The organism is Daejeonella lutea, assembly GCF_900168015.1.
Taxonomy (GTDB): domain Bacteria; phylum Bacteroidota; class Bacteroidia; order Sphingobacteriales; family Sphingobacteriaceae; genus Daejeonella; species Daejeonella lutea.
This window is the reverse complement of the sequence record NZ_FUYR01000002.1, coordinates 1-230,686: the sequence shown is the minus strand read 5'-3', so window position 1 is coordinate 230,686 and position 230,686 is coordinate 1. Positions and strand designations below refer to the sequence as shown.

The window sequence follows — 230,686 nt, the reverse complement described above, 5'->3', positions numbered from 1 at the left end:
TTGGACTCTCCTTTGTCTATCTATATTCAAATACCGAAACCGGAAAACACAACAAATAAAAAAAAGACATGAAAAAGATATTCGCACTAATAGCATTCGTTACTTTAATCAGCTCGGCGTCATTTGCACAAACAGCCAACTTAAACATCACCTTATCTGATGTTCTTTCATTCTCAGTAACGCAGCCCGCTGCTCTTACAGTAAACTTTGATACCGAAGCAAAATATACCAATGGTATCACTGCTTTAGCAAATGACCACATCAGCGTTGTAAGTTCGAAAGGATTTGTAGTAAAAGCGATCGCTGGAGCAGTTACCGGATCGGCAGCATTGACTCCGGGTTCTGTAACCCTGACCTCTGCAATCGGAACAACAAACGCTGGTAATACAGCTGGTATTACTTACGGATCAGGAGTAACATTACCAGCATCAGGTGGTACAGCAGCAACAATAGTTACAGCAACTTCATCTTCTTGGAATGGCTCTAACTCAACAAATAAATTCAACGTTTCTTACCTGATCGGTGCTAATGGTGCTTATGCTGGCAAGACGACTGGTGCGAATGTGATACCGGTAGTTTATACGGTTACACAACCTTGATAAGTTGAGAGTTGAGAGTTGAGAGTTGAGAGTTCCTGGGCGGAGATGCACAGCGAAAGAGACAAAAAACATTATTGAGGAATTTTCATAGGTTAATAGGTTTAGTTTAAAGGGTTCCTGGGGAGGAGCCCTTTTTTATTGGTAATGTCTGAAGCCGGAGGTATGAGGTATGAAACCTGACGCCCAACTCTCCACCTGCCATTTTCCACCTTCCACTCTCCACTCTCAACCTTCCACCCTCCACTCTCCACTCTCAACTCTCAACTGTTGAGGTCTTCAACCGCCTCCAATAAAATTTAAAATAAATTGAAATGTTAAGGGCGTAAAGTCGTCTACTATAAAAACCCCGTTTACTTTGACGACAGTCGTAATGCCCAAAGAGAAGAACCAGCGTATTTTACAAACGATAAGATCGTATGGTAAAGGCTTGATGGGCTTTATCCGGAGCAGGGTTAAGAGTGATGAGGATGCGGAAGATATCATGCAGGATGTATGGTACCAGCTAACTGCAATTGTGAATTCTGAACCAATTGAGCAAACCGGCGCCTGGCTGTACCGGGTAGCGCGCAACAGGATCATCGACAAACATCGCAAGAAGACAGAATCATTATTTGAAGATAGCCTCGCCGATACTGATGATGAAGATGCTCCCGACTTCAGAGCAATGCTGCTGACCGAAGCAAAAACTCCAGAAACGGAATACATCCGCAACATGTTTTGGGAGCAATTATTCCGTGCTCTGGAAGAACTTCCGCAGGAGCAGCGGCAGGTCTTTGTGTCGCACGAACTGGATAGTATCCCCTTTCAGCAAATCGCAGATTCAACAGGGGAGAATATCCAGACACTCATAACACGAAAACGATATGCAGTGCTGCATCTGCGCAAGCGCTTAAAGCAGCTATATGAAGAAATTAATGAATACTAAAATTAATAATATGAAAAAGATATTCTACAAAGGACGGTTTGTGTTCTTTCCCCTTATTGCAATTGCTTTCCTGTCACTGGTAAGCTATGTCGTAATGATATTATGGAACAATCTTCTGCCGGAGATCCTGGGCGTTAAGACCATAACTTTTTGGCAGGCCATGGGAATATTTATCCTTTCCAAGATCCTTTTTGGTTTTGGCAAAGGAGGGGGCCGAATGGGATCTTCCTGGAAACGCCGGAGAATGGAAGAACGAGTTAAACGTATGACTCCTGAGGAACGCGAACAGTTTAAAGAGAAAATGCAGAATTGGCGTTGCTCATCCTATCATCCTATGCATCCTAATTCAGTCTCCGCCCAGCATCCTAAAATCCTATGATCCTATGAATCCTATTCCAATTTCGCTCGCATCTTATGCATCCTATCATCCTATGCATCCTAACTCAGTCTCCGCCCAGCATCCTAAAATCCTATGATCCTATGAATCCTATTCCAATTTCGCTCACATCTTATGCATCCTATCATCCCATGCATCCTAACTCAGTCTCCGCCCAGCATCCTAAAATCCTATGATCCTATGAATCCTATTCCAATTTCGCTCTCATCTTATGCATCCTATCATCCCATGCATCCTAACTCACTCCCCGCCCAGCATCCTAAAATCCTAATCCAATCCTAATTATGGAAGTACTAGTATTTAAAACCAACGTTTCCGAACAATCCGATGTCAGCAGAGTACACTCTCTTCTAACCAGTTTTACGAATATTAAACAAGTCAGCGTTGATCTGGACGACTGCGATAAAGTGCTGAGGATTGTAGGTATTAAACCTTCACCTGCCCAGATCGCCGCATTGCTGGCATCACTTGGGCTGGCATGTTCGGAACTGGAGGATTAGGATAGGGTCATAATCCCTGGTCTGATCTGCCATTCAAATCGTATCTTGGTGAAAACCGCGGTACCAATCAGCCCCAATTTATATTAACAATAAATTACTATGGAAATCAAGCGCATCACTTTCCCAGATCGGCACCTGGTGACCGACCTGTTCAACAAATACCGCATCTTCTACAAAAAACCGTCAGACATGAAGCTTGCTGAATCTTTCATAGCCGACAGGTTAAGGAACGACGAGTCAGTAATTTTTCTGGCTTTTGAAGGAGAGGAGGGTGCCGAAATCCCAATAGGCTTTACCCAGCTTTATCCGAAATTTTCATCTGGCCGGGCAATCAAAATCTGGGTATTGAACGACCTGTATGTAGAGGAAGGCCATCGCAAAAAGAGCGTTGGAAATAGTCTCATAAAAGCTGCCCTTAACTACGCTAAATCAGACGGGGTGTCACTGGTTGAATTGCAGACCGCAGTTGATAACTACACCGCGCAAAGTTTATATGAGAGTATGGGATTTGTCAAGCAAGATGCGGATAGTGAGTTTTTAGGGTATCAGATTGAGGTTTAATAGATTAGTTCATAGATATTAGCTCAATAAAAACAGGTGACCTGGCTCCGTTGTGGTAGCCAGAAATTTCATTTTCAGTTTTCAATTTTCAACTTTCCACTTTCAACTTTCCACTTTCAACTTTCAGTTTTCAACTTTCAACTTTCCACTTTCAGCTGTCTCTACCAAAAAGCCGGCTTAATATTGTTCCCTTTTGTCCGGCAATCCACACATTCCGCCTTGACCACATTATATCCCAATATCACTTCTGCACCATTGGGAGCTGGAGTATCAGAAATAAGGGCAGTCGAGATCAGTGTATTATCGTTTGGTAATGCCGCTCGGAGGTCGACAGGGTTATTAGCCACATAACTCGTCTGGCAAACTATAGCATGTTTCCAGTTCTTTGCTTCCTGGCTGGTAATAAATATGCGCTGGCTGGACGGAACTGAGCAATCCACAAAACCCACTACAAGTTCGTTAGGATCTGAAATACTTGAAATATTACCTCTCGCAAACGTGGGCTGCGGATCAAACACACTTCCCATTTTCTCACTATTCTTTTTCATCACTTCAAAAAACTCAAAGGCCTCCCGGCTCACCGAGTACTGCCACACCAGCACACTGTATCGTATGTCTAGTTTTTCGGAACCATTAGGAATATCTATCAGTGAGAAATCACTTATCGTATTGTTACTTTGAATGACCGTGGCTGAAAGGATATTGGCCGACCTTACAGTATTCCAGCAATGTCTTGCACCTTGCTGATCCTCGGCACTGCGGTTGCCGACGGAAAAGGTATTGTTTGTACGAACAGTAACTCGGTAGCGGGTTATCAGGGGCGACATGATCTCCCAGGTTTCTTCGGTTAACCAGTGGTAATAAAGGCTCGAACCCGATGGATCTTTTGTATTAGCAAATACCTTCACACCTTCAGCATCCTGCTTCCAGGTAACAGCAACGGGAGGAGTGGTTTTTACCGAAGCATAATCCGACAAATATTCCCTCCCGGCGGCGGTCTTTATTCGGAGTCTGTACTTACGGTCGCGAGGCAGCGAATTTGCGGCTGATGCATATACGCCATCTCCTTTGTCTGTCAAGGCAAATTTCGAGTTATTATCTCCTTCAATTTCAACTTTCGCCCCGGCTTCAAATTTCCTGACGCTTTTCTCAACCAGACGTTGTGTGCGACTGATGTTGATCGTGGTTATTCCCTCAGCATTGATCATACCCTCAACTACCAGAGAACTAATTATATTGTTATCCAGGGCCGGATCGTAAGGTTCGCGGCAGCCCATCAAATGGCTTATGATCAGGAATAAAAAAAAGGCAGACTTTTTCACAGCTATTTTATATAAGGTATTAAGTTAGCTTTAATTATTTAAAATCAAAGTCTCTGGCTTATAATAGGGCCTGACCTATGACGGCGCGCCGCTGTGATAACTAGAGATTGCATAATTCCTATTAAATCTATACCTTAAACCGACTTTCTGCATCCACCTGATCGCCTTTGAAAACACATCATGAACAAATTTAGAAAGCTAATTACAATCACGGTGACTCTGGTTACCACGGTATTACTTCTCAATTTCCTCGCACTATTTTATATCCGCGAAAAATCTAAAGTAAAGGCTTCATGGGAGGATGTCGTCAATATCTCATGGAATCAGCAAGCTGCAGGGCAGCAGATGCTGAAGGATATCATGCTGTTAAAAAGTCCGAAAGCGAGTGCCGAAGCTAAGTTTAAAACTGAGTTTAAGGATAATGTCGAATCTTTTTCGATACGGCAGGAGAGCCTGCAAACAATCCTTAACACTGACCTTGCAAAAGAACCTGGCCTTGGCGATGTTCAGGGATTAGTCACAGCAGCCAAGCCATTACATAGTCAGCTTTTGGGCCTGGCAAATCAAGCATTGAACGGTACATCGCCGATATCTCCCGCAGAAAATGCGTTTTCCGATATTGCAAACCAAACGGATTACTTTGAGAAGATGGCCAGCATCCGCTACCAGGCGGCTAAGCATAAGAATCTTGTCGATACCCGGATATTTCAAATAAGTCTGCTAATCCCGATTTCCCTTAGTCTCGCGCTGATCATTCTGGCTTTGCTGGTAATTACTCCTGTTTTCCGCAGAGGAATTAAAGACTATCAGCAGCTGATGATCGCGAAAGATGAGCTGGAAGAGAAAAGCAATGCTAAAAGCGATTTCCTGTCAAACATCAGCCATGAGCTGCGTACACCAATGAACGGTATCATCGGATTTACCGACCTGGTTTTGACAACAGAGCTTAAAAATAGCCAGCGCGAGCATCTCACCTATGTCCGTAAATCTGCCGACGCCCTTCTGAACATCATGAATAATATTCTTGATTTTTCCAAGATTGAGTCGGGAAAGCTTGTTATTGAGCGTCATCCCCTTAAGCTTGAAGAAATTATCAAAGAGACGGTCAGTATTCTGATGGTTAAAGCTATGGAGAAGAACCTTCAGGTAACGTTAAACTTCGACCCGGCATTACGTTCTCAGTTCTCGGGCGATCCGGTCCGCATTAAACAGGTTATCATCAATTTACTGGGCAACGCCATCAAGTTCACCCATGAGGGCAGGATCACTATCGATGTGAGGCCAAAAGGCGAGCCATATACTAAGGGTCAGAAGAAGTTTACGGATGCCGAAATCTCCATCACCGACACCGGCATTGGTATCGCCCCTGAACAATTGAAAAAGATTTTTGAGGGTTTCACACAGGGCGATTCTACTGCGGGGCGTGCGTACAATGGTACCGGACTCGGACTCAGTATCTCAAGGAAACTTGTGGAGTTAATGTCAGGGAAAATGGATGTACAAAGCGAGGCCGGTAAAGGCAGTACTTTTAAATTCTTTTTGCCCCTTGAAGTAATTGACGAGGTCGTGACGGTAGGTAACACGTCCAGGCTTTCACTTGGTACCGCTTTAATTGTCGACGACAACGTGACCAATTGCAACCTCATGAAAGGAATTTTCGAATTTCTCAACATCCCTTGTGAGATTTGTTACAGCGGCTACGAAGCCATCGAGGCCGTGATCGAGGCACAGGAAAACAACCGGATGTTCGACCTGATCATCACTGATCACAAAATGCCGGAAATGGATGGCATCACCCTGGCGAAGGAGATCCAGCAGGTATTGAGGGGAACAGCCGAACCCTATATCATTCTGCTATCATCCCTGGAACGCGATCAGTATGGCAATCTCGAAGAAGCAGGAATCAACAAATTTTTGTCTAAGCCGGTGAAACTGCAGGAGTTAAGTGAGGTCTTATCAACTATTTTCGAAACTCCGGAAACAAAGGTCGCTCCAGATCCTGAACCGATAAAACCCATTCCCACCGTAGCGGAGCCCCTGAAAATCTTAGTAGCAGAAGATAATCCCATGAACATGATGCTGATTGCCGAGGTTCTGCGGAAAATGGGACTCACCATTACCAAAGCAAGCAGTGGAGAAGAGGCACTTGATCTCGCAGCACAGCAGAAACCCGACCTTATCTTCATGGATATCCACATGCCGGGTATGGATGGCTATACTGCGGCAAGAACGATCCGCAGCTGGCCCTCACCGGATGGTACTATCCCGATCATCGCCCTGACGGCCAACGCCATGAAAGAAGACCGCGAACGCGCCCTGGCAGCAGGAATGAATGGATTCATCACCAAGCCTTTCCGCGTATCAGATATTGAGCTCGTTATAGAAACCCACCTTAAAGAACAATTGCTAGACAGGACGCTTGACCAGCTGGGAGATATTAAATTGTAAGATTGTCACATCCGGTTCTCTTCTACGATACTCCTCCCATCACTCAAAATATAAAGTGTCTTACTGCCATGCAATTGAAAAAGCTCATTTGGCCTAACTTTCACTTTTGATGTACCTCCTACCGCTGCATTTGGCATTTCCATCCAGGTCTTTTTTTCCAGGTATGGTTCAACGATCTTCTGAAAAGCCTTTTTACTTTTAGTCTTAACCTGGTAGCAAATGCTTTCATAAATTTCCATATCCCTGATGGTTACGAGTTTGTTATTCACGAAAGTATAGAAAGGGGGGAAATCTGCTTTATCAATTCCTGGTCCCTTAATGTAATTTTCTGGACCTCCAGCTTGTCTTTCTCAGCAATTTGAATTGTACAAGGTGGAGTAGGAATTATTTCGACGGCTGTTTGTGGGAAAGCTTTAAATGAGCCGAGCGCAAATATGAGCGTCCAGACGACAAGCCAGCTTTTGGAATTGATTTTCATTGATTAGTAATATTTCGAATAACAACCCTACCTCTCCAACCAGTTCTGACCTCTGACCTCTGACTTCAGACCTCAGACCTCAGACTTCAGACCTCTGACTTCAGACTTCAGACCTCGAAATTCAAACTTCTAACCTCCAACCTCAGTCCCATCTCACTTCAACCCCCGCTCCTTCAACAACCCATCCAACTCCTGAGTATTTGCTTTCGAACTATTCACCAGCTTATAAATAAAAAACAAAGGGATCAGTGTTAACATCCCCCAGGTATTTTTAACGACGCTGTAAAAGATGATTCCAAACAAGAAACCGATTAAGACCGCATTAATTATAGCTGCGTTTTTCTGTTTTTTTGCTTCAAGTAATAATTCTTCGTTGGTGAGATCAGTTAAGTTTTTTTGAGCCATGCGCTGTGTTGGTATGGGTTTTCGTAATGATGTAGCACTTAATTTTTCGATGCTAAGCTTCCTTCGGCGGAATATCTGAAAGTGCCAGATAAACCATGCAAATTACAAACAGGATAATTAATATGAGAATGATTTGTAATGTCCATGTTATAATTTTCCTGGCGGTCATAGTTCAGGCTGGCAAAATATTAATAAGTTCCTTTGTCCTGCAAGCGAGTAATTTATCATATCATCAGCACATGATTACGAACTTTCGTAAGGAGATCTTCAATTTGGAAAGGCTTAGATACAAAATTGTCGGGGCGGCAATGTTTTTCAAAGCTGTCAACAAAGTCGTGAGCGCCTGAAATAATTATTATTGGAATATGCCGGGTTTGATGAGATGTTTTCAGGTCTTTACACAATAACCTGCCGTCAGAACCCGCCAGTACGATGTCAAGTATTACCAGGTCGGGAGCCCCCTCTACAATTTTATCGAAAACATCCTCAGCGCTATCAAAGCATTCAACCACGAACTTCTCTTCTTCCAGAATTATTCTGATAGCATCCAGGATATCTGGGTTATCGTCAATGACAAATACTTTCTTCATTTTGTCCATTAGGAGGTAAGGGTTAGGTATCAGGTATTAGGTATTAGGTATTAGGTGTTAGGTGTTAGGTGTTAGGTATTAGGTATTAGGTATTACGTATTACGTATTACGTATTACGTATTACGTATCAGGTCTGTCAAGTTACGAAATTTCCGAGCAGGTACGTTGTCCACTTTCCACTTTCCACTTTCCACTTTCCACTTTCCACTTTCCACTCTCAACTCTCCACTCTCAACTCTCAACTCTCAACTGTCAACCGTCACCTGTCCCCCCGTTCCCACTTCCAAATAATCCCATCCTCCGGATCCTCAATTACCTCAGTCTTAAGAAACCCCGACTTACTCAGCACTTTCGTCGAGGCATTGTCTTCACCCAGAGTGTGCGCAATCACTTTCTTTACCCTGCCATCTTTAAAAGCATGTTCTACCAAAGCTCTACAGAATTCCGTCGCCAGGCCTTGATTCCGGTAATCCGCTGCAATTTCATAACCAATCTCCACAACCCCCTCCTCATTTGGTTTGCCCTTATATCCACCACTTCCAATAAGCGTATTGGATGCTTGATGGATGGGAAAATACGTCCACCAACCCGCCTGGTCAGCATCAGCTAACCTTTCTCTCGAATATTCGAGCGCCAGAGGACCAAACTCTGTCCATGCTTCTGGAACGGTTATGTTCAGCCGGGAGGCGAGTTCGTGGTTTCCCTTAAGAGCAGTAGTCAGAATTTCGACGTCGCAGGGGAGGAGGGTGAGGTTGGGTGTTTCGGGCATTGGTATGGGTTCGGTGATCGGTAATCGGTAATCGGTAAACTGTAAACAGTAATCAGTAATCAGTAATCGGTAATCAGTAAACAGTAATCGGTAATCAGTAATCAGTAATCGGTAATCAGTAAACAGTAATCGGTAATCAGTAATCGGTAATCAGTAATCAGTAATCGGTAATCGGTAATCAGTAATCGGTAATCAGTAATCGGTAATCAGTAATCGGTAATCAGTAATCGGTAATCAGTAATCGGTAATCAGTAATCGGTAATCAGTAAACCGGACTGCCAATTTACGAAATCTCCGATCGGGTACCTTATCCAATCTCACCTTTCCACTTTCACCTTTCCCCTTTCCTCTTTCACCTCTCAACTCTCCACTCTCAACTCTCAACTCTCCACTCTCCACTCTCAACCCTCAACTCAATTATGACACCTCCCTGTCAAATTTATTTCAACTATTTAGGAACTTTGAACTTGAAAGGTAAACATGAAAAAGATAGGTTTTTTATCATTTGGTCACTGGGCTAACCACCCGTCTTACAGTACCAGAACTGCTGGTGATACACTATTGCAGTCCATCGATCTGGCAGTTGCTGCGGAGGAGCTCGGACTTGACGGAGCATATTTCAGGGTGCATCACTTTGCTGCCCAGCTTGCTTCTCCATTTCCATTGCTGTCGGCTATTGGTGCTAAGACCAGCAAGATTGAGATAGGCACCGGGGTAATCGACATGCGTTATGAGAACCCCTTGTATATGGTCGAAGATGCGGGCGCTGCCGATTTGATTTCGGGAGGTCGCTTACAGTTAGGGATCAGCCGAGGGTCGCCGGAGCAAGTGATTGATGGCTGGCGTTATTTCGGATATGAGCCTGCAGCAGGCGAGACAGATGCCGAAATGGGCCGTACCAAGGCTATGGAATTTTTAGATAAGCTGAACGGTAAGGGTTTCGCACGACCGAATCCAAATCCTATGTTCCCAAATCCTCCGGGATTGCTGCGGCTCGAACCGCACTCGGAAGGACTGCGTGAGCGCATCTGGTGGGGAGCTGCATCCAATGCAACCGCCGTGTGGGCTGCTGAGAATGCCATGCACTTACAAAGCTCTACGTTGAAATTTGATGAAAACGGAAAGCCTTTCCATATTCAGCAGGCCGAGCAGATCCGGCTTTACAAAGAAGCCTGGAAGAAAGCGGGGCACGACCGCGAAGCCAGGGTATCCGTAAGCCGGTCAATTTTCGCTATCATGAATGATCAGGACCGGGCATACTTTGGTCAGCAAGGCGGCGGTGCTGATAAGTTCGGCTACATTGAACCCGAGAAGCGGGCAGTCTTTGGTAGGGGGTATGCCGCTGAACCGGATAAACTCATCGCACAACTGGCCGAAGACGAAGCCATACAGGAGGCAGATACCATATTATTGACAATACCGAACACGCTGGGCGTGGAATACAATGTCCATATCCTGGAATCCATTTTGAAGCATGTAGCTCCGGGGCTGGGCTGGAAGTAGGGGATTAGGGGATTAGGGAATTAGGAATTAGGTGTTAGGAGTCAGGGATGGGAGCTGCGATAGGGCTTCATCAGCCGGGATAATGGCACAACACACCTGTAATTATGTTCTGCACCAAAGATCATAACTCTCATTTTTGTTCCAATTCCACAAAAAACGTCGCTCCTGCCCCCTCACTATTATTCTCAAACCACAGCCTTCCATTATGGGCCTTCACAATTTCATTACTGATATAAAGCCCGAGGCCAAAGGGTTTCTCGCCTGAAGTACCCGGCCGCTTGGCAGCAGTGAACATATCAAATAAGCTCTCTTTAAGTTTATCCGGAATCCCGATACCCTGGTCGATTACAGCAAGTATCGTTTTATCTCCCGACAGGTAAGCCTTGAGGGTAATCGTTGCACCCTCCGGACTGAATTTTATCGCATTGCTGATCAGGTTGCCGATAACCCGGTTCATTTTCTCCCGGTTAATAAATACCTGCAGATCCTCGTCGGTTAAAAGAGTTTCTATCCGCTGCTTCTTTTCCGAAGCCTTGAACTGCAGCAGATCGGCAGCATCACGGAGCAGGGATGATACGCTCGTCCATTGCTGACCGGCAAGCACGATATGCGAGCCTTCGGCAGCTTCCAGGAGTTCATTTATGAGGGTCAGAGTGTCATTTGATGTACGCTGAATAAGGTTAAGCATTTCCTGCTGGTCCGCATTGTTACCATCCGAGTCAAGCATAATCCCGCTTACAGATGCTATTCCTCCTATCGGATTTCTCAGGTCATGCGCCACCGCATGCAAGATCCGGTCTTTTTCACGGCTGTTATGCTCCAGGCTGGCCAGGGTAGTTTCCAGGGCAGCGTTCTGCTGGCTGACCTGATCGTTCAGCTCTTCGAGCTTTTTAATGCTTTGTTTTGCACGCCGTGCATTATTGTAAACCAGGAAGAAGATAACCAGCACCAGCAGCGCAAATACAATCGCAATTACAAGATACCACTGCTGCAGCCTGCTGTTCTTCCTCAGCAAGTCAAACTCATATTCCGTCTCAAGCCGAAGGAGCTGTGTATTCGCATCCTCCCGCAACAGCGCCTTATTGCTTTCCTGAATCGAATCCCGCAGGCGGTTGTAGGCCAGCAGGTGATCCAGGCCCTTTGTCGGCTGACCAACAGCACGGTAATACCCGCTCATCAATTCATTCCAGTTCATGGTCACCTCTGCATTGTTGATGGTATCCATACCACCCTCTACACTGCGAAGAACCTGGCGGAAATCGTCGTCCCGCTGTTGCTGCCTGTATAATCGAGCCAGCTTTATCCGTGTAAGCTGACCGTCGGCCAGTTCAGTTCTTGGCGCGGAATTATTGCCTATCGATTTCTTAAATAGTTCCTCAGCTTTGGCCAGCTCCTTTTTCTGGACATACAGGTCTCCCATATTGCCGTACACCACCCCCCGGGCCGTCCGGAACACTGCAGGATCAACTTTCTGTATGGGTTCATTCTGATCAAGGAATTGCAGGGCCTGGTTGTAATAGCTTAAGGCACTGTCGGGCATATTGGCTTTCGAATAGCTCAACGCGGTATTGCTCAGCAGCTCCTGGCGTCGCCAGAAATTGGCGAAGTCCGTTTTGCACACCGCAGCCTCGGTGAAGCCAGCTTTAAAATACCCCGCCGCACTGCGGAATCGCCGCTGCTTATACAGCACCATTCCCAGGCGGTAATTATACTCGCTGGAAGTACATTTATCCAGTTCCCGCGCAATGATCTTGGTCTTGAAATAGGCCTGGTAGGCTTCCTGGTAATTTCCGGTAATGAAATAGACATCGCCTTTGCAGTAATACGCCTGGGCATATTGCTTCACCATCTTATCCTGGTTGTTGCTCTGCTCAATTACCCATGCCATGCTGTCGGCATAAGCCATTGCCTTTAAGTAATCTTTGGTTGCATGGAAGTTATAGCCGCAATTAAAGTCGTAGAATTTGAACCGCTCCATCACGCTTAATTTGCCGCTGTTGCGATAAACCGAATCAATATAAGCGGCTGCCTTAGGCTCGTAAAATCCGCCGTAGCGTTTGGTAGCTGTCTCCAGCGCCGTATCGAAAGTATCTGCTGCGCCGTCGTGTTTATTATTCTTTTTCTGGCACGAAAATGCCATTAGCCCGGTCATAACTAAAATTAACAGGGAAATCCGGCGACTGCTATCGGAAGGGGCGTAAGTAGACGACATTAAAAGTTAATGCAAAGATAAGGGTTTGTTGAAAAAGGGGAAATTTGAATTCGTTTAATGATAGAGGTTTTACATGGTAGGTCAAAGTGAATGTTTGGTCCCGCTTGTGCAGCGGGAGGGGCACTTACTTTTCCCAGCAGCTGGAAAAGTAAGCATGCGACCGCAGGGAGACCACGAGTGCCAAAAAAAACAATAATAAAAAACGAGTAACAGCCGCCGCTGCGCCTGGTGCTACTAAAGTCAGTGCTTTGGCCTGGCCTGTAGGTGCCGCACTCCCGCAATTGCGGGACGGATTGACGGTGAACGGGGATTCAGTGCCTGGGCTCAAGAAGCGTACACAGCGGCTAGCTAGTGTAGTGAAGCTGGCCTTCGGCCCGCGGTGTGTACGTCTGCCGCTCCCCTTTTTTCAAGGGGAGCTGTCCCGCTTATTGCGGGACTGAGGGGTCTTTAACCCCGTAAGTTGGCGGCGGTCTTGCTGTGGAAGCTTGTCAGAATAGCAAGCGCTATCAGTATTGCTACTTTTATATCGCTCCTCGATCCACCTCTTTTTGATACAATTCCGGCAGAAAGAACTCGAAGTTTCCGACTTCTTCGATGTTATGCTTTAGCCAGGCATTCGCCATTTCTTTGGTAAAAAGGAAAGGCCTGATTAGATGGTTGAAGATTTTACCCAGAGTACGGTCGGTGCCGATGGTCATTTTTGACTTGTAGATCGTATTGTTACCCGCGGCCAGGAAATAGTGCTGAAGCGAAAACACTTCGATGCGGCCGATCTTTTTGACCAGGCGGATTCCGGTTTCATCCAGCTTCTCTACACGCTCTGTGCTGTCGACCAGCCAATTCATATTACGGTCGAACGCTTCAACGATCCTGAACGTGGAACCTGGTCCTGCTTTGGTATTGGCTGACTGATCTGATGAGCTCCAGTGAATGTGATCCTTCGGGTGCCAGACTAAATATTTAGGATAGGTCTGTCCCTGGTAAACCATATCACCACCGATATTCTGGAACCACCAAAGCAGCATTTTCGGCCTCACCCCAGCGATGATATCATGTTCAATCGTTAAATGGAAAACGCCGTTCCTATCAATAGTAAAATTTGTTTTAGCGGAGTCCAGCGACTTCATCTTCCAGCCAAAGTTGCGTTCCGGTGGGAGTGTCCAGTTATTAAGAAGCTTAGTGAGTATCGGCATACTTATTTTGTTTGAATCTAATCATTGTAAGCAACCCTATACTAGTCGGACTAACGTATTAAGTGATTTTAGCACCTGTGATTTTACCTCTCGTTTAAAAACAATTTTTCAACAAAGAACCATACAGCCATTACCAAACTGCCAAATATCAGCACGCCATCGCGCAAGGAAATTTTCTGATGATGTTTAAGTACTTCGTAGAGTTTGCTCCCAGCTGCCAGAAATATAAACAGCCAGAAAAAAGCGAGAACGATGGATATAAAATACATCTCTAATTATTTTTTACCTCGTGATATATTCTGAAAAATACGGATTGTTTATCAATTATTCTATCTCATTAGAATGCCTATGATTTCTCCGATTCGCTAGCTTTGCAGCAGATCCGATAATTGCGATATGAACAACCTTGAACAAATCAAAGAACGCGAAGTAGAGCTGAGGCTTGCCATGCTTGCCGGCGATGTGGATAAGCTCGATGAGCTGATTTCCGACAAGCTTATTTTCACGGACCACTCCGGCCTGGTATATACCAAGGAAATGGACCTGCACGCGCATCGCTCAGGCGTGCTGAAACTCCATACTCTCAACCCGGATGAGCAGCAAATTCAAGTCTTTGAACAGACCGCCATAGTTTCCGTCCTGATGCGTATGGAAGGCACTGCCCAGGGACAGGCATTTCAGGGGAACGGCCGTTATACCCGGGTTTGGCTCAAGGAAAATCAACAATGGAAGATTGTTGCCGGGCATATGAGTTTTTTGCGCAAATAGGTTAATATCTCAGTCTATTACAGACTTACTTTCCGGGCGGGGCGAAATGTAAATACCGACTGATCTGTCTACCGCAGTGTCCCCCGCTGGCGGGGGTTGGGGGTGGATTGCGTCGTGTACGCTCGGGCGGAGCCAATACCTATCGGCTGAGGGGTAGGGGTGGATGCCTTGTGTTCACCAGGAGGGTGCCCTTTTACCTACGCGGTGACGGTGATTGCATCGAATCGGCATACCCCGGCTGCCTGGAACTAATATATTTCCCGAAGACCACTCTCTGATCATTGTCAAGCACCAGGTTTATCTTTTTATCAGTTTCAAGTTCCTGCTTGTTAAACTCAGTTGTGATGGCGGCATTTATCGCCTGTTGATTTTTATACCGTTTTACTATGACGACAAAAAGGCTATCCCTGGTTTTAAATTGATCCACGTAGATCTGCATCACTTTGTCGGTTTGTTGAGGAGTAAAGTTCAGCCTTTCGTGTAAGGTCACGACCTTTTCCTTTGCACGTTTTTCAGGAGAAGGACCATACTGCGCCTTCAGGACAAAGCTGCTTAACACGATAAAAAGAGCTAGGATTGATGTTTTCATGTAGAGTGATGTAGGTTTTTGTTTAGCTACTACAAGTTAGGGTTTTCCTTTAAAAATTGAAACATGAGCTTAGTTCTTTGCTTCAGGTCAAAGAACCAAACCCCGCCGCTGCGCCTCGTGCTATTGACGATTCTGCTGTGGCTTAACGTGTAATTGCCGCACCAGCCAATGCGGAATGACAGTGCGACATTCGGGTGTCAAGTCAAGGTACCGGACCCGAACCAATAGACAATCTTATTTTTATCCTGTAAGTTTACAGTTAGTGAAAAACAAAGACCTGCTTTTAGGACTGGCGTCCCTTGCCATGCTTTTTTCTTGCCAGAATATACCTGGGCAACACTATCAATTTGGGGCCCGCAAAACCCCGGGAGATAGTCCAGCGCAACACGTTCCGCTTGCAGACGGTGTGGCGCTTAAAAACATGTTCGGGGTTAACACATATGAATGGAACTTCCTCGAGGACCCAAATAAACCGGGTAATGGCATGACCATTTATGAGCCCAAAATGGCCCTCATTAAAAACTTTAGTGGGGTTCGTCATTATATGGACTGGGAAAAGCTGGAAGATTCACCCGGCCAATACACCTTCAATCCCACACGTAGGGGAGGCTGGAATTATGATGCCATATATCAGAGGTGCAAACAAGACGGGATCCTCGTTGTAAGTTGCCTGAAAGAAACTCCCGATTGGCTTTACAACACCTACCCCGAAGGCCAGAGAGATGCTAATAATGTACCCGCACCTTATGGTTCAAATCTGGAAGACCCAGCCTCCTATATCGCGCAAGCTAAGGTCGCGTTTCAATTCGCAGCACGTTATGGCGCGAACAGAAATGTAGATCCAAGGCTTGTCACCGTTAACGGTACACCGCGGTGGACTTCCGATCCGCTTAATGAAGTAAAAATAGGCATGGATCTGATCAAATACATCGAAGCCGGCAATGAGCGCGACAGGTGGTGGGTAGGACCAAGAGCATTCCAGTCCGGTCGGCAGTATGCTGCGCACTTATCCGCTTTTTATGACGGCCATAAAGGGAAATTGGGCAAAAACGCAGGCGTCAAAACTGCCGATCCGACAATGAAGGTCGTTATGGCAGGTCTCTCGAAAGCGGATGTGAATTACGTTAAGGAAATGATTGAATGGTGCCGGGAAAACCGTGGGTACCGGGCGGATGGATCCGTCGACCTTTGCTTTGATATAATTAATTATCACCTGTATTCCAATGATGCTCAGTCTACGTTCCGTGGAGTTGCGACGCGCGGAGTTGCACCGGAATTAAGTGAAACAGGCCGGGTTGCTGATGAATTTGTTGCCCTCTCAAAAGATTACGCCAAAGGCATGGACGTTTGGGTAACCGAAGCCGGCTTTGATATCAATCCAGGCAGCCCGCAACGGGCCATTGCCATCGGAGGGAAGAGCGCTTTGGTCACCCAGGCGGACTGGATTCTGAGATCGTCTTTATTATATGCCAGGCATGGTATCAGGAAGTTGTTTTTCTATCAATTATTTGATGATAATTCCAGTAGCTCAATGCAATATGGTACTTCGGGCCTGGCTGAAGGACTTAGACGCAGGCCTGCTGCAGATTACATACTGCAAACCTCCAACCTGATGGGCAACTATGCCTATCAGCAAACAATCAGTCAGGATCCACTGGTAGATGTATATACCTTCAAAGGCAAGAAAATGTATGTCCTCGTAATCCCGGATGAAAAAGGCCGGACCGGTACCTTTCAACTGGATCTGGGGAAAGCTGCTACGGCTACCATTTACAGTTTAAAAGCAGGGTCCTCTGCAATGGTTCAAAAAAAGGTGAATACCAAGGCGGGTAAAGTAATAGTGGATGTTTCGGAGACGCCTGTTTTTGTGCAGGGGGATTAAGAGGTATTATCCCCACTCGTGGCCGTGGTCAGTAGTTAGTAATCAGTAGTTAGTAATCAGTAAACAGTAATTATTATTCAGTAAGCAGTGATCAGTAATCAGTAACCGGTAATCAGTAATCGGTCAAGTGTTTTAACCCGCCTTGTGGAAAGTCTTGATTCCTGGCTCTTGATACTTGATACTAATTAAATCCAGATAAGAAACTCAGGACTCCGTCCGGCAAACATGTACAACATCTCGATTCGAGTATCCATTACAATTATTCTACTTATCATCCGGACAGAGTCCTCATTGTATGAATGAGTTACGAGCACTGCGCTGAACTCGTAAGCCAAAGGGGTCTATTGGAGGTCCCCGCTTCCGTTTGGTTTAAGTGTTCAGTAGGATCCCTTAAATCCAGATAAGAAACTCAGGACTCCGTCTGGCACTACATTACAACATCTCAATCGGAAGTATTCTTTACCTCCCCGAGTCTACTAAGAGTCCGGTTCCGATAACATCGGGAAAGTCTTCATTTTTTAGGATATGATCTAAGAGCACTGCGCTGAACTCATAAAACAAGCGGTCTATCGGAGGTCCCCGCCTCCGCGGGGATGACAAACCGGGGTAATTAATTGGGAGATTCCAGCCTCCGCTGGAATCGTAGTAATAGTAGTCGCATATGCGGTGTGTACGGCAGTTTCCCCCGCTGGCGGAGGTTGGGGGTGGATGGCGATTTGCACGCCAGAAATAAAGTTCACGCGTTGGCCAGTAAAGATTATTCCGCTCTGAGGTTTTTGACCGGACTAGCTAATGCCGCTTTCACCGCCTGGAAGCTAATCGTACCCAGGGCCACTAGCAGAGCCATTCCGCCGGAGACCGGAAACACCAGCCAACTGATCGTTACACGGTATTGGTAGTCCAGCAGCCAGTTGTTCATCATCCACCAGGACAGGGGGAAGGCGATCAGGCAGGATATGCCTACGAGTTTTACGAAGTCCCTGGACAGCAACGCAGTGATCCCCGAGGCGGTCGAGCCCAGGACTTTGCGTATTCCGATTTCCTTTTTGCGGCGCTCCGCGGTATATGCCGCCAGTCCGAACAAGCCAAGGCAGGAGATCAGGATAGCCAGCGCTGCAAACACTTTCGAAAGCTTGCTGATCAGCATCTCGCTGCCAAACATCTGGTTGAACATGTCATCTACGAACTGGTAATTGAAGGGATAAGCCGGGTTAGCAGCTTTCATAAGCCCGCCAATTTGAGTCAGCGCCTGGTCCGTGTCGCTATTGTCCTTGAGCCGGAAATACATGACACGGGCATTTTCAGGGCTGGTACACATAAATACTACCGGATCAGGCTTGGCGTACATATTGCCGTAAACATAGTCATCCACAATGCCTACAACCTCCAGCATATTCCGTTCTTCATTCTTATCGCCACTGTTCCAAAGTTTCTTGCCTATCGCGCTTCCACTGCCCATAAGCTTTTCGAGTGAGCGGGTAATGACCACCTTGCGGTTTCCTGAAACCACCGAATCCGTATGGATCAGGTCGCGGCCCGAAAGCAGCTTCATTCCCGAAGTCTCGAAGAATCCTGGTGTAACATTTCTTCCCGAAACCAAAACCTGTGCATTGGAAGTTTTACCTGCCCAGGTGAGTCCGCCAGTATTATTTCCGCCGTAAAGGGTTACATAATCCGATAATGCTACATGGCTCACCGTTCCCGACGCCAGCAGTTTCTGCCTAATCGCCCCGTAGTTTCGCGCCAGGTCGCCAACTACATCCGTCTGGACGAGGTTGTCCTTGTTGAAGCCCAGGTTCCTGCTTTTCACATGCTGGATCTGCTGGTAAATAATTACCGTGCTCACGATCAGTACAATCGAAGTGGTAAACTGCATCACCACCAGTCCTTCCCGGATGAAAGCCGCACTGCCACCCTTCATCCGCATACTTTTCAGGGTAAGCAATGGATTAAAGGAAGAAAGGTATAATGAAGGATAGCTCCCGGCAACGAGTCCGCATACCAGCGTAATAGCGAGCAAGCTGAACAAGTGCGCGGGTTTAAAAAGGTCGACGGTTAGTTCCCGCTGGACAAGCTGGTTAAAGTAGGGCAGGGCCAGGTAGATAATGACCAGGGCAAAGATTGCCGCCAGCGAAGCCATCACCAGGGATTCGCCTATAAACTGAAAGACGAGGTTTTTCTTTACCGCGCCCAGTACTTTCTTCACCCCTACCTCTTTGGCCCTTTTTTCGCTGCGCGCAGTAGCCAGATTCATAAAGTTGATGCAGGCAATCAGCAACAAGATCCAGGCGATTGCAGAAAACAGCCGCACGTAGCGGATCTGTCCGCTGCCCGTGGCCTTCCCATCTTCAAAATGGGTGTACAGATGCCATTTATTCATATTCCAAAGAAAAGGCCGGGCAATCGACTTTGGTTCACGCTTTTGAATAAAGCCGAAGAGAGCCTGGTCGATAGCTGCCGGGTTAACCCCATCCTTCAGCTCCACATAAGTGCTCAGGCAATTATTGCCCCAGTAAGAGGCCCATGGCTGGGATGCATTATACCAAACCTGGAATGGCGCTACCCATTCAAAATTGATCGACGAGTTTGCGGGCAGGTCCTCCAGCAGCCCTGTGACAACATATTCCTGGGAATTCGACATGCGCACGGTTTTACCCAAAACATTGGTGTCCGAGCCGAAAAACTTCTTCGCCGTCTTTTGAGTCAGCACAATAGAATAGAGCTCTTTCAGTGCGTTCTCGGCCTGCCCTTCCACAAAGTGTAAAGTAAACATGCTAAAGAAAGCTGGCTCTGCAAATTTACCCGCGGCATAGACCGATTTATCGCCGATGCTGAAGAGCTTATTGTCGTTCCCCTCGCTCGTACGGCATACATTGGCTATGCCCGGAATCTCAGCAAGCATGGCCGGGCCAAGCGGTGCCGGGGTGGAGCTGAACGTGCCGGTATAGGTATCGTATTTCTGGTTCTCGTAGAGGTAATAGATATTGTCTTTCTTAGCATGCACGCTATCCCATTTCACCTCATCCTCCACCCAAAGAAAGATCAGTGCCGCGCAGGCAATCCCGACCGCCAGGCCAAATATATTCAGGAAGCTATACGCACCGTTTTTAATCAGGTGCCGGGTAGTGGTTTTTAAAAAGCTGCTCATGAGAAATGAAAATTACTAAAACTCCGGGGCTTAGATACATTTTCATGCCAATGGGGTAAAGGATAGATTATCAGTTACTTGTATATGGAAAGGGTAATTTGGATGTTCGGATACGGACGGTGGGTGTTCGGAAGTATGCAGCGATATGACCCGGCCTATGGTGAATTATACAGACCAGTAGGCAGTGATCAGTAATCAGTAACCGGTAATCAGTAGACAGTAATCAGTAACCGGTAATCAGTAATCAGTCTGGGCGTTTTAACCCGCCTTGTGGAAAGTCTTGAAAACCCTAAACTCTTAACCTTTCTTGCAGCGTCTAGTAACTGTCAACTGTCAACTGACAACTCTCAACCTTTCTTGCAGCGTCTAGTAACTCTCAACCCTCAACTTTCAACTCTCAACTTAATAATAATTTTTAGCAGAGTCCTCATACTTACCACCTATTTCCCTCCTTCGCTACGCTTCGGCGGGCGCGGCGCCTTCTCGCAGCGTCTGGTAACTGTCAACCGTCAACCCTCAACTGTCAACCTTTCTTGCAGCGTCTAGTAACTGTCAACTCTCAACTCTCAACTTAATAATAACTTTTAGCAGAGTCCTCATACTTACCACCTATTTCGCCTTCGATGGACAGATTCATCTACTAACGGCACCATTGGGGACTTGAACCCTGACTGTAATGCACCAGCCTTATTAAGTTGAAAGTGGAAAGTGGAAAGTTGAAAGTGAGCATGATGCATAGCCAGTCGGATAAGTAGCGCTCCACTCCGTATAGCCGCTGTCAACCCTCAACTGTGCCCGCGGTGTGTACGCTAGCGCTCCCCTTTTTTCAAGGGGAGCTGTCCCGCTTATTGCGGGACTGAGGGGTTATCCTCTCCGCCCAGCCGCTGTCAACCGTCAACTGTCAACTGTCAACTATGAGGGTGGTCCCCGTCCACTTAACCACCCCAATCCTTGCTCTTTGCTCCCTGCCTTGCCGGCAGGCAGGTTTGTTCCTTGCTCCATCACTCCACGTACCTGGCTACTTTATAAATCGATCGTACCAGCCGCCTCTTCCGGTAAACGCCATCCCCATCCCGACTTCCAAGAACATTGGTATTTCCCTCGACAGTTATCACCCAGCCGTCCTTCCACTCATCGACGAAACCGACGTGGGCTATCCTGCCTTTCTCGGGAAAGTAAAGGCCGAAGACATCGCCAGCGCCGGGAGTTTGAGGGTTGTGAGGACAGAATCCACCCCCAACCCCCGCCGGCGGGGGACATGCACAGCGACTCGCCGCCTTATTCCCAACGACAGCATTCAGGGAAAATCCATCCAGTTTACCACCCCCAAGTCTTGATTCCCTGCCTAGCCGGCAGGCAGGTTGATACTTGATTCTTGATACTGGCAAAGCACTCGAAGGCCAGATTACTCTCTTAACGGCAAAAAGATCTGGAGACCACCCGCTTCGAGGATTATCCACCCCTGCTTTGCCGAGTGTCCAGCACACAAACGCCGCACACCAGGGATTTCCTTTCGGGAGATTGACATACCGCAGATACTTCTCCACCTCTGGGCCGGAGTTAGGCTGCTTTTCGCGGACGCCGATTTGGGAGGTGTAGATCTCGCGAACAAGGTTGCGCTTCGTAACTGAATGCGAACTTGTTTGTCCACCCCCAACCCCCGCCAGCGGGGGACATGCAGAGCGTACCGAAGTCGGATTCCTATCGATAGGATTTCGGGCGGATACACCCGGTTTACCACCCCCAAGTCTTGATTCCTGGTTCTTGATTCCTGGTTCTGGAAATAGTCTTTGCTCTTTGTTCCCTGCCTTGCCGGCAGGCAGGTTTATTCCTTGCTCCTTATCACCCTCAAACGCGGTATTTCCCAATGGTCGCCCCTTCACATCCATCGCCCACAACAGCAGATGCAGGAGCAGCACCCCGATGTAAATTATCCTCAGCACTTTGCCGAAGACAGCGATGCGGCTGCTAGTACTCTCCATCTTCTTCTAGTCTAATGAGCACTTCTCCCATGTACGAGCTGTTGGAGTTTTCGCGACCGTCGGCGGTGCGGTAGGCGAGCCAGACATGCACCTGTTTGTTGTCGAATTCCATGGGAACATCCAGGGTGCAGAACCGATCGCCCCGCGTGATGCCCAGGTTCTGCTCGCACCAGAACTCGTGGCGTTCCGGACAATAGATCATCGCCATCAGCTCGTCACTTTCATTGCTGTTGCACTGGGTGCATCTCGACCAGCTAAAGCTCAGCTTGCTTGATCCGTAGTTCTGGTGCATCGTCGCACAGGGGGAGGCGAGACTGCCCCCGAGAATATTCACTTTCGAAAAGTCGAGACTCACATCCGGGAACTTACCCGTCAGCGCATTCGCCAGGTTCTCGATTGCGGCACGTCCAGCATTCTTGCGTTTTTTAAGTAGCTGGTAACACGCATCGATCAGGTAAAATACTATATCAAAGAAATCAATGATCTTCCGCAGTCTGTCCCGCTGAGGGAGCTGCAGGGTTGAGGTACCGGAGTAGGTTCCGTTGTCGAGGAATTTGAGGAAGGATATGTCCCTCCGCGTTAAGGGGGTTTGACCCTTGGTGTTTGTATTTTTCATGTTGGTTTGAATTTGTTTTTTAAGGAGCGCGAGGTATTAGGTATTAGGCATTAGGGACTCTCAAAGCGGAGAGAATACCTGGCAACCTTCGTATTGTACGCTTGGTTAACCCGGTGGACCCTAACGCCTAAAGCCTACAGCCCAATCCATCTTCTTAATACCATTTATATTAACTGAGCGAGGACCATTATAAACGCGTAGAGCAGCGCCAAATAAAACCCCAGGTATACCACCACCTTTTGCCTCCCCGGCAGTCGTTTAAAGCTCCCTTCAAACTGATCCCGCGAATAAATTGCAAACGCCGGCCAGATCGCCTTGATCACCCACCAGGTTGTGGCCTGGAAAAAAAGTACCGCAGCGATAGATAAAAGGATACCACTTAGTATGCCCGGATCAATTGCAGCTGCCGACGCATCCACAAAGCGGATCAGGTATGGGAAAAGAATAAAAGAAAGCGCACTTACGATCAGCCCTTTGAACTCTAAGTTCAGGGGGATCCGGCGGAATTGTTGGATTGATTGTATAAGTTCCATTTTCGTTGGTTTTTTATCCCCGTTATTAGAAAAGGCTTTTACGGGGGACGTGTAAATTTTAAATTATTAGTGGGGGGCCTTAGGGATTAGGCCTTAGGCCCGGCTGGCGTACCTACCTGATAGGAAGGATATGCGACAGCACGAACCTAAAGCCTAAAGCCTTGCCCAGGTTGCGAGGACATTAGGGATTAGGCCTTAGGCCCGGCTGGCGTACCTACCTGATAGGAAGGATATGCGATAGCACGGACCTAAAGCCTAAAGCCTTACCCAGGTTGCGAGGGTATTAGGGATTAGGTATTAGGCCCGTCTGGTGTACCCACTGAAGCAGGAAGTATAATCACCAGCCGTAGACCTTGCACCTAAAGCCTAAAGCCTTAACCCTAGATCAGGATCTTCTCCAGCACCGTCTCGTTACCCGGAAGGTCCTTCGCCGTGAAGGTGATCCTGGTGCCCGGGACTTCGGCGTTTACTGCTGTAGTGGTGTAAACCCAATCCAGGCCGTTTGGAGACTGGACCGCATCGCCTTGCTCAATGAGGGTACCGGAGGATGTTTTGATTTCCACAGAAACACTCTCTACACGGAAGTCGTCGATTACGCTGACTTCGATTTCCTCACCGATAGCGCCGGTGTAGACCGAGAGGTTAATATCCTCGTAGATCTCGGGTGCTTTCTGGTAATCGCTAAAAGCCATGTTGTATGCCGATTGTCCGGGTTTGGCGGTTAGCTGGTACTCGTCCTTCAGAGTTAAATTGCTCATGACTGAGGCAGCATAGGATGCCGCTCGTTTAAAGCGATCTCTGATTGTCAGAGCGATGGCCTTGAGGGGTTTGGTGGAAGGTTTAGGTCTTCCTGATACGAACGTTTTGCCAGCCTTCTGACGAAATACCAGCATGTCGCCCACAAGCCCGCTCAGGCCGTGGGTAAGTACATTAAATTTTGATCTTGCCATTTTAGTAAATTTTAAAAGTTTAAAAAATCAGCGCCTTTTGTGTATCGATACGTGGTGCATGGTTCAAACTTAGGGTGGGGTGCTGAGGGCACGAAATTTTGGCACTACTTGGCACGGTTTGGCACGATTTGGCACTCCAGCCAGCATAAACCGGCAGAAAAGATTATGCTTTGAAAAAACCTGCAGGTTGAAAAGGGTATTCGAATGGCCTGATCTCAGTGTGATCTCTGTGTGATCTCAGTGTTAAGAGTATGGTTAGGATGTGGCTGAGACGTGGATGGAGATTGGTTTTTTTTTGCGGGTTTTGTGCAGGAATGTTGCACGTTGAATTGGCGATGGGTGCGCTGTGCATGTCCCCCGCTGGCGGGGGGTTGGGGGTGGATCAAACAGTTAAGGTTGCGGCCAATTAAACAATAGGAGTCACATTATAGAAAACGTATGAGTTTCCTCCCTCTGGTCGGAATGACAACGGTGAGTGTGTGAGAATGAAGATTTCTCCTCTGGTAAAGTGAAGCTTAAAAAGGATTGGACCAAGTTCGTCGAAATTAGTCCTCGAAGACGGTTGTTATATGGTTGAAGCATCTCCCTACTAATATGGTGGACAGGCGTAACACATCGCAGTAATAATTGAGTCTCTACTTCAGATACCTATCCCGCAATTTTAGAATATCCTGCTTATAATAATAGAAGCGGCCGCCGATTGGAAAACCTTTAAAGGTATTGTCTTTCCGACGGCGCTTAACCGTGCGGAGACTAATCCGAAGATATTTCATCAGGTCGTTGTCATCCCATAGTTCACCGAAGACTCCGGTTAGTGCAGGAGTGTCAACAGGATGCCCATCAACCACCTGTTGTAGCTGGTCGATGAGCTGCTTGATTTCCTGTATGTTGACTTGCTTGTCCAATGCGATACTTTCGTATCACAAATTTCCTGACGACCCAGGTTATATCCTAGTTATAAATGGTTATATCTAGTTATAAATGGTTATAATTTAGTTATATCTGGTTATATGAGCAATGCATAAATGCGTAAGCACAAAAAAAGGGAGTTTCCTCCCTTTAAAATTTTCACCTGGATTAGCTTAGACTAACTCCAACCCAGGAGCTTCAATTTTAGATTTTTTACCATTTCTTTTTGAATACCAACCACCAAATTGTTGGTACACCGATCGCAAAATAAATCACAGCTATCAAAGCAGTCGTATCCTTATTTACCTCGGTTTGGGTAAAACCTCGATAGAAATCTACGCCTATCTGAAACACCATGTCAAGACAAAAAGCCCCCACCAAAAACACCATCAAATACAACCAAAATTTACCCCACCTCCACCTGTTAGACAGCGTTTGAGTACTACTGGGCTCCGCAGTTTGATTTTGATCGATAGCGTCAAAGTGCTCAAAATTTTTAATTGACTTTATTTCGCCGAGGAGTTTCGGCGTAAATCTGACTTTGCCACTTTCGATCTTTGAATAAGCTGGCTGGGTGATACCCAGAAACCTGCCCATGTCGAATTGATCAAGGTCGAGCTCCTCGCGCTTTTCGCGCAAATAATCTCCTAAGCTTTTCTTTTTTTCCATAATTGCTCATTGTTTAGGTTAAAATTTTAAACTGGTTTTTTGAGCGTTAAGAAGATGCTGTTTGAACAGGGGCGGCGGGAGCGATAAAGCCTAGGTAGCCAGATATTGTGGATCAATAACATACCTTGCCATCGGGGAGCTTTCTCCAAAATAATCCAGGATCTCCCGCCCGGCCAATGGGATATTATCTAAAACCGAACCCTCCCCATTACCTGGAATCACTTCCACTAAAGCTTGCACCGGGTTTCCCGAATCTTTCAATTCAAACTGGATGTGTGTAAAGCCTTTGGCTTTAAGTGCCTGGATTGTTTCCATGCTAACGTCTTTGTGTTGTATCATGATCTCATGGATTTGCAGGAGGAGCAGGTTCAATAATGTCCCAGGTTTCCGTGCATTTGCGGCATTCAATGGGATTGGCTTTCAGGTCGGGTTGGGTGGGGGTGATTTCTTCTTTTTGGCAGGATGTCATTGCTATGAATAACACCGCAGCCAATGCAATGAAAATTCTTTTCATGGTAGATGATTCAGAAGGTTGATAAAATGTTTTTCTGAACTGAATTTAGGGGAGGGAGAAAAAATTATTCGGGTCTAGTTAGACCCATTTTCATTTTTTTGGCTCTGATCTTCAAGTGGAGCTTTGAGGAGCTCGGTAATATCAATATTGAGCCCTCTCGCAAGTGCAATAAGAGTAGTTAACCGGGGATCTATGCGCTTATTCTCCATTTTTCCGATTTTAGACCTTTCGACATTGCATAAGGTCGCCATATCTTCCTGGCTAAGGTTTCGTTCCTTTCTTATCCGCAAAAGATTGTACGACAAATTGGTGAAATATAGGTCTTCGTGTTGCTGCACAGCGATAGCAAGTTGCAACAATGAGCTAGTTGGAATCGGGTCTAATTAGACCCAATTTAAAATTTTCACAGACTAAGAAAACGCTTAATGGATAAGGGCGCGGACTTCCTGGCGTTTAACAAAAAGATTTCCCGGAACGGAGCTGACGCGCACCGTTACGATTTCAATTCACACGAATTTCGCTATGATCTCGTTGTAGATTTAATGGAATACACTTACCTGGGTGATAAGCTTACAGATCCAAAATTGAAAAAAGCAATATGCTGTGCGGTTAAGCGTGCGGATGGGAAATGTATAAGGGGGAGGAATGGGAGTATGCTGGTTGAGTTTGATAGGGGTGAGAAGGTTGTGGTGATGGGGAGGTTGTTGAGAAAGGTTAAATGAGGACCTGAAACTCTAGAAGCAAGAAACCCCTCAGAAGTTAATCTGAAGGGTTTCGTTTCCGATGATCGCCTTCCCTGAAGCTATGGCGATCGATGTGGGAGATACTGGGTTCGAACCAGTGACCCCCTGCTTGTAAGGCAGGTGCTCTGAACCAGCTGAGCTAATCTCCCGCTTTGGGACTGCAAATATAGAGGTCTATGTGGAGTTTGCAAAACTAATTTAAAAATAGTGTTTAAAGACCTTTAAATAAGGTATTTGTAGGCCTGTAGCGGGCGCAATTCCCATTCTCAGTTCTGTTATTGTTTTGAAATCAATCTGGAATTATCCGAACTAATCGGTTCGGATAGTGCATAGATAGTGCAATGATAGTACATCAGGTGATAATAAAACTTCAATTATGGCCTATTACAAGCTTATTTTTGACACCAAAACTACAATTTCAACGGGAACGAGAATTAGACAGTAACATTGGGATAGTGCGTCTCAATTGATAATGAACTCTAATCCTAACTTCCAGAAACTTAATCAGTCCGTCTCCGATTTAAAGGTAGGTGAGAAAGTATTCTTTGAAGAACTTATTGAAGATATCGTTGGTCACACTTGGAATCAGGGTGACAGCTAAGGGTTTCAAGCTCAGAAGCTGTTTGGGATGGAAAGGATTTTGAACTTCCAGAAGGATTACCTGAAGGTGTTGATACATTCATTGGATAGTTCGGGCCAGCTCACAACTGGCCTTTAAAATAAACATATGAAGGCATTTATTAAATACTGAAGCGAGGCGAATTAATTACCATTCTCAGAAATATCTCTATTTCATCCTTGGAGAAAATACTGATAGTTTGATGAGGTTCTCTACAACATTTTCTATATTTCAAGCTACTACCACAGAAACATTTATCGACCCGACTGGGTTTATAATTGCGAGATATATGAAAAAGTGCTTTTGCAATTCTATTCAAATTATTTGTTTTGAACACATCTTCAAAAAATTCGATATGTCCTTGTGACCCATGAGATCTTTCCTTTAAATAGTAACCAAAGAGTTCTCTATGCTTCTGATTAAAAAAATAAGGCACTACTTGCTCCTCAATAAATTGACTTATATTGAGCTCAGTTTTACATATTAGTATCTCTTCAGGCAAAGACTTTATACAGCAACGGCCGTCCTCGAAAACGTGCCAATCGATGTTGAATGGCAAACGTCCTTCTAGTTCAAAAACAAAAGGAAATCTTAGAGGATAGAATTCAGAGGGAGTGATTCTTATTGAGTAGGCATCAATATAATTGTTAGCTGAGTCTCTTAAAACTAACCTCCCCTCAATAAATGGGTTTACGTCTGAATCTTCGTGATAGTTCAGCGTTGGATATAAACTTTGGATATTTCTTGCTTGTATCTTGAAAAGATCAACCCCGCTCATCACTCAGACCATGGATTTGATGTAGCTGCGCCTAGAGTAACTGCAGCAGCAATTGCATCCTCCTTATCCTTTTTATCTTCTCCCTTAGGAAACCTATCACCTAGGTGTTTTCGCCAATGCTTACTAGCTGCTAATTGGTTGTCTTCTCTAATTGCTTTATCTGCATCCTCGATGAAGTTTTCAAGCGATGTCAGAAAATTGCTTTTTCTAGTTTCGTCATAGCTTTCAAAAAGATCGTCGTTAGGCAATGCAGGAACTACGCATTCAAATTTAATTTCCAAAGCTTTTTTAATCTCCTTCAGGATATCTCTTAACGTAATGTCCTCTCGGTCATTCAAGACAATTCTTGATTTGGCATTCGATGCTAGAATTGTCATTGCCAGGCCGCTGGGCATCTTATTCCTAATATTGTCGCACCAGCCTTTAAGGTCTTTTACAATCCGTACCAGAATTCCTTTCGGATCCTTTTTATTGTTAAACCATTTAACAACAGCCTTTGGATCACTATCTTCAAAGCCGATATTCTTAACCGCTATTTGATATTCTTTGCCATCTTCCTTACAATAAACTGGATAATCTATCTCATAATCAGCTGAAAATAGCTTCCGTATGCATTTTTTTCTATGTTCTGGGTCTGTGGATGTATATCCTTGTACAGCATCCCAGACCCAACCCTGTAGTGTAGTCGCAGTTACATCCGGCTCCCGGAAAAAATAAATCCCATCATCTAAATCGCAGATATCATCCTTTGTACGGATAACAGTACCCATCTTATAAGATCCTTGAATGTAAAATTTCGGGTCGTATTCAGGATGGTTATCCTTGAAAAATTTTCTAATTCTCTCTCTCAGAGCGCTTTTGGAAGTTGTCATTCTCGACTTCTTTCCTGATGGTAGAGAAATTTCATCTTGGAATTCCTCGAATAATTTGTGACAATCTGCCATTTATTTGTTGTTTAAAAGGTTACTAATGCGATAGACATGCTTTTTTGCGAGCTCACCCCCAATTGCTTCTAGCTTATTCATATCGCTTGGCTTTGAAGCATTGAGGTCTATTAAATCATCCCCAAATTCATACTGAACCCGTTCGTAATGAAAAGCATTATTGTGTTTTTTCAGTACACGATTTATAAAAAGTATATATTGCTCAGTGATCTGTGACTGACTATCCAGTGTGATATCGAGTAACCTGGGCTTTGGAAGAAACCAATACCAGAAGTTTTTAGGTAACCAATTCTTTTTTATTATTTGCTTTCCTCTCCCGGTTCCTAAAGAAACGAGCTCTATATTTTTGAATTCGATACTTAATTTTTCTGTTGCTTCTAGCAAACCTATTAATGACGGATTATTTGCGAAAATGCCCCCGTCGATCATATTGATATTAAAGCCGCTGCCTAACTCGTTATCATATGTGAATGAATTAGGAGGGAAATAAACTGGAGCTGACGCGCTAGAAAGCGCGACCTCATAAGCTGGTAGTTTATAGTCCCGGGTATAATCTTTATGATGCTTAGTTTTTAAGATATTTATCTCCCCGGTATTTCCATTGAAAGAAGGTATGCAAACCTTGGTTTTCATATCATTTAATAGAGGATCACGCCCATTATTCGTCCGGCTATATGTGTCCTTTAATAGCCTTCTGAGCTGCTTATTGCTATATATCGGGGAAATTAAGGCTTTGGCCTGTCGCGAAAAAAAATACCATTTCGGAAAAATTGCTTTGGCGTGTTCTTTATAAAACTTTACCAAATCTTTAGCCGGTATACCCAAAGCGACTCCGATAGCCAAGATAGCCCCGGTTGATGTACCACAAATAAGATCGAAATAGTCGTACAGTTTCTTATTAGGATCAGCTATAGAGAGTTGGCTTTCTAATTCTGCCAGGATTTTGGCAGGAATAAGCCCCCTGATACCACCACCGTCTATAGATAAAATCCTAAATTTCTTATCTTGTTCCATAACGTCTTCTATATGTTGAGGCATTGTTCTTATAGTATAGTCCAATCATGAAAAGTATAAACAACACTGCGAAATTTGTCACTTGATTACTGCTTGGCTTACCTTTTTGTACTTCTGTAGCAAAGTGCTCGCAGTTGTAAGTAATTAAGTTATAGGGTTTTCCAGCAAGATTAAAGGCCCGTTGTAGCGCCTTAGTTCTTTCCAACTCTGACCCAGAAAATCTTTCTATTCGAACAATTCGTTTCACTGATGAAAAATAACGCGTAGCAAGGGTAATAGTCACCCCGTTAATCCAGTGGTTTTCTGCTACAAATTCATTTCCCTGAGAATCCTTTCCTAAGTAAATAGCAAAGTGCTTAGAAAATCCTGTTCGGAACAAAGGCTCGATTATGCTGTCACCTGGCTTTAAATTATATAGTACTGCGTAATTCATTTAATTCTAATTTTAATCTCTGATTCGACTCATTTATTTTACCTATTGACAATTTGATCTTAATATATTATCTTTGTTTCATATATAAAACAATTATCGCTCTTGTTTCACCAAAGATACAACGAAATAAATGTTTCACAAGTGATACAATAATTTTTTTATAATTATTTTTCCACATGCAATCAACACTCAATACAGAGCTGCTCGCTAGTATGCTCAAAAGTAAAAGAGGTAAAAAAGGATTGAGAGCAGTCTCCGACGAAATTGGAGATGTAAGCGCACCTACTCTATCAAGAATAGAACAAGGCAAAATTCCAGACGTAGATACGTTTATTAAAATTTGTAAATGGCTTGACGTGTCAACCGATACTTTCATTGCTAGTGATTCAAGGGCAAATCCTCTCTCAAATCATCAGCACGTGGTAGCTCATCTTCGAGCTGATCGAGAATTACCCCCCGATACGCTCAATATGCTAGTAACGATGATCGATTTAGCATATAAAAATAAATGATTAGGACGTGGCGGCTGGAGGTATACTTAAAAGAGGCTTCAAAGCTAAAGCCGATCGCATATCGTCGGGATATCGGACCAATTTAGGACTGGCCGATTACTCACCACTCTGTGCTTTTGCACTAGCTGAGCACCTTTCTATTCCTGTGTTCAAAGCGAGTGAATTTTTTACGCAGTCAGATCAACTATTGCGTATGCAGGCCGAGGATTTTGGATGGAGTGCGTTGACAATGAAAACATTATCAGGAAAGACGATAATCATTCATAACCCTTACAGCAGTATTGCCCGACAACAAAGCGACGTAATGCATGAGTTAGCACATATAATTTGTGAGCATTCATTTGAGACTTCAGAAGTGGGGTTCTCAATACCAATAGGAATGAGAACTTTTAACGAGGTTTATGAAGAAGAAGCTAAATGTTTGGGTGCATGTTTACAAATAACCAGATCTGGATTGTTGTGGGGGTTAAAAAAAAATATGAGTAATCTTCAACTCGCTAATCATTTTAATGCGAGTGTGGAAATGGTTAACTACCGAATTCGCATGACAGGGGTACTAAAACAATTATCTTATCATAACTAGAATCCCTCAATTGCGGCTTAACGAGGGTTAGGCTGAGCTTTGGTCTTTCGTTTATAAGGTTATGTTGTTCCTGTGCAATCTTTGAAGCAAGTGCCGCAATATCCCTACCGCACAACCTAAAAGCAGGAAGATCGGAACAAAAAGTTACTCAGCTTGCAATGCTCTGCCAGACCACGCTTCTCACTAGTGCTTCGCGACAAATGAGTGCGCTATGCTCCAACACTGTTGCCTAGGACTGTCCGTCCTGGACAAACCCACCCAAGCAGTCTGTCATTCACTTTGCTTTCGGCAAGCGACGCAGTTCGTAAATGTTTTCTGATCTCCAACATGATTGCTTCGCTAATCACATTGCATCTCACCACATTTTTAGTATAGCGAACCTGCGAGTCGCAACCACTTCACAACTGTCATAACTATTGAGACCGACACAATGCCTTATTAATCAATAGTTCCGCCAGCTGCTCATGTGAACATACTAAGGATCGCACTCCGTGCTTCTTTCCTTAGATGGTTGCTCCGTTCGCGGTTGGTTCGCAAAATGAAAGCTTATAGCAATTATAAGAAGTTTTCGATATTTCGAGTTAAGTTAGGGTATCTTAATGCAGAGGATACTGGTAGATATGATAATTGCAAGGTTTGATTTCGTGGCTTTTCCTGCTTTCACATAGTAAATACTTTAGGTGCAATTTTTAATATGGAAATGAATCGAGAACCGAAATGCTACGTACTTGGAAATGGAGTTAAATTTCACACAGATGAAATTGAGTTTCTTTCATACTTAAAAATCCGGAAGGTCGAAAGATTATCCGTGTTTGAATTAGCCGGACTTGGAGCAAAAGGTTTTAAGCAATGGGCACTTATTGAACCTTTCTGTTATAAAAGTGATTTATTCGAAATAGCTAGCTATGCAAATGAGTCACAAATTGGGTATGATGCTCTAAATAGAGCTTGGTTATTAAACACTTTACTTGTTGTTAGAAATCATACACAAATTACGTCCATAGCCTCATTAAACCGTTCTTGGAACGATATTAAAGACTTAGACAAAAGTATAGTTGTACAAGCTACCTTATGCGACTATCATGTTTCAATGATAGATTCAAGTGCTCTAACGAATCCAACTATTGATCAAGAAGATATTCGCTGGATATCAACTTACTTTGAAATAGCCAATGTTTTGGCAAATAAGAATGAAAAATTCAGGTATGCCTTAAATGTTATAAACTCGTGGAGATATTGCGTTGACTTGAGGAGTGCGATTGCTATTGTTTGGGCCGCCTTAGAAAGCATTGTGGATGTCTCTTCTGAAATCACTTATCGCCTCTCATTAAGCTTATCGTCATTATTGAAGGAAAGAGGTGAATCAAGAATTACAAAATTCAAAGAAATTAAATCTTTGTATACTCTGAGATCTAAAGTTGTGCACGGTTCAGATATTAAAATTGCCGAATCAGAAATTGCATTGGCAGGATCATTAAAATTGCTTTTTGAATTAATCACTTATATTATTGAAAGCAACAAAATGGTAACCCAGACGGATTTTACAAATGCAATCTTTCTTTAAGCGGAACTAATGGTCAAACCTTACTCCTGTGACGCTCACTCCGTCGCAGACGGTCGCGGAAAAAACTTTTGTGACAAACTAGTTATATATTATATTTATACATAACATTTTATCTACTTACCTAAAAAATTAACTTCTCAGTTATGAAACTAATTAATGTTAAAATCCATAAATATAAAAGCTTCGAGAAGGAGCAATCTTTTGAGATAAAAGATGATGTAACCATCTTGGTGGGGATGAACGAGTCTGGCAAAACCTCTGTATTAGAAGCTATAGCAAAGACGAATTATTTTCAGGATGACAAGAAGTTTCAGTTCAGCTTAACACATGATTACCCAAGACGTGAGAAGAAAAATGTTGATAAAGCTCAAGCTGATCCGTCAGCTATCACCTGCACATACAGGTTGGATAGTAGTCTCTTAAAATTAATTGATGAGAAAGTGGGTGCTGGCGTCTTTACGGAAGGCCTGATCTCTATCACCACAAATTATAACAACCGAAACACCTATTCAAATGTAAACGCTGATTTTAAAAAGTTCATAGCATTGAAAACCTCTGATTTGGGTATTTCTAGCAAGGCTCTGAATGATAAGCTTGAAAAGATCACTAGTTCAAAAGATTTAGATGTGATAATAGCTGAGTATAAGGATGATGCACTCAAAGCAAACCTTGAAAAGATCAAACCCTTTATCACAAACGTCTGGAAGTGGTCTAACCCGATAGAAGAGTTTATAGCGAGGACTATCCTAAAACCCAACATACCGAAGTTTCTATATTACGATGAGTATTACTCTCTACCGTCAAGAATAGTTATTGAAAAGTTGGATAATGAGGAGTTAGAAGATGAAGAAATGAAGACTGCAAAAGCCTTGCTTGAGCTTGCAGATCTCAACGCGTCCGACATATTGAAATCTGAAGATTTTGAGGACTATATAGCCGAGCTAGAAGCTACCGAAGCAATAATTAGTGATGAATTGTTCAAATACTGGTCCACCAATTCAAATTTAAGTATTGAATTTAAAATTGAGGCGAAAGAAGAAAAGGTAAAACGAACAATTCGTAATGACTATAATAATGAAGAAGTTATCGACATTAATATCGTAGAACACATATTAGATATAAGAGTCAAGAATCAACGCACTAGAGTTTCGTTACCATTAAAAAATAGGAGTAAGGGTTTCAACTGGTTTTTTTCATTTCTTGTCTGGTTTAAAAAAATTCAGGAAGATAAAGATTCAAAATACGTCTTGCTGTTAGATGAGCCTGGACTTAACCTTCACGCAGCAGCCCAGGCAGATTTACTAAAATTTATTGAAGACCTGGCTCAAGAGTATCAGATCATATACACAACACATTCACCATTCTCTATACCTACGGGTAATCTTGATCGTGTCAGGACAGTACTCGAGACGGCTGAAGGTTCCGTGATTACTGACAGTATTCAGCAGAAAGATCCAAATACACTTTTCCCTTTACAAGCGGCACTTGGTTATGACATTGCTCAGAACCTTTTCATAGGTAAGAAAAACTTACTGGTAGAAGGGGTATCTGACATGATGTATCTTTTCTCAATGTCAAATATGTTAGAACAAGCTGGCAAAACACCTTTACGCGATGACATTGTTATCGTACCTACTGGTGGATTGGAAAAGGTGGCCACATTCATTTCATTGATGAGAGGAAACAATCTTGATATAGTTTGCCTTCTGGACACTTTCACCGATCAGAAAGGTAAAACCAAATTTGAGAACTTGATTAGTCAAAAGCTCATCGCAAAGAGTAAAGTCAGATTCTTTGACTCATATCTAATCGATTACAACCAAGCAGACATTGAAGATCTCTTTCATAAAGAAGACTATTTAAAGCTGTTTAATGCCTCCTTCACGGAACACAAGGACATCAAGATTGGAGAATTAGACAATGCGATAACGCCAATAATATCACAAATTAATGATTATTTAAAGATCAGTCGCTTCAATCATTTTAGACCAGCAAATCATCTGGTGAAAAGTGGCTTAACATCGAAAGACTTTGACAAAACCACCATTAATAACTTTGAAAATTTGATTATCGATCTCAATAAATTATTTTAAGTAATCTAGCATCCTATGTATCCAATATTCGAAGAAGGAAAGGGTGAAGGACTTGGCCATTCAGAGCGAGATTTTTACAAACGCTTCATAGCTATTTGTCAGGAACACTTAGATAACGGTAGAGCGAAGTCGTTTGCGATCATCCTGTATGATATTCATCACACTGCTATCCAGGAAATTTATAGGACTCCAGGAAGCTTTGCTCAATTACATCTGAAATCAGGCAATGATATCACAATCTTTTTCTTGGATTCTCAAAATAGACGTTTATTGAAAAAATTCAACACAGCCTTTTTACATGCTTTTGATATAAAGAATAAACATAGTTTGCCTTTTATATTATTTTTCAAAATTGTTGAAGGAGACGTATCTGATATCGCGGTTGTAGAGTTGCAACAATCAAAATCAATGTTTGCGTTCAAAGAAATTGTCGACGTAGTACAATTGTACTTAGATAAGAATTCTGCGTCCAATGAGACATCAAAAGATAATCTAAAGTGGCTTAAAGGTATTAAAAAAGTCACAAATATCACTTTAGAAAAGCTCATAGAGTCTGTAGTATCCGAAGGTTTAAATAAACTTGACAAACTTTTTTAAGTCAATCCTCTTTAGAAACTTAAGCTTTTAAAATAAGTGCTAAAACCATTCAGATTGCTATACTTAATACAACCCGTTTTAAAAATGCACAGGTTACCAATTAATAAATCATCGAAGCAAATGAATACCTCACGTGCTTGACTAATATGCCATCTTTATGCTCAAACTCAAACCTCGAAGTGTACGGTTCAATCTCACAAGCAATACTATTGAATACACATGGTTCAATTGCACGCAGAAGCTTAACACAATAATCTTCAACGTCTGGAGCAACGAATTTGGCATAGTAACGATAGGATAAGCTGTTCAGAAACACCAGAACTAACCTGTCATTTTTCTTTACATACATCTCAAATAAGAACTTTCCATTAGGTACAGCTTTGCCCAAAGAACGCTGTTCTTTGACCCAAGCAGCTAATTCTCTTGTTAAAGTAATTCCAAAGTCTACTTGTTCCCGGATTGACATTTGGCTAATTTACTAATATATTTAGCAAAAATTTGGAATTTAAGTGTTGTGAGTGAAAAGTTTATTAACTTGTCTCAATACTTAACCGAGGTCGCAATGAGCATCCAAAGCATTACAAGCTCTATTTCAAGCGTAGATCGTGAGATCCATAGTTTAGAAACTCAAGTTCAAAGTGTAAATAGTACTATAAGTCGAAAAGAGAAGGAAGCTAATAGCTATTTAGATAAAATTCATCGCGAAAAGGATTTAAAAAGAATTATTACGTATCAAAAGGAGTTAGGGAGAAAACAAGACGAGATAAATAGATTAAATAAAGACCGAGCAAATAAAATCAAAACGTTATCTGATAAACAAACAAAACGTTTGACACTTATTCAGTCGTTAAATAAAGAAGAACAAAGGGAACGAGATAAAATTAAACGCGAGCAGAAAGACATCCTTTCAGTTCAGCAGAGCATCACGAGAGAGATGGAAAGGCAAAAGGCATTGTCATCTGCTAGCTTACAACTCCCTTATTCAACTTCAGCAGTACAAGTGTCTAAATCTTATGACGTTTTTGTTTCCCATGCTTCTGAAGATAAAGATGATTTTGTGAGACCATTTGTTGAATTGTTGCAGAAAATGCAGGTCGCTGTCTGGTATGATGAATTCGAGTTGCAGATCGGTGATAGCTTGAGGCGTTCAATAGAGAACGGTCTTAAAAATTCTACGTATGGTATCGTCGTGCTGTCTGAGGCATTTTTCAAGAAGGAGTGGCCGCAAAGAGAATTAGACGGCTTATTTGCCAAAGAAATAGAAGGTGAGAAAGTTATTTTACCTATTTGGCACAAGATATCGAAAAGTGAGGTTATTAAGTTCAGTCCAATCATTGCTGATTTAATGGCGATTAACACTACGATGTTTACTATAGAGGAAGTTGCTGCTCAAATAGCAAAGCGTGTAAAGCAGTAAAGCCGAATCTCTTTTAACACCCAAGAAAACCTTAGTAACTTATAAGTTGAAGTGATAAATAAATTAATTGTCGACTGCTACGAAAACAACTATGGCATCGATTTAAGAACCATTCACAGACAGTCGTCAAATTCAAAAGCGCCGCGAATACTGACTGATCCAAAGATTCAGCGTGATCTATTAATCTTTTCTGATGGAATAAGTACTAGTTTTGAATTAGTGCATTATGGTCATCTTATATTCTTATTAGGAGACCATTCATGCTATCCTTGCGGTGGCATTGTTGAGAGCGTTTATGGTATCAATTGGGTTCCGATCTTCGTTTTACCCACAGGTAAAATGATTAAAACTTCCAGCAACATCGGTAAAACCTGTTGTGTAAACTTAAACCCAATTCACGAGTACCTACCATTCATTAGACCGGAGGATTTTGAAGGTTTTGTTATTAATTTCGAAAATAGCTTTTCGGAGAACGATTGGTATGATAGAAACAGTTTAAGGATCTTAATAACTAGTTATGATTCAATCTCCGTTGAAGCTATATATAAAGAGTTGCGGGTGAGAAATCTCCTTAACCCTTTTGAATTAGCCTTGGGTTCTATTGTGTATGATTTTGGAATCACTGCAGTTGAGTTATTTAACTGTCTAAACTACTCGAAAGATATAGCGCCTCAGTTCACATATCTAAATTATTTTAAAACTAGATTTTCTCTCGCAGATAGTACCAATACTCTAATTCAAACGTCTGAATTCCGCCATCTTATCGACTCTTTTAATTTAAACCAGATTGAACAGTTTTTTGAAATACAATATCTTATCGACACAATCGATATGGACAATTATTATCCTGATCTATTTGCAGATGTACTTCATATAAAACTTTACCGACAAACGTATTCAATGGACTACAGAAATTCAACAGACGTTTTACAGGAAAAATTGGAGCCATTGAACATAGGTAAAAAGACTGTTGGTGAGTATTATCGCAGAATTAAAAGCAATATTCGAAATCTAGAAAATTTAGTTAGAAAAAGACATGGATACAATGAAGTGGGTAGCTTTTATAATGAGCGAGCAATATTCGAAAGATTGAAGCAACATTTTGAGGACGAAGATGTGATGACACAATTCAGTCCGATTTGGCTAGGACGTCAAAGATTTGACATCTACATTAAATCGCTAAACGTGGCAATAGAATATAACGGTAAGCAACATTATGAACCCATTTCGTTTTTCGGAGGAGTCGAAGGTTTTCAGAAGACTTTAGCTCGTGATGAATTGAAAAGAAAAAAATGTAATGAGAATGGTTGTAGTTTGATAGAAATTAAATATAATGAAGATATAGAAACCGCTCTCATAACCATACAGAAGGAATTAGGAATTATAAAATGAGAAGCAAAGGACTGGTGGGTAGATGTAAGCTTTGTGGTGAAGAAAGGACTTTAACATATGAGCATATACCACCACGTCAGTCAGGAAATAAAGGTGGTTTCGTAATTGTGCCTTCAGATGTTTTTTTAAATGATCCTTTCCTAGAAAACACCAAAGGAAAAAAATTTCAAGGTGGCATAGGTTATTATTCCCTTTGTAAGGATTGTAACAGCTTTTGCGGAAGAATGTATTCCAATGCATATATAGATTTTGCAAATCAGGCGCACTATAGGCATTTTCTTAGTGATTGCAATTATACTAAAGGTGATCCATTTATAATCCACCCACTGAAGATTATTAAACAAGTTATTTCGAACTTTATTTGCATTTCGACTATTCAATACCTAGATACTTATCCGGATTTGGTAGAATTTGTGAGAAATAAGGAAAGTAATATGCTACCCGATAAATATCAGATATATGCGTATTACGATTTAACACCTAAAATATATCGTTTTATTAGTGACAATATCTCATACAACCAAGGAGTGATCCATAAAATTAGCGAAATTGCTTTTCCTCCTTTCGGCTTTGTTCTGATCGTTGATGATCCCGGAGTTCCTGTTGATGCCCGACTATTGAATATTACAAATTTCAAAAACTTCCCATATTACAAACGTGATATTTGGATAAGTTTGAGGCTAAATATATTACCTATCGCTTTAGCTGCATTGCCTGGTGACTATCGTCCCAAAGAGGAAATTCAAAAAGTTATAAGGAACTCGAAATTGCAATATCCAGAAACCGATGGTACTTAACAATTCCTATTTTATTTTTTATAAGCCAACAAGCGATTATACCTTTTAAAATAATAAGTAAAAGTTCGATCCTCAATCTAACTCAGAAAACCTACACTTGAGAAACAGGGTGTAATAACCCGGTAGAAAAGTAAAAGTGTAGGTAACTTTTAATGATGAAGAAGGAGATTATAATGTTCTTATTGGCATTGCTTGTTATTTTCATCATAATCATACTCTGCTGCATATGAATATATTTTCAGCTTTATCAGTTAAGAACACGTAACCGTTCATACAACTCAGCATATCTAACTACACTTCAAAAAACTGGGTGATAACCTAATATCTTGTTTGTATAATTGTAATGGATATAAAGGGAAGAAATATTATGAAAATCAGGGCACTTAAATACGTCGCTTACACTTTTCTATTTAGTTTTATGTGCTTAAACGCAATAGGACAGCCAAGCAAAACAAGTACTTTTTATGAATATGATAAAGCGAGGAATTTTAAGGGTATAAAGTTTGGTACAATTATAACTCAAGCCGACGCTATTTTAAAATTAGAACCGTATTCGGGCAATGCGTATAGTACTTCAAACGCAAATTACAAGGTATTTAACGATATTCGATTTCAAAACAGTTGTTGCATATTTTAATCGAGATAATCGAATGTATCAAGTATCGCTATTGAAGAGCAAGCAAACTATTAGCGAGTATTTGAGACTTAAAAGTACTCTAAGAGGATTGTTTGGTAATAATGACGCCGAATATTACATCAATGATAAAACGGCAATGAATATGACTTGGGAAGGTAATAATATGTCAATTTATATAAGATATGATCCTGAGAGCGGGTCCATGGGTTTAACGATTCAAGATAAAAAAACGCCAAATACATATCCGTTAAGAAGGGACAATTCAGGTGTACCTAAAATTTAAGTGCTCGGAAAACTGATGTCAACGAAATATTAAACTCCAATCAAGTCCAAAAAACAACTTAACTTTGACTTAAAAAGTATGGGTGAAACAAATTTCAGGATGACGCCCTTATTTAAAATCGGTGAAGCTCTAGAAGTGTATTTTAGTACTCTGGTTGAGGATGATGAGTTAATACTAAAGCAAATATTGGATTTTGATCCAATATTAAAAACGAATTAGGTGATTATCGGTTTTTCCATATCCTTAGTTTTTAATCTATCAACGATGCTTTTCAACTGAAGAATAAGATCTGAGCGCTGCTTGTTGGGACTTTTATAATCATTCTCTAAATGATAAAGAGCATCTTGATAATGATCAATGGCTTTCGCGATATTTCCTTTATAATTTGCTTTCTTAGCTAACTCGATATAATGTTTATATCTATGTTCTTCTATTTGAGAGTTAGTTGGAGACAACAAAACTATAATCAGTCCAATAATTGGTGATAACAAGATGGACCAGAGTAGTGCCATACCGAAGCCTATTTTTCTGCTGTTACCAACCAAGCCAACAAGTACTGCAAAAAATATCCAACCGTGAGCGATTTCCATGTCAAGTCATTTTGACTAATCTATGAATATTAGTTTTTAGATTATAACTATGTCGTATTATGCTGCCCTTTTTCAGTATTTATTTTATAAGCCAACAAGCGATCATACCTTTTAAAATAAAAAGTAAAGTTCGATCTACAACTAACACAGAAACCTACACTTTGAGAACGGGGTGTAGTGACCTTTTGAAAAAGGAAAAGTGTAGGTAGCTTTATAGACTGGAAATAGATAGAACTATTTTTTTCTTAATGACTACACAAATTTATGCTTGTAAGCTCAACACGCTACAAGAAATTCCGGCATAAACGCACTTTGTCCTAACCCTTTCCTATTTATTCCCTTGCTTCTCGTGCTTAGTTGCTCTTAAAGCATGACTGAGTTCCATATTAATCAAATTAGATATGGAAACAAAAAACATGAAAGTGGCTGAAGTACAAATTAGCTACAAGACAACAATTAAGTCATCTGAAAGGCCACAGATTAACACGTCGATTGATGCGTACAGGGTTCTGCAAGAAAACTGGAATTATGAAATCATCGAGTTTATCGAAGAGTTCAAGATAATCCTTCTCAATCGAGCTAATAGAGTATTAGCAATTGCACCAATAAGTACTGGAGGTACAGCGGGAACGATAGCAGATCCGAAAGTGATCTTTGTATCAGCACTCAAATGTAATGCTGCTAGTATCTTCTTGGTACATAATCATCCAAGCGGTAACTTAAAACCGAGCCATGCAGATATTGAGCTGACAAAGAAGTTGAAGAATGCAGGGCATTTTTTAGACTTACCAGTTATTGAACATATCATCTTTACGAAAGATAGTTATCTGAGTTTCGCGGATGAAGGAATGATGTAGATATTAGAAAAAACAGAATAAATAACAATTAAATCAATTAACCAGGTCACCTGATAGTACATAGATAGTACAAGAGACTGAGAGTACGATAGAAACGGGATTTTGAGTTTGGGAGCGATGATTTGTCCCCTGCTTGTAAGGCAGGTGCTCTTATTCTTCATAATCCTACTTGCAGGAACTGACTTATTGGTTAAGAATTACGAAGTATTCCAGCAGAATTATAAAGATTATACCACCCGGACAATACCCAAGAGACGTAAACTAGCATCCCGAAACATTGGCTTTGCTGTAGGACGCGCCGAGTGGTACATTAGTGAACATGAAGGGTGTAAGTTACTGTTAGACGATTATCTCGCTACCAAATCCTACGGCAGGGAGGAAACTTATCCAACCATTGCCGGTCAGAGTCCTGAACTTTACAGTTTGATTCATTGATCCCGCGGAACACTTACACCACGAGTGGATGTCAAATATCACATCAAATGATCTATTCAAAAATTTATTATCTCAATTATAAACAGACCATTCATCAAAACGTACTTTGCCTTCCCTGTAATCACCATCAGGTACCAGCAAGGATTTAGGTATATCTAAATGCATGTATTTGTCATCGTCATTCGCGACAACAGTTCTGGTGGAATCTTGCCTGATAGCTAAATACCTGCTTACTATCTCATTCATTGGCGCTCGCTCCGGACCTGCTATTTCCACGGTTCCATTCAATGGCTGTTCCAGTGCAATTTGAGATATTAATTCCGCTACATCCTCAGCCGCTATCGGTTGATAATCCACTGTAGAAACATGAACTTCTGCACCTTGAGATTGTACAGCTATTATGGTATTGACATGCTCGTGAAACTGCGTAGACCTAATGATGGTGTACGGTATTCCGGATTGCCTGACATTATCCTCTTGACCTTTCTTTGCCCGAAGGTAGCCGATATTCAGGGCCTTGTCTATACCTACAATAGATAACACGACATGATGCCTGATATTCCCTTGCTTTTCGGCAGCAATTAATGTTTTACCGGCCTGACTAAAAAAGCTGATGGCAGTTTCATCATCCGGAGATGAGGAGTTTGAGAGATCGATCACTATTTCTGTACCTTTCAAGGCCTCTGTTAAACCTTCTCCGGTAATAATATCTATACCCGCTCCTGGTGATCCCGCAACTACATCATGACCTAAAGCTGTTAACTTCTTTGCCACATTCTTGCCGATCAAGCCTGTAGCTCCAATTACTAGAATTCTCATTGCTTATATTATATTTACGATTGATGCGATAAGCACCTATTTAGTAAAAGCAAAGGTACAGACAGTTCGGATGGTCATGACCATCCAGCTTTTAAATTCATGGCAGTCCAGACGTTACCCTACAACAATCTGATTCATATCGATAGGAGGTTAGATATTCCTGTATTTAAACAAGTGGCTGATGGATTTATTAAGCTCATTGAAAACAAGAAGCTAAAACCAGGGGTTGAATTACCTTCTACACGACAACTCGCCCAAATGTTGAAGCTCAATCGCAGCACAACTGTCGCCGCTTATGATCAGCTGAATATAATGGGATGGATTGTAACATCTCCCCGAAAAGCAGTTTTAGTAGCACATAAGCTTCCCATAATAACACCGCAGTCTTTTAATGAGAATGTCAATAAGAATGATTCAAATCCGTTCTACAATCAGATTAACACAGTAAAGTCTGACATTCTGTCCAGGCCATACCATTTGGTAATTAATGATGGTTACCCTGATGCCCGTATCGCACCACTACAAATCCTGGCAGATACCTACAAATCCCTGCAGGGTAAATATTACAAGCATATTGGGATCATAAGCGAACCTTCAATTGGTTCCACTTTGTTAAGGACTGAGCTGGCAAGTTTCTTAACACAAACCCGGGGACTAGACATCACAGAAGACCATATTCTAACTACCAGAGGTGCGCAAGGAGCAATCTTTATAGCGGCTCAGATGATAGTAAAGCCTGGAAGTAAGGTCATCGTGGGTGATCTTAACTACCGGATGGCGAATAAGGTCTTTGAGCAACTTGGCGGAGATCTTATAAAAGTTAAAGTTGATGAAAATGGGATAGACGTCGATCAAATTGAGGAGCTGTGCAGAACGGAACGTCCGGATCTAATTTATCTAATTCCTCATCATCACCACCCAACTACGGTTACATTGAGTGCTGAGCGCAGGAGAAAGCTTTTAATGTTAATTAAAGAGTACACGATTCCTTTAATAGAAGATGACTACGATTATGATTACCATTACGAAAGTAGTCCCATTTTGCCTTTAGCGAGTTCGGATCACGATGGCCTGGTGATATACATAGGTTCCATATCCAAGGTATTATCTTTAACTATTCGCTCAGGTTTTTTAATCTCACAACCTGACTTTATTTGGCAGGCCGGCAAGTATAAAGAGCTGATGGAAACTCGTGGCGATCTGCTTTTGGAAGAATCTATTGGACACCTCTTTCAATCGGGAGAGATGCAGAAGCACATTAATAAATCTTTGAAGCTATATAAAAGCAGACGGGACAGCATTAGTCAAATGCTTTCAACAAGATTGAATGGCTTAGTGCATTTTACCATCCCTTTGGGAGGAATGGCTATCTGGAGCATATTCGATGCAAGCGTCAGCTTATCGAAGATATCAAAGCGACTATCAAGTCAGGGTATCTACTTAAACGACGGTAGTTTCTATAACCAGGGCAACGATTCGCTTAATGGTGTACGTATTGGATTTGCGTCAATGGATGAATCAGAAACAGATGAGTTTATCGATGCAGTAGTAGGATGTATTGACTCTGGCAAAGTTTAGCTGCACATTTTAAAGCCAACCTTGTTAAAGAAAGCCGAAGCTGGCTCCCCCAAAGTGATTAGAAGCCTTGATCATGAAAATATGGCCTGTTTTTCCAACCATATTCTGTGATACAGTTCTTTCTGGTCCTGAGATAAAAATGAAGAATTTATAAATAAATCTACTTCTTTATTTGCTGATGCCAATTTTTTAAAACTATTTTCAATAGCTCGTTCAGGAATTTCGAGGCTAGCCCCTAGAATTCTAAAGTCTTTCAGCCCTAGTCTTTTCTTTTTGCCGTTCAATGTCAACGCCAATTCTTCATCATCGGCAGGATTCACCAAATTCACATTCAGCAAATCATAAGCGGGACTTAAATAAATGCCATCGTCCTGATGCAGCACTGCAAAATTTTTAAGATGCATATCGTTGTTACCCGTGAGATATGAAAACAAAACAAGCTCGAAATAATTTAATGCATCCAGTCCTGTATTTGTACAATATTTCAGGATAAGCTTTCCTATTTTTTCATATGAACCCTTGTATTTACCTTCCGTTAAAAATTCTGAAAGTTGGCAGAAATCTTCCATGTGAACTTTTCTCCCATTAACGCGGTCAAAGCGCTTTGCCAGATATACCAGGCTGCCGTCTGAAGCCCTGAGCAGTGTGTGCTCACAAACCGGAATTCTGAATAAGGATGCCAGGTGCATGGTCAGATCTTCTGTTTCTGGCATCATTTGAAATCGTTCGTGTTGAGGCTTTAAAATATATTCCCCCCACAGACCTACAATCGTCAGGCGGCTGTTTTCCTTGCTTTTTTCTAAGGTTACCGAAAGCTTTGGCTGGACGCCTGTAATGGCTATTCTTTCATTTATTGTTTGATCAGCCAGATCTTTTAATAGCTGATTGTCTAATTCCAACTTAGGAGGAGTGGCCGTTCCGAAGAATCTTTTAGAACATTTTTCGTGATACTCCTTATCCCCTGAACCCTGATAACAAAAACAACAATTTGCCATATCTAATCTTTTTCAGGAATAATAGTTACTGCCCCGATCGTATCTCTGCAGGCGAGTAATAGCAATTCAAAACGGTCATTCTGCTTAACCTTCCAATGCTCAGTAGCCAGGTTGAGCAGCCAGCCTTCCGGGATCAGACCATCAAAAAAAGCAAATAAAACTTTACTGGTATACTTTTCGGAAGTAAGAGGCAGGGTCAGGCTAACAGGCTTAGCGTTCTTAATTTCCAGGTACTCTGTAGCATATGTGAACTCGTAACCTTCGTCTGTTTCTTCTATAAGGCCGGCAAAATGTTCCTGGTAGAAAACTGATCCTTTTTTACTCATGATCTTTTGGTTTTTGCACAACGCCTAATTCGGCGCCGAATAAAGCTAATACCTGGTTAACCTTATCCATACGAAGTGTAGTTTTTCCTTGCTCCAGTTCCCGGACAAAGCGAAGGCCCACGCCGGCCTTTACTGCAAGATCTTCCTGCGTAAAATTGAAAGCTTTCCGCTTTTTCTTTAAGTAATCGTAAAGCATAGTTTATACCCTTTAGGGTACAAATATAATAAAATATCTTTAATTATACCCTATCGGGGCTAATTTTTGCAATTATATAGGTTTTATACCCGATCGGTTGCTATTACAGCCAATTATTTAATTTATTAGCCGGGCGCTTCGTTAAATTTCATCTTAGGTCTGATTTCTTACCGCTATTTAAAAACCAAAAATTAATCCACCTGACAATCAACCATTACCAAATTTCTCCATAAACCCCCTTCTCCTGAATCATTAATATTGCTAATTTTATTAGCAAATATTACGGCGATGACAAAAGAACACTGGATCAGGTTGAATGACTTATTGGTTAAGAATTACGAAGTATTCCAACAGAATTACAAAGATTCAAATACAGGGACAACACCGAAGAGACGCAGATTAGCATCTCGTAACGCTGGCTTTGCTGTAGGACGCGCCGAGTGGTACATTAGTGAGCATGAAGGGTGTAAGTTACTGTTAGCCGATTACCTGGCTACTAAATCCTACGGCAGGGAGGAATTTTTTCAGCCTAATTATTTCGTAACGGATATGAGGGAGTTCTTAAAAATAGTTGAGAATACGATTATATCAGTTGAGCAGCGGTCGGCTTGAGATTTTAGGGTCTGCCTAAGCCTTAAACCAAGCGGGAAACTTAAACAGTTTCCTTAGGTGCAACTTCTTTTGTTTTGTCTTCCAGGTTCATTAAAATGATTAAGGAAATGATGGGTATTAAAAAGGAGATCCAAAACCAGAACCAAAAACTTCTGCCGATATGCCGGGCATAGAATGCCGCTAATAGCTGGGGTGCGATTATTGCAAACACAACTGGTGCCAGTATAATTTCGAAGAAAAGTAAAATGGTAGTTATAATCATGCTCCCTGAAAGGCATCTGCCAATTTTTGCAAGCGGATTTTATCGCCACGACAAATATCGGGATTATCCTTAAATTTTTGATCTTGTAGGCGGATAATTAAACGCAAAGGCGCCCGCCCGGCTAAATGCCATTCGGACGGGCAAAGTTTCGCAAAGTGAAAACGGAGCCGTGATTTCTACAGTAAGTTTTATTGCTCCGGCGTATCACTTAAAACCCAGTAATTAAAAACACTCCCATTGAACTAAACACCAAGACCTGACATCCCGGCGGTAGAAAATACTAACTTTATTGACAACAATTTCACATGGCTTCAGTCTTCGCTAATCTCAATATCCGGGGTCTTACCGATGAACAGGTATTAAAGGCCCGTGCCGGGAGCGGCGACAATAAATTCCGTGCGAAAAAAGAAAACCCGGTTCTGAAGGCGCTTAAGGCTATCGTGCAGGAGCCAATGGTGGTGCTGCTTTTAGTCGCCTCAACCATATACCTGGTGGTAGGAAACACCTCCGATGCACTGTTTCTGGCTGCGGCTATACTGCTGGTGGCCGCCATTTCAATCTTCCAGGACTCGAGGAGCCGCGATGCCCTGGAAAAATTAAAGCAATTTACCCTGCCCGTTGCAAAGGTGATACGCAATGGGGAAGTCGTTGAGATCCACAGCGACGAACTGGTTCCAGGAGATAGCCTGATTCTGGAGGAAGGCACCCTGGTTGCCGCCGATGGCTTTATTATTCATTCCAATGACTTTTCTGTCAATGAATCGGTCCTCACGGGCGAATCTATGGCAGTATTCAAAAATCAGCGGGAAGAAAACAGGCAGGTTTACCAGGGAAGCACTATTGCTAGCGGAATGGCTGTGGCACAGGTTACCGCAACAGGGAACAACAGCAGGCTGGGACAGATTGGCAAAAGCTTGTCGGAAATCCAAGACGAAAAGACACCCCTGGAAATACAGATTGGAAATTTTGTGACGAAGATGGTCATTGGCGGCGTTGTGGTCTTCGCTTTCGTTTGGCTGATCAATTATCTAAAATCCGGCGACTTTCCAGACAGCCTGCTTAAGGCACTTACGCTGGCGATGAGCATCCTTCCGGAAGAGATCCCGGTGGCATTTACCACCTTCATGGCTCTCGGTGCCTGGCGGCTGATGAAGATGGGTATCGTGGTAAAGCAAATGAAAACTGTGGAAACACTGGGCAGTGCCTCGGTAATCTGTACCGACAAAACGGGCACGATTACACAAAACAAAATGGCACTGGCCAAGGTGTATGTCCATGCAGAAAGTCAAATCTTTGTTGGCGCTGACCCCGCTCCTGCTGTCCGCTCCCTGATCCGCGACGCCATGTGGGCAAGCGAGCCTATCCCGTTTGATCCGATGGAAATCGCCCTGCACGAATCCTACACAAAAAATACAACTCAGGATGAGCGGCCCGACTTCCGCATGATCCATGAATATCCCCTCGGAGGGAAACCGCCGATGATGACGCATATTTTTGAAAACAACAAGGCCGAACGCATCATCGCTGCGAAGGGCGCTCCGGAGGCCCTGTTAAAAGTTTCGAATCTGGCGGAAGCCGGGAAAAGTCGCATCTCTGAGGCTATTCACGCGCTTGCCGCGGAAGGTTACCGGGTGCTGGGAGTGGGTACAAGCACCTGGGCCGGTACTGACTTCCCCGCGCAGCAACAGGATCTCGTATTTAATTTTACAGGGCTGATCGCATTTTATGATCCGCCGAAAGATAATATTCCGGAGGTACTGGCAGCTTTCTATAAAGCCGGGATCGATGTCAAGATCATCACCGGCGACAATCCGGTAACGACGGCAGCGATTGCCAACAGCGTGGGCTTCCGCGGAAGCGAAAAAAGCATGACCGGAGAAGAGCTGATGAAGCTTGACGAAGCCGGGCTCGGCAAGATCGTTTCGGACACCAACATCTTTACCCGCATGTTCCCTGAGGCCAAGCTCCGCATCGTAAATGCCCTGAAAGCCCATGGAGAAGTTGTTGCCATGACGGGCGACGGCGTAAACGACGGCCCCGCCCTGAAAGCAGCGCATATTGGCATTGCCATGGGAAAAAAGGGAACGGAAATAGCAAAGCAGGCGGCGTCGATGATCCTGGCTGACGATGACCTCGCCAAAATGGTAGAGGCTATCCGCATGGGGCGCAGGATTTATTCCAATCTTAAAAAAGCGATACAATACATCATTTCTATCCATATCCCCATCATACTGATTGTGTTTATTCCCCTGGTATTGGGATGGATCTACCCTGCTATCTTTTCGCCGGTGCATGTGATCTTCCTGGAGCTGATCATGGGCCCGACCTGCTCCATCATTTATGAGAACGAGCCTGCCGAACGGAATATCATGATCCAGCCGCCCCGCCCGTTTACAGCAACTTTTTTCCGGATTAATGAACTGGCAACCAGCGTGGTTCAGGGTTTTGCCATCACCGCGGGTTTACTTTTTGTTTATCAATACTCCGTTTACGGAAATGCCGGTGAGAGCGTGACACGCACCATGGTTTTTGTAACGCTGATAGCAGCTAATATTTTCCTGACGCTGGTAAACCGGTCCTTCTATTACTCCTTTATCACCACCCTGGCCTATCGTAATAATATGGTCTTTTACATGATCGGGATTACGGTACTGACAACCGGATCGTTGATTTTTGTGGGGCCATTTGCACAATTTTTTGAACTGAGCCCGCTCTCCCTTGAACAATTAGCCTTGAGTACAGGCATCGGCTTCCTGTCCGTTACCTGGTTTGAGGCCGGTAAATGGTATACGCGTAAGCGGTTCCGGAGAACAATAGCGGAATATCAGCCGGAAACACCTTCAGGGACAAATAAAGTCACATCCTGATTTTGCTGCATAATGCTTACAGGCAGGTGAAAGGTGTCCTGTATCTTAACGCGAAGCGCCTCCTGTGCGCAGGGTTCGCCATGAACCAGCATCACCAGGGCTGGTTTTTGATTGAACTTACTCAGCCAGTGCAGCAGTTCAGACTGGTCTGCATGGGCAGACAAACTGCCGATTTCTTTGACGCGTGCCTTGACAGGATAATATTGTCCGTGGATCTTGATGTCGGGCGACTGATTCTGCAGTGCCCTGCCCCGGGTGCCCTCGGCCTGGTATCCCATCAGCAGGATCACATTCCGGCGATCGCCGACGTAATGCTTCATGTATTCAAGCACCCTGCCGCCGGATAGCATTCCACTGGCCGCGACAATAATCTTCGAACCTTTCTTTTCGATGATGTCCCGGGTATTCCTGAAATCCCGGTTAATGGTCACATGCTGTTTCACATCAAGCCAGGCCTTCCGGTCAATCTTGCTAAACTCAGGATATTGCAGGGTGATATCAGTGGCTTGCGCCGCCATGGGGCTGTCCAGGAACACCGGTATATTCACAGGGATCTTACCTGTATCTTTTAGTTTTGTAATCAGGTATAGCAGCTCCTGCGCCCTTCCGACCGCGAAACTCGGTATCAGAATATTACCCTTAAGCTGGATGGTTTCATTGATCACCTCAGCCAGCTCTTCGGTGGCATCTTCCGCGCCATGCAGTTTATCCCCGTAGGTAGATTCCATAATCACGTAGTCGGCTGATGTGAAGTAATCGGGCGTTTCCAGCACCGGGCTGCTGACCCGGCCGATATCACCTGAAAAGACAATGGTTTTGCCGTAGCAGTTTAATTCAACCGAGCAGGCGCCGAGGATGTGCCCGCTTAGTTTAAACCGGAAATTAATAGCGTCGCTCAGTTGTATCCGCTCATCGCTGCCAACCGTTACAAACTGTTCGAAGGAGCGCTCCGCATCCCTTACAGTGTACAGTGGCAATGCGGGTTTATGCCTGGTATAGCGAAAGCGGTTCGCCCGTTCAGAATCTTCTTCCTGTATTTTGGCACTGTCAAGCAGGATCAGTTTAGTTAGTGAGGAAGTAGGCTGGCTCATAAAGATCTTGCCCCGGAACCCGGATTTCACCAGCAGTGGAATATAACCGCTATGATCCAGGTGGGCATGGGTCAGGATAAGGACATCAATATCTCCGGCAGCCAGGGGCAGCAATTGCCAATTCTGTTCGCGGAGTGATTTTATTCCCTGGAAGAGCCCGCAGTCGACTAATATATTCAGGCCCGGGGTTTTTAGCAGGTGTTTGGAACCGGTAACTGTTCCGGCGGCTCCGAGAGATTGCAGTATAATGGAATGATTCATAGGATAAGCTTTATTAACAAAAATGCTTAAGTCGAGGGTATTACAAAATGATTAGATGCAGTCTGTTTTGTGATAACGATCACTTTCTTCGGTAAGAAGGGTCATGGTAAAACAGTACAGGGGCGAGTATTTTTACTGATATCAAAACAGAATCCGATGAAACTTATTCGACTGATACCCCAAAGCCCTTTCTTTTGTCTGCTAACCATCTTTTTGCTTCAGTCTCTGGCAGCTACTTCCCAGACGTTTCATGTCAGCAAAGCAGACATCTCAGTTACTGGAACGGCACGTGAAAAGAGCTGGTCAATGAAGACTAATACCGCACAAGGAAGTGCAAATCTCCTGTTCAAGGATGGAAAACTGGCGCAAGTACGGTCATTAAATTTATCTATCCCTGTAGGCGAACTGAAGAGCGATAATCCGCGAATGGACGCGCGGGCGTACAAAGGCCTCAAAATGTATCCCTACGACCGGATCCGGTTCGCCGGGAAGACCATGAAGCTTAGCGGTTCCGGAACTGGCAGCTACCGGCTTTTTACTGAGGGCAACCTCCAAATTGCAGGCATCACTCAGGTTGCTATATTGCTTGTAGATATACAGGTAAACAACGACGGCACACTCACCGGCAGAGGCACAACCGAAATTAAACGCAGTGATTTCGACATCAGGCTGCTGGCAGCCGAAGAAGCCGTGATGAGCTTGAGTGATGTGATCCGGGTTGACTTCCAGCTTACTCTCAGCCGTATCGGCAATTGATTTATTGATCGATCGGAAAACTGAAACCAGGTAAGAGGAGGTCGGAAGACTGCGTTAACATAACACATCGTTTAATCTGCAGCAGTCAGGCGGACAATTTAACCGCAGAGAGCGCAAAGTTTTCGCAAAAAACTCTTAAACCAAATGAGCTTAGATATAATTCAAGAGCGCTTAGCTGACTCTTAAACCGAGTGGGGAAAACGAGCTGATCGCAGTCTAAAATTATTACAGCAGCATTAATTTCTGTCCGTCCTTTTTTAGAGATCTTTTTTCATAATTACGATGTCTTTTCCTCCTAAAGAAAGTCGTTCCAATTTTTGCCAGGCAAGTCGTTTATATAGATTTTCAGCCGTATGGGTGAATAAGTAAATATCTTTCAGTCCAAGGTCTTTTGCATGGCTTTGGATGCGTTTACAAATTAACGCTCCTAAACCATTTCCCCTATTGTCGGGCTTTGTGTAAACTAATGCTAGCCAGTTTTTGTAAATTTTAAATCGTGATTCTCTATCAAGCAGACCTACATGGTTGTAAAGTCCACCAGTCGCAATTGGTATGCTGTTAACTGTCATTAGAATTTGAAATTCATGATTTGCTGGCGAGAGCATCTTAGTCTTATTTATTGTTGTTTGAACAGGGATGTTCCATTCACTTAAATACCAATCTGCAATGAGTTTTATATTTTCGTTGTCGTCAGGTGTAATTATTTGATATTTAATTTCTGCCATATTCCGAAGTGTATTCAAGTTTGATTATCCTCAATTTATAAGACGAAATAGTGCTGGCTTAAGTTACACCCCCTTGGTGCTCATCTGCTGCTAACCACCAGTTGTTGAATACACTTTGCGGATAATAATAAATACAAAATACAAGGCCAGTATAAGTCTTCCCTTTGGAACATCGCGTAAGTTTGTATGCTGATAGATTTTGTAAAGCAAATAGCTATCAAAACTCAATAGCATAAACCCACTTACCCAAACAAGTGGTTTACTTGTTACGAAATTAAATGCAGCGAAAAGGGCGAGGAAGGTAAAGATGATTTGAAACTTATACTTTTCAAGAATGGGCGCGGTGGAAAAAGGTTTTATCTCTGAAAATAAGCGCTCAAGCTTGTCGGACTGTTCCATCTGAGGAGGAATATTTATTGGATCAGATCCGCCGACTCCGTTTATAACAATCCCGCCATTTGAGGTTTTATATATTTCCCTCACCTCATCTTTGCCCACTGTTAATACATTCGCATTGTATTGTTCTCGCGTGATCCCATTCTCATCGATTGTGAGCAGGAAGTCCTCATAGATATGCCTCCTTTCAGTAAGAATATTTAGCAGTAATACCGCGAGAATAACCAGTACTACCAGTAACACCGCACCTATAAAAGACCAATCAATTGATCTGTCAGGTTTCCCAATTGCCGCAGCAAGCAGGCCAGTACTTAAAGACAGAAAAAGTAAAGGGAATTCGCAAAAAATAATGGACCTTCTGATTTGTCGAAAGCCGTCGGGTTTGGTTTTAAATGTATGCATAGGTGGTACTCAGGGAAATTGCTGAATTAAATATAATATTCTTTCCCCTACAATTTAAGGAGCGACACATAGAACTACCATGGTTTGAATCTCCCGCCGGATCACTTAATCTGACTATCATCCCGGCAGATACCAGGATCACGATCAGCGGGGATCCGCAGGAAAAGAGGCGGCCCAGCTAATTAATCATAAAATTTTGTCAGGATATAATCTCGTACGCGACTGGCCGAAATGATCTCCAGGACAAAGCCGGAAATGGTTGCTGCATTTGGATCCATCTATCAGCACCTGGAAGTAGTTGAAGCCTGCGCACCTGCCGGCATTCATGTGATGGTTGAAAAGCCATTAGCCGTAAGCGTTGACCATGCTCAAAAGATGAAAGCTCTTGCGGATAAACATAAAATACTGGTATTGACGAACTATGAAACTACCTGGTATCCTTCAAACCAAAAAGCGTACGAGGTAGCCATTAAAAATAAGGACCTGGGCGACTTGAGAAAAGTAGTAATACACGACGGTCATGAAGGACCGCAGGAAATTGGTGTAAATAAAGAATTTTTAGAGTGGCTGACCGATCCGGTTCTGAATGGGGGAGGTGCCGTCATGGATTTTGGCTGCTATGGTGCAAATCTGCTCACCTGGCTCAATGGTGGAGCTAAGCCAGAATCTGTATTAGCCCTAACTCAGCAGATCAAACCAGACATCTATCCAAAGGTTGACGATGAAGCCACCATCCTCCTGAAATATCCAAAAATGCAGGGCATCATCCAGGCATCCTGGAACTGGCCGTTCAGCAGAAAAGATATGGAGGTTTATGGCAAGACCGGCTACATTATCGCCGATAACGGCACAGATATCAGGACGCGTCTGAAGGATGACAAGACGGAGCGAAAAGAGAGCTTAAAAAGACTTGCAGCCCCCTACAACGATCCATTTTCTCTTTTTGCCGCGCTGGTCAGAAAAGAGATCGAACTTCCAGAGTACGACCTGTCGTCCTTAGAAAATAATATGATCGTGGTTGAAATTCTGGAAGCAGCAAAAAAGAGCGCTAAAACCGGAAAGGCGGTGAAACTTAAGTAGAAAGGCTTAGCGGATAATTTACAGCGTAGATGGCGGATTTTCTACCAACAAATCCTTGTTCATCAGCACCCAGTCCGGAACCTGAGCCTGAAATTCTGCGCGCTGAAAGCTCAGGTGCCTGATAGCAGCCAGCAGCATAAAAAGGGCGCACAAGCGGAATTTACCCTATTTAATCCGTAGTCCCTTCACCGCTTTCACCCATTCAGTATGCTCACATTTTTCGCACTTATGCTCCTTTACAGGTTTCAGCTTTTCTACATTACCGCATAGCCGGCAGGCATAGGTGCCGGCTTTTGGGATTTCCAGCAGGGCATCTTCGAAAAGCGCGGGAAGAATGGGCAGGCCCTCTTTCACTTTTGCATCTTCGTAAAAGTAAATGCTCAAATTACCGGATGTTTCCAGGATCGCGGTGTCTACCTGTCCGAGGTGACTAACCCCCTGTTGTCGCAGCTCAGAGAAAAACTCATCCTTAGCCAGACCTTCCTTCCCGAAACCGGTGATGTTAAATTCGCCGTCTTCGATTAAGTATACAGCTTTACCTTCCACCAGGTCGTCAATTTTCTCACTTTTGGCCATAAGAAAGGTGGTAAATCTATAAGCGACAACAACCACTGTAAATACGCATACTGGCACCATTAATCCTACTTCCTTGTAGAACATCGGGTCGCCCGCCGCTGAACCGAGACTAATAATTACCACCAGCTCGAATACCGATAACTGCGCCACCCCGCGCTTACCTAACAGCCTCAGGCCAATCAGGATGATAAAAAACATGACAAGCGTACGGAAGGAGACCTCGAGCATAAAGATCCAGTTCTCTTCGCCTAAGAGTAGTTTTTCCCAGTCTAGTTTCATTGTTGCAAATTTTACATACAAGGGATGAATAGAGGAAAAAGTTTTAAGAAGGGTTGATTGTGATGAATATATAATCAATTAAGTTCCATCCCGCCCGTACCAACGGAAGCGCCAGGGGCAGCGGCGGCTCTTGCTTAATTTCCAGCTGCAGGGAAAAGTAAGTGCCGGTCCGCCGGCATGAGGCTTATTTGTCGCATTCACCCCCAAACTAGTCAATTTTGCCCCCTGTCAATTCCCACAATCCCCCTTACCTTTACATAAATCAACCCTCAACCCTATATCCCTAATGAAAAAAATTAGACCCTGCCTCTGGCTAAACCACAATGTAGCCGAAGCCCTTGAATTTTATACCTCCGTATTTAAGGATTCAAAAGTTTTAAGCACCAACTACTACCCCAAAGAAGTACCCGGCTTCGGAGGTGAGATACTGGTTGCAGAAATCTCGATCCTGGACCAGGAATTTATGTTGCTGAATGGCGGCGCTAATTTCACCTTTAACGAATCCGTATCCTTCTCAATCGCAGCGGAGACACAAGAAGAGATCGACTATTACTGGGAAAATCTCATTTCAGGTGGCGGACAAGAATCCCAGTGCGGCTGGCTGAAAGACCGCTTCGGTTTATCCTGGCAGGTTACTCCGCCTTTCCTTGGCCGTTTACTACAAAACCCGGATAAAGACAAAGCCAAACGGGTAATGGATACCATGATGAAAATGAAAAAGATTGTGATCAAAGATTTGGAGGATGCGGCGAAAGGCTAGGCTGCCCTACCGGTGCTTGCTGCATGGTGCTATTTTTACGATCTAAGTTCTTGCCTAAAAGTTTACTATTCACGAAATTTGTATAACATCTACGAAAAAGGTAATTGGCAATGCAATTTTCATCTCATGATAAACATAGTATTACTGGCGGGCAGGAATATTGTTTGCGAAGGCATCTCCCGCATCTTAAACAGTGATCCTGAATTTCGCGTTATTGCCGAAATCAGCAATTTTCGGGAACTGGATCCAGTACAAAAACAAAATAAGGCCGACGTATTGATCATCGATCAGGATGAGGCCGAACGTTCAGGAATCGAACCCGCTGAAATGGTGAAGCTGTGTCCAGGGCTAAAAACCTTGCTGCTCACGGAAGCTGACGATACTACCTTTTTTAAATACTACAAAACCGGTATAACTGCATTTGTGTGCAAGGATTCTGCGATTGAGGAGCTTGCTTTTGCCATCAGGCAGATCGTCAGCGGAAGCCGCTTTGTTTGTACCAATTTGGTAGTTCCAATTTTAAATCAATATGTCCGGACCACACCGGTATTACTGGATCAGGAGCAAATGGCGCTTTCGGCCAGGGAAAGGGAAATACTGGATTTGATAGCCGAAGGATATACCAATCAGGAAATTGCGGATAAGATTTTCACGAGCAAGCGCACCGTGGAAGGCCATCGCCTGAGCCTCCTTCATAAAACTGGCAGCCGTAATACAGCCTCCTTAATCTGTTACGCGGTAAGTAACAGGCTCATTAATATACGTGATTAGACGCTTTCCCCGGCTTACCGTACTTCTACTCTTTTTCTTATTTCGCTAAACAATAATTTTTGCGATCGGTTAGACTTTTAAACCCTCTGGACATCTAGGGAGGCATATTGTTTATCAATGCTTAACGGATTATGATAGATCTAAATGATTTTTGGAAAGACAGGATTTCTGGTAAAAAGGTTTTGATAACAGGGGGAACTACCGGTATTGGTCGCGAGATCACGATCCTGCTGGCTCGGTTAGGGGCACATTGCTTCATCTGCGGGCGAAACCAAGCTCCGCTGGACGAAACAATTGCTGCCGTGAAAATACTGACGACCGCCAACCATTGCAACGGTTTGGTGGCTGATCTGGCTAATGAAGAAGATATCAAACGGATTTTTGTTTCTGTTGAAAAGGAGTTGGGGGGCCTCGACATATTGGTAAACAATGCGGCGCTTCCTTTTGGTGGAATTACGGAAGGTACTTATGCGGATTGGGATTACCTCCTGCGATCGAACCTCCTGTCATATATCGCATGCAGTAATTATGCTCTAAATATGGGGAATCTTAGTCATATTGTGAATATCGGGTCAATGAGTGCTGATGTGCGGGAAACTGGCAGCTCCCTATACGTGGCCAGCAAAAGTGGTATTCAAGGATTTTCTGAAGCTCTGCGCAAAGAACTCAATCCAAAAGGGATTAAGGTGATATTGATTGAGCCTGGAGCAACTGATACCGATATGCAGGAATTTACAAAAGAAGAAAAAGAAGAAAAGATCAGGAATCTCGAAATGCTAAAGGCTGAAGATGTTGCAATAAGTGTGGCATTTGCCCTGGCGCAGCCGGAGCGCTCCGATATAGTTAATTTGCAGATCCGGCCCCATCTCCAGTTAATTTGATATGCTTATTGCGGTTGGCACATATTCGCTTCCTACAAACCCTGGTATATTTGTTTACCGGCTGGAAGGAGATACGCTCGCCGCCATTCAGCTGAGTATGGTCGCAGGGATAGAGAACCCTTCTTTTTTAGCGCTATCACGTGATTGCCGGCGGATCTTAGCCATTAGTGAGCAGATGACCAACGACCACGGGCAGCTGCTAACGTTTGGGATTCATGAGGGCGCGCTTACCCTGATAGATAAATTAAATTACCGCGGGGGCGGTTCCTGCTTTGTTTCAGCAGATCAGGATTGCCGATTTGCTTTTATAGCTAATTATGGAGCGGGGACTTTATTACTTGTGCGGTTACGGAATGATTCCAGTTCAGAACTTGTACAGGCGATTACTTTCGATGGGCATGGACCGGTGCAAGGACGGCAGGAGAAATCACATATACATGCAGCTCAGCTCTCACCGGATGGTAGGTTTTTAATCTGTACTGATCTCGGCAGTGACCGCCTTTACCAGTTTCATTTCGATCCGGAACAGGATGGTCCTTTATCGCCATTCGATCCGCCATACCTGCAGCTTCCGCCCGGTAGTGGACCCCGTCATCTTGTGTTTGCACAGGATGCTATGCATATATACCTGCTCACTGAATTAAGCGGTGAAATCTTTACCATTTCAGCGCCCGGGTCAGGCCTGGAGGTGATTTCAAAACAGTCCCTGGTTCCGAATGATTACTCTAGTGTGGTTGAAGCCGCCGATCTCAAAATTCACCCCCATGCAGATATCCTTTACGCCTCGGTCAGGGGTGAAATCAATGAACTCGTCGTCTTTAAAATGGATCCCATCAGTGGGAATCTTAGTTTTCTGCAGCGGATAAGCTCTGAAGGGAAAAGTCCCAGGAGCATTCTGATCACCCCTGACGGGCGATTGCTCCTTGCAGCGAATGAAAAAAGTGATGGAGTTACGATTTTCCGCATAGCTGAGAATGGAAGCCTCACTTACACGCAACGGGAAATTAAAGTCAATTCTCCGGCTTCTCTTATCTGTTTGTCCTGAACTTTAAATGAGACAGTTTGGTGGAAAAGCTCAACAAAGAAATTAGCGTTTTCAAGTCTCAGCCGCATGCCATGCAGATTCTGCTTTTAACGAATCTCATCTACTCGTTGGTGATTCCGGTAATTGAATTATTCATTGGTGCCTATATAATACGTAATTCTGCTGATTTCAGCCTGGTCATGGTCTTTCAGCTGGCCCAGGCAACGGGTATCCCGGTTACCTTTTTTCTTAATGGCTTATTCCTGAAAAAATTTCCGATCAGGAAGATGTATTCCACAGGCATGATATTAAGCAGCATCTCTATGGCTTTGATGATGCTGATGAAGGATCCAACAGTAATGAATGTGCTGGTCGCGGGCTTGATTATGGGCTTCTCATATGGTTTTTTCTGGTCAAACCGAACTTTTCTTGCTCTCACCAGCACTACAAATGCCAATCGCAACTATTATTATGGTCTGGAAACTTTCTTTTCCGCGATGGCTGTTGTTATTGTACCGGCAGCGGCGGGGGCATTTATTGCCACCGGCCGTGAACTGGACTGGTTCCCCGGGCGTAACACGGCATACCATATCCTTACCGGCGGTGTTTTTCTGCTAACAGTAGCTGCCTCGGTGCTGCTCCATCGGGCGCAGTTTAAAAATCCGGCACCGGCACCGCTCTTATTTTTCACCTTTCACAGGTTGTGGAAGAAAATGCTTGGCCTCGCCCTCCTCAAGGGTATTGCTAATGGTTATATTATCACCGCACCGGTAATGCTGATCATGAACCTGGTTGGTTCCGAAGGTTCTCTGGGTCTCATCCAATCCTTAGGTGCAAGTATTACGGCCGTTCTGTTATACATCCTGGGGCGCAAAACTGGTCCACAACATCGCCTGCGGATCTTTGCACTGGGTTTGTTTTTATTTCTGGCCGGTTCGGCAATCAATGCATTATTATACTCTGCTGCTGGGGTACTGGTGTTTGTTGCCTGTCTGGTTTTCGCCAGGCCCTTACTCGACCTGGCTTATTTCCCTATTCAGCTCGGCGTAACGGAGCGAGTTGCAGAAATTGAAAAGCGCAATAAATTTACCTATATATTCAGGCATGAATTAGGATTGTATGCCGGCCGCCTCATAGGTTGCAGCCTGTTCATTGTTTTATATCACACGGCCGGCAACGATTGGGCTTTGCGCTATGCTTTGCTCATTGTATCCGGCATGTATCTCCTTTCACTCGTAGTTGCGCGCTCGATACTTAATGACCCTGCCTGGGATGAGCCAGCTAAGCCCGCCACGGTTTCAGTCAACGAGTTTAAAGAACCCATTGAGCTTTAAATCACTTTACGGTGCATTCTTTTCCAGACCTGTTTCGGTTATACCTATCATCTCACCCGGCCAAACCATTATAATCCAAACAAAATCCTACCCAATACTTAAAATCTTCCTCTGACCGGTAGCCTTCTTCCCGTACGTAACAGTATCCCCGTAATTCCTTTCCACGCATGATCATGGGCTCATAGCCGGCTTTGGCCCGTATCTCAGCTTCCAGCTTTGGGTCGAAGCGGCACATCAGTCTGTCGCCGCTAACGTTAATGCACATTCTATCACTGACCATAAAGGCCAGTCCCCCAAACATTTTCTTTTCCTTCACTCGCAATCGGGGCACTTTCCCGAGATATTCCCTGAGGCGATTAGCCAGTTCGATATTGTACGGCATACTCAATTCTTAACTATGTAAACATCGTGATAATTTTAATGTATTGAAAATCAGCTAATACCGAATAAGTTAGTAACGTTCCTAATCAATTAGTTGAACTACTAATAAATTAGTAGTATCATTGCAGAATAAATTAGAATACTGATGAAGTTAGCAACAAGAGAAGAACAAATCATGCAGGTTATCTGGGATCTGGAAAAAGCATTTATCCGTGATGTGATTCCTTTGCTTCCCGACCCGAAGCCGCATTATAACAGCGTAGCCACGATGATAAAGATTCTGGAAGAAAAAGGTTTCCTCGGTCATGAGGCAGTAGGTAATATGCATTACTATTTCCCAAAAATCTCCCGTGAAGATTATCAGAAGCATAGTATGAAAGATATTGTCCGCCAGTATTTCGATAACTCCTATCCGCGCATGCTTGCCTTTTTTGCAAAGGAGCAAAACCTGACCGAAGCAGAATTCAACGAGATCTTGAAGGATATCAAATCTAAAAAGCCATGAGCTACATCGTAAATGTCACACTCCTGCTTGCCATAGGTGCGATCTTCTACCGCCTGCTGCTTGTTAAGGAAACATTTTTCAGATTGAACCGCTACGTGCTGCTTGCCTGCCTGGCGCTCTCATTCCTGCTGCCACTGATCCGGGTGCCGGCGGAATTGTCTTTAAGGAAGCCGGATGTTGAGGGCTATTGGTGGGTAGGAAAACCTGAAAATGGAACTGATGTTAGCATCGGCTCCGCTGAGATTGCCAGCAAACCATCGACTCCACCAAAACCGGCAGTAACTTTCGGGCAGGTCGTACAAGTAGCTGCCTGGATCTATTGGGCCGGCGTTGCCGCCTTCGGGATCACTTTCCTGGTGCAGCTTATCACCCTGCTGTATCGCTCGGCTACACGGCCGTTTATCCAGGACGGTCCTTACCGCATCGTGGAGATGAGCGGCGACACGGCTCCGTGCTCGTTTGGCAACAGCATTTATATTAATCCTGAAAAATACGACTGGGAGACTTACAACCAGATCCTCCTGCATGAAAAGATCCATATCCGCGACGGCCACTCTTACGACCTGCTGATTTCGGAGCTGGTGCTGGTATTTCATTGGTTTAATCCTTTTGCCTGGCTTTATCGCAAGGAACTGGAAAATAACCTGGAGTTCCTCACAGATCAGCAACTGTTAGAGCAGAATGAGGTCGACCAGGAGAGCTACCAGCTAAGCCTGCTGAAGGTATCGGCACCGCACTTCCCCCTGAACCTGACAACCAATTATAATCAGTCATTACTAAAAAAGAGATTTAACATGATGAATGCAAAACGTTCAAGTATGGGCACAGCCTGGAAATACTTTTTCCTGCTGCCCCTTTTTGCCGGCTCGGTCTTTATACTAAATGAGCCGCTTGCCAGTGCCGGTCCGCTAATGTCCCGTCCGGTATCTACAGATACCGAATGGATCGAAACGGAAGGGCCGTGGACCGCCGAATTATCTGGAAGCGACCTGGTTGTGATCTTTAAAAGCCGGGATGACCAGGGGCAAAATAACAGTGTCTTCGCTCTCAGTGAGCTTAAAGGATTTTCTGAAGACAAAGGCAGTTTTTCCCTGGTTCGCGAGGCTGGAACAATTCTGTTCAAGGGCGAATTTGAAGCAGAACAGGGTTCTGGTAATTATTTCTTTACCCCCGACGTAAACTTTGCTGCTTTCCTGAAGACAGAGGGTGTTCAGGAAGTCAGTGATCTGGATATGCTGGCTTACTTTCTTTCCGGGGTCGACCGCGACCTGATCAGTATGCTTAAGGCAAATGGATATACCCAACGGGCAAAAGACCAGCTCATTGTCCTGGCAGCTCTCCGCGTTGACAGTGACTACCTTAGTATGCTCAAAGAAAATGGCTTCCGGAATGTACCCTTAAATGATCTGGGTATTGCCCGCTCCCTGGGCATCGATGCTGATTATATCAGGGCAATGAAAGCCGCGGGGTATACCAACCTGACGCTCTCGCAACTCATTAACTCGAAAGGTAAAGGTATCGACCCGCGCAGCAATGAACCGGTTTCTTCTGTCAGAGGTGCTGCAACTCTGCAGCAGCAGGGAGGAGCAGGCGATACTATCAAGCCCGTCTCACGGCCAGCAGACACCGGGAACTCCGGTAACAAGAGCTATAATGATGCTCTGACCGGAATTACCCGTAATGTCGGCGTGATCTTATCTAAAGTTGAAGGTGATTTAGACCGGGTGAATAAGCCTGACACCAAGATCCTGACCAAGGAAGACTACCTAACCCAGCTTAAAGACATGGGATATGCCAAACCTGAGGACGAGACTATCACGAGCCTGATGGTAGCCGGGGTAACACCGGGCTTTATTAAAAGCTTCTACAGCATCGGCTTCGAAAATCAGGAGCTTCGGAATTTCATTACGCTCAAAAAGTTGCGCATAACGCCGGCCACGGTCAGGGATTACCGCGCACTGGGTTTCCCTGATGTTACACTTAAAGAAGTGATCGGTGCAACGGCCGCCGGTGCTACTGCGTCGTATGTTAAGGAAATGAAAGCAAAGGGCCATAACTACCCGGTCCTTCAGAAATATATAAGTTTAAAAGCCGAACAGCGCTAACCAATTAATCCGCGGTTACACCGCCTAATTTATTATCATGAAAAAATTAACTGTTTTAACAGTCCTGCCACTGCTTTGCCTTTTTTCCGGCATGCTGTACGCGCAAAAACCGACGATCACGGGCAGGCTGGTCACTACGCAGCAGGCCCCTCTGACCTATGCCACCATTACCCTTCAAAAGGCTGCTGATTCATCTTTTGTATCTGCCATTTTGAGCGATACGACCGGCAGGTTCGCCATAACAGCCCCTGCGGCGGGTTCTTATGTTTTGAAAGTGTCGACCATGGGCTATAAAACTCACAAGACCGCCCCGTTCACAGTCAGCCCGGAAAAGCCCGGACATGATCATGGCGACATACTTATCTCCCAGGATTCAAGATCTTTAGGGGAGGTCAGCGTAACAGCTATGAGGCCAACGCTTATCCAGAAAGCCGACCGGATGGTGCTGAATGTGGAAGGTACAGCAATGGCTTCGGGCAACTCGGCTTATACGGTGCTTGGCCGCGCCCCGGGTGTATTTATCGACCAGCAGGGAAATATCCAGCTTAATGGCCGGCCAGGGGTAACTGTGATGCTTGATGGTAAACTGACTTACCTCTCGGCTGCAGACTTGCGGAACTTACTGGAGAGCATGCCTGCTGAGAACATTAAGAACATCGAGATCATTACCAATCCATCGGCAAAGTATGATGCGGAAGGTGCTTCCGGGATACTCAATATCAATCTCAAGAAGAACGACCTGCAGGGGATAAATGGAAGTATCAGTGCCGGCTATATCTATAATGGCAGGCAGCATGCCTGGAATACCGGCGCTACGCTCAATTTCAAGAAAGGCCGCTTTAATTCATTTGCCAACCTGGATGCGGCACGCCGCGTGGGTGGGAGAGAGGCTACCTTCACCCGTATATTTTATAGTCCGCTCAACACCACGTATTTCGACCAGACAGCGGTGGGTAACTTTGCATCAGTCGGCCCGCCGCGGGTGCGACTGGGCTCTGATTATAGTATCGATAAAAACCACCTGATCGGCTTTGTTGCCGGCTATAACCGGAATAGTGCAAAATCAGATTTCCTCACGGAAACCTTGATAGGGGCTGCTCCCAACAATCCGGGTCAGTTTATCGATGCGGATAATGTGTTGGAGAATACCTACAGGAATTTTACCACGAACCTGCATTATGCTGGCAAGCTGGACACTGCAGGCAGCAGTTTATCGGCAGATCTTGATTATGTTTCGATCGCCAATCGCGGAGCCTCGTGGACGAGCAACTATTTTACTAACCTCCTGGTGCCGGAGCCGGTTATTACTGAGTTCCTGTATTCCGACACCCCGAACGACTTTGATATCTATTCAGGAAAAATTGATTATACCCGCGCCCTGTCCAAATCTGCGAAATTTGAAACAGGTGGCCGGATCAGCAGTGTGGTTACAGCCGCCGATTCGAAATTCTATTTCAACAACGGCGGACTTACCCCTGACCCGAAGCGATCCAATGAATTCAATTACCGGGAGAACATCTATGCGGCCTACATCAACTTCCAGGGCACCCTTTCACCGAAGCTAAACGTACAGGCTGGACTTCGCGCTGAGCAGACCGATTCCAGAGGGGAGTCGCCGACAACAGGGCAGGTTACCGACCGTAGCTACCTGAATTTATTTCCAAGTGTCTTTCTCCAGCATAAGGTGACGCCGAATTATGATATTAACTACAGTTACAGCCGCCGACTGCAGCGCCCGAACTATGGTAACCTGAATCCCTTTATATTCTATCGGGATCCCTATACCTATATTGAAGGGAATCCTTATTTGAGGCCTCAATATGCGCACTCGCTTAGCGTGACCCAGGTGTTCAAAAAAACCTATAACCTGGTACTCAGCTACCAGCTCACCAACGATATCATTTCCGAGCTGCTGCGCATAGATCCTACAACCAACACAACTATTTATTATAATGGTAACGTGAATACCGGGCATGATGTAAGCCTTTCGGGGAACGGCCCCATTAAAATAGCGAAGAACTGGGATACCAGTAATACCCTCTATTTCGCATATACTGATCTAAATCTCGAAAATGGGAATGGTCCGCAGCGAAACAGGCAGTTTACATACATGGCACAGTCTAACCATACAGTCGGTTTGCTGAAAGACATCAGGATGGAACTAAACCTGCTGTACCGGGGACCAGGAGTCTCAGGCCTCTACCGCGTAAAGGCAATGAACCGTGTCGATCTTGGATTCAAGAAAAGCTTTTTAAATAAGAAGCTTGACCTGAGCGTAAACGCGCCGGATATATTCAAAAGCTATCGCCTCCGTTTCGACTCCACAATAAACGGCAACATCAATAATTTCGATCAATACTTCCGCAGCCGGACCATCGGCGCCAGCCTGCGCTATAACTTCAGCAAAGGCCAGAAAGTAGATATCCGGAAAAGCAGCGCTGTCGAGGAAGTTAACCGGACTTAACAATTAATTCATTCTCCCTCACTGTTCCAATCAGCAAATAAAAGCCGTCCTCACCGACGGTTTTTTTATTTCCACCCAACCCGTCTTCGTTAAAGCAAGTGTAAACAAGTTCCTCTTTCACCCTTCCTCTTTCACCTTTCGCAATTCCACTTTCAACTTTCCACTTTCCACTTTCAACTGTCCACCGTCAACCGTCAACCGTCCACTCTTCCTCTTTCACCTTTCCACTTTCCACTGTCCACTTTCAACTTTCCACTTTCAACTGTCCACCCTCAACTGTCAACTGTCAACCGTAAACTGTCAACCGTCCACCGTCATTTTGACATTTCTCACCTTCAAAATAATTACATTTTGACATTTGGATGCGTCTTGCACAGATTTTGTAATATGCCAGATACCGTTATGGTAAATTTTAATGATTTATGGTTGAACCTTTAAAAAAGTACAATTATGAAAAAACTAATCTTTATTATGGCGCTAAGCGTGGCAGCATTCACCTGCAGCGCCCAAATTGCAAAAGTAGCTCTGCGGCCTGCCGATAAAGGCACCGCCCCACAGGTTGTTCTGGATTCCATAAAGAAAGCCTTTCCGGAGCCGATCAGCCAGACCTTAACCAGTATCACTGCCGCACATTATGGCAAGCAGTGGAACGTTGAGATCAGTCCGGCCTCAGAACAGGAGCAGCCTTATTACTATCAGGTGGCTATTAAAAATGAAGATGGCAGGTACCTGGCCATTTACGACAAAAATGGCAACCTCTTAAAGGTCAGACAAGTTCTGAAAAACACACCGCTCCCGGAAGAAGTAAGCCGTACCCTGAGTACTAAATACCAGGGCTGGTCTGTACTCGATAAAGAAGAGCGGATAAGCAGCGGTAAGAAGTTCTCGAATGATTACAAAGTTCTGCTCAAGAAGGGTATCCTCAAAAAAGCAGTATACTTTGATGAGGGGGGAAATATCAAACGTGTGCTGCCTGCAGTCTGATAGTTAAGCAATTCAATACAAATCATATAAATCGACAATCATGACACTAGTTAAATTCAACAATCAGAAAGGAACTAACTCATTATTGCCAGGCTATAATGAAGTGTTCGACTCTATTTTCAATGACACCTTTTTTACTAACCGCACCAGCTTTGTGCCTGCTGTGAACATCAGTGAAAGTGCCGATGCCTTCCACATTGAGATGGCTGCTCCGGGATTGCGCAAGGAACATTTTAAGCTGCATGTGGAAAACAACATGCTGACTGTCTCTGCTGAAGTGAGCGCGGAGAATAGTCAAAATGAGAAGCGGTACGCCAAACGCGAGTTCAACTACACCTCATTTGTAAGGTCGTTTAACTTGCCGGACACTGCCGATGACAGCCGTATTGAAGCACTTTACGAAAACGGGGTGCTGAGGATCGATATCGGCAAACGGGAAGAGGCCAAGACCGTCTCCCGCCAGATTGAGATCAGATAATAAAAAGCCGTCCTAAGCGACGGCTTTTTTATTTCAGCTTTATTGGTGTCTGAGTATTTATACGCATACGCCCATTCGTATACCCGTATCAATACTTAAATCCACTTACACCCAGAACAATTTACCCTCACCTAAGTTAAACTTCAAGGCTGACCGTTGACGGCCAGCCTGATACATCGCACCAAACTAAAGCACCAGCATATGAAAAAGAACATCTTAATCACTTTAATGATCGCGGGCTCCCTGTCGATCTTTGCCTGCAACAATGCGGCTAAAACCGAAACAGACAGTGTAGAAGCAGCGGAAGATTCCAATGAAAACGTTAACAACGATGTAAAGGAAGACGATTCTGACTTTATGATTGCAGCAGCCAATGGAGGTATGATGGAAGTAGAGGCCGGCAAAATCGCCCAGTCAAATGCTGCCGCGTCGAATGTAAAGACTTTCGGTTCCCAGATGATCGCCGACCATAATAAAGCCGGGGAAGAGTTGAAAGCATTGGCAGCATCTAAAAATGTCGTCCTGCCTGAAACTCCGGGGGAAGATGTACAAGGCCATTTGAATGAAATGAAAGGATTAAAAGGTATAGAATTCGATAAGCATTATGTTGATATGATGGTCAGTGACCATGATAAAACAGTCAGCATGTTCGAAGAAGCAGCAAAAGACGCTAAGGATGCCGATGTCAGGACCTGGGCCGCAAAGACCCTCCCAACCTTAAAAGGACATCAGGCCGCCGCAAAAGCAATGAAGGAAAGGATGTAAGTGTGTTTTTGATGTTAAGCCAGTCCTTTTCCGGGGCTGGCTTTTTCCTACCTCATAATTCATGCTTCATGCCTCCTGCCTCTTACTTCCTGCCTCCAACGTCCTGCTTCCCATCTCCCTCTCAATTCTCCACTCTCCACTCTCCACTCTCCACTCTCCGTTCCCCTCTTCCTTACTCCCCCGTCTCCCTATACGGAGCATCCACAGGTTTTGATTCTGGCGAGCCTTTCTGCCTCAGGTAAATGGAAAGAAATACTATCGATGCGACTGACAAAAACTCACTTTGCCAGTTTTGGAAAGTTTCAAACCAAAATGAAGGTTCCATAAGATATTGAGCTGCTGTGAAAACCGGTTTACCATTTAGCATTTGCCCCTCATTATGGTCGAGTAAGCTACCGTAAAAATGAAGTCCCCATGAAATAGCAAACAGTAGTACAAATGCAATTGAAAGCGACATACTATAAAGCTTTAGCATCCAGCCCCCCTTTCGAACAGGGTAGGGCGCATTTTTCGAGGCTTTGGGTTCCCGGTCCACTTCCTCCTTGCCATCCAGCTTTTTGGATTCTGAAGAGCCTTCCTGTCTTAAGTAAATAGTTAATACAACGTATAGTGCCATCTGCAGAAACTCGCTCTGAAAATTTTCAAAGGTTGAGGAAATGAAATGCCCGGTATCCAGGTAAGCCATGAAACTGAGACTAGAAGTTCCGGCGTCGTTTAGCGTGTTATTATGGTCTTTCCAGCCGGCAAGCACCTGCGCGGCAAGGGTAATGATAAACAGGAGCAGGAAAACAATGCTCAGACCGTTGCGATAAAAGAAGGAATGATTTTTCATGCTTTTGCAGTTTGATTAGCTAACACGTGGTTGGGCGGTTTGTTGGTATTTGCGTATTATACATTCAAATTCAGGTAGAAGCACGATTTAATACCTAATTTGCATGAATGTGAAACAAGGGCTCCGCTCAGGGGTTAATATTTCCTAAACCCCTGAACTATGAACCCTATATCGCCCTGGGCAGCTGTCGCAGGTGAGAAATTCAAAGCTTCAGCAACTGTAAGCATATATAAATGCAAACTGGGAACGATGGATGTTTCTGTCCAGCTCCACGATGATTCCTTTTGGATCCTTACTAAGAATGAATTTGGAGGCCGGATTGCATTTCGTGCAGCCTATTGTGCTGGCGGTACATTCGGCCTGAGCGGGGTGATCGAAAAGGGGGAACAAATCGTGTTTACTCTATCAAGCGTCATCGGCAGATTTACAGTCAATTTGTCCTTGATTGATGGGGTTGAGCCGATAATGCAGTACCAGACAAAATTCCGCCCCGTGGCCGATACCTTTATACCTTTCTGGCCATGGGATATCCTTATTACCAGCAAACACGGAAGTCCTGAAAATACCAGTGGACAGATCCATGTCGCCCAGGAAGGAACACGTTCCGGGCTGTTATATTTTAGCCTTACCCGTCCCAGGGCTGGTTCGGTGATGTATATGCAGAACCTGACCGAACTGGCTGAATATAACGAGCAGACAAAAACTTCATCTGGTGGAGTGGTTGGGGGACAGTGGCCGGAAATGGGGCTGGCCCTGCCACCTGCAATAGAGGTGCCATTGAAGGCCAATAAAGAGCTTGTCATATCGGATGCTTACATCGTTTTCTCCAGCGATTCCCCGACTGACGAAGCTGCTGTTACACATCAATATCTCAACTTGCTGGCACGGCTGTATACACGGATGCCCAAACCTGAAACCGAGTACAACAATTGGCCGCATATCCTTCAAAATGGTCTGCGGGATTTACTGGAGAATCCCGGTTGTATGTCGCAGGTAAAGGGTAATCAGTATTTTAATGCGTATGTGAGCGATCATGAAACGCCACCCGAGATCATGGTTCAGCTGGCGGTATTACTGCCTTTGATTGATTATGTAGAATGGAGCGGCGAAAAAATCGAGGTCATAAAACGAATCAGGGAAGGACTACCTTCTTTCTATGACGAACAGCTGGGTACCATTCGGCGCTGGCTGCCTGCAGCTCAGGGCAAATTGAAAGGAGAAGAGGAGCAGAAAAAGCCGGATGTGATGGATTCGTGGTACCTGCACCATCCACTTTTAAACCTTTCACGAATGGCGCTGAAAGGGGATAAAATTGCTCATAAATTGTTCATGGATTCTATTCCTTTCGCGATGAAAGTTGCGAGACACTTCCAGTACAAATGGCCTGTATTCTATGACCTTAAAACCCTGGAAGTAATCAAGGGTGAAACACAGCCTGGCAAGGGTGGTGAAAAGGATGTGGCCGGATTATACGCTCACATTATGTTGCAGGCTTTTGAGCTGACCAAAGAGGATAAATATCTCCGTGAAGCCGAAACCGCAGCAATGACCCTCTCTGGACTGGGCTTTGAACTATTTTATCAGGCAAACAATACCGCTTTTTCATCGGGAGCGCTTTTGCGACTTTATAAAATAACCGGCAAAGAGATATATAAGAACCTCAGTTACCTGTGCATAGCCAATGTGTTAAAGAATGTGCAGTTATGGGATTGTAATTATGGCTTCGGAAAGAATTTCCCGTCCTTTTTTGCATTATTCCCCTTAAATGATGCTCCTTATACCGCGGTATATGAGGAACAGGAGGTATTTTGTGCCCTCCATGATTATTTGAATCATGCGGAAGGCGTTGACATTCTCCCATCCGTTTCGTTGCTGCTGGCAGAATACATTAAGTATCTAACTTATCGCGCAGTATATTACTACCCACCTAAATTACCGGCCGATATGCTTTGTGAGGAGGCCAAAATCGGCGAGATAGATAATAAATTATGGATAGCCTTAGAGGACCTGCATGATGGTTGGGAACAAAGCGGGCAGGTCGGACAAGAAGTCTATGGTGCGGGCAATGCTTTTGGGATACTTCCCCGCCATTACATACGAATACCGGGAGAGGATTTTATGATTTTCGTGGAATATCCTAAAACGAAAGTCCGGAGAAGTAAGAACGAAGTGACTTTACATATTCAGGGAAATCATCAGCTGGCGTGTAAGGTGAGGGTGGTAGCAAATGGCAGTAAATGCCCTGATATGACGATCTCCGCAAGCAGGCAAGGCAGGATAAAGGAATCGAAAGCAAGCGACGGTGCGATTGAATATGTAGTTTACGGTGATCAGAAACTAGTCATCAGCTGGGCTTGAGGTCGTTCCATTAACTTAATGCTTCAAAGATTTCTTTAATAGAGAACCTCGCTCCGCAAACAAATTCATCTGCTGCTCCATAATAGAAGGTGATAGTGTCTCCGTCGGGTTCAACTATATGGCCGTTTGTAAATACAACATGACCGAAGAACCCGCTAAGTTCATACGGTTCTTTAGGGATCATAATCGGCTCAGCGGTGCGGGCCAGCACGATAAATGGGTTGTTCAAATCCAGCAGCACTGCCCCCAGGCAATACTGATGTTTAGCGTTTGCTCCGTGGTAAATCTCGAGCCAGCCCCGTTCAGTCTTGATTGGAGCCGCGCCTGCTCCCACGCGGGCACTGTCCCAGCTATCTTCCCGGGTTTTTAAAATGCATTTATGATTGCCCCAATGTAACCCGTCGGGCGACTGGGCAAGCCAGATATAATTGCCACCCAGATCAACGCTGCTGGGGCGGTGAAGGGCATAATACAGGCCATTGATTTTCTCTTCGAATAGTGCGCAATCCTTGTTATGCGGCGGCAGGATCATCCCCATCGATTCAAATGTTTTCCAGTCGGTGCTTGTTCTCATACCCACGCCAACTCCGCTTTCGGAAACTGCTGTAAAGGTTAAATAGAACTTGTTTTCCAGGAAAGTCACCCGGCAATCTTCGATTCCAAAAGTCTCCAGGCTGCCCGCGCCGTGAAGATATGGGTAGCCCTCAGGTTCGTAAAAATCGTATCCGTTGTCGCTGCAGAGCAAGCGTAAATGCGATAAGGTTGTGAGGTAATCAATGCCCTTGTATTTCACTACACGGGTATCCGTAGCAATAAGATCAGCATCATCCAGCGCAATCTGCATGATCTGCGTAGTGCCGTCTTCATTCAGGATTGGGAATGATATATGAATATCGTTTTGCTGCGGTCGTTCAGCCACTCTCACCAGCAGCCAGGTTTTCCCCTGGAAGCTGAAGACACCCGGATTTAACAGGCAGGCAATGTGCAGGCCCGGACTGCTTGGCTGGAGGTCGGATGGAGAAAGGAGTGGGTTTTGTGGGAAACGTCTGGCAATATCAGTCATCACTTTAGAACAGCGTATCCAGAAAGGTGTTTTGAAGTTTTTGAAATGAATAGTATGAGTATAAATACTTTGGTCATGGTGTTACTACTCGATTCGTGGCCCCCGGCAAACTGATTCTGAATAAAGGGTGTTGCTTTTTTATACACCAAATTCAGAATCTATGAAAGCAGCAGTATTCCATAAACCCGGCGACATCCGTGTAGACAATGTCCCGGATCCGAAGCTTGAGGAATCAGGCGACGTAATCTTGAGAGTGACTTCCACCGCAATCTGCGGGTCGGATCTCCATATTTTAAGCGGCGGAGTGCCGCAGCTAAATCCCATGGTCCTGGGCCATGAGTTCATGGGAATCGTAGAAGAGGTAGGCAGCGGGGTAACCAAATTAAAAAAGGGCGACCGGGTAGTAGTACCTTTTCCTATAGCCTGCGGACAATGTTTTTTCTGTACCCACGCAGCATCGCCTTCCTGTGAGAATTCGAACTACAAGCACTATGGTCCCAATGGTGATCTGCTCGATCAGAAAGGCGCCGGATTGTTTGGCTACACTGATCTCTACGGCGGATATTCAGGCGGCCAGGCAGAATATGTACGGGTGCCCTATGCGGATATCAGTCCGCGGATTGTTCCGGATAATTTAACGGATGAGCAGGTTCTGTTCTTAACGGATATCTTCCCAACGGGATGGTCGGCAATCGACTGGGCTCAATTGAAAGGCGGTGAAGTGGTGGCCATATTTGGATCCGGCCCGGTAGGATTAATGGCGCAAAAGGCAGCCTGGATAAATGGTGCCAGCCGCGTTATTGCGATTGATCCATTAAACTACAGGCTGGAAAAAGCCCGTACCGTAAACAAGGTGGAGACCTTAAACCCGCACGAGGTGGATGTAGTAGAAGCAATCCGCAACATGACTCAGGGTCGTGGTGCTGACGTATGTGTGGATGCTGTGGGTTTCGAGCCTGAACGTAATTTGCTGGACCGCTTGAAAGCGACCATCAACTTCGAAAAGGGCAGCATGAAGGTTCTTGATATGGCTTTCCAGGCTGTTAGAAGAAGTGGTACCGTGACTATTGTGGGTGTGTACGGCACACCTTTCGATAATTTCCCGCTTCACAGGATGTTTGACAAAGGACTCACCATCCGGCAGGGTCAGGCTCCTGTGCTCAATTATATTGATAAGCTTATTGAGCTCGTAAAAGAAGAAAAGGTTGTGCTGGATGATATTATCAGCCATACGCTTCCGCTAAGTGAAGCGAGCAAAGGATACGAGATATTTGATAAGAAAGAGGACGATTGTGTGAAAGTGGTGTTAAAGCCATAGGCATCGGCGTATTACTCAGTAACTACTCAGCTATGAGCCGTCCAACCAGGGCGGCTCATCTGACCTTGCCAGGATGCATTATCACCTTATACATCAGACGGTATGCTCAAAAAATTATATGACTAAGAAGAAGCTTTTTCAAATCCTGCTCCCTTTATATAATAAGGAAGGGGAGCCAATCCCGGTTGAGAACTATAAGGAACTGAAAGTGGAGCTCACTGAGCATTTCGGTGGCCTTACAAGCTATTCCCGATCGCCCGCAACCGGTGTTTGGAAGGATCCTAAGGATGAAATTGCGGTGGATACGATCATTGTTTACGAAGTTGTTTCAGACAGCAGGGAAGTAAATTATTGGCAAAATCTGAAAGTAGCTCTCGAAAAGAAATTTGATCAGGACGAGATCATGATCCGCTGCCAGACTATCGAAACTGTGTAAGCTAATGCGTTAGCCGAAGCAGATGATCTTAGCAATAGCCAGGTTCATGAGGTATGGATAACTGATGGAATTAAAGAAATCTTTCGAACCGTGACCAATCCGGGACAGCAGAATTAATACGCTGATGCAGGGTCGAAGTACCCGCTCCGGGGTGGGTGAATACCCGATTATCCCTGCATTAAAACAATTAAAGCTATTGAAAGTTAAACCTTTACAAACCCAAAATGAAAAACTATGGCGGATAAAAAAGAAAGCAAGAGTGGACAAGGTTCCAGCTCGGCAAAAGCGAAATCAACTGGATCAGAAAAGACTGCTTCAGCTGCAAAAGGATCAACTGCTAAGAAAGCAAGCGGTTCAAACGGAAAATAGTAATATTAGTTTTTGATGGAAAGCGGGCATGCCCGCTTTCCTTTTTGAAGATCAATTATGGCACCAGGAGCGGCAATTATACCAAAACAAATATCCGGAGGGCAAAGCAATACCGTTGCATCGATCGAACTTCCATCGGTTAACGAGGCCTGTGATCATTATGCTACGGTAAAAACTCGTTTAATGGACATCAATAACTGGGGCCAGATCAGTAATAACCTCGCCGAATTTAAGCTTACCGATGCAGAAGGTAATCTAAAGATGTCACGCCCTGAAGAAGGAGATCACATCCGGATCAACCTGCCTGCCCCTGGTACCGCTGGCAGCGGGGCCTATGAGTGGGTGATGATTGAGTATATCGTTTCTAAAAGCAGTATTATGGCGGACTATGAATCTGCTGCTTTACTCGTCAGGCCTGCACCTAACCCTGTCCGGGGTGGTGGTGAAATCGCACATTTCTTTAAAGACGATGCAACTACTACTTTCCTGGTGCGACGGGATGGTAATACCATTATTGCTGGCGTGCATGGCAGGAACGAAACGCCCAATACAGACGTATACACACTTCTCGACAGCATCAGAAATATCATAGTTGGCATCGGCGCGATATTGGGATTCTCAAAAGTACAATGGAAATCTCTCGTGAACGGGCTGATCAGCCTGCCGGAGTATAAGAAGCCCTAGACTAATCCCGGGCACCTTCTTCAGCCTACCAAACTAAAATTGCCCACACCTGTTTAATCGTACAAACCAGTAATACGATGAGTTCAGCATTTATCCGCGAAGGCGAATACCAGCCCCTTGGTGATGTCGCCCCTAACACCGACGCCCTGCGCTTTTACCTGCGCCGCGAAAACGGGGGCGTGCCGGTACGTGAGCTAAAAGCCTATTACAGCGATAAACATCAGCGTGAAGTTTATGAAATGAGCGACGGCCTTACCTATGCCTTGAATGATGAGGGCCGGTGGTATGTGGTATGGGAGTGAGGATGAAGGTTTCTGGCCGGGAATTTTGCTTAAGAATAATGGAGACTGGGTAGAGAAAGTACTGGAGGCGTATAAAAAATAGACACGGATAGTGTTTAGTTTTAACCTCAGGGTATTGAACCGAAGCTCGGGAAAGGAAGTGGTTCGCCATTGAGGTGTGGAAATTCGTAGAACTCTTTTCACAATATGTGAAATAGTGCCGGGAAGTATTGGGGAATCAAGTATAACCCTTGTGAATATAGGCCCTGACTATCCCCGTTAATTGTGATTTAACCGCAAATTAACGCAAGTGGCATTATTATTGCCTTAATACAGCAATCTACTATGAAAAATATAGGGGAGCTGTTTTTAGACGGCTCCTCTTTATTAAACTTAAATTAAATGCTCTGATGTTCTCATAAATGAAGAAAGTACTAGTTGTGGACGATAATGAGGATATACTCAACGTCATAAGTATTGTGTTGGATATGGAGGGGTTTGAAGTAAAGTGCTGCGACAGCGGCCGCGGAATTGAAGATACTATTTCAGCTTTTTCTCCGGATGTTATTCTCCTTGATATTATGCTCGGCGACCTTGACGGGCGTGAGGTATGTAAAGCGCTTAAAAGTGACCCAAAAAGCGGTCACATTCCTGTCATTATGATTTCTGCTTCACACAACTTATTCGACAGAGACGATAAGCTTGGTATGGCTGATGATTTTATTGCAAAGCCATTTGATATTGACGACCTTGCCGGGAAAGTTAGACAGTATACCCACTGAGGTCAAATGTTTACCTTTCACCTATCACCTTTGCGTTTCAAATTCTCCACTGCCACTTTTCCCTAACTTACCAGTCCCTCAATCTTCCCATACTGCAGCAACATAATTGTTTTCGCATCTTTTATTTCGCCACTGCCTACCATAGCATACGCCTTATCAAAGCCCATTTCCAGAACCTCAATATTCTCCTGCTCATGTTCGAGTCCCCCTCCATCACTAACTTTCATTCCCTTATCATATTCCGCAATAAAGAAGTAAAGGATCTCTGTTACTGATCCCGGCGACATATACGATTCGAATACCTTTTTTACTGCACTGATTTTATATCCTGTTTCCTCTTGTGTTTCTTTTCGGATACAATCTTCAGGATTGTCTTTGTCCAGCAAGCCGGCGCAGGTCTCGATTAACATTCCGCTTTGGTTACCATTTAGAAAGGTTGGGAGGCGGAACTGCCTGGTTAGAATGACTGTTTTCGATTCCCGATTATATAATAGTATTGTTGCACCGTTTCCGCGGTCGTATGCTTCGCGGGTATGACTTAACGTTTCCCCGTTCTTTTGCTTGATGTCGTATGTGACTTTGTAGAGCTTATACCAGTTATTAGAAAGGAGCTCTTTGGATTTGATGCTGATGTCTTTGTTGTTCATACCCCGATTTTAGGAATTGGTCCTAAAGATAGGGATTTGTGGGCCTCAATTCCCCACCTCAATTCTCAGCTCCCTTTGCGGGCTCCTTGTCATCTCTCTGATCATTTCCTTAATTTCCCAGCGCGCTTTTTCGCTCCTGATCAGGTCCAGGTTTAAGGAGTGGACATTATTTGCGGTATGAACATTCAGTTCACAGAAGCGGGTACTAATGTGGGTGATATCATTCACCGGCAGAGAGATCAGTTCTCCTTTCACCGTATCGAAGTAGGTCATGGTTCCATTGCTGATTTCCACGAAGGGGATTTTCTGTCGTCTGCTTAAAACAAGCGCACCGGCAGCGAATAAAACGATACACGTTAAGGCGATAAGTAAATTTTCCTCGCTCGTGTTGTAGTAGGTTATTACCAGTGTGGTTAAGAGCAACAGCGATAAAAAGATCCTGTCAGTCAATAAGCGGGCACCCTTTGATGCACGGTTCTTCGTGATGTTGTAGTGGTAAGTCATGTTTTCCCCAGTTTAGGCATGCTTACGGGAAGAGAACAAAAAGGTTTCACCGGTCTCAATATCTCGATAGCAGGACATCTCATGCCAATGTAAATGTCTCTATGCCAAGCAAAAAGGTAATTTATGCACATACCTATTACAGCTTAATTCAGACGTTTGCTTCTTGATCTCAAATAGATTACCTCTAAGTCATGAAAAAGGCTCTACTTCTGATTACTCTGCTGGCGAGTGTCAGCACGGCGCTTGCTCAGTATACCATTACTTATAAGCCTGGAGATTCACCTCTGGAGTTTAAAACAAAATATGTGTACCGCAATCCTACCTTCCTGCCCTCCAGAGTATACTTCAAGGACGGCAGCAGTACTAGGGCAACTCTAAATTATAACACTTTAAGTGATCGCATGGAGTTCATCGGCCCTAAAGGCGATACCCTTGAACTGGTGGATAACCATCTCATTAAAGAGGTGGTGATCGATAAAAGCCGGTTCCGGTTCCATGATGGTTTCTTTGAGTTAATAAAAGATAGCCCGGAGTTTAGTCTTGCACTGAAGCGGCCCCTTCGTATGGTGAACCAAAAAAAGCTTGGCGCGATGGGCATAGCTAGTCCGACAGCAGGTATTGAGACCTACGCCAGCCTCGGGGATGTTTCAGGCATTCTGAAGCTGAGTCCTAAAATAGAACACATATTCTCTAACGCACCGATCTACTATTTCGGTGATAAAAATTCATTCTTCATCCCGGCTTCGCAAAAAAGCCTGGCAAAGATATTCCCGGCTAAGAAAGATCAGATCAGTGCTTATATGAAAAACCATTCCGTTAATTTCACCAGAATCGAAGATATCCTGAGCCTGATTTCTGCTATTGAAAAATAGGTAAAATTAGGCGAAATCAGAGAAGTGTACGTTCCCGCAGGAAGTAGTTGCACCAAATAACATCCTGTTTATTCTTTAGATAGGGCTCTCTGAAAAATAAATATTGCTCTTGGCGGCTATTGACATTATATAATTAGCTTAATAAAATTATTAAAAAGTTTGGCGTTCTTTTATTTTCTTTTATTAAGTTTGTTTTACGAGGAAATTAAATGTCTGTTAAAGTTGAAAATACTCAGCGCTTAAGAGCTGATATTATTAAATATCTTTATTACAAGAAAACGCTTTCATTGGCGGATCTTAGTAAGCTTACTCAGCGCAGCGTTCCCCTGGTCACCGCGACAGTGAATTCCTTAATTGCTGATAAATATGTGACTAAACAGGGCCTTGCTCCATCCACTGGCGGTCGCCGGCCGCTCATGTTTTTATTGAATCCTGACAAGCAGAAATTTATTGTAGCCGTAGCCATGGATCAGCGGATCACCCGTCTGGTTATCTTCAACCTTGCGAATGAAGTTGTTCTTCAGCTGCAGCTGCTCAACCTGAACATAAAGGATGATGATCAGGCAGTTGATGGTCTGTTAAGCTTTATTAATTCAAGCATAGAATCTTCAGGTCTAGATCGCGGCTCGTTGATTGGTGTAGGCATCGGTATGCCGGGCCTGGTTAATGCCGAGAAAGGGATCAATAATTCATATTTTCCAACACCCGACGGCAGTCATTTAGGCGACTACCTAAGCGCTGAACTGGCACTTCCTGTTTATATTGATAATGACTCAAGTCTTATTACCCTGGCCGAGCTCCATTTTGGAGAGGCTGTAGGAATGCAGGATGCTTTAGTAGTTAACGTGGGCTGGGGTACTGGCCTGGGAGTAATTATTAAAGGTGGATTATACCGTGGTAGTACCGGCTATGCAGGGGAGTTCAGTCATATTCCCCTTTCAAAAACAGATAATCTGTGTTCATGCGGTAAGAAGGGATGCCTTGAGGTGGATACTTCACTATGGGTAATGGTGGAGAAAGCTAAAGAGGCCCTGGCCCAAGGTGCGGGATCCAGCATGCACAAATTATTTCAGGACGAATCCAAGCACCCGGGTGAGCATTTCCTGGATGCGGTAATTCAGCAGGACCCCCTGGCTGTATCTATATTAGCTGAAGGCTGCTTCCAGTTAGGGAAGGGCTTATCCACTTTAATTCATATCCTGAACCCCGAATGCATCGTACTCAGTGGCCGCGGTGCCCGGGCAGGTAAAATGCTTCTTCCCGCAATACAGCAGGCGATCAATGAATTTTGTATACCGCGCATTGCGGATCAGACATCGATAGTCTTATCAAACCTGGCCGATAATGCCGAACTGCTGGCTGCGGCCAGTCTGGTCGTGGAAAACAGTCAGTTTGATGAAGTCTTAACAGGAAATTTCTCCTTTCAAAGTAACTAAAACCAGAAAAACAATAATTACTAACCAGAACAATTAACTTAAAATCAACAACATGAAAAAAAACTACCTAAGGTGTTTAAGTGTGCTTCTGCTCGTAATGATGAGCATTAGTGCGTTTGCACAAAGAACCATTACCGGAACGGTGGTGGAAAATGCGGCACCGGTGCCCGGTGTTACCGTGACCGTAAAAGGCACGAACAGAGCAACCCAGACGGATGCTGCTGGAAAGTACTCGATCACTGCGAGTCCGGCGGATGTTCTGGTATTCACTATGATTGGTTCCGGCCGCCAGGAGATCACGGTTGGTTCCCAGCAATCAATCAACGTTACCCTTGCACCGGGCGAAAGTGAGCTTGGTGAAGTAGTAATTACTGCACTTGGAATTAAGCGGGAGAAAAAATCGCTTGGTTATGGTGTACAGGAGGTTAAAGGTGAGACCCTGGTTTCAGCGAAAGAACCTAACCTTGCAAATACCCTGACAGGTAAAGTTGCCGGCTTACAGGTAATCAGATCAAGTGATGGTCCTGCAGGATCTTCAAAGATCTTACTTCGCGGAAGCAATTCACTTACCGGCAGCAACCAGCCTCTGATCGTTGTTGACGGTGTGCCAATTGATAACTTTACCGGTGCTCCGGATAATGGTTACTGGAACCGTTCACTGGATATGGGTAATGGTATTGCGGATATCAATCCAGATGATATTGAAACTCTTTCAGTGTTGAAAGGCCCATCAGCTGCGGCACTATACGGTTCCAGAGCTGGTAACGGGGTCATTTTGATCACTACAAAATCAGGCCGCTCACAACCAGGTTTAGGAATTCAGGTGTCATCTTCATTCGGTATGTCGAACATCTTCACCAATCCTGAACTGCAAAATTCTTTTGGTCAGGGTCGTACAGGCGTTTATAATGCAACTGAAACTGCAAGCTGGGGGCCAGCTGCAACAGGTCAGATGGTAACCGGCTGGAATGGTCAGCAAATGCCGCTGAACATCTACGATAACGTAGATAACTACATGCAGCAGGGTACTAACATGAACAACAGTATCTCATTCCAGCAGAATTACAAGAACGTATCTGTGTACAGTTCTTATAACCGTCTGGAAGATGAAGGTATCGTTCCGGGAACAAAACTTAAGCGTAACAACTTAACTGCAAGGGCTGTGAGTAAATTTGGTGCTGGCGACCGCTGGTCAACTGATACTAAAATTCAGTACAGCAATACTCTGGCTAACAACCGTCCGATTGGTGGACGTGATAACAGCAGTGCATATACGCTATACATGCTGCCTCGCTCAATGGATATTACCGGATTTGAAAGTGCTGTAAACCCTTCAGGTAACATGCTTTGGTTTGCGGGCGCAGGAAGCCAGGTTAACCCATACTGGGGCCGTCAGTACAACCTGAACCAGGATGCCAGAGATCGTTTTATCGTTAACGGCTCGGTTAAGTACAATTTCAATAGCTGGTTAAATGCTGAGGTGAAAGGTGGTGCCGATATGTATACTACCAATACCCAGTCGAACGTATATGCTGGTAGCCCAATTGCAGCTAGTGGCCGTTATGGCATGGGAAAACAAACATTCTCAGAAACTAACTTCAGCACCCTGATCTCAGCCAGAAAGGATAATCTTTTCGGTAAGTTCGGCGGTATGCTTTCTGTAGGAGGTAACTTAATGGCATCAAACTTCAGCTCATTAAGCTCAAGTGTTGGATTGCTTGTGGTACCAAACCTGTTCTCTTTAAATAATGGTGTTACTCCGGCGGGAGTTAGCGAAGGCATTTCAAGGCGCCGTATCAACTCGCTTTACAGCAGTGCTCAGATTAGCTTTGATGATTATTTATTCCTTGACGCTACAGCAAGAAATGACTGGTCTTCATCTTTGAGCCCTGAGAATCGCTCGTTCTTCTACCCATCTGTTAGTTTATCATATGTATTCTCTGATATGCTGACTTCTATGGGTTCTACCTTGCCAAGCTGGTTCAGCTTTGGTAAGTTAAGAGCATCCTATGCCCAGGTTGGTAATGACCTTGCTCCATACCAGTTGTACAACACCTTCAACATTGGTAAAGATCCTAACGGAAACACTACTGCGGGTCGTAATAGTGTGCTATACGATCCAAGCGTACGCAGTGAGCTGATCAAGTCTCTTGAATTAGGAACTGAAATGAGATTCCTGCAAGGCCGTATTGGCTTAGACTTCTCTTTCTACAAAACAAATGCAACTCGTCAGCTGATTGATCTTCCTATGGATCCTTTGAGTGGTTATACCGCTAAGAAGATAAATGCAGGTGATATCCAAAATACAGGATTTGAATTTGTTGTAGACGGCAGAGTATTTGGCAAACCAAATGGTTTCAACTGGAATACCTCATTCAATTTCTCACGTAATAATAATACTGTTGAAGCCTTGGCTGAAGGTGTTACAAGATATAATCTTGGTGGTTTTGATGACGTAGCTGTTGTTGCGGTAGTTGGCCAGAAATATGGTGAGATCTACGGTACCAGGTTCTCGAGAGTTAAAGATCAGGCAAGTCCTTACTTCGGTCAGGTTATCCTGAACGCGAACGGAGCACCAACCCGTGATCCGGAAATTGTAAGATTGGGTAACCAACAAGCGAAAGCACTTCTGGGCTTTACCAACACGTTTGATTACAAAGGTATTGGCCTTTCATTCCTTGTTGATGCGAGAATTGGCGGCGAGATCTTCTCTGCAACTCACGTTGCATTGCAATCAAGCGGTACTGGTGCTGTTACTGCTCCAGGTGGCAAAAGAGATCCTTTTGTTGCTGAGGGTGTAGTAAGTAATGGTTCTGGTGGTTACGCCGTGAATACTAAAACAATTACTCCACAGGATTACTGGTTGGCAGTAGCAACAGCGAATAACTTAGGGGTTACTGAGGCTAACATTTACGATGCAAGTAATGTGCGTTTGAGAAATGTTCAGTTGAGCTACACCTTATCGCCAAAACTATTAGCTAAGAGCCCGATTAAAAATGCGAAATTTGGTGTATCAGCTAACAACGTTTGGATGATAAAGAGCCATATGGGCGGTATTGACCCTGAGTCAGTGTACGCGACTAATAGCAACGCAACAGGTTTCGAAAACGCAGGTTTGCCAACTATGCGTACATTCTTAATTAACCTGGCTTTAGGATTTTAATATTTAAAAAGTAAACGATGAAAACGAGATATTTAGGAATGAGCTTGCTGATCACAACGTTGGTTGCAGCTTCATCATGTAAAAAATTCGACGAAATAAATACCAATCCACTGGCAGCTAGTGCCGATCAGGTGCAGGTAGACTATTTCATCAATAATAGTATCATATCAACACAAATGGATCCACACATCGCGGAACGTGTGTTTGTATTATACTGGAAAACTGCGGGCCGCCAGCAAATGGGCGGTGGAATTTCCAGTGGTGGTTATGATGATGGATGGTCATCAGATTACTACAATGGCTACATCGCCAGCTGGTTGAATGCTGCTAACTCAGCAATCCAGGTTGGTAATGAGCAGGTAACAAAGGGTACCAGTAAACTGTACACCAAGAACCTGATCCAGGTTGCCCGTATCTGGCGTGCATATCTGATGAGCGAGTTGTCTGATAACTTCGGACCTATTCCAATCAATAGCTTCCAGGGAACAAATCCGGAATTCGCTAGTGTGAAAGACGTTTACTATCACTTACTTGATGAATTAAAGGATGCCAGCTCTAAATTAGATATGGCTGTGGTTAACCCTGATGTGGTTAAAAAACAAGATCCTGCATTTGGCTATGATTATAACAAATGGAGAAGATATGCAAACTCTTTGCGCCTAAGATTAGCTATGCGTTTATCGGAAGTTGATGCTGCTAAAGCTAAGACTGCTTTTGAAGAAGCTGCGGCAGGCGAGTTATTGCTGACTTCTGACCAGATGTTTAAAGTTGCAGAAAAAGGTGGTTGGGATGCGTTGACCGGAGTTATGAGCCGTGAGTGGAATGCTCAGATCATGAGTGCAGCTTACCGTAACACTACATATAACCTGGGCGGTATTACAACTGCGAGCCAGGTGAGTGCCGATAAAACAGCAGCTGTTAAACCGGATAATTACATCGGTATGCGTCTTCAGGATCATTTTACGATGAAGACTAACGATCCGTTTGCAGGTTACTGGTTAGATGGTCTTCCAAACAAAGTTGACCCTAGAGCTTTAAAAACGTTTATCATCCCGGGTGATGTTGCTAATGCAAATTTCAACTCGTACCCATCATGGGATAATACGGCGAAAACTACAACTCAGACGTTAACTAACGGTACAACCGCGATTAAAACAATTGATGCTAAAAATACCTGGAATGCTTACACGAGCGGCGACTGGGGAGTTCCTGGTTCAAGGAATAACGTAAGAGCGTTCAACGGTACGATGCCGAGACTTTCAAACGAGTTCAGAACAAGTGCTAGCTCACGTATTTTCTTTGCGAACTGGGAAACTTACTTCCTTTTAGCTGAAGGCGCTGTGAGAGGATGGGCAACACCAATGTCAGCGAAAGCTGCATACGAAGCTGGTGTAAAAGCTAACCTGGATCATTGGGGTGTTGGGGCTACAAGCACTGCTTATTTAGCTTCAACTGAGTTTAACAACAACGGAACTTCGGCGAGCTGGGATCACGTAGCTGAGCCACCTGCATCACGTACCATGAATTATGTTGATGGTTACACCAATGCTGCTGGAACTGCACAGATCCTTTACCCTGTTAACACGATCTACAAAAATGGTACTGTGAAAAATGACCAGTTAACCAAGATCATTACTCAGAAATTTATTGCGCAAACCCCATGGTTGCCACTAGAAACCTGGAGTGATCACCGCAGACTTGGGCTTCCATTCTTTGAGAACCCGGCGGTTGAAAACCCATTGGTTAACCTGCCTAACCTAACCTCAGCTAATTTCATGACCAATAGTGTGAAAAACTTCCCGCAAAGGTTGAGATATCCATCTGGTTTGAAAAACAGCAATGCTAAAGGCTACGCTCAGGCTGTCGGATTCCTGGCAGGAGAGGACGCGGTGCTTACACCATTGTGGTGGGCTAAAAAATAATTGTTAACCTTTACCTATAAAAGAGGGCTGCTGAATTAAGTTTTAGCAGCCTTTTTTTTTGTTATTTTCCGCCTCGTGCCGGAAGGGCACCTACTTTTGCTTTAGGCCAAAAGTAGGCAAAACCCCACCGCTGCGTCTGCTGCTTCGAAAGGTACTGCTGGGGCCTAGCTTTTGCAACCCGCACCAGCCGAGGCAGAGAAAAAACGTTAACGGAGATTCGGTGGTTTGGCCTAAGAAACGTACACATAGTCTAGCTGGTGTAGAGGTGCGCGCCTGCGGCTCGCGGTGTGTACGCTAGTGCTCCTCTTTTTTAAAGGGGAGCTGTCCCGCTTATTGCGGGGCTGAGGGGTCGATTCTCGTACGAGTACATTAGCGTATTTTCGTGCTCGTCGTTGGTTAGCTGACATTAATAGGACATCTGTCTCTGCAAGTCGCAGAACTCGACCTCCTGAGATTTGGCAGTAAAGGCGCGTTTTCGCCCCAAATGTGTCTGTCAAAGTTTACCAGCCATTTAAGCAATGCAGAAGTGTTGCAGACACATTCATTTCTTGCAGTAATATACGCACGGCTTGGATTGCGCCCAGGGGGCTAAAATGTGGATTTACAACAAATATCAGGCAGGCGCGGCTCTTTGCCTACTTTCCAGCTGAAGGGAAAGTAAGTGCTAGTCCGCCGGCACGAGGCGGTTGGGAAATTCAATAATATTTATTCTACATTATTACCCGATATCCTTCCTTTTTTCTTAAATTGTCTATTTAATCCCCGGCTCCTAACACCGATAAAAACCGATTATGAAATACACTTCCTGCATAATATCAGCTATAGTGATTATGAGTCAATCTACGGGCTTGAGCGCACAAACAGTTGCGACTTTGGACAAATCAAATCCATTCTATGCACCCAGCACCCTCCCGTTTCATGCCCCGGCTTTTGACAAAATCAAAAACAGCGATTTCAAACCGGCAATAGAGGAAGGGATGAGGCGGCAGATGGCGGAGATCCGCAGAATTACGGATAATACTGCCGCTCCGACATTTGAAAATACCCTGGTTGCGATGGAGAAAAGCGGAAGGTTGCTTAGCAGGGTGAACGCGGTACTCAATGTACTTACCGGTGCTTATACAAATGCGGAACTGCAGAAGGTCGAGCAGGAGATGGCACCCCGCCTTTCAGCAAATAACGATGCCATCTATCTTAATACAAAGCTTTTTAAACGGGTAGAGGCAATCTACAATCAGCGGGAGAAGTTAAAGCTGGATGCAGAATCAGCACGTCTGATTGAATACTATTATAAGAATTTTGTAACCGCCGGCGCGAAGCTGTCTGAGGCGGATAAAGAGGTATTAAAGAAATTAAACCAGGAAGAAGCGAGCCTTCGTACCAAATTCGGGGCGCAGCTCTTGGCAGGATCGAAAGCAGCCGCATTGGTTGTGAATACTAAAGAGGAATTAGCCGGATTAACAGATGCTGCTATTGAGGTCGCTGCCAGAAATGCAAAGACCGCCGGATATGACGGGAAATACCTGCTGAGCTTACAGAACACAACACAGCAGCCCGACCTGGCATCACTAAAGAATCGTGCAACCCGCCAGAAGCTTTTTGAAGCAGCCTGGAGCCGTACAGAAAAGGACGATGCGAACGATAACCGTCCTGTGATTGCACGCCTGGCCCAGATCAGGGCTCAGAAAGCCAGCCTGATCGGATTCCCAAGCTTTGCAGCCTGGAAGCTGCAGAACCAGATGGCTAAGACACCGGAAACGGTTGAGAAATTCCTTGCGCAGTTGGTTCCGGCCGCTACAGCCAAAGTAAAAGAAGAAGCTGCCGCTTTACAGCAGGTTATTGATAAACAGAACGGTGGATTCAAATTGGAGGCCTGGGATTGGAACTATTACGCTGAACAGCTGAGAAAATCCAAGTATGATCTCGATGAAAATGAAATCAAGCCTTACCTGGAAATTGATAATGTGCTTCAGAAAGGTGTGTTTTACGCAGCAAATTTACTTTACGGGCTGACATTTAAGGAACGTAAAGACTTACCTGTTTACCAGGAGGATGTCCGTGTGTTTGATGTATACGACAAAGACGGCACCCACATGGCCTTGTTCTATGGGGATTATTACAAGCGCGATAATAAAAGGGGCGGAGCCTGGATGAGTAATATGGTTGGCCAGTCGAAGCTTCTGGGAACCAAGCCTGTAATTTATAATGTTTGTAATTTCACGAAGCCGGCACCGGGGCAACCTGCGTTGATCAGCTATTCGGATATGCGCACAATGTTCCATGAATTCGGTCATGCGCTCCACGGACTTTTCGCCAGTCAGCAATATCCAAGCCTTTCCGGGACAGCTACGGCACGCGATTTCGTTGAGTTCCCGTCGCAGGTAAATGAAAATTGGGCGATGGATCCAAAGGTGATCAAGAACTATGCGGTGCACTATAAAACTGGTGAGCCAATGCCGCCGAGCTTGTTGGAGAAGATCAAAAAAGCAGCAGCATTCAACCAGGGATATGCATTTACAGAAGTGCTTGCCGCACATAATCTTGATCTGCAATGGCATAGCCTTAAACCGGGTCTGCCTTTACAGGACGTCCTGAAGTTTGAGCAGGAAGCTTTGACTAAAACGGGATTAAATATACCGCAGGTGCCGCCGCGTTACCGCTCCACATATTTCAACCATATTTGGAATAGCGGATATTCTGCCGGTTACTACGCTTATTCATGGACCGAAATGCTCGCCGATGACGCGTACTCATGGTTCGAGGAAAATGGCGGACTGACCCGTGAGAATGGACAGCGTTTCCGCGATATGGTTCTCTCAAGGGGGAATACGATTGAGCTTGGCAAAATGTACCGCGACTTCCGCGGACATGATCCGGATATTAAGCCGTTATTGAAGAGTAGGGGACTTAATTAATTGAGAGGGAGAATGGAGAATGGAGAGTTGAAAGTGGAAAGGTGAAAGTGGAGAGTTGAAAGGTGAAAGTAAGAGGTACTGCGGTGCAATGTAAGAGTGTGATTTGGGATTGCTTCGCTGCGCAATGACAGATTTACGATACTAATTACCTGCCACTGATTACTGACTACTGATTACTGACTACTGATTACCGGGCACTGATTACTGATCTCTGATTACCGATCACCTGATTACTGTTTACTCGATTACCATATATTATAAAGTTTGCCGTACCTAAAACCTTAAACCTAACTCCCAAACGATGAACAAAAGCCTCACAACGAGCGCTGATTCATACTTGAAAACGCTCAAAATCATTTACTCTGCATTTCTGTCTTCACAAATCCTGTTTATTGTGGCCGTGCTTGTTGCTCGGGAAAACCCATATTTTAGTCTGCAGGACGAAGGAAATGTGTACCTCTATGTCGCACCTTTTCTTGCTGTGGCTGGGTTCCTGGGCGGGCGGACTATCTTTCAAAACCAGCTCGCTGATATAGCAGCAAAATCTAACTTAAAAGAAAAACTATCGACGTATTCGTCGGCATTCCTTGTTCGGGTAGCTTTTATGGAAGCACCAACCTTGTTCGCTGCGATCGCCTTCTTCCTGACTGGTAATCTGGCGTGTTTGTCAGTAGCAGGTTTAATGATCCTTTACTTTTTAACGCTGAGCCCTGGCCGGGCTAAAGTTGAAGAAGATCTCGAGTTGAGTTTTCAGGAAAAGGCGGTTTGGGACGGCAACCAGGTCATAAGTTAATTGCTGAGATTTTCCCTATAAATCGGGGAACGACACCCACGCGCAACGGCAAAATCATCATTAACTATCCACCAAGAACTGTATATTGGAGATAGAACTACCAAATATTTATGAAAACCACAAACCACACGTCAAAAGCTTTGAAAACCTGTCTATTTTCTTTATTTCTCATATTTCCACTGTTTGCCAGATCTCAGGATATCCACACCTTTAATACAGGTCTCATGGTTAATGCTGGTGCACGTTATGGCAGAGAGGCACTATACACTGATAATCTTGCTTACAAACTTTACACAGGAATGCTTACCAGGCCTGCAGCAGGCGCTATTTTCGGTAAGAACGACCAGGGGCAGGAAGTAAAATGGACATCTGTTTCGGCTGACACTTCCGGAAGATTCAACGGACGCGGCGCAAATAGTTATGTGTATTTGACCTATTCTTCACCAAAAGCCCAGCCAGCGATTCTGAATATTCGGGGTAACAGTGCAGTCTACGTTAACGGGGAATTGCATGCCGGCGATCCCTATGCTTCCGGCTGGATGAATGTCCCTGTGCGATTGCTTAAAGGGCAAAATGAATTCTACGTTCGCGGTGCTGGAATTGTAGCGTCGCTGTCGTTTCCTGTCAAGCCGGTTTCGCTCGATATCGGAGATCCTACCTTACCATTTATTGTTCCGGGTGAAGACGCTAGCAATCTGAAGGCGGCAATAGTGGTGATTAATACTTCAGGCTCAGAGCTTAGGGGCCTGCAGATAAAAAGCCGGATTGAAGGAAAGGAGTCGATCAGCGTAATTGGCGTTGTACCACCTGTTTCTACCCGAAAGGTGATTTTCAGCTTGAACGGTGAAGGAGCTACCTCAAAGGGAATGCATGATTGCGAAGTCACTCTGATTCAAAATGGAAAGATTGTAGACACGAAGATCGTTAAGATCCAAAGTGTGGATTCTACAGAAAAATACGCTACCACCTTCATCAGCGGGATTGACGGTAGTCTGCAGTACTATGCGGTAGTGCCGAAGACGGGACAAAGGACAGCAGGATCCGCTCTTTTTCTTTCTGTACATGGGGCGGGAGTAGAAGCAATCGGCCAGGCGAGGGCTTATGAGTCGAAGGACTGGGGAAACCTTGTTGCTGCCACAAACAGGAGACCGAGAGGCTTTAACTGGGAAGACTGGGGCAGGATAGATGCTCTTGAGGTTCTGGCACTTGCCATGAAAAAATTTGCTCCTCATCCCCAGCATATTTACCTGACAGGGCATTCGATGGGAGGGCACGGTACCTGGTTTCTTGGAGCAACCTATCCCGATAAATGGGCTGCTATTGCCCCGGCTGCGGGATACCCGACTTTAAAAGGGTACGGATCTGCAGATGGTCTGATACCAGACAGCAGTGCAAGTCCGATTGGACGGGTATTGCTTAGGGCGAGCAATCAGAGCGATGTGCCGAAACTGGCCACGAATTACAAGCAGCTGGGAGTATATATAATGCATGGTGATGATGATCGCACCGTGTCAGTGAATTATGCACGCCAGATGCGCCAGCAACTTTCTACCTTTCATCCTGATTTTAGCTACTACGAGCATCCGGGTGGATCGCACTGGTACGGAAGTGAAAGTGTAGACTGGAAGCCTATGTTTGATTTCCTTAAATGGCATAAGCTTGCAGCGGATACTGCAGTCAATACGATAGATTTTATGACTGCCAGCCCCGGAATCTCCCCGAGCTATCGCTGGGCATCCATACACCAGCAGAATATGCCACTTCAATACAGTAAACTAAAGCTTAACCGTAATTTGAAAGCTGGCACAATATCTGGGTCGACAGACAATATCAGTTTGCTGAAACTCAATCTTAAAGATTTCTCAATGAATTCTAATATTACGATCAGCTTAGATAAATCCGCAATTAATTACAAAATCCGGAGTGCTTCTGATAGTGTGTTCCTTCGAAAGGCATCCGACAGTTGGACCTTAGTTTCGGCTCCATCTGATCAGCAGAAAGGGCCACACCGATATGGAACTTTCAAAGACGGATTCAATAAGAACATGGTGTTTGTCTACGGCACTTCAGGAAATAAGGAAGAGAAAAACTGGAGTCGCGAAAAGGCAGTGTTTGATGCTGAAACCTGGTACTATCGCGGGAACGGCGCAGTCGACATTATTCCCGATAAGGAATATTCCCGTTTAAAGTTTGCAGGCAGGAACGTGGTGTTGATCGGGAATTCCTCAACAAATTCAGCATGGAATAGCTTGCTCAGCGACTGCCCGATCAAAGTAAGCAGTGGAAATATAAAAGCTGGTGAAAAGATTTTTACAGGTGACGACCTTGCGGCCTATTTTGTGTGGCCCATAGCAGGCACCACCGATAATTCTGTCTCAGTAATATCAGGAAGCGGCATTAAAGGTATGAAGGCAGCTAATGGAAATCAGTATTTCGCTGGTGCCAGCGGATTCCCGGATCTGATGATTTTTAGACTAGGCATGCTTAATTCGGGCGTAAGCGGCGTAGAAATGGCGGGTTTCTTTGATCATGAATGGAAACTTGGGGAAGCAAACGTGGAGACCGCTCCAGGTGCGGGCAAATGATTTTATGCCTGGCCGTCTGAAACGGAATGTTTCTAAATAGCAATCATTTTGTGTCTGCGATGGGTATTATTTTAGTTTTGCCAGAAACCAATTAAAGATGTCAAAGACAAAACTTACGATCAATAATAACGGGTCAGTTAAAATTGAGGGCGATTTCGAAATCGTCGACCGAAACGGGAATGCATATGGGCTGCAGGGAAGAACGGTTCTTTCTATTTGCAGATGCGGTCTTTCAAAGAATAAGCCATTTTGTGACGGATCGCATAACGGGCACTTTGAGCATGAGGCGGTAGCGTTCGATCTACCTCCAAAGAAAGTTTAAATAAGTTGAGGGTTGGGAGTTGACAGTTGGCAGTTCACAAATGCTGCTCTATTACCACGTCCACTGTCACTTGTCTATTCTCAATTCTCCATTGTCAATTAATTTGTGGTACCGTAATTGTTGAATTGTTGTCTTAACAAAAGTCAACGTTATGAAGATTACCACTTTAATACCAGCCATGCTGATAACCGGCGTGCTGGCACAGGGTTGTGTAAGTAAGAAAGATTATGCCGCCCTTCAATCAAGTTACAATCAGTTACAGGAAAGCAACCGCGAGCTGAACGAGAGGTATCAGACAGGCCAGCAAGGCTTGTCAGGAACAACCGCAAGGGTAAAAAGCTTGGAAGAGCAGATCGCTGCAGAAAAGGCCAATGCAACCCAGCTACAGGAAGCCCTCAATAAATGCCTGACATCCAGTAACCAGGGAAATGTGAACATATCCAAGCTGGTTGATGAGATCAACAGTTCCAACAAGTATATCAAGCAATTAGTTAACGCAAAGAATAAGAGTGATTCTCTTAACATGGTGCTTACTAATAACCTCACCCGATCATTAAGCCGCGAAGAGCTGGGCGATGTGGATGTCCAGGTGCTGAAGGGGGTTGTTTATATTTCCCTTTCAGATAATATGTTGTACAAATCAGGAAGCTATGAAATTTCCGATCAGGCTGGAACAACGCTGGGCAAGATTGCCAAAATCATTAAAGATTATCAGGGTTATGATGTGCTCATTGAAGGTAACACGGATAATGTGCCTATCACTAAAACGAACATTCGTAACAACTGGGATTTAAGTGCATTGCGTGCTTCGTCGGTAGTTCAGGCCCTTCAAAACACGTATGGCGTTGACCCGAAAAGGCTTACAGCCGGTGGCCGTGGAGAATATAATCCGATTGCCGGTAATGATAGCGAGTCCGGAAAAACAAGAAACAGACGCACCCAGATCATCATTACACCAAAACTTGATCAGTTCATGGAGCTTATCGGAAAAGCACCTGAAGGCTCTCCAACTAATTAATTCCACACGAGCTTTAAGCCCGGCAATCTATTTTTGCCGGGCTTTTTTTAGGGCACATAGGCCTATATAATTTCCCAATTGGACCTTTATTTACTTACAATTATAATTTTTATCCAACTTGCTAGGCATTTGATAATCAGGCTCTAAAACTTAAATGTTTAACCTTTCGTCCTCGGTTACGGGGATGAAGTTTCATTGAGGCACACCAATTGCGTTAAGGGTATTACATAGCATAAAAACTTATAAGGGAATAAGACAGCTATCGAAAGGATAAGAGGGTATTATGAAAAATAAAGTTTTAATAGTAGATCATGAATTATTAATAAACAAATTATTAGAATCAAGATTAACGAAAGAGGGATTTAAAGTTGATAAGGCGCTGGACGGTATCAGTGCATTAAGGAAGGCTCAATTAAAAAAATACGATATAATTCTAGCCGATATAATGGTCCCCAATATTGCAGGGCTTGAATTGATCGCAGAGTTAAAGAAAACTAGGCATAACAGTGAAACACCCATTTTTGTCCTTACAGCCCTGGCATCAGATGAATTGGTTGTGGATGTACTGGAAGCTGGGGTTAAAGATTATATAGTTAAACCATTCTCATTGAATGTCGTTGTTGCCAAACTAAAGCAATTCATTCTATCGGACCTCACCGCGGCTTAAGGTAACCGAAAAAGCTCTCAAATGAACCAATTAAATGCCGTAGTTAATCATAATTATCCTGAGATTATCCGTTTCGCCGCATTCGTGGCAATTATCTCAGCAATATTGACATTTTGCACAATCGCTGTCATATTTGTCAACCGGGTGATTAAAAAAAGACGGCAGAAAATTCAGAAGATGGCCGATGAGGCAATTCTTGAAACCTTAGGCGAACGGATTTTTATATACGATTCTGTATCAGACATTTCAGAAAAAGAGTTGAGTAAAACTTTGTCGATTCTGGATGTTCTAAAAAACAAGAACAAGATTTTCCGGAAATCCATGATCAGACTGCTGGTCTATTTTCAAACGAATCTAACAGGATCGGTAGGTCGAATCGTGAATGCAACCTATTCCCGGCTTAAACTTCGGCAATTCAGTCTTAAGAAGCTTCAAAGCCCCTTATGGTTTTTGAAAACGCAGGGACTAACGGAAGTGCAGCGAATGAAGGACGTAATGTCACTTTTAGAGGTGTATAAATTGGTTAATGATAAAAATCAGGATGTCAGGGTGGCTTCCTATATAGCATTAGTCAGGTTGCGTGCGCGTGATTGTTTCGAGGTGATGTCGAAAGAAAGGGAAGAGCTGAGCGAATGGCAGCAAATGATGCTGGTCGAGGGGATCTTTAATACAATTGGTTTAACAATTCCAAGCTTCAAAACCTTTCTGAGGTCGGAAAATCGCAGTCTGGTGCTCTTGGGTATCAAACTCATTGTTGATTACAGGCAATTGGACGCTATCCAGGAATTGCTGGCGGTTATTAACGCCCAGGATGATTTTATAAGGCTCCGAATTATTGAAGCCCTGGGGGCATTAAATGCAGAAGAAGCCGAATCCAGTTTACGTAATCGTTACCAACTTGAGCCAGTTAAAAACAAGGCGGCAATTTTGATTTCGCTTGGTTTAATTGCAAGTGGGAATTCTGTTGACTTTATCAGGCAGAAATTCATGGAGGCCGAAGATTTCCTGATCATAAAAAGTGCAGCAGCAGCCATCACTTCACACCCACCCGTTGTGGCGTATGAGGTAAAAAATGAACTCCAGGAGGAGCATGCCGTCCAAAAAGGCCTTATCAATCATTTTACTGAAGCGCTAAATTAACATGGACACTCTAAGCATTTGGATAAGCCTTATTTTTGAACAGGCTATATTTTACTATAGTGTCCTTATAATGTTCAGCTACCTCACGCTTGTAATACTGAGCGTAATTGAGATAAGAAAGTATAACCTTCGCTGCTGGTACATTAATCATTCAGCTTTGCTGAACTCTCAGCACGTACCTGGCATTTCGGTGATAGCACCCGCATTTAATGAATCTGGAACTGTAATCAATGGCGTCCACACCTTGCTGTCGCTTAATTACCCTAAGTATGAAGTTATTATTGTTAACGATGGAAGTACTGACGATACGCTTCAAAAGCTGATAGACGAGTATGAACTTGCCGAGAGTAGCTACTACTATCATGAAGAAATTAAGACACAGCCTGTCAAAGGTATCTACAAATCAAAGAACCCGGTTTATTCAAAACTCATAGTTATTGATAAACACAATGGAAAAAGCAAGGCTGATGCGTCCAATGCAGGGATCAATGCTTCGTCATATCCGTTGTTCCTCTGCACAGATATGGATTGTATTCTTCATAAAGATACGCTTATCAAGATGGTGAGGCCATTCGTGGAGGAGAAAACCCGGGTTATTGCAACTGGTTCGGTAATCCGTATTTCTAACTCATGCGAAGTCGAAAATGGATATCTCAAAAAGGTAAAGGTCCCTAATAAGTTTCTCCCACTGTTCCAGGAGCTGGAATACATTCGCGCCTTCTTACTCGGAAGAATGGCGTGGAGCAAAATCAATGGCTTAATGCTGGTTTCGGGAGGAATTGGCTTGTTTGACAAAGAAGTTGTATTATCTGCTGGAGGGTATGATCATAAATCATTTGGTGAGGATATGGAGCTAATTGGCAGGATGAGAGTGTGGATGGAAGATCATAAGGAAAAATACCTTGTTACCTATATCCCAGAGTCGCTGTGCTGGACAGAAGTCCCTTCTTCGTTAAGAATATTCGCCAGGCAAAGGACCCGCTGGACTAAGGGGCTGGCTCAAACCCTATGGATTCATCGAAAGGTATTTTTTAACCCGAAATATAAAGTTTTTGGTCTGCTTACATTTCCCTATTGGGTATTCTTTGAGTGGCTTGCACCATTAATTGAAGCCGGTGGGATAATATTTTATATATACCTGGCAATTACAGGACAGATCACATGGATTTATGCGTTGATCCTGCTTGCATTTGTTTATTCTTTTTCTGTGATGATCACAATAATGGCCATTCTTTGGGACGAAGTGGCAGGAATGAAGTATGAAAAGAAAAGGGAGGTATTTAAGCTATGCCTTGCAGCAATTGTAGAGCCATTTGTTTATCACCCCCTTGTACTTTTTTTCTCCCTGCGCGGTAACTTTTACTTCTTTTCCAACCGGAAGCTTAACTGGGGTGAGATGACAAGAATTGGATTTAAAAAGAAAAAAGTTGCTATAGATTAAGAAAAGATGCGTCAACGATTGTTATACATACTCACCATAGGCTTCTGCCTTATTATAAATTTTTCATCATTTGCGCAGGCAATATCTTCCGATGAACTTTTTAAACAGGCCCTCGATGAAACAAACATTAACAAAAATTATCCCCGCGCAATAGCTCTGGCGCAATCAGCCCTGGCAATTAGTCCGGATTACACAGATATTCGTCTTCTATTGGGAAGGATTTATGTATTAAGTGGTAGGGATGAAGAAGGCATCGCTGAGTATAGCAAGGTGCTGGCAAAACACGCAGGCAACATGGAAGCGTTAAACGCTCTTTTCAACCTGAGCGTTCGTTTAGGCAGAAATGACGATGCCCTAAAGTATGCAGACGCGATTGAGCGAGCAGGTTCGTCAGGGGAGATAAGGGTAAAAAAAGCAGATCTGCTAAAAACAATGGGAAGGTATGATGAAGCTGTCTGGATTGCGGGTTCTCTTCTGACAAATAATCCCGTCGATACAAATTTTATTTACTTATATAAGGATATCAGATTTTCAGAGGGTAAATATCTGATGAGCAAAGGAGACACTGCAAAGGCACTGCTCAGCTATGAAGATATATTACGAGTTGACCCGGCAGACACTGTGGCCAGAAATCTTGCAATAAACATTAACCTGGAAAGGAAAGATTATCACTCGGCTGGAAAATTGATTGATTCTGGTCTGAATTTTTACACGAATAATGCTTCAATTTTTACCAAAAAACTTTCTCTTTTACAATTAGAAGGAGATATGAGGGAAGCATATTTGCTGGCAGATTCATTAGTGAAAGCAAATACATCTACTAGTCAAATTGTCGCGATACGCGATGAAACTTTTCTGCTCAGCCGTCAGAATAGGATAGGGTTGAGTACTTCAGTCACGATGTTTGATCAGCCCGAACGAAACCCCTGGGCATTGTATAGTTTGTTTTATATGCGCCAGGAAAAAGGAATCTCAATGCTGGGACGAATTAACTATGCCGACAGGGTTAATCGTAAGGGGTACCAATTCGAATTGGAGGCTTATCCGAAGCATGGAAAAACCTATTCCTTCGTTAACCTGGCCTTTTCAGATTCATTTGTTTTCCCCAAAATAAAATTCTCATATTCTTATTTCTTCCCATTAAGCAAAAGTTGGGAATCAGAAATTGGTATCAGGTATTTGAATGCAGATTCAGACTTCAAAGGTTTTACCGGTGCGGTGGGAAAGTATTTTAATAAATATTGGGCAAACATAAAGACATTTCAAACGGCCAGCAACGGAAAATTGGTAGGGTCTTACATCTTCACAAACCGATATTACTTTAACGATAATTCTGACGACTATCTAACCGCTATTGCGGGATATGGTTTTTCTCCCGAAGATGTAGCCCGAAACTTTGACTTTCTGGACCGGGTCACTCTCGAATCCTTGCGATTTACTCTGGGTTATCAGAAGACTGTGCTCCGCCGAGGTATTTTGGGCCTATTCGGGACATGGAATAAACAGGAATATACACCAGGAAAGACGCGTAACGAATTCGATGTTTCCGTATCTTTCCAGCACAAATTCTAATGCAACTTGAAATATTTTTTAACGATTGTATTTCTTATTACAATGAGGCTTACTGCCAGTTCACAGCTTGTTCTTGTATCAGATGCACGATCATCTTATAAGATTGTAATTCCTGAAAGCGCAACTAGCTTTGAGCAAAAAGCATCGAGAGTACTTCAATCCTATATTAAAGATATTTCTGGTGCCAGCCTTCCGATTGTTACTGATGGTAATGCACGCGCAGACAACGAGCTCTGTATTGGAAAAACAAATCGCGGCTCAGGTACTGAGAAGTTAACAAACGAAGGATTTGTCATCAAGACCCGAAATACGAAATTACTTATATATGGCGGGGATGGTAAAAGCGTTTTGTATGGCGTCTACCATTTTCTGGAGAATTATCTGGATTGCCGGAAGTTTACAGCAGTTCTCAAATTTGTACCTAAAAAGTCGTCGATAAGTCTTCCCGCGATATCCGATATCCAAAATCCTGTATTATCATTTCGGTCAGTTTATTATCCGGATCAATATGATGAAGAGTTCCGTGATTGGCATAAATTACACACACTTGAGGATGAGTTCGGCTTATGGGGTCATACCTTTTTTAAGCTGGTTTCTCCTAACCAGTATTTTAAAACTAAGCCCGAATACTTTGCCCTTGTAAACGGGCAGCGAACTGATACACAGTTATGTTTAAGTAATCCTGAGGTACTTAGTATTCTAACCGGAAATCTGCGTAAACTTATCCTGGAGGAGCCCGACAAAAAGCTCTGGTCGGTAAGCCAGAATGATGGTTTGGGGTATTGTACCTGTTCTAAATGCGAAGCTATCGATAAGAGGTACGGCGGACCGCAGGGATCTGTCATAAATTTTGCAAACAAGGTTGCGGCAAAATTTCCTGATAAAACTATCTCCACACTGGCATATCTCTACAGTGCCCTGCCACCGGTTAATTTAAAGCCTGCGGCAAATGTCAGTGTGATGCTCTCATCAATAAGCTTGGATCGGGCAAAGCCGATTTCCAGTAATCCGCGCGCAGCGTTATTTAGAAACAGTGTCAGGAGCTGGTCGGCAATCACAGGAACATTAATGGTGTGGGATTATGTGGTTCAATACACAAATTATCAGAGCCCATTTCCCAATCTGCATTATCTGGATGAAAACATGAAATTTTTTGCTGATAATAATGTCAGGGGGATATTTGTGCAAGGAACGGAGGGCAGCCGAGGGGAATTTTCCGCCCTGAAGACTTATCTTCTTGCGAAGGCTTCTTGGGCGCCCAAAGTTGACAATAAGGTTCATTTTGAGGATTTTATTAAGGCATATTACGGTGAGGCCGGGCAACACATTTTGCGTTACATCGACGAATTGAATAAGGAGCTTACAAAAAGTGGTCGTTTGCTGGATATTTATGGCGACCCCGTCATAGAATGGAATAGCTGGCTTTCACCGGAACGAATCGATCGATATTCTGACATCCTGGACGACGCATCAAAAGCAGCTGGTAGCAGAACTCCATTTGCTGAAAATGTGGAAGCAGAAAGGCTTGCGCTGGAGTATGCTGTGATACAACAAGCAAGGTTTTACGGTTTGGAAAGGCACGGCCTATTTATCCGTTCGGGGGATGAGTGGTCGGTTAGACCGGGCTTTAAAAATAAAGTGCAGCGTTTCCTGGAAGCTGCCGGGAGGGCGGGAGTCAAAGTTCTTGCAGAGGGGGGGCACACCCTGGATACATACGCTAAAGAATGGGATGGTATTTTTCGTCAGGGACCAATTATCCATGAAGCACTCGGTGCTGATGTCAAAGCGGTTATTCCATTTAGTGTGGAATATCCCGGCAAGGGAACAAAGGGATTAACAGACGGAAGCCCGGGTTATAATAGTTTCCAATATAATTACCTTGGCTGGTATGGTACCGATATGGAGGTTATTATTGACTTGGGCAAGGTGATGGAAGTCGGTTCGCTTTCAGCAGGCTTTCTTGAAGATCAAAGACACTGGTCTTTCCTGCCATTGAATCTGAGTGTAGAAATTTCCGTTGACGATACTAACTATCACCAGGCAGGGAGTTTAAATCTCGCTGCCCCTGAAGAGGTGTACAGCACAGAAACCCATCGCTACACTATCAATTTCTCTAAGAAGTTGCAGGGCCGGTACGTTAAATTACGAGCCAGAAACCTTGAGGAACTTCCGAAATGGCGTGCATTTCCAAACCGTAAAAGTTGGCTGTTCTGCGACGAAATTGCTGTTTATAAATAACTCCTGTCAGATTTTTTCTTAAAAATTAATAAGGTTAATAAGCTTGTCTGTTTCGGTTGAGATGAGATCTGCAGGATTCACTTCCAGAACGGCAGAAATGATAAACAATCTTTCGAGGGTTATTCTGCTGTATCCAAGTTCGATCTTGCTGTATGCATTTTGAGATATTGCTAGTTTCGCTGCCAGGTAATCCTGGGTATAATCACGGTATTCCCTAAGCTTTCTAATATTTGCCGCTATCGCCTTCGCCTTTGCTGATGCTGTTTCTTTCATAAAATTATCTACAGTTTCCTAGACAGGTACTAACGAATTTTTTTGAGACACGGTTTCCAAATAAAATCTTTTTTATAGGTATATTTGCGGGAATATTAATTTGTTTTCATGCGCTCTATTGTATTGATATTCTTATTCTTAGTAATTTCTTTATCCGGTCGGGCGCAAAATCCTGTGCTTGCAGTTAACAGAGTCGACAAATTCACTAAAGAGCTCATCAAGCAAACTTCACTGTACTCTTTTAAAGAAGGGGACATTGTAAAGCTTCACTTTAATGTGAGAAGCGTTGACGAAAACTATTTCCTCCAACTCAATGTTCAGCAACCTGTAACTGTTAAAAAGGGAACAGAAATTATTCTGACCATGGAAGATGGTAAACAGCTGAAATTGATTTCTGATAATGATATTATCTCACTCAGCGAATCGGACGTCAGTAAAAGGATGATTGTTTGCCCACTTGATTTTGCTGAAATTACCGCATTGATGAAGCTGCAGGTGAATGCAATCAGAGTGCCGACAAGTAATAAGGGTGTGGTTAATGTAGTATTGGCCGCAAAAGATAAGCCGATGATCCGGACGGCTATGGCTTTGGTTAGTCCGAAACTGGTGCCGAAAAAGATTTAGAGGAGTTGAGAATTAAAATCAAAAATTGAGAATTCCTGTCCATTCTTACAAACTGCTAACAACCAGTAACTAACACCCACCAAAAACTCTCCAACTGAAACTGATTACCCAATCATTTACACTTTTCCGCTATAGTTTAATGCGCAGTAACTGATTACTTATTGCCCGTTTCCCGATTGATGATTACATTCCCGGAAAGTTTTGCCTTCAACCGGGTATCCAGTTTAAAAACAAAAACGAGAGTTAGAAGGGTTATGAAGATGCTTAAATAGCCTGTGAGCTCGTAGTGCTGTATGCTGTTATCAGGGTTTTTTACAACGATCAGACCTGAAATAACAGAAGCTAAGCCTACAAATATTTGCTGAACAGAGGAGTTGAAACTCATGAAACTGCCGCGTCGCTCTGGGGAAACGACATTACTGACCATTGCCTGGGCGGGGATAGATCTACCTGAGGAGAAAATAAACCATAAACCTGAAATGCAAAGAACCATATAAAAAGGCATTGGCGGAAGGTTAGTCAATATCGCTACAGGAAAGATTGAAACGACTGCCATGATAATATAAACTTTGTGCTTCCCCACTGAATCTGCAAATTTTCCGATGAAGGGAGATGTAATTAAAGTTGCTAGCCCGCCCGCCATGTATAACATGGGGGTTTGCAATTTGCTGTAACCCATGTTGAATTCCATAAAAGGGTTAAAGAATGGGATGATCATAAAATGCCCAAGCATAAGTGAGGCTGTCAGGCCCAAAGCGAGCATTTGATCGGTATCTCTCCAAACTTCTTTAATCAATAAAACAGGGCTGATCCTTGATTCCTTGCTGGTTAAATGCTTGTCCATTTTTGGTAAATAACGCATGAGAAAAGGCACCAGTAGTGCGCCAAATCCGGCAACGAAGAAAAACGGTCCATGCCAGTTAAACAAATTGGCCATATATAAACCAAAGGGTACGCCAAACACGGAAGCAACGGAAAACGCGGCCATGATAATTCCCATTGCCATTCCACGGCGTTCATACGGTACCAGATCAGCAACAATTGATAATACCTGTGCCCCGATTAATCCGCCAAAAATTCCTGCAACTATTCTTGCGAGCAATAGAAAAGTGTATGTAGGTGCGAGAGCACAAAATAATGTGCCTAATAAAAAGCCTATATACCCGAATAATAGTACTCTCTTCCGATCGAAATTATCAACAAAGAATGCTGCGAGGAAACCGGCAATACCAGCGCTAAAGGTATATGAAGCAACGAGCATTGAAAATTGCTGAGGGGAGATCTTGAAATAAGGCATCAGATAGTTACCCAATGGCATCATGATCATAAAGTCCAATATGTGCGTGAAGTTCAGCGCAGCCAAAAGGAGAAGGACAATTTTTTCTTTGGAACTCATATAGAGGCCGCAATATTACTCAATATTTAACTTTTGAAGGTTAATGGAGTGTCATTAATGGGAAAAGATCAATGCATTACGCACAGAAGCACATCCATTCAAGTATACATGTAAAGTCTGAAGGAATGGTCCTAAAAGATGGAACAAAGCAAAAAAATATATAACGTTTTTAAGAATGGCGGTCCGAAATAGTATAAAAGGCTGGAAATAAGATTTAGAAATGCTGTTTTCTTTCTCTTATTTCCGTCCTCTCAAAATCTTCACGGGCTTCAAGCTGCTGAATTAATTCAGAGATATCCCGTTTAATGAAAAATCCGACCATTCTTTTGAGCTTCCGTAACATGGCTACAGCGGCTTTGATCTTTTCCTTATCATCCATAGAGCAAATCTATGCTAATAATATTAGTATTCAAATATCCTTTTCTGATTAAAAGAAATTGAAAGCTATCTTTGAAGGATGAGAATGGCGTTAGTAGTTACTTTAATTATAGCGGTATTAATGATTATTAGATACCGTAACATTCGAAAGTATTAGCAATGGCCTAGTGCATACCAGATAATTACAAATACAACTACGGTTCCAAGACAACCGCCTCCAAGTTTTGATGCTCCCCATCCGGCGATTAAGCCACGAAATATATTGTTCATATTAAAAAAGTTTAGTTGTTATTAGAATAGTTGTATTGTTAACCTTAAATGGAATGAAAAGTTTTGCGTCAAATACGCATTTTGAAACGAGTATGTCTTCATAGAGTAATTTAGAATGATTCCGGCTTGGTATTTATAGATTATTACATAATTTTAATCCGCATTTATTTAGGCTTAATGCGCAGCCGTAATTGCTTTTAGGTTAATTTATTATATATGGATAAGAAGATATTAATTTGTGATGATGATGAGGATATACTGTCCATCTGTACGTATATACTTGAAGAAAATGGATGGAATGTCCATACCCGAAACCATTGCAAAAATATAGTCGAAACGGTTGAAGAAATTATGCCGGACATTATCCTGATGGATAACTGGATTCCGGATATGGGAGGTATAAAAGCTACTCAAGCAATTAAAAGCACTCCTTCTTTAAGCAAAATTCCAATCATTTATTTCTCTGCAAACAATGATGTTAAAGCATTGGCGCGGGTTGCGGGTGCCGATAACTTTCTTGCCAAGCCATTTGATATCGAAGAGTTGGAAAAGATTGTAGCGAGCGTTTTAAATAAATAAATTTAAGGGATAAGGTTTAGGTTGTAAGTATTAAATCTTCGCTTTACTTCTGTTTTACTTTTATTTTTGGCGTTACGTAATTTATGTTAATAACGTAGCCTATTGATAGACAGCTAATTATTTTAATTCCCCCCACTATTTTTTCCGCTTATTCACAATTGAGCGTATATTAGTTGGTATTCAAACTAACTAATTATGTCAACAGAAGTGAACATCCCGCGCCTGGATCTTAACGATTATGTTAAGGGGACACCAGAACAGAAAAAGCAATTTTCTGATAATATCGGTAAAGCATTTAATGAAACAGGTTTTGTAACCATCGCCAATCATGGGATGACTAAAGAACTGATGGACGAACTTTACTCTGAAGTTAAGAAGTTTTTCAGTATGCCTGATGATCAGAAATTAAAATATGAGAAAGCAGAGCTGGCTGGTCAGCGCGGTTATACAAGCAAGGGCAGAGAAAAGGCAAAGGATTCTAAAACTCCGGATTTAAAGGAATTCTGGCAAAGTGGTCAGGTTGTTAGCGATGGCGACCCGATAAAAGACGAATATCCTGATAATGTTGAGGTGGAAGAGCTTCCGCGCTTTAATGAGATCACTCGTGAAGTGTATCAGCGTCTTGAAACAGCAGGTAAGCATTTATTACATGCTATTGCGGTATACCTTAATCTGCCTGAAAATTATTTTGATGATAAAGTTCATAACGGCAACTCAATATTAAGGGGTATTCATTATTTTCCGATAGAGGATCCGGAAAGTTTGCCTACAGATGCAGTACGTGCAGGAGCTCATGAAGACATTAACCTGATTACGCTTTTAATTGGTGCAAGCGCCGACGGACTTGAAGTGCTGACACGCGATGGTACTTGGTATCCTGTAAAAGCCAATGTAGAAGATATTGTGGTGAATGTTGGAGATATGCTGCAGCGACTAACAAATAACAAACTGAAATCCACTACACATCGGGTTGTAAATCCCCCGCGCGAACTAATGAAAACTTCCCGGTTCTCTGTGCCATTCTTCCTTCATCCGAAAGCGGATATGGATTTGACAGCACTAGATTCTTGTATCGATAGTGAGCATCCTAAAGCTTATGATGATATCACTGCTGGTGAATATCTGGATGAGAGGCTGAGGGAGATTGGGTTGAAGAAATAAATATTGAGTTGGGAGTAGAGAGTTGAAAGTTGACAGCTATTTTCCGAGTTGGTAACCATATCAGAATCAGCAAAGCGTCAAATAGGGTCTAGACAAGTTTATAGGGCGCTAAGCCGGGCAACTGTCAACTTTCAATTGTCAACTTTTCTTCATCTGCTCTTTAATACTTTGCTCCAGTTCTGTCGGACACTGGGTGCCAATCACGTATAAAAGTCCATCACGGTCGGTAAGCTTGACAGCGTCCTTGCCGCCGGCGTAAAAGCGGACTGTTCCTTTTTGGTGCAGATTATAAACCGGGTTATTGATGATGTATGAGCTATATGCGGTCCGTTCAACTTTAACGATACCGTTGAGATCTATCTTTACCATTTTAGTTGTCCACAAACCATCCAGCACAATGCTTTTATTTTGTACTGTGGTTTTGAAATGAAGCAGGAACATCATGATCACTGAAACAATGAGAATGCCGCATCCTACAACAAGGAAAAGAGCAGCATTTTGTTCCCTTCTTTCAGTTATAAAATAGGCTGCAAAACAGAAAAGAGCAAGCACAAGCCTGACACTTATCCGGCTGTAATCACGGCCGAGATACTGCTTTTCAATAAAGACAGGCGAATTCTGCATGTTCAGGTGTATTGTTCGAAGATAAAAACTTTTTTGGTCTTAGCTGTAATTTTATACCGCTCATCAATACGCAAACCGGCAATCCAAACGATGTCGCCATTGCCATTCTGAAGTATGCCAATTTCCTTTTTACGGCTCAACGGAATTTTTTGTTCAATGAAGAAATCACTAAGTTTCTTCTTGCCATTCACCCCAAGTGGCTGGAAGCGATCACCATCCTGCCAATTACGAAAAGCGAGGGGAAATTGCAGGAGTTCGAAATCCAGTTGCGCGACAAGAGGATCCATTCTTAATGAATAATTTTCTGATAACATTGAACTGCCTTTGTAATTTTTGTCGCCCCATTGAAATGAAACATCAGTGTGTGTTATTAATATCTGATTCTGAATCCGGGTTTTCGCTTTAGTCAGAAGAACTCTATTCCTGTCCAGGTTTAGATCATACGACCCTGAACTGAATATTTTCCCTGGTACTCCATTCCATGAATTTTTGAAATCAGTGAGTACTGGTTGCGTAAACCCGTAGGAGTGGAAGAGCCCGTAGAGAAGGGTATCGACGGGATCGAGAGCCTTTAAGCCTGGCAGGCTAATTTCATATTCATTTTTGCTGCTCTCTTTAAACAGATCAGCTTTGATTTCATTAATTCGTTTTTCGAAAATAATCTCCAATTCTTCAAATCGCTTCCTGTTGGCTTCGAAAGTTTGCTCCAGTGAGGGATTTAGTTCTTTGAGAACAGGAATGACATTCAGGCGTATCTTGTTTCGGGCATATTTAGTGGAGCTGTTCGAACTGTCCTCCCGAAATTTTAGGTTTTGCTCCTGAACTATCTGATCTATCTCATCTCTGGAAAGGAAAAGTAGGGGCCTGATGATCCTGACTTTTTTGGGCAGGATACCATGCATACCGGCGATGCCTGTTCCACGGGTGAGGTTAAGCAACATGGTCTCGATCACGTCATTCTGATGCTGAGCGATGGCAATATAATTAAAACCAAATTCCTCCCTGATCTCTTCCAGCCATTGGTAACGCAGATCTCGTGCTGCCATCTGGATAGAAATGTGATTTTGCTTTGCATATTCAGCAGTGTCAAAAGTTGTGGAGAAAAATGGCACATTTAGCGTGGACGCCAGGTCGAAAGTAAATTGTTCATCTTTGCTGGACTCCTTTCCCCTTAAATTGAAATTGCAATGTGCAATACCAAACTTGAAGCCCGCTTCGTTAAACAAATGTGCCATGACTATAGAGTCGCGGCCGCTGCTTACAGCAAGCAAAATGCGGTCTTCAGGAAGGAAAAGGGCATGTTGTTTGATAAAAAGAATGAGGCGGTTAAGGGCATCCATCAGCTCAAAATTATTTAATTAAAATCCTTAGCCAAAAAACTATTTTTGTAAGGTGAGGAAAATCATTTTTTCTGTGTTGCTTTCTGTTTTATCCTTAGCTGCAGTAGCGCAAGGTACTAAGATTCAACTTCGCAGTTCTTTAAAAACAAAAGGCTTTCAGAAAGAGGGTTTCGCCAGGGTTATTGGTCCTGTTTTCGAACATGACGGCTCAACTCTGGCGGCGGATAGCGCTGACGTAAATTTTGAATCAAATGTATTCGACGCATTTGGGCATGTTGTTATCACCCAACCATCAGGTACAGTCATTTATGCGGACCTGCTCAATTATAATGGCGGTACGAAGCTGGCAATACTGACCAATAATGTTCGCATGATTGACAAAGACGCTGTCCTAACTACGCCTTTGTTAACGTATAATATGGGCACCAAGGTTGGCACTTATACTGGCGGAGGTAAGATTGTTAACGGTAACAACGTACTGACAAGCAAAAACGGATATTATTTTGAGTCAACACGCGATGCTTACTTTAGGTATAATGTTGTGCTGACTTCCCCGGATGCGCTTATTAAAACCGATACATTACGCTATAATGCCAGTTCTAAGATTGCATATTTTTACGGGCCAACGAATATCTATGGTAAAGACGACACCCTTTACACGGAAAATGGAACGTACAATACCTCGAATGATCAGGCCCGTTTTGGCAAGAAAAATCTTTATACACAAGGAAGCAAGTCGCTAAAAGGCGACAGTTTGTTTTACGACCGGAAAGCCGGCTTTGGCAGGGCCATTGGAAATATTACATTCATTGATACCGCAGAAAAGGCGGAGTTGAGAGGAGGAGTCGGTCTTTACCGAAAGTCGGATGAAAGTATACTTGTCACAAAAAATCCGTATGTGGTGATAATTACACAATCGGATTCGTCAAAGGTAGATTCGATCTGGTATACCGCGGATACTCTTTTTAGCAAGGTCGTTTTTACGCGGGACGTCCTACCCTATAAAAAGGATGAGCTTAAAACTGACACCGAACTTTCGGCTCCAGACCCGGTTGCGGTGGTCAAACCGCCCGCGACAAATTTACCCTCGTCAACTGATACACTTGCAAGACCGCCTGCTTTGCAGGATACTTCGAAGCGTGTTGTTCCTGTAGGTGTTGACAAAAAAGCAGCGCCCCCACCTGATGCTAAAAATAAAACTACAACGCTAACATCAAAGAATAACAACTCTAAATCCGCGCCGGCTAAGAAAACTCCAGTTCCGCCAATTAAGGGGGGTAAAGTAGCGGCAGAACCAGTCCAGACGGCAAAGGCTGATTCTATTCCAGGTGATACGGCAAGAAACAGGATTGTGATAGCCTATCATAATGCCAAGATATTCAAGTCGGATTTGCAAGCTAGGGCGGACTCTATGTTTTTCAGTTACTCAGATTCGACCGTACGATGCTATTTTAACCCAATTTTATGGGCCCAGGGTTCACAGCTGACCGGTGATACAATCTATCTTCAAATGAAGAACAAGAAACTGAATAATATGCTGCTACAGCATAATAGTTTCATTGTGAATTCTGAGGATGCAGATTCAACAACCTTTAATCAAATTAAGGGCAAGGTGATTACAGGCTATTTCAAAGACAATAAGCTTAACCAATTATTTGTTGATGGGAACGCTGAAAGTGTATACTATGTTAAGGACGATTCAGCTTATGTTGGCTTAAATCATCAGGTCAGTAGCCGGATAAAAATGAATTTTGCAGATGGTAAACTCCAGGGAATAAATTTTATCCGGGCTGTTCAGGCCTCAACGAAACCTATGGACAAGCTTACCGAAGAGGATAAAATTCTAAAAGGATTTATCTGGAAACCGAAAGATCGGCCGAAGTCGAAAGAGGAAATCATACCTCAATTGGCTAAGAAGGAAAGCAGTCCGAAGAGCCCCGTAAAAACTCAGCCTGTTAAAACTGCGCCGTCAAAGACAGTTCCAGCTAAGACAGTGCCGGTAAAGAAGCCGGTTCCTGTAGCTTCTGCTACTAAAAACAAGAGCAACTAAATTGCCCGCTTCGCTATTCTGCAGAGTTGCAGCCTCGCAATTGTATCGTGTGTAATTTTTGTTGTATGAAATTCCTACGACGCATTCTTCGAGGGAATTGCCGCGGTTCATTCACAATGACAATTTGCCCGCATGTGATTGCGAAATGCTTTGATGAAGCAATCTCGGCATTTAGCTGCTCAGAAAATCAATCATCTTCTTCACTGCTATCGCCCGATGGCTTATACGATTCTTCTCTGCAGCATCCATTTCTGCAAATGTGACATCATAATTATTAGGGATAAAAATGGGGTCATAACCAAATCCCTTCGATCCGGAAATTGAGGTAGTGATATGGCCTTCGATTGCACCTTCAAAAAGATGTTCTTTGCCATTCAGAATCAGTGATATTACTGTCCTGAATCTTGCGCTTCGATTGGGGGTATTCCCTAGCTTTGAAAGTACCAGATCCATGTTTTTACCGAAATCCCGGCTTCCTGAATAGTGTGCTGAGTCCACACCAGGTTCGCCATTAAGTTTGTCTATTTCCAGTCCCGAGTCATCGCCAAAACAATTCACATGGTAACGATTATAAATAAAGCGGCTCTTTTGCCCGGCATTAGCTTCAAATGTCCGCCCTGTTTCGGGGATATCGTCGAAGCAAGAAATATCGTTCAGGCTTTTTAGAATAAATTGATTCCCGGCAATTGCCTGGATCTCATCCACTTTATGCTGATTATTACTTGCAAACACCAATTCCATCAAAAATCTTTCATTACGTTCCAGAATTCTCTTTTCTTATCCGTATTACTGCTCATCTCTTCAAGTCCGAAGGTCGCCAAGACTTTAACATCCTCATGCCTAGCGGGTTGGTTTGCGCCAATTGCTGGTAATCCTAGCCTTTGAGGATCTATTCCAAAAAGAGTAATTCTGTTACAGCTGAAAAAATCTTTGAGGTCGCTGAATGTTGAATTCGGGTACTTCGCGAAGTTAAGTATAGCAAGATCCCTAAGTTCAAGCTTTTTAGCCGCCATGATCTTCATGAGCATCTCTTTGTGTGTTGAGTTGAGGCTTGGATGAGTTTTATCATCAACGATAACGAGGAAATACCTGTTGTTCTCGCCCAGATAATCGAAGCTTAAAGGCTTCATTTCTGCCGGGATATCTTCCACCAAAGGTAACTTTCTATCTTCATTGGTTAAAATTGTGATAGGAGCCGGCTGTGGAGTAGCAGAATCTAAAGCATCGCCGAGATCATAAATATCTTCGGTCATCAGAAATCGCAGCGCATTTGCGTTATGAGTGATCAGCTTTCCCATCTTTCTATAGCGTATTTCAGGTCTGCTGCAAACTTAACAAAGCATCTGTTAAAATTAGTTAAATGGGACACGCTTATTTTTGAAAAGGTTACCTTAGAGGCGATTCAGTAAAATGATAAACAATCGGTGACCGTTGCATAGTAACAATTCCGTTCTGGTACTAAAAAACCCTTTCTGATTATTTATATTGGGATATCATCTCGACAGAATTAAACGTTAGCTATGAAATCAAATACGCCGGAAATTGGCCTATTTTTTTAAATCATTGATTAATGAATATTATCTGATAATTTTGCGGAATTGATCCGTGAGCTGGTCCCCTGGGCTGGCTATTGTTTTTGAACGGGTTAACAAGGGCAGCACCTTGTCAGTTAATAGTTTTCAGGCTAATCGATTAGTCTTTCAGACTTTGAACTGGCAACGGAAAACTGGCAACCTAACGAATAAATACGCAGAATAACTCTGCTTTAAGAGAATGAGAATACTAGAAATGAGAAAGACCTTAGGGATAATAGTTGGATTACTGTTTATTAGCCTCGCGCAGGTTGACGCGCAAACCACCTCGCCGAGTACCAAAAAATCATTAGATAAAGTTGTAGCTGTTATCGGTAGCTCAATTATTTTGCAGTCAGAAATTGATATGCAATATGCCCAATACCTGTCACAGGGAAATCCGGACAATCCAAATGTGCGATGTGAAATTCTGCAGGGATTAATTTCGCAGAAAATCCTTGGTCAGCAGGCAATCATTGACTCGATCGCCGTTACTGAAGATGATGTAGATAATGAGATTGATCGCCGTTTGCGTAGCAGCATCGCCCGGGCTGGTGGACAGGAGCGCTTGGAGCAATTCCTGAACCGTTCGCTTATTCAATATAAAGATGAGATTAGGCCGGATATTAAGGAGATGCTTATTGCAAACAAAATGCAGGCAAAGATCACAGAAAACGTGGCTGTAACGCCATTGGAGGTTAAGCGCTATTTTGATGCGATTCCTAAAGACAGTCTTCCCTTTTTCAATACCGAGGTTGAGATTGGTGAAGTTGTTGTGTATCCAAAAATGAATAAACTGGAGAAGGAAGCCTTTCGCGATAAAGCAGAAGCTTTGAGGCTTCGAGTGAAGGGTGGTGAAGATTTTTCAACGCTCGCCCGTTTGTATTCTCAAGACCCGGGATCAGCAGCAGAAGGCGGCGACCTTGGATTTATGGATAGGGGCAGTTTGGTAAAGGAATTTGCAGCGACAGCTTTCAAATTAAAACCTGGAGAACTATCGCAGGTTATTGAAACTGAATTTGGGTTCCATGTTCTGCAATTAATCGAACGACGTGGAGAGCAGGTGCGCGTACGTCATATCCTGATCAAAACTGAACCGGTTCAGGCAAGTCTCGACCGTGCTAAAGTTCATATCGATAGTGTTTACAATAGTGTAGTTAAAAAGGCCGTGGATTTCGGTACTGCTGCATCATTGTATTCAGACAATAACGATACAAAATATAATGGGGGAATGATGCTGAACGCAGAAAATGTTCAGAGTCGTACAACTTTTATACCTACAGATAAACTGGATCCTGCAATTTTTCTGACAATTGATACAATGAAAGCCGGGTCAATTTCTCAACCCGTATTATTTACGGCCGCTGATGGAAGGCAAGGATATCGGTTTCTTTTACTAAAATCGAAAACGGGTCCGCATCAGGCAAACCTTGACCAGGATTTCCCGAAAATTAAAGAGGTGGCTTTTGAAGACAAAACAAATCGTACAATAAGCGAGTGGTTCGAAAAGCGGAGAAAGATCACATATATTAAAATAGATTCCGAGTTTCAAACCTGCCCCGAAATATCCACATGGACCACAGCTCAAAATTGACAGAATGAAGACTTACGCAACCGATGTAGAAGCCGTAGATGCATTACATAGTTCCTATAAAGAAATCAGAGACGAAATCGCACAGGTTATTGTCGGACAGGACGAGGTTGTTAAGTCAGTACTAATTTCGATATTTAGCAATGGACACTGCCTGCTTGTAGGTGTGCCGGGGTTGGCAAAGACACTCCTGGTGCAAACAGTTGCCCAGGTGCTTGATTTAAGCTACAATCGAATTCAGTTTACACCCGATCTGATGCCATCAGACATTATCGGATCTGAGATACTCGGTGAAGACAGGTCTTTCAAATTTATTAAAGGCCCGGTGTTTTCAAACATTATTCTTGCTGATGAGATAAACCGTACACCACCTAAAACGCAGGCAGCTTTACTTGAAGCCATGCAGGAGAAAGTAGTAACTGTAGGCGGTAAAACTCATAAACTTCCACAGCCATTTTTCGTCCTCGCAACACAAAACCCAATTGAACAGGAAGGAACATATCCCCTGCCTGAGGCACAACTGGACCGTTTTATGTTTAATGTATCGCTAACATATCCTACATTTGAGCAGGAGTTACAGGTTGTCAAAAATACGACAGCAAACCGTGATGTATCATTGAAGAAAGTATTGAATTCGTCGGAGATAAGCTATTTCCAGCAATTGGTGAGGAATATCCCAATCACTGATCATGTCCTTGAATACGCGGTCTCGCTAGCTGCAAAAACACGGCCCGGAACAAGCTCAGCTACCGATGATGTAAATAAGTTTTTAAGCTGGGGCGCAGGTCCCAGAGCGTCTCAGTTCCTGGTTCTTGGTGCAAAATGTCATGCAGCGATCACTGGTAAATATTCCCCGGACAAAGAGGATGTAAAGGCAGTTGCAGAGTCCATTCTACGGCACAGGATAGTCCGTAATTATAAAGCTGAAGCTGAAGGGATAAGTACAGAAAAGCTTATTAGTAACCTTCTTTAGTTATACGTAGTGTGTGTTACCTTACGCCCGAATAAAGACCGGATAAGCTTAGGATGCGATAGGCGGTGTGCAAACGCATATCAAAACTCCATTAGTTTTCTACGACTTCTATATTCGAAATAAAAGCGTTTTTATGTTCGTCGGCATAAGGACCGTACGCATCGATCATAATACCCTTGTGCCCATCCTTGCTTTCAATTGCATAGATGACTGAGTTATCTTCCGGATCGCTCATTCCCTCGAAGCGGTAATATTCGGTTATTTTAAGATCGCTGGCAGTAAATTTCTCGCCAATCTTATCGCAGAAAAGGCAGGCATTCTCATAGTTAAAATCGTAATCGTATCCTCTGCTGCGTAATCCGTCGACGGCTTCAAGGAGGTTTCGGTAGTTTTTGGGGCTGCTCATAGGAGTTTCAAATTGTAAGTTGAGAATTGAGATGTACTAATGTAACACTTCTGGCGCAATGAAAGAGACTTACAACCTACGACTTAAAACTTAGTTTCATTCAGCCGGTGAAAATAACTCCAATATAATATTCCATTTAAATCCTTCCTGCGACTCCCACACTCTTACATAGTTATATTTAGAAGTTTTATCATTCTGGGTAACCTGCGCAGACCCATAGCTATAAGCGAGGTCACTTCCAATAGAGCGGTCGGCATCAATTGGCTCACTAAAAATATTTACGTTTTTTTCTATCAAAAACTTGGTGATATTTTCTTTTCCAACGATCGGTTCGACACCCGGGAAAATTAGACGGGCATCATCGCCAAGGAAGGTATCATAGCCCAGGACAGTGCTTTTTTTAAGGGCACTTGCGAGGAGTTTATCGGATGCCATAATCATATCCTCACGCTGTTTTAACCTGGTTGGTGAAATTTGACGGAAAAATCTCACATTCTCCGGGTCAGTGAAATCGAGATTTGGCTCTTTGGAAGGTTTGGAATGTGGGGTTCCAATGTCCAGTGCAAGTTTCCACACGCCTTTGTTATTAGCACGCCAGACTGAGAAATATTGCCCGTATGATTTTGACCCATCAGTATTGGTCGTATACACATATGGCCCTGTGGTAAATCCCCAGGTACCACTTCTGGAAATTCTGGCAAAAGCAGGTTCCCAGCTAAGTACTCCCGGGTCGATCTGTTTTTTATCGTAGAACTCTTCGGCTTTTACAGGACTGGGTCTGAAGACGACTGTTTCTCTATCTGATACTTTAAGAAACCCTTCGCGCAGGCCTTCTTCCTTTACTATTGCTGCAAAATAATTCTCTGCCGCCACCAGTGAGCTGACCTTGCCATTAGTGGTTTGTCCAAAACAATTGGTAGTAATTATAACCGCCAGGGTAATTATAATATTGAACGATTTCATTTATTCCAAAATTTTATTCTCATAGACATTAATGATGCCATAATATTACGTCATCTTTTGGGTTTAAGTCTTTGTGGGTGTATATTTATCTACTTACCTTTTTAAACAAAATTCGATGTTAAAATTATTTTATTCGTCCATTATTTTCTGTTTCCTCTTCGCGACAAATATAAATTTCGCGTCTGCACAGTATACTGAAGATTTCAGAGCAAAGACGGTTCTCGAAAAAACTTATACTGATGTAAAAGGCAGCCCATATCTGTTGGATAATTGGTCGCTGGGAATTGTAAAAATGGCTTCAGGATCCAGCTACAAGGATATGTCTTTAAAATATGATCAAGTTACCGGGGAATTGATCTTCCAGGATAAATCCGGGAAAAGTCTCGGTTTTGCCGACCCGATCGCTGAGTTTAAAATTATAGGCAACAACAATGCTTTTAGAATATTCAGAAGCGGTTTTAAAGCTACTGATAATAATTCTGACAAATATTTTTATGAGGTACTTTATGATGGAGGTACAATACTATTAAAAGATCCCAAAAAGAATATCGTGGAACACCGAGCGTATAACTCTTCAACTGCAGTCAAATCCATTGTAGAAACCCCTGCCTATTATGTAGTGGTTAACGGACAGTTGATAAAATTCAAGAAAGACAAAAAAGCATTACTAGCGGCCCTGCCAAACTCCGACAAGCTTGAGTCATATATTCAGGATAATAAACTTAATGTTAAGGACGACACAGATCTGGCAAAGGTGGTTCTTTATTATGATAGCATTAAGTAAATGAAAGGTGAAAGGAGATATTTCACCTTTCATCCTTCCTCTTTCACCTAAATTTTATTCCAGGTCGTCACGTTCTCCTTATTATCCTTTAATTGAATTCCAAGAGAATTCAAACCAATCCGGATCTTATCAGATGTAGTGTAGTCCTTATTTGACTTAGCTTCAGAGCGCAGGCCGATAATAAAATCCATGAGCTTGCCCAGATCATCCGTCTGGTGATTTTCCTCTTTTAAGCCAAGCACGTCCAGCACAAAATCATTCATCAGTTTTTTCAGGCCATCAATGTCAGAGCTTGTTGCCGAAGCTTTACCATCATAAATGCTATTAATTAAATGGACGGCTTCAAATAGTTCTGCAATAAGTACCGGACTGTTGAAATCGTCATCCATAGCAGCATAACAACGTTTAGAAAGCTCACCGATCTCAATACTCGAATGGCTTGACGGAATCAATTTATCCAGAAGCCCATATGCATTCATAAGCCGCTTAAAACCCTTATCAGATGCCTCAAGAGCTTCATTGGAAAAATCCAAAGTACTCCTGTAGTGAGCCTGAAGCATAAAGAACCTGACCGACATTGGCGAGAATCCGCGGCTGAGCAACTCGTGGTTGCCGGAAAATAACTCGCCTGGTAAAAAGCCGTTGCCTTTCGATTTCGACATTCTGGCACCATTTACGGTAAGCATGTTTGTATGCATCCAATATTTTGCCGGCTGTACATGATTACAGGCTTGAGACTGTGCAATTTCATTCGTGTGGTGCGTAGCTGCCAGATCCATTCCTCCGCCGTGGATATCGAAGCTATCACCAAGATATTTACTGCTCATTGCAGAACATTCGATATGCCATCCCGGGAAGCCAACTCCCCAGGGCGAAGGCCATCTCATAATATGTTCGGGTTTAGCTTTAATCCAAAGGGCAAAATCCAGCCTGCCGCGTTTCTCATTCTGCCCGCCAAGTTCACGGGTGTTTTCAAGCAGATCATCAAGTTGCCTGTTAGTCAGAATTGTATAATTATATTCTTTGCAATATTTCTCGACATCAAAATAAACCGTGCCGTTTACTTCGTAAGCGTATCCATTTGCAAGAATTTGTTTTATCATCTCAATCTGCTCGATGATATGACCAGTAGCGGTGGGTTCAATTCCCGGAGGTAAAGAATTGAAAAGCCGCATCACATCATGAAAACCGATGGTGTATTTTTGTACAATTTCCATGGGTTCCAACTGCTCAAGTTTCGCTTTCTTAGCAAATTTATCATCACCCTCATCCATATCACCCTCAAGGTGACCGGCATCGGTAATGTTTCTTACATAACGAACTTTATAGCCCGAATGCATCAGGTAGCGGTAGATTAGGTCAAACGAAACAAAGGTCCGGCAATTACCCAAATGGACATCACTATAAACGGTTGGCCCGCAAACATACAAGCCAACTAAGGGCGGGTTTACGGGCTCGAACTTTTCTTTAGTTCGTGTGAGGGTATTATAAATGACCAGATTGCTATCCATGGTGCAAACTTAAATATTGAAAATCGATTTTTGAGATACTGATGGCTTATTTTAATTCCAAATCAGTTCTGACCGGATAGTGATCAGATAATTTTTTCTTTACGATCAAGTAGTTCTTGACTGTAAATTCGGGGGATGCGACGATATAATCAATTTGGAAGTTTGGGAATGCGCCATTGTAGGTTATTCCGAATCCGCTGCCCTTTTTGTCGAATCCGTTTTGTAAGCCTTTGAAAATAGTTCGTGCAGTATATGATATCGGGGTGTCGTTGAAGTCACCTGCAATTACGAATGGCGTTTTACAGCTGTCGGCATGTGAACGAAGTAATTTTACCTGATTAGCGCGTTTTATAAAAGCGTGTTTTAAACGGCTTCCAATCTTGACGGAAGATTCAACATCCGTGTCAATATCCTTTTTTACCTTTTTCAGATACTGATAATCTTCCGGCTGGAAACTTATGGATTGAAAGTGCACATTGTAAACCCGTATAATATTTTCTCCAACTCGTATATCTGCATAAACCGCTTCATTGCCCGTCATGGTTTTTGAAAACAGAACTTTTCCGGTATTTACGATTGGATATTTAGAGAATATGGCTGTGCCTATTGCTTCATAGCCATTATCGATGGTTGGTTTGAAAAAAAAATGTCTGCTTTGTAAAATCTCAGGTATAAGCTTCTTGAAATTGTATTCGCCACGTTGTCGGGTAAAGAATTCCTGAAAGCACAGCACGTCAGGCTGCTCTTTCCGGATAATATCCAGGATCTGGTCCTTAGTGAATTTATCGTTCTTGTCGCCGAATTGCTTGAAGTTGTGAACGTTGTACGTTAAAACGCGAATAAAGCTTTGCGACGACTTCGGTACCATGATGGCAGAACTTTCGCGGAAGCCAATGTAATTCGTCAAAACATTCCATCCGATAACAATACTCATGAATGAAAGGAGGGCATACATCGGGCGACTTACGAGCCAATAAATAATGAAAAGAATATTTACCAGTAAAATCGCCGGATACGCGAGGCCGAAAAATGCCACCGGCCAAAAGGTATTGGGATTGATATACGACGAAAGGTATGCGATCAGCAGGCAAATCACAGCTACAATATTTGCAGCAAGTATGAGTTTGTTAAATACGTTCAGGCCTGGTCGCTTCTTTATTTTGCGCATTATTTTTTGCTTGCTTTAAATAATTGCTCCTTCTCCAATTTTGTTAAACTATCATAACCGGACTGGGAAATCTTATCTAGGATACCATCAATAATTTCCTGATTTGGCATGTTGGCTGGTGCTGGCGGCGTGTTTTTATTTTTCACAACCTTAAGCTTGCTCCTGCGCTTAAGCACATTGCTAAGATCTCTGCCGCCCTTTAATTGCCGAATATAAATGAAACCCATAAAAGCACCGCCGATATGAGCAATGCTGCCTCCTGCATCCTGGGAGCTAATACCGATGATGTTAAGCACAAAGTATGCTAGCGCAAGGTATTTTAATTTTACACCCCCTAAGAACAGTAATCGGATGGTAAAATCCGGGACAAGTGTTGCTGCCGCAAATACAACCGCCATTACGCTGGCTGATGATCCCAGAAGGATTGATCGCTCAGCCGCTCCGCTAAATACAGGTATAAAATTGTAGGCAAGCAGATAGAATATGGCCCCCATAATACCGCCTGCGAGATAGGTGAAGATGAATTGCCGCTTGTTAAGAAAATCCAGAAAGATAATGCCCAACCAGTAAAGCCAAAGCATATTGAATAGCAAATGGAAAAATCCACTTTGCGTAAACATGTAAGTAATAATCGTCCAGAATTTATAAAGCAGCAATTCAAATGTTGCGGGCATTGAAAGCTGTAATTGCAGCCAGTTTGCTGCTGACCCGCTTCCATTAGTTAAGAACTCGCCGACCGCCAGCAGATTAATGGCCAGGAAAATAATAACATTCAGCCCAATAAAAAGATACAGAGGGCTTCCCGATTGGAATACTTTGTAATATAGTTCATTAAATACGGATCTATTCATAAAAACGATCGTTGCGGCGCAGGCCCCATAATTTTACTAAGATAAAACCAAATAAAGCTCCCCCCAAATGCGCGTAGTGCGCTACTGAGTCGCCTTCGATTTGCTTTACCCCCAGGAAAAGCTCCAATAATATATACGCTGGAACAATGTATTTAGCTTTAACAGGAACCGGAATAAACATGATCATTAACTCAACGTTCGGGAAAAGCATAACAAAAGCAATCAGTAGGCCAAATACTGCTCCCGATGCGCCAACCATAGACGAGAGGTATATCCCCAAAAGTTTGGTTGCCTGCTGAGGGTCCATTGAGTCAGGGAAACTGATCGTTCTTTTTGCACTATCGATTATGAAAGATCCGTCATTGACAATACTGCCGGTAATGCTATAAACCTCAAAAGCCTGCACAACCATCTGTAAAGCAAGCGCACCAAGGCCCGTAAGAAGGTAGAAGTTCAGGAACCGTTTCGAACCCATTACATACTCCAGAGCAGTTCCAAAGGAGTACAGTGCGAACATGTTGAACATAATGTGAAACAGCGATTCGTAACTATGCATAAACATATACGTCACCACTTGCCAGATTCGAAAGTCGGGGCTGTCAAAATAGTGCACTCCAAGCAGTGTGGTCATACCCTGGGCACCAAACATCATCATAGCGATATAGAAGATGACGTTTATTATAAGCAGGTTTTTGACGACCGGCGGGATATTAGCTAATGGATTCATAACTCAGCTTCAGGCTATTTCTCAAATCTTTGTATTAATTCTTCTAGTGTAAATGTACTTATTATGGGCCGTCCGCTAAGTGATATATTTGGCATTTCACATGCAAAAAGTTCGTCAATCAGCGTGTTCATTTCGTCAGAAGAAAGTGCAACACCTGATTTTATCGATGTGTTCCTGGCCAATGCACGGGCAAGACTGTCCCGCTTATTTAACTTTAATGCACTCTGATTATTTTTGAAACCTTCAATCAGGTGTTCCAGCATCGCCAGTTCACTAATATTGGGCCCGATATCGGCGGGAATACCTTCAATGATCAGCGTATTTTTGCCAAACTCCCTGATCTGGAATCCTAGCGACTGTATATCGGGTAAAAGATCTTTCACCAGTTCAAAGTCTGATCCATTTAAAGTTACCGTCTGCGGAAATAAGCTCTGCTGGCTGGCGCCCTGCCTGCTTTCCAGTTGCTGTGCAAAGCGTTCATAAAGAATGCGTTCGTGCGCCGACTGCTGGTCTATCAGCATAAATCCAGATTTGATCTGAGATATAATAAAACGATTATGCAGTTGAAATATTTGTTTGCTTGTCGCTTGGATATTCTGATCGCCAATTTCAATGTTACGATTTCCCGGAAGTTCAAAGGTCTTCTGTTTTGGATCAGGCTGAACGATCTCATATAAAGATCCCCAATTTTTGGTGACGCTTTTTCGTTCCTCTCCTGAATTTCTTAGAAAGGGTAACTCCCGTTCGTTTTTCGCTGCCGTGAAGGGGTTAAAATCAGGATTAAAGGCAATCTGCGGCGGAATGATATCCTCATGTGCTTTTTGTGTGATCATTTGACTAAACCCAGTCTCCTGATTAAAATCCAGGGTTGGACTGATATTATATTTGCCTAATGAACGCTTTACAGCAGAACGAATAATTGCATAAATAGCCTTCTCATCCTGGTATTTAATTTCTGTTTTTGTAGGATGAACATTGATATCTATTTTGGAAGGATCTATATCAATGAAAAGTACATATAGGGGAAAACTGTCGGGTGATAAAACTTCCTCATATGCATTGAGCACGGCGTGGTTAAGGTAGGGATCTCGGATATACCGGTTATTGACGAAGAAGAATTGTTCTCCGCGTGTTTTCTTCGCGAATTCGGGTTTACCAATGTACCCCTTTAATCCTATAATGCTCGTGGTCTCCTCAACGGGCACCAGCTTCTGGTTATAAGCATTTCCAAACAGATGAATCAGACGTTGTTTTAAACTTCCTGCAGGTAAATGATAGACTTCGTTACCATCGTGGTGAAGAGTAAAGAACACTTCAGGATTTGCTAATGCGACGCGCTGAAACTCGTCGTTAATATGGCGCATTTCCACGGGATTTCCTTTCAGGAAATTCCTCCTGGCTGGTGTATTATAAAATAAATTTTTGACACTTATACTGGTTCCAGGCATAGCAGAGACAGGCTCCTGGCTAATGATCTCGGATCCTTCTATTCTTATGCAGGTTCCAAGCTCATCTTCATACCGCCGGCTTTTCAGTTCTACTTGTGCAATAGCAGCGATCGACGCCATTGCTTCACCCCGGAATCCCATTGTCCTGATAGCAAAGAGGTCTTCTGCCTTACGGATCTTTGAAGTTGCGTGTCGTTCGAAGCACATGCGTGCATCAGTCATGCTCATCCCACAACCATTGTCAATTACCTGGATGAGAGATTTGCCGGCATCTTTGATGATGATCTGTATCTTATCAGCACCCGAATCAATTGCATTTTCAATCAGCTCCTTCAAAGCCGACGCTGGTCTTTGAACTACTTCTCCGGCAGCGATCTGATTCGCTACTGAATCAGGTAAAAGCTGTATAATATCAGACAAACTGTTCCTTTTCTTTATGATTGATCAATGAAAACTAAGCATATTGATGTAGGCCAGGCCCCGATTTCTCAATCACCAATTGCTTACATTTTTTCAAAGTCTAAAGATAAGGTGTTTTAATCTTTCGTACGGTGTAACTGGACAGGGATTTTCAACAATTATCACTCCCCACTAAACTTTGTAACCTGGTTTTTTACTGGTTTTACAGTTCTCAAATAAGCATAGATTGCTTTCAGATCCTCAGTTTTCATTGTTGTATAACGGGTCCAGGGCATTATAGTATTGAACTCTCCATCCTTAACTTCTATAGGTTTGTAAGCACTGTCAGAGTATATTTTAAACCGTTGCACGAAAGCTTCTTCGGTCCAGCTTCCAATGCCGGTTTCTTTATCCGGTGTGATGTTGGCTGAGCGGGCTGTTCCGCCACGAGGCATTTGAAATTCAAAACCTCCTGCTAAGTGCATTCCTTCAACGGGTGTCCCATCTATCTTTTTTGTATGACAGTCTCCGCACGATGCTGCCGTGAACATATAAGCACCATACTTAACCTGGTCTGCCGGGTCAGGAATTTTCGTAAATGCTGGTTTCTGAGGGATGGTATTTATAATGAAATTCATCGGGAAATCCGGATCCGATTCAGGTACCACATTTTCTATTGGGACAAGGGTTCTCAAGTAAGCGATGATAGAATACAGATCTTCACGGTCCAGCTTACCGAAATTTGGATGCGGCATCAAAGGGAATAAAGCTTTACCGTCTTTATTTACACCTGCGGCAACAGCTCGTAATATCTCACCGTCAGTCCAATTCTTCAATGCAAACGGAGTTATGTTTTTAGCATAGAATTTTCCGGGAAATCCAAATTCCTGATTAAATTCCTCGCCACCTTTGCCAATAGAACCCTCCACCAGCGGACCTGCAAATTTATTCCAATCTCTTTCTGAATGACAATCAGTGCAACTTGCCACACTGTTCGCGAGGTATGATCCCCGTTCAATTCGCGTTGGGGTGATTTCAACTTTTATATCTTCTGGTTCTCCTACATCAGGAAGCGCAAAACTTACATAGCTTAGAATACCTATAATTGCTACAATCAGGAATAAAACAAAGCATTTAACCCCGGATTTTATTTTCTGTTTAATCATAATTAGTTAATAAATTATTTTTTGACGCAATATTAGATTGGTTATTCGTTTAAATGTTACTGCCTAAGCAAAAAACATGGTAATAAATATAAATAATAAGCTTTGAATTAACTACTTCCGATTTTCTGTTTTTCTAATCTATATTTACATTTTATAACAGTCTATTGTCCCGTCCCTATGAAAAAAGCTTTAATATTTATTCTGCTTCCCTTGTTGTTTTCTTGTGCATCTCAGCAGAAAGCTGATCTGATTGTTCACAATGCGCTGGTCTATACCGTTGACGATAGCTTTTCCGTTGCCGAAGCTTTCGCGATCAAGGACGGGAAGATCATAGAAGTAGGAACTTCAGCTGAGTTGCTAAAGAAGTATTCTGGGGAAAAGATTGATGCTGAAGGTAAAGCGGTATATCCCGGATTTATCGATGGGCATGCTCATTTCTATAATTACGGGAGCGGGCTGCAAAATGCGGACCTTACAGGTACAAAAAGCTGGGAAGATATTTTAGTTAAACTCCAGGATTTTGCAAAGAATAATAAGAGTGAATGGATCGTTGGGAGAGGGTGGGATCAAAATGATTGGAAAGTTAAGGAGTTTCCGGATAACGAAAGACTTAACGAGCTTTTCCCTACCACACCTGTAATTTTATCACGTGTAGACGGCCATGCTGCGATAGCGAATAAGGCAGCATTAGATTTGGCCGGTATTAAACCCGGACAACTCGTGAGCGGAGGTGAGGTGGAAACTATTGGAGGGAAACTGACAGGGATACTGGTCGATAATGCAGTAGGATTAGTTTATTCTAAAATACCTGATCCAAATCAAAAGCAAGTGGAGGAATCACTTCTGGATGCCCAGAAAAACTGTTTCGCAGTCGGTTTGACAACCGTCACAGATTGCGGCATTGATCACCGGCTTATCCCGGTAATCGACACATTGCAGAAATCGGACCAGCTAAAAATGCGCATATATGGGATGCTGCATGATAATGAAGCGAATTTTGATTATTTGTTCAAGAATGGAGCCTTTAAATCTGAACGGTTAAATGTCAGTTCATTTAAGGTTTATGCTGATGGTGCACTCGGATCTCGTGGGGCCCGCCTACTGCAACCTTACAGTGATAAGCCGAATTCTTCAGGATTTCTTTTAAGTGATAAACAACACTATGCAGAGATAGCTCAAAAAATAGCTGATCAGGGTTTCCAAATGAATACACACGCTATTGGAGATTCTGCCAACCGTGAAATATTGAAGGTCTATGCAAAAGTTCTAAAAGGAAAGAACGACCGCCGTTGGAGGATCGAACACGCACAGGTTATAGATCAGGCAGATTTTAAGCTTTTCGGCGAGAATAATATTATTCCGTCAGTGCAAACTACTCATGCCACATCAGATATGTATTGGGCAGGCGATAGGTTGGGCCCGGACCGAGTAAAAGGTGCCTATGCATTTAAGCAATTGCTTGATCAGAACGGTTGGATCGTTTTAGGGACGGATTTCCCCGTGGAGGATATTAACCCGATGTATACGTTTTATGCTGCGGTAGTTAGGAAAGACATGAAGGGATTTCCTGCAAAAGGCTATCAGGTTGAAAATGCTCTCAGCCGGGAGGAAGCTTTGCGTGGAATGACCATTTGGGCAGCAAAAGGAAATTTTGAAGAAAAGGAAAAGGGCAGCATTGAAAAAGGAAAGTTTGCAGATTTTGTAATCCTCGATGAGGATATTATGAAGACAAACGCCGAAAAACTTTTCAACGTGAAGGTCCTTAAAACCTTTGTTAATGGTGAAGGGGTTTACTCCAGGAAATGAAGACCATTCTATTTCTTTTCAAGGTTAGCCTGTTGATCCTATTATTTGGTTCATCTTGTGTTCAGCCTTTTAAAAGCTCCGAAACTAGTCCAGTAAATAACGATCAGGCGCTGGATGGAAGAGGGCCTGAACCAGAAGCTGCAAGATTGAAAAGTTCACAGCCCGAGGAGGCCGGGGTAAACAGTACCGTTCTTAAGCAAATCGACAAAATAGCCAACGAAGCAATAAGAAAGAAAGCTGCCCCGAGTATTACAATAATGGTCATAAAGGATGCCCGGGTGGTCTTTGATAAAGCCTATGGCACGCATACCTACTCCGATCGAACTCCTACACAAACATCAGATATTTATGATCTTGCTTCGCTAACCAAAATCTCTGCAACCACTCTTGCAGCAATGCGCCTTTATGAATTGGGGAAGTTAGATCTTGACGCCAACGTCGGTCTATACCTCACCGAGGCACGAAATACGAACAAGAACCGTATACGTGTACGGGACCTTTTGCTGCATGAGGCTGGATTAGTACCACAAATTCCATTTCATTTGAGGATGTCACCCAGGGATTATAGCAGAGATTCTAGCTCGGCATATCCAACTAAGGTTTCTGATAATTATTTTCTTCGTAAAGGGTATTTCAGGGAAGTTATGTGGCCGGGGATGCTTAATTCACCCATTTCCGACCAGGGAAAATATGCTTACAGCGACCTAAGCATGTATATCCTTAAAGAAATTGTTGAAAGACAATCTGGGCAGAAACTTGAGAATTATGTTCAGGAGCATTTTTACCAGCCTTTGGGAATGTTGCACACAGGTTTTAATCCATTGAATCGTTTTACTGTGGGTCAGATCATCCCAACCGAGAATGATGTTGTCTTTCGGAAAAGTTTACTGAGGGGATATGTTCATGATGAAGGAGCAGCCCTGGCAGGAGGGGTTTCGGGCCATGCAGGCTTATTTTCAAATGCGGGTGATCTGGGAGTTCTGTTTCAAATGCTGATCAATCGTGGCAATTATAATGGTAAAAATTATTTTAAGCCAGAGACAGTGGATTTATTTACGACAAAACAATCACCCCTTAGCAGACGAGGTCTTGGGTTTGATCGCTGGGACCCTAATAGTAAATCAGGATTCCCATCAAAATTAGCCTCTCCCCAAACTTATGGGCATACTGGATTTACAGGGACTTGTGTCTGGGTAGATCCGAAATATAATCTTATTTACATATTTCTTTCCAACAGGGTACATCCAAACCGGTCCGACAAACTAATCCAGATGAATATTCGTGGGAGGATCCAGGATGTGATCTATGAAGCTATCGCTAAGAACAAGCAATAGTTAACCCTTTATCCTCCCTCCCGGTATTCTTACAAAAGAATAACATTTATATCCTTTTAATCAATTTACTTTGCATCACTGAAATTTGTTTTCCATAGAATTACTAACCAGCCGAAAACATATCTCAATGCAAAGACTTATACGGAAATGAAGATAGGAATTGTATGTTACCCCACCTTTGGAGGCAGCGGGGTTGTGGCTACCGAGTTAGGTAAAGCGCTTGCAGATAATGGGCATCAGGTTCACTTCATAACATACAGACAACCCGCGCGTCTCGATTTTTTCTCTGCTAACCTCTTTTATCACGAGGTTTCGGTATCTAACTATCCGCTCTTTGACTATCCGCCCTATGAGCTGGCCCTGGCTAGTAAGCTGGTAGATGTGGTGAGATTTGAAAAGCTGGATTTGCTGCATGTGCATTACGCAATCCCTCACGCTTCTGCGGCCTTTATGGCGAAGCAGATCCTTGCTACTTACGGAATTCACGTTCCTGTTGTTACAACCTTGCACGGAACTGATATAACGCTTGTAGGAAAAGATCCAACATACAAGCCAGTAGTTACTTTTTCTATTAATCAATCTGACGGTGTAACAGCTGTTTCCGAGAATCTGAAAGAAGATACCTACAAGCATTTCGATATATGTAAGGATATTAAAGTTATCCCAAACTTTATTGATATGAGCAGGTTCAGCCTGAAGGCGAAGGACCATTTTAAAATAGCAATAGCTCCAAACAACGAGCGTATCATTATCCATACTTCGAATTTTAGAAAGGTAAAGAGAACACAGGACGTCATCCATATTTTCAAAAAGATCCAGCAGGAAATACCTTCCAAATTATTAATGGTGGGCGACGGACCTGACAGGGTTTATTGTGAGCAGTTATGCCGTGATCTCGAGATCTCAGAAAACGTCCGCTTCCTTGGCAAGCAGGATGCGGTTGAAGAGATTCTTTCCGTCTCCGACTTGTTCATAATGCCTTCTGAATCAGAGAGCTTTGGTCTGGCGGCGCTGGAAGCTATGGCCTGCAAAGTGCCAGTTATCACTTCTAACGCTGGTGGATTGCCGGAATTGAATGTAAACGGCGTTACCGGCTATATGGATAATGTTGGCGATATAGACGCGATGGCAGAGCATTCCATTTACATCCTGAAAGATGATGAGCGTCTGGCTCAGTTCAAGGAAGGCGCTTTAAAACGGGCGCATGAATTCGATTTAGGTCTTATCTTACCAATTTACGAGGAATATTACCGTGAAGTGATTGACGGTTCCAAAGTCCAGCCTTAACTGCTGGTCAATCCCGGTTTTAAAACCACCTTTAATAAAAAAGCCCTCTCGATTTTCGAGAGGGCTTATTTTATTAAGATTATCGCAACTTATCTCGGCGCTACCGGTGGCGGCGGCGGAGCTACAACCGATCCTGCTTTGGCAGGGATGATATTGATCATTTCCAGTTCAAATACCAGCGGTGTGAATGGCGGAATTCCCTGGTTTCCTTGTTCTCCATAAGCTAAGCTTGATGGAAGAACGACTGTGGCTTTTGCACCTTTTGGAAGCAGGAATAAGGCTTCTTCAAATCCAGGAATAGAACCCTGCATACCTACAGGCATTTTTAGAGGCTCATACTTGCGGCCAGGATTGAATGTTCCGTTCTTTTTAGCTACATCAGGCAGACTGCTGTCAAACACTTTTCCGCTAAGGAATGATCCGGTGTAATGCACCATGATGGTATCGCCAGGGTTTGCTTTAGGACCGCTTCCTTCCTTGGAAATTACATAGTTCAATCCAGATGGTGTAACTGTTGGTTTAAGGCTTTTAGAAGCAACATAGCTTTTGATTTTCGCAGTCTCACCAGATTTAGCCAGATCCATTTCAGCTTTCAGAAACTCGTCGATCTTGCCACGGAATAAGCTGTCAGTGAGCTTTCCTTTCGGGATAACTTTATCAATCTTGATAGTATAGACCAGGTATTTTGCTGTAGTATCAGCTGGCTGCGGACGGCCCATCTTCATCACCATTGAATCAATATTGATTTTAAAGGTTGCGCTGTCGCCTTCGCTAAGAAGTCCTAATGCAGCGAAAAGGTCGCCCTTGAATACAGATTTTTCCTTCACAAGCAAAGAAGGACGATCGTAATCGTAAGAACTGTATAAAACAGAATCACCTTCAGTTTTTTCAATTGCTTTAAATGCCACAAAATCACCCTCTTTGATGGTTTCACCATCTTTGTCGGTGTGGATCTTGTACATCATATCCCCTTCACCCTTTTCAAACTTGTTACATCCGGTAAATGCTGTTACTGCAATACCTAACACGATTACTAATTTCTTCATTGTCTTTTTATTCGTTATTGATTATTTCTGGTTTTAATTGCTGCTTGCAGCGGATATATTATTGTATTAATAATGCTTTATACTCGGGTAAGATAGCGTTAAATTTTTCTCTTACAACATCAATGGGATCATCGGATGCGCCACCTGCTGCATTTCTATGACCGCCGCCATTAAAATATTTTTTACAGATCTCATTCGCGGGAAATTCACCGGTCGAGCGAAGTGACAATTTAACTTTGTCTTTGCGTTCAATAATTAAAGCCGCCAGCCGGATTCCGTTAATTGAAAGGGCGTAGTTCACAATTCCTTCAGTGTCGCCGGTAGTGATTTCGAATTTTTCCAGCTCTTCTTTATGTATAACTATAATGGCAGCGTTGTATTCTGGAAAAACTTCAAGTTTATTTAAAAGCACATGGCCCAGGAAACGAAGCCGGTTCTCAGCAAAATTATCATAAACAAGCTGATGAATTTTTGAGTTTTCAGCACCATGGTCGATAAGATCAGCTACAATATGGTGAACTTCTGAAGTAGTTGTCGGAAAGCGGAACGAACCTGAATCGGTCATGATGCCTGTATAGAGACATGTGGCAACATCCTTGTTGATTAAATGTTTCTCACCCATAACCGTCACGATAAAATCGTAAATCAGTTGCGCAGTTGCGCAGGCGTTTATTGTCCAGTGACGAAAATCATCAAAACCCTCGGGTTCCAGATGATGATCGATCATTACTTTTTTGCCTTTTGCTTCACGTACAAATTCACCTAATTCGTTAATCCGTGATAAGGCATTAAAGTCCAGACAAAATATTATGTCAGCATTGGCGACCAACTCTTTCGACTCCTCCGGTTTTTCAGTATAAATGATAACCTCCGGGTTATTCGGCAGCCATTGTAGAAAAAATGGATAGTCAGTCGGAGTAATCACACGTACATGATGGCCCTTTTGGATCAGGTAGTTGAATAATCCAAGCGACGACCCCATAGCATCGCCATCAGGCTTGTGATGTGTTGTGATCACAATGTGCTTTGGCTCAACCAGTAACTCTTTAAGGGGCGCTAAATCTGACATGTAAATAAAAAGAAATGCAAAGCTATCAAAATTACTGATTCACAGGATGTCATTTTTTGAAAATCCTTTACCCTTTGATTTATTAGCCGTACTTTTGCACCAAATTTGAAATACCAACATGGCAACGAACAGAACTTTTACAATGATTAAGCCCGATGCTGTAGCCAATGGCCACACCGGAGCTATTTTAGATGATATTATCAAAGGGGGTTTCAAGGTGATAGCTTTGAAATACACACGCTTAAGCGAAGATATTGCAGGTCAATTTTATGGTATCCACAGAGAGCGTCCTTTCTTTAAAGATCTGGTTAGCTTCATGTCTTCAGGGCCAATAGTAGCTGCAATTCTTGAAAAAGACAATGCGGTTGAAGATTTCCGTAAGTTAATTGGCGCTACTGATCCTTCAAAAGCAGAGCCCGGAACTATCCGTAACAAGTATGCGAAGTCAATCGACGCCAATGCTGTTCACGGATCTGATTCTGATGAGAACGCAGAGATCGAAGGAAGCTTTTTCTTTACTGCATTCGAGCGTTTCTAAACATTACCAGTTGAATCGCCCTGGAATAATCAATTTACTCCAGGGCGATTTGTATTTTCGACCTTATGAAGATCTATCAAACCCGATTCCTGATTTTTTTTATCGTGATGCTGATTGTACCCGGTGCAATTTCATATGCAGGCGGGTGGGACACAAAACTCGACGGACTCTTCGTTCTTAAAGCTTTCTCTATTGCATGCTTTATGACAGTTTTGTATTATCTGTTGCTGAAGAATGGATTGGGGAGGAGTAAGTAATTAGTGGCCAGTATCGGTAATTAGTAATCGGTGATCAGGTCTAGACCCATAAAAGGCCTTTTGCTTTCAAGATCCACCTCCGACTTCAGTCCTCATAAAAAGATAATCTCATCAATAACACTGCTTCCTGCCATCTCATTCATCTTCTCAATAATATTAGACCTCATCATCATCAGGTCGTTTTTTATCACAGCGGATTCGAGTCGAATGAATAATTTCCGGTCCCGGATAAAAATATCCTTCGTGCGATTTGCCACAGCCGTGCCCATCATCTCCGGCCAGGCTACAATTAATGCCGTTTCATCAAACTTCCGCCTCAGTTTGTAGACGTGAAGCATTTGTTCTATCGCTTCTTTTAGCGGTTTATCGTTTGTACGGCCCATGTGAAAGAGAATAACGAATTAGAAGTTTAGAACTACGAATGGACAAATCATAAATATACAGCGTGTATTGGGTAATCGGTGTTCGGTAATCAGTAATCAGTTATCAGTAATCGGTAATCAGTGATCGGTAATCAGTGATCAGTAATCAGTGATCGGTAATCAGTGATCGGTAATCAGTGTCAGTAATCAGTAATCAGTAATCAGTAATCAGTGATCGGTAATCAGTGATCAGTAATCAGTGATCGGTAATCAGTGATCGGTAATCAGTGATCGGTAATCAGTGATCGGTAATCAGTGTCAGTAATCAGAAATCAGAAATCAGTAATCAGTTATCAGTTATCAGTAATCAGTAATCAGTAATCAGTAATCAGTAATCAGTAATCAGTAATCAGTAATCAGTAATCAGTAATCAGTGGGGTATTAAGTTACGAATATTTCCAATAAGGTACGTCTCCAACTGTCAACTGTCAACTGTCAACTGTCAACTGTCAACTGTCAACTGTCCACTGTCAACTCTCCACTCTCAACTAACCTGCCCTTTCTCCACTTCAAACACTTTTATCTCCACTCCTAATTCATTAAAAATACTCTCAACCCGGTCTCTGCTCGTATCCGTTATGAAAATCTGACCGAAATCTTTGTCAGAAACCATTTTCATCAATTTAGTAGTCCTTTTATTATCAAGCTTATCGAAAATGTCGTCGAGCAGCAGAAGGGGCTCAAATCCTTTTTGCTGATGCAAGAATGAGTATTGTGCTAGTTTAAGTGCAATCAAAAAGGATTTTTGCTGGCCCTGGGAGCCGAATTTTTTCATCGGCATGCCATGAATCGTGAAACTAAGCTCATCCTTATGTATACCTGCTGTGGTTCTCTCCAGCAGCCGGTCGCGCTCCAGATTTCTTTTCAGCAAACTTGCGAAGTCATTTTGCAGAAGCGGCGAATCATAAACAAGTTCAACTTCTTCGGCTTCCTCACTCAGGTAACGGTAGTGCTTGTTGAAAATATCCCTGAACTCAAGCATAAAAGATTTTCGCTTTTCGAAGATATTGGTGCCTGAAAGTATCAGTTGCTGATCATAAATATCCATTAGAGCTGGATCGTACCTTCCAGAGACTGCTATCTGCCTTAACAATGCATTCCTGTTAAGCAAATTTTTATTGTAAACGATCAGTTCATCCAGGTAGGAACTATCAGTTTGCGAAATTACATTGTCGACGAACTTCCTTCTTTCTTCGCTTCCTTCGATGATGAGGCTGATGTCGTTCGGGGAAATCATCACCAGCGGAAAGGAACCGATATGATCAGCCAGGCGCTGGTATTCTTTTTTATTTCGCTTAAATACCTTTTTCTGTGCCTTTTTTAAACCGCAATAGATTGTTTCATTTTTCTCTTCCTTTTTGAACGTTCCCTGGATCATGAAAAGATCCTCGCCCTGCCTGATCTGCTGGCTATCAATTGGGTTAAAATAACTTTTACAGAGGGACAGATAATGTATCGCGTCTAAAAGGTTGGTTTTCCCAGCCCCATTGTTGCCCGTAAACGCATTTACTGTCTCAGAAAAGCCAAGTTCAGCTTCAGAGTAATTTTTGAAATTTATAACGGATAATTTTTGGAGCCACATAGATTCGCAAGCTGAAGGCGATTCCGCAAATTTACTCTTTTCGGTGTGTTTTAATCCGGCCAGCAAAAAAAATAGAATCTCTCTGATTTAAAAGTTGATACTTACTGCGAAAAATGTATTTTTGCGGATAATTCGTTTCGGTGGGACGGATTTTTATTTTTAAAGGCAAATGTCAAAAACTCAAAAAGAAGATTTACCAGAAGTTGAAAACCCGCTTGGGAATACCGGTAAGTTTGTTCAGGAAAACTCAAAAAGCTTAGCCGTAATAGGAATAGCCATAGTTGCACTAATATTATTGTATGTTGGATATCAGAATTTCTATCTTAAACCTAGGGCAGAAAAAGCAGCTAACGAGATGTTTAGGGCTGAAGAATATGTAGCTGTCGATTCGCTGAGTGACAAGGCAATTTCTGGTGACGGTTCATATCCGGGTTTTGAAAAAATTGCTGAAGAGTATTCAAATACAAAATCCGCTAACATTGCTAACGCCTACCTCGGTGGCTTGTACCTTAAAAAAGGTGAATTCCAAAAAGCAGTTGATGCGCTTGGAAAATACAGCAGCACTGGCAGCCCAATAGTTGATCCATTAGTTTTAGGGATGCTTGGAGATGCTTACAGCGAATTGAAAGATTACGACAGGGCAGTTACTTATTACAAGAAAGCTGCCGATAAAAGCAAAAATGCATTTACCAGCCCCTTATTTCTTAAAAAGCTAGGCTTGGTTTACGAGGAACAAAAGGATTTCAGTGCTGCAGCTGATGCTTACAATAAGATCAAAACTGATTTTCCTGAGAGCTTTGAAGCTTCAACGATTGATTCTTATATCGCACGTGCTGAAACGCAAGTGAAGTAGTTAAATAATATATATGTAAAATGGTTGTTAGCTCGGCTGACAACCATTTCTTTTTTCAGGGCATGGCAACACACTTAAAAGGACTTTCAGATTTCTCTCATATTGAAATACCATCGGCAAAAGCTTACCGGTTCGGAATAGTAGTATCTCAATGGAATGCAGAAGTTACCGGGGCTTTGTATAATGGGGCGTATACGGCTTTAATAAAGCACGGCGCATTGTCTGAAAATATTACAGAGTTGCAGGTGCCTGGAAGCTTCGAGTTGACTTCAGGCGCGGACATTTTACTGGCAGCTAAGGATCTCGATGCAGTTATTTGCCTGGGCTGTGTTATTCAGGGAGAAACACGACACTTTGACTTTATATGCAACGCTGTGGCAAATGGCGTTACTAATGTTTCTATTAAGCACAATAAGCCTGTTATATTTGGTGTTCTTACAACCGACAATCTGGAGCAGGCGAAAGACCGGGCTGGTGGAAAGCACGGGAATAAAGGAGAAGAGGCCGCAGTTACGGCTATCATGATGGCGCAGATCAAGTCGTCACTGGTTTAAAAAATTTATTTACAACTTATTGAACTGAATTTCGTATATTCATAAAACCGTACGTTTCAAAAAGATGAAACCTGCAGGAGCTCCATAAAATTACTGAAATAAGCACGTGCAAGATTCATAGCAGATAAAATACAAACTATAATTAATGAAAAAATTAGTCGTTGGCGTTCTCGCTTTATTTTTAGCCACAACCCTTTTGCAGGCATGTTCTTCTAAACTTTGTCCTGCCTACGGCACCTACCCGAAATCCAGGCGCTAAAACAAATTCCTACTACTTTCCTTTATTTGACATCCGCGTTATATCCTTTCGAATAGCGGTTCGTAAATTTGTATCCTCAATTTAGCTTATTATTTAGGATAAAAATGTTTGTATTATAATGAATTGGATTCAACTAACCACCCTTGATCAATTGCAGGAAATTAAGGCTGCTTCCGGATATTCAGCAATTTTTAAACACAGCACCCGCTGCTCAATCAGCATGATGGCGAGAAAGAGGTTTGAAATCGACTGGTCAGCTATTCCTGAAGGAACACCACTGTACTTCCTGGATTTGATCGCTCATCGTGAAGTATCTAATACCATAGCAGAAATATTTCAGGTGCATCACGAATCTCCCCAGCTATTGCTGATTAAGGACGGTGAATGTATCTATGAGACTTCTCACGGGGAAATTTCTGCGGAAGAGATGGCGGAGCAGATCAATTGAGAATTGAGAATGGAGAATGAATTACCTAGGCCTCACTCTCAATTCTCCATTCTCCACCTGTAACTCAATAATTAAACGTAACATTCTGCACCAAATCCGGATGCAAACTTTTCGCTACCGGGCATGTCAGGGCTGATCTCTCCAGAATAGCTTTTTCTTTTTCAGTGTAATTTCCTTTCGGAAAATTCAATACCACCTGTATTTCACTAACCCGACGCGGGTCGGATGCCATAACTTTTGTAAGAGAACAGGTCGTGCCGTCTATATTTATACCGTGCTCACGTGCAGCGATTCCCATGATTGTCATCATGCAACTGCCCAGCGACGCGGTTAAAAGATCTGTAGGAGAGAAAGACTCCGCTTTTCCCTTATTGTCTAAAGGAGCGTCAGTGATGGTCTTATTTCCTGAATAAACATGAGTTGCTTCAGTTCTAAGTTCGCCGAGATACGTTGTTTCGATAGTTGCCATTTTGTGGTTGTTATTTATCAGAATCAAATTTATAAAAAAGGACTTAAACGTTGTAGGTTTTACGTTATACGTCTGGACGGAGAACAATTACTTTTTTTAAAGATTAAAGAAACCTAATACCCGCAATCATAACTTATGACTTACAACTTACAACTAAAACATACAACGTAGCACGTATAACATTCAACTTTTCCTTAACTTTGTATCATGATCGATCTGCCGGTTATTCCCGCCAATCAAATGCAGCGCAAGCCAAACTGGCTGCGTGTTAAGCTTCCTGTGGGGAAGGAATATGCACACGTAAGAAGCCTGGTTGATACCCATAAACTACATACTATCTGCGAAAGCGGAAACTGTCCGAATATGGGTGAATGCTGGGGTGCCGGAACTGCCACTTTTATGATCCTGGGTAATATCTGCACCCGATCATGCTCCTTCTGTGCTGTAGCAACTGGTAGGCCCCTGGCTGTCGATGTTGATGAACCAAACCGTGTTGCCAACTCCGTCAAGCTGATGCAGGTTAAACATTGCGTGATCACTTCCGTCGACCGCGATGATTTGAAGGACGGGGGATCAACGATTTGGGCTGAAACGATCAATGCTATTCGACGCGAAAGTCCTGATACAACACTTGAAACTTTACTTCCCGATTTCAGAGGTATTTGGGATAATCTTGACCGCATACTTGCTGTCCGTCCGGAGGTCGTCTCTCATAATCTGGAAACTGTTCGTCGTCTTACCAAAGAAGTTCGGATCCAGGCCAAATATGATAGAAGCCTTGAATGCCTGCGCAGAATAAATCAAGCTGGATTGAGAACTAAATCTGGCATTATGTTGGGTCTTGGAGAAACAGAAGAGGATGTGCTTGAGGCGATGACTGACTTGCTCGCAGCCGGAGTCCATATTTTAACCCTCGGTCAATATTTGCAGCCTACAAGAAACCATCATCCCGTTATAGACTGGATAACACCAGAGCAATTTGACAAATATAAGGCAGTTGGATTGGAGATGGGATTCAAGTATGTAGAAAGCGGTCCCCTTGTCCGTTCTTCATATCACGCGGAAAAACACCTTTTTTAGTCAATTACGAATTACGAACATGCCTGCCTGCCGGCAGGTAAAAATTACGAATGTCTTCCGGACTATCAAGGTTTATGCCTTCTTGAGGATGGCCGCTGGCAGGGTGATGGATCTAATTAGCTGATTACAAGAGCAATTGGGTTGCGCAGATGCAAGTGCGTCCCGTTTATTAAACTAAGACATCATTAATTACAAAAGGTAATTTCTCAATTAAATACCTCGGGGGAATGCTATTCATCCCAGCATTTTTTAAATCGTCACCGGCTTTGCCGTGTAAGTAACAGCCGACTACTGCGGCATCTGATGGGCTATATCCCTGAGCCATGAAACCGGTTATCATCCCCGTCAGCACGTCGCCCGTCCCACCTACTGCCATTGCCGGATTGCCGGTCGGGTTGACGAACACTGCTCCATCAGGCATCACAATAAAAGAATATTGGTTTTTCAGAACAATGATGACGTTTAGTACCGTTGCTTTTTGTCGTGCAGTTTCGATTCGATCCCACCAGGATTTATGATCGCCAAACATGCGGTCAAATTCTTTCATATGGGGTGTAAGTATACTTAATGCAGGAAGTTTTTCTAATAGATCAGGCAGCGTTGAAAGAAGGGTTAATGCATCGGCGTCAAATACCATTGGAGCGTGATAGTTGGCAAGAACTGCCTTTAGTATCAGCACCGTTTCTTCCTGAGTGCCAATTCCTGGGCCCAGTGCAATCGACGAATAATTGTTAAGCTCTTCCGTCTTAAAGTTTTCACCCCGGGCACGTGCCATGATTTCGGGAGATCGGGTATTTAATGCTGTGAGGCCGCTCTCAGGAATACAGGCAGTAATTAAGCCGATTCCGGAATGCAGGCAGGCGTCTGCACAAAGCAACGCTGCACCCATGGTTTCCTGGCTTCCTGCGATTATAAGGGCATGTCCGTAGGTGCCTTTATGGCTGAACGCCTTCCGTTCTTTTATTATGTTTCTTATATCCTGCTCTTCAACAAATTTCCAATTACTTTTAAGTGCTTGGATGTAATCTTCATCAAGCCCTATAGGCACAACTCTAAAAGCGCCAATAGCTTCATTCGATTCAGGGAAAAAGAAATTGATCTTAGGGCGCTCGAAGGATATTACCAGGTCAGCTTTTATTACTGCAGACTTGATATTAAAAATGCCTTCGGACGGGAAGCCACTTGGAACGTCAATAGAAATTACCAGCTTATTGGAAGCATTAATGTGAGCAATTAATTCACCTAGTTTTCCGTCAATTGGCCTGTTTAGCCCGGAGCCGGAAGACCGTCAATGATAAGGTCAGATTTTTCTTCGGGGAATTGACTAGCTTCTGAAAGATCCGTTAAGCTGATCCCGGAGTCTATCAGTCGTGCACGATTTGCCTCAAAATCAGCTGTAGATTTTTTAGCGAAACGGAAAACTTTCACAGCTATATTCTTATAACCTTTTCCGCTAAGAATGCGGGCGATTGCTAATCCGTCGCCACCATTATTTCCATTTCCACAATATATACTAATTAGTATGTTCTTGTCTCGAATGTGTTGTTCAAATTCTTTAACAAATGCAAGAGAGGCCGATTCCATGAGGTCAAGGGAGCTGATGGATTTGATGGAGATGGTGTGAGCGTCTGCATCTCGAATCTGAGCGGAAGTGAGAAGGTTCTGCATATAACTAATATAGCAAACTGCTTGCCTTCGGCAAGTTGTTTTTACCGAAAAGGACACAAAGAAATACGCGAAGAACGCAGAGCTGAACGACTATGCTTTGGGTGCTTTGTATTTCTTTTCGATTATCACTCTGCGCTCTCTGCGAAAGAAATTTCCTTTCTCTGCGTTAGAATCGATGAGCTGTAATTACTTAATACCCATTTCAATTCCCAGATACTTCCCGGTATGGCTCTTCTTCACTTTAACTAGGTCCTCTGGTAATCCTTCAAAAAGAATTTCTCCTCCACCTGAGCCGCCCTCAGGTCCAAGGTCAATTACCCAATCCGCAACCTTGATAACATCCAGGTTATGTTCTATTACAAGGATCGTATTTCCGTGATCCACCAGTCTGTTCATAACTCCAAGAAGAACGCTGATGTCTTCGAAGTGCAGACCTGTTGTTGGCTCATCAAGAATATAAAAAGTGTTCCCAGTGTCTTTTTTGGAAAGCTCGGTAGCCAGCTTAACCCGCTGCGCCTCACCACCGGATAGGGTGGTAGATGATTGTCCGAGACGAATATACCCCAAGCCAACTTCGGCAAGCGTTTTAATCTTACGATAAATTGATGGGATAGGCTCGAAAAACGCGACTGCATCCTCTATACTCATATCAAGTACATCGCTGATCGACTTCCCGCGATAGCGGACTTCCAGTGTCTCGCGATTGTACCGTTTTCCTCCGCACTCCTCACAGGGAACTTGCACATCCGGCAGGAAATTCATTTCTATCAATTTCATACCTGCCCCCTGGCATGTCTCGCAGCGCCCGCCCTTTACATTAAATGAAAAACGCCCGGGCTTATATCCTCGTATCTTCGCTTCAGGCAGCATGACATACAAATTTCGGATATCAGAAAAAACCCCGGTGTAAGTCGATGGATTCGAACGCGGCGTTCTTCCTATAGGAGTTTGATCGATCTCGATTACCTTGTCGATGTGCTCCAGACCTTCTATCTTTTTAAAGGGCATCGGTTTTTTCTTTGCCCTGAAGAAATGATGATTTAAAATTGGATATAGGGTCTCGGCAATCAGTGTTGATTTACCGCTTCCTGAAACCCCACTTACACATATTAGCTTTCCTAAAGGAAACTCGACTGATACATTCTTTAGATTATTGCCGCTCACATTTTTGAGGACCAGAGATTTTCCATTACCCTGTCTGCGTGTCTTAGGTACAGCGATCTCTTTTTTACCGCTTATATAGTCATTGGTTAATGTCTTCGCTTTAGAGAATTGCTGCGGGGTACCCTCACCAACTACTTCACCACCATGTTCGCCGGCCGCCGGTCCCATATCAATGACATGGTCGGCTTCCATAATCATGTCTTTGTCGTGTTCCACTACAAGAACAGTATTGCCAATATCCCGCAGATTTTTCAATGCTGATATAAGACGGGCATTATCTCGCTGATGTAAGCCAATACTTGGCTCATCCAATATATACAGTACGTTTACAAGCTGCGATCCAATCTGAGTGGCCAGCCTGATCCGTTGGGCTTCTCCTCCCGATAAGGTTTTGGCAGTCCGGTCTAAGGTCAAATAGTTTAATCCTACGTCGAGCAGGAAGCCAATCCTTGAGCGAATTTCCTTTAGGATTTCTTTGGCAATAGTATTTTGTCGTTCACTGAGTCTTGCCTCCAGATGCTCAAACCAGTTATAAAGGTTTGCAATATCCATACAGGCAAGCTCATAAATATTCTTCTGATCTACTTTGATATGGAGCGATTCCTTTTTGAGCCTTGCGCCGCCGCACTCAGGGCATTTTTTTAAAGCCCGGTAATTTTCAAGATCTTCACCAACATCATCGCCACGTCGCTCAGTTTGCTCTTCGAGCATTTTAATTATGCCGTCAAAAGAGATCTGGTAATTTTGAACATTCCATTTGTTGTATTCGACGGGAACGGTTACGATATCATGCGACCCATTCAAGATGATGTCAATCAGGTCTTCCGGGATCTTCTCAAGGGGAGTCGAAAGGGAGAAGTTGTATTTTTTAGCAAGTGCCTTTAAGATTTGGAATACCCAGGTTTCCCGATATTCTCCTAAAGGTGCAAGGCCTCCCTGCATGATGCTCAGTTTGGGATTCGGGATTACGGAATTGCGGTCAACCTCAAAAATATAGCCTAGCCCGCTGCAACGTTCACATGCTCCATAGGGCGAGTTAAATGAAAATGTATTTGGCTGCGGCTCGTCGTAAGAGATCCCGGAGATCGGGTCCATTAAATACTTGCTGTAGAAATATTCTTTGTTCTCTTTATCACTGATCTTGATAATACCTTTTGAAACTTTAAGAGCCGACTGGATGGAATCGTATAAGCGTTTCTTGTCGTTTTCACTAACCAGCAGCCGATCGATGACCATTTCTATATCATGTATCTTATAGCGGTCAAGCTGCATTTTTGGAGTGATATCCAAGATTTCTCCGTCAACACGCACTTTCAGATAACCCTGTTTGCGGATCTGTTCGAATAATTCACGATAATGACCTTTCCGGCCTTTAACAACCGGCGCAAGAATATTTATTGCCTGACCATCAAATTTATCCTGAATACTTCTCAGGATCTGATCTTCAGTCATTCGCTCCATTTTTTCCCCGCTTACATATGAATATGCTTCGCCTGTTCTTGCAAAAAGCAGGCGCATGAAATCATAAATTTCAGTGATGGTACCTACCGTAGAACGGGGATTTTTGCTGGTTGTCTTTTGCTCGATCGCGATAACAGGGCTCAGACCAGATATTTTATCGACGTCGGGACGCTCCATACCGCCAAGGAACTGACGTGAATAAGCACTAAATGTTTCCATGTAACGGCGTTGTCCCTCCGCATAAATAGTATCAAAAGCGAGAGATGATTTTCCGCTGCCGCTTAGCCCGGTTATTACAACGAGTTTATTGCGTGGAAACGAAACGTCTATGTTTTTTAGATTGTGAACCCTGGCACCAAAAACTTCAACTTCACTTTGCTCACCAAGGTCTGGGTTAGATTTATTCATAAAAGAAATACTCGCTCAAAATTTATGCAAAGATGCGATTTTTTCCGCCATCAATTATTTACTGAAGGTCAGAAACCATCATGGGCAGCCGCTATAGATTGAAATAAATTTGCCCATGATAGCATCATAGCGATAAAAAATAATTATACACGGAAACTTAGATATCAGCTGGATATATTTCGAGCAAAGAATCAAATGCCAGAAGGCAGGCGAGGTATCAGGAACTCCCAGAAAATGACAAAGAATGTGGGAAAACCAGTTACACGTTGGAAATCACAATTGCTTTAATGGCAGGCAAAAAAACAAAAAAAGGACCGAATTACCCCGGTCCTTTCTGTTGAGTCTATAAAAAGGTTAGTTGATAAGCATTGCGCTATTCCCTAGTGGTTTTCCCTTTGCAACCGGGTAAGGAAAGCCGGGTTGCTGGCGGTTCCCGCTTTTGGCAAGAAGCCTGTTCACACGACCGCTATATCCATAGCGGGTTGGGTTTTCAATAATTTCCTTCATGGAAATCAATTTGTAAACATAGGAAGCAGTTTCTCTGTTCAGGTCCATTTTAAAGTAATTGTCCTGATTCTGACGATTTATTTGTCTCTTCAATCGTCCTTCGCCAACATTATATGCAGCGGCCGCAAGGGTCCAGCTGTTAAATTCTTTATACAATGATTTGATGTATTTCGCGGCTGCAACGGTCGACTTTTGGATGTTGTTGCGATCATCAATATCACCATTCACACGCAAGCCGAAATCACGGGCCGTTTGTGGCATGAACTGCCAGAAGCCAGCTGCACCCTTAGGCGATATCCCAGCTTTCAATCCACTTTCAACAAGCGGCATGTATTTAAAGTCTTCTGGTATACCATATTTTGCCAGAATTGGTTCGATAATAGGGAACCATTTCGAGGCTTGGGTATGTAACCGAGATGTCTGAAGCTTTTTATGAGAATGCGCATTGAGCGATTTCTTCATTTTTGATGTTATACGCGAATCTCCCAGTGGGATTATTTCGTCGGCAAAACTCAAAGAATTAAAGTAGGGATCAACTGAATTTTCAACTTTTTTAGGCTCTTCGCTACCGTGGATCAATGTCGCGAATGAAGATGGAGCACTGTAAATAAACATCTTGGCGGTCAGAAATATACCTAACATCACTGAACACATTATCAAGTGTTTTTTTATCATTTTTACCTCTCTTTTTAGTTCCAAATACGAATATTTCCGACAAAGGTACAAAATATATATCTAATTATCAAATAGTTATAATTTTGCCCTTGTGAAACACTACTTTTAATCCTAGTTTTCCTAGTCCTTTTGCCGCCCTTATTTTTTGCCTTCCACGCTCTGATTCCGTATTTTTACCTATCTTTGTGGTCCTCTTTTAAGAGCTAAAATTTAACCATGCCATTCAAAAACAAAAGGAACAGTCGTGACGACAAGTCCGAAAAATCTAACCGGTCGTTTAAATCTTCACCGGGTTCCGCCTCGAAAAGTAATTCTTACAAACCAGACAGAACCGAAGGTAGCAACAGTACCAAGAAGAAATTGTTTGGGGATGACGTAAAAAAGCCTTTTAAAGGGGGTACGGGAAAACCTGGCGATAAATCTGGAACAGGCTTTACAGGCGATAGAAGAAGTCCGAAAAGCTTCAGCAAATCTCCCGGCAGCGATCGTTCCGAAAGAAAGCCGTATTCTGATAGAAATGAGGGCGACCGGAAATCATTCGGCGATAAAAAGCCTTATGGCGACAGGTCTTTCAGCGACAGAAAAGCATACGGCGACAGGTCACAAACAGAGAGGAAGCCCAATTCAGATAGAAGCGGATCTGCTGGGAAACCATTTGCCGGCCGTGAAAAGTTTGATAAGAATGCTCCCGTCAAGAGATTCAGCGATAAACCCTTCAGATCACGTTCTACCGAGCCATCAGCACCCTTTGAGCGCCCTAAATTTAGAAGCGACGAGAAGAAATGGAGTTCAGAGGAGCGGTTTGACAATAAAAGAAGTAAAAAGCCGACCGTAGTAAAAGACGACGGACTGATCCGATTGAACCGTTTCATTGCTAATGCTGGGATTTGTTCCCGGCGTAAGGCAGATGAGCTTATAGCGGCTGGAGTTGTTTCGGTTAATGGCGTTCCGGTAACTGAACTTGGCTTCAAGGTAGATCCTGCCAAGGATCAGATCCGTTATAACGGAGAAAGCCTGAGACGTGAAAAAATGGTCTATGTGCTCCTTAATAAACCGAAAGATTATATCACCACAACCGAGGATCCGCAGGAACGCAAGACCGTGATGAGTCTGGTGGAAAAAGCTTCGAAAGAACGTATTTATCCAGTAGGGCGTTTGGACCGGAATACGACGGGGCTATTGCTGATGACGAATGATGGTGATCTTGCCGACAAGCTGTCGCATCCGAAAAATAATATTACAAAGCTTTATAATGTTGAGCTAAACAAAAGCCTTTCTCAAGGTGATTTGAATAAGATATCTTTCGGACTTGAGCTTGAGGACGGCCTGATCAAACCTGATCAGGTAAGTTATGTTGCCGGCGGTAGCAAGAAAGAAGTTGGGATTCAAATCCATAGCGGAAAGAACAGGATCGTTCGCCGAATATTTGAAAGCCTGGGCTACGAAGTGGTAAAGCTTGATCGCGTAGTCTATTCAAATCTCACAAAGAAAGACCTTCCAAGAGGTCGCTGGAGATATCTGGAAGAGAAGGAAATTATTCAGTTGAAACATCTGATCAAATAGGGAGCCAAGAATCAAGAGTCAGGAATCAAGACTTTGGCACCTCGCTTTTAAATTTCTTTTAATAGTTTGAAGTACACAATATGATGCTCCACCCTGGGAAGATTAAGAGCTCACGGGTATGTTATATAGTGAAGTTTCGATATTGATTTAAGATCTTCTGTTTCTTGGCTCCTGGGTCCTGACTCTTTGATCTTTGTTCTTGGTTCTTTGTTCCTGGCTCTTGGTTCTTGACTCTTGCTTCCTTCCTCCTGCCACCTGCTTCTTGCCTCCTATCAACCCTTTTCGTATTTTGCCCCATGATCCTTACTGATACCCACACTCACTTATATTACGAAGCCGATCCTGAAAAACTTACTCAGTTGATGCAGCGATGCTTTGATAACGAGATAAGCCGTTTATTTCTCCCCAATGTAGACTCATCTTCGGTCCCTCAAGTATTTAACCTGGTTAGCCGTTATCCAGATAACTGCTTTCCCATGCTGGGCTTACATCCATGCGATGTGAAGGAAAACTACCAGGAGGAGCTGGACCTTATCAAGCAAGCATCTGGTCAGGCGAAAATATATGCAATTGGGGAGATTGGAATTGACCTTTACTGGGATAAAGCCACATTGCCTTTCCAGCAGCAGGCGTTCCGGAAGCAGATAGCCTGGGCTAAGGAACTAAGCCTTCCTATAGTGATACACTGCAGGGAAGCATTCGATGAAATATTTGAAATTCTTGACGAAGTAAAAGATGATAAATTGCGGGGGATATTTCATTGTTTTACAGGAACTGCCGAACAAGCCGAGCGGGCAATCGAACTGGATTTTTATCTGGGCATTGGCGGAGTACTAACATATAAAAATTCAGGGCTGGACAAAGCTTTGGCTGACGTCAGCCTTGACCACCTGGTCCTTGAAACAGACTCGCCATACCTCACACCGGTACCGTTTCGGGGTAAGCCTAACGAAAGCAGTTATTTGGTCTATATTGCTCAGAAGCTTGCTGACCTCAAGCAGGTTTCAATTGAAGAAGTGGCAAGAGTAACCACACTAAATTCGAAGACAATATTCGGCGTCTAGGTGTCCTGTTCTCGATTCTCGCTTCTCGTCACCCGGCACTCGATTCTCGCTTCTCGTTTCTCGATCCTCGCTTCTCGATCCTCGCTGCTGTTATCAATTCCCCACTCGCAATTCTCAATTATCTGTTATATTTACAATCCCTCAACCAATTAAATGACCAACGTACTGATTATATACACCGGCGGAACGATCGGCATGGTCACCGACCCTAAAACTGGCGTGCTAGTTCCATTCAATTTCGATCAGATAACTGACAATGTTCCGGAACTTAAAAGGCTGGATTACAATTTCACGGTACATTCGTTTGACCCGCTTATAGATTCTTCGAATATGAGCCCGGAGATTTATAAGGAACTGGTTTCATTAATTGAAAAAAATTACGAGAGGTACGATGGGTTTGTGATACTACATGGATCGGATACAATGTCATTTACAGCATCGGCTTTAAGTTTTATGATTGAAAGCCTGGATAAGCCGATCATCCTAACCGGGTCGCAGCTTCCCGTAAACGGAATCAGGACCGATGCAAAGGAGAACCTGATAACTTCACTGGAAATCGCAGCGGCGAAAAACCGGGGGAAAGCCATGGTTCCGGAAGTATGTATCTATTTTGATTATAAATTATTTCGAGGTAACCGATCATTCAAATATAACTCAGATAAATTTGAAGCCTTCCGCTCACCTAATTACCCGGTGCTTGCCGAAGCGGGAGTTTATCTTGAATTCGACCGTCATAACATTCTGAAGCCTGGGGAAGGACCTGTGAAATTCCATAAGAAACTGGATAGTGCAATTGGTGTATTGAAGTTATACCCGGGAATTAGTCCGCATATTGTGAAGGCAGCTTTATGCGCTGACTGCAAGGCTATTATCATGGAAACCTTCGGCTCAGGAAATACGTCTACACAAAAATGGTTTCTCGACCTGCTCCGGCAGTCAATAAAAGATGGCATGCTGATCCTTAACATTTCTCAGTGTAAGGTTGGTACAGTTGAGCTCGGCCGATATGAAACCAGTCGCGAACTGAAGGAAATGGGAGTCGTAAGCGGTTATGATATGACCTTCGAAGCAGCCGTGACTAAGCTGATGTACCTTTTCGGAACGGTTAAAAGCAAGAAAAAGATTGCGGAACTGCTGGAGACGAATTTAAGAGGCGAGATGACACTCTCCTAGGTGGGAGTAAGGAGCAAAGAGCAAGGAACAAAGAACAAGGGCTGGAAGCACAACGAATGCTCAAGCTTGCTCGAATACACTCTTCTTTAGGCTCAATCTTTGTTCTGTGCTCTTTATTCTTTGCTCCTCTTTTATTCCATCTTTTTTATTAGGTTTATCTAACCAACCTAATAAAAAAAAATGCAAACACCTGATTACATCGTCTTCCTTATCTACTTTATCATTGTGAGCGCGTACGGCCTTTATGTTTATAATCGCAAAAAGCACGAAGACTCCAAAGATTACTTTCTTGCAAAAGATTCGCTAACCTGGTGGGCCATCGGAGCCTCTCTGATTGCATCTAATATTTCTGCCGAGCAATTTATTGGTATGAGCGGTTCTGGCTTCACTATGGGGCTTGCAATTGCTGCTTACGAGTGGCTGGCTGCAGCAACCCTAATTATCGTCGCTGTTTTCTTCATTCCTATTTATCTAAAGAACAAAATTTATACAATGCCTCAGTTTTTGAAAACGAGGTATAACGAAACTGTAGCCATGATCATGGCGGTATTCTGGTTGTTACTTTATGTGGTGGTCAACCTGACTTCCATCTTATACCTGGGTGCCCTGGCTATCAGCAGTATTTCCGGCCTCGATCTGGGTTTATGTATGGTCGCGCTGGCTGTTTTTGCCATTGTTATTACCCTTGGCGGGATGAACGTGATCGGCTATACCGATGTGATACAAGTAGTATTTCTGATCCTGGGAGGATTGGTAACTACTTACCTTGCATTGGATCTTGTGGCGCAGCACTACGGCTCAAGCGGTCCGATCAATGGCTTTAATCTGATGACTGAAAATTCCGCAGACCATTTTAAGATGATCTTCAAAAAAGAAGACCCTCACTTTATCGACCTTCCGGGACTCGCCATTTTAGTCGGCGGTATGTGGATCGTGAACCTTAACTACTGGGGTTGTAATCAGTATATCACCCAGAGGGCGCTAGGAGCGGATCTCAAAACTGCCAGAAGCGGGATCCTGTTTGCTGCATTCTTAAAATTGCTGATGCCAGTTATCGTCGTCTTGCCGGGTATCGCAGCATTCGTTCTTTACAAAGAAGGTGTGTTCGAATCAGAAATGATGCTCAACGGGGAAGTGGTTGCTGACAGGGCCTATCCTGTACTTCTTAATTTGTTACCTGTAGGTCTAAAAGGTTTATCCTTTGCTGCCCTTACAGCTGCTGTAGTTGCATCACTCGCCGGAAAGGCAAACAGTATTGCTACGATATTTACTCTGGATATTTATAAAAAGAAACTGAATCCTGAAGCTGACGAAAAGAAACAGGTGCAGGTTGGACGTTGGGTTATTATCATTTCTATGATCCTGGCAGTAGCTATCGCGCCATATCTGGGAATAGATAAAAAGGGAGGATTTCAATATATCCAGGAATATACAGGATTCGTATCACCCGGAATTTTTGCCATGTTCATCCTTGGTTTCTTTTGGAAGAAAACTACTTCTAATGCTGCCTTATTCGCTACAATAGGTGGCTTTATCCTGTCCTGCCTGTTTAAGGTCTCTCCGGATTATATAAATCTTGAATTCCTGCATTCATCCGGATTCGCGGTATTAAATGCCGATGGTGTGTATGAGATTCCTTTTATTGACCGTATGGGATTTGTATTCCTGATCTGCGTGATCGTGATGTACTTCATCAGTATGTATGAAACCCGAAATGGAGTTAAACCTAACGGCCTGGAAGTTGATAGCAGCATGTTTAAAACAGCGCCATCCTTTACAGTTGGGGCGCTTATCGTGATCGGAATAATTGTGGCGCTATATAGTATCTACTGGTAATCATTGTCGGAATAAATTAAAAAACCTAATAACCCCAAACCATGAGAAAAATAACATTATCAATTGCTTCACTCTTCCTGTTCGTTTTAGTGTGCCTTGCGGCAGATCTTACCGGCACTTACAAAGGCTCTGTGTCTTTCCAGGACCGGAAACTCGATTTAACTTATAAGCTTAAAGCTGACGGCGAAAAGCTTACTGGCTCAATCATTTCTGAATACGGCGAACTACCTTTGAGTGACGGCAAGATCGCAGGGACAGATTTCAGCTATAAAATCGACGTTGGCAACGGTCCAATGGAATCTAAAGGAAAATTTATGGGCGACTCAATTGTGATCACTTCGAACTTTGGCGGGATGGAAGTGAAGAATACATTTAAGAGAGTTGCAGAGTAAAAGCTTTTCAGCCCTGGGTACTTACCGTATTATTTAACGATAAGTATCCAGCCTGAAAATTTCTCCCCCATTTTTGTATCTATAACATAGTAATAGGTTCCCGCTGGTACCTCTACTCCCTGATAGGTGCCGTCCCAGGGTTGTTCATAGCCCTGTGAGTAAAAAAGCTTCACCCCATACCGGTTGTAAACAAAGACTGTTGCTTCGGTGTAGTTCTTCAACTGCGCGATATTCCAAAGATCGTTCGAGCCATCGCCATTAGGCGTGAATGTATTCGGTATAACAATAGGTTCCAGTACTTTCACGAAAACCTGATCGCTTGATACACAACCCCGTTTGTTTGTTACAGTTAGCGTATAAGTCTGGCTAGCCGTGCCGCTAAACACTGGATTCTTAATAGAATAATCGTTGAGGCCAATGGCGGGCGACCATTGATATTGTACATCCGGATCAGTGTCAACGTCGTTCAAAGTAATAGACTCGTCCAGCCTGATAACTTTGTCTTTACCTGCTGATACTCTCGGAAGCGGGTTTATGGTAATCAAAACATCATCGGATACTGAGCTACACAACCCATTCCCCGTTGATGAGAGTGTCAGCATTGCCCAACCAATTTTTACATCCTTCGGACCCGGAATATAGGTAGCCTTGAGAGCGGTGTTTGATGGCAGAAACTGACCATCGCCTTCACTTACCCAAATGCCGCCTGAAGCCCCAACTACCGCTCCGGATAAATTAATTTCTGTTGCATCTGCACAAACGGCCTGATCAGTTCCAGCGTTAACAACAGGTAGCGGCACTAATGTTACTGCCATAGACGACGTGGCGGGTGCGCAGCTAATATTATTTGTCGATGTTAACGTTAAAACTACTTTAAGTGCTGCCTTGTCTGCCGCTGATGGAATATATGTTGCATTCAAACTTGTGTTTGATGGAGAAAAAGTTCCTGTGCCGCTGCTGCTCCAGATTCCGGTGGTGCTTAAACCTTTAACTGAGCCTTTGAGGTTTACAGCATTAGTACTTACACATAAGGTTTGATCCTGGCCAGCTTCAGAAATAGGGACTTCATTAACTTTAACGTCCACTGAAGACACCGCGCTTACACAACCGTTTACTGTGACGAATACGGTGTACTTTCCAGCATGACTGGCAGTAGCTCCATTTATAATTGGGTTTTGAAGATTTGAACTGAAATTGTTGGGTCCCTCCCAGGTGTAGATTGCTCCTGGAATATAGGTTGCTCCCATAACGATCGAGTTACCCGCACACACCGGGGAATTTGAAATAACAACAGGCGCTGCAGGAATCGCATTAACAGTAACGATGATCTCCTTTCGGGGGCTGACACAGTTATTGCTAATTGCTTGCACGTAATATCTCGTAGTGGAATTTAGAATTGGTGTGGTGAAATTTGTACCGGTACCTAACATTGTGCCTCCCGTTGCCTGGTCAAACCATTGATAAACTCCTGAATCGTCACCAACTGCTAGTACAGTGCTGGTTCCCCTGCAAATCGAAGCGTTCCGGGCATCGGGGGTTAATGGAATTGGATTGATCGTAACAGTCGATGTAAATGTTGCTGTTGCGCAACCGCCATTTGCAGAGATCGTATTAGTGATAATGTATATACCTGGACTGCTTGCTTTTAGGTCTATTTCGCCCGTTCTTGTGCTTACAAAGACAAGGGCCGGCGAGGATGAGGTAAAAATGCCCGCACTGGCTCCCGCAGGGAAAATAGGAAGCGGGTTTGTGTCCCCAGGGCAAAATGGCCCGCTATATGAGAAACTTGCATTTGGAAAATTGGTGATTGTCACCTTTGCATACGTAACTCGCGGACATGGCGAGTTATTTGTGAAACTAACAGTGTACGTTCCAATGGTACTGGCCAGCACATCAATTTCTCCCGTATTCTTATTTACAAAAACAAGTCCGCTGCTCGAACTAAAAACGCCTCCACCAACAGTGTAAATCCCTGGAGGAGGTGTTACAGATATTCCCGATTTACAATAGGTTCCCGAGGAATACTCGAATTCTGGGTCGACTACAGGTACAACCTGGACAGTGACAGCAGCCCTTGGGCCAGTACACCCATTCGAAGTGGCTTGAACGTAGTAGGAAGTAGTCGTCTTCAAAATTCCAGTGCTAAATACTGATCCCGTAGCTAGAAGTCGCCCCCCTACAGCCGCATCATACCATTCGTATGTACCGCTCGATCCGGTAGCACTCAGTGTGGTACTGTTGTCAGCACAGATCGTGGCTCCTGACACTGAAGGTGCCGCCGGTGCAGCGTTAATTTGAACAGTGACGGTATGACTGGCAGCAGCACAACCCCCAGTTGCAGCAATTGTGTTAGTTACCTGATAAACGCCTGGAACACTTGCGCTTAAATTGATTTCGCCAGTTGAAATACTTCTGAAAACCAGGCCTCCAGGAGTAGCGCTGAATATTCCCGCACTTGCTCCAGGAACGAATATAGCCGGCGAGTCGTCTGATCCCGTACAAAATGAAGTGGCAGCATAGCTAAACCGGGCATCAGGTGCATTGGTAATCGTTATGTTTACTGTGCTGCTTCTCGGACATTGCGAGGCATTCGTGAACGTGATAGTGTATGTACCAATCGGGGTGGCCGCCACATTGATCTCGCCGGTGCTTGTGTTGGCGAATATAAGACCTGGAGTTGCGGTGAAGGTTCCTCCCCCCGGTGTATGAATTACCGGAGCTGGACTTACTGCTGGCCCCGACTTGCAGTACGTTCCTGATGAATATTCGAACTCCGGATTTATAATCGGAATTGTAGTTACTCTCACTGCTGTTCTGGGGCTGGTACATCCGTTTATAGTTGTTTGTACATAATAGGTGGTGGTTAAGGTTAATGCTGGTGTTGTGAAACTGTTTCCAGATTGGAGCAGATTGCCCCCAGACGCAGCATCGAACCATTGATAATTTCCTCCCGGAGCACTTGCTGTCAGCGTAGTGCTGTTTCCCACACATATTGCCGGTGCGTTAACTGTCGGCGCAGCCGGGATCGGGGTGATGGTAACGGTAACCGGAGTCCGGGGTCCTGCGCAACCATCTACGGTTGTCTGTACATAAAATGTCGTATTTGCTGTTAAAACTCCGGTTGTATAAGATGGAGATGTAGCAAGAAGGCTTCCTCCTGTGGCCGCATCATACCATTGATATACTCCTCCCGGTGCAGTAGCTGTTAATGTGGTGGTAGTTCCCGAACAAATGGTCGTACCAGCGGCGGTTGGTGCAGGTGGAATAGAAGTAAGGGTTACGTTGACTGATCTTCTGGGCCCCGCGCAACCATTGACAACAGACTGCACATAATATGTGGTATTTGTCGTCAAAGCGGGGGTGGAATAGGTAGCACCAGTAGCCAGCAGGTTTCCCCCGGATGGTGCATCAAACCATTGATAAACACCTCCCGGAGCGGTTGCCGTGAGCAGTGCAGAGTTGCCGGAACAAACTATCACGCCTGGAGCGGTAGGGGCAACGGGCAGAGGCGTAACGGTTACTGTAACACCAGTTCGTGGTCCCGGGCAGCCGTTAACGGTAGTTTGAACGTAGTAAATGGTGTTTGCCGTCAAAACTGGTGTGGTATAGGTCTGGCTATTTGCAAGCAACGTTCCTCCGGTTGGCGAATCGTACCATTGAAAAGTTCCAGCCGGTGCGGTGGCGCTCAGAATCGCGTTTGTACCAAAGCATATTGTTGGATTAATGGCAGTTGGTGCAGCGGGAAGGGGTGTAACTGTGACTGTTACTGCTGCACGGGCACCTGTGCAACCATTTACGATAGATTGTACATAATAGGTTGTATTGGTAAACAGGGCCGGGGTATTATAGCTTGCACCAGTGAAAAGCAGTGAGCCTCCAGCTGGAGAATCGTACCATTGGTAAGTCCCACCAGGGGCAGTTGCGGTTAGTGTTGCACCAGACCCAGCACATATTGTGAGTGGTGCCACTGTTGGAGCCACCGGACGAGGGGTGACCGTAACTTCAACGGTTGTCCTCGGGCCAGGGCATCCTCCTGCCGAGGCCTGTACGTAATAAATCCTGTTAGAGGTTAATACCGGGGTTGTAAAACTTGCACCTGTCATAACCAGGTTGCCGCCAACAGGGGCATCAAACCAATCGTAAGTGCCTCCCGAACCGCTCGCTAAAAGAGTTGCAGCTTCACCCACACAAATATTCGCGCCCGTAACAGTGGGAGCCGGTGGGAGGGCTGTAACAGTTACGGTTACAGGCGTACGCAGACTTTCGCAACCATTCACTCTGGTGGTAACATAATACGTAGTGGTTGCTGATAATGCTGGGGTTGTGTAGGCAATCCCTGTTCCCAGGGGTACTCCCCCGCTTGGATCGGTGTACCAGGTGTATGTTCCTCCGGGTGCCGTTGCCACTAAGGTAGCGGTATTCCCAGCGCATATTGTAACTCCTGAAATGGTTGGAGAAACAGGTATGGGGTTAACAAAAACAGTAACTGCAGTTCGGGGGCTTGTACAACCTCCAACTGTAGTTTCTACATAAAAGGTTGTGGTGGTACTTAATGATGCGGTTGTGTAAAACGCTCCGGACCCGAGTGAAGTCCCCCCACTTGGGCTATTGAACCAAGCGTATGTTCCAGTTGATCCCGAAGCAGTAAGAGTGGCGCTGTTATTAGCACAGATAGTCATACCTGCAGCAGTCGGAGCCGAGGGGGAAGCAGTGATCGTTACTACAAAACTTTTGGCATCGGAGCAGCCGACGCCCCCGGAAATTGTATTGGTAATTGTATAATCCCCTGGAGTACTTGTGGCCAGATTAATTTCCCCGGTGCTTGTGTTTACAAAATTGAGCCCTGAGGTAGAACTGAAAATACCCGCACTTCCTGTAGCTCCGAAGTTAGGGAGTGGATTGGGTCCACCAACGCAAAAAGGGCCGCTGTATGTGAAAGTAGCATTTGGGGTGTCGGTAATGGTAATTGTAGTAGACGTTGTGCGTGGACACTGTGAAGTACTGGTATAGGAAACAGTGTAAACGCCCAGACCACTCGCGAGCACATCAATTTCACCAGTGGTAGGGTTTATTACCAATCCCCCGGAACCGCTGAAAGTCCCCGGGCCGTTGAAGATTTGGGGTGCCTGTTTAGGAGCACCTGTTAAGCAAAACGTTCCTGATGCATACTTGAATTCAGGATTAACCTGTGGAATAACTGTTACTTCAACCGCTGTTCTTGCACTTGTGCAGCCATTATCTGTAGTCTGTACATAAAAAGTAGTCGTTGCATTCAACGCTGGCGTGTTATACGATGCGCCTGTCCCAAGCAAAGCACCACCTGACGCGGCACTATACCACTGGTAAGATCCACCAGGCCCTGTCGCAGTGAGTGTTGCTGAGCTACCTGCACAAATAGTAGACACTGCAGCAAAAGAAGGTGCGGCAGGGATGGGTGTAACAGTTACGGTTGCCGCGGTTCGTGGACCAGGGCAGCCATTTACGGTAGTCTGAACGTAATAGGTTGTCGTACTAATTAATGCGGGCGTTGTAAAAGTCACTCCTGTACCAAGCAACGTTCCACCCGAAGCAGCAGTATACCATTCGTAAATTCCTCCGGGTGCACTTGCCGCCAGGGTTGCTGTGCTGCCCGAACAAATCGTAGTGCCTGCAACGGTAGGTGCGGCAGGTAAGGGAGTAACGCTAACTGTCACTGCAGTCCTTGGACTTACACATCCCAACAAGGTTTCCACATAATACGTGGTGGTTGCAGTTAATACCGGAGTAGTGAAATTTGCTCCCGTTCCAACTGCTGTCCCTCCGGAAGCAGTCGTGTACCAGCTATACGTCCCTCCCGGGGCGGTTGCACTCAATGTAGCTGTACTTCCGGAACAAATAGTTGTCCCTGAGGCCGTTGGTGCTGCTGGCGGCGGATTTACGGTTACAACGACCGCTGTCCTGGGTCCGGTACATCCATTAACAGTGGTCTGTACATAATATGGTGTAGTAGCATTCAGTACAGGAGTGTTGTACGAAGCAGAACTAGCCAGCAGGTTGCCGCCGCTCGCTGCGTCAAACCATTGATAAGTTCCTCCGGGACCGGTTGCGGTGAGTGTTGCGGTGCTGCCGGTGCAAATTGTCACTCCCGGTGCGGTTGGTGCAGCGGGTAATGGAGTAACCGTTACGATAACAGCTGTTCTGGGCCCAGGACAGCCGTTCACAGTCGTCTGTACATAGTATGTCGTATTAGCGGATAATGCAGGACTTGTATACGATGACCCAGTAAATAAAGATGTTCCTCCTACTGCAACGTCATACCATTGATAAGTTCCTCCCGGTGCCGTTGCTGTCAGTGTAGCAGTATTTCCCGCACAAATTGTCGTTCCTGCAGCAGTGGGTGCAGCAGGAAGTGCCGTCACACTTACTGTTACGGGGGTCCGTGCACTGACACAGCCGAGCAGCGTTTCCACATAGTAGGTGGTGGTGGCTGTTAAAGCGGGTGTAGTAAAGCTGGCTCCTGTTCCGAGCAGTGTTCCTCCCGTCGATGCCGTATACCAGCTGTAGGTCCCTCCGGGGCCTGTTGCCGTCAACGTTGCTGTTGCCCCCGAACAGATGGTCGTTCCTGATGCGGTGGGGGCCGTGGGCGTGGGAGATGCTCCCACAATAACCTGCTGGGTTGAAGGAGGGCAACCACTCAACTGGTCCATCACTGAGACAGTGTACGTGCCTGGAGTGGAAACGGTTATTGAGGGCGTTGTTGCGCCAGTATTCCAAGCATACGTATAGCCCGGCAATCCTCCCGATGGTGTGGCAGTAATGGTTACACTTGCACCTGAGCAAATCATGGGACTTGAGGGGCTTATCGCCACGGTAAGTGGCGGTGACGTGTAGACGCGTACTGTATCACTTAAGCCACTTGGGCAATTTGTAGTTGGAGCACCGGAAACACGATAATCAATGTAGGTTGGCGCTCCTACTGCAGGTGTTACTGATGTAGTCAAGGATCCGCTAGGGTTGCTCAAGTAAGAGTTGTAAGTCCCTGCAGCACCTGGGAAGATCGATGTCCAGGTAACAGAAGATGCCTGTAATCCTGTAACGCTCATCGAACCGGAACAGGTCTGTCTGAGATTAAGATCACCTGATGCTTTCACAGTTCGGGTTGCCGTAATAAAATAATCTACCCCGTTATTCCCTGGTTTACAAAATGAAATTGAAACTGTACTCAATCCTGTTATACAGGCAGGGGTTCCAATTGGTATTTGAGGGCCGCAATTCACAGTATAGAAACTCGCACCAGTAATCTGGTTCGCAGTAAAATTTATTAAATCGGAGCCAGGGTTAACTTTGATGTTGAAAACGATACAATTATTATCGCCGCACCAGTTTCCATCACGCTTTTTGTTTAGGACCGTAACCGTTGTGTCGGTAGAGCCAGATAAGTCGACATTGAAAGTTGGAGGCGTCTGCCCAAACGCTGAATAAGTAGCGCTCAAAAGAGTTATGACAAGAAAAAAGAGGCGTAAATTCTTTGGCATTTTACAGGTATACGCAGGAGAAGAAATAAAGCTACATAAATTCTCTTTTTTTTTAAACGAGAAATGGCCGCGTGCATCAGCAGCGGCCATTTAATCTTAAAACCCACAACCTTTTAAAGGTCGTAGGCACCATCTATTCTTACAGATTAATATTAATATTCAACCCCGCCGTCCTTTGTCTGCTAATAGCCAACTGATTCTCCAATGAATTTACGTTGTTCTGCAGATCCATGATCAGCATCTCACGTCGCTGGATCTCATCCGGAGCCAAAGTAGCCCTTTGCGTTTGGAACGTGCTTTTTATGCCTAACAACTTTTCGGCAGCGAAGCGAAGCAGAGCTTCACTATATGACATAGTTTCCCAGGTTGTCTGGTAGTTGTTATATACATTCTCACGGGTTCTGATAAAGTTTGCCGGCCAGCGATCAGAATAATCCACTGTACAATCACCAACCTGATCTCCGTGATTTAAGTGGGCCTTTAACGCATTCTCCGAAACCGTAATCGTAACCGGGTAATTACTATCACCGGTATTATGACATACAGTAACCTTTTTGAAATCCTTCGGACGTTTGCGGCTTGAATAGTTGTCAAAACCCCATAGTACATTCTCATCTCTGTCCCAGGAAATGTTCTCTTTACGCCATTTTCCTTTGCCATTCGCACCTTTTCCGTTGTCGTTGTTGCCGTTCCCGTTATTGGCGTTCATGTTTTTGTTGTCATTCCCTCTGCCTTTGTCGTTATCAAATTTTCCGTTATCGTCCGACCGGCCCTGGGAATTTCCTTTGTTTTTGCCTTCATTACCGTTTCCCCGATCTGACTGATCATCGTTCCTGCCGTTGCCCTGATCACTCCTGCCTTTAGGTTGACCATTATCCGCCTTCCCTTGCCAGTTCTGGTTTCCCCTGCCGGAATTGTCGGAACCACTGTTCCCTTTATTAGATTGCCCACGATCCTGATTGCCTTTTTGCTCCGGACCTTTATTTCCATTACCCTTATTTTCTTTACCTGGCTGAAACTCTGTTAATGTTAGTCCCGCTACCACTATCAGTGGGAAAATGCTGACCTTTAAAATATTTGTTTTCATCTGAATTATTTTTTCGCGTTAAATTCCTTGTCTATTTTATCGAGAGACTCTTCAACCTTCTTTGCCTCATCTTCAAGTTCTTTATTTGTTTTCTCCAGATCTTTTGATACAGAGTCCATTGCAGTTACTTCCTGCTTGCTCTCGTCTGTCGTGCTGCTGGATGTGCAGCTGGTCGTGATTCCGATGATAGTCATTATGACTACATAAGAGTACAATTTTAAACGTTTCATAAAATTTTAATGGGTTTAGTTTATAAGTTCATAATGAGCATTATACGTGCCAAACAAAAGATAGCATGTATATCCCGAAGAAAGGCAAGGTTTTTGGACAATGCAGGTACATCCTTAAAAAAACATGAAATGAAAAAATTACTAATTGTAGCATTTTTAGGTCTGGGAATCGGACTTAGTGCTTGCAACAAGAATGAAGACGGAAGTGGAATGACTAAAGTAAGTGTTAAGCTTACTGATGGCCCGGGCGCTTATGATGCACTTTTTTTGAGTGTGAAAGAAGTTCAGATTATCTCATCCGAAGGGCAGTCAACGTTAGCTGTTAATGCTAACCCATTTAATGTACTAAAATTTAGAATGGGAAAGGATACTCTAATAGCTTCCCAGGATATTCCTTCCGGCCAGTTAAAGGAAGTAAGACTTGTTCTAAACGATACCGGAAATAGCGTCGTGGTTAATGGGGTGAGTTATCCTCTAACAACTCCCAGTGGCCAGTCATCAGGTGTAAAGCTGAAGGTTAACGAGACACTGGAAGCAGGCGTTGCGTACACCATGCTGCTTGATTTTGACGCAGCCAAGTCAATCGTTCAAACAGGTAATGGAAAATATATCTTAAAACCTGTTATCCGTGCGATACCGAATGCTGTATCAGGATCAATCACCGGAACAATAAGCCCCGCTGCATCCAGTCCGAAAATTTATGCTATCGCTGGAACGGATACACTTGGTACGATTTCAGACGCAACCGGAAAATTCTGGTTTCCGGGAGTTGCTGCCGGAAGCTACAAAGTGGAAATTATGCCGGTTAGCCCGTATGTTCCAAAAACGATTAATGATGTCGTTGTGGTCACTGGTTCTACCAAAGATCTTGGTACAATTACGATCAACTAATTTCCTTTCACAGTATTTAAAAGGGAGCAGAATTAATTTTCTGCTCCTTTTTTTTATTCCCTGAATGTTACCTCGCCCAGGTAAACACTGTCCGACCATTCTCTGGCCTGAAATATTGATGAGGTAACCAGGTACATATACACGTGCATCGTTTCGCCCTTATAGTGTTGGCTTAGCTCAAACACCAGTTCGCCTTTGTTTCGTGCGGTTCCGGGTGGTATATATAATTCTCTCGTTCCATGCTGGTAGAGAAGAAGTTCTAAAGCATCGTCTGGAGAGGAGTATTTCCCCGTTTTCACGTCCCAGCTCACCTTTAAATGCATCCCTGCTGTTTCCATTTTAATATTTTCAGGAATCACAAGCTTACCCTTTGTGCAAAAAAGGATTGAGGCATAATCCATCTCGTAATTTGGGTCTGCTCCCTTAATGCAATGCTGAACTGTATGACTAATGGCCATATTATATCCCGTAGCTCCGCCCGGGTTAATCCTGCTGAATCCCATATCCAGAAGAAGCTTAACAGGCTTTAAGAAATTAACTGCAAATGCAAACTTATTCTGCTGGGCGATCTGGAGCGGGCTTCGTGCTTTCTTAATCTTTTTCTGCAACCCTTTGATGTAGTAGATTCCTCTCCAGCTGCTGCCAATAACGCTTCCGAACTTGCCGGATACAGGGCCGTTTGGGCCTCGGTTTAGTCGTCCCATATCTTATACTTTTTTTGGTGAAAAAATAAAAAATGCCTATTTTCACTTTAACGAAAGTCCCGCCAAAAAAGTTACATTTCCCCTTATCAAACTTCTTCATGCCACAACCGACTATCGGCCTAAAGTCGTAGGGAAATAGTATATACCTGCTTCGTACCAGATGGGAGAAAGATGCGGCAAACATCCGGGACGCATTCGGGAATTTCCCGAAGCTGTCCCGAAGCTGTCTCGGAACCATCCCGGAACTGTACCGGAAGTGTATCGAACCATCTACGAACAATTCTCCTATCGTTCCCGAACCCGGGCTTGTTAGTTTAAGAATTTTAAAAGGGGAGAAATAGGGGCAAGGGATCTATTTCTTTAAAGTTAAATTACTTCAAGAAATCTTCAAAAAATCAAGAGAGAAATCCTGTGTTTTTGGATCATAACGAACAGCTGGGTAGGATCATGCTTTATGCTTATCCATAGCTGTTGTAATGCTTAATACAATATAGGTTTTTGGATTGTAAGATCCAAATCAAACCTATTTTTTTAGGCGGAATTTGTCACCATTACTGTAGATCCCCAACCTTAGGTCCTCCATTTCTATCAGACCTTTTGAAGTTGTATTAAGCTTCTTAGGATTTGAAAATTTCAGCACCTGGCTTACTCCGGATACGGTGGCGATGTTATTATGAACAACAATTGCCGTTCCTTCATCAATTCCGATACAATCGAAGCTGGGGTAGGCGTTGAGGGCTGAGAACAGCCTGTTGTAGCGGCTGCGTTTTATAAAGTGCTGATCGATTATGACGGAATTAAGAAGCCCTAAACCTTCCTCGAAAACAATATTTTTATCCCACAGCTTATCAAAAGTTTCTTTATATACAGTGTCGCCAAGCGCTTGTTGTCCCGTGATCATATAGCGGCTCATAACAGCTGCTCCCGCACTGGTGCCGGCAATTGTGCTCCCATTCTGGTAGGCTTCATGAATTACTTGATAGACGGGTGTATTGAGCACACTTTTCATAAAACGATTTTGATCACCACCGGTGATGAATATCAGTTTCGCTGTCCGCAAAGAATCCAGCCATTTTGAGTTGTTGACGGTACTTTTATCAAAATTTAGATTCCCAATGGGATTTCCTGAAGCTTTTGAGAGCTGAACAGCAATGTATTTAAAGGATGTGTCGGGTTCGGCACTCGACATTGGCAGAACTATAATGTGGTCTTTCGGGCCAAGGTTTGCGGTTTTAATCAGATCTGCTATAAGTGCTTCAGATCTTGTACCTCCGCCAATTATAAAAAGACTACCCTTTGGCGTTTTCGATTGCGAATATGCACCTGTTATAAAAAGAAAGCCTGTTATGAAGCAGACAAGAGACTTACGAAATAGCATTATTTATAAATTTGAACATCAATTTTCCCATCAGCTGTGATGGTTCCCCGGTACATTCCTTCTGTGTTAAACGGCATTGCTATATTTCCCTTTTTGTCGAGTGCGATTAGCCCGCCATCACCACCAAGCTTAGCCATTTTATCAAGCACCATTTTGGAGGCTTCGGCTACGCCAAGGCCTTTGTATTCCATAAGTGCCGAGATGTCATGGGCAACAACCGAGCGTATATAGAATTCACCCCATCCTGTACATGAAATTGCTGCAGTAGCGTTGTTGGCATATGTTCCGGATCCTATAATGGGAGCATCGCCGATACGGCCAAACTTTTTATTCGTCATTCCTCCGGTGGAGGTACCGGCAGCAAGATTCCCTTTATTATCAAGTGCCACGCATCCAACAGTACCAAACTTATAGTCTTTGTTTTCTGTACCCAGCTTATATGTTTTCTTATTGCCATGGTCCAGTACACTCTTGGTAGAATCTTCTTTGATCGCCTTTTGTAGGCCATCCCATCTTTCCTGAGTGAAGAAATACGAAGGGTCAACTATTTCAAGGCCCGCCTGCTTTGCAAATTTATCAGCACCCGCACCAGCCATCATCACGTGTTCAGACTTTTCCATTACCGCGCGGGCAGCGCTAATAGGATTTTTAATCACGGTGACACCAGCAACCGATCCGGCTTTGAGATTACTGCCATCCATTATGGCTGCATCCATTTCATTCTTGCCATCGTGCGTAAAAACAGCACCTTTTCCGGCATTGAAAAGAGGAGAATCTTCCAGCACATGGATTGTTGCTTCTACAGCATCCAGGCTGGTTTTTCCATTCTTTATCGCAGCATAGCCGGTTTCCAATGCCTTGGTAAGCGCTGCTTTGTAGGCTGCTTCTTTCTCAGGTGTCATGGTGCTTTTTAGAATGGTACCCGCTCCGCCGTGAATCACCATTACGTATTTCGTGCCGGAGTCGGCTGAGCTTGTATTTGATGAGTCTGTTTGCGAACATGAGGCTAACATTGCACAGAGCAAAGTCAGGCCGAGGATGTGAAGGTTTTTGAACATATAGCTATTTTTCTTTTTTATTTAATTTTCCATTCTCCGTCCACCACCAATACCATTTGCCACCGGTAGCGTCAGGTGAATTAAAATTACTTACATTATAATAACCGGCACCACTTAGGGAAGCTTGAATTTCATAAACACTTAGTGCCTGTTCATTTTGTTTCCAGATGACTGGCTTCCCCGCAATGAATTGCTCTGGCAACTTAGCGCCATCGGGCATTATGAAATATGCCTTACTTAAACCAAAGACCTGAGCTTTACCATCTTTGTCGATACAAACCGCAGTCTTTTCGTCTGCGGCAATGCCTAATGCAGGTGTTTTATAATCATTCAATATTCTTCCGATAAATGCGACATGCCTCCCCTCGCGTGTGCGGGTTAAATAGTGCTGATCAGTAATCGTGTTTTGAAGGAAAGGGGCATGCAGGAAATCGTTATTGTAAACCGTGACTTTGCCTGTGTACGGATCGCTTAAAGCTTCCTCAGATACGACACTGCCATTTTCTCCACTGAAATAAAATCCACTAAGGATTGCACATCCAGCGCTCGTGCCGCCTACCGGAACCTTTTTCACGGTCAACAGGTAATTTAACGCATCATTAACCTTCGTGTTTCTCCAAAATTTCATGTAATTGGACTGATCGCCTCCAGCTATAAATAACATCTCGGCATTCCGGATTATGTTTGCTACCGTGTCATTATTCGCGAGTTCACGATTGTCGATTTTTAGGGTTTCAACCGAATTAACCTTGCCAATTTCATTTATAAATGGATTGTAAGCATCTGTTCCGCTTGCTCTGATTACAACGACATCACCTCCGCCGCTTCGTTCGATCATCCATTTGAATGCAGCTTCAACATCTTTTCCACCGCCCATGAGGACAGTTCCCCCATTCACTGGTGTTATCACGTTACTGGAATCTCCAATCAGTCCAATTGAAGCTGGCCTTCCTGCGATTCTAGTGACACCTCCAGCATCATCGTCGATTTCTACGGTTTTTATCGGTGCGGCTGTTGATGGAGAGGCAACAGATGATTTTTTACATCCGAGGATAAAGAAGCATAATAGGAAACATAGATGGATATTTAGTCTCTTCATAAATCGGAATACTGAGGTCGGAAGTCTGAATTTGCGTACCTAATGTTGAAAATAAAGATCCCGGCATGCCTGTGGTATGCAGGTTTTCGCCGGGATATCTTTAATAATTTGGATTCTGAACTGCGTTCTTGTTTACGGTGATCTCAACGGCTGGCAATGGGTAATTGTATTGTGCCTTGGTTGGTGCAAGAGTCACCGCGCCTGAAGTATTAACAGCATCGGCAGGAATCCTGTCTATGGTTAAGTTTCTCCTTTTCAAATCAAAAAACCGATGCCCTTCAAATGCCAGTTCTTTGTAACGCTCAGTGTAAATAGCATTAATCAAGTCTGCTTTGCTTGCAAAAGTTTGATTCACATAGCCAGTTATCCGGTTTGTACGTAAAGTGTTTAAGTCTGATGCACCGTCAGCAACAGCAGCTGAACTTTCGGCTTTGGCTTCTGCGCGAATCAGATACATTTCACCAGTTCTGAATAGTTTAATATCAGCAAGCCCCGGTTGTGACGCTGTTCCGCCAATATATTTATTTATCAGGTATTGTGATTTTCCGGCACCGCGGGTTGCATCGAATTTAATGTACGGAGCAAAGCGAACGTCATTTACTGCGTCGAACGTGTTAATTAACTTGAATGCCGGAGCATAAAGAACGATACCACCTGTTTGCCTGAAAAAGAAGCTTCCAATCAGTGAGCCATCGGCTACACCGCTAACATTCCTTTTTAGTTTCCAAGCTACTTCACTTTCATTCGCGTCGGTCCATATACCTGGAAATTGTGCGCGTGAAGCGAGAGGAAGAGCACTGATCACTTCGGTAGAATAGGTAATAGCGTCTGCCCAGTTTTTCTCATATAATGCAAGCCGTGCCTGTATTGCTGCAATAGCTGTTCTTGTAATGCGGGACTTATCCGTAAACGTTGTTGGGATCAAAGCCTTAGCGGCGGTAAGATCAGCCTTAACGTTTGCTACGACACTTTCGAAAGGATCCCTGGCAGGGTAGCTAACTTCTGCAGATTTCATATATGCTATTCCAAGGCCGCCATTCTGATAGGCAGAAGCATACCCGCGCAGGAGTTCGAAGTGAGCATAAGCTCTGATTGCCAGGGCTTCTCCACGATAACGTTCTTTTAAAGACGCCTCAGCTGGAGTTGCTGTAACCACATCTACTTTCGCTAGAACACGATTAGCGCGATCGATCGAACGGTAATATTCAAGATATGCACCAGTTACAGATCCACTTGTTGCATTGTAAAGCCAGCGGTAAGCATCATTATTACTCACGGTATTTTCCGTTGGCATATTTACTTCGTCTGAAGTAATAGCAGAGGTAGTCATCAGGGTGTAGTCCAAAACTGCATAGGCACCAATTAATCCCTGATTAAGATCGCTCACCGTCCGGAAGGCCTTTTCAGGGTCAATACTGTCGGTTGGCTTCAGGTCTAATTTATCGCACGATGCCATTATTATTGCAAAGGACAGTAGGAGAAAATATTTTATATGTTTGAATTTCATCTCATTTGATATTAAAAGTTAACATTTAGACCTGCGGTGTAAGTCCTTGCTGCAGGATACTGGAAACGGCCATAAACATTATTGTTTTCAGGATCCAGTCCACGCCAGTTGGTTAGGGTGAAGAGGTTCTGAGCCTGAACAAATAATTTTACGCCACTGGTTACACGTAGTTTCTGAACCAGTGCTTCCGGTAATGAATAGCTAAGGTTTACATTCCTCAATCGCAGGAATGAAGCATCCTGAATATCTTTAGAAGTAAAGTTTCTTGGGACATCGAATCGCTGCAAAGTTGTAACATCTCCTGGTTTTTTCCAGCGGTCTTCAAGCATTCGCAAGGTTTGGTTGCTGCTTGCAAACCTCTGGTTTTCGTTGTAGAAATCCTCATTATTCCAACGTTTAACATCAGAAACAAATGAAACCAGAGCGCCAAGCGATAATCCTTTATAGCGCAGATTGGTTGTAAGTCCACCAGTCAGTTTAGGATACAGGCTTCCCGAATTGGTATTGCTCTGTGTATTTACATTGTACACTGTGGTAATGCTACCATCCAAATTATAATACTGCGCATCTCCGTTTGTTGGGTTTACTCCAGCCCAATCCGGTGCATAGTAAGTACCTATAGGCATACCAACTTTTAAAACCCTGGTATCACCATCAAGAACCATGTCTGAAATGTCAGTAAGAAAGAGGATCTTGTTACTGTTGTAAGCACCATTGATCCCCATAGACCATGAGAAGTTTTGATTTGCAATGATATCACCGTTGATATCAAGCTCAATTCCCCTGTTTCTCATTTTCCCGGTACTAAGAGGTAATGAAGTGTAAGCTGATTGAGGAGATAGTGGCTGATCTATAAATAAGTTCCTGGTGATCTTATTATAATAATCAGCAACTATGCGAAGCCTTCCGCTCTTGAATAATGATAGGTCGATACCTGTATTAAATTCATCGCTGTATTCCCAATCATATTCAGAGTTACCTGGGGTTAAGGGCCTGATACCGGTTACACCACCATAAGTCGTACTTCCAAATGTTGGCAGGTAGGTGAAGTCTCCGCTAAAAGGACTTGCAGTTGTTCCGTAACTTGCACGGACAATGAATTGTGAGATCAGATCTGAGTTCTGCAGGAATTCTTCTTTTTTAGCATTCCAGCTGGCTCCTGCAGAATAGAAACCATGATATCTGTTCTTCTCTGCAACTTTTGTCGAACCGTCATGACGATAACTTCCTGTAAGGGTATACTTATCATTAAAAGTATATCGGGCAACTCCCATTAATGAAAGAAATGCATTCCGTGTTTTAGATCCAGAAATGGAAGGCAGGAAGGTTGCGTTTGATGTTACCCCTGCAGGTGTTTCTGGTAATCGTCCATCAATTCCGAAACCGGTAAAACCGAATGAATTAAAGTTGTTGTATAAATATTCAAAGAATCCTGACACTTCAAAATCATGGTTTGTTGCTACAGTTTTGTTAAACGTTAAGCCAGAGGTGGAAATAAAATTGAAGTTTCTTCTGGTCCCTTCTTCGAACCGGCCTTTGCCCCCCAATGTGTTGGCATTGCTTCTTGACCCGTAATAAGAATCAGGGTTAATAAAGGCCTGATCTGTCGAATTTCTGTAGTCTACTCCGAAGCGAGTGGTTGCTTTAAGTTCAGGGATGATCTGGTACGCAAATGATGCCCCCATTATGCTTTTTAGCTGATCGGTTTTATTTGAGGAGTTTAAAAGCCTTTCCAAGCCCTGGCTACCTTCGCGAAGGTCGAAAATTGAGTACTGAGATCTGTTCCCCGGGTGAATAAGAGTTCCATCCGGAGCATATGGATATTCGTAAGGAAGGGCATAATACACGGATGCCATGGATGATCCTACGGCAGTCGCCTCGACACCTTCGGTAAAGCTTGAGTTGGAATAACCCAGATTAAGATTTACACTGCCGGATAACTTTCCTGATTTATAATCGACATTACTTCTTAACGCATACCTATCCAGGCCGGTACGTTTTGCAACACCTTCCTGGTAATAGTAATTTAAAGAGTTGTAAAATCTGATATTTTCATTACCACCGCTTACGCTGACCTGCTGTTCCATAAACTGGCTTTTCTGAAAAAAGATATCGCGCCAATCGGTATTGATCCTGCCTATACTGTCGATAATAAAATCTGCACGTGCTTTATCAGCAGCTGTTTTACCGGCATATGCGGGATTTTTCTTAGAGTATGTCCATCCGGGGCCCATCGTTCTGCCGGTTTCAAGTCCAATCTCTTCTTCAAAACGCAGGCGTTGCTCCGTATTCATCATTTCAAACTGTGGACGGGTGAGATCTGAAAATCCGTATTGGGAATTATAGTCAACTTTTACTCTGCCCGCGGCGCCCTTCTTTGTTGTGATTACGATCACTCCATTTGATCCGCGCGAACCATAAAGCGCTTTTGCTGATGCATCTTTTAAAACAGTAACGGTTTCAACATCGTTAGGGTTAATGGTTTGGAAATAGTTAGACTCAATTGGTACGCCATCCATTACAAAAAGAGGGGCTGAGCTGCCATTAATTGTTCCAAGGCCCCGGATCGTAACGCTGGCGCTCGAACCCGGTTGCCCTGAGCTTGCCACGACATTCATTCCCGGGACCCGGCCCTGAAGAATCTGATCAAGCGAAGCATTAGGCACCTGTGCGACTTTATCGCCAGTTACTACACTTGCCGCACTTGTTGATTTTTCGCGGCTATAGTTTGTGTATCCGGTTACCGTGATTTCTTCCAGAGCACGAGTGTCCGACCGAAGCGAGATATCAACAACAGATCGGCCACTTATCGAAGCTACCTGCTTAGTAAAGCCAAGGAACGAAAATTCAAGAGTCTGTATTCCATCAGGTACATTGATACTGTACATTCCATTTGCATCAGTAACGGCACCAATGTTTGTTCCGCTTGCTTTTACAGAAACACCTGGTAGAGGTACTCCGGTTTCGTCAATTACCCTTCCCCGAATCACCTGATCTTTGTATTCGCCTTTGGTCGAATAAATCACCACTAAATTATCTTCTTTAAGAGCGTAGGTTAGACTCGTCTCCTTCAGAACAGATTTCATAGCTTCATCCAGATACGCATCGTTGAGGCTCACAGAGAGCTTCTTGTCCGCAGGCAGGGCATTGTTGCTGTATACGAATCGATATTCAGTTTGCTGTTCTATCTGCTTTAACAAGTGTTTTATACTTGTGTCTGTACCTTTAAGACTTATCTTTTGCTGGGCAAAACCGCTTGCAAAGCTCTGTATGCAGATAAGTAGTGTGAGTAATGTGGTTAATTTCATGGCCAACAATAATCTACCGGGCAGATATTTGCCCAGGTGTTCTAAAAACACATTTTTTCTCATAATTTTGATTTGGTTTGGTTGATTAACTATTCGATTGCTTTTAATTTTTAATTGATTCGAGCCTTTGAGGGAGTGTTGCCGCACTTCCTCTTTTTTATTTGCTGCTTATACTAATTCTATTTTGTTCTACTTTGAATTGAAATGGGTAGGAAAGTTGTAAGGCTTCCAATGATTTGATAACCGTTTCACTTTCAAAAAGTCCGGAATATCTCAGGTTTTTAACTTCCTCATCCTGGAAAACGATTTCGATACCATACCAGTCTTCCAATTTTTCTGCGATATCGGACAAGGGTTCATTCTCAATATTCAGTCGGTTCCTAACCCATTTAACTTCTTCGATTACTTGTTTACGCTCGCTAATTGTGACCACCTGGTTTTGGAGTTCCTGATTTGAAAGGGCACTTTTACCGGTGATTAGTGAGGTTATCAGCTTCTGGTTTGGACTGAGAATAATTGATTTGTAACGTGTATCGTGGGGTATCACTTCAACTCTTCCGTGAATTAGGAAGGTTTCACTGGAATTTTCTCCAGGATAAGCCTTTATATTAAAAACAGTTCCGAGGACCTTGATGTCGTTATTTAGTGAATGCACAATAAAAGGATGTTTTTTGTCTGGCTTTACATCAAAATAGGCCTCTCCGATTAACCAAACTTCCCGGTTGGACGCATTGAAATTCTTTTTGAATTTAAGGGAACTGTTCTTGCTTAACGTAATTAGCGAACCGTCAGCAAGAATACTGGTTTTTCTGATGTCTAGTCCAGATTGAATGTTGGTTTCCTGTTCAGGCGGGATTGCTGCTATTGCTTCGATTTCATTTTTCGGCACATTCATGTAAACAGTTATTGCAATTAGTACTGAGGCAGCAACTGCACCTATGATTCTGTACAAAGTCCTTGAGCTGCTTTTTGGGTGGTCTGGTAAAGACCCCGGAACGGCGACCGTGGTAATAAGTTTTTTGAAGCTTTCGGATTGGTTGATACCCGCCCGAAGTTGCTTTAGTTGCTCAGAGCGATTTCCTTGTTTTGCTGCTAGAATATAAATGACATCACGCGCTTCTTTGACATCAGATGCGCGATGCGAATTTTTTTGAATCCACTCTTCCCAGTATACCTGGCTGGAAAGGTTACTTCCCAGACAAAATTCCTGGAAGGTGGCATCGCAAATAAGTTCTTCAATAGAAATTTTTTCAGAATGAGGTGTCATTTCCGGGACTTTAGTATAGAGACTGAGAATTGAAGTGGTTTTCCTAAGAGAAATTGAGAATTTATTAAAATGGTTTTTTAGAACGTCTTTTGTTGGCTTAGGATGAGCGCATCACTTTGACATATTCGCCCGCTCATGCCGCGGGCGGCAGGTTGCTTATTTTTTGACCTAAAGCAAAAAGTAAGTGCGGTTCCGCCTGCTCAAGGCGGGAAACTTCAATAGAATTAGCGATGTTCGCTGATATAAAAACCTTTATTTTAACAACTTCCTTAACATTTTCACAGCATCATAAATCGTATTATACGCTGTCTTTACTGATTGTGATGTAGTATTTGCGATCTGTTCATATGACATTCCTTCAAAGAAACGAAGCTGAATTAATTCGATCTGCCGCGGCGTGAGCTTTTTGATCGCTAATTGTAATTTTGCCTTCAGTTCTTCATCATTTTGAACTCGGATGATTATCTCTTCATAGGGCAGTTCATCAAGCTCTTCTTCTAGTAATCTTCGACGAATCGCTTCATCGACTTTCCCGGAATGTTTTAGTTCATCGATTATGGTATTTCTTAATACAGAAAATAGGTATGACCTTACATTACTGACGTCTGTTAACTTGTCTTTTTTATCCCAAAGATTTAGAAAAAGCTGATTTATACTGTCCTTGACGAGTTCATCGTCGCCCGTGAGTTTCAGCCCAAACCTGATGAGATGGAAATACATGTCGTTGTACAGGTTAAACAAAGCCTGCTTATCACCCCGGCGCAGCCCTTCCCAATACAAGCTATAATCTTCGTTACCCGACATTAGTCAATTATAGTTAAAAGGATTATAAAAATTCTGAATAAAAGAAGAGAATATATTGATGTGCCACTGTTGGAAAGGCTCCCCCTGGCATAGAAAAAAACCATGATTTAATTGTGTCATGGAATTCTATGTTGGTGTGCCGGATTTCCTGATTTTTTAATACTTTTGCACCTCTTCAAAGGCTATTCACGGAGAGGTGTCAGAGTGGCCGAACGAGCGAGCTTGGAAAGTTCGTGTACTAGCAATGGTACCGTGGGTTCGAATCCCACCCTCTCCGCAACAAAATGCTGTTCGCCTCAGGCGGACAGCATTTTTTGTTTCGAACGTTTCAAACTTGCTCGATGAGTGAGAAACAAAAAATGATGAGACCTGAGTGCAACTAAGCGTCAGGAGCATTTCTTTGCAGCCCGCCACTGAGGACCAATACAATTATTCCTTTCCGCAAAAAAGCTTTCCATTGGAGGGCATTTATTTTATATATTTATTATACCCATGCGAAACACTTTTACCAGCAAGTTAAAATGGAGCAGCATCCATTTAAAAAAAGGGAGGAACCGAAAATCCAAAAGAGTAGGATCTTAAAAAACCAAACAATGGAACTAAACCTGAACATGGCTGCAATATTGGTTGCCGTAGTTGTCAACTTTTTTATTGGATTTATCTGGTATACGCCGCTTTTTGGGAAAGTGTGGGGGAGAGAGATGGGTTATGATTCTAATACCAAGCCGGATCCTAAAGTGATGGTGAAAGGAATGATCTTTATGGTTATTGGGAACTTCTTTTTTGCGTGGGTTCTGGCGCACAATATTGCAGCATGGAACTTTGTGCCTGGGGTGGCTGAAATGGGCCCAATAAGCAATGCGCTTAGTTCTGCATTCTTCCTTTGGCTGGGTTTCTATTTTCCGGGACATCTTGGCGCGACTGTATGGGAGCAAAAGTCGTGGAAGCTTTTTTTCATTGATGCTGGTTACAGCCTCCTCTCTTTGATCGTAGTATCTCTAATTCTTACTCACTGGAAATAGATCCTGCTTGGTTCTGACAGATTCGATTAAAGTGGCGAGAAAAAGGATGAATTTTGATTTTCGCCACTTCATAACCGTGATTTCTTTCCCCGTCCTGAGGTATAATCTCTCGGCATTTGTTTGAATTAATGGAAAAAAACGGTTTGAAGGCACCAAATTGCACTTGGCCTCTTGTTTGATTAATTGGGAGAAGAAATAAATCTCACAAATTATCACAACATGAAAAGACTTAACTACAATCATTTAATTGCCCTTATCCCTTTAGGTTTTATAGTTGCAGCGTTATATGTATTTATAGTACAGCAATTTTAAATTCACCTACCGTCACATCTACACGACGTTAATACACCGCAAAGGTCGCAAAAAAATTACTTCAACAACTTCGCGCTCTTCGTGTCAAGGTTGCGCTCTTTGCGGTTAAAACTCGTCCTTCCCCCGAGCACCAGTACTTCTTTTAGTATTGAAAAATGCTGCATTTTCGATATGTTTGCATGAACAATTACATACTAACAGGTCCACATATTAATGCTGAATCTCGACGAGATCAAAAAGCCGATCGCCGCAGAACTTGATACTTTTGAAGGGAAGTTCAAAGCTTCGATGCAGAGTTCTGTTCCGCTTTTGGACCGCATTACTCATTACATAGTTAAACGCAAAGGAAAACAGATACGCCCTATGTTCGTGTTTTTCTCGGCAAGCCTTTGCGGCGGAATCACTGAGGCTACGCATCGTGGTGCTGCACTGGTGGAACTATTACATACAGCTACTCTCGTCCATGATGACGTAGTAGATAACTCTTATGAAAGAAGGGGTTTTTTTTCCATCAACGCATTGTGGAAGAATAAAATTGCTGTTCTGGTTGGAGATTTTCTGCTCTCGAAAGGGCTCCTGCTGTCGATAAATAATAATGATTTTGAATTACTCAAAATTGTTTCTGAAGCAGTAAAGCAGATGAGTGAGGGCGAACTTTTGCAAATCGAAAAGGCACGTCGTCTTGATATTGATGAGGAAATCTATTACGAGGTTATTCGTCAGAAGACCGCCTCACTTATAGCTTCTTGTTGCGCGTGCGGGGCTGCATCTGCAGGAGCGGATGCGGAAACAGTCGAAAAAATGCGGCTTTTTGGCGAAAAAGTTGGAATTGCATTTCAAATAAAAGATGATCTGTTTGACTTTGGTACTGATGCAATTGGGAAGCCACTTGGAATCGACATTAAGGAAAAGAAAATCACTCTTCCATTAATCTATGCGTTAAATAAGTCCAGCCGGTCTGAAAGGAGAAGAATCATTAATCTTGTAAAGAATCATAATGAAGAAGCAGACAAAGTTTCAGAAATTATTGATTTCGTAAGGCAGAGTGGTGGTATGGATTATGCTACAAAACAAATGGAGTCATATCAGGACCAGGCTTTCAATATACTAAAGGATTTACCAGCACAAAGCTCACGTGATGCATTAGAGCAGCTTGTGCGATTTACTACAGAACGGAAAAAATAATGTCTAACGAAACGATATTTTTCGGCAGTTTCCTGCTATTTATTATTCTGATGCTTTCCATCGATCTTGGCGTTTTTAACAAGACGGATAAGAAGGTTGGTATGAAGGAAGCTGCTGTGATGAGCTTTATCTGGGTGACCTTTGCTATCGGCTTTTACTTTATACTGTTAAGTGAGGGGGAAGTACTCCATGACATCAATAACTACCCTCAATTACAGGAAGTAACAAAAAAGCATCTGCATAACATTACCCTGATTCCAGGCAACTATGCGGAAAGTCTGGCTCATTATAAGCAGAACCTGGCGCTCGAGTTCCTTACCGGATACGTGATCGAGTATGCTCTTTCTGTGGATAATATTTTCGTGATGGTGCTGATATTCTCCGCCTTCAAGGTGAATGAAAAGTATTATCACCGGGTGCTCTTCTGGGGAATTATTGGTGCGGTAATCATGCGTTTCCTATTCATATTTGTAGGGTCTACGCTGATCAATGAGTTCGGATGGATATTGTATGTTTTCGGCGCCTTCCTGATCTACACGGGTATTATGATGTTTATTAACCGGAGCGAAGAGGAAACAATAGATACAGAGAATCATAAGGTTGTCAGGTTTGCCTCGAGATATTTCTCAGTTCATCCCGAGTATGTGGGCAACAGGTTCTTCGTAAAGATAGACGGTAAAAAGATGATCACGCCGTTGTTTATAGTACTCTTGATTGTTGAGTTCACTGACCTTATTTTCGCGGTAGACTCAATCCCGGCCATATTTGCCGTAACCAAAGATCCATACATTGTTTTTTTCTCGAATATATTTGCCATCCTTGGCCTTAGATCGATGTTTTTCCTGCTGGTCAACGTAATCCATAAATTCCATTACCTGAAGACAGGATTATCCTTTCTGCTTGTATTCATTGGGGTTAAGATGCTCGGGCATCACTGGCTGAGCGAATGGGGCTTTAAAACAAGCCATTCACTTTTTATAATTCTCTTTATTTTAACGGCGAGTATTGTGGCGTCGTTGGCGTTTCCTAAGAAGAAAGAGAGGTAGTATCAGGTATCAAGTAGCAGGTATCAAGATACGTTCTTGGTTAAATTGATATTCGGTTCCCGATTGGTGGAGTTATACTTGGACTGTAGGGCTTGCTTATAAAAATTACCTGCCCCAACTCTTGATACTTGATACTTGGCTCTTGATACTTCTTCCTAAAGCATTTTCAAGATTTCATCCACATACGTCCTGTCATTAGCCAGCCGCGGCACTTTATGTTGGCCGCCCAGCTTACCCCGGTTTTTCATCCAGTGATAGAAAACGCCATCTTCAGCAACATGGATCCTTGGTCTGCGGAGTGCCATATCCTTGAATCGTTTGGCATCGTAATCTGAATTAATACTTCTCAGAGTCTCGTCGAGGACATCAGTAAATCGTTCGATATCATTCGGCTTTTGTTCAAACTCAATGATCCACTCATGACCTCCGGCTTCATTTCCTTTAAAGTAAATGGGGCAGGCTGTGTAGTCGCGGATAACGGCGTTTGTCTCGCTGCAAGCTTTAGAAAGACCTTTCTCCGCATTATCTATGATTAATTCTTCTCCAAATGCATTAATAAAATGTTTTGTCCGCCCGGTAATTTGAATGCGATGCGGAGAAAGGGAGGTGAATTTAATTGTATCTCCGATCATGTATCGCCACAAGCCGGCATTGGTAGAGATGATCAGAGCATAATTCTTATTCAGCTGCACCTCATCCAGGCCGAGGGTTTTAGGATTCTCTGCATGAATGTCTTCCATAGGAAGAAACTCATAATAAATGCCGTAATCAAGCATCAGCAGCATTTCTTCCGAATTGGGCTGATCCTGAATACCAAAAAACCCCTCGGACGCATTATATGTTTCCATATAATACATATTATCCGAAGGAATGAGCTTTTTAAATTGCTCTCTGTAGGGTTTGAAATTTACAGCGCCGTGGAAGTAAAATTCCAGATTGGGCCATACTTCAAGCAAATTATCTTTACCCGTTATTTCGAGGACGCGTTTTGCAAGCACTATATTCCAGGTGGGAACACCTGATATGTTTGTGACATTGACGCCGATTGTTGCCTGAGCCATTTTCTCAACTTTAGCTTCAAAGTCATCCATCAGTGCGATCGACATGTCCGGTGTACGATAAAACTCTGCCCAGAAAGGAAGGTTCTTTATTAACACAGCGGAAAGGTCTCCATAGCATGAATCCGAATTCAGCTGATTTATCTGATGACTACCACCGAGCACAAGGCATTTTCCCGTAAATATTTTGGTGTCCGGTCGATTGTCACAGTACATGCTGAGCAAATCCTTACCGCCTTTGAAGTGACACTCTTCAAGGGATTCTTCACTTACCGGAATGAATTTACTGCGATCGTTGGTTGTGCCTGAGGATTTTGCAAACCACTTTATTTCTGATGGCCAAAGGACATTTTGCTCGCCGGCAAGCATCCGTTCAATATATGGCTTGAGAGTATCATAATTTTGAATAGGTACCCGCTCTTTAAATTGATCCTGAGTGTATATGGTGGAATATCCATGGGTCTTTCCCCATTCAGTATGCTGAGCAGATGATATTAGATTTTGGAACCATTCATCCTGGACATCATATGGATATTTAATGAAAAGCTCGATCTGATGCATCCGCTTTTTCATTATCCAGGTAAAAATGGAATTTACTATTGTCATAGAGAGATAGGACTATACCCGGTTTAGAGTTTCTTTTTACGTAACTCGAAATTCTGGCCAAGGTAGAATTTTTTGGCCATTTCATTGTTTGCGATTTCCACAGGTGTTCCTGTAAGCATTATTTTCCCTTCGGCCAGCAGATAAGCCCTGTCGGTTATCGACAGCGTTTCCTGCACATTGTGGTCGGTTATCAAGATCCCTATATTTCTCAGCTTAAGTTTGGCCACGATGCTTTGAATTTCTTCTACCGCTATCGGATCGACACCAGCAAAGGGCTCATCGAGGAGTATGAAATTAGGGTCGGCAGCTAGTGCGCGGGCTATCTCAGTCCTTCTGCGTTCTCCTCCCGAAAGCAGGTCGCCGCGATTTTTACGAACCTTATGAAGACTAAACTCATCGATCAGCTGCTCGAGTTTTTCACGTTGCTCTTCTTTGCTAAGCCTGCCCATTTCAAGAACGGCTTTTATATTATCCTCAACAGTTAGTTTTCTAAAAACGGAAGCTTCCTGGGCAAGGTAGCCGATACCTTTCTGTGCCCTTCGATACATAGCATCTTCTGTGATGTTTGCGTCATCCAGGAAAACGTTTCCCTCATTTGGTCTGATCAGACCTACGATCATATAGAATGAGGTGGTTTTACCAGCACCGTTCGGGCCCAGCAAACCGACGATTTCACCTTGCGAAACGTGAAACGAAACATCGTTGACTACGGTGCGTTGTTTGTATTTTTTTACGAGATTCTCAGCTCTTAGGATCATTTTTTTCGTCGTCTAAGCTGGTTGCGATGTGCGAATTCCTTTGATATTCAATTGTAACGATGTTCTATCCATCCATTTATTTTCCTCAATGGTGTAGCAAATATCAAATGGCATACCATTGTTGACTTGAGGAAGATAATCGGCCAGTCCGAATCCTATGCAGTTATAAATTGTATTGTTGTTTTGACGCACGCTCATTTTTAAATGCTTCCCCCCAACAGTTGAAGCGGAACCGTAAGTATAGACATTTCTGCTCATAAATACAGGCGCCATATTTTGAGGACCGAAGGGTTCGAATTGCTTCAAAATTCGATAGAACTTAGGATCTATTTTGTGAAGTTCCATTTCGGCATCAATCGTTATCGTCTGAATTAACAATTCCGGTGGTATCGTACGACCTACAACTTCTTCAAATTTTGCCTGAAATGCCGGAATGTTTTCTGTTTTCATGGTGAGGCCGGCAGCATATTTATGTCCCCCAAATTGCTCAAGCAAATCGCTGCATTCCAGCAAAGCTTCATACAGGTCAAAGCCGAGTACCGACCTGGCTGAGCCTGCAGCGTAACCGTTGGAATGAGTCATAACAATGGTAGGACGATAGTATTTCTCAGTCAGCCTGGATGCAACAATTCCGATGACACCTTTATGCCACTGCTCATTGTATACGACAGTGGTTTTTCGGGAAATTAATTCCGGGTCAGCATCAATAAATGCTAATGCCTGTTCGGTAATATTGCTATCGTGCTCCCTCCGTTCAGTATTTTTTATGTTAATAACCTCACCTTTTTCAAATGCGATGGCATCTGTTTCAGCGATCAGCAGATTTACAGCATGTTTTGCATCATCGATTCTTCCTGCCGCATTGATACGAGGTCCGATTGTAAAGACGACATCGGTAATTGTCAGATTGTCTTTCCTGCCGGATAAATTCATAAGCGCAGTTATACCTTTGCACGGTTCAGTATTTATCCGTTGCAGGCCATACCAGGCCAGGACCCGATTTTCTCCAGTAATTGGTACAATATCCGACGCAATACTGACAGCCACCAGATCGAGATAACAAGAGATGTCGCTGAATGCGATATTGTTTTTTTGACAATATGCCTGAACAAGCTTAAATCCAATGCCGCAGCCTGATAATTCTTTGTAGGGATAAAGGCAATCAATCCGCTTCGGATCTAGAACCGCAATTGCATCTGGAAGTTCTTCTCCAGGAAGATGGTGATCACATATAATAAAATCTACCTTTTTTCCATTTGCGTAATCGATCTTATCAATGGACTTTATGCCGCAGTCCAATGCAATCACGAGCGAAAATCCATTTTCTGCAGCAAAATTTATGCCCTGTGAGGATATTCCATAGCCTTCTTTATACCGGTCTGGAATATAGAAATCGATCTGGGAATGATATTTCTTAAAAAAGCTATAGACCAGGGCAACCGAAGTTGTGCCGTCCACATCGTAATCGCCGTAGACAAGGATCTTTTCACCGGAACTTAATGCCTGTTCGATGCGCACAATCGCCAGATCCATATCTTTCATCAAAAATGGATCATGAAGGTCTGAAAGGTCAGGGCGGAAAAAATGCCGGGCTTTTTCGAAGGTGTCAATCCCCCTTCCAACGAGCAGGCTCGCCAAAACAGGATCTACATTAAGTAATTGTTGCAGCTCCTCTATTTGCGCAGGGTTTTTGACCTCCTGTTCCACCCACCTTTTTTGCATATCTTTGCCCTATTAAGCCGTAAAAATAGAATTTAACCTCATAATAAACAAAGACATTGAAAGCTTTAGCCTTATACGAAGGGTCCTATTCAGTGGATAGTACGAAGACTTTTTTGCCCTTCGATCCAGCTATCCATAGTACTAAAGATCGACCTGGATCACTCTTTATTTATGTACAGCCTTTCCTGCTAAAGACCGAAAATGATCTGATAGTTTTCGACGCAGGATTAGGATTTCGGAACGACAAGAATGAGTTGATTATACACGAGAATATCCGTAAAGCTGGTTTTGAGCCCGATGACGTCAGTCTTGTTTTAATGTCTCACCTCCATTTCGATCATTCAGGTGGAATGATCAATAAGACCGATGATAACATTAGTTTAAGTTTTCCAAATGCAGAATATGTGATACAGAGGGGGGAGTGGGAGGCTGCTTACAGTAAGCCTTCGCGGTCCTATAAAACGGAGATTTTTGACTTTCTTCAGCGAAGCGGTTCTGTACACTTTGTGGAAGGGAACGGTAAATTGAATGATTCAATATCTTATGAACTAACTGGCGGGCACTGTGAATATCATCAGGTATTTCTCGTAAAAGAAGGTGATGAAACTGTATTCTTCGGAGGCGATATCCTCCCCGAACCCGAACAACTTTTACGGAAGTTTATGGCTAAATATGATTTTGATGGAAGGAGAGCTATGGAGTTACGGCAGGAGTTTGGAGCGAGAGCAGCAGAAGGCAATTGGGATTGCTTGTTCTACCATGCGAAATCGAAGGCTATAGCGAAGGTGGGGCGAGAAGGTGAAGGGTTTCGGATACTGTAATTTTTGAATCAAGAATCAAGAGCCAAGAATCAAGACACATGAACAGTCTTGATTCTTGGTTCCTGGCTCTTGGTTCTATTTTTTGGCTACCAAATTAATATTCAATTCAAATTCATCATCAACAGCACGGTCGCCGATATCAAGGAAGAACGTTTTTGAACGGAACTTGATATCATATTTAGTACGATCTACACGGATTCCGTTTGCCACAGCGACAATTATACCTTTCTGTGTTTTAACGGTCGCCGGAAAAGAGATTGGCTGAGTTATGCCTTTTATAGTAAGATTTCCCGCAATATTTACGCGGTCAGTGCCGGCAGGGGTAACTTTAGTAATTTCAAATTTCGAATTTGGATTTTTTTCAGCTGCAAAAAAATCGTCTGATTTCAAGTGGGTGGTAACACGTGCATTGTCAGAGGTAATGCTCGCCATGTTAATCAGGAAAGTGCCTTTTGTTAAAGATTTCCCATTGTGTACTAGATTTCCAGAGGTGATTTTGATTGTTCCGGTATGTCCGCCGCCAACCTTCTTTGCAGTCCAGTCAATTGTAGAGCGTTCCGTATCTACAGTATAGATCGTATCCTTTACCGGTTTATCGAATGACATAAAAACTGCCATCCCTGTTAGAATGCTGAGAGTTAAAAAGATTTTCTTCATTTTCATTTGTTTGAGTTTTTTGATGGTTATGAACCTGCCCGCGGTATGCAGGGTTGTCATGATCTGATCATCATACCGCTATGGTTTCGAGCAAATCATGAGGATTTTTAAAAGTGTAATTAAATTTAGTGCAAACATATTGTATAAATATATCCGAAAATTTCATAGATATTCAGACAAGTGTTTTCTGTCACCAGGATATTACGGGTAATAATGATTAAGGGATTACCGCATTCTTGAAAGAAATTTTAAAAGTGGTACCCACGTCAGGCATGCTGTCTACTTCAATTTTACCATCAAGCGACTCAATTTGCGATTTAATGATATATAAACCAAGTCCCTTGCCGTCTATTTTGCTATGGAAACGTTGATAAAGTCCAAATATTTTATTTCCAAACTTATTCATATTCATCCCCATGCCGTTGTCGCTGAAATATAATACGGTATGTTCTTTTCTGATTCGTGTTTTCAAACTGATAATAAGCTTGCGTTTATCCGAACGGTATTTTATCGCATTTGTTAGCAGGTTGAGAAGAATGCTATGAAGGAATCTTTTTGGGAAGAAAACTGTTTTGATCTCCGAGAAATTTATATCTATTTGAGCTCCTGATTCATTGACCTGGTTTTCAATACTTCTGATGATCAAATTTAATTCGGTTTCGATATCTAAAGTTTCTTTGTGGACATCTTTGCCGGATTTACTCGCAACAATTTCTATCAGGTCACTTAAAGTGGAATCAAGCTGTTTTACGCAATAGTGGATCTTTTGGGTAATTTCTTCGTTGAGTTCGGGGCTTAGGCTTTGTTCAGATTGCATTTCTGTCAAGCTTCTCAGATTTACAACCGGTGCACGAAGGTTGTGGGAAGTGATGTAGGCGAACTTCTCAAGTTCCGAATTAGTCTTTCTTAACTCACTGGTGATGTCTTGTAACTCAATTTCTTTTTCCTTTATAAAATCGATATCCAGGTGTGTTCCGATCATTGTGGCTGCTTTACCATCATCCTGCAGGCTGACTACCTTGCTGAAGGAAAGGATCCATTTCCATGCACCTTCTTTGGTTTTTATTCGATACGCGAGACTGTTTGAGGGATATTTTCCTTCTACAAGCCCGCTGATAATTTCCTGAACGGTATCACGGTCTTCTTCATGGACGAGCTCAAGCCATGAAGAATTTCTTAGGAACTCATCAGGATCATAACCCAATGATCTTACCCAAACGCTGTCGTAGGTGGTTTTATTTGTCAAAAGGTCCCATTCCCAAATTCCAAGGCCAGCCGCTTGTATCGCTAATTCGAGTCTTTGCTCTGCCCCTTTTCTGAAAGTAATTTCTTTTTGAAGGGCCAGAGTCTTTTTTGAAACGATTTTCCTCAACTGCCAATTCCAGATAATTGCTATAACGAACAGGGATGCAGCTATTCCAAGGACATAAATTAAAATGTCGAAATAAATTACCTTCCGGGCACTCGCATTTTCGAACAGAAATCCATCAATAGAATCGTTTTTACCAGCAATCCCAAGTTGTTTATAAATGCTTAGCATGCTTTGCCATCTGCCGGGATTCATATGACCCATCTCTACCAGATCCGGAAGGATTAGCTTATGCATTTCCTGCGCTTCGTTCAGAAGATCTGCCTTTGCTATACCGCGTGCTTTTACCCCCGGCAAGGTTAAAATATAGTCTGCCATCTCAGAAGGGTGCGACATGGCATAAATCCAGCCTTTGAGGCACGCGGCATTGAATTTTTCTACTTTTTCCGGTGAATTAGTTGCTATTCCCCGGGTTGTAAACAGTACGTCCCCATAAAAATCTATTCCGTAATCAATTGGGCGGATCATTGTTACGTTATGCCCCTTTTTTCTGATCAGGTTTGGTTCAACAGTACTGTAAGCAGTCATGGCGTCGACCTTTCCGCTGATCAAATCCTGACTATTCCAAGTATGGTCGACCATGACAATCTTATTTTCCGGGATACCTTCCCGAATAAATAATGCTCTTAATAATAACCAACCCTGATCCTTCGAGACCATAATCCTTTTACCCGCAAGATCTGTTGCCGAGTTAATTTTACGGTCGGTCATTGTCAGAAACACATAGGGAGAATGCTGGAATATCGCAGAAATGACAACAACTGGTTTTTTGGCGATATGAAAATTTATTATGTCCGAACCTGTCACACCGAAATCAGCTCGCCCTTCGAGCACTGCTGCCACCGGCGGATTTCTGGCATTTCCCTCCAGCAACTCTACATTTAATCCAACTTCTTTAAAAAATCCTTGTTGTTCTGCTGCATAGTACCCCGCAAATTGAAACTGATGCTGCCACTTTAACTGGAGCCTGATTTTCTCAGGTTGCTGGGCATTCAGGTACGTGCAGGGAAAAACGCCCAGGCAGAATATCCCTGAAATGATTATGAAAAGGTAAAGGTTGTTTTTTGCTTGCTTGACCAGGATCATTGTCCACCCAAATTTACCTAAGGTACAAATTTGTTACAAGGAAATAAATGTATGAAAACTAAGATAATAAGATTGATTTCCATTGAAAGTATCAAATCTGGGAACAAAAAAGCCGGATTCACTTCTTCGTGGTGAATCCGGCTTTTAGGATGTAGAAGGCGGTTGTTTAAACCAACTCTTCCGTATAACTTTCAATAGGAGGGCAAGCACAGATTAGGGTACGGTCGCCGTGCGTGTCGTTAACCCGGCCAACTGATGGCCAGAATTTGAAAGCGGCTACATAAGGAAGAGGAAATGCTGCTTTTTGTCTGCTATATGAACGATCCCATTCATCGGCAGTCACTACAGCCGATGTATGTGGTGCGTTTTTCAATGGGTTGTCAATTTTATCAGACGTTCCGGCTTCTACTTCCTTTATTTCAGAACGGATCGAGATCATGGCATCGCAGAATCGATCAAGTTCATGTTTAGGCTCAGATTCTGTCGGTTCGATCATCACTGTGCCCGCAACAGGAAAGGATACCGTAGGTGCATGGAAACCGTAATCCATTAATCTTTTGGCTATGTCAGTTACTTCGATTCCGAAGTTTTTAAAAGAACGGCAGTCGAGGATCATCTCATGAGCACAGCGGCCCTGGCTACCAGAATAGAGCACCGGGTAATGTTTTTCCAGCCTTGATTTTATATAATTCGCATTAAGTATTGCGTATTTTGTTGCATTTGTGAGACCTTCAGAACCCATCATTGCAATGTATGCATGAGAGATCAAAAGAATTGATGCCGACCCCCATGGTGCGGATGAAACTGCAGGAATAGATTTTTCATTTCCAATTGCAACAACCGGATGGCCAGGAAGATAGGGTACAAGATGTTTTGCTACACCGATTGGCCCCATTCCCGGACCGCCACCACCGTGAGGGATACAGAATGTTTTATGAAGGTTCAAGTGACAAACATCCGCTCCAATCGTCGCCGGACTCGTAAGTCCTACCTGCGCATTCATATTGGCACCATCCATATATACCTGTCCACCGTATTTGTGAATGGTTTCGCAGACCTCTATAATTGATTCTTCAAATACTCCATGAGTTGAGGGGTATGTAACCATTAAACAAGAGAGATTTTCAGCATGCTCTTCAGCTTTCGCTTTAAGATCAGCCACATCAATATTCCCTTTTTCATCGCATTTCACGATCACGATCTTCATGCCGGCCATAGCTGCAGATGCAGGATTAGTTCCGTGGGCAGAAGATGGAATCAGGGCGACAGTGCGCTGGAAATCACCGCGATCCTGGTGGTAAGCACGAATTACCATTAGACCGGCATATTCGCCCTGAGCACCGGCATTAGGTTGCAGGCTCATCGCGGCAAAACCTGTGATCTCACTCAGCCATTTGTTTAGCTCATCAAAGATCTGCATGTATCCACCGACCTGATCTGAAGGCGCAAATGGATGCATCTTGCCGAACTCAGCCCAGGTAACAGGAACCATTTCTGTGGTAGCATTCAGCTTCATAGTACACGAGCCAAGCGCTATCATTGAATGACATAGTGATAAATCCTTAGCCTCAAGCGATTTTATGTACCTCAGCATTTCATGTTCTGAATGATGCGAATTAAATATTGGATGGCTGAGGTAAGCAGAAGTTCGTTCTAATTCTGAAGGAATATGAAGTTTAATCGCATCTTTTAGATTATCAGTATCGACGTCATGCAGGTTTTTACCTTTCACTTTTGCAAACAAGCGAACTAAGGTTTGCACGTCATCAAAAGATGTTGTTTCATCTAATGATATGGTAACTATAGATCCTTTATAGTTTAGATTAACCTCATTATTTAATGCTTCTGCGTGAATAGAGTTGACAAGATCACCGAGATCAAATCGTAGGGTGTCAAAAAATGATTCGTTCTCCTGTTTATAACCGAGGCTCTGAAGTGAATCTTTAAGTAATACAGCAAGACCGTGAATTCGCTCTGCTATTAATTTAATGCCAGTTGGCCCGTGATAGATCGCGTACATCCCAGCCATAATAGCCAGAAGCGCCTGTGCAGTACAGATATTAGATGTTGCTTTATCTCTGCGGATATGCTGTTCACGAGTTTGAAGCGCCATACGGAGGGCATAATTTCCGGCGCTGTCGATGGTAACACCAATTATCCTTCCAGGCATTGAGCGCTTGTATTCGTCTTTCGTAGCGAAAAATGCTGCGTGCGGACCACCGAAGCCCATTGGAACACCAAAGCGCTGGCTTGAACCAACAACAATATCAGCTCCCCATTCGCCCGGCGGCGTCAATAAACTTAGCGACATAATATCGACAACTACGGTCAGCTTAATGCCCTTTTCATGGCCTTTAGCTGCAAAGTCTTTGTAATTATAAACTTCACCGTTGCCTGCAGGATACTGAACTATTGCACCGAACATCGAATCATTGAGTTCGACCGTGCGGTGATCGCCAATCATTATTTCAATCCCGTATGGGGCTGAGCGGGTTTTTAAAATGTCAATGGTTTGCGGCAGAACTTCTTCAGAAACAAAGAAAATATTTGCATTGGTATTCTTTCGAAGGCTGTATTGCATAAACATTGCTTCACCGGCAGCTGTACCTTCGTCAAGAAGAGAAGCGTTTGCTATTTCCATACCAGTAAGGTCGACAACCATTGTCTGGAAATTAAGCAATGCTTGCAAGCGCCCCTGAGCAATCTCAGCCTGGTAAGGGGTATATTGGGTATACCATCCCGGATTTTCGAGAATGTTACGCTGGATAACTCCTGGAACAATCACATCGTTGTATCCCTGGCCGATATAAGATTTAAAGACCTTGTTTTTTGACGCCGTAACTTTGAGATCATTCAGGTAATCGAACTCACTCTTGGCATTAGGAAGATTCAGGGAACTCTTCAAACGGATGTTGGAAGGCACAGTTTGTGCGATCAGTTCGTCTAAAGAATTGATGCCGATAGTTTCGAGCATGCCGGCAGTATCCTGCTCATTAGGAGCAATATGACGCTGCTCAAATTTTTCCTGGTAATCTATATTAAGCTTCATTAAAGAGGGGGAATATTGGTGGGGCAAAAGTAAGAAAATTCCCCTTATTTATGGCTCAACGGACGTTATAAAAAACTTGAGAAGCAGCGAACTATTCTACCTCCCAGCCCTTATCCTTCTTAAGCCTCAACTTATAGGTTTTGGTAATAAAATCACTGTTTGAGTCTTTGTTCAGAAATGGATAGAATTCGGTTTCTGCTTTTTTTAACGATACAGTAGCTTTAGCAGTTTTATTATTTGATTTTACAAAATTAACCGGCTTGTCTTCGTCAAGGATGTAGTTCAGAGCTTTAACGGTAGCCCGATCTTTTCCCTGTTCAAGAACAAGGGGTGCTGCTTTTTCTGTAAGCCTGATCTGATAAACGAACGTTGTATCCTTTGATAGGAACACTTTTTTCTGCTCGTCAAGAGTCATCTCGATAAGACCCTGGGATTCGAGCTGTCTATATTTATTCAGGACCTGTCGATCCTTGTTCGCCCTTAATTTTATCTCGCCGAAACGGAAAATTGTGGTTTCGTATTCAGGCTCTAACTCAAGATGTTGTTCGATCACTTCAGAAGCGTCATCTTCATTTATGGAAGTTTCATTGCTGCACGCAGATGCGAGAGCCATTAAAGCAAGAAGTATGGAACTATATATTTTGTTCATGGTCTTTAATTTAATTGTCTGAGATACATTTGAATTGTATTTTCCAAGCCTAAATATAAAGCATCTGAAATCAATGCATGGCCTATACTAACCTCGAGCAGATCAGGTATTTGCTGTGAGAAATATTTTAGGTTATGGAGATCAAGATCATGTCCGGCATTTATTCCTAGTCCAAGCTGGGTGGCCAGGTTCGCGGCTTCTACATAAGGCTTAATTGCAGATTCCTTATCTACATGATATTGCGATGCATATGCTTCGGTATAGAGCTCGATGCGATCAGTTCCGGTGGTAGCTGCCGCTTCAATCATTCTATTTTCAGGATCTACGAAGATGGATACCCTGATCCCGGCAGATTGAAATTTGGCAATGATATCTTTAAGATAATCCTGATGCTTTATGGTATCCCAGCCGTGGTTGGAGGTGAGTTGGCCTTCAGCGTCGGGCACAAGCGTTACCTGTGCAGGTTTATTTGCCAGAACTAATTCTACAAATTTCTGTTCGGTTGGATTACCTTCAATGTTGAATTCGGTTGCAATTACTGCTTTGAGGTCGAATACGTCCTGGTAGCGAATATGCCTTTCATCGGGGCGGGGGTGAACGGTAATTCCCTGGGCGCCGAAACGCTCGCAATCGAGGGCGACTTTCACGAGATCCGGATTGTTGCCGCCCCTTGAATTCCTTAAAGTGGCGATTTTATTAATATTTACCGATAGGTGTGCCATAGTATTATAGGAGTGCTAAGATTGAATTTAGCAGGTATTTCAAAGATAGAGAAAATGTGATGAACTGTTATTCCCGTCCAGTACAGGCTTTTGTTAAATAAACGGGGGCGGCAGCAGTAGCTTGTGCTGGAAGCGATTTCGTTGTTTAAGAGGGACGTGAAGCAAAACTACTGCAGAGCAACCGACTGGGGGACCGAAGGGTGGAAGGTATGCCAGCGGGGGACACTTGACGCATAACCTATCGCCTAATTTTCGTCAACAAAAAAACCCTTCCGAAAAATCGAAAGGGTTTAATATTTAGTCGCCGGTAAGATCAGACTTCAGACCTCCGACTTCAGACCTCTTAGTATCTGTAAGTATCCGCTTTGAACGGACCTTCAACCGGCACACCGATATAATCTGCTTGATGCTGATCTAGTTCTTCAAGCTCAACACCAATTTTAGCAAGGTGAAGGCGTGCTACTTTCTCATCTAAGTACTTAGGCAAAACGTAAACTTTGTTTTCATACTTATCAGTGTTAGTCCAAAGTTCTAACTGAGCCAAAGTTTGGTTCGTGAACGAGTTAGACATAACGAAAGATGGGTGACCTGTTGCACAACCTAAGTTCACAAGACGGCCTTCTGCAAGAACGATCACATCTTTTCCATTAAGTGTGTACTTGTCAACCTGAGGCTTGATCTCAACTTTGGTATTACCATAGTTTTCGTTCAACCATGCCATGTCGATCTCGTTATCGAAGTGACCGATGTTACAAACGATAGCTTTGTCTTTTAATGCAAGGAAGTGTTCTCCGCGAACGATGTCACAGTTACCAGTAGTGGTAACAACGATGTCAGCTTCTTTAATGGCAGTCGCTAATTTCTTCACTTCATAACCTTCCATTGCAGCTTGTAAAGCACAAATCGGGTCGATTTCAGTTACAATTACACGCACACCTTGTGAGCTCAAAGATTCAGCAGAACCTTTACCAACATCACCGTATCCGCAGACCACAGCTACTTTACCAGCCATCATTACGTCAGTTGCACGACGGATCGCATCAACTAACGACTCACGACATCCGTATTTGTTATCGAATTTGGATTTAGTAACTGAATCATTAACGTTGATTGCAGGTAAGTGCAATGTGCCGTTTTTCATACGCTCATATAAGCGGTGAACTCCGGTGGTAGTTTCTTCAGAAAGACCTTTGATCTCAGCGATAAGTTCAGGGAACCTGTCGAATACCATATTAGTTAAATCGCCTCCATCGTCAAGGATCATGTTCAATGGCTTGCGATCTGGTCCGAAATGCAAAGTCTGCTCGATACACCAGTCAAATTCTTCTTCGTTGAGACCTTTCCATGCATAAACCTGGATACCAGCAGCAGCAATTGCAGCAGCAGCGTGATCCTGCGTGGAGAAAATGTTACATGATGACCAGGTAACTTCAGCACCCAGGGCAGTCAATGTTTCAATTAAAACTGCAGTTTGGATAGTCATGTGCAGACATCCTGCGATGCGTGCACCTTTCAAAGGCTGTGACGGACCGTACTCCTCGCGAAGTGACATTAGGCCCGGCATCTCTGCTTCAGCTAATCCGATTTCTTTGCGTCCCCATTCTGCAAGGGAGATGTCCTTAACTTTGTAAGGTACATAAGTTGTCTCTACTGATGACATAGTTTGTTTTTTAAATGCGCCTTAACGCATTGATTAATAAATGAATTTGTTATTTCTTACCAGCACGTAAGAAATAGTTCGCAAAGGTAAGGGATTGGGTTGTTAATTCAAAGATAGATGGTTAAGTTGACGGTTGACAGTTGACGGTTGACAATGGAATGACGTATCTAACTGGAATATGAGCTAGGGTTGAAAGGTGACAGTTTAGAGGTGATAATGGAAAATTGAGAGTGGAGAGCTGAGAATTTCGAGTGGAAATGGGAAAGTAAAGTTGAGAGAGATTATTGCCTAAAACGACTGTATAACATTCGTTGAAAAGCCGGGCTTGTTGTTCTTTGGTTAGGGTAGTCCGGCTCTTCGCTTTAGTTTTGGCCGTTGAAATTCATGTTATTGATAAAGAGCGCGTTGGTTAAAAGTTGCCGCTGCGATCCGGTTTATTAAACTCTGGCTTGATTCTTTTCGGTTATGACAGTAAAAGCAAATCCACAGGGCTCATCATTGAAGAACAGTAGTTGCTAGTTATAAGTTATGCAAAACTGTCAACCGTCAACTGTCCACTGTCAACTCCTTCCGTAATCTAAACGTCAAATACGTTTCTTTATCCACTACTATCATCAGCATTCCTTAACTTTGTACAAAGTTTAGAAAACGTTAATAATTAAGATATGTATCCAGAATATTTAGTAGCACCAATGCGCCAGGAGTTGGTTAATGCAGGTTTCCAGGATTTAAGAACGCCCGAAGAAGTAGATCAGGCGATAAAATCTGAAGGAACGGTGCTTGTAATGGTTAATTCTGTTTGTGGATGTGCTGCTGCAAATGCTCGTCCTGCCGCTAAAATGTCCACAGAGTTTGAAAAACATCCAGATAAGTTTGTGACTGTGTTTGCAGGAATGGAAAAGGAAGCTGTTGATAAGGCAAGAGCTCACATGCTGCCATTTCCTCCATCATCACCGGCAATTGCTTTATTCAAAGACGGCAAGCTTGTTCATATGATTGAGCGTCATCAAATTGAAGGCCGTCCGGCTCAAATGATCGCAGACAATTTGAATCAGGCATTTGATCAGCACTGCTAATCTAGGCAACCTCATTTAAATTAAAATCCGGCTCAGCCCGGATTTTTTGTTTTGTACCCTTTTTTGGATAGCTTAGGTTAACCAAAACCTCGGTATGAAATATCCTACGATTCTTTTTTCTGCATTTTTTACTCTGCCTGCATTTGCCCAGCAAACTTTTATACAGTGCGGGCGATTAATCGACGGGAAGTCCAATTCCGTTCAAACGGAGATGACGATCGTCATAGAATCAAATAAAATTATTGATGTCAGAAAGGGTTATCAGTCTGGTTCTGCAAACGATAAACTTATTGACAAGAGAAACCAGACAGTAATGCCGGGCTTTATCGACTCTCATGTTCATTTATCTGGTGAGACCAGTAAGAATCAGTACATGGAAGAATTTACTCTGAATGAAGATGATTATGCGTTGAAGGCTGTTAAATTTTCTGAACGAACGTTGATGGCAGGGTTTACGACGGTAAGAGATTTGGGTGGAATTGTTGCCATATCGCTCAGAAACGCAATTAATCAGGGAGATATCAAAGGGCCGAGAATTTTAGCTGCGGGTAAAAGTATAGCGACCACTGGTGGACATGCGGATCCCTCGAATGGTTATAGCAGAGCATTAGTCGGAGATCCTGAGGCCAAAGACGGGGTAATTAACAGTCCGGAGGAAGCCAGGAAAGCCGTGAGACAACGTTACAAAGAAAGCTCTGACGTTATTAAAATTACCGCTACGGGTGGCGTTTTAAGTAATGCAAAGGATGGGGCGGGAGCACAATTTACAGAAGATGAAATTAGGGCAGTTGTTAATACCGCCAAAGACTATGGATACCGTGTTGCGGCCCACGCTCATGGTGCTGAGGGAATGAAAAGAGCTATCCGGGCAGGAGTGGCTTCAATTGAACATGGAACTTTTATGGATGATGAAGTCATTGCTCTAATGAAGCAATACGGTACCTATTATGTTCCCACGATAACAGCCGGGAAATCAGTTGCCGATTCTGCCAAAATACCTGGGTACTACCCGCCATTGGTAGTCCCAAAAGCCATAGCAACCGGACCGAAAATTCAAAGCACTTTTGCGACTGCCTTTAAATCGGGAGTTAAAATTGCCTTTGGTACGGATGCAGGTGTATTCGCCCACGGTAAAAACTATAAGGAATTTGAATATATGGTTGAAGCAGGAATGCCGGCAATGGAAGCTATCAAATCGGCCACGGTGAATGCTGCAGATCTTTTAGGCATTTCCGACCGTGTTGGGTCTATTGAAAAGGGAAAATCTGCAGATATAATCGCTGTAAACGGCGACCCCCTAAAGGATATTAAAATTCTAAGTTCTATGAATTTTGTGATGAAAGAAGGGGTAGTTTATAAGCAATAGCCCGAGTGTGGATTAAAACCTTAGGACTTCGAGGGGTGGTTTCGAATTGAGGATTCACGCTGGGAAGGAATTATTGCGTTTCCGATAGCAACATGTTAAATCCAGTCAAAAAACTAAAAATCCTTGTTCAACAATTTTTCCAATTCTCCTAAGGTTACTTTCATCTTTACCCTACCTTGCTTTGCGTAAGAAATCTCAGATGTTTCTTCGGAAACGATCACCGCAACGGCATCGCTGGTTTCTGAAATTCCAATGCCGGCACGGTGTCGAAGGCCGAATTGAGGCGGAAGTTTATCATTTTCTGTTAAAGGCAGAATACTGCTTGCACATTTGATCTTGTTTTCTGAAATGATTACGGCTCCGTCGTGCAGGGGACTATTCTTTTGAAAAATGCTCTCGAGTAAGCGTTTTGATACCCGTGCGTCAATAATTTCACCGCTGTTTTGGTAGAACTGTTCGTCATAATACTTTGCCAGAATTATAAGCGCTCCTGTGCGGCTTTTCTGCATGCTTTTGCAGGCGTCAATAATTGGTTTGACTCGTGCTGAGTTATTTTTCTCAATTTCTTTACGGCCAAATAAAAATGACCACCATGCTTTGTTTTTCTGCAAGGACGCGTTTCTACCAATAAGCAACAAGAATCGCCTGATTTCCTGCTGGAAAACTACGATAAGGGCTATAAATCCAATTTGAACGAATCCATCGAGAATCTCAGTAAGTAGCTGCATGTGGGCCTGGCGCACAACCAGGTAGACTGCATATATAATAACCAGACCAAGTAGGATATTTAAGGCGATTGTTCCCCTGATCAGGCTGTATACATAGTAGATGATGAGCGCTACAAGGATGATGTCGATCATATCCAGCAAGCGCAAATTCAGGAAACTAAAGTCAAATCCTTCCATGTTTTAAAAGTAAAGATAAATTATGATTTGAGGATTGTCATGACTAGGATTCATAGGATTATAGGATGCAGGTCGGAGAGGCAGGTGTCATCCGATAGCTATCGGATGCGTGCGCGGCGCGGCAAAGGATTCATAGTCCCGCACGTGCGGGATGGGAGGAGAAGAAGATATGCTTCAGTGCAATGTCGAGGCGTGCCTACCGCGGGCAGCGAATCTTATTACCTCACCTTTTCAAAAATAGTAATAGCCTCCTTTGCTGCCCTCACATCATGTACCCTTAATAGATTTGCACCTTTCATGAGAGCGATGGTATTGGCAGCAATTGTGCCGGTCAGTGCATTTTCAGCATCAGTACCGAGTGTTTTATAAATCATTGATTTACGTGAAAGACCCGCCAGGACGGGGTGTCCAGTAATTTTTAACAAATCGAGATTTTTCAAGAGCTCATAACTTTGCTCAGGAGTTTTTGCGAAACCGAATCCCGGATCGATGATTATGTCTATGACCCCCAAATGTTTCAAGTCTGCAATCTTTTCGGCGAAATAGAAGCATACCTCTGACGTTATATCCTGATATTTGGTTTGGGAGGCCATAGTTTGTGGCGTACCTCTCATATGCATGAGAATATAGGGAACCCTAAGTGCGGCAACGGCAGCAAACATCGCTTTGTCCAATTCTCCTCCAGAGATATCGTTAATAACATGTGCCCCTGCATCTATGGCTGCTCTGGCTACACCAGAACGGAACGTGTCGATGGAAAGGCCAGCGTCAGGAAACTCTTTGACAATTGCATTAACCACCGGCAATAGGCGTTCAAGTTCTTCCAGTTCAGAAATATGCTCAGCGCCAGGCCTTGAGGAGTAAGCTCCCAGATCCAATATATCGGCGCCTTCTGCCAAAAGTTGTTCTGCTTTCTTTGTAGCTTTTGACGGATTATTATTACGGCCGCCATCATAAAAAGAATCTGGAGTAAGGTTCACAATCCCCATTATTTTGGGTGTGGAAAGATCCATCAGATTGCCCCCAATATTTACCGATAATTTTTGCTGAAAAACTGTATTTTTATCCGCCATCGCGAGGCAAAATACCGATAAATTCATCGTTGTAACAAATAAAATCACAATCTTGGCCAGGAATACATCTTCAGAATACGATGCTGTTATAAGAGTTTGCAGGGAGCTTTTTATTAAAAAGACAAATGATTACGGGACTGCATGGCGCATACTCAGAATTTCGTCAATAACCGATCAGATCTTTATTAAGGCACAGCGCATCAGGACACTTGAAGAGAAGAGGATCTCCAAGGTCGGAGAAGACATCACTTCAGAATATATTGGCATTGTGAATTACTGCGTAATCGCAATGATGCAGCTGGAACTTGCTGATGATTCGCGTACTGAACTTCCGGCGGCTGAGGTTGAAACTTATTTTGACAAAATGGTCAACGAGACTAAAGAGCTGATGTTTGCCAAGAATCATGATTACGGTGAAGCCTGGCGGGATATGCGGATAAGCTCACTCACGGATCTCATACTAATGAAAATATTGCGTGTGAAACAGATCGAAGATAACTCGGGTCAGACTCTGGCTTCGGAAGGCGTAAGGGCTAATTACCAGGATATGTTGAATTATTCGGTATTTGCGCTGATAAAGCTTGGGTGACGTTGGTAGAGGTTTCAGTCATTAGCGCTGAGCTCTCTGGGATTTTAGACTTAAATTGAGGTTTCTAAAAAAATAATTTACTGCCTGTGAAGAATATTTTATTAAGTGTTAGCCGCGTTTTTGTCGGACTTCTTTTTATTTTTTCGGGTCTTATAAAGGCCAATGATCCGCTGGGCTTTGGATACAAGCTGCAGGAGTATTTTGAAGTCTTCCATATTAGCTTTCTTAATGATTATGCCCCTGCAATAGCAATTTTGTTGTGCACGCTCGAAATTGTATTGGGCGCTTTGCTTCTATTAGGTTTTTGGGCCAATCTGGTAGCCTGGGGGCTACTCCTCTTAATTGTTTTCTTTACTTTCCTGACATTTTATTCAGCATTCTTTGAAGTGGTCACTTCCTGCGGATGTTTCGGTGATGCAATTCCTTTAACTCCATGGCAGTCTTTCAGTAAGGACTTAATTCTCCTGGCATTCATTATTGTAATTTTCAGGCAAAGGCACAATCTCAAGCCACTAATAGCAAACAGCAAGAACCAGGATCTAATTGCAGGCCTTGTTTTGGTAGTAGCCCTGGGCTTTGGCATCTACACCTATAATTTCCAACCCATACTGGATTTTTTGCCTTACAAGATCGGGAATAATATTCCTTCGCTCATGGTCGCCCCACCCGGTGCTCCACAGGATGTATATGAGATCACGTATAACCTAAAAAATAAGAAGTCGGGGGAAGAAAAGAAAATGACCGACAAGGAATACATTAAAACTCAGATCTGGAAAGATACAAACTGGGCGATTGTCGGCGACCCTGTTAATAAACTGATCAAAAAAGGTTACGATGTAAAGATAAAAGATCTTAAGATTACAGACAGCCAGGGGACTGATTATAACAAAGAGCTACTCGAGAATCCTTACTATAACCTGGTTGTTGTGGCCTACGATCTTTCCAAGGCAAATAAAAATGGGATTGGCGATTTAAACGCATTAGCTATTAATGCTGCCGAAAATTATAATGTACGAACAGTGCTGCTCACGTCGAATTCTGCGCAGAGTGCTGAGGAATTTAGTGACGAAAACAAGCTTGTTATGGAGATATTTTATGCGGATGGTATCCCACTTAAAAGTATGGTAAGGGCTAATCCTGGCTTATTGCTTTTGAAAAATGGTACCGTCATAAATAAATGGCATTTTCATAATCTGCCATCATATGATGAGCTAGCGAATAAATATTTTCGAAACAATTAGAGAATTTAAACATTTATAGAATTGTTAAAGGGGATAAAATTCCTGAACAAAAAACGGTGAAGAGAAATTTATGAAGGTCTTTCTTATAGGATTTATGGGTAGCGGTAAAACTACCATAGGGAAAAAGCTCGCAAACTATTTGAAGTATGAATTTATAGACCTTGATAAATTTATTGAAGCCAGGGCCGGTATGACTATAGTGGATTATTTTGCTGCTCATGGTGAAGAAGAATTTCGTAAAATGGAGCGAGATGTCTTACAAACTACCCATTATCCTGATAATGTGATAATAGCTACCGGAGGTGGTACGCCTACATATGATGACAATATGGAGTGGATGAATGAAAATGGCAAAGTAGCCTATCTTTCACTTCCTCCCAAAGCATTGGCTTCCCGATTGGAGCATTCAACAACCGATCGGCCATTGATTCGGGGACTTAAAGGTGAGGCACTTGTCGATTTTATTGCCGCAAAGCTAAAAGAGAGGGAGCCGTTTTATAACCAGTCAAAGTGTGTGATCAGCGCCAGCGATCTCACTGCAGAGAGGCTTGCTTTTTATTTGAATTTGAGTTACTCCGGCTGAGGTGACTGTAATTATTAACCGGTAATCAGTGATCAGTACTAAGTAATTAGGTAATCAGTGATCGGGTAATTGGGTGATCGGGTAATTGGGTGATCGGGTAATTGGGTAAAGGGCTGGTCAAGGTAAGAATATCTGACTAGGTACGGTGCCAACTCACAACTCACAACTCACAACTCTCAATTCTCCACTCTCCACTTTCAACTTAAGTAAACTGCGTCTGCTTCGGATTTGACGCCCATTACCACATCTACATGTTCTTTCAGAATGGTAGCCAGTTCGAGCCCTGTATAGTCAGGCGATACGGGGAAATTGCGGTGACTGCGATCAATCAAAACAAGGGTTCTAAGCTTTTTAAGCGGGATATCCAGGAATACACCAAGTCCGTAGGCAAGTGTTCTTCCGCTGTTGAGGACATCATCAACAAGAATTACTACTTTATTTGAGGCTTTTGCGACTTCAATATCAGTGACAGCCTGCAGATGGGTGCTATTCTTATCCAATTCGATCTTCATCAGAGTTACCTTGATTTCGGAAATTGCTTCAAGCGCTTTCTTGATCTGTTTTGCAATGGTATATCCTTTATCAACAATTCCAGCCATAATGATCTCCTTCTCGTTCAGATTATCTTCGAGAATCTCATAAGCCATTCGCTCAATCTTCTGCTGGATTTGTTTTTTGTCAAGTATCAATAATTTCTTTGCAGTCATTGTCCTTCAAATTTCGCTTGAAAATACATATTCTCTCAGATATGCTGGTTTACTATTAAATAATTTCACCTGCTCATGCAACGCAGGATAACATCAAATCGTCTGTTAGGTAAATAAGAAGCGTGCATGAGCATACTGCACACACAACGAAATGAAAATAAGCTCATGCAAGCTTCATAGCATTAAAAAACAATTATTCATTGATGAAAATTATGAAAAGAAATTTGACAATTGGCCTGATCGTATTATTTATCCTATCGGGCATCAGATTATTTGCTCAGGATGTATTAATAAAAGAGAATCGTCCTGTTAGTAGCTTCTCAGCTATAAAGGTGGGAGGTATTGCCCACGTATATCTTACAAGGGGTGAGACTGAAAAGGTTGACGTAGAGGTTAATAACAAAGATTTCAACGATCGCCTGATTGTAGAGGTCGTTAACAATGTGCTGGTTATCAGAATGAAACAAAGTGAAAACGGCAAAGGACAGAACTATGGAAATGCCAAAGTCAGGATTAATGTTTCGTATAAAAATCTCAACAAGATCGACGCCAGCGGCGTAACTCACGTATACGGTGAAAGCCTGATTGAATCAGATAAAGTGGATATTGGTATGTCAGGTGTCAGTACAGTAAAGCTGAACGTCAAGTCCAATGAACTGAACATTGACGGAAGCGGAACTTCCAATATCACATTAACTGGCAGTACAAAGAGATTGACTGCAAAAACCTCAGGTGTATCAAATATTAAAGCTTACGATCTTTCAGCAGAAGATGTTATTTCTGAATCAAGCGGTGCATCAAACATCTATGTAAGTGCTTCTAAAACGCTTTCTGCAAAGGCAAGCGGCGCCTCCAATGTCAATTATAAAGGGGATGCAAAGGTTGATAATAACGAGTCTTCTATAGCTTCGCGGGTTCGAAAGATGTAAATTATTCTCCTCTTACTGGTACGGGAAGAATACAAAGTTTGCCCCTTCGGGCACAATCACAAAGACGCACATGAAATGATATGCGTCTTTGTATTGTTTAAGGAATTTCTCCTGTTTCTCAGGAAGAATAAGGCCTTTTTCCATAAACTCCTCGAGGGTGGATGCATGGATACTCCACTCTGTATTCAGATCGTTCTTGTCTAAAATAACCTCGCCTAATTTAACTTCATGCTGGTGAGCTACGAAGATTGGGTATGAAGATATGCCCTCAGCCATTATTTCGACAGCAACTTCCTTTAGCGATTCATTATAAAACTTGAGATCGCCCTCAAGACTTTTAAGCGGGCTCTCTTTTTTAGCTTCCCCGCTGCTTTCCTCCGGGTTTAACAGGTCTTTGATATCCATGCTAGTAGGTTATGATTGTAAAAGTTGGTTCTTGCTAAGCTGTAGCAAAACAACATTTTCTACGTGCTGCGTATGAGGGAACATATCAACAGGACGTATCTTTGTAACTTCATATTTTTCTTTCAATAAAGCGATATCTCGGGCTTGTGTAGCAGCATTGCAGCTTACGTAAACTATTTTCTCAGCTTCCATTTCAAGCAGGCGATTTACCACATCCTGGTGCATTCCTGCCCTGGGAGGATCGGTGATTACCACGTCAGGTTTTCCGTGTTCGGAGATGAATTCGGCATTCAGAATATCTTTCATGTCGCCGGCATAAAAGCTGGTGTTCCCGATGTTATTTATTTCAGAGTTGATCTTTGCGTCTTCAATGGCCGTTGGGACATATTCGATACCGATAACTTTCCTCACATCCGAAGCAACGAAATTTGCAATTGTTCCGGCTCCGGTGTACAGATCATACACTAATTCATCGCCTTTGAAGCCTGCAAAATCTTTTGTTATTTTATATAATTCAAATGCTTGCTCGGAATTTGTTTGGTAAAACGATTTTGGACCGATTTTAAATTTAAGACCATCCATATTTTCGAAAATGTGATCTCGACCATTATAAACATTAATTTCCTGGTCAAAAATCGTATCGTTTTTCTTTTGATTGATTATATATAACAGCGATGTTATAGCTGGAAAAGCGTTTTTTAGAAATTCCATCATTCCGGTCACCTGCTCATCTGACGGGTAAGCAAACACGACAATAACCATCAACTCGCCTATGCTTGAGGTCCTGATGATCAGATTTCTCAGAGCCCCTTCATGGTTGCGCAGGTTATAAAATGAAATTTCATTTGCAAGGGCATATTCTCTTACCTGGTTGCGTATATCATTAGAAGGATCGGCTTGCAGATGACAGTGTTCTATATCCAGTATCTTGTCGAACCTGCCGGGAATATGGTAACCGAGGGCATTCATTTCCATGGTTTCTTCAGACCTCATATCGCCATCAGTAAGCCAGCGTTTATCTGAAAAAGTATATTCAAGCTTGTTACGATAGTATCGTGAAGCTTTTGAGCCGAGGATAGTTTCCATTCCGGAGATATCCACCTTTGCGAGGCGTTGGAGTGCATCGCCAACACTTTTTTGCTTGAATTTTAGCTGCGACTCATAAGTTAAAGTCTGCCATTTACACCCGCCGCATACACCAAAGTGCTGACAAAATGGATCAGTGCGATGTTCTGATGGTCTGACCAGGTTCTGAATCCGGCCTTCAAAGAATTTTTTCTTTCGGCGTACCAGCTCCACATCGACCAGGTCACCCGGAACTGCTTTGTCAATAAATATTACAAGGTCATCCGATTTACCTACACCCTTGCCTTCTTCAGCAATATCTATTACTTCGATGTTCTGCAAGAACTTTTTATCTGCCGGCACTTTTTTCATGAGCGGCAAAATTAGGGAAATTATTTGAGCCAGGGGGTATGAGGTATGAGTTAGGATGTAGGAAGTAGGAAGTAGGAAGTAGGAAGTAGGAAGTAGGAAGTAGGAAGTAGGTAGGAAGTAATTTGTTAAGTTAGGAATAAGCATAGCAATTTCGCAATCGTCAATTGAGAGTTATCAATTGTCAATTATTGAAAATGCAGTTTAGTTGAAAAGGCTCGATTTTTTCAAATGCTCCTTAAAAATCAAATTGCTCATCGATCAAAATAGAAATTTCCAGAATCTCCTTGCTCATGGCTTTTGCTTGCTTAATGTAACAAAGATAATATAAATATACTGAAAACCAAATTAGTATAGTGAGGAAGGTGGAAGGTGGAAAGTGGAAAGTGGAAGGTGGAGAGTGGAGAGTGGAGAGTGGAAAGTGGAAAGTGGAAAGTGGAAAGTGGAAGGTGGAAGGTGGAAGGTGGAAGGTGAAAAGTGGAGGTATTAAGTTACGGATTTTTAGATAGGGTTAGGGTTCCAGTGTCAACCGTAAACTCTCAACTCTCAAAGTATACTATTTAACCGCCGCCTTAACCAAATAGGGTAGGATCTCCTTTTGAAAAGATATGAAATTTTTGCGTACGTCTGAATCGCTTACCGAAGTAAATGCGAATGAGAAAACAATACTTTTGCTGGCCTTGATAAGAAACCGAAGCCTTGCTATATAGTCATCAGCTTTAAAAAGCTGTGTCTCGTTGAATGATCGGATTAGAAGATCTTCCAGATCATCTGAAAGAGATTTCAAAAACTCCTGGGAGTTTGCGGATTCACGAATGAATTCCCAGCCAATAAATTCATTACAAACAGTGTAAGAAAGGCGGCTTGTTTTGAGAATAATACTGCTCAAATAGGCTTCTTCGTCCAGGTCTTCCGATGGATTATGGATGATTTCATGAACGCTATGCTGTATATATTCCATCAAAATTGCCTGCAATAACAATTCTTTGCTCTCAAAGTATTTGTAAATTGTTGCTTTGGCGATCTTTGCCCGTTTGGCAATTTCGTTCACACTGGTTTTATGGTAACCGTATTTTCTGAACAGGTCCTGCGCCGCTTTCTTTATACTTTCCTTTATTTTATCGACTTCCATTCTAATTGGTTACAGCGAGCGTAAAATTAGTAATTATTACATGATATTCTTTCAGCCCCCTTTTTGCCGGCGCTTTAACCGGAGAGCCATCGTACATGGAGAATTTGGCCCCGCTGCACGGATCGGTTGCGGTCAAGTTAGGATCATCAGGGACCACTGCGCATTGCTGCTGAGGATTAACAGAGCTGCAACGGTCAAATGCGACGTATTCGTTGTTTGGTTTCTTATATATGATCAAGCCAGCAACACCGGTATTACTTGCCTTGTTAACCACAAGTAGCCCATTGTTGCTTTTTATTGCAAATTCTTGCAGCGTGACCTGGTAATTCACGTACACGTTCGGTATGCGGTCTTCGTCGTCTTTCGAACACGCTGCCAGTACAAAAAAAAGCAGTATAAAACCCAGCCTTATTTTCATTAGATCATCTCTGATTGAAATTGCTTTAAAAAGCGAACATCGTTTTCTGAGAATAAGCGCAGGTCTTTGATCTGGTACTTTAGATTAGTGATTCTTTCAATCCCCATTCCAAATGCGTAACCTGTATATTTTTTACTGTCTATCTCACAATTCTCCAAAACATTCGGGTCGACCATGCCGCAGCCCAGGATTTCCACCCAGCCGCTGTACTTGCAAAACTGGCATCCGTCACCCTTGCATATCGTACAGGAAATATCCATTTCTGCAGACGGCTCGGTAAAAGGAAAGTACGACGGGCGGAACCTTACTTTTGTGCCCTCACCGAATAATTCCTGTACAAAATAGAAAAGGGTCTGCTTTAGGTCAGCAAAAGAAACGTTTTCATCAATGTACAAGCCCTCTACCTGATGGAAGAAGCAGTGAGCGCGTGCAGATATTGCCTCATTTCGGTACACACGTCCTGGCATAATCGCCCTGAATGGTGGCTTGCCTGCCTCCATCATCCTAACCTGTACGGATGAAGTGTGAGTACGCAAGGCGATGTCACCCTTTTCACCACCCTTTTTAATGAAGAATGTATCCTGCATATCACGCGCCGGATGCTCTTCCGGGAAATTCAAGGCAGAGAAATTATGCCAGTCATCTTCAATTTCAGGGCCTTCAGCAACATGAAATCCAAGCTTATTAAATATACCAATGATCTCTTTTCTCACCAGTGATAGTGGATGGCGAGATCCAAGTTGAAACCCCTGCCCAGGCAAAGTGAGATCCTGATCTGATCCTGCGCTGTCGTCCAAGGCTTCTGAACCCTCTTTAACCTCCTGATACTTGCTCTCTGCAGCCTGCTTGAACTCATTCAGAACTTTACCCAAGCCTCGTTTTTCTTCAGGAGAAACGGTTTTAAACTCTTCAAAAAGGTCCTTAATAATACCTTTTGTGCCCAGGAATTTTATCCTGAATGCTTCCAGCTCATCGGCATTTTTTGTTTGGAAAGAATTTATCTCGCTAAGGTATTGATCGATCTTTTGCTGCATGTTGGATTGTTGATATGATATACGGATATTCTCTACGAATCGATTTTTGTTATTATTTCAGCACAGCCAGTTCTTTGCCGATCTTTGTAAATGCGGCGATCGCTTTATCCAGATGCTCCCGTTCATGCGCTGCAGAAAGCTGAACCCGTATCCGCGCTTTTCCCTTTGGAACGACAGGGAAGTAAAATCCAATAACATAGATACCTTCCTTAAGTAATTTCGCTGCAAATTCCTGTGCCAATGTTGCTTCATAAAGCATGATTGGGACAATTGGGTGAACCCCTGGCTTGATGTCAAAGCCGGCTGCAGTCATCTTTTCCCGGAAGTATTTAGTGTTCTCCTCCAGTTTATCACGAAGATCGGTTGTCTCACTCAGCATATCGAGCACGGCGATAGAAGCACCAACAATTGATGGGGCAAGCGTGTTTGAGAACAAATATGGTCTTGAGCGCTGGCGCAGCATGCTGATCACTTCTTTGGGTCCTGAGGTAAATCCTCCCGAGGCGCCGCCTAAAGCTTTGCCAAGAGTGCCGGTGATGATGTCAACCCGACCCATTACATTATGATGTTCATGTGTGCCACGGCCGGTTTTTCCCAGAAATCCCGATGAATGGCACTCGTCTATCATAACCAATGCTTTGTACTTATCAGCCAGGTCGCAGATTTTGTCCAGTTGCGCTATGGTTCCATCCATGGAAAAAGATCCATCCGTAACTATGATGCGGTGGCGCAAACTTTGGGTTTCCTGAAGCTTTGCTTCGAGGTCTGCCATGTTATCGTGTTCATAGCGGTAGCGTTGTGCTTTGCATAAACGTACCCCGTCAATAATAGATGCGTGGTTCAGCGTATCAGAAATGATCGCATCCTCCTCGTTGAATAGAGGTTCAAACACACCGCCGTTAGCATCAAATGCTGCTGCGTAAAGTATGGTGTCTTCTGTTCCGAGGAATTTGGAGATCTTTTCCTCCAGCTCTTTATGAATATCCTGTGTTCCGCAGATAAAGCGTACAGACGACATGCCAAATCCATGCGAGTCGATTGCTTTCTTTGCAGCTTCAATAACCTTAGGATGAGATGAAAGCCCCAGGTAATTATTCGCGCAGAAATTTATTACATCCTGGCCGCCTTCAACCTGGATGTCCGCCCCCTGGGGTGATATAATTATTCTTTCGCGTTTATATAAGCCTGCTTTTTCAATTTCTTCAAGCTCTTTTTCCAATACAGGCTGCAATGTTTTATACATAGAAGGTTGCTTTTGAGTCTGCAAAATTACGAATTCTGCAGACTTTAACCTTCCTTAACATAACATCTCTACGTATATATGTAATTTGCGTCACCTTTAACATTAATATTCGTCTTTATTCCATGAAGTTTTTCCTTGCATGCGCCTTTTCTATTCTTTCTCTAACCTTGTCAGCACAATCATTGACCGTACGCGGCAAGATCACCGATCAACAGGGCAAGGGTATCCCATTTGCAAGCATTTATGAGAAAAATACAACAATCGGGACTTCCGCCAATAGCGAAGGCGAATATTCGTTAAGGCTAAATGCAGGGAAGCATGATCTTTATTATCGAGCGATCGGATATCGCCAGGTGACGAGGCAGATTGACCTGAAAACTAATTACAATCTTGACGTGCGCCTCGCAGAAGCTGTATTTGAACTGGGAGATGTTATTGTCAAATCCGACGGCGAAGATCCAGCATATGAAGTTATCAGGAACGCCATAAAGAAAAGAAAAGCGCACTTACGTGAAGCAGATGAGTACAGCACCGATGTTTATATCAAAGGCATGCAAAAAATGCTTGCAGCACCGAAAAAGTTTCTTGGTAAAAACATTGATGACCTTGGTAAAGAAATCGGGTTGGATTCGAACCGGACTGGTATCTTTTATCTTTCTGAATCCGAGTCAAAGTTGAGTTACAAGCAGCCTGACAGCTATCACGAAGAAATGATTGCTTCCAAAGTGTCGGGAAGCAACCGTGCGTTTAGCTTCAATCGTGCTTCAGACATCAATATAAACTTCTATGAGAATATCATAAATATGGAAGGAATTAGTAACCGACCTTTTATATCTCCAATAGCTGAAAATGCTTTATTCTATTACAATTATAAGCTCATTGGTACCAGTATGGAAAATGGCGAACTGGTTAACAAAATCGAGCTGATCCCTAAAAGAGGCGGCGACCCGGTATTCAGAGGGTTTATATATATTATCGAAGACAGCTGGAGGATCCACAGCTCAGATCTCTATATGACGAAACAGGCAAACATCAACTTCGTTGATACGCTCAGCATCAGACAGCAATATATTCCTGTCAGCTCCAGGGTATGGCTGCCGTCGTCGATCAGGTATGATTTCACCGGTGGCCTTTTTGGGTTTCGCTTCGGCGGATATTACCTGGCGCTTTATAAAAATTATGATCTAAGTCCTGGCTTAACCAAGAAGGATTTCGTAGAAGTATTAAAGATCACCCGGGAGGTAAATAAGAAAGACAGCATATACTGGACGCAGGCAAGGCCGGTGCCTCTTACTGAAGAGGAGAAAAACGATTATGAAAAGAAAGCGGTGCTGGCTGCGAAGCGGGAGTCTAAACCTTACCTTGATTCCCTGGATAAGGTTCATAATAAGTTTAAACCTGTCCAGTTTGTTATTGGTTCGGGATATAACCCAAGGTATAGATTTAGGAAGGAAGCGTATAGCTTTGGCTCGCTCATTAATTCCGCATTTTACAATACCGTTGAAGGCTTTGGGATTAATTATCAGGCCAGTTATTCAAAGCGACTCGATTCTCTCACCAATAAGTTTGTGAATTTTACCGGTAAGGTACGCTATGGCTTTTCCAGCGACAAATTATATGGAAGCGTTTCAGGGAATATCCCGGTGAAAGCTGCAAACCTGTTTTTTAACCTTGGGTCTGATGTGCTTGACCTGAATAGTCAGGGTAGTATCAGCCAGCTGGGAAATTCCATCAATTCTTTGTTCTATGAACGAAACCTGCTAAAGCTTTATGAAAAGAAATTTTTCTTGCTTGGAGTGTCGCAGCGTTTCGGTGGCTTGCTTGGAAGCTTGAATGCTGAATGGGCAAACCGTATCAGTTTGGAAAACACTTCTGATTACACCGTCCGTGATCTCAAGAGCCGTTCATTTACACCTAACAATCCATTTCATTCCGGCATTGGGAATTTACCGCTCTTTCCTGAGAACCAATCGTTCAAAATATCCTTAAGGGGAACTTACGATTTTAGCAATAAGTACGCGACATATCCAACGGGTAGGGTTCATCAACAATCTAAATACCCCAGGCTCGGTGTTACCTATACCAGAGCGTTTCCCGGTGTTTTTAGTTCCGACGCTGACTATTCTCTATTAGCGTTTGACCTAACCAAGTCAGACATAAAGCTGGGGATGTACGGGCAGTTTAAATTCTGGCTTGGGGGAGGTGCATTCCTGAACCAAACGAAGATATTCTTCCCTGATGCAAAACATTTCGTAGGCAACATGAGCTTGAGTTATATTCCAAAGATCAACAGCTTCCTTTTTCTTGATTTTTATAAGTTGAGTACCACAGATAAGTATGTGGAAGCACATTTAGAGCAAAATTTCTCTGGCTTCATAACTAACAAACTTCCTTTGATACGCAAACTCAAATTGAAAGAGGTAGCTGGCATAAATTATCTGGCCCAACCCAATGTAAAGCAATACAGCGAGGTTTATTTTGGTCTTGAATATCTTACATTCCGTGTGATGTACGGCTTCGCTTATGAAAGGGCGACTAAAGTGGATAAGGGGATTAGGATAGCATACGGGTTTTGAAGGCCATGAAATGATCTTTTGTTTTTAGATCTTCTTCATCTAGGTAGCTTTGCACCACGCCAATAATAGACTCGGTTTCGAGATCAAACTCCAGGATGCTCGCCCAGAATCCTTGATTGTTAATTGACATTTTTAGGAGACAACTCTTATCCAGCATTTCAAATTCCGCAGGATCAGGTTTTTCCGTTCCGTTTATAATTGAGATGGTTACTACGTCATCAAGATCGGGGTGCTTCATTTCGGATGGATCCAAACACAATTCAGGTTCTTCCAGAATCTCAGTTTTATATTGTCGCCATAACCCCCGGAGCCGGATCATCATTCCATCTATCTCGGTGTCACTATAATCTTTAAAACTGTCAATCTCATCAACTAAAACAAGCGTCTCAGGATCTGGCTCATAGTCGATAAGAAATAAGGCTCTCGGTTTATGGGTATGGTAGATGTAGCGTATGAAACCGAACTCATCAAGCGTATTTTCGGCAAACAGGGATTCGGTTATATTCTCCATGGAATAAATATAAGGAGAGCCCGACGACTGGGCAAGATCGGCTGCCTAATTAATAATCTCGCCTTGATTTTTGGCCAGCTTATCGCGCCATTGCTGAAGGTCTTCTGGAGATATCCTGTCCCACTCTTTTAACTCTCCAATGATTTTTAAAGGGGCTGTTGAACGGTACGACCGGGTGGGGTTCCCTGGAAATTTTTTATTGGTTACATTCGGATCATTCTCAAAGCCCGAAGTGGGTTCTACGATGTAAACTCGTTCCGGTCCATCACCTTTAGCCAATGCCGCGGCTAATCCTGCTCCATTACTTATGGCCGTAAAATAGACGTGGTTCATCTTGAGGTCTGTTTTATAATTTGAATTGCTACCTGCAATTAACAGATCACCAACATTAAGTGCTGCCCTCGTTCCATGATAAAAGGGGCCTTTATCAAAGGGGTTTTTAGTTAATTCCTTTGCTAATTCCTCATGGATATGTTTAATGGCTGCAGCGTCTTTTAATTCCTCATAGCATTGGGCAATGCTGATGTATAAAGCAGGGAGGGCACTGTGAACAAGCTGGCTGTCTATTTTTTTCGAAAGGTCAAGGCTTGTTTTAAGCCAGAGTAACCTGTCTTGGACATTCATCTGATGACGAGACACATAATGAGCAGCAAGAAACTTTTCAAAGTTGTTTGTCGATTCTGTCCATGCCTGGATAAAAAATTTGGCCGCTTCTTCGGGTTTGCCCTGGTCTTCCAAAGCCATTCCCTGGAGACACAGCTTGACAATTGGGTTCGATGGATTGAATTCCATGTTTTTCTTTTAGGATGAGTAAGATAAAGATAGAAAGTGGGGGCGATTACTCAAAATTTGCAGTTTACTAACCAATACTAATGGTCATATTTCTTCTGCCGGAAGTTTAGATATCAGATCTTTCACGGTAGTCCACTTTACCCCCTGATAACGGCTATTGTCGGTGCTGCTCAGATCTGCCCGTTTGTCTATCATATTTCGCATATACTGCATTCCCTGCCAGGCAGGGTAAAGTTCAGTCTTTCCAGGAGCAATCGTTTTAGTGATTCTGATTACCAGACTCAACAATCCAGGACCTCCTGTTTTCAGCATGCGATATCTCTTACCCGATATATCTCTCATTATTTCCCTGATCTCCTTAGGACTTACCTGGTCGCCAGCAATTCTTAAAAAGCGAGGGGTAGACGGATCAAGTGCAGCATTTGCAGTGAACTCAGCAGTATCATCCATCGTGGTAAAGACCATTTTATGCACGGAAGTATATAAAATACCAAATGCCGCAACTTCCCATATCCCTTTTTCTTGTCGTGTATTTCGTAGATTTATAGCTAACAAAGCGGCTCCGAAGAGAACACTGAAAAGAGCAGAAAATATATAGATCGCCCTTTCAGAATAGTATTCGGGGGCATTTTGATCGTCGACAATGTTTTCATCCAATTTGGTGCCGGAGAGCGCTATATCTTGTTCTTCACGCACTACCTCCTGGGATTTAAGATTAGTTCGCAGTTTCATCAACTCTTCTTCAGTAAATACTCTACCACGTTTTTGCATTTCTGCGACTGCAGCCTCAACTGCTTCGGTTGTGTACTTCTTATAATTATCCAGGTAAGCCTGAAGCCCGTCGGACGATTTGCCCGTCATGAGTTTTTCGTGATCTACAGCCATTTGATTGTATGACAGTTGTAGTTCAGATGATTGATGCCGTGTTTTGTCATAATTTAACTCCCTAACATAGTTAAGGTATTAAATTAAATACTCAACTTAACTTTTGATAATAACCTGTAGATAGGTTTCCACCCAAAAAGTTGGACCTAAATTTACGGCACTTTCGCATTCGAAGCCCCCATGTCTTGATAAATCAAGCACTCCGTCGTATCTTTGCCACCGCATTAAACGCTGTTTGCAGCAGTATCAATGATTTATGATTAAGTATAACACACTCCTATACTATTGCTATAACGCAATAGAGAATGCTGAACAATTCGCGTCAGAACATCTTATATTTTGTAAGTCCCTTAATCTGGTTGGCCGCATAATCGTGGCCGATGAAGGTCTGAACGGTACGGTTTCAGGTACTGAAGAATCCTGTAAAATATATATGGATACGCTTCATGCTGATCCTCGTTTTGCAAAGATCGACTTTAAGATCGATGAAGTACCCGAGCCATCTTTTATTAAGATGCATTGCCGGTATAAGTCCGAGATAGTACATTCTGGTTTGCGGGATCCAAATATTATAAACCCGGAGAAAAAGACAGGCATCCATCTCGAAGCAGATGAGTTTATCAACATGAAGGATAATGACGATGTGGTTATTCTTGACGTGCGTTCAGACTATGAGCATTCGATCGGCAGGTTTAAAAATGCAGTAACCCTGGATATCGAGAACTTCCGCGATTTTCCGGCTAAGATCAACGAATTGGCTCAATACAAAGACAAGAAAATTATTACTTATTGCACTGGGGGCATTAAATGCGAAAAAGCATCCGCGCTGCTTTTACACGAAGGATTTGAAAATGTATACCAGTTGCATGGCGGGATAATAAAATATGGCAAGGAAGCAGGTGGTAAGGATTTCGAAGGAAAGTGTTACGTCTTCGATAATAGGGTTGCAGTTGACGTGAACACAGTAAATCCGGTTGTAATTTCCACCTGCCGAAATTGCGATAGTCATACTACCAAAATGATTAATTGTGCCAATCCTGAATGTAATGAGCACTTTACCCAATGTGATGATTGCGGGGAAAAACTTGAAGGCGCCTGTTCAACCGTATGTCAGGCCCACCCACGAAAGCGTGAGTATGACGGTACCGGATATTACGTCAAAGTGCCGCAGCCTGTCAATATCAAAAAGCAAATCATTAGCCAGGTAAGTCAATGAAAGCTTTAGCAACGGTTGGGCTGCTTTGTATTTCCAACATTTTCATGACCCTTGCCTGGTACGGGCATTTGAAGTTTAGAGAAATGGAATGGAGCAAAGGACTGGGACTGATCGCAATTATCGCAATCAGCTGGGGTATTGCTTTGTTTGAATACATTTTCCAGGTACCGGCTAATAAATATGGTTTTAAGGGAAACGGCGGGCCGTTTAGTCTGCTTGAGCTTAAAATGATGCAGGAAGCATTATCAATTGGTATTTTCCTAATTTTCTCGCTCTTGTTTTTTCGTACCGAAAAGATTGCCTGGAACCACCTTGTCGGATTTGGGTTTCTGATCTTGGCGGTATACTTCGTTTTCTTGAAGAAGTAATAAGGCACTTGAACGGTTGGTTTTAATTCTTATCCGGTAAACCTAGGTCCCCTCAAATGTCCGAATAACAATTTATTATGTGAGAGGGTCTGCTTCCCTTTCTGATTTTGATCTTCAACTCTCAGACTGGTAAGGCGAGGCTGGATAAATAGATTTTTTTGCTAATTTGACCTTATGAAAAAAATCATCTGCCTGGCCTTTACCATTTTGGTATTTCAGCAAAGTTCTATAGCCCAAACTAGTACCTATACGAAAGAAGTTTTTGTCAGAGGGACTGATACTCTGCTTTATAGGCTCCTGATGCCTGAGAACTTTGACCCAGCGAAAAAATATCCTGTCCTGTTCTTTTTGCACGGTGCTGGTGAGCGGGGCAATAATAATGAAGCACAGTTGCTCCATGGAGGCGACCTTTTTCAAAGTGCCCGCATGCGTCAGGAATTTCCTGCAATAGTGGTTGTGCCGCAATGTCCGCCAAGAGATTTTTGGGCAAATGTTCAAATTAGGAATACGGGCGAACGCTTCGGTTTTCAGGAAGGCGGAGAGCCAGGTAAAGCAATGAGTTTGTTGATGGATTTGGTCGAAGAGGTTAGGGATCTGAAATATTCGGATAATAAACAATTCTACGTGGGTGGATTATCAATGGGAGGCATGGGTACGCTGGAAATCCTGCGCCGCAAGCCTAAAACTTTTGCAGCCGCTTTTGCAATCTGCGGGGGCGATAATGTGGCTAATGTAAAAAAATATAAAAAGATCCCTTTATGGTTCTTTCACGGGGAAAAAGATACTACGGTGCCAAGTGAGAAATCTAAAGTGGTGGTTGCAGAACTTCAGCGGCTAAAAGCAAAAGATGTTAAGCTGACATTATATCCTGAGGCTGGCCACAATAGCTGGGATGCGGCCTTTGCTGATCCGGGATTGCTTCCATGGTTGTTTTCGCACAGGAGGTAGGGGACTAGGGTCTGTATTCGGAGGTCAGTAGTCTGAGGTCAGAGGTCCGAGTTTTCGGAAGGCGAAGACGGGTTGGCTTTTGCGGGGGCTTTGAATCGAGGCACGTATCCGGGCTTTGGTTTAACTGCAGGAGTTTCTTCCATCTTTTCTTCAGCGGGATTGGCTGTTACGGAAGCTTTAAAACGTGGAACGTATGCGGGTTTGGGCTTATCAGCGGGGATTTCTTCTTCATTCTCTTCTATGGAATTTGCTGACGTTGTTCCGGTCATGCCCGGCTTAAAGCGGGGCTTGAATGCAGGCTTAGCTGACAGGCTAGCTTGTTCCGTTTTTTCTACAGGACTGGCTTCAGGCCTTTGAGCAGGCTGTGCCTTAAACCTAGGGGTATAGGCTGGCTTAGGTTTATCAGAGGCTAGGTCCCCACTTTCAGATTTCAGATATCTGATTTCCTCATCTTCTTTCTTTGGCGTCCCGGTGGCTCGGAATCGCGGCGTGTAAACGGTGGCTTCCACTGAAGGAGATAATAGCGGCTCTGCCTGCGAAGCAATCTCATTAACTTCAATAATTTCTTTTGCAGGAACTGTTTTTGGTTCTTCCTTAAGGTGGTAAGCCCTTCTCAACTTATTGAAAAGGAATTTTTTACTATGGTCGAAGCTTTTCGCTCCCATCTGACTATAATGGCTTTGAAATTCCAAATACAAACCCGGCTCGGCAGTTTTGAATTGCGCCAGGTCTATTTTCTTCTTATTTAGGAATTCCTCGAAAGTCATATTCGCCCGACTTATTCTGCCATATTATGATAAACCGCCTGAACATCATCATCTTCTTCAAGCTTGTCGATTAGTTTGAACACATCGGCAGCCTGTTCTTCGCTCACTTCGGTTGTTGATTCCGATACCCTTTCCAGCTTAGCGCTTATAACAGAGATGCCTTTTTCCTCCAGGGCCTTCTGCATCTTTCCAAAATCTTCAAATGAAGTATGGATCACTCCGACGTCTTTACCTGTTTCATCGGCCTCCACATAAAGATCTTCCAAACCAAAATCTATTAGCTCCAATTCCAGCTCATCAAGCTCCATGTCACCCGGATCAAATCGGAAAACAGATTTACGTGTAAAAATAAAATCAAGTGATCCTGTTTTACCAAGAGTACCATTGGTCTTGTTGAAATAGCTTCGTACGTTAGCAACAGTCCTATTTGTATTATCGGTGGCAGTTTCGATGAGAATTGCTACACCATGGGGTGCATATCCTTCATACACTAGTTCTTCATAATTGCTTTCATCCTTATTGCTTGCCCGCTTAATAGCAGCTTCTACCGTGTGTTTCGGCATATTTACTGCCTTCGCATTTTGCATGGCTGTCCGCAGGCGTGAGTTTGCATCGGGATTTGACCCACCGTCCTTTACAGCCATCACAATCTCTTTGCCAAGGCGTGTGAATTGCACGGCCATCTTGGCCCAACGCTTGAATTTTCTTTCTTTACGGAATTCGAATGCTCTTCCCATTGTTATTGATTGTTATTAGTGTTGTATCGTCTTTATTGTATCCAAAGATTGACAATTCTGGTGATTATCATTCACTATCTTTTTAAATTATTAAACATGTCTACCGTCATCTTTGCAAGGTCAAATTCGGGTTTCCAGGCCCAATCCATTCTAGCCTGACCATCGTCTATGGAGCGCGGCCAGCTAGATGCAATTGCCTGACGCTGATCGTACTCGGTATAAGTCAACTTGAAGTCAGGAATGTGTTTCTTAATTTCCTCTGCCAGGATCTCGGGAGTGAAACTCATTCCCGTCAGATTGTATGATGAGCGGATGCTTATCTTCTCGGCAGGTGCGTCCATCAACTCAATGGTGCCGCGGATCGCGTCGTCCATATACATCATGGGCAGCTCCGTTTCTGCAGAAAGGAATGACCGGTAACTCTCTTTCTTCAGAGCTTCATGGAAGATATGGATAGCATAATCGGTCGTTCCCCCGCCAGGTGCTGCTTTCCAACTTATCAGTCCCGGGTAGCGGATACTTCGTACGTCAATTGCATATTTCTGATAGTAATATTCACACCAGCGCTCGCCTGCCAGCTTACTAATGCCATAAACTGTATTTGGGTCCATCACGCAGTATTGAGGTGTATAATCTTTCGGCGAATTAGGTCCGAAGACAGCAATGGAGCTCGGCCAATAAATCCTTTGGGTTTTATATTCAAGGGCCAGATCGAGTACATTGAGCAAGCCGTTCATGTTAAGGTCCCAGGCTAGCTTGGGGTTCTGCTCGCCGGTCGCGGAAAGCAAAGCTGCCAGCAAATACACCTGTGTGGGTTTATACTTCTGGAAAATATTTTTCAGAATGTCTTTTTCAAGAACATTCACAAACTCAAACGGCCCCGCATTCTTGATATCGTAATCAGGCCTGCGAATATCACAAGCTATGACCTGCCCATCGCCATAGATCTTTCTCAATTCGCTAACTAATTCCGTTCCAATCTGCCCGTTTGAGCCAATAACAATAATGGTATCCTTCATTATAATTGGTTTTGAGCAAAGGTATGGATTTTAAAGGATGGATAGGAAGTATTAGGAACCTAGAAAGATTCTATAATTTTGTAGCCAGGGCAAATGATTTACGGAATTTTTTGACATTGCCGTTTGTGTCAAATATTTCCGCATAAAGGATGTAAATTCCGGCTATAGCGGGATTCGTCAGTTCGTCTAGCCCATCCCATACTAACAAACCTGTTGTATTAAGTGTCAAGTTTTTAACCAAATTTCTAATCAGAGCACCTCGGTCGTTGAAAATCTTAACATTAGCGACCATGCCAGGAACAGGAGTCTTATAACTTATTTGAAGTTGATCCTCAAATCCGTCATTGTCCGGTGAGAATGTCCTGGATATTAGCTTAAACTCATCGTTGCCTATGATCACTTCACTGTATTGGGAATTTTTCTTTCCGGGCGTTGCGTATCCTGATGCTGCCGTTGCTGACCGAAAGTTTCCTGGTTCATTCGCCCTTAAGTTAAAGCTGCTTCGCTCAAGCGACACGCCTTCGAGGCTTTTAAGTAGCGGAAAATGCAATTTGTCAGTATAGTCGAACTGGTCTACCCGGCCCCCGTTACTAACCAGCACAACTGTACCCCTATCATCATTGAACTGCGGTAGCGAAGCTTTCAAAAGTTTGTCAGGGTTTTCAATTATATATTCCTTTTTTAAAATTTCGGGGTCGCTGGTTATAGCCAGATATTGCCCCGACTCAAACAACCGCTGATTGAGACTAATTGCTTTTGCATTGCTGACAGTATCTTTTAAAATAGTGGCAATCGAAAGATCTTTCAAATCTAATGTATGCTTAGTGTTATTATAGATTTCAACAAAATCAACCCCTCCTGATCTTGGATTAAACAGGATCTCATTTACTAAAATTGCATCCTTCACAATTTTATTTGCCAGGAAAAATTCCATTGAGCCGGAACTTGCCTGAATTGTGGAACCGGCACAGTCTGTTAGATCTATTGCCGTTATTTTGTAGACGTGTCCTCTCGCTAACGGCTTGCTAAATTTAATTAAAACCTTTTCGAAGGTCGGGGAAAGGGGGAAAATGAATTCAGGAATTCCTGCGCCGTTATTAACGTGATATTTATTAGGGAATGAAGCCGACAAACTATCGATCGGCTTGCTGAACGTTAGTAAGATGCTAAGACTGTCCATCATCACGACATTTATTAATTTCAGCGATTCTGATGACGTATTGTTATAGACGGAGTTAGGTCGTCCCGGAGTTCCGCCTAGCGGGTCCCGACTCGCTGACCAATTTTGAGAATCTTTACATATTGACATATGGTTTATCATCTCTAATGAATAACCGCCTGATTTTTTTGCAGTGTCCTTATACCATGACGCGTTGTAAGCTACTCTTTGAAGTTCCCTGCCTTTATTGCTTTTAAGAATTAGCACATCCTTATCATTCGCCAGATTTGGCCATCCTGGTATTCCCATTACTTTACCGAATGCGATAAAATTTATCGTATCCTTTTCCGGGGTTAGTATTAAATAGGATAAGGCGGGGATTTCTCCATGGGTGAATCGATATTGAGAAGTCTCGTCACCATAAATCATTCCTTTTAAACTTACTGTTTTATCTGTAGGATTATAGAGTTCGATGAATTCTGTCTCCGGGAGGCCAACTTGCGGTGATGGGTCAGCGAATATTTCATTTATGACAATAGGGTACTCCAATTCAGGAACAACCGGGATGGTAAAGGAGACCTGACGTGCAGGGATATTGGCATTGTACCCATTACATGAAAAAAGAGAATCAGCTTTTAAAATATAAGTAACTCCTTCCTGAAACTTTGATGCATACGTTAGATGAATGGTTTTGTAATCATCTTCAATATGTATGGCGGTTGCACTGCCGATGTTGTTATTGATCGTGAAATTAGCTAATTTTAAATATGCCGTGTCCGGAATCGAACTCAGATATATTGCTACAGTACTGTCCGACAACCGAAGCAGCGAGTTAATTTCAATTTCCCGTAGTCTGTAATTTATATTCCCACTGTTTTTGCGACCGGGTGTTCCACCCGACTTGTCTGTTGACGAAGCCCAATTGTAAAACCCGCAGCTATTGTCGCTCAAATTGACTCTTTCTAGCGACCAACCACCATTTTTCTTGGTTCGATCCCTATACCATTTATCAGAATATGCCACGGAATCTACCAGCCTGTTCTTGAAACTTCTAAAACAAATCTGATCAGCAGCGTTATTCAAAGATGGCCAGGGACTTAGCCCAATCGTTTTACCGTAAGGTTTATAAAAAGTCGTATCTGCCATGGGGCAAAGTATTACATATTCGCCGGGCAATATTTTCTGTTGACGAATTAGCGCCTTTGTAGTTGGGTCACTTATTATCCATCTATCCAAATTTACTGTGTCTGCGGATGGATTGTAAATTTCAATGAATTCAGCGAGAGGCAGATTTACTTCCGGTGAGGGATCGGCAAAAATTTCCGTTATCAAAATCCTAGCGGTATCGTTCGGTATTTTAGCTACTGGAGGCGGCGGTGGTGTTTTAAATTTAAGAATGGAGTGAGGATCAATTAGATTACCACTGCAATCTTTGAGGTTTGACAGAAACAGCTGAAATTCAGATGATGCCGGGATTCTTTTATTGTAGGTCAAGGTTACTTCCTTTGCAAAATTATCCGTGGTTATTTTCATTATTTTGCCATTTGTCGGGTTTAAATTGAAGTTCTCCGCCACAAACGTGGCGGTGTTCATATGTTTATTAAACGTCAGTTTTAGAGTGCTGTCGGTCGTTAATTTTATACTGTCTATTCTTAATGGGATAACATCATATCCTAAAATATTTACAGAATTTCTTTTTCCTGGTGTTCCTCCGTTGGTGTCAGTTGCGGCAGTCCAGTTAAAGAAATCTTCGCAAATTGATTTCAAGTCAATCTTTTCAATACTCCATCCTCCAGCTTTTTTATTGATGTTCCTGTACCACATATCAGAATATCCGACAGAGTCGACGATCCTGTTTTTGAAGCTCCTAAGAATAATCTGATCGGTATTGTTGTTCAAAGAGGGCCAGGGAGTAAGACCTATTGTTCTACCATATGGTTTATATTGAACAGTATCTGCGATAGGACAAATAATGATAAATTCCTGAGGTAAAATCTTTTGTCCCCGGATCATTGCCATTGTCGTCGGATCGCTGAGAGTCCATTTATCCAGGTCGACGGTGTCTTTTGTAGGGTTATGGATTTCAATAAATTCTGCTAAAGGCAGGTGAACTTCCGGTGAGGGGTCGGCAAAAATTTCGCTTATAACTAACATGGCAGTATCAGGTTTCACAAAGACAGGTGGCTGAGGCGGCTTGGTCTTAAAGCTCAGTGGTGTTTGTTGAAAAATTAAATTCCCACTGCAATCTTTTATCCCCGATATAGTGATTTGATAATTGGTTCCACTTTCAAATCGTTTAGAATAACTTAGAGTGATTTCTTTAACTTGAATATCAGAAGTAATTTTTCTCAATGGATTTTCAGGTGTTAACTGAAAATGAACCGGGATTAAAGTAGCACTGTTCAGATGTTTGTTGAAATAAAGTTTCACGGTGGTGTCAGACGTAAGTTTAACACTGTCAACTTTAAGTTTGATGCCGTCATAGTTCGAAATGTTAACTGAATTCGGTTTTCCGGGCGTTCCACCGTTGGTATCTATCGACGCTGTCCAGTTAAAGAAATCTTCGCAAACAGATTTCAAGTCAACTTTTTCCATGCTCCAGCCACCTGCTTTTTTTGAGATGTTTTTATACCATGCATCGGAATAGGCTATAGAATCGACAGTTCTATTCTTGAAACTCTTCAGACTAATTAGATCCGCGGCGTTGTTCAATGACGGCCATGGATTGAGGCCAATTGTTCTACCGTATAATTTGTAGTGAACAGTATCTGCTATGGGACAGAGAATAATATATTCCAGAGGTTGAATTTTTTGTCCCCTAATCGTAGCCATTGTCGCCGGATCGCTGAGGGTCCATTTATCCAGATCAATAGTATCTTTTGAGGGATTGTGGATTTCAATAAACTCAGCCAAAGGCAGGTGAACTTCCGGTGAGGGGTCGGCAAAAATTTCACTTATAACCAACATGGCAGTATCAGGTTTCACAAAGACAGGTGGCTGAGGCGGCTTGGTTTTAAAGCTCAGTGGTGTTTGTTGAAAAATTAAATTCCCACTGCAATCTTTTATCCCCGATATAGTGATTTGATAATTAGTTCCACTTTCAAATCGCTTATAATAACTTAGAGTGATTTCTTTAACTTGAATATCAGAAGTAATTTTTCTCAATGGGTTTTCAGGTGTTAACTGAAAATTTACCGGGATTAAAGTAGCACCGTTCAGATGTTTGTTGAAATAAAGTTTCACGGTGGTGTCAGACGTAAGTTTAACACTGTCAACTTTAAGTTTGATGCCGTCATAGTTCGAAATGTTAACTGAATTCGGTTTTCCGGGCGTTCCACCGTTGGTATCTATCGACGCTGTCCAGTTAAAGAAATCTTCGCAAACAGATTTTAAGTCAACTTTTTCCATGCTCCAGCCACCTGCTTTTTTTGAGACGTTTTTATACCACATATCAGAGTATCCGACAGAATCGACGATTCTGTTTTTTGAGCTCCTAAGAATAATCTGATCGGAATTGTTATTCAAGGAGGGCCAGGGACTGACGCCTATAGTTCTACCATATGATTTATATTGTACAGTATCTGCGATAGGACAAATAATGATAAATTCCTGAGGTAAAATCTTTTGTCCCCGAATCATTGCCATTGTCGTCGGATCGCTGAGGGTCCATTTATCGAGGTCGACGGTGTCTTTTGTAGGGTTATGGAGTTCAATAAACTCTGCTAAAGGCAGGTGAACTTCCGGGGATGGATCTGCAAATATTTCTGAAATGATCAGATTCGCAGTATCAGCAGGTTCGATGATTGGCGAGGTCTTTATTGTTTTAAATTTTAAGCCTTCCTGCGGACTGCCAATAAGCTTTCCTCCGCAATCTTTTAGATTGAAGATTTGCAGCTGATATTCAATTCCGGCTTCTAAGTTTTTATCATAGGTTAGCTGCACTGTTTTTAAATCAATGTCAGCAGTTATTTTTTTAACCGTAGAATTATTTGGAATTAATTTAAAATTGGCTGGAATTAATGCAGCCGCGTCAAGATGCTTGTTAAATTTGATCGAAATGGATGTGTCAGAAGTTTGCTTGATACTATCCGCAATAAGCGGCATCAAATCGTATCCTTCAATATGAATGGAGTTTTCTCTCCCAGGAGTTCCACCGGAAGAATCTGTTGACGCAAACCAATTAAAGCGGCTTTCACATTTTGATACGGGATCTCTGCGTTCTAAGGTCCAGCCTCCCAGTTTTTTTAATGAATTTCTATACCATGTGTCAGAGTAACGCACTGAATCAATAATTCGATTTTCCGGGCTTAAAAGTTTTAATATTTCACCCGAATTATTTAACGTCGGCCACGGAGATAAGCCGATAACGTTACCGAACGATTTGTAATCGGCTGTATCTGCTTTAGCGCAGAGAATCACGAAAGAATCAGGCTCTATTTGAATCTCCCCAAGTGTACTACTACCTCCGGAGTCGGTAAATTTCCAGTTTTTCAACGATAGCTTTTGGCTGCTGGTGTTGCGAAGCTCAACAAATTCGACCGAAGGGAGATCGATTTGTGGGCTAGGGTCGGCGAATATTTCATTTATAACAATATCTCCATATCTAACGAAATAAGGTTTGATGTAGGTAAAGGATCCAAAGTTGTTGTGGCCTATAAGGTTTCCATTCCTGTCTTTAACATTTGTCACCGCCAGGAGATGTGATCCGCTTTCTAAGGTTTTGGTAAGATTTAAAATAAACTTGGCGGGGTCGTTCGTTGTCTTGATATTAAGAATCGATCCGGAATTATTGTTCAAGAGGTAATTATACGGTGTTTTAACACTAACAGTATCCATGGGTTCATTGAACAGAATTTCTACCGTGTTTGAATCAATATTTGAGACAGTCGTTACGAAAGGTGGACTTGTATCTGTCGTGATTGGTACGATCAGAACATTATCAATGAAATGCTTTTGGAAAAAAGAGGATGTCGACTGTTGAACAAGAATACCAAAATGGGAAGCGGTCGTATGAGAAATATCAATCACATTCCCTTCAGTTATATAAGAGGAGCCAGCGCCCACAATTTCCCGATCCAATGTGAAAGTCCCTGAATGATCACGCTTTAATTTGATTTTTATAGTGTTATTTGATGAACCAACAGAACCATTTGCCCCGTCAATTATTTTCACGATTGCATTGGCAGCTCCTGTACGTTTGTAAAGGCTTATCTCATCATCGGTGTTTCCTATTCGTATAAAGTAGCCGTTTATCAGGCTTGATTTTAAGTCGGCCTTGTCGGATACAACATAAATATCCATATAGTTAGAACCTGAAGTGCTGAATTGAAGATTTACCCAAAATTCCCATTGAACGTTTATTGCTAGCAAGTTCTCAGTAGAGAGATAAAAACTAGAATTAGCATTACTTGAATTTGAGCGTAGCTTGTTATCGATTACCACGAAATCCCCGCCTCCATTGCTTCCAGTCCATGCGGGGTTGCCTGTAAAATTCCCATCGTTAAAGTCATCGGTAAGTTGCGCATGCAGTTTACTTGTAAAGAACAGCAGGAAAATGATCAAAACTTTTTTCATCCAGTCTAGGGTAGACCGTAAAAGTCACAAAAGTGGTTTCATGTACACAATGCAATTAGTTTAAGGCGTTATATTTTGTATTTTGGGTAAAAGTAGATTTCTGAATGCCGGGCAGTGCCGTTATCTCAATCAAATTCACTCCGAAACCCCTGAAATTTTCGCATATTTGCTTTAATTAAACAGTATTAACAATTATTAGAAGAAATAAACAATGAAAGTCGCAGTAGTAGGCGCTACCGGCCTTGTAGGTTCGGTGATGTTAAAAGTTTTAGCAGAGCGCAATTTCCCAGTAAGTGAATTGATCCCGGTAGCCTCAGCCAAGAGTGCTGGTAAACAGATCGAATTCAAGGGAAAGAAGTACACTGTTGTGACGATGGATGATGCCATTGCGATGAAGCCGGATGTGGCGCTTTTTTCGGCAGGCGGAAGTACGTCCCTGGAGTCAGCACCGCGTTTTGCCGCAGCAGGAACAACAGTCATTGATAATTCTTCGGCGTGGAGAATGGACCCGGAAAAAAAGTTGGTCGTTCCTGAGGTAAATGCCAATGTACTTACCGCAAATGATAAAATCATTGCTAATCCAAATTGTTCGACCATACAAATGGTGGTGGTTTTAAAGCCGCTGCATGAAAAATATAAGATCAAACGAGTGGTTGTTTCAACTTACCAGTCGGTAACTGGTACAGGGGTGAAGGCTGTGGACCAGATGATGAACGAGCGGAAGGGAATTTCTGGTGAAATGGCGTATGCTTACCCGATCGACCTGAATGTGATCCCGCAGATCGATGTGTTCACTGCTAACGGTTATACGAAGGAAGAGATGAAGATGATCCTTGAAACTAAAAAGATCATGGGCGACGACTCCATTCGCGTTACAGCAACGACTGTACGGATTCCGGTAATGGGAGGCCATTCTGAATCCGTTAATATTGAATTCGAGAATGAGTTTGACCTGGACGAAGTTCGTGCGATCCTCGAAAAAGAAGAAGGTATCATTGTAGTTGATGATCCTGCTAATTTAAAATACCCAATGCCTATGGACGCTCATGAAAAAGATGAGGTGTTTGTCGGTCGTATCAGGCGCGATGAATCACAGGATAAAACCCTGAACCTGTGGATCGTGGCAGATAATCTACGAAAGGGTGCTGCAACCAATGCAGTTCAGATTGCCGAATATCTGATGGGGAAGAAGTTAATCTAGTCCTTGATAATTATTGCGTAACAAAAAAAGCCTGTCTGAAAAGACAGGCTTTTTTTGTTAACTCGCCCTGCTGTAAGAAAGTGAAACGGCCGATCGGTAGCTTGCCAGCTCGATCTGCTTTTCGAAGATATTCTCCAGTACGATACTTGCGGACACCTGTAGGCTGGCGTCAATTTCCAGCTCAGAAAGTACCACCTCAGTGTTTTCCCGCATCCGCGGATTGCAGTATGAATTAATGGAGTGTTTTATCGGAGTTGTAATGTGCTGTTTCGCTTCGGCCAATTTACCGCTTAGTATTATCAGCGCAGGGTTAAACAACTGAATTAGCGTAGCTAGTGCCTTGCCCAGGTTCTGGCCAATGTCCGATAGAATATTGATGGCATATTGGTCGCCTTTATTGGCCGCCTCAATAATAATATACGGTTCGATATGCTCGAGTTCATCTGCTGACAGGGAGTTTAGCATCGACGTTTCACCAGATTGGATGCCCTGTTTTGCCATACGTGCAAGCGCATGTCCCGAGGCGACTGTTTCCAGACAGCCGCGCCTGCCGCAATAGCACAGTTCTCCATCGGTAACAAAGGGCATATGGCCCATCTCGCCGGATAATCCAGAAATTCCTCCCTGGAGCTTGCCATCCATGATGATCCCTAGTCCGATGCCCCAGTCCATAAGAAGTACAAGTACATCCTTACTGCCAGATGCCCTGCCGAACCTGAATTCTGCGAGAGCATTGGTTTTCACGTCGTTCTGGATATATACAGGTTTTTTGAAGAGTTCCTCCAGGCTGTCCTGTAAAGATTTAGAATCATCGCCAGAAAACAAGTAGGTGTAATTTTTACCAGCATTGCTATTAATCATCCCTGGCATGCTTAGGCCAACACCCACAAATTTTTTGGTGTTTATACCGGATGTAAGGATAACACTGTTGGCTAAATCGTATAATTGGCTGACTGCCGATTTGTCCTTGGTCATCCGGAGGGTGAATTTATGTGTGCCTGAAATATTGTTGTTATTATTATCGAGGATAGCTATCTCTGTGGTGAATCGCTCCATCCCAATGCAGAGGACATAGAAAGTCTCATCCTGCAGGCTATAAAGTTCAGGCTTGCGCCCTCCGATCGAACGGCCTTTACCTTTTTTCTCAATCACACCTTCACAAAGCAGTTCATTGATGAGGATTAGCGAAGTTGGGGAGCTGATATTTAAAATACGGTAAATGTCGGCATTGGATTTGGCGCCTTCTGCATGAAGCAGCTTTACAAGTCTTACTTTTTGTAAGTACTTTTTTCTTTCAATATTGCTAAGCGTATCTAAATAATTCTTGTCTGAGAGAAATGATTTCATTAATGTTTAAGTCATAGGTTATCACATATTTACTATTATTTTTTGGTAGAAGCAAATGGCTTGAGGCAAGGAGTAAACGAAGGAGCTGTTATCTCAGGAGTTCGTAGATAAGTTAATGCTATTGATTAGCTAAAAAACTCTAAAGTTCTTGGTATAATGGAAGCAACTAAAGTTTAAGTATTTGCCCCTTATCTTTCCCTGCTCAAAGCAATTGACTAATTTCAGCTGCCGATAATTTTTAAAGACATTATGCACATACTCATAGCCCCAAATGCTTTTAAAAACAGCCTGACTGCGGGAGAAGTTTCATTGGCTGTACAGAAAGGGCTGGAGAAATCGAATCTTTCCTGTACAACCGAATGTTTCCCTGTTGGAGACGGCGGCGATGGTACAGCCGAGCTGATTCTTAAAAAGTTTAAGGGAAAAAGAGTCGAAGTAGAAGTTCACGATCCGCTGGGTAGAAAAATCAACGCTTCTTTCGGCCTGATTGACATGGGAAAGACTGCTGTCATCGAGTCGGCAGATGCTTCTGGGATTCGGCTCTTAAAGCTGAGTGAGCTGAATCCTCTCAATGCAACGTCAGTTGGGACGGGACAATTGATCCTGGCTGCACTGGATAAAGGTGTGTCAGGCATAATCCTATGCCTTGGTGGTTCAGCGACAGTAGATGGAGGCGCCGGAATGCTTGCTGCTCTTGGAGTGAGGTTTATAGATGAAGCAGGCAAGCTATTGTTACCACATCCCGAAGCGTTATCCAGGCTTGCAGGAATTGATATTTCGAGAATTGACGCCCGGATTTCGCTATGCAATATCACAGTACTTTGCGATGTGGATACATACCTTTTAGGGTTGGATGGATCAGCTGCGGTATTTGGTCCCCAAAAGGGGGCGAAGGATGCGGATATACCGAAGCTTGAAAAAATACTTCAGACCATCTCAGATCTGACATACAAAGAAACCAAAAGGCATATGGATAAGGTTAAACATGGTGGGGCGGCCGGAGGACTCGCAGCAGCTTTATATGCTTTCTGTAATGCAGAACTGGTGGCCGGAGCAAAACAATTTCTGGAATTAACGGATTTCCAACAGAGCCTGCAGAAATGTAACTTGGTAATAACGGGCGAAGGAAGCCTGGACAAGCAAACCCTTCAGGGCAAAGCACCATTTGCAGTTTCTGTGATGGCTAAGCAATGCGGTATTCCAGTGGTAGGCATAGCCGGGCGGGTGCCACTTGAGTGCCATGCGGAACTTAACAAGCAATTTGATGTACTCCAATGCATCATTCATGAGCCATCAGATCTGAGTGATGCAATTGCGAATACCGAAGCAAATCTGATACGTACCGGAACGCTGCTTGGGAATTTAATTTCTCTATCAAAGAACAAATGAATTAATTTTACGCTTGTAGAATCAATCATTTAGCCACTCCATGAGAAATATTCTTTGTTTTTTTCTGATACTTTGTAATTGCAATGTTTCGGCCCAGCCACTTGAACAACGGATTGCCAATGCCTATAAAAAATTTGCCAACGACCAGCAGCTGGCATTTGGATCGGCATCCTTAACAGTACTAAATGCGGAGACAGGGGAGGTTGTTTTCTCTGAAAATGGAAATATGGGACTCGCGTCGGCATCGACACTAAAAACCATCACCTCGGCGACAGCCTATCATTTATTGGGCAAGGACTTTACCTGGGAAACCACTTTAGGTTATACCGGATCGCTTAGTGCGGATGGCACGCTGAACGGCGACCTGATAATTAAAGGGAGTGGCGATCCAAGCCTGGGGAGCGATCGTTATGAACAGTCAAGGAGTGAGGTCATATTAAAACGATGGGTTGAGGCAGTGAGTAAAACAGGAATAAAGAAAATTGGAGGACGGATTATTGCAGATGACCGCCTGTTTGGAACTCAGACCATGCCTGGAGGCTGGACATGGCAGGATATGGGGAATTATTATGGTGCAGGTCCCTCCGCACTTACATGGAGGGAGAACCAATTCGACTTAATATTCCGTTCAGGCGCTGTTGGTCAGCCTGCCGCACTTGTGCGGACTGAGCCAAATATGGGCTATCTCAAAATTGTAAATGAAGTCACGACGGGTAAGTCCGGAACGGGTGATAATGTGTACGCCTATTCAGGGCCATATGCTAACATTATATATCTGCGCGGAACTTATGGCATTGATCTCAAAAAGGCAATATCCGCTTCCGTGCCTGATCCGGCGACAGACATTGCGAATAATCTAAAAGCCAGACTCAATGCAAGAGGCATTAGTGTGGAATCTAGCATAACGGGCAGAGAGCTTGTTGCAGAAAATGTTCCAATAAGGTCAGCCGAAAAGATTTTGGACACCTACACTTCGCCCACCCTTGAAAAGATAGTTTATTGGTTTAATCAGAAAAGCATCAATCTGTATGGAGAACATTTAGTTAAAAGCATAGCGTTGAAACAAGGAAAAGAAGCCACCACCCCTGACGGAGTCGAAGCGATCAAAGATTTCTGGAACAAGAAGCTCGGGATAGATAAGGATGCGATGAATATTTATGACGGCAGTGGTTTATCACCAGCCAACCGGATCACCACGATGTCGATGGCGCAGATATTGCAATCGTTGAAAAAAGAGCCTTGGTTCGGCAGTTATTATGAAAGCCTGCCGGTGTACAATAATATGAGAATGAAAAGCGGCAGCATCAGCGATGTGATCGCCTATGCCGGTTATCAGACAAGTTCGACCGGTACACCACTCGTATTCTCCGTCATGATGAATAACTACAGCGGAAGCAGTTCTTCTGCAAGGCAAAAGCTTTTTAGTATGCTGGATGTTTTGAAATAAGGCATAGTTAGCGAGAAAGAGATGCGAGAAACAAGAGTGAATAGACGAGATAAATTGCGCGGAGCTTTAACAGAAGCCATTTAGAATGGAAAAAGACTCTGACAAGGCAATCATTATTGGTGCTGGTATCGCAGGGATAGCGGCGGCTATCAGGCTGGCTGTCAGAGGGTATTCGGTAACGGTTTTTGAAGCAGGGCGACATCCCGGAGGTAAGCTTTCCGAGATAAAATCGGACGGATTCCGTTTCGATGCAGGGCCAAGCCTATTTACCATGCCCCAGTATGTCGACGAGCTTTTCACCCTGGCGGGTAAAGATCCCCGGGAGCATTATAAATACCTCAAACTTGATAAGGTTTGTAAATATTTTTTTGAAGATGGCGCCCGAATTAATGCATATGCTGATCTTCAAAAATTCGCTGCTGAAGTTGAACATCATACACAGGACACTAAAGAGTCGGTATTGAATTTCCTAGACAAAAGCGCAGAAATATATCATATAACGGATCCGGTGTTTCTGCAGCGCTCTTTGCATAAATGGAAAAACTATTTTAATAAAACAACACTCCGGTCTCTGCTGCGCTTTTCGCGGATAGATGCTTTTCGTACTATGAATCAGGCCAATTCTTCAAAATTTGCCGACTCAAAGACTATCCGATTATTCAATCGTTACGCAACTTACAATGGCTCTAATCCCTACCAGGCTCCGGCAACTCTAAACGTCATACCGCATTTTGAGCAGCACTTTGGTGCATACTTCCCGGAAGGAGGGATGTACTCCATCATCCGTGCTTTAACGAACCTGGCTATCGATTGCGGGGTGAAATTCCAATTTGAAACCTATATCGATCAGATCGTCCTGGACGGTAAAAAGGCAAAAGGAGTCCGGAGCGGACAAAGCATGCATCCTGCTGATATCATTGTATCAAACATGGATATTTGGTATACCTACCGTACACTTCTTAAGCACGTCAAGGCTCCGGAAAACATATTGGGTCAGGAAAGGAGCAGCTCGGCACTTATATTTTACTGGGGAATTAGCGGCTCTTTTCCCGAACTTGATCTTCATAACATCTTTTTCACGGAAGATTATGAGGATGAATTCAGGCAGATCTGGGAGAGGAAAGATATTGCGATGGACCCCACCATCTATCTGAACATAAGTTCCAAAATCGAAAAATCAGATGCTCCCCCAGGAAAAGAGAATTGGTTTACGATGATCAACGTACCTTCAAACTCCGGTCAGAATTGGGATAAACTTATCGAGTCTGCACGCAACAATATCATAGCAAAATTGACACGTATCCTCAACCGGGAGATTGAAACGCTCATCGTTTCAGAACAGATATTGGACCCCCGAAAAATTGACTCTCAAACATTTTCGTTTCAGGGTTCCTTGTACGGAAGCAGTTCGAATAGCCAGTTTGCAGCTTTTTTACGTCACGCCAATTTCTCCTCAAAAATAGAAGGCTTATATTTCGCTGGTGGGAGCGTTCATCCGGGAGGAGGTATCCCATTAGCTCTTCTTTCTGCTAAAATTGTGGATGAACTGGTGAAATAGGGGTATTTACTTATCTTAGAGCTGACGCAGACTAGTAAGGTGAAAATTAAGAATTAAAAATTGAGAATGGCTGGTGTGTCAGAGTCGTTTTATCATCTGCAAAAATCAAATGCTTGAACCCCGTCGGAATAGCTTTATACACGCGTTCTTTTCCTGGTATATAAGTCGGATCATAAGTACTGACTTTCATAAACTGGCATTCAACGAAGTTCAGTTCGACAGGGATAAATCTATTCTTTTACTGGCTAATCATTACTCCTGGTGGGATGGATTTCTTTTGTTTCACATTAACAAAGTTTATTTTCGGAAGAAGTTTCACGTTATGATCACCGAAGAGAATTATGAAAATGTCTGGTTTTTAAAGTATCTGGGTAGCTTTTCTGTAAAAAAGAACTCGCGGAGCATTATAGAAACTCTCGAATACGCCGGCCGTTTACTTGACGACTCGGAAAATCTGGTGCTGATTTTCCCGCAAGGCAAGCTTTTTTCAAACCATATCGACGAGATTCAGTTTCAGAAAGGCTTGATGAGTATGATCAATATCTCAAAACGGAAATTTCAATATATGTTCGCAGCTGCATTCGCAGATTATTTCGAACACCGTAAGCCTTCTATCACCTGCTATTTAAATGCATGGGAAGGCGCTGAGTTTACAAGCCTGCAACTGATCAAAAGCGCTTACAATAAACATTATGAAGCATCGCGCCAAAAACAGAGCGCGGACGGGGTGTAACTATGATACTGATATATTTTATCTTTTTCTTCCTTATCCTAAGGTTCACAGTTACCCTTTTTAACTTTATATCCAATCCAAAGCTTACTCAGTCGCCAAGAGAATATGATGAGCTTGTTTCGATACTAATTCCTGCGAGGGACGAAGAAAACAACATCTTAAATCTGCTCGAGTCAATACGTGATCAGGAATACGACAACTATGAAGTGATTGTGCTTGATGATAGTTCCTCTGACCGGACGTTTGAGATTTGCGAGCAATTTTCCAGAGTAAATAAGCGCTTTCGAATTGTTCGAGGTAAAGAGCTTCCAAAGGATTGGCTAGGTAAGAATTACGCATGTTATCAGCTTGCTGGGGAAGCCCGGGGTAAATTCTTAATGTTTCTTGATGCAGATGAAACGATAGTGAATGGCCTAATCAACAACACAGTTCACAGAATGAAGTTTTACCGTCTCGACCTGTTAAGCTTATTTACCAATCAGGTTATGGTGACACTTGGTGAGAGGACGATAGTTCCACTGATGCATTACGTCCTGCTCAACCTGCTCCCTCTTCGATTGGTCAGGCTTGCAAAAAGTCCCGCATTCTCTGCGGCAAGTGGTCAGTTTATGATGTTTAATGCCGACAGATACAGGGAATATCAATGGCATGAACAAGTAAAAATGAAGGTGGTAGAAGATATCGAAATAATGAGATCGATAAAAGCCGTAGGTTTACGAGGCGAAGCGTTACTAGCAAACGGCTATATTTTTTGCAGAATGTACACAAGCTTTACAGAAGCATTCAGAGGGTTTAGTAAAAATCTGCTTGCAGGATTTAACAATAATGTCATAGGCTTATTTCTCTACCTTTTATTGGTGATCCTCGGGCCTTTTGCAATTGCTTACATATTGAGTGCCGAGCTACTTTCATTTGCTCTTTCTTTAATCATTCTCAGCCGGATTATGATTTCGCTGATGTCGGGACAGAATGTCTGGATTAATATATTACTTCACCCGGCACAGCTGGTTTCCATGTTGATGATAGCTATAGTATCTGTCAAAAAATATTTTACAAAAACCATAGTCTGGAAAGGGCGACCAATCAAAAATTAATGTTCACCAAAGAAAATCTTTGTAGTTTTATCATAGTGCTGTTCCACCTAGTGGGGCTCTATGGGTTCACGCACCCAGCTCTTACGGATTTGTTTATTGCTCTGGTACCTTTTCATTTGCTCCTGATGCTTGCACTGCTGATTGTTTCGGGTTATGATGGTACGGCTCAAATCAGGTTATTTGCAACGGCAGTTTTTTTCACTGGGTTCATGGTTGAGGTTGTCGGCGTGAATACCGGGCTTATTTTCGGCTCCTACACGTACGGAGAAACACTTGGTTTAAAAATATGGGAAACACCAATCCTCATTGGAGTAAATTGGTTGGTATTAGTCTACTCAACCGGTGTGCTACTGTACCCTTTAAGGATGAATAAATATCTATTCGCTTTGTTCGGTGCGATTTTATTAGTGGGAATCGATTTTCTGATCGAACCGGTTGCAATTAGATACGATTATTGGAGCTGGAACGAAGAAATTATTCCTTTTCAAAACTATGTCGGTTGGTTTGTCGTTTCTTTCCTGATGTTTATATTGTTTACAATCCTGGATTTTAAAAAGCGAAATAGCTCAGCAGTAGTGCTTTTTGTATCCCAGGTTCTTTTCTTTATCATTTTGAATAAATGGGGTAGCTGAAAAGATTTTAGTATTTTTGTATTCATTATAGTTTGCTGCTTAAAATCATTTTGAATGAATTATAATCTTCGGGTAACTATCGACCAGGATTCGGGTTTTTGCTTTGGTGTGGTTTATGCTATCGATATGGCAGAGGACATACTAGCAAAAGACGGTTATCTGTATTGTTTGGGCGATATTGTTCACAACGATGAAGAAGTAGCGCGCCTCAAGGGTATGGGATTAAAGATTATATCCCATGAAGACCTAGCTGGAATTAAGAATGAAAAAGTCTTGATCCGTGCACACGGTGAGGCGCCCGAGACATATAAAATTGCCCTTGAGAACAATATTACCCTCATTGATGCCTCCTGTCCGGTTGTGCTAAAGCTTCAGAACAGGATCAAGAACACCCATGACAGCAAGGAAAAGGTGCTTATATTTGGCAAGCACGGCCACGCAGAAGTCATAGGCCTGCAAGGCCAGACTAACAACGAAGCCATTGTTTTTCAAGATATTGCAGAGCTTGAAGATGTCGATCTGCCGGATAAATTCACTTTATACAGTCAGACGACCAAGAGCACAGCAAAGTTTTACCAGATTAAGGCAGAACTGATTAGCCGAGGATATGACATCAAAGCAAACGATACGATTTGCCGGCAGGTTTCAAATAGAGATGAAGACCTTAGGAAGTTTGTGACCAACTTCGATCACATTGTGTTTGTGTCAGGAAAAAAATCTTCCAATGGAAAAGTTTTGTTCGAAGTTTGCCGTCAATATAACCCCAATACCTATTTCGTTTCTAATGAACAGGAATTAAGCAAAGAGATGTTTAATCCTGGTGAAAGCGTAGGGATCTGCGGGGCTACATCAACTCCAATGTGGTTGATGACGCAGGTAAAGAATGCCCTTGAAGCATACTGATCATAGTTCCTATGTCTGCATTGAAATCAAATATTGGCGTATTCGCGGCCTTTACAATTATTGGTGCCTGGCTTGTGTCGATTATTTTTCTAATGGACATGCAGCTAAGTTTCAGCAATCCAATGATTTACCTGATGATCTTGGTGCAGATGCATTTGTATACCGGCCTGTTTATTACGGCACATGATGCGATGCACGGGACGGTTTCATCCAATAAGTTGCTTAACAATGTGATAGGGCAGCTATGTACGATTTTATACGCCTGCTTTCCGTTTAAAAAGTTGTATATAAAGCACCATGAACATCATGCACATGTGCATACAGATAATGATCCCGATTATCATCAGGGGAGTTTCATTGTATGGTACTTTAATTTTATTAGGGAATATATTTCATGGTGGCAAATTGTTTTAATGGCCATTATATTCAATATCCTCAAGCTATGGGTTGCCGAATCGAACCTCCTGTTGTTTTGGGTTCTGCCCTCCTTGTTAAGCACCTTGCAGCTTTTCTATTTTGGGACCTGGGTACCACATCATGGTGAACACGATAATGAATACCAATCAAGGAGTCAGGGTAAGAATCACATTGTGGCCTTTTTAAGTTGTTATTTTTTTGGATACCACTACGAGCACCACGATTCGCCGGGCACCCCATGGTGGCGTCTTTGGAAGCTAAAAGAAGCCAATAAATAAATTGTTTTTATAAAGTCAAATCAGGCTCATTCATTTTTTTCTAACCGATCTAGGACTATCTTTGCGGCTCCTTAACACGATATGAATAAAAAAGGCGTATTACTTGTTAACCTGGGCACTCCAGACAGCCCTTCCACAGCCGACGTAAGAAAATATCTTGACGAGTTTCTTATGGATGAGCGCGTTATCGATATCAATCCTGTGATGCGCACAATGCTCGTAAAGGGCGTTATCGTTCCATTTCGCAGCCCAAAATCGGCAAAACTTTATAAGGAAATCTGGTCAGAAACAACTGGTTCACCTTTGCTGCACTATAGCTTATTGCAACAGGAATTACTTCAAAAGCAATTGGGCAGCGATTACCACGTAGAACTAGCCATGCGTTATCAGAGTCCTTCAATAGAATCTGCATTAAAAAATTTGAAGCAAGCTCAGGTAGAAAGCATCCGCATCGTTCCGCTTTTTCCTCATTATGCATCAGCAAGTTCAGGGTCGGTTTTGCAAAAAGTAATGGAATTGGTTTCAAAGTGGCAAACTATACCGAATATTTCTTTCGTGAACTCGTTCCACGACAATGAGTTAATGATTAAGGTTTTCGCTGAGAATGCTGAGAAGTACAAGCCAGAGACTTACGATCATATATTATTCAGTTTTCATGGACTGCCGCAGCGACAGTTAATCAAATCGGATCATTCAGGTAGACATTGCCTTAAATCAGATAATTGTTGTGCTACTCTCACCAACGACAATAAATTTTGCTATTCAGCTCAATGCCACCACACAGCCAGGCTCATTGCTGATCAATTATCACTGCCAGCAGATAAATACACGGTTTGCTTCCAGTCGCGTTTGGGTAAAGACCCTTGGGTGCAACCATACACTAGCGTAGTAATTGATGAGCTGGCAAAAAAAGGGATGAAACGTTTGCTCGTATTTTGCCCTGCATTTGTCGCAGATTGCCTGGAAACGGTTTATGAAGTTACCGTTGAATATGGAGATGAATTCAAGAAACTCGGTGGCGAACATGTACAATTAGTCGAGAGTCTTAACGACCATCCTTTATGGATTGACGCACTGGAAGGTCTCGTTAAAGGCTAGCGAAGCGTTTTTCTTTCAAATATTCCAGGATGATTTTCGTTGCTCCAGCTTTGCTCAGCACGTAATCTTTTGCAATTGCGCCCAGTTTAATTCTAACATCCTCGTCCTGCAGGTATTCCATTCTATCAACGAGATCGTCTTCAGTCGAAATTGGAAAAAAAGCTCCACTAACAATAAGGTCTTTTGCTTCCTGAAATTTTTTGTAGTTCGGACCAAATATCACCGGCATTCCAAATCCTGCCGCCTCCTGGGTGTTATGGATGCCAACACCGAATCCTCCTCCGATGTAAGCAAGGTCGGCATACTGATAGAGACTTGAAAGCATTCCAATATTGTCAATTATGAGCACTTGTTCAGAGGTATTGACTTTCTGTTTCGATAACTTTACCGAGTTGGGAAAGAATTTCTCAATTGACCTGATATGGGCAGGGTCGACTTCATGAGGTGCTATTATGAACTTCCAGTCAGGAAACTTTGACGTTAAGCTTGCAATCAATAGTTCATCCTGAGGCCATGTGCTTCCCGCAATAAAGACTTTTGACCCGCTGCAGAAATCTCTAACAATTGGTACTTCAGTCACTTCGCTTATGTTTTTAACCACCCGGTCGAAGCGAGTATCACCATTGACAGAAACATTGTTTAATCCAAGGCCACTCAAAAGGTTTTTACTCTCCTTATTTTGAACAAAAAAATGTGAAACCTTGTGCAGCATATTTCTGTGCAGGCTGCCATACCATTTGAAGAAAGGTTGATCAGGCCTGAATAGGCCGGATATAATATAGAGAGGAATCTTGTTCGCCTGCAGTTCATCGAAATAATGAAACCAATATTCATACTTTGTAAAAATTGCGATTGCAGGGTTTACCAGCTTGATGAATTTTTTGGCGTTGGCTCTTGTATCCAGCGGGAGGTAAAATACATGATCTGCACCATCATAATCCTTTCTTATTTGATAGCCAGAGGGGGAGAAGAAGGTGATTATTATACTTATCCCCGGATAATGCGCCTTAAACTCTTCTAATACCGGTCTCCCTTGCTCAAATTCTCCGAGCGATGCGAAATGAAACCAGGCATGTTCTCGCGACGGATCAATCAGGCTGAAAATACGATTAAAAACGTTCTTCCTCCCCTCAATCCATGCCCTTGCCTTTTTATTTTTCAGGGAGGCTAGAAGCACCAAAAAATAATACACCCGGATGCCGAAATCGTACAAAAAAAGCATTTTGAAACTTAATTCTTATCTTCGCCGAAGATAATGTAAATCTTGTACTAGAGTTAAAATATAAATGAAGATAGCCGTAGTTGGTACCGGATATGTGGGTTTAGTAACGGGCACCTGCCTGGCAGAAACCGGCAATTCTGTTATATGTGTTGATATAAACGAGGAAAAGGTTAAAATGATGCAGGCGTTCAAATTGCCGATCTATGAACCGGGACTGGAGTTGCTGTTTCATAGGAATATCGAACAAGAGCGTCTGAAGTTTACGACAAACCTGGCGAGTGCTATCGAGGATGCACATATCATATTTCTTGCTTTACCAACCCCTCCGGGCGGCGATGGAGCTGCAGATTTAAGTTACGTTTTAGGTGCAGCTGAAGATATAGCGAAGCTAATTAAGGATTATAAAGTTATAGTCACCAAATCCACTGTTCCGGTTGGCACAGCAGACAAAGTGATCAAGGTGTTTAAGGATAACACGAATGTTGAAGTAGATGTTGTTTCTAATCCTGAATTCCTTCGGGAGGGAGTAGCTGTAGAAGATTTCATGAAGCCTGATCGAGTCGTTGTTGGAACAGAGAGTCCCCGCGCGCAGAAGCTGATGACAGAATTATACGGGCCATATGTTCGGCAGGGAAATCCGATCATATTTATGGATACCCGGTCTTCAGAATTGACCAAATATGCTGCTAACTCCTTCCTTGCAACCAAAATCACGTTTATGAATGAGATCGCCAATCTTTGCGAGCTGGTGGGAGCTGATGTTGATGCAGTTCGGAAAGGTATTGGATCGGATGACAGAATAGGTAAGCGTTTCTTATTCCCGGGAGTAGGTTATGGCGGAAGTTGTTTTCCAAAAGATGTTCAAGCCCTGGCACAGTCAGCGAAGGAAAATAAATACGACTTTAAGATTCTGGAATCAGTGATGGAGGTTAATGATACCCAAAAAACCATCATGGTTGAGAAGATGAGAAAATATTATGGTGGCAAACTTAAAGGTAAAAAGATAGCGGTCTGGGGTCTGGCATTTAAACCGGAGACAGACGACATTCGCGAGGCACCATCATTGTACATTATTGATGAATTGCTGAACGACGGCGCTGAAGTGAGTGTTTTTGATCCGGAGGCTATGGACCATGTAAAAAAGCTCAAGGGAGACACGGTT

The 230,686-nt window shown here is 43.2% G+C and carries 207 protein-coding genes, 2 tRNA genes and 1 pseudogene; 106 read left to right on the top strand and 104 right to left on the bottom strand.

Translation table 11 applies throughout. The features are described from left to right. The first annotated feature begins 68 nt into the window (after nucleotides 1-68). The 5 genes from B5X60_RS10045 (at nucleotide 69) to B5X60_RS10025 (ending at nucleotide 2,982) form a co-directional block, all read left to right on the top strand. Nucleotides 69-599 carry a hypothetical protein gene (locus B5X60_RS10045; RefSeq protein ID WP_079702565.1) on the top strand — a complete coding sequence of 177 codons (531 nt, stop codon included), beginning with the start codon at nucleotides 69-71 and terminating at the stop codon, nucleotides 597-599. A gap of 370 nt (nucleotides 600-969) precedes the next feature. Beyond that, nucleotides 970-1,524: an RNA polymerase sigma factor gene (locus tag B5X60_RS10040; RefSeq protein WP_079702564.1), complete on the top strand. Its 555-nt coding sequence runs from the start codon at nucleotides 970-972 to the stop codon at nucleotides 1,522-1,524. A gap of 10 nt (nucleotides 1,525-1,534) precedes the next feature. After that, nucleotides 1,535-1,903, top strand: a complete 369-nt coding sequence (locus B5X60_RS10035) for a hypothetical protein (protein ID WP_139377444.1) — start codon at nucleotides 1,535-1,537, stop codon at nucleotides 1,901-1,903. Nucleotides 1,904-2,205: 302 nt separating this feature from the next. Beyond that, nucleotides 2,206-2,421, top strand: a complete 216-nt coding sequence (locus B5X60_RS10030; RefSeq protein ID WP_079702563.1) for a hypothetical protein — start codon at nucleotides 2,206-2,208, stop codon at nucleotides 2,419-2,421. A gap of 99 nt (nucleotides 2,422-2,520) precedes the next feature. Continuing rightward, nucleotides 2,521-2,982, top strand: coding sequence for a GNAT family N-acetyltransferase (locus B5X60_RS10025; RefSeq protein ID WP_079702562.1), 462 nt, complete (start codon nucleotides 2,521-2,523; stop codon nucleotides 2,980-2,982). Nucleotides 2,983-3,143: 161 nt separating this feature from the next. Here the strand turns inward: B5X60_RS10025 and B5X60_RS10020 are convergent, their stop codons facing one another. Next, nucleotides 3,144-4,304 (bottom strand): DUF4249 domain-containing protein, encoded by a 1,161-nt coding sequence (locus B5X60_RS10020; RefSeq protein WP_139377443.1) that lies wholly within the window; start codon nucleotides 4,302-4,304, stop codon nucleotides 3,144-3,146. 180 nt (nucleotides 4,305-4,484) lie between these two features. Between B5X60_RS10020 and B5X60_RS10015 the strand changes: the two genes are divergently transcribed. Next, nucleotides 4,485-6,752: a response regulator gene (locus tag B5X60_RS10015; RefSeq protein WP_079702560.1), complete on the top strand. Its 2,268-nt coding sequence runs from the start codon at nucleotides 4,485-4,487 to the stop codon at nucleotides 6,750-6,752. A gap of 5 nt (nucleotides 6,753-6,757) precedes the next feature. On the opposite strand, the gene B5X60_RS10010 is transcribed toward B5X60_RS10015, so the two are convergent. The 4 genes from B5X60_RS10010 to B5X60_RS09990 form a co-directional block, all read right to left on the bottom strand. Further along, nucleotides 6,758-7,021, bottom strand: a complete 264-nt coding sequence (locus tag B5X60_RS10010; RefSeq protein WP_079702559.1) for a hypothetical protein — start codon at nucleotides 7,019-7,021, stop codon at nucleotides 6,758-6,760. A gap of 362 nt (nucleotides 7,022-7,383) precedes the next feature. Then, nucleotides 7,384-7,635: an FUSC family protein gene (locus B5X60_RS10000; RefSeq protein WP_079702557.1), complete on the bottom strand. Its 252-nt coding sequence runs from the start codon at nucleotides 7,633-7,635 to the stop codon at nucleotides 7,384-7,386. Nucleotides 7,636-7,859: 224 nt separating this feature from the next. Beyond that, nucleotides 7,860-8,225, bottom strand: a complete 366-nt coding sequence (locus tag B5X60_RS09995; protein ID WP_170878430.1) for a response regulator — start codon at nucleotides 8,223-8,225, stop codon at nucleotides 7,860-7,862. 259 nt (nucleotides 8,226-8,484) lie between these two features. Further along, nucleotides 8,485-8,994 carry a GNAT family N-acetyltransferase gene (locus tag B5X60_RS09990; protein WP_079702555.1) on the bottom strand — a complete coding sequence of 170 codons (510 nt, stop codon included), beginning with the start codon at nucleotides 8,992-8,994 and terminating at the stop codon, nucleotides 8,485-8,487. A 480-nt stretch (nucleotides 8,995-9,474) separates the two neighbouring features. Here B5X60_RS09990 and B5X60_RS09985 point away from each other — a divergent pair, with 480 nt between their 5' ends. Further along, nucleotides 9,475-10,497, top strand: coding sequence for an LLM class flavin-dependent oxidoreductase (locus tag B5X60_RS09985; RefSeq protein WP_079702554.1), 1,023 nt, complete (start codon nucleotides 9,475-9,477; stop codon nucleotides 10,495-10,497). 130 nt (nucleotides 10,498-10,627) lie between these two features. Here the strand turns inward: B5X60_RS09985 and B5X60_RS09980 are convergent, their stop codons facing one another. The 3 genes from B5X60_RS09980 to B5X60_RS09970 form a co-directional block, all read right to left on the bottom strand. Then, a complete protein-coding gene (locus B5X60_RS09980; RefSeq protein ID WP_079702553.1) occupies nucleotides 10,628-12,709 on the bottom strand; it encodes a tetratricopeptide repeat-containing sensor histidine kinase in 2,082 nt (693 codons plus the stop codon). A 521-nt stretch (nucleotides 12,710-13,230) separates the two neighbouring features. Then, on the bottom strand, nucleotides 13,231-13,902 hold the full coding sequence (locus B5X60_RS09975) for a hypothetical protein (protein WP_079702552.1): 672 nt from the start codon (nucleotides 13,900-13,902) through the stop codon (nucleotides 13,231-13,233). Between the two features lie 83 nt (nucleotides 13,903-13,985). Beyond that, a complete protein-coding gene (locus B5X60_RS09970; protein ID WP_079702551.1) occupies nucleotides 13,986-14,171 on the bottom strand; it encodes a hypothetical protein in 186 nt (61 codons plus the stop codon). A gap of 127 nt (nucleotides 14,172-14,298) precedes the next feature. Between B5X60_RS09970 and B5X60_RS09965 the strand changes: the two genes are divergently transcribed. Next, nucleotides 14,299-14,670, top strand: coding sequence for a nuclear transport factor 2 family protein (locus B5X60_RS09965; RefSeq protein ID WP_079702550.1), 372 nt, complete (start codon nucleotides 14,299-14,301; stop codon nucleotides 14,668-14,670). Nucleotides 14,671-14,863: 193 nt separating this feature from the next. On the opposite strand, the gene B5X60_RS09960 is transcribed toward B5X60_RS09965, so the two are convergent. Beyond that, nucleotides 14,864-15,259 (bottom strand): hypothetical protein, encoded by a 396-nt coding sequence (locus B5X60_RS09960; RefSeq protein ID WP_079702549.1) that lies wholly within the window; start codon nucleotides 15,257-15,259, stop codon nucleotides 14,864-14,866. Between the two features lie 262 nt (nucleotides 15,260-15,521). On the opposite strand from B5X60_RS09960, the gene B5X60_RS09955 reads away from it, so the two are divergent. Continuing rightward, nucleotides 15,522-17,141, top strand: a complete 1,620-nt coding sequence (locus B5X60_RS09955; protein ID WP_079702548.1) for a hypothetical protein — start codon at nucleotides 15,522-15,524, stop codon at nucleotides 17,139-17,141. Between the two features lie 757 nt (nucleotides 17,142-17,898). Here the strand turns inward: B5X60_RS09955 and B5X60_RS09950 are convergent. From B5X60_RS09950 to B5X60_RS09910, 10 genes are all read right to left on the bottom strand, one after another. After that, a complete protein-coding gene (locus B5X60_RS09950; protein WP_079702547.1) occupies nucleotides 17,899-20,289 on the bottom strand; it encodes an ABC transporter permease in 2,391 nt (796 codons plus the stop codon). 1,001 nt (nucleotides 20,290-21,290) lie between these two features. Further along, nucleotides 21,291-22,271 (bottom strand): CHAP domain-containing protein, encoded by a 981-nt coding sequence (locus B5X60_RS09945; RefSeq protein ID WP_079702546.1) that lies wholly within the window; start codon nucleotides 22,269-22,271, stop codon nucleotides 21,291-21,293. Next, nucleotides 22,258-22,887: a DUF6266 family protein gene (locus B5X60_RS09940; RefSeq protein WP_079702545.1), complete on the bottom strand. Its 630-nt coding sequence runs from the start codon at nucleotides 22,885-22,887 to the stop codon at nucleotides 22,258-22,260. Before B5X60_RS09940 ends, B5X60_RS09945 begins: the two co-directional genes overlap by 14 nt. Before the next feature lie 164 nt (nucleotides 22,888-23,051). After that, on the bottom strand, nucleotides 23,052-23,420 hold the full coding sequence (locus B5X60_RS09935; protein ID WP_079702544.1) for a hypothetical protein: 369 nt from the start codon (nucleotides 23,418-23,420) through the stop codon (nucleotides 23,052-23,054). Nucleotides 23,421-23,800: 380 nt separating this feature from the next. Next, nucleotides 23,801-24,370, bottom strand: a complete 570-nt coding sequence (locus tag B5X60_RS09930; RefSeq protein ID WP_079702543.1) for a hypothetical protein — start codon at nucleotides 24,368-24,370, stop codon at nucleotides 23,801-23,803. Nucleotides 24,371-25,005: 635 nt separating this feature from the next. After that, entirely contained in the window at nucleotides 25,006-25,275 is a 270-nt protein-coding gene (locus B5X60_RS09925) for a helix-turn-helix domain-containing protein (RefSeq protein WP_079702542.1), read from the bottom strand. Nucleotides 25,276-25,492: 217 nt separating this feature from the next. Then, a complete protein-coding gene (locus tag B5X60_RS09920; RefSeq protein WP_079702541.1) occupies nucleotides 25,493-25,948 on the bottom strand; it encodes a helix-turn-helix domain-containing protein in 456 nt (151 codons plus the stop codon). A 90-nt stretch (nucleotides 25,949-26,038) separates the two neighbouring features. Beyond that, nucleotides 26,039-26,287, bottom strand: coding sequence for a hypothetical protein (locus B5X60_RS09915; RefSeq protein WP_139377442.1), 249 nt, complete (start codon nucleotides 26,285-26,287; stop codon nucleotides 26,039-26,041). Nucleotides 26,288-26,291: 4 nt separating this feature from the next. Next, a complete protein-coding gene (locus tag B5X60_RS18290) occupies nucleotides 26,292-26,462 on the bottom strand; it encodes a hypothetical protein (RefSeq protein ID WP_170878429.1) in 171 nt (56 codons plus the stop codon). Nucleotides 26,463-26,536: 74 nt separating this feature from the next. Next, entirely contained in the window at nucleotides 26,537-26,818 is a 282-nt protein-coding gene (locus B5X60_RS09910; protein WP_139377441.1) for a helix-turn-helix domain-containing protein, read from the bottom strand. Nucleotides 26,819-26,887: 69 nt separating this feature from the next. Between B5X60_RS09910 and B5X60_RS09905 the strand changes: the two genes are divergently transcribed. Continuing rightward, nucleotides 26,888-27,184, top strand: coding sequence for a hypothetical protein (locus B5X60_RS09905; protein WP_079702538.1), 297 nt, complete (start codon nucleotides 26,888-26,890; stop codon nucleotides 27,182-27,184). A gap of 95 nt (nucleotides 27,185-27,279) precedes the next feature. Here B5X60_RS09905 and B5X60_RS09900 read toward each other — a convergent pair. The 6 genes from B5X60_RS09900 to B5X60_RS09880 form a co-directional block, all read right to left on the bottom strand. Then, nucleotides 27,280-27,354: transfer RNA gene (locus B5X60_RS09900), tRNA-Val, on the bottom strand. A gap of 371 nt (nucleotides 27,355-27,725) precedes the next feature. Then, nucleotides 27,726-27,884 carry a hypothetical protein gene (locus B5X60_RS18285; protein WP_170878428.1) on the bottom strand — a complete coding sequence of 53 codons (159 nt, stop codon included), beginning with the start codon at nucleotides 27,882-27,884 and terminating at the stop codon, nucleotides 27,726-27,728. Between the two features lie 61 nt (nucleotides 27,885-27,945). Then, a complete protein-coding gene (locus B5X60_RS18650; RefSeq protein WP_079702537.1) occupies nucleotides 27,946-28,602 on the bottom strand; it encodes a YecA family protein in 657 nt (218 codons plus the stop codon). Beyond that, entirely contained in the window at nucleotides 28,602-29,546 is a 945-nt protein-coding gene (locus tag B5X60_RS09890; protein ID WP_079702536.1) for a CBASS cGAMP synthase, read from the bottom strand. Before B5X60_RS09890 ends, B5X60_RS18650 begins: the two co-directional genes overlap by 1 nt. Then, nucleotides 29,547-30,560: a CBASS cGAMP-activated phospholipase gene (locus B5X60_RS09885; protein WP_170878427.1), complete on the bottom strand. Its 1,014-nt coding sequence runs from the start codon at nucleotides 30,558-30,560 to the stop codon at nucleotides 29,547-29,549. Continuing rightward, complete coding sequence (locus tag B5X60_RS09880; protein WP_079702534.1) at nucleotides 30,547-30,993, bottom strand: lecithin retinol acyltransferase family protein; 447 nt, start codon at nucleotides 30,991-30,993, stop codon at nucleotides 30,547-30,549. The genes B5X60_RS09885 and B5X60_RS09880 overlap by 14 nt, the downstream gene beginning before the upstream one ends. 176 nt (nucleotides 30,994-31,169) lie before the next feature. On the opposite strand from B5X60_RS09880, the gene B5X60_RS09875 reads away from it, so the two are divergent. The 5 genes from B5X60_RS09875 to B5X60_RS09855 all read left to right on the top strand — a co-directional run bounded on the left by B5X60_RS09875 (nucleotide 31,170) and on the right by B5X60_RS09855 (nucleotide 36,342). Beyond that, a complete protein-coding gene (locus tag B5X60_RS09875; protein WP_079702533.1) occupies nucleotides 31,170-31,505 on the top strand; it encodes a helix-turn-helix domain-containing protein in 336 nt (111 codons plus the stop codon). A gap of 7 nt (nucleotides 31,506-31,512) precedes the next feature. Next, entirely contained in the window at nucleotides 31,513-32,088 is a 576-nt protein-coding gene (locus B5X60_RS09870; protein ID WP_079702532.1) for an ImmA/IrrE family metallo-endopeptidase, read from the top strand. A 694-nt stretch (nucleotides 32,089-32,782) separates the two neighbouring features. After that, nucleotides 32,783-33,652, top strand: coding sequence for a HEPN domain-containing protein (locus B5X60_RS09865; RefSeq protein ID WP_079702531.1), 870 nt, complete (start codon nucleotides 32,783-32,785; stop codon nucleotides 33,650-33,652). 143 nt (nucleotides 33,653-33,795) lie between these two features. Next, nucleotides 33,796-35,745, top strand: a complete 1,950-nt coding sequence (locus tag B5X60_RS09860) for an ATP-dependent nuclease (RefSeq protein ID WP_079702530.1) — start codon at nucleotides 33,796-33,798, stop codon at nucleotides 35,743-35,745. A gap of 15 nt (nucleotides 35,746-35,760) precedes the next feature. Further along, nucleotides 35,761-36,342 carry a hypothetical protein gene (locus B5X60_RS09855; protein WP_079702529.1) on the top strand — a complete coding sequence of 194 codons (582 nt, stop codon included), beginning with the start codon at nucleotides 35,761-35,763 and terminating at the stop codon, nucleotides 36,340-36,342. 100 nt (nucleotides 36,343-36,442) lie between these two features. Here B5X60_RS09855 and B5X60_RS09850 read toward each other — a convergent pair whose 3' ends face one another. Next, nucleotides 36,443-36,808, bottom strand: coding sequence for a hypothetical protein (locus B5X60_RS09850; RefSeq protein ID WP_079702528.1), 366 nt, complete (start codon nucleotides 36,806-36,808; stop codon nucleotides 36,443-36,445). A gap of 96 nt (nucleotides 36,809-36,904) precedes the next feature. Here B5X60_RS09850 and B5X60_RS09845 point away from each other — a divergent pair, with 96 nt between their 5' ends. The 3 genes from B5X60_RS09845 to B5X60_RS09835 are packed head-to-tail and all read left to right on the top strand — an operon-like array spanning nucleotide 36,905 to nucleotide 39,948. Further along, on the top strand, nucleotides 36,905-37,759 hold the full coding sequence (locus tag B5X60_RS09845) for a toll/interleukin-1 receptor domain-containing protein (RefSeq protein ID WP_139377439.1): 855 nt from the start codon (nucleotides 36,905-36,907) through the stop codon (nucleotides 37,757-37,759). A gap of 51 nt (nucleotides 37,760-37,810) precedes the next feature. Beyond that, entirely contained in the window at nucleotides 37,811-39,151 is a 1,341-nt protein-coding gene (locus B5X60_RS09840; RefSeq protein ID WP_139377438.1) for a hypothetical protein, read from the top strand. After that, entirely contained in the window at nucleotides 39,148-39,948 is an 801-nt protein-coding gene (locus tag B5X60_RS09835) for a hypothetical protein (protein ID WP_079702525.1), read from the top strand. The genes B5X60_RS09840 and B5X60_RS09835 overlap by 4 nt, the downstream gene beginning before the upstream one ends. 1,135 nt (nucleotides 39,949-41,083) lie before the next feature. Here the strand turns inward: B5X60_RS09835 and B5X60_RS09820 are convergent. Further along, complete coding sequence (locus B5X60_RS09820; RefSeq protein ID WP_079702522.1) at nucleotides 41,084-41,458, bottom strand: hypothetical protein; 375 nt, start codon at nucleotides 41,456-41,458, stop codon at nucleotides 41,084-41,086. Between the two features lie 401 nt (nucleotides 41,459-41,859). On the opposite strand from B5X60_RS09820, the gene B5X60_RS09815 reads away from it, so the two are divergent. Both B5X60_RS09815 and B5X60_RS09810 read left to right on the top strand, forming a co-directional pair. Next, nucleotides 41,860-42,315: a JAB domain-containing protein gene (locus tag B5X60_RS09815; protein ID WP_079702521.1), complete on the top strand. Its 456-nt coding sequence runs from the start codon at nucleotides 41,860-41,862 to the stop codon at nucleotides 42,313-42,315. Nucleotides 42,316-42,417: 102 nt separating this feature from the next. Beyond that, entirely contained in the window at nucleotides 42,418-42,750 is a 333-nt protein-coding gene (locus tag B5X60_RS09810) for a hypothetical protein (RefSeq protein WP_139377437.1), read from the top strand. A gap of 72 nt (nucleotides 42,751-42,822) precedes the next feature. Here B5X60_RS09810 and B5X60_RS09805 read toward each other — a convergent pair whose 3' ends face one another. Next, nucleotides 42,823-43,569, bottom strand: coding sequence for an SDR family oxidoreductase (locus tag B5X60_RS09805; protein WP_079702519.1), 747 nt, complete (start codon nucleotides 43,567-43,569; stop codon nucleotides 42,823-42,825). Between the two features lie 99 nt (nucleotides 43,570-43,668). Here B5X60_RS09805 and B5X60_RS09800 point away from each other — a divergent pair, with 99 nt between their 5' ends. After that, nucleotides 43,669-45,147, top strand: a complete 1,479-nt coding sequence (locus B5X60_RS09800; RefSeq protein ID WP_079702518.1) for an aminotransferase-like domain-containing protein — start codon at nucleotides 43,669-43,671, stop codon at nucleotides 45,145-45,147. A gap of 71 nt (nucleotides 45,148-45,218) precedes the next feature. Here the strand turns inward: B5X60_RS09800 and B5X60_RS09795 are convergent, their stop codons facing one another. Genes B5X60_RS09795 through B5X60_RS09785 form a run of 3 tightly spaced genes read right to left on the bottom strand, consistent with a single transcriptional unit; the run spans nucleotide 45,219 to nucleotide 46,664 of the window. Beyond that, nucleotides 45,219-46,142 carry a HipA domain-containing protein gene (locus tag B5X60_RS09795; protein WP_079702517.1) on the bottom strand — a complete coding sequence of 308 codons (924 nt, stop codon included), beginning with the start codon at nucleotides 46,140-46,142 and terminating at the stop codon, nucleotides 45,219-45,221. A 2-nt stretch (nucleotides 46,143-46,144) separates the two neighbouring features. Then, nucleotides 46,145-46,468, bottom strand: a complete 324-nt coding sequence (locus B5X60_RS09790) for a HipA N-terminal domain-containing protein (protein ID WP_079702516.1) — start codon at nucleotides 46,466-46,468, stop codon at nucleotides 46,145-46,147. Further along, the gene (locus B5X60_RS09785; protein ID WP_079702515.1) at nucleotides 46,461-46,664 is read right to left on the bottom strand and encodes a helix-turn-helix transcriptional regulator; all 204 of its coding nucleotides are present in this window, start codon (nucleotides 46,662-46,664) and stop codon (nucleotides 46,461-46,463) included. Before B5X60_RS09785 ends, B5X60_RS09790 begins: the two co-directional genes overlap by 8 nt. 288 nt (nucleotides 46,665-46,952) lie before the next feature. Between B5X60_RS09785 and B5X60_RS09780 the strand changes: the two genes are divergently transcribed. Continuing rightward, a complete protein-coding gene (locus B5X60_RS09780) occupies nucleotides 46,953-47,276 on the top strand; it encodes a hypothetical protein (protein ID WP_079702514.1) in 324 nt (107 codons plus the stop codon). Nucleotides 47,277-47,316: 40 nt separating this feature from the next. On the opposite strand, the gene B5X60_RS09775 is transcribed toward B5X60_RS09780, so the two are convergent. Further along, entirely contained in the window at nucleotides 47,317-47,538 is a 222-nt protein-coding gene (locus B5X60_RS09775; RefSeq protein ID WP_079702513.1) for a hypothetical protein, read from the bottom strand. Nucleotides 47,539-47,843: 305 nt separating this feature from the next. Between B5X60_RS09775 and B5X60_RS09770 the strand changes: the two genes are divergently transcribed. Further along, a complete protein-coding gene (locus tag B5X60_RS09770) occupies nucleotides 47,844-50,405 on the top strand; it encodes a cation-translocating P-type ATPase (RefSeq protein ID WP_079702512.1) in 2,562 nt (853 codons plus the stop codon). Here the strand turns inward: B5X60_RS09770 and B5X60_RS09765 are convergent. After that, a complete protein-coding gene (locus B5X60_RS09765; RefSeq protein ID WP_079702511.1) occupies nucleotides 50,363-51,757 on the bottom strand; it encodes an MBL fold metallo-hydrolase RNA specificity domain-containing protein in 1,395 nt (464 codons plus the stop codon). The two genes, B5X60_RS09770 and B5X60_RS09765, sit on opposite strands and share 43 nt — an antisense overlap. Before the next feature lie 156 nt (nucleotides 51,758-51,913). Between B5X60_RS09765 and B5X60_RS09760 the strand changes: the two genes are divergently transcribed. Further along, entirely contained in the window at nucleotides 51,914-52,513 is a 600-nt protein-coding gene (locus B5X60_RS09760) for a YceI family protein (protein WP_079702510.1), read from the top strand. Nucleotides 52,514-52,770: 257 nt separating this feature from the next. Here the strand turns inward: B5X60_RS09760 and B5X60_RS09755 are convergent, their stop codons facing one another. Both B5X60_RS09755 and B5X60_RS09750 read right to left on the bottom strand, forming a co-directional pair. Further along, nucleotides 52,771-53,238: a GNAT family N-acetyltransferase gene (locus B5X60_RS09755; protein ID WP_079702509.1), complete on the bottom strand. Its 468-nt coding sequence runs from the start codon at nucleotides 53,236-53,238 to the stop codon at nucleotides 52,771-52,773. 90 nt (nucleotides 53,239-53,328) lie between these two features. Next, entirely contained in the window at nucleotides 53,329-54,036 is a 708-nt protein-coding gene (locus B5X60_RS09750; protein WP_079702508.1) for a hypothetical protein, read from the bottom strand. Between the two features lie 231 nt (nucleotides 54,037-54,267). On the opposite strand from B5X60_RS09750, the gene B5X60_RS09745 reads away from it, so the two are divergent. Continuing rightward, nucleotides 54,268-55,116, top strand: a complete 849-nt coding sequence (locus B5X60_RS09745) for a Gfo/Idh/MocA family protein (protein WP_079702507.1) — start codon at nucleotides 54,268-54,270, stop codon at nucleotides 55,114-55,116. 165 nt (nucleotides 55,117-55,281) lie between these two features. Here the strand turns inward: B5X60_RS09745 and B5X60_RS09740 are convergent, their stop codons facing one another. Beyond that, nucleotides 55,282-55,971, bottom strand: a complete 690-nt coding sequence (locus tag B5X60_RS09740) for a DUF421 domain-containing protein (protein WP_079702506.1) — start codon at nucleotides 55,969-55,971, stop codon at nucleotides 55,282-55,284. 286 nt (nucleotides 55,972-56,257) lie between these two features. On the opposite strand from B5X60_RS09740, the gene B5X60_RS09735 reads away from it, so the two are divergent. The 5 genes from B5X60_RS09735 to B5X60_RS09715 all read left to right on the top strand — a co-directional run bounded on the left by B5X60_RS09735 (nucleotide 56,258) and on the right by B5X60_RS09715 (nucleotide 60,741). Then, nucleotides 56,258-56,731 carry a VOC family protein gene (locus B5X60_RS09735; RefSeq protein WP_079702505.1) on the top strand — a complete coding sequence of 158 codons (474 nt, stop codon included), beginning with the start codon at nucleotides 56,258-56,260 and terminating at the stop codon, nucleotides 56,729-56,731. 126 nt (nucleotides 56,732-56,857) lie between these two features. Continuing rightward, nucleotides 56,858-57,502, top strand: a complete 645-nt coding sequence (locus B5X60_RS09730; RefSeq protein ID WP_079702504.1) for a response regulator transcription factor — start codon at nucleotides 56,858-56,860, stop codon at nucleotides 57,500-57,502. A gap of 131 nt (nucleotides 57,503-57,633) precedes the next feature. Continuing rightward, nucleotides 57,634-58,383, top strand: a complete 750-nt coding sequence (locus tag B5X60_RS09725; RefSeq protein WP_079702503.1) for an SDR family oxidoreductase — start codon at nucleotides 57,634-57,636, stop codon at nucleotides 58,381-58,383. Between the two features lies 1 nt (nucleotide 58,384). Further along, on the top strand, nucleotides 58,385-59,428 hold the full coding sequence (locus B5X60_RS09720; RefSeq protein ID WP_079702502.1) for a lactonase family protein: 1,044 nt from the start codon (nucleotides 58,385-58,387) through the stop codon (nucleotides 59,426-59,428). 20 nt (nucleotides 59,429-59,448) lie between these two features. After that, nucleotides 59,449-60,741, top strand: a complete 1,293-nt coding sequence (locus tag B5X60_RS09715) for an MFS transporter (protein WP_139377436.1) — start codon at nucleotides 59,449-59,451, stop codon at nucleotides 60,739-60,741. 52 nt (nucleotides 60,742-60,793) lie between these two features. Here the strand turns inward: B5X60_RS09715 and B5X60_RS09710 are convergent, their stop codons facing one another. Then, complete coding sequence (locus B5X60_RS09710; RefSeq protein ID WP_079702501.1) at nucleotides 60,794-61,123, bottom strand: TfoX/Sxy family protein; 330 nt, start codon at nucleotides 61,121-61,123, stop codon at nucleotides 60,794-60,796. Between the two features lie 144 nt (nucleotides 61,124-61,267). Between B5X60_RS09710 and B5X60_RS09705 the strand changes: the two genes are divergently transcribed. The 6 genes from B5X60_RS09705 (at nucleotide 61,268) to B5X60_RS09675 (ending at nucleotide 68,423) form a co-directional block, all read left to right on the top strand. Then, on the top strand, nucleotides 61,268-61,627 hold the full coding sequence (locus B5X60_RS09705; protein ID WP_079702500.1) for a BlaI/MecI/CopY family transcriptional regulator: 360 nt from the start codon (nucleotides 61,268-61,270) through the stop codon (nucleotides 61,625-61,627). Then, nucleotides 61,624-63,732: a M56 family metallopeptidase gene (locus tag B5X60_RS09700; RefSeq protein ID WP_079702499.1), complete on the top strand. Its 2,109-nt coding sequence runs from the start codon at nucleotides 61,624-61,626 to the stop codon at nucleotides 63,730-63,732. The genes B5X60_RS09705 and B5X60_RS09700 overlap by 4 nt, the downstream gene beginning before the upstream one ends. A 37-nt stretch (nucleotides 63,733-63,769) precedes the next feature. Then, nucleotides 63,770-66,196 (top strand): TonB-dependent receptor, encoded by a 2,427-nt coding sequence (locus B5X60_RS09695; protein ID WP_079702498.1) that lies wholly within the window; start codon nucleotides 63,770-63,772, stop codon nucleotides 66,194-66,196. Nucleotides 66,197-66,646: 450 nt separating this feature from the next. After that, a complete protein-coding gene (locus tag B5X60_RS09685) occupies nucleotides 66,647-67,180 on the top strand; it encodes a hypothetical protein (RefSeq protein WP_079702497.1) in 534 nt (177 codons plus the stop codon). A 40-nt stretch (nucleotides 67,181-67,220) separates the two neighbouring features. Beyond that, nucleotides 67,221-67,658, top strand: coding sequence for an Hsp20/alpha crystallin family protein (locus tag B5X60_RS09680; protein ID WP_079702496.1), 438 nt, complete (start codon nucleotides 67,221-67,223; stop codon nucleotides 67,656-67,658). Nucleotides 67,659-67,859: 201 nt separating this feature from the next. Then, nucleotides 67,860-68,423, top strand: coding sequence for a DUF4142 domain-containing protein (locus B5X60_RS09675; protein WP_079702495.1), 564 nt, complete (start codon nucleotides 67,860-67,862; stop codon nucleotides 68,421-68,423). Nucleotides 68,424-68,595: 172 nt separating this feature from the next. On the opposite strand, the gene B5X60_RS09670 is transcribed toward B5X60_RS09675, so the two are convergent. Next, the gene (locus B5X60_RS09670) at nucleotides 68,596-69,255 is read right to left on the bottom strand and encodes a DUF6766 family protein (protein ID WP_079702494.1); all 660 of its coding nucleotides are present in this window, start codon (nucleotides 69,253-69,255) and stop codon (nucleotides 68,596-68,598) included. Nucleotides 69,256-69,414: 159 nt separating this feature from the next. On the opposite strand from B5X60_RS09670, the gene B5X60_RS09665 reads away from it, so the two are divergent. Then, entirely contained in the window at nucleotides 69,415-71,613 is a 2,199-nt protein-coding gene (locus B5X60_RS09665; RefSeq protein ID WP_079702493.1) for a hypothetical protein, read from the top strand. Nucleotides 71,614-71,623: 10 nt separating this feature from the next. Here the strand turns inward: B5X60_RS09665 and B5X60_RS09660 are convergent, their stop codons facing one another. Further along, complete coding sequence (locus B5X60_RS09660) at nucleotides 71,624-72,676, bottom strand: glycoside hydrolase family 130 protein (RefSeq protein ID WP_079702492.1); 1,053 nt, start codon at nucleotides 72,674-72,676, stop codon at nucleotides 71,624-71,626. A gap of 160 nt (nucleotides 72,677-72,836) precedes the next feature. Here B5X60_RS09660 and B5X60_RS09655 point away from each other — a divergent pair, with 160 nt between their 5' ends. From B5X60_RS09655 to B5X60_RS09635, 6 genes are all read left to right on the top strand, one after another. After that, on the top strand, nucleotides 72,837-73,994 hold the full coding sequence (locus tag B5X60_RS09655; RefSeq protein ID WP_079702491.1) for a zinc-dependent alcohol dehydrogenase: 1,158 nt from the start codon (nucleotides 72,837-72,839) through the stop codon (nucleotides 73,992-73,994). Nucleotides 73,995-74,112: 118 nt separating this feature from the next. Next, entirely contained in the window at nucleotides 74,113-74,430 is a 318-nt protein-coding gene (locus tag B5X60_RS09650) for a hypothetical protein (protein WP_139377435.1), read from the top strand. Between the two features lie 234 nt (nucleotides 74,431-74,664). Further along, nucleotides 74,665-74,799 carry a hypothetical protein gene (locus tag B5X60_RS18535; protein WP_262485820.1) on the top strand — a complete coding sequence of 45 codons (135 nt, stop codon included), beginning with the start codon at nucleotides 74,665-74,667 and terminating at the stop codon, nucleotides 74,797-74,799. Nucleotides 74,800-74,856: 57 nt separating this feature from the next. Next, entirely contained in the window at nucleotides 74,857-75,483 is a 627-nt protein-coding gene (locus B5X60_RS09645; protein ID WP_079702489.1) for a hypothetical protein, read from the top strand. 77 nt (nucleotides 75,484-75,560) lie between these two features. Then, nucleotides 75,561-75,785 carry a hypothetical protein gene (locus tag B5X60_RS09640; RefSeq protein WP_079702488.1) on the top strand — a complete coding sequence of 75 codons (225 nt, stop codon included), beginning with the start codon at nucleotides 75,561-75,563 and terminating at the stop codon, nucleotides 75,783-75,785. 401 nt (nucleotides 75,786-76,186) lie between these two features. Further along, nucleotides 76,187-76,546, top strand: a complete 360-nt coding sequence (locus tag B5X60_RS09635) for a response regulator transcription factor (protein ID WP_079702487.1) — start codon at nucleotides 76,187-76,189, stop codon at nucleotides 76,544-76,546. A gap of 62 nt (nucleotides 76,547-76,608) precedes the next feature. Here the strand turns inward: B5X60_RS09635 and nudK are convergent, their stop codons facing one another. Next, complete coding sequence (gene nudK, locus B5X60_RS09630; RefSeq protein WP_079702486.1) at nucleotides 76,609-77,193, bottom strand: GDP-mannose pyrophosphatase NudK; 585 nt, start codon at nucleotides 77,191-77,193, stop codon at nucleotides 76,609-76,611. A 45-nt stretch (nucleotides 77,194-77,238) separates the two neighbouring features. Beyond that, nucleotides 77,239-77,697: a hypothetical protein gene (locus B5X60_RS09625; protein ID WP_079702485.1), complete on the bottom strand. Its 459-nt coding sequence runs from the start codon at nucleotides 77,695-77,697 to the stop codon at nucleotides 77,239-77,241. Nucleotides 77,698-77,888: 191 nt separating this feature from the next. On the opposite strand from B5X60_RS09625, the gene B5X60_RS09620 reads away from it, so the two are divergent. The 14 genes from B5X60_RS09620 (at nucleotide 77,889) to B5X60_RS09555 (ending at nucleotide 99,781) form a co-directional block, all read left to right on the top strand. Next, the gene (locus B5X60_RS09620) at nucleotides 77,889-78,569 is read left to right on the top strand and encodes a hypothetical protein (RefSeq protein ID WP_079702484.1); all 681 of its coding nucleotides are present in this window, start codon (nucleotides 77,889-77,891) and stop codon (nucleotides 78,567-78,569) included. 209 nt (nucleotides 78,570-78,778) lie between these two features. Then, nucleotides 78,779-80,005 carry an ROK family protein gene (locus B5X60_RS09615; protein WP_079702483.1) on the top strand — a complete coding sequence of 409 codons (1,227 nt, stop codon included), beginning with the start codon at nucleotides 78,779-78,781 and terminating at the stop codon, nucleotides 80,003-80,005. Between the two features lie 52 nt (nucleotides 80,006-80,057). Continuing rightward, nucleotides 80,058-83,168, top strand: a complete 3,111-nt coding sequence (locus B5X60_RS09610; RefSeq protein WP_079702482.1) for a SusC/RagA family TonB-linked outer membrane protein — start codon at nucleotides 80,058-80,060, stop codon at nucleotides 83,166-83,168. A gap of 17 nt (nucleotides 83,169-83,185) precedes the next feature. Continuing rightward, complete coding sequence (locus tag B5X60_RS09605) at nucleotides 83,186-85,090, top strand: SusD/RagB family nutrient-binding outer membrane lipoprotein (protein WP_079702481.1); 1,905 nt, start codon at nucleotides 83,186-83,188, stop codon at nucleotides 85,088-85,090. An 830-nt stretch (nucleotides 85,091-85,920) separates the two neighbouring features. Beyond that, a complete protein-coding gene (dcp, locus tag B5X60_RS09600) occupies nucleotides 85,921-88,005 on the top strand; it encodes a peptidyl-dipeptidase Dcp (RefSeq protein WP_245803503.1) in 2,085 nt (694 codons plus the stop codon). A 301-nt stretch (nucleotides 88,006-88,306) separates the two neighbouring features. Then, the gene (locus B5X60_RS09595) at nucleotides 88,307-88,798 is read left to right on the top strand and encodes a hypothetical protein (RefSeq protein WP_079702479.1); all 492 of its coding nucleotides are present in this window, start codon (nucleotides 88,307-88,309) and stop codon (nucleotides 88,796-88,798) included. Between the two features lie 110 nt (nucleotides 88,799-88,908). Continuing rightward, nucleotides 88,909-91,383: a carboxylesterase family protein gene (locus B5X60_RS09590; protein WP_079702478.1), complete on the top strand. Its 2,475-nt coding sequence runs from the start codon at nucleotides 88,909-88,911 to the stop codon at nucleotides 91,381-91,383. Between the two features lie 97 nt (nucleotides 91,384-91,480). Beyond that, on the top strand, nucleotides 91,481-91,705 hold the full coding sequence (locus tag B5X60_RS09585; RefSeq protein WP_079702477.1) for a CDGSH iron-sulfur domain-containing protein: 225 nt from the start codon (nucleotides 91,481-91,483) through the stop codon (nucleotides 91,703-91,705). A gap of 151 nt (nucleotides 91,706-91,856) precedes the next feature. After that, a complete protein-coding gene (locus tag B5X60_RS09580) occupies nucleotides 91,857-92,723 on the top strand; it encodes an OmpA/MotB family protein (RefSeq protein WP_079702476.1) in 867 nt (288 codons plus the stop codon). Between the two features lie 283 nt (nucleotides 92,724-93,006). Further along, a complete protein-coding gene (locus B5X60_RS09575; protein ID WP_079702475.1) occupies nucleotides 93,007-93,390 on the top strand; it encodes a response regulator transcription factor in 384 nt (127 codons plus the stop codon). Between the two features lie 21 nt (nucleotides 93,391-93,411). Further along, the gene (locus B5X60_RS09570; protein ID WP_079702474.1) at nucleotides 93,412-94,530 is read left to right on the top strand and encodes a HEAT repeat domain-containing protein; all 1,119 of its coding nucleotides are present in this window, start codon (nucleotides 93,412-93,414) and stop codon (nucleotides 94,528-94,530) included. A gap of 1 nt (nucleotide 94,531) precedes the next feature. Beyond that, nucleotides 94,532-95,971: a glycosyltransferase family 2 protein gene (locus tag B5X60_RS09565; protein WP_079702473.1), complete on the top strand. Its 1,440-nt coding sequence runs from the start codon at nucleotides 94,532-94,534 to the stop codon at nucleotides 95,969-95,971. Between the two features lie 6 nt (nucleotides 95,972-95,977). Then, nucleotides 95,978-97,543, top strand: a complete 1,566-nt coding sequence (locus B5X60_RS09560) for a YaiO family outer membrane beta-barrel protein (RefSeq protein ID WP_079702472.1) — start codon at nucleotides 95,978-95,980, stop codon at nucleotides 97,541-97,543. A 6-nt stretch (nucleotides 97,544-97,549) separates the two neighbouring features. Then, nucleotides 97,550-99,781 carry a DUF4838 domain-containing protein gene (locus B5X60_RS09555; protein WP_139377434.1) on the top strand — a complete coding sequence of 744 codons (2,232 nt, stop codon included), beginning with the start codon at nucleotides 97,550-97,552 and terminating at the stop codon, nucleotides 99,779-99,781. Between the two features lie 18 nt (nucleotides 99,782-99,799). Here B5X60_RS09555 and B5X60_RS09550 read toward each other — a convergent pair whose 3' ends face one another. Continuing rightward, nucleotides 99,800-100,054 (bottom strand): helix-turn-helix domain-containing protein, encoded by a 255-nt coding sequence (locus B5X60_RS09550; RefSeq protein WP_079702470.1) that lies wholly within the window; start codon nucleotides 100,052-100,054, stop codon nucleotides 99,800-99,802. Nucleotides 100,055-100,162: 108 nt separating this feature from the next. Here B5X60_RS09550 and B5X60_RS09545 point away from each other — a divergent pair, with 108 nt between their 5' ends. After that, the gene (locus tag B5X60_RS09545; protein ID WP_079702469.1) at nucleotides 100,163-100,678 is read left to right on the top strand and encodes a hypothetical protein; all 516 of its coding nucleotides are present in this window, start codon (nucleotides 100,163-100,165) and stop codon (nucleotides 100,676-100,678) included. A 154-nt stretch (nucleotides 100,679-100,832) separates the two neighbouring features. On the opposite strand, the gene B5X60_RS09540 is transcribed toward B5X60_RS09545, so the two are convergent. Next, on the bottom strand, nucleotides 100,833-102,074 hold the full coding sequence (locus B5X60_RS09540) for an MFS transporter (RefSeq protein WP_079702468.1): 1,242 nt from the start codon (nucleotides 102,072-102,074) through the stop codon (nucleotides 100,833-100,835). 214 nt (nucleotides 102,075-102,288) lie between these two features. Then, nucleotides 102,289-102,453: a hypothetical protein gene (locus tag B5X60_RS18280; RefSeq protein ID WP_170878426.1), complete on the bottom strand. Its 165-nt coding sequence runs from the start codon at nucleotides 102,451-102,453 to the stop codon at nucleotides 102,289-102,291. A 485-nt stretch (nucleotides 102,454-102,938) separates the two neighbouring features. Here B5X60_RS18280 and B5X60_RS09535 point away from each other — a divergent pair, with 485 nt between their 5' ends. Beyond that, nucleotides 102,939-103,301, top strand: coding sequence for a response regulator (locus B5X60_RS09535; protein ID WP_079702467.1), 363 nt, complete (start codon nucleotides 102,939-102,941; stop codon nucleotides 103,299-103,301). A gap of 195 nt (nucleotides 103,302-103,496) precedes the next feature. Further along, on the top strand, nucleotides 103,497-104,462 hold the full coding sequence (locus B5X60_RS09530; protein ID WP_079702466.1) for an isopenicillin N synthase family dioxygenase: 966 nt from the start codon (nucleotides 103,497-103,499) through the stop codon (nucleotides 104,460-104,462). 138 nt (nucleotides 104,463-104,600) lie between these two features. Here B5X60_RS09530 and B5X60_RS09525 read toward each other — a convergent pair whose 3' ends face one another. Both B5X60_RS09525 and tilS read right to left on the bottom strand, forming a co-directional pair. After that, nucleotides 104,601-105,086: a hypothetical protein gene (locus B5X60_RS09525; protein ID WP_139377433.1), complete on the bottom strand. Its 486-nt coding sequence runs from the start codon at nucleotides 105,084-105,086 to the stop codon at nucleotides 104,601-104,603. 2 nt (nucleotides 105,087-105,088) lie between these two features. Beyond that, entirely contained in the window at nucleotides 105,089-106,426 is a 1,338-nt protein-coding gene (tilS, locus tag B5X60_RS09520; RefSeq protein WP_079702464.1) for a tRNA lysidine(34) synthetase TilS, read from the bottom strand. 52 nt (nucleotides 106,427-106,478) lie between these two features. On the opposite strand from tilS, the gene B5X60_RS09515 reads away from it, so the two are divergent. Further along, complete coding sequence (locus tag B5X60_RS09515) at nucleotides 106,479-108,476, top strand: OstA-like protein (protein ID WP_079702463.1); 1,998 nt, start codon at nucleotides 106,479-106,481, stop codon at nucleotides 108,474-108,476. 171 nt (nucleotides 108,477-108,647) lie between these two features. On the opposite strand, the gene rdgB is transcribed toward B5X60_RS09515, so the two are convergent. Beyond that, a complete protein-coding gene (gene rdgB, locus B5X60_RS09510; protein ID WP_221406234.1) occupies nucleotides 108,648-109,220 on the bottom strand; it encodes an RdgB/HAM1 family non-canonical purine NTP pyrophosphatase in 573 nt (190 codons plus the stop codon). Further along, on the bottom strand, nucleotides 109,217-109,774 hold the full coding sequence (locus tag B5X60_RS09505) for a hypothetical protein (RefSeq protein WP_079702461.1): 558 nt from the start codon (nucleotides 109,772-109,774) through the stop codon (nucleotides 109,217-109,219). Before B5X60_RS09505 ends, rdgB begins: the two co-directional genes overlap by 4 nt. A gap of 475 nt (nucleotides 109,775-110,249) precedes the next feature. On the opposite strand from B5X60_RS09505, the gene B5X60_RS09500 reads away from it, so the two are divergent. Both B5X60_RS09500 and B5X60_RS09495 read left to right on the top strand, forming a co-directional pair. Beyond that, on the top strand, nucleotides 110,250-111,641 hold the full coding sequence (locus tag B5X60_RS09500) for a peptidylprolyl isomerase (protein ID WP_317043749.1): 1,392 nt from the start codon (nucleotides 110,250-110,252) through the stop codon (nucleotides 111,639-111,641). A 4-nt stretch (nucleotides 111,642-111,645) separates the two neighbouring features. Beyond that, complete coding sequence (locus tag B5X60_RS09495; protein WP_079702459.1) at nucleotides 111,646-112,611, top strand: AAA family ATPase; 966 nt, start codon at nucleotides 111,646-111,648, stop codon at nucleotides 112,609-112,611. Nucleotides 112,612-112,702: 91 nt separating this feature from the next. On the opposite strand, the gene B5X60_RS09490 is transcribed toward B5X60_RS09495, so the two are convergent. Further along, on the bottom strand, nucleotides 112,703-113,017 hold the full coding sequence (locus B5X60_RS09490; protein ID WP_079702458.1) for a phosphoribosylpyrophosphate synthetase: 315 nt from the start codon (nucleotides 113,015-113,017) through the stop codon (nucleotides 112,703-112,705). A 96-nt stretch (nucleotides 113,018-113,113) separates the two neighbouring features. Continuing rightward, the gene (locus B5X60_RS09485) at nucleotides 113,114-113,980 is read right to left on the bottom strand and encodes a Cif family virulence factor (protein ID WP_079702457.1); all 867 of its coding nucleotides are present in this window, start codon (nucleotides 113,978-113,980) and stop codon (nucleotides 113,114-113,116) included. A 115-nt stretch (nucleotides 113,981-114,095) separates the two neighbouring features. Here B5X60_RS09485 and B5X60_RS09480 point away from each other — a divergent pair, with 115 nt between their 5' ends. Beyond that, the gene (locus B5X60_RS09480; RefSeq protein ID WP_079702456.1) at nucleotides 114,096-114,764 is read left to right on the top strand and encodes a hypothetical protein; all 669 of its coding nucleotides are present in this window, start codon (nucleotides 114,096-114,098) and stop codon (nucleotides 114,762-114,764) included. 47 nt (nucleotides 114,765-114,811) lie between these two features. Here B5X60_RS09480 and cysS read toward each other — a convergent pair whose 3' ends face one another. The 6 genes from cysS to B5X60_RS09450 form a co-directional block, all read right to left on the bottom strand. Then, a complete protein-coding gene (gene cysS / locus B5X60_RS09475; protein WP_079702455.1) occupies nucleotides 114,812-116,275 on the bottom strand; it encodes a cysteine--tRNA ligase in 1,464 nt (487 codons plus the stop codon). A 46-nt stretch (nucleotides 116,276-116,321) separates the two neighbouring features. Next, a complete protein-coding gene (locus B5X60_RS09470) occupies nucleotides 116,322-117,443 on the bottom strand; it encodes an endonuclease/exonuclease/phosphatase family protein (RefSeq protein ID WP_079702454.1) in 1,122 nt (373 codons plus the stop codon). Then, entirely contained in the window at nucleotides 117,443-118,294 is an 852-nt protein-coding gene (locus tag B5X60_RS09465) for a rhomboid family intramembrane serine protease (RefSeq protein WP_079702453.1), read from the bottom strand. Before B5X60_RS09465 ends, B5X60_RS09470 begins: the two co-directional genes overlap by 1 nt. Then, nucleotides 118,287-119,021 (bottom strand): rhomboid family intramembrane serine protease, encoded by a 735-nt coding sequence (locus B5X60_RS09460; RefSeq protein ID WP_079702452.1) that lies wholly within the window; start codon nucleotides 119,019-119,021, stop codon nucleotides 118,287-118,289. Before B5X60_RS09460 ends, B5X60_RS09465 begins: the two co-directional genes overlap by 8 nt. 14 nt (nucleotides 119,022-119,035) lie before the next feature. Next, on the bottom strand, nucleotides 119,036-120,889 hold the full coding sequence (gene mutL / locus B5X60_RS09455; protein ID WP_079702451.1) for a DNA mismatch repair endonuclease MutL: 1,854 nt from the start codon (nucleotides 120,887-120,889) through the stop codon (nucleotides 119,036-119,038). A gap of 161 nt (nucleotides 120,890-121,050) precedes the next feature. Next, nucleotides 121,051-122,034, bottom strand: coding sequence for a c-type cytochrome (locus B5X60_RS09450; RefSeq protein WP_079702450.1), 984 nt, complete (start codon nucleotides 122,032-122,034; stop codon nucleotides 121,051-121,053). Between the two features lie 177 nt (nucleotides 122,035-122,211). On the opposite strand from B5X60_RS09450, the gene B5X60_RS09445 reads away from it, so the two are divergent. The 3 genes from B5X60_RS09445 (at nucleotide 122,212) to bshA (ending at nucleotide 126,461) form a co-directional block, all read left to right on the top strand. After that, nucleotides 122,212-123,840 carry an amidohydrolase gene (locus B5X60_RS09445; protein ID WP_079702449.1) on the top strand — a complete coding sequence of 543 codons (1,629 nt, stop codon included), beginning with the start codon at nucleotides 122,212-122,214 and terminating at the stop codon, nucleotides 123,838-123,840. Beyond that, nucleotides 123,837-125,174: a serine hydrolase domain-containing protein gene (locus B5X60_RS09440; RefSeq protein WP_079702448.1), complete on the top strand. Its 1,338-nt coding sequence runs from the start codon at nucleotides 123,837-123,839 to the stop codon at nucleotides 125,172-125,174. The genes B5X60_RS09445 and B5X60_RS09440 overlap by 4 nt, the downstream gene beginning before the upstream one ends. A gap of 147 nt (nucleotides 125,175-125,321) precedes the next feature. Beyond that, the gene (gene bshA / locus B5X60_RS09435; RefSeq protein WP_079702447.1) at nucleotides 125,322-126,461 is read left to right on the top strand and encodes an N-acetyl-alpha-D-glucosaminyl L-malate synthase BshA; all 1,140 of its coding nucleotides are present in this window, start codon (nucleotides 125,322-125,324) and stop codon (nucleotides 126,459-126,461) included. Between the two features lie 89 nt (nucleotides 126,462-126,550). Here bshA and B5X60_RS09430 read toward each other — a convergent pair whose 3' ends face one another. Then, entirely contained in the window at nucleotides 126,551-127,507 is a 957-nt protein-coding gene (locus B5X60_RS09430; protein WP_079702446.1) for an FKBP-type peptidyl-prolyl cis-trans isomerase, read from the bottom strand. Between the two features lie 58 nt (nucleotides 127,508-127,565). After that, nucleotides 127,566-128,576 (bottom strand): DHH family phosphoesterase, encoded by a 1,011-nt coding sequence (locus B5X60_RS09425; RefSeq protein WP_079702445.1) that lies wholly within the window; start codon nucleotides 128,574-128,576, stop codon nucleotides 127,566-127,568. Between the two features lie 118 nt (nucleotides 128,577-128,694). On the opposite strand from B5X60_RS09425, the gene B5X60_RS09420 reads away from it, so the two are divergent. Further along, nucleotides 128,695-129,114, top strand: coding sequence for a nucleoside-diphosphate kinase (locus B5X60_RS09420; RefSeq protein WP_079702444.1), 420 nt, complete (start codon nucleotides 128,695-128,697; stop codon nucleotides 129,112-129,114). A gap of 65 nt (nucleotides 129,115-129,179) precedes the next feature. Next, nucleotides 129,180-129,371: a hypothetical protein gene (locus B5X60_RS09415; RefSeq protein ID WP_079702443.1), complete on the top strand. Its 192-nt coding sequence runs from the start codon at nucleotides 129,180-129,182 to the stop codon at nucleotides 129,369-129,371. 92 nt (nucleotides 129,372-129,463) lie between these two features. Here B5X60_RS09415 and B5X60_RS09410 read toward each other — a convergent pair whose 3' ends face one another. Both B5X60_RS09410 and recF read right to left on the bottom strand, forming a co-directional pair. Beyond that, nucleotides 129,464-129,754 carry a DUF721 domain-containing protein gene (locus tag B5X60_RS09410; RefSeq protein WP_079702442.1) on the bottom strand — a complete coding sequence of 97 codons (291 nt, stop codon included), beginning with the start codon at nucleotides 129,752-129,754 and terminating at the stop codon, nucleotides 129,464-129,466. Between the two features lie 523 nt (nucleotides 129,755-130,277). Further along, nucleotides 130,278-131,375 carry a DNA replication/repair protein RecF gene (recF, locus tag B5X60_RS09405; protein WP_079703230.1) on the bottom strand — a complete coding sequence of 366 codons (1,098 nt, stop codon included), beginning with the start codon at nucleotides 131,373-131,375 and terminating at the stop codon, nucleotides 130,278-130,280. Nucleotides 131,376-131,544: 169 nt separating this feature from the next. Here recF and B5X60_RS09400 point away from each other — a divergent pair, with 169 nt between their 5' ends. The 3 genes from B5X60_RS09400 to ytxJ all read left to right on the top strand — a co-directional run bounded on the left by B5X60_RS09400 (nucleotide 131,545) and on the right by ytxJ (nucleotide 133,489). Beyond that, the gene (locus B5X60_RS09400) at nucleotides 131,545-132,228 is read left to right on the top strand and encodes a tetratricopeptide repeat protein (protein WP_079702441.1); all 684 of its coding nucleotides are present in this window, start codon (nucleotides 131,545-131,547) and stop codon (nucleotides 132,226-132,228) included. 62 nt (nucleotides 132,229-132,290) lie between these two features. Continuing rightward, nucleotides 132,291-132,782: a 6,7-dimethyl-8-ribityllumazine synthase gene (gene ribH / locus B5X60_RS09395; protein ID WP_079703229.1), complete on the top strand. Its 492-nt coding sequence runs from the start codon at nucleotides 132,291-132,293 to the stop codon at nucleotides 132,780-132,782. Between the two features lie 377 nt (nucleotides 132,783-133,159). Beyond that, nucleotides 133,160-133,489 (top strand): bacillithiol system redox-active protein YtxJ, encoded by a 330-nt coding sequence (gene ytxJ / locus B5X60_RS09390; RefSeq protein ID WP_079702440.1) that lies wholly within the window; start codon nucleotides 133,160-133,162, stop codon nucleotides 133,487-133,489. A gap of 64 nt (nucleotides 133,490-133,553) precedes the next feature. Here ytxJ and B5X60_RS09385 read toward each other — a convergent pair whose 3' ends face one another. Continuing rightward, entirely contained in the window at nucleotides 133,554-133,958 is a 405-nt protein-coding gene (locus tag B5X60_RS09385; RefSeq protein ID WP_079702439.1) for an OsmC family protein, read from the bottom strand. Nucleotides 133,959-134,165: 207 nt separating this feature from the next. On the opposite strand from B5X60_RS09385, the gene lipA reads away from it, so the two are divergent. Beyond that, nucleotides 134,166-135,038, top strand: a complete 873-nt coding sequence (gene lipA, locus B5X60_RS09380; protein WP_079702438.1) for a lipoyl synthase — start codon at nucleotides 134,166-134,168, stop codon at nucleotides 135,036-135,038. 169 nt (nucleotides 135,039-135,207) lie between these two features. Here the strand turns inward: lipA and B5X60_RS09375 are convergent, their stop codons facing one another. The 5 genes and pseudogenes from B5X60_RS09375 to B5X60_RS09360 form a co-directional block, all read right to left on the bottom strand. Further along, nucleotides 135,208-136,086, bottom strand: a complete 879-nt coding sequence (locus tag B5X60_RS09375; protein WP_139377432.1) for an NAD(P)H-hydrate dehydratase — start codon at nucleotides 136,084-136,086, stop codon at nucleotides 135,208-135,210. Between the two features lie 111 nt (nucleotides 136,087-136,197). Beyond that, nucleotides 136,198-136,263, bottom strand: a pseudogene (locus tag B5X60_RS18645) (hypothetical protein); the annotation flags it as partial. A gap of 41 nt (nucleotides 136,264-136,304) precedes the next feature. Next, the gene (locus B5X60_RS09370; RefSeq protein ID WP_079702436.1) at nucleotides 136,305-136,706 is read right to left on the bottom strand and encodes an NAD(P)H-hydrate epimerase; all 402 of its coding nucleotides are present in this window, start codon (nucleotides 136,704-136,706) and stop codon (nucleotides 136,305-136,307) included. A 186-nt stretch (nucleotides 136,707-136,892) separates the two neighbouring features. Further along, complete coding sequence (gene uvrA / locus B5X60_RS09365; RefSeq protein WP_079702435.1) at nucleotides 136,893-139,739, bottom strand: excinuclease ABC subunit UvrA; 2,847 nt, start codon at nucleotides 139,737-139,739, stop codon at nucleotides 136,893-136,895. 354 nt (nucleotides 139,740-140,093) lie between these two features. Beyond that, complete coding sequence (locus B5X60_RS09360) at nucleotides 140,094-140,921, bottom strand: lytic transglycosylase domain-containing protein (protein ID WP_079702434.1); 828 nt, start codon at nucleotides 140,919-140,921, stop codon at nucleotides 140,094-140,096. A 216-nt stretch (nucleotides 140,922-141,137) separates the two neighbouring features. Here B5X60_RS09360 and B5X60_RS09355 point away from each other — a divergent pair, with 216 nt between their 5' ends. From B5X60_RS09355 to B5X60_RS09335, 5 genes are all read left to right on the top strand, one after another. Next, nucleotides 141,138-142,484: a pseudouridine synthase gene (locus B5X60_RS09355; RefSeq protein ID WP_079702433.1), complete on the top strand. Its 1,347-nt coding sequence runs from the start codon at nucleotides 141,138-141,140 to the stop codon at nucleotides 142,482-142,484. A 296-nt stretch (nucleotides 142,485-142,780) separates the two neighbouring features. Then, complete coding sequence (locus B5X60_RS09350) at nucleotides 142,781-143,548, top strand: TatD family hydrolase (RefSeq protein WP_079702432.1); 768 nt, start codon at nucleotides 142,781-142,783, stop codon at nucleotides 143,546-143,548. 153 nt (nucleotides 143,549-143,701) lie between these two features. Next, the gene (locus tag B5X60_RS09345) at nucleotides 143,702-144,721 is read left to right on the top strand and encodes an asparaginase (protein WP_079702431.1); all 1,020 of its coding nucleotides are present in this window, start codon (nucleotides 143,702-143,704) and stop codon (nucleotides 144,719-144,721) included. A gap of 180 nt (nucleotides 144,722-144,901) precedes the next feature. After that, on the top strand, nucleotides 144,902-146,557 hold the full coding sequence (locus tag B5X60_RS09340; RefSeq protein WP_079702430.1) for a sodium/sugar symporter: 1,656 nt from the start codon (nucleotides 144,902-144,904) through the stop codon (nucleotides 146,555-146,557). Between the two features lie 41 nt (nucleotides 146,558-146,598). Next, nucleotides 146,599-146,949, top strand: coding sequence for a hypothetical protein (locus B5X60_RS09335; RefSeq protein WP_079702429.1), 351 nt, complete (start codon nucleotides 146,599-146,601; stop codon nucleotides 146,947-146,949). A 29-nt stretch (nucleotides 146,950-146,978) separates the two neighbouring features. Here B5X60_RS09335 and B5X60_RS09330 read toward each other — a convergent pair whose 3' ends face one another. From B5X60_RS09330 to B5X60_RS09320, 3 genes are all read right to left on the bottom strand, one after another. After that, on the bottom strand, nucleotides 146,979-154,463 hold the full coding sequence (locus B5X60_RS09330) for a gliding motility-associated C-terminal domain-containing protein (RefSeq protein ID WP_170878425.1): 7,485 nt from the start codon (nucleotides 154,461-154,463) through the stop codon (nucleotides 146,979-146,981). Nucleotides 154,464-154,602: 139 nt separating this feature from the next. Further along, nucleotides 154,603-155,550 carry a hypothetical protein gene (locus B5X60_RS09325; RefSeq protein WP_079702427.1) on the bottom strand — a complete coding sequence of 316 codons (948 nt, stop codon included), beginning with the start codon at nucleotides 155,548-155,550 and terminating at the stop codon, nucleotides 154,603-154,605. A gap of 5 nt (nucleotides 155,551-155,555) precedes the next feature. Next, nucleotides 155,556-155,780: a hypothetical protein gene (locus B5X60_RS09320; RefSeq protein WP_139377431.1), complete on the bottom strand. Its 225-nt coding sequence runs from the start codon at nucleotides 155,778-155,780 to the stop codon at nucleotides 155,556-155,558. A gap of 129 nt (nucleotides 155,781-155,909) precedes the next feature. On the opposite strand from B5X60_RS09320, the gene B5X60_RS09315 reads away from it, so the two are divergent. Next, nucleotides 155,910-156,671: a DUF4382 domain-containing protein gene (locus B5X60_RS09315; protein WP_079703228.1), complete on the top strand. Its 762-nt coding sequence runs from the start codon at nucleotides 155,910-155,912 to the stop codon at nucleotides 156,669-156,671. A 53-nt stretch (nucleotides 156,672-156,724) separates the two neighbouring features. Here B5X60_RS09315 and B5X60_RS09310 read toward each other — a convergent pair whose 3' ends face one another. The 8 genes from B5X60_RS09310 to B5X60_RS09275 form a co-directional block, all read right to left on the bottom strand. Continuing rightward, nucleotides 156,725-157,375, bottom strand: a complete 651-nt coding sequence (locus tag B5X60_RS09310; protein WP_079702425.1) for a DUF6266 family protein — start codon at nucleotides 157,373-157,375, stop codon at nucleotides 156,725-156,727. 523 nt (nucleotides 157,376-157,898) lie between these two features. Next, on the bottom strand, nucleotides 157,899-158,753 hold the full coding sequence (locus B5X60_RS09305; protein WP_245803502.1) for a cyanophycinase: 855 nt from the start codon (nucleotides 158,751-158,753) through the stop codon (nucleotides 157,899-157,901). Further along, nucleotides 158,753-159,811 carry an isoaspartyl peptidase/L-asparaginase family protein gene (locus B5X60_RS09300; protein WP_079702424.1) on the bottom strand — a complete coding sequence of 353 codons (1,059 nt, stop codon included), beginning with the start codon at nucleotides 159,809-159,811 and terminating at the stop codon, nucleotides 158,753-158,755. Before B5X60_RS09300 ends, B5X60_RS09305 begins: the two co-directional genes overlap by 1 nt. A 4-nt stretch (nucleotides 159,812-159,815) precedes the next feature. Further along, nucleotides 159,816-160,910, bottom strand: a complete 1,095-nt coding sequence (locus B5X60_RS09295) for a cyanophycinase (RefSeq protein ID WP_079702423.1) — start codon at nucleotides 160,908-160,910, stop codon at nucleotides 159,816-159,818. Nucleotides 160,911-161,010: 100 nt separating this feature from the next. Further along, complete coding sequence (locus tag B5X60_RS09290; RefSeq protein WP_079702422.1) at nucleotides 161,011-162,417, bottom strand: RagB/SusD family nutrient uptake outer membrane protein; 1,407 nt, start codon at nucleotides 162,415-162,417, stop codon at nucleotides 161,011-161,013. Between the two features lie 11 nt (nucleotides 162,418-162,428). Further along, nucleotides 162,429-165,788: a SusC/RagA family TonB-linked outer membrane protein gene (locus B5X60_RS09285; protein ID WP_245803501.1), complete on the bottom strand. Its 3,360-nt coding sequence runs from the start codon at nucleotides 165,786-165,788 to the stop codon at nucleotides 162,429-162,431. A gap of 94 nt (nucleotides 165,789-165,882) precedes the next feature. Further along, a complete protein-coding gene (locus tag B5X60_RS09280) occupies nucleotides 165,883-166,992 on the bottom strand; it encodes a FecR family protein (protein ID WP_079702421.1) in 1,110 nt (369 codons plus the stop codon). A 252-nt stretch (nucleotides 166,993-167,244) separates the two neighbouring features. Further along, on the bottom strand, nucleotides 167,245-167,796 hold the full coding sequence (locus B5X60_RS09275; protein WP_079702420.1) for an RNA polymerase sigma factor: 552 nt from the start codon (nucleotides 167,794-167,796) through the stop codon (nucleotides 167,245-167,247). Nucleotides 167,797-167,986: 190 nt separating this feature from the next. On the opposite strand from B5X60_RS09275, the gene B5X60_RS09270 reads away from it, so the two are divergent. From B5X60_RS09270 to B5X60_RS09255, 4 genes are all read left to right on the top strand, one after another. Then, nucleotides 167,987-168,073: transfer RNA gene (locus tag B5X60_RS09270), tRNA-Ser, on the top strand. Between the two features lie 316 nt (nucleotides 168,074-168,389). Continuing rightward, nucleotides 168,390-168,818, top strand: a complete 429-nt coding sequence (locus tag B5X60_RS09265; protein ID WP_079703225.1) for a DUF1761 domain-containing protein — start codon at nucleotides 168,390-168,392, stop codon at nucleotides 168,816-168,818. 525 nt (nucleotides 168,819-169,343) lie between these two features. After that, the gene (locus tag B5X60_RS09260) at nucleotides 169,344-170,315 is read left to right on the top strand and encodes a polyprenyl synthetase family protein (RefSeq protein WP_079702419.1); all 972 of its coding nucleotides are present in this window, start codon (nucleotides 169,344-169,346) and stop codon (nucleotides 170,313-170,315) included. Next, nucleotides 170,315-171,361 (top strand): TerC family protein, encoded by a 1,047-nt coding sequence (locus B5X60_RS09255; protein WP_079702418.1) that lies wholly within the window; start codon nucleotides 170,315-170,317, stop codon nucleotides 171,359-171,361. Before B5X60_RS09260 ends, B5X60_RS09255 begins: the two co-directional genes overlap by 1 nt. A gap of 155 nt (nucleotides 171,362-171,516) precedes the next feature. Here B5X60_RS09255 and B5X60_RS09250 read toward each other — a convergent pair whose 3' ends face one another. Genes B5X60_RS09250 through recJ form a run of 3 tightly spaced genes read right to left on the bottom strand, consistent with a single transcriptional unit; the run spans nucleotide 171,517 to nucleotide 175,505 of the window. Beyond that, the gene (locus B5X60_RS09250; protein ID WP_079702417.1) at nucleotides 171,517-173,025 is read right to left on the bottom strand and encodes a GH3 auxin-responsive promoter family protein; all 1,509 of its coding nucleotides are present in this window, start codon (nucleotides 173,023-173,025) and stop codon (nucleotides 171,517-171,519) included. Between the two features lie 23 nt (nucleotides 173,026-173,048). After that, nucleotides 173,049-173,783 carry an LPS export ABC transporter ATP-binding protein gene (gene lptB, locus B5X60_RS09245; protein ID WP_079702416.1) on the bottom strand — a complete coding sequence of 245 codons (735 nt, stop codon included), beginning with the start codon at nucleotides 173,781-173,783 and terminating at the stop codon, nucleotides 173,049-173,051. Between the two features lie 12 nt (nucleotides 173,784-173,795). Continuing rightward, nucleotides 173,796-175,505: a single-stranded-DNA-specific exonuclease RecJ gene (gene recJ / locus B5X60_RS09240; protein WP_079702415.1), complete on the bottom strand. Its 1,710-nt coding sequence runs from the start codon at nucleotides 175,503-175,505 to the stop codon at nucleotides 173,796-173,798. Between the two features lie 56 nt (nucleotides 175,506-175,561). Between recJ and B5X60_RS09235 the strand changes: the two genes are divergently transcribed. Continuing rightward, on the top strand, nucleotides 175,562-176,326 hold the full coding sequence (locus tag B5X60_RS09235; RefSeq protein WP_079702414.1) for an MBL fold metallo-hydrolase: 765 nt from the start codon (nucleotides 175,562-175,564) through the stop codon (nucleotides 176,324-176,326). A gap of 75 nt (nucleotides 176,327-176,401) precedes the next feature. On the opposite strand, the gene B5X60_RS09230 is transcribed toward B5X60_RS09235, so the two are convergent. From B5X60_RS09230 to ahcY, 6 genes are all read right to left on the bottom strand, one after another. Next, nucleotides 176,402-176,983, bottom strand: a complete 582-nt coding sequence (locus B5X60_RS09230; protein WP_079703224.1) for a YceI family protein — start codon at nucleotides 176,981-176,983, stop codon at nucleotides 176,402-176,404. 217 nt (nucleotides 176,984-177,200) lie between these two features. Next, on the bottom strand, nucleotides 177,201-179,438 hold the full coding sequence (locus B5X60_RS09225; RefSeq protein WP_079702413.1) for an ABC transporter substrate-binding protein: 2,238 nt from the start codon (nucleotides 179,436-179,438) through the stop codon (nucleotides 177,201-177,203). 166 nt (nucleotides 179,439-179,604) lie between these two features. Beyond that, the gene (gene gcvP / locus B5X60_RS09220; protein WP_079702412.1) at nucleotides 179,605-182,487 is read right to left on the bottom strand and encodes an aminomethyl-transferring glycine dehydrogenase; all 2,883 of its coding nucleotides are present in this window, start codon (nucleotides 182,485-182,487) and stop codon (nucleotides 179,605-179,607) included. Between the two features lie 91 nt (nucleotides 182,488-182,578). Next, complete coding sequence (locus tag B5X60_RS09215) at nucleotides 182,579-183,136, bottom strand: hypothetical protein (RefSeq protein ID WP_139377430.1); 558 nt, start codon at nucleotides 183,134-183,136, stop codon at nucleotides 182,579-182,581. A 5-nt stretch (nucleotides 183,137-183,141) separates the two neighbouring features. Continuing rightward, the gene (locus B5X60_RS09210) at nucleotides 183,142-183,858 is read right to left on the bottom strand and encodes a pyridoxine 5'-phosphate synthase (protein WP_079702410.1); all 717 of its coding nucleotides are present in this window, start codon (nucleotides 183,856-183,858) and stop codon (nucleotides 183,142-183,144) included. A 343-nt stretch (nucleotides 183,859-184,201) separates the two neighbouring features. Then, nucleotides 184,202-185,518: an adenosylhomocysteinase gene (ahcY, locus tag B5X60_RS09205; protein WP_079702409.1), complete on the bottom strand. Its 1,317-nt coding sequence runs from the start codon at nucleotides 185,516-185,518 to the stop codon at nucleotides 184,202-184,204. A 665-nt stretch (nucleotides 185,519-186,183) separates the two neighbouring features. On the opposite strand from ahcY, the gene B5X60_RS09200 reads away from it, so the two are divergent. Then, a complete protein-coding gene (locus B5X60_RS09200) occupies nucleotides 186,184-186,594 on the top strand; it encodes a BrxA/BrxB family bacilliredoxin (RefSeq protein WP_079702408.1) in 411 nt (136 codons plus the stop codon). Nucleotides 186,595-186,688: 94 nt separating this feature from the next. Next, complete coding sequence (locus B5X60_RS09195; protein WP_079702407.1) at nucleotides 186,689-187,960, top strand: metal-dependent hydrolase family protein; 1,272 nt, start codon at nucleotides 186,689-186,691, stop codon at nucleotides 187,958-187,960. Nucleotides 187,961-188,073: 113 nt separating this feature from the next. Here B5X60_RS09195 and cdaA read toward each other — a convergent pair whose 3' ends face one another. After that, entirely contained in the window at nucleotides 188,074-188,865 is a 792-nt protein-coding gene (gene cdaA, locus B5X60_RS09190; RefSeq protein WP_079702406.1) for a diadenylate cyclase CdaA, read from the bottom strand. A gap of 218 nt (nucleotides 188,866-189,083) precedes the next feature. Beyond that, nucleotides 189,084-189,965, bottom strand: a complete 882-nt coding sequence (gene folP / locus B5X60_RS09185) for a dihydropteroate synthase (protein WP_245803500.1) — start codon at nucleotides 189,963-189,965, stop codon at nucleotides 189,084-189,086. A 25-nt stretch (nucleotides 189,966-189,990) separates the two neighbouring features. Here folP and B5X60_RS09180 point away from each other — a divergent pair, with 25 nt between their 5' ends. The 3 genes from B5X60_RS09180 to B5X60_RS09170 all read left to right on the top strand — a co-directional run bounded on the left by B5X60_RS09180 (nucleotide 189,991) and on the right by B5X60_RS09170 (nucleotide 192,351). Beyond that, nucleotides 189,991-190,527 carry a DUF1599 domain-containing protein gene (locus tag B5X60_RS09180; RefSeq protein WP_079702404.1) on the top strand — a complete coding sequence of 179 codons (537 nt, stop codon included), beginning with the start codon at nucleotides 189,991-189,993 and terminating at the stop codon, nucleotides 190,525-190,527. 86 nt (nucleotides 190,528-190,613) lie between these two features. Beyond that, the gene (locus B5X60_RS09175; RefSeq protein WP_079702403.1) at nucleotides 190,614-191,768 is read left to right on the top strand and encodes a BT_3928 family protein; all 1,155 of its coding nucleotides are present in this window, start codon (nucleotides 190,614-190,616) and stop codon (nucleotides 191,766-191,768) included. A gap of 70 nt (nucleotides 191,769-191,838) precedes the next feature. Next, nucleotides 191,839-192,351: a shikimate kinase gene (locus B5X60_RS09170; RefSeq protein ID WP_079702402.1), complete on the top strand. Its 513-nt coding sequence runs from the start codon at nucleotides 191,839-191,841 to the stop codon at nucleotides 192,349-192,351. A gap of 197 nt (nucleotides 192,352-192,548) precedes the next feature. Here the strand turns inward: B5X60_RS09170 and B5X60_RS09165 are convergent, their stop codons facing one another. Further along, nucleotides 192,549-193,058, bottom strand: a complete 510-nt coding sequence (locus B5X60_RS09165) for a phosphoribosyltransferase family protein (RefSeq protein ID WP_079702401.1) — start codon at nucleotides 193,056-193,058, stop codon at nucleotides 192,549-192,551. Nucleotides 193,059-193,270: 212 nt separating this feature from the next. Here B5X60_RS09165 and B5X60_RS09160 point away from each other — a divergent pair, with 212 nt between their 5' ends. Then, nucleotides 193,271-193,987, top strand: coding sequence for a head GIN domain-containing protein (locus B5X60_RS09160; RefSeq protein WP_170878424.1), 717 nt, complete (start codon nucleotides 193,271-193,273; stop codon nucleotides 193,985-193,987). A gap of 12 nt (nucleotides 193,988-193,999) precedes the next feature. On the opposite strand, the gene B5X60_RS09155 is transcribed toward B5X60_RS09160, so the two are convergent. Further along, nucleotides 194,000-194,392 (bottom strand): hypothetical protein, encoded by a 393-nt coding sequence (locus B5X60_RS09155; RefSeq protein WP_079702399.1) that lies wholly within the window; start codon nucleotides 194,390-194,392, stop codon nucleotides 194,000-194,002. 9 nt (nucleotides 194,393-194,401) lie between these two features. Next, on the bottom strand, nucleotides 194,402-195,829 hold the full coding sequence (gene rlmD, locus B5X60_RS09150) for a 23S rRNA (uracil(1939)-C(5))-methyltransferase RlmD (RefSeq protein WP_079702398.1): 1,428 nt from the start codon (nucleotides 195,827-195,829) through the stop codon (nucleotides 194,402-194,404). Between the two features lie 353 nt (nucleotides 195,830-196,182). On the opposite strand from rlmD, the gene B5X60_RS18275 reads away from it, so the two are divergent. Further along, nucleotides 196,183-196,335: a phosphotransferase gene (locus tag B5X60_RS18275; protein WP_170878423.1), complete on the top strand. Its 153-nt coding sequence runs from the start codon at nucleotides 196,183-196,185 to the stop codon at nucleotides 196,333-196,335. 47 nt (nucleotides 196,336-196,382) lie between these two features. Here B5X60_RS18275 and B5X60_RS09140 read toward each other — a convergent pair whose 3' ends face one another. From B5X60_RS09140 to kbl, 4 genes are read right to left on the bottom strand one after another with little or no spacing between them, the layout of a single operon-like run. Continuing rightward, nucleotides 196,383-196,958: a TetR/AcrR family transcriptional regulator gene (locus B5X60_RS09140; RefSeq protein WP_079702397.1), complete on the bottom strand. Its 576-nt coding sequence runs from the start codon at nucleotides 196,956-196,958 to the stop codon at nucleotides 196,383-196,385. A 1-nt stretch (nucleotide 196,959) separates the two neighbouring features. Beyond that, entirely contained in the window at nucleotides 196,960-197,376 is a 417-nt protein-coding gene (locus B5X60_RS09135) for a Rieske (2Fe-2S) protein (RefSeq protein ID WP_079702396.1), read from the bottom strand. Continuing rightward, on the bottom strand, nucleotides 197,376-198,410 hold the full coding sequence (gene pheS, locus B5X60_RS09130; RefSeq protein ID WP_079702395.1) for a phenylalanine--tRNA ligase subunit alpha: 1,035 nt from the start codon (nucleotides 198,408-198,410) through the stop codon (nucleotides 197,376-197,378). The genes B5X60_RS09135 and pheS overlap by 1 nt, the downstream gene beginning before the upstream one ends. Nucleotides 198,411-198,462: 52 nt before the next feature. Next, entirely contained in the window at nucleotides 198,463-199,653 is a 1,191-nt protein-coding gene (gene kbl / locus B5X60_RS09125) for a glycine C-acetyltransferase (protein ID WP_079702394.1), read from the bottom strand. Between the two features lie 122 nt (nucleotides 199,654-199,775). Here kbl and B5X60_RS09120 point away from each other — a divergent pair, with 122 nt between their 5' ends. Continuing rightward, nucleotides 199,776-202,229: a DUF5686 and carboxypeptidase regulatory-like domain-containing protein gene (locus tag B5X60_RS09120; RefSeq protein WP_079702393.1), complete on the top strand. Its 2,454-nt coding sequence runs from the start codon at nucleotides 199,776-199,778 to the stop codon at nucleotides 202,227-202,229. Here the strand turns inward: B5X60_RS09120 and B5X60_RS09115 are convergent. From B5X60_RS09115 to B5X60_RS09105, 3 genes are all read right to left on the bottom strand, one after another. Continuing rightward, nucleotides 202,207-202,740 (bottom strand): hypothetical protein, encoded by a 534-nt coding sequence (locus B5X60_RS09115; RefSeq protein WP_079702392.1) that lies wholly within the window; start codon nucleotides 202,738-202,740, stop codon nucleotides 202,207-202,209. The genes B5X60_RS09120 and B5X60_RS09115 overlap by 23 nt on opposite strands. Nucleotides 202,741-202,785: 45 nt before the next feature. After that, nucleotides 202,786-203,211, bottom strand: a complete 426-nt coding sequence (arr, locus tag B5X60_RS18640) for an NAD(+)--rifampin ADP-ribosyltransferase (protein ID WP_407641467.1) — start codon at nucleotides 203,209-203,211, stop codon at nucleotides 202,786-202,788. A gap of 405 nt (nucleotides 203,212-203,616) precedes the next feature. Beyond that, nucleotides 203,617-204,417, bottom strand: a complete 801-nt coding sequence (locus B5X60_RS09105) for a Rossmann-fold NAD(P)-binding domain-containing protein (protein WP_079702390.1) — start codon at nucleotides 204,415-204,417, stop codon at nucleotides 203,617-203,619. A 256-nt stretch (nucleotides 204,418-204,673) separates the two neighbouring features. On the opposite strand from B5X60_RS09105, the gene trhO reads away from it, so the two are divergent. The 3 genes from trhO to B5X60_RS09090 all read left to right on the top strand — a co-directional run bounded on the left by trhO (nucleotide 204,674) and on the right by B5X60_RS09090 (nucleotide 206,949). Next, entirely contained in the window at nucleotides 204,674-205,633 is a 960-nt protein-coding gene (gene trhO / locus B5X60_RS09100) for an oxygen-dependent tRNA uridine(34) hydroxylase TrhO (RefSeq protein WP_079702389.1), read from the top strand. Beyond that, nucleotides 205,630-206,001, top strand: a complete 372-nt coding sequence (locus B5X60_RS09095; protein WP_079702388.1) for a DMT family protein — start codon at nucleotides 205,630-205,632, stop codon at nucleotides 205,999-206,001. Before trhO ends, B5X60_RS09095 begins: the two co-directional genes overlap by 4 nt. Nucleotides 206,002-206,175: 174 nt before the next feature. Next, nucleotides 206,176-206,949 (top strand): carboxylesterase family protein, encoded by a 774-nt coding sequence (locus tag B5X60_RS09090; RefSeq protein ID WP_079702387.1) that lies wholly within the window; start codon nucleotides 206,176-206,178, stop codon nucleotides 206,947-206,949. Nucleotides 206,950-206,987: 38 nt separating this feature from the next. Here the strand turns inward: B5X60_RS09090 and B5X60_RS09085 are convergent, their stop codons facing one another. The 4 genes from B5X60_RS09085 to B5X60_RS09070 form a co-directional block, all read right to left on the bottom strand. After that, nucleotides 206,988-207,716: a hypothetical protein gene (locus B5X60_RS09085; protein WP_079702386.1), complete on the bottom strand. Its 729-nt coding sequence runs from the start codon at nucleotides 207,714-207,716 to the stop codon at nucleotides 206,988-206,990. 11 nt (nucleotides 207,717-207,727) lie between these two features. Continuing rightward, on the bottom strand, nucleotides 207,728-208,453 hold the full coding sequence (locus tag B5X60_RS09080; RefSeq protein WP_079702385.1) for a YebC/PmpR family DNA-binding transcriptional regulator: 726 nt from the start codon (nucleotides 208,451-208,453) through the stop codon (nucleotides 207,728-207,730). A gap of 74 nt (nucleotides 208,454-208,527) precedes the next feature. Beyond that, on the bottom strand, nucleotides 208,528-209,472 hold the full coding sequence (locus B5X60_RS09075; protein WP_079702384.1) for an NAD-dependent epimerase/dehydratase family protein: 945 nt from the start codon (nucleotides 209,470-209,472) through the stop codon (nucleotides 208,528-208,530). A 70-nt stretch (nucleotides 209,473-209,542) separates the two neighbouring features. Next, complete coding sequence (locus tag B5X60_RS09070) at nucleotides 209,543-216,205, bottom strand: lamin tail domain-containing protein (protein ID WP_079702383.1); 6,663 nt, start codon at nucleotides 216,203-216,205, stop codon at nucleotides 209,543-209,545. Nucleotides 216,206-216,416: 211 nt separating this feature from the next. Between B5X60_RS09070 and B5X60_RS09065 the strand changes: the two genes are divergently transcribed. Next, on the top strand, nucleotides 216,417-217,406 hold the full coding sequence (locus tag B5X60_RS09065) for an aspartate-semialdehyde dehydrogenase (protein WP_079702382.1): 990 nt from the start codon (nucleotides 216,417-216,419) through the stop codon (nucleotides 217,404-217,406). 57 nt (nucleotides 217,407-217,463) lie between these two features. Here the strand turns inward: B5X60_RS09065 and B5X60_RS09060 are convergent, their stop codons facing one another. Further along, nucleotides 217,464-218,753: an ROK family protein gene (locus tag B5X60_RS09060; RefSeq protein WP_079702381.1), complete on the bottom strand. Its 1,290-nt coding sequence runs from the start codon at nucleotides 218,751-218,753 to the stop codon at nucleotides 217,464-217,466. 249 nt (nucleotides 218,754-219,002) lie between these two features. Between B5X60_RS09060 and B5X60_RS09055 the strand changes: the two genes are divergently transcribed. The 9 genes from B5X60_RS09055 (at nucleotide 219,003) to hemH (ending at nucleotide 228,302) form a co-directional block, all read left to right on the top strand. Next, nucleotides 219,003-220,142, top strand: coding sequence for a glycerate kinase (locus tag B5X60_RS09055; protein ID WP_079702380.1), 1,140 nt, complete (start codon nucleotides 219,003-219,005; stop codon nucleotides 220,140-220,142). A 40-nt stretch (nucleotides 220,143-220,182) separates the two neighbouring features. After that, nucleotides 220,183-221,589 carry a D-alanyl-D-alanine carboxypeptidase/D-alanyl-D-alanine endopeptidase gene (gene dacB / locus B5X60_RS09050; protein ID WP_079702379.1) on the top strand — a complete coding sequence of 469 codons (1,407 nt, stop codon included), beginning with the start codon at nucleotides 220,183-220,185 and terminating at the stop codon, nucleotides 221,587-221,589. 85 nt (nucleotides 221,590-221,674) lie between these two features. Next, the gene (crtD, locus tag B5X60_RS09045; protein WP_079702378.1) at nucleotides 221,675-223,147 is read left to right on the top strand and encodes a 1-hydroxycarotenoid 3,4-desaturase CrtD; all 1,473 of its coding nucleotides are present in this window, start codon (nucleotides 221,675-221,677) and stop codon (nucleotides 223,145-223,147) included. A gap of 109 nt (nucleotides 223,148-223,256) precedes the next feature. Next, a complete protein-coding gene (locus B5X60_RS09040; protein WP_079702377.1) occupies nucleotides 223,257-223,880 on the top strand; it encodes a 1-acyl-sn-glycerol-3-phosphate acyltransferase in 624 nt (207 codons plus the stop codon). 2 nt (nucleotides 223,881-223,882) lie between these two features. Beyond that, nucleotides 223,883-224,974, top strand: a complete 1,092-nt coding sequence (locus B5X60_RS09035) for a glycosyltransferase (RefSeq protein WP_079702376.1) — start codon at nucleotides 223,883-223,885, stop codon at nucleotides 224,972-224,974. Next, entirely contained in the window at nucleotides 224,974-225,606 is a 633-nt protein-coding gene (locus B5X60_RS09030) for a carotenoid biosynthesis protein (RefSeq protein WP_139377429.1), read from the top strand. The genes B5X60_RS09035 and B5X60_RS09030 overlap by 1 nt, the downstream gene beginning before the upstream one ends. 54 nt (nucleotides 225,607-225,660) lie before the next feature. Continuing rightward, nucleotides 225,661-226,509, top strand: a complete 849-nt coding sequence (locus tag B5X60_RS09025; protein ID WP_079702374.1) for a 4-hydroxy-3-methylbut-2-enyl diphosphate reductase — start codon at nucleotides 225,661-225,663, stop codon at nucleotides 226,507-226,509. Nucleotides 226,510-226,520: 11 nt separating this feature from the next. After that, nucleotides 226,521-227,204: a fatty acid desaturase gene (locus B5X60_RS09020; RefSeq protein WP_079702373.1), complete on the top strand. Its 684-nt coding sequence runs from the start codon at nucleotides 226,521-226,523 to the stop codon at nucleotides 227,202-227,204. Nucleotides 227,205-227,285: 81 nt separating this feature from the next. Beyond that, entirely contained in the window at nucleotides 227,286-228,302 is a 1,017-nt protein-coding gene (gene hemH / locus B5X60_RS09015; protein WP_079702372.1) for a ferrochelatase, read from the top strand. Here hemH and B5X60_RS09010 read toward each other — a convergent pair. Next, a complete protein-coding gene (locus B5X60_RS09010) occupies nucleotides 228,292-229,524 on the bottom strand; it encodes a 3-deoxy-D-manno-octulosonic acid transferase (protein WP_079702371.1) in 1,233 nt (410 codons plus the stop codon). The genes hemH and B5X60_RS09010 overlap by 11 nt on opposite strands. Before the next feature lie 64 nt (nucleotides 229,525-229,588). Between B5X60_RS09010 and B5X60_RS09005 the strand changes: the two genes are divergently transcribed. Next, nucleotides 229,589-230,686: UDP-glucose dehydrogenase family protein (locus tag B5X60_RS09005; RefSeq protein ID WP_079702370.1), on the top strand; the 1,098-nt coding region annotated here is incomplete at its 3' end.

Coding starts and splice junctions, on each gene's coding strand:
- B5X60_RS09765 (WP_079702511.1), bottom strand. CDS start 51,757: ATGAATCATTCCATTATACTGCAATCTCTCGGAGCCGCCGGAACAGTT.
- B5X60_RS10015 (WP_079702560.1), top strand. CDS start 4,485: ATGAACAAATTTAGAAAGCTAATTACAATCACGGTGACTCTGGTTACC.
- B5X60_RS09225 (WP_079702413.1), bottom strand. CDS start 179,438: ATGATCCTGGTCAAGCAAGCAAAAAACAACCTTTACCTTTTCATAATC.
- lipA (WP_079702438.1), top strand. CDS start 134,166: ATGATCGATCTGCCGGTTATTCCCGCCAATCAAATGCAGCGCAAGCCA.
- B5X60_RS09635 (WP_079702487.1), top strand. CDS start 76,187: ATGAAGAAAGTACTAGTTGTGGACGATAATGAGGATATACTCAACGTC.
- B5X60_RS09030 (WP_139377429.1), top strand. CDS start 224,974: ATGTTCACCAAAGAAAATCTTTGTAGTTTTATCATAGTGCTGTTCCAC.
- B5X60_RS09370 (WP_079702436.1), bottom strand. CDS start 136,706: ATGCAGAACCTTCTCACTTCCGCTCAGATTCGAGATGCAGACGCTCAC.
- B5X60_RS09730 (WP_079702504.1), top strand. CDS start 56,858: ATGATAAACATAGTATTACTGGCGGGCAGGAATATTGTTTGCGAAGGC.
- B5X60_RS09680 (WP_079702496.1), top strand. CDS start 67,221: ATGACACTAGTTAAATTCAACAATCAGAAAGGAACTAACTCATTATTG.
- cdaA (WP_079702406.1), bottom strand. CDS start 188,865: ATGGAAGGATTTGACTTTAGTTTCCTGAATTTGCGCTTGCTGGATATG.
- ahcY (WP_079702409.1), bottom strand. CDS start 185,518: ATGTCATCAGTAGAGACAACTTATGTACCTTACAAAGTTAAGGACATC.
- B5X60_RS09565 (WP_079702473.1), top strand. CDS start 94,532: ATGGACACTCTAAGCATTTGGATAAGCCTTATTTTTGAACAGGCTATA.
- B5X60_RS09160 (WP_170878424.1), top strand. CDS start 193,271: ATGAAAAGAAATTTGACAATTGGCCTGATCGTATTATTTATCCTATCG.
- B5X60_RS09820 (WP_079702522.1), bottom strand. CDS start 41,458: ATGGAAATCGCTCACGGTTGGATATTTTTTGCAGTACTTGTTGGCTTG.
- B5X60_RS09300 (WP_079702424.1), bottom strand. CDS start 159,811: ATGTTCAAAAACCTTCACATCCTCGGCCTGACTTTGCTCTGTGCAATG.
- B5X60_RS09590 (WP_079702478.1), top strand. CDS start 88,909: ATGAAAACCACAAACCACACGTCAAAAGCTTTGAAAACCTGTCTATTT.
- B5X60_RS09020 (WP_079702373.1), top strand. CDS start 226,521: ATGTCTGCATTGAAATCAAATATTGGCGTATTCGCGGCCTTTACAATT.
- recJ (WP_079702415.1), bottom strand. CDS start 175,505: ATGCAAAAAAGGTGGGTGGAACAGGAGGTCAAAAACCCTGCGCAAATA.
- B5X60_RS09340 (WP_079702430.1), top strand. CDS start 144,902: ATGCAAACACCTGATTACATCGTCTTCCTTATCTACTTTATCATTGTG.
- B5X60_RS09450 (WP_079702450.1), bottom strand. CDS start 122,034: ATGATTAAACAGAAAATAAAATCCGGGGTTAAATGCTTTGTTTTATTC.
- B5X60_RS09075 (WP_079702384.1), bottom strand. CDS start 209,472: ATGAAGGATACCATTATTGTTATTGGCTCAAACGGGCAGATTGGAACG.
- dcp (WP_245803503.1), top strand. CDS start 85,921: ATGAGTCAATCTACGGGCTTGAGCGCACAAACAGTTGCGACTTTGGAC.
- B5X60_RS09960 (WP_079702549.1), bottom strand. CDS start 15,259: ATGAAAACATCAATCCTAGCTCTTTTTATCGTGTTAAGCAGCTTTGTC.
- B5X60_RS09025 (WP_079702374.1), top strand. CDS start 225,661: ATGAATTATAATCTTCGGGTAACTATCGACCAGGATTCGGGTTTTTGC.
- B5X60_RS09140 (WP_079702397.1), bottom strand. CDS start 196,958: ATGGAAGTCGATAAAATAAAGGAAAGTATAAAGAAAGCGGCGCAGGAC.
- bshA (WP_079702447.1), top strand. CDS start 125,322: ATGAAGATAGGAATTGTATGTTACCCCACCTTTGGAGGCAGCGGGGTT.
- B5X60_RS09990 (WP_079702555.1), bottom strand. CDS start 8,994: ATGCCCGAAACACCCAACCTCACCCTCCTCCCCTGCGACGTCGAAATT.
- B5X60_RS09775 (WP_079702513.1), bottom strand. CDS start 47,538: ATGATTATAACTACCATTTTACTTTTCTTCGAAATTATACTGGCACCA.
- B5X60_RS09575 (WP_079702475.1), top strand. CDS start 93,007: ATGAAAAATAAAGTTTTAATAGTAGATCATGAATTATTAATAAACAAA.
- B5X60_RS09755 (WP_079702509.1), bottom strand. CDS start 53,238: ATGGCAGAAATTAAATATCAAATAATTACACCTGACGACAACGAAAAT.
- B5X60_RS09430 (WP_079702446.1), bottom strand. CDS start 127,507: ATGAAGAAATTAGTAATCGTGTTAGGTATTGCAGTAACAGCATTTACC.
- B5X60_RS09090 (WP_079702387.1), top strand. CDS start 206,176: ATGAAAAAAATCATCTGCCTGGCCTTTACCATTTTGGTATTTCAGCAA.
- B5X60_RS09120 (WP_079702393.1), top strand. CDS start 199,776: ATGAAGTTTTTCCTTGCATGCGCCTTTTCTATTCTTTCTCTAACCTTG.
- hemH (WP_079702372.1), top strand. CDS start 227,286: ATGAATAAAAAAGGCGTATTACTTGTTAACCTGGGCACTCCAGACAGC.
- B5X60_RS09890 (WP_079702536.1), bottom strand. CDS start 29,546: ATGGCAGATTGTCACAAATTATTCGAGGAATTCCAAGATGAAATTTCT.
- tilS (WP_079702464.1), bottom strand. CDS start 106,426: ATGGATGCCCTTAACCGCCTCATTCTTTTTATCAAACAACATGCCCTT.
- B5X60_RS09410 (WP_079702442.1), bottom strand. CDS start 129,754: ATGGGCCGTACAAACGATAAACCGCTAAAAGAAGCGATAGAACAAATG.
- ytxJ (WP_079702440.1), top strand. CDS start 133,160: ATGAATTGGATTCAACTAACCACCCTTGATCAATTGCAGGAAATTAAG.
- B5X60_RS09255 (WP_079702418.1), top strand. CDS start 170,315: ATGTCTAACGAAACGATATTTTTCGGCAGTTTCCTGCTATTTATTATT.
- B5X60_RS09295 (WP_079702423.1), bottom strand. CDS start 160,910: ATGAAGAGACTAAATATCCATCTATGTTTCCTATTATGCTTCTTTATC.
- B5X60_RS09580 (WP_079702476.1), top strand. CDS start 91,857: ATGAAGATTACCACTTTAATACCAGCCATGCTGATAACCGGCGTGCTG.
- ribH (WP_079703229.1), top strand. CDS start 132,291: ATGGCAACACACTTAAAAGGACTTTCAGATTTCTCTCATATTGAAATA.
- B5X60_RS09945 (WP_079702546.1), bottom strand. CDS start 22,271: ATGGAGAGTACTAGCAGCCGCATCGCTGTCTTCGGCAAAGTGCTGAGG.
- B5X60_RS09505 (WP_079702461.1), bottom strand. CDS start 109,774: ATGGGAAAGCTGATCACTCATAACGCAAATGCGCTGCGATTTCTGATG.
- B5X60_RS09885 (WP_170878427.1), bottom strand. CDS start 30,560: ATGGAACAAGATAAGAAATTTAGGATTTTATCTATAGACGGTGGTGGT.
- B5X60_RS10045 (WP_079702565.1), top strand. CDS start 69: ATGAAAAAGATATTCGCACTAATAGCATTCGTTACTTTAATCAGCTCG.
- B5X60_RS18280 (WP_170878426.1), bottom strand. CDS start 102,453: ATGGATGATAAGGAAAAGATCAAAGCCGCTGTAGCCATGTTACGGAAG.
- B5X60_RS09785 (WP_079702515.1), bottom strand. CDS start 46,664: ATGCTTTACGATTACTTAAAGAAAAAGCGGAAAGCTTTCAATTTTACG.
- B5X60_RS18650 (WP_079702537.1), bottom strand. CDS start 28,602: ATGAGCGGGGTTGATCTTTTCAAGATACAAGCAAGAAATATCCAAAGT.
- B5X60_RS09700 (WP_079702499.1), top strand. CDS start 61,624: ATGAGCTACATCGTAAATGTCACACTCCTGCTTGCCATAGGTGCGATC.
- B5X60_RS18535 (WP_262485820.1), top strand. CDS start 74,665: ATGGCGGATAAAAAAGAAAGCAAGAGTGGACAAGGTTCCAGCTCGGCA.
- B5X60_RS09670 (WP_079702494.1), bottom strand. CDS start 69,255: ATGAAAAATCATTCCTTCTTTTATCGCAACGGTCTGAGCATTGTTTTC.
- B5X60_RS09415 (WP_079702443.1), top strand. CDS start 129,180: ATGAAGATCTATCAAACCCGATTCCTGATTTTTTTTATCGTGATGCTG.
- B5X60_RS09470 (WP_079702454.1), bottom strand. CDS start 117,443: ATGCGCAAAATAAAGAAGCGACCAGGCCTGAACGTATTTAACAAACTC.
- B5X60_RS09345 (WP_079702431.1), top strand. CDS start 143,702: ATGACCAACGTACTGATTATATACACCGGCGGAACGATCGGCATGGTC.
- B5X60_RS18285 (WP_170878428.1), bottom strand. CDS start 27,884: ATGTATCAACACCTTCAGGTAATCCTTCTGGAAGTTCAAAATCCTTTC.
- B5X60_RS09400 (WP_079702441.1), top strand. CDS start 131,545: ATGTCAAAAACTCAAAAAGAAGATTTACCAGAAGTTGAAAACCCGCTT.
- B5X60_RS09065 (WP_079702382.1), top strand. CDS start 216,417: ATGAAAGTCGCAGTAGTAGGCGCTACCGGCCTTGTAGGTTCGGTGATG.
- B5X60_RS09165 (WP_079702401.1), bottom strand. CDS start 193,058: ATGACTGCAAAGAAATTATTGATACTTGACAAAAAACAAATCCAGCAG.
- B5X60_RS09705 (WP_079702500.1), top strand. CDS start 61,268: ATGAAGTTAGCAACAAGAGAAGAACAAATCATGCAGGTTATCTGGGAT.
- B5X60_RS09080 (WP_079702385.1), bottom strand. CDS start 208,453: ATGGGAAGAGCATTCGAATTCCGTAAAGAAAGAAAATTCAAGCGTTGG.
- B5X60_RS09535 (WP_079702467.1), top strand. CDS start 102,939: ATGGATAAGAAGATATTAATTTGTGATGATGATGAGGATATACTGTCC.
- B5X60_RS09875 (WP_079702533.1), top strand. CDS start 31,170: ATGCAATCAACACTCAATACAGAGCTGCTCGCTAGTATGCTCAAAAGT.
- B5X60_RS09465 (WP_079702453.1), bottom strand. CDS start 118,294: ATGAATAGATCCGTATTTAATGAACTATATTACAAAGTATTCCAATCG.
- B5X60_RS09860 (WP_079702530.1), top strand. CDS start 33,796: ATGAAACTAATTAATGTTAAAATCCATAAATATAAAAGCTTCGAGAAG.
- B5X60_RS09195 (WP_079702407.1), top strand. CDS start 186,689: ATGAAATATCCTACGATTCTTTTTTCTGCATTTTTTACTCTGCCTGCA.
- nudK (WP_079702486.1), bottom strand. CDS start 77,193: ATGAACAACAAAGACATCAGCATCAAATCCAAAGAGCTCCTTTCTAAT.
- kbl (WP_079702394.1), bottom strand. CDS start 199,653: ATGTATAAAACATTGCAGCCTGTATTGGAAAAAGAGCTTGAAGAAATT.
- B5X60_RS09935 (WP_079702544.1), bottom strand. CDS start 23,420: ATGGAACTTATACAATCAATCCAACAATTCCGCCGGATCCCCCTGAAC.
- B5X60_RS09530 (WP_079702466.1), top strand. CDS start 103,497: ATGTCAACAGAAGTGAACATCCCGCGCCTGGATCTTAACGATTATGTT.
- B5X60_RS09310 (WP_079702425.1), bottom strand. CDS start 157,375: ATGGGACGACTAAACCGAGGCCCAAACGGCCCTGTATCCGGCAAGTTC.
- B5X60_RS09880 (WP_079702534.1), bottom strand. CDS start 30,993: ATGAATTACGCAGTACTATATAATTTAAAGCCAGGTGACAGCATAATC.
- B5X60_RS09795 (WP_079702517.1), bottom strand. CDS start 46,142: ATGGCAAATTGTTGTTTTTGTTATCAGGGTTCAGGGGATAAGGAGTAT.
- B5X60_RS09940 (WP_079702545.1), bottom strand. CDS start 22,887: ATGAAAAATACAAACACCAAGGGTCAAACCCCCTTAACGCGGAGGGAC.
- B5X60_RS09725 (WP_079702503.1), top strand. CDS start 57,634: ATGATAGATCTAAATGATTTTTGGAAAGACAGGATTTCTGGTAAAAAG.
- B5X60_RS09280 (WP_079702421.1), bottom strand. CDS start 166,992: ATGACACCTCATTCTGAAAAAATTTCTATTGAAGAACTTATTTGCGAT.
- B5X60_RS09605 (WP_079702481.1), top strand. CDS start 83,186: ATGAAAACGAGATATTTAGGAATGAGCTTGCTGATCACAACGTTGGTT.
- B5X60_RS09620 (WP_079702484.1), top strand. CDS start 77,889: ATGAAAAAGGCTCTACTTCTGATTACTCTGCTGGCGAGTGTCAGCACG.
- B5X60_RS09085 (WP_079702386.1), bottom strand. CDS start 207,716: ATGACTTTCGAGGAATTCCTAAATAAGAAGAAAATAGACCTGGCGCAA.
- B5X60_RS09275 (WP_079702420.1), bottom strand. CDS start 167,796: ATGTCGGGTAACGAAGATTATAGCTTGTATTGGGAAGGGCTGCGCCGG.
- B5X60_RS09995 (WP_170878430.1), bottom strand. CDS start 8,225: ATGAAGAAAGTATTTGTCATTGACGATAACCCAGATATCCTGGATGCT.
- dacB (WP_079702379.1), top strand. CDS start 220,183: ATGAGAAATATTCTTTGTTTTTTTCTGATACTTTGTAATTGCAATGTT.
- B5X60_RS09595 (WP_079702479.1), top strand. CDS start 88,307: ATGAACAAAAGCCTCACAACGAGCGCTGATTCATACTTGAAAACGCTC.
- B5X60_RS09610 (WP_079702482.1), top strand. CDS start 80,058: ATGAAAAAAAACTACCTAAGGTGTTTAAGTGTGCTTCTGCTCGTAATG.
- pheS (WP_079702395.1), bottom strand. CDS start 198,410: ATGCAGCAAAAGATCGATCAATACCTTAGCGAGATAAATTCTTTCCAA.
- B5X60_RS09495 (WP_079702459.1), top strand. CDS start 111,646: ATGAAGACTTACGCAACCGATGTAGAAGCCGTAGATGCATTACATAGT.
- B5X60_RS09305 (WP_245803502.1), bottom strand. CDS start 158,753: ATGCTATTTCGTAAGTCTCTTGTCTGCTTCATAACAGGCTTTCTTTTT.
- B5X60_RS09695 (WP_079702498.1), top strand. CDS start 63,770: ATGAAAAAATTAACTGTTTTAACAGTCCTGCCACTGCTTTGCCTTTTT.
- B5X60_RS09970 (WP_079702551.1), bottom strand. CDS start 14,171: ATGTATTTTATATCCATCGTTCTCGCTTTTTTCTGGCTGTTTATATTT.
- B5X60_RS09650 (WP_139377435.1), top strand. CDS start 74,113: ATGACTAAGAAGAAGCTTTTTCAAATCCTGCTCCCTTTATATAATAAG.
- B5X60_RS09735 (WP_079702505.1), top strand. CDS start 56,258: ATGAAAAAAATTAGACCCTGCCTCTGGCTAAACCACAATGTAGCCGAA.
- B5X60_RS09250 (WP_079702417.1), bottom strand. CDS start 173,025: ATGACAATAGTAAATTCCATTTTTACCTGGATAATGAAAAAGCGGATG.
- B5X60_RS09790 (WP_079702516.1), bottom strand. CDS start 46,468: ATGAGTAAAAAAGGATCAGTTTTCTACCAGGAACATTTTGCCGGCCTT.
- B5X60_RS10040 (WP_079702564.1), top strand. CDS start 970: ATGCCCAAAGAGAAGAACCAGCGTATTTTACAAACGATAAGATCGTAT.
- B5X60_RS09040 (WP_079702377.1), top strand. CDS start 223,257: ATGCTTGAACCCCGTCGGAATAGCTTTATACACGCGTTCTTTTCCTGG.
- B5X60_RS10025 (WP_079702562.1), top strand. CDS start 2,521: ATGGAAATCAAGCGCATCACTTTCCCAGATCGGCACCTGGTGACCGAC.
- B5X60_RS09760 (WP_079702510.1), top strand. CDS start 51,914: ATGAAACTTATTCGACTGATACCCCAAAGCCCTTTCTTTTGTCTGCTA.
- B5X60_RS09615 (WP_079702483.1), top strand. CDS start 78,779: ATGTCTGTTAAAGTTGAAAATACTCAGCGCTTAAGAGCTGATATTATT.
- B5X60_RS09490 (WP_079702458.1), bottom strand. CDS start 113,017: ATGAGCAGCCCCAAAAACTACCGAAACCTCCTTGAAGCCGTCGACGGA.
- B5X60_RS09815 (WP_079702521.1), top strand. CDS start 41,860: ATGGAAACAAAAAACATGAAAGTGGCTGAAGTACAAATTAGCTACAAG.
- folP (WP_245803500.1), bottom strand. CDS start 189,965: ATGAATTTATCGGTATTTTGCCTCGCGATGGCGGATAAAAATACAGTT.
- B5X60_RS09865 (WP_079702531.1), top strand. CDS start 32,783: ATGGAAATGAATCGAGAACCGAAATGCTACGTACTTGGAAATGGAGTT.
- B5X60_RS09360 (WP_079702434.1), bottom strand. CDS start 140,921: ATGATAAAAAAACACTTGATAATGTGTTCAGTGATGTTAGGTATATTT.
- B5X60_RS09420 (WP_079702444.1), top strand. CDS start 128,695: ATGGCAACGAACAGAACTTTTACAATGATTAAGCCCGATGCTGTAGCC.
- B5X60_RS09440 (WP_079702448.1), top strand. CDS start 123,837: ATGAAGACCATTCTATTTCTTTTCAAGGTTAGCCTGTTGATCCTATTA.
- B5X60_RS09315 (WP_079703228.1), top strand. CDS start 155,910: ATGAAAAAATTACTAATTGTAGCATTTTTAGGTCTGGGAATCGGACTT.
- B5X60_RS09385 (WP_079702439.1), bottom strand. CDS start 133,958: ATGGCAACTATCGAAACAACGTATCTCGGCGAACTTAGAACTGAAGCA.
- B5X60_RS09625 (WP_079702485.1), bottom strand. CDS start 77,697: ATGACTTACCACTACAACATCACGAAGAACCGTGCATCAAAGGGTGCC.
- B5X60_RS09525 (WP_139377433.1), bottom strand. CDS start 105,086: ATGCAGAATTCGCCTGTCTTTATTGAAAAGCAGTATCTCGGCCGTGAT.
- B5X60_RS09720 (WP_079702502.1), top strand. CDS start 58,385: ATGCTTATTGCGGTTGGCACATATTCGCTTCCTACAAACCCTGGTATA.
- B5X60_RS09560 (WP_079702472.1), top strand. CDS start 95,978: ATGCGTCAACGATTGTTATACATACTCACCATAGGCTTCTGCCTTATT.
- recF (WP_079703230.1), bottom strand. CDS start 131,375: ATGTGGCTCCAAAAATTATCCGTTATAAATTTCAAAAATTACTCTGAA.
- B5X60_RS09540 (WP_079702468.1), bottom strand. CDS start 102,074: ATGAGTTCCAAAGAAAAAATTGTCCTTCTCCTTTTGGCTGCGCTGAAC.
- B5X60_RS09545 (WP_079702469.1), top strand. CDS start 100,163: ATGCGCTCTATTGTATTGATATTCTTATTCTTAGTAATTTCTTTATCC.
- B5X60_RS09780 (WP_079702514.1), top strand. CDS start 46,953: ATGACAAAAGAACACTGGATCAGGTTGAATGACTTATTGGTTAAGAAT.
- B5X60_RS09805 (WP_079702519.1), bottom strand. CDS start 43,569: ATGAGAATTCTAGTAATTGGAGCTACAGGCTTGATCGGCAAGAATGTG.
- B5X60_RS09855 (WP_079702529.1), top strand. CDS start 35,761: ATGTATCCAATATTCGAAGAAGGAAAGGGTGAAGGACTTGGCCATTCA.
- B5X60_RS09980 (WP_079702553.1), bottom strand. CDS start 12,709: ATGTCGTCTACTTACGCCCCTTCCGATAGCAGTCGCCGGATTTCCCTG.
- rlmD (WP_079702398.1), bottom strand. CDS start 195,829: ATGAAAAAAGTGCCGGCAGATAAAAAGTTCTTGCAGAACATCGAAGTA.
- B5X60_RS09975 (WP_079702552.1), bottom strand. CDS start 13,902: ATGCCGATACTCACTAAGCTTCTTAATAACTGGACACTCCCACCGGAA.
- B5X60_RS09845 (WP_139377439.1), top strand. CDS start 36,905: ATGAGCATCCAAAGCATTACAAGCTCTATTTCAAGCGTAGATCGTGAG.
- B5X60_RS09350 (WP_079702432.1), top strand. CDS start 142,781: ATGATCCTTACTGATACCCACACTCACTTATATTACGAAGCCGATCCT.
- B5X60_RS09260 (WP_079702419.1), top strand. CDS start 169,344: ATGCTGAATCTCGACGAGATCAAAAAGCCGATCGCCGCAGAACTTGAT.
- B5X60_RS09640 (WP_079702488.1), top strand. CDS start 75,561: ATGAGTTCAGCATTTATCCGCGAAGGCGAATACCAGCCCCTTGGTGAT.
- B5X60_RS09485 (WP_079702457.1), bottom strand. CDS start 113,980: ATGAAATCGTTCAATATTATAATTACCCTGGCGGTTATAATTACTACC.
- B5X60_RS09835 (WP_079702525.1), top strand. CDS start 39,148: ATGAGAAGCAAAGGACTGGTGGGTAGATGTAAGCTTTGTGGTGAAGAA.
- B5X60_RS09675 (WP_079702495.1), top strand. CDS start 67,860: ATGAAAAAGAACATCTTAATCACTTTAATGATCGCGGGCTCCCTGTCG.
- B5X60_RS09115 (WP_079702392.1), bottom strand. CDS start 202,740: ATGGAGAATATAACCGAATCCCTGTTTGCCGAAAATACGCTTGATGAG.
- uvrA (WP_079702435.1), bottom strand. CDS start 139,739: ATGAATAAATCTAACCCAGACCTTGGTGAGCAAAGTGAAGTTGAAGTT.
- B5X60_RS09905 (WP_079702538.1), top strand. CDS start 26,888: ATGGATAAGGGCGCGGACTTCCTGGCGTTTAACAAAAAGATTTCCCGG.
- gcvP (WP_079702412.1), bottom strand. CDS start 182,487: ATGAAGCTTAATATAGATTACCAGGAAAAATTTGAGCAGCGTCATATT.
- B5X60_RS09750 (WP_079702508.1), bottom strand. CDS start 54,036: ATGCATACATTTAAAACCAAACCCGACGGCTTTCGACAAATCAGAAGG.
- B5X60_RS09710 (WP_079702501.1), bottom strand. CDS start 61,123: ATGCCGTACAATATCGAACTGGCTAATCGCCTCAGGGAATATCTCGGG.
- B5X60_RS09035 (WP_079702376.1), top strand. CDS start 223,883: ATGATACTGATATATTTTATCTTTTTCTTCCTTATCCTAAGGTTCACA.
- B5X60_RS09265 (WP_079703225.1), top strand. CDS start 168,390: ATGGAACTAAACCTGAACATGGCTGCAATATTGGTTGCCGTAGTTGTC.
- cysS (WP_079702455.1), bottom strand. CDS start 116,275: ATGGATAGCAATCTGGTCATTTATAATACCCTCACACGAACTAAAGAA.
- lptB (WP_079702416.1), bottom strand. CDS start 173,783: ATGATCCTAAGAGCTGAGAATCTCGTAAAAAAATACAAACAACGCACC.
- B5X60_RS09060 (WP_079702381.1), bottom strand. CDS start 218,753: ATGAAATCATTTCTCTCAGACAAGAATTATTTAGATACGCTTAGCAAT.
- B5X60_RS09070 (WP_079702383.1), bottom strand. CDS start 216,205: ATGAAAAAAGTTTTGATCATTTTCCTGCTGTTCTTTACAAGTAAACTG.
- B5X60_RS09215 (WP_139377430.1), bottom strand. CDS start 183,136: ATGAACAAAATATATAGTTCCATACTTCTTGCTTTAATGGCTCTCGCA.
- B5X60_RS09355 (WP_079702433.1), top strand. CDS start 141,138: ATGCCATTCAAAAACAAAAGGAACAGTCGTGACGACAAGTCCGAAAAA.
- B5X60_RS09290 (WP_079702422.1), bottom strand. CDS start 162,417: ATGAAATTCAAACATATAAAATATTTTCTCCTACTGTCCTTTGCAATA.
- B5X60_RS09685 (WP_079702497.1), top strand. CDS start 66,647: ATGAAAAAACTAATCTTTATTATGGCGCTAAGCGTGGCAGCATTCACC.
- B5X60_RS09965 (WP_079702550.1), top strand. CDS start 14,299: ATGAACAACCTTGAACAAATCAAAGAACGCGAAGTAGAGCTGAGGCTT.
- B5X60_RS09920 (WP_079702541.1), bottom strand. CDS start 25,948: ATGGAAAAAAAGAAAAGCTTAGGAGATTATTTGCGCGAAAAGCGCGAG.
- B5X60_RS09105 (WP_079702390.1), bottom strand. CDS start 204,417: ATGGCTGTAGATCACGAAAAACTCATGACGGGCAAATCGTCCGACGGG.
- B5X60_RS18290 (WP_170878429.1), bottom strand. CDS start 26,462: ATGAAAAGAATTTTCATTGCATTGGCTGCGGTGTTATTCATAGCAATG.
- B5X60_RS09135 (WP_079702396.1), bottom strand. CDS start 197,376: ATGAAAATAAGGCTGGGTTTTATACTGCTTTTTTTTGTACTGGCAGCG.
- B5X60_RS09055 (WP_079702380.1), top strand. CDS start 219,003: ATGCACATACTCATAGCCCCAAATGCTTTTAAAAACAGCCTGACTGCG.
- B5X60_RS09800 (WP_079702518.1), top strand. CDS start 43,669: ATGGCAGTCCAGACGTTACCCTACAACAATCTGATTCATATCGATAGG.
- B5X60_RS10035 (WP_139377444.1), top strand. CDS start 1,535: ATGAAAAAGATATTCTACAAAGGACGGTTTGTGTTCTTTCCCCTTATT.
- B5X60_RS09480 (WP_079702456.1), top strand. CDS start 114,096: ATGTTAAAATTATTTTATTCGTCCATTATTTTCTGTTTCCTCTTCGCG.
- B5X60_RS09330 (WP_170878425.1), bottom strand. CDS start 154,463: ATGCCAAAGAATTTACGCCTCTTTTTTCTTGTCATAACTCTTTTGAGC.
- B5X60_RS09915 (WP_139377442.1), bottom strand. CDS start 26,287: ATGATACAACACAAAGACGTTAGCATGGAAACAATCCAGGCACTTAAA.
- B5X60_RS09285 (WP_245803501.1), bottom strand. CDS start 165,788: ATGAGAAAAAATGTGTTTTTAGAACACCTGGGCAAATATCTGCCCGGT.
- B5X60_RS09325 (WP_079702427.1), bottom strand. CDS start 155,550: ATGAAAACAAATATTTTAAAGGTCAGCATTTTCCCACTGATAGTGGTA.
- B5X60_RS09155 (WP_079702399.1), bottom strand. CDS start 194,392: ATGGATATCAAAGACCTGTTAAACCCGGAGGAAAGCAGCGGGGAAGCT.
- B5X60_RS09210 (WP_079702410.1), bottom strand. CDS start 183,858: ATGGCACACCTATCGGTAAATATTAATAAAATCGCCACTTTAAGGAAT.
- B5X60_RS10030 (WP_079702563.1), top strand. CDS start 2,206: ATGGAAGTACTAGTATTTAAAACCAACGTTTCCGAACAATCCGATGTC.
- B5X60_RS09770 (WP_079702512.1), top strand. CDS start 47,844: ATGGCTTCAGTCTTCGCTAATCTCAATATCCGGGGTCTTACCGATGAA.
- B5X60_RS09335 (WP_079702429.1), top strand. CDS start 146,599: ATGAGAAAAATAACATTATCAATTGCTTCACTCTTCCTGTTCGTTTTA.
- B5X60_RS09850 (WP_079702528.1), bottom strand. CDS start 36,808: ATGTCAATCCGGGAACAAGTAGACTTTGGAATTACTTTAACAAGAGAA.
- B5X60_RS09985 (WP_079702554.1), top strand. CDS start 9,475: ATGAAAAAGATAGGTTTTTTATCATTTGGTCACTGGGCTAACCACCCG.
- B5X60_RS10000 (WP_079702557.1), bottom strand. CDS start 7,635: ATGGCTCAAAAAAACTTAACTGATCTCACCAACGAAGAATTATTACTT.
- B5X60_RS09320 (WP_139377431.1), bottom strand. CDS start 155,780: ATGAAACGTTTAAAATTGTACTCTTATGTAGTCATAATGACTATCATC.
- B5X60_RS09950 (WP_079702547.1), bottom strand. CDS start 20,289: ATGAGCAGCTTTTTAAAAACCACTACCCGGCACCTGATTAAAAACGGT.
- B5X60_RS09585 (WP_079702477.1), top strand. CDS start 91,481: ATGTCAAAGACAAAACTTACGATCAATAATAACGGGTCAGTTAAAATT.
- B5X60_RS09170 (WP_079702402.1), top strand. CDS start 191,839: ATGAAGGTCTTTCTTATAGGATTTATGGGTAGCGGTAAAACTACCATA.
- B5X60_RS09645 (WP_079702489.1), top strand. CDS start 74,857: ATGGCACCAGGAGCGGCAATTATACCAAAACAAATATCCGGAGGGCAA.
- B5X60_RS09550 (WP_079702470.1), bottom strand. CDS start 100,054: ATGAAAGAAACAGCATCAGCAAAGGCGAAGGCGATAGCGGCAAATATT.
- B5X60_RS09500 (WP_317043749.1), top strand. CDS start 110,250: ATGAGAATACTAGAAATGAGAAAGACCTTAGGGATAATAGTTGGATTA.
- trhO (WP_079702389.1), top strand. CDS start 204,674: ATGATTAAGTATAACACACTCCTATACTATTGCTATAACGCAATAGAG.
- B5X60_RS09095 (WP_079702388.1), top strand. CDS start 205,630: ATGAAAGCTTTAGCAACGGTTGGGCTGCTTTGTATTTCCAACATTTTC.
- B5X60_RS09570 (WP_079702474.1), top strand. CDS start 93,412: ATGAACCAATTAAATGCCGTAGTTAATCATAATTATCCTGAGATTATC.
- B5X60_RS09425 (WP_079702445.1), bottom strand. CDS start 128,576: ATGTCAGATTTAGCGCCCCTTAAAGAGTTACTGGTTGAGCCAAAGCAC.
- B5X60_RS09745 (WP_079702507.1), top strand. CDS start 54,268: ATGATCTCCAGGACAAAGCCGGAAATGGTTGCTGCATTTGGATCCATC.
- B5X60_RS09740 (WP_079702506.1), bottom strand. CDS start 55,971: ATGAAACTAGACTGGGAAAAACTACTCTTAGGCGAAGAGAACTGGATC.
- B5X60_RS09010 (WP_079702371.1), bottom strand. CDS start 229,524: ATGCTTTTTTTGTACGATTTCGGCATCCGGGTGTATTATTTTTTGGTG.
- B5X60_RS09655 (WP_079702491.1), top strand. CDS start 72,837: ATGAAAGCAGCAGTATTCCATAAACCCGGCGACATCCGTGTAGACAAT.
- B5X60_RS09930 (WP_079702543.1), bottom strand. CDS start 24,370: ATGGCAAGATCAAAATTTAATGTACTTACCCACGGCCTGAGCGGGCTT.
- B5X60_RS09460 (WP_079702452.1), bottom strand. CDS start 119,021: ATGAATCCATTAGCTAATATCCCGCCGGTCGTCAAAAACCTGCTTATA.
- B5X60_RS09665 (WP_079702493.1), top strand. CDS start 69,415: ATGAACCCTATATCGCCCTGGGCAGCTGTCGCAGGTGAGAAATTCAAA.
- B5X60_RS09230 (WP_079703224.1), bottom strand. CDS start 176,983: ATGAAGAAAATCTTTTTAACTCTCAGCATTCTAACAGGGATGGCAGTT.
- B5X60_RS09660 (WP_079702492.1), bottom strand. CDS start 72,676: ATGACTGATATTGCCAGACGTTTCCCACAAAACCCACTCCTTTCTCCA.
- B5X60_RS09200 (WP_079702408.1), top strand. CDS start 186,184: ATGTATCCAGAATATTTAGTAGCACCAATGCGCCAGGAGTTGGTTAAT.
- crtD (WP_079702378.1), top strand. CDS start 221,675: ATGGAAAAAGACTCTGACAAGGCAATCATTATTGGTGCTGGTATCGCA.
- B5X60_RS09445 (WP_079702449.1), top strand. CDS start 122,212: ATGAAAAAAGCTTTAATATTTATTCTGCTTCCCTTGTTGTTTTCTTGT.